At 64.0% G+C, this 229,920-nt stretch carries 213 protein-coding genes, 2 tRNA genes, 3 rRNA genes and 3 pseudogenes (1 of these 221 only partly in view); 151 read left to right on the top strand and 70 right to left on the bottom strand.

Features of this window, described 5'->3' with window-relative positions:
- The 3 genes in view from ABD742_RS15420 to ABD742_RS15410 are tightly spaced (at most 60 nt apart) and all read right to left on the bottom strand, a layout consistent with a single transcriptional unit that may run on beyond the window.
- A protein-coding gene (locus tag ABD742_RS15420; protein ID WP_234750734.1) for a hypothetical protein crosses the window boundary here: on the bottom strand, positions 1-184 show its 5' portion. It extends 224 nt beyond the left edge of the window; 184 of the gene's 408 nt are visible here — the first part of the coding sequence; its start codon is at positions 182-184; its stop codon lies beyond the left edge, outside the window.
- A 60-nt stretch (positions 185-244) separates the two neighbouring features.
- Positions 245-424 (bottom strand): glycine zipper domain-containing protein, encoded by a 180-nt coding sequence (locus ABD742_RS15415; protein WP_234750733.1) that lies wholly within the window; start codon positions 422-424, stop codon positions 245-247.
- Between the two features lie 59 nt (positions 425-483).
- The gene (locus ABD742_RS15410; protein ID WP_372460916.1) at positions 484-1,707 is read right to left on the bottom strand and encodes a multidrug effflux MFS transporter; all 1,224 of its coding nucleotides are present in this window, start codon (positions 1,705-1,707) and stop codon (positions 484-486) included.
- A 184-nt stretch (positions 1,708-1,891) separates the two neighbouring features.
- Between ABD742_RS15410 and ABD742_RS15405 the strand changes: the two genes are divergently transcribed.
- From ABD742_RS15405 to ABD742_RS15380, 6 genes are all read left to right on the top strand, one after another.
- Positions 1,892-2,740: a phage holin family protein gene (locus ABD742_RS15405; RefSeq protein ID WP_234750732.1), complete on the top strand. Its 849-nt coding sequence runs from the start codon at positions 1,892-1,894 to the stop codon at positions 2,738-2,740.
- A 43-nt stretch (positions 2,741-2,783) separates the two neighbouring features.
- Entirely contained in the window at positions 2,784-3,407 is a 624-nt protein-coding gene (locus ABD742_RS15400; protein WP_234750731.1) for a CDP-alcohol phosphatidyltransferase family protein, read from the top strand.
- Positions 3,407-4,312 carry a DMT family transporter gene (locus ABD742_RS15395; RefSeq protein ID WP_234750730.1) on the top strand — a complete coding sequence of 302 codons (906 nt, stop codon included), beginning with the start codon at positions 3,407-3,409 and terminating at the stop codon, positions 4,310-4,312. Before ABD742_RS15400 ends, ABD742_RS15395 begins: the two co-directional genes overlap by 1 nt.
- 110 nt (positions 4,313-4,422) lie before the next feature.
- Positions 4,423-5,619: a glycosyltransferase gene (locus tag ABD742_RS15390; RefSeq protein ID WP_234750729.1), complete on the top strand. Its 1,197-nt coding sequence runs from the start codon at positions 4,423-4,425 to the stop codon at positions 5,617-5,619.
- A 101-nt stretch (positions 5,620-5,720) separates the two neighbouring features.
- A tRNA-Ile gene (locus ABD742_RS15385) sits at positions 5,721-5,794 on the top strand.
- Between the two features lie 143 nt (positions 5,795-5,937).
- The gene (locus ABD742_RS15380; protein ID WP_234750728.1) at positions 5,938-6,420 is read left to right on the top strand and encodes a hypothetical protein; all 483 of its coding nucleotides are present in this window, start codon (positions 5,938-5,940) and stop codon (positions 6,418-6,420) included.
- Positions 6,421-6,655: 235 nt separating this feature from the next.
- Here the strand turns inward: ABD742_RS15380 and ABD742_RS15375 are convergent, their stop codons facing one another.
- The gene (locus tag ABD742_RS15375) at positions 6,656-6,907 is read right to left on the bottom strand and encodes a hypothetical protein (protein WP_344788442.1); all 252 of its coding nucleotides are present in this window, start codon (positions 6,905-6,907) and stop codon (positions 6,656-6,658) included.
- Between the two features lie 505 nt (positions 6,908-7,412).
- Between ABD742_RS15375 and ABD742_RS15370 the strand changes: the two genes are divergently transcribed.
- Positions 7,413-7,769: a hypothetical protein gene (locus ABD742_RS15370; RefSeq protein WP_234750726.1), complete on the top strand. Its 357-nt coding sequence runs from the start codon at positions 7,413-7,415 to the stop codon at positions 7,767-7,769.
- 44 nt (positions 7,770-7,813) lie between these two features.
- Here ABD742_RS15370 and ABD742_RS15365 read toward each other — a convergent pair whose 3' ends face one another.
- Complete coding sequence (locus ABD742_RS15365) at positions 7,814-8,041, bottom strand: hypothetical protein (protein WP_234750725.1); 228 nt, start codon at positions 8,039-8,041, stop codon at positions 7,814-7,816.
- A 970-nt stretch (positions 8,042-9,011) separates the two neighbouring features.
- Positions 9,012-10,079: a YncE family protein gene (locus ABD742_RS15360; protein WP_344788440.1), complete on the bottom strand. Its 1,068-nt coding sequence runs from the start codon at positions 10,077-10,079 to the stop codon at positions 9,012-9,014.
- A 618-nt stretch (positions 10,080-10,697) separates the two neighbouring features.
- Between ABD742_RS15360 and ABD742_RS24380 the strand changes: the two genes are divergently transcribed.
- Positions 10,698-10,991 (top strand): DUF4158 domain-containing protein, encoded by a 294-nt coding sequence (locus ABD742_RS24380; RefSeq protein WP_234750723.1) that lies wholly within the window; start codon positions 10,698-10,700, stop codon positions 10,989-10,991.
- 193 nt (positions 10,992-11,184) lie between these two features.
- Here the strand turns inward: ABD742_RS24380 and nagB are convergent, their stop codons facing one another.
- From nagB to ABD742_RS15330, 6 genes are all read right to left on the bottom strand, one after another.
- Positions 11,185-11,964 carry a glucosamine-6-phosphate deaminase gene (nagB, locus tag ABD742_RS15355; protein ID WP_234750722.1) on the bottom strand — a complete coding sequence of 260 codons (780 nt, stop codon included), beginning with the start codon at positions 11,962-11,964 and terminating at the stop codon, positions 11,185-11,187.
- Between the two features lie 24 nt (positions 11,965-11,988).
- A complete protein-coding gene (locus tag ABD742_RS15350; RefSeq protein ID WP_234750721.1) occupies positions 11,989-12,681 on the bottom strand; it encodes an N-acetylmannosamine-6-phosphate 2-epimerase in 693 nt (230 codons plus the stop codon).
- An 11-nt stretch (positions 12,682-12,692) separates the two neighbouring features.
- Positions 12,693-13,616 (bottom strand): N-acetylglucosamine kinase, encoded by a 924-nt coding sequence (locus tag ABD742_RS15345; RefSeq protein ID WP_234750720.1) that lies wholly within the window; start codon positions 13,614-13,616, stop codon positions 12,693-12,695.
- Between the two features lie 68 nt (positions 13,617-13,684).
- Positions 13,685-14,530, bottom strand: coding sequence for a carbohydrate ABC transporter permease (locus ABD742_RS15340; protein WP_234750719.1), 846 nt, complete (start codon positions 14,528-14,530; stop codon positions 13,685-13,687).
- Positions 14,530-15,453 carry a carbohydrate ABC transporter permease gene (locus tag ABD742_RS15335; RefSeq protein ID WP_234750718.1) on the bottom strand — a complete coding sequence of 308 codons (924 nt, stop codon included), beginning with the start codon at positions 15,451-15,453 and terminating at the stop codon, positions 14,530-14,532. Before ABD742_RS15335 ends, ABD742_RS15340 begins: the two co-directional genes overlap by 1 nt.
- An 8-nt stretch (positions 15,454-15,461) precedes the next feature.
- Complete coding sequence (locus tag ABD742_RS15330; protein WP_234750717.1) at positions 15,462-16,790, bottom strand: ABC transporter substrate-binding protein; 1,329 nt, start codon at positions 16,788-16,790, stop codon at positions 15,462-15,464.
- 188 nt (positions 16,791-16,978) lie between these two features.
- On the opposite strand from ABD742_RS15330, the gene ABD742_RS15325 reads away from it, so the two are divergent.
- The 3 genes from ABD742_RS15325 to ABD742_RS15315 all read left to right on the top strand — a co-directional run bounded on the left by ABD742_RS15325 (position 16,979) and on the right by ABD742_RS15315 (position 20,260).
- Positions 16,979-17,680, top strand: a complete 702-nt coding sequence (locus ABD742_RS15325) for a GntR family transcriptional regulator (RefSeq protein WP_234751052.1) — start codon at positions 16,979-16,981, stop codon at positions 17,678-17,680.
- Positions 17,681-18,300: 620 nt separating this feature from the next.
- Positions 18,301-18,732, top strand: a complete 432-nt coding sequence (locus tag ABD742_RS15320) for a DUF309 domain-containing protein (protein WP_234750716.1) — start codon at positions 18,301-18,303, stop codon at positions 18,730-18,732.
- A 1,099-nt stretch (positions 18,733-19,831) separates the two neighbouring features.
- Positions 19,832-20,260: a hypothetical protein gene (locus ABD742_RS15315; protein ID WP_234750715.1), complete on the top strand. Its 429-nt coding sequence runs from the start codon at positions 19,832-19,834 to the stop codon at positions 20,258-20,260.
- Between the two features lie 789 nt (positions 20,261-21,049).
- Here the strand turns inward: ABD742_RS15315 and ABD742_RS15310 are convergent.
- The 7 genes from ABD742_RS15310 to ABD742_RS15280 form a co-directional block, all read right to left on the bottom strand.
- Entirely contained in the window at positions 21,050-22,033 is a 984-nt protein-coding gene (locus ABD742_RS15310; RefSeq protein WP_234750714.1) for a heme-dependent oxidative N-demethylase family protein, read from the bottom strand.
- Positions 22,033-23,004 (bottom strand): PDR/VanB family oxidoreductase, encoded by a 972-nt coding sequence (locus ABD742_RS15305; RefSeq protein WP_234750713.1) that lies wholly within the window; start codon positions 23,002-23,004, stop codon positions 22,033-22,035. The genes ABD742_RS15310 and ABD742_RS15305 overlap by 1 nt, the downstream gene beginning before the upstream one ends.
- The gene (locus ABD742_RS15300) at positions 23,001-23,522 is read right to left on the bottom strand and encodes a zinc finger domain-containing protein (protein ID WP_234750712.1); all 522 of its coding nucleotides are present in this window, start codon (positions 23,520-23,522) and stop codon (positions 23,001-23,003) included. The genes ABD742_RS15305 and ABD742_RS15300 overlap by 4 nt, the downstream gene beginning before the upstream one ends.
- Before the next feature lie 3 nt (positions 23,523-23,525).
- Positions 23,526-23,906: a cupin domain-containing protein gene (locus ABD742_RS15295; protein WP_234750711.1), complete on the bottom strand. Its 381-nt coding sequence runs from the start codon at positions 23,904-23,906 to the stop codon at positions 23,526-23,528.
- Positions 23,907-24,011: 105 nt separating this feature from the next.
- On the bottom strand, positions 24,012-25,328 hold the full coding sequence (locus ABD742_RS15290) for an NAD(P)-binding domain-containing protein (RefSeq protein WP_234750710.1): 1,317 nt from the start codon (positions 25,326-25,328) through the stop codon (positions 24,012-24,014).
- Positions 25,329-25,415: 87 nt separating this feature from the next.
- Positions 25,416-27,167 carry an IS1634 family transposase gene (locus ABD742_RS15285; RefSeq protein WP_344788433.1) on the bottom strand — a complete coding sequence of 584 codons (1,752 nt, stop codon included), beginning with the start codon at positions 27,165-27,167 and terminating at the stop codon, positions 25,416-25,418.
- Positions 27,168-27,411: 244 nt separating this feature from the next.
- Positions 27,412-28,215: a hypothetical protein gene (locus ABD742_RS15280; protein WP_234753042.1), complete on the bottom strand. Its 804-nt coding sequence runs from the start codon at positions 28,213-28,215 to the stop codon at positions 27,412-27,414.
- Between the two features lie 479 nt (positions 28,216-28,694).
- On the opposite strand from ABD742_RS15280, the gene ABD742_RS15275 reads away from it, so the two are divergent.
- The 9 genes from ABD742_RS15275 to ABD742_RS15235 all read left to right on the top strand — a co-directional run bounded on the left by ABD742_RS15275 (position 28,695) and on the right by ABD742_RS15235 (position 38,885).
- A complete protein-coding gene (locus ABD742_RS15275) occupies positions 28,695-30,230 on the top strand; it encodes an APC family permease (RefSeq protein ID WP_234753043.1) in 1,536 nt (511 codons plus the stop codon).
- A gap of 278 nt (positions 30,231-30,508) precedes the next feature.
- On the top strand, positions 30,509-31,897 hold the full coding sequence (glnT, locus tag ABD742_RS15270; RefSeq protein WP_234753044.1) for a type III glutamate--ammonia ligase: 1,389 nt from the start codon (positions 30,509-30,511) through the stop codon (positions 31,895-31,897).
- A gap of 28 nt (positions 31,898-31,925) precedes the next feature.
- A complete protein-coding gene (locus ABD742_RS15265) occupies positions 31,926-32,834 on the top strand; it encodes a class II glutamine amidotransferase domain-containing protein (RefSeq protein WP_234753045.1) in 909 nt (302 codons plus the stop codon).
- A complete protein-coding gene (locus tag ABD742_RS15260) occupies positions 32,822-33,562 on the top strand; it encodes a GltB/FmdC/FwdC-like GXGXG domain-containing protein (RefSeq protein ID WP_234753046.1) in 741 nt (246 codons plus the stop codon). Before ABD742_RS15265 ends, ABD742_RS15260 begins: the two co-directional genes overlap by 13 nt.
- 11 nt (positions 33,563-33,573) lie before the next feature.
- Positions 33,574-34,947 (top strand): FMN-binding glutamate synthase family protein, encoded by a 1,374-nt coding sequence (locus ABD742_RS15255; protein ID WP_234753047.1) that lies wholly within the window; start codon positions 33,574-33,576, stop codon positions 34,945-34,947.
- Positions 34,947-36,086 (top strand): FAD-dependent oxidoreductase, encoded by a 1,140-nt coding sequence (locus tag ABD742_RS15250; RefSeq protein ID WP_234753048.1) that lies wholly within the window; start codon positions 34,947-34,949, stop codon positions 36,084-36,086. The genes ABD742_RS15255 and ABD742_RS15250 overlap by 1 nt, the downstream gene beginning before the upstream one ends.
- A 58-nt stretch (positions 36,087-36,144) precedes the next feature.
- Entirely contained in the window at positions 36,145-37,440 is a 1,296-nt protein-coding gene (locus tag ABD742_RS15245) for an allantoate amidohydrolase (RefSeq protein ID WP_268819411.1), read from the top strand.
- A complete protein-coding gene (locus tag ABD742_RS15240) occupies positions 37,437-38,075 on the top strand; it encodes a helix-turn-helix domain-containing protein (RefSeq protein ID WP_234753049.1) in 639 nt (212 codons plus the stop codon). Before ABD742_RS15245 ends, ABD742_RS15240 begins: the two co-directional genes overlap by 4 nt.
- Before the next feature lie 3 nt (positions 38,076-38,078).
- A complete protein-coding gene (locus ABD742_RS15235; RefSeq protein ID WP_234753171.1) occupies positions 38,079-38,885 on the top strand; it encodes a VOC family protein in 807 nt (268 codons plus the stop codon).
- An 87-nt stretch (positions 38,886-38,972) separates the two neighbouring features.
- Here ABD742_RS15235 and ABD742_RS15230 read toward each other — a convergent pair whose 3' ends face one another.
- Together ABD742_RS15230 and ABD742_RS15225 are read right to left on the bottom strand one after the other, a co-directional pair.
- Positions 38,973-40,385 carry a polysaccharide deacetylase family protein gene (locus tag ABD742_RS15230; RefSeq protein ID WP_234753050.1) on the bottom strand — a complete coding sequence of 471 codons (1,413 nt, stop codon included), beginning with the start codon at positions 40,383-40,385 and terminating at the stop codon, positions 38,973-38,975.
- Positions 40,386-40,617: 232 nt separating this feature from the next.
- Entirely contained in the window at positions 40,618-41,496 is an 879-nt protein-coding gene (locus ABD742_RS15225; protein ID WP_234753051.1) for an SGNH/GDSL hydrolase family protein, read from the bottom strand.
- Between the two features lie 82 nt (positions 41,497-41,578).
- Here ABD742_RS15225 and ABD742_RS15220 point away from each other — a divergent pair, with 82 nt between their 5' ends.
- Positions 41,579-42,505 (top strand): alpha/beta hydrolase, encoded by a 927-nt coding sequence (locus tag ABD742_RS15220; protein ID WP_234753052.1) that lies wholly within the window; start codon positions 41,579-41,581, stop codon positions 42,503-42,505.
- Positions 42,506-42,545: 40 nt separating this feature from the next.
- On the opposite strand, the gene ABD742_RS15215 is transcribed toward ABD742_RS15220, so the two are convergent.
- Positions 42,546-43,649 (bottom strand): hypothetical protein, encoded by a 1,104-nt coding sequence (locus ABD742_RS15215; RefSeq protein ID WP_234753053.1) that lies wholly within the window; start codon positions 43,647-43,649, stop codon positions 42,546-42,548.
- 180 nt (positions 43,650-43,829) lie between these two features.
- Here ABD742_RS15215 and ABD742_RS15210 point away from each other — a divergent pair, with 180 nt between their 5' ends.
- Positions 43,830-45,020: an acyl-CoA dehydrogenase family protein gene (locus tag ABD742_RS15210; RefSeq protein ID WP_234753054.1), complete on the top strand. Its 1,191-nt coding sequence runs from the start codon at positions 43,830-43,832 to the stop codon at positions 45,018-45,020.
- 72 nt (positions 45,021-45,092) lie between these two features.
- Here ABD742_RS15210 and ABD742_RS15205 read toward each other — a convergent pair.
- A pseudogene (locus ABD742_RS15205) lies at positions 45,093-45,548 on the bottom strand (M23 family metallopeptidase); the annotation flags it as partial.
- A 435-nt stretch (positions 45,549-45,983) separates the two neighbouring features.
- Between ABD742_RS15205 and rpsB the strand changes: the two are divergent.
- The 6 genes from rpsB to ABD742_RS15175 all read left to right on the top strand — a co-directional run bounded on the left by rpsB (position 45,984) and on the right by ABD742_RS15175 (position 50,901).
- Complete coding sequence (rpsB, locus tag ABD742_RS15200; RefSeq protein WP_234753055.1) at positions 45,984-46,871, top strand: 30S ribosomal protein S2; 888 nt, start codon at positions 45,984-45,986, stop codon at positions 46,869-46,871.
- A 120-nt stretch (positions 46,872-46,991) separates the two neighbouring features.
- The gene (tsf, locus tag ABD742_RS15195; protein ID WP_234753056.1) at positions 46,992-47,828 is read left to right on the top strand and encodes a translation elongation factor Ts; all 837 of its coding nucleotides are present in this window, start codon (positions 46,992-46,994) and stop codon (positions 47,826-47,828) included.
- A 146-nt stretch (positions 47,829-47,974) separates the two neighbouring features.
- Positions 47,975-48,712 (top strand): UMP kinase, encoded by a 738-nt coding sequence (gene pyrH / locus ABD742_RS15190; protein WP_234753057.1) that lies wholly within the window; start codon positions 47,975-47,977, stop codon positions 48,710-48,712.
- Positions 48,713-48,814: 102 nt separating this feature from the next.
- A complete protein-coding gene (gene frr, locus ABD742_RS15185; RefSeq protein WP_234753058.1) occupies positions 48,815-49,372 on the top strand; it encodes a ribosome recycling factor in 558 nt (185 codons plus the stop codon).
- Complete coding sequence (locus ABD742_RS15180; RefSeq protein ID WP_234753059.1) at positions 49,372-50,295, top strand: phosphatidate cytidylyltransferase; 924 nt, start codon at positions 49,372-49,374, stop codon at positions 50,293-50,295. Before frr ends, ABD742_RS15180 begins: the two co-directional genes overlap by 1 nt.
- A 21-nt stretch (positions 50,296-50,316) precedes the next feature.
- Positions 50,317-50,901 carry a DivIVA domain-containing protein gene (locus ABD742_RS15175; RefSeq protein WP_234753061.1) on the top strand — a complete coding sequence of 195 codons (585 nt, stop codon included), beginning with the start codon at positions 50,317-50,319 and terminating at the stop codon, positions 50,899-50,901.
- Positions 50,902-50,964: 63 nt separating this feature from the next.
- Here the strand turns inward: ABD742_RS15175 and ABD742_RS15170 are convergent, their stop codons facing one another.
- Genes ABD742_RS15170 through ABD742_RS15155 form a run of 4 tightly spaced genes read right to left on the bottom strand, consistent with a single transcriptional unit; the run spans position 50,965 to position 54,694 of the window.
- Positions 50,965-52,437, bottom strand: a complete 1,473-nt coding sequence (locus ABD742_RS15170) for a sodium/solute symporter (RefSeq protein WP_234753062.1) — start codon at positions 52,435-52,437, stop codon at positions 50,965-50,967.
- The gene (locus ABD742_RS15165) at positions 52,434-52,796 is read right to left on the bottom strand and encodes a DUF485 domain-containing protein (RefSeq protein WP_234753064.1); all 363 of its coding nucleotides are present in this window, start codon (positions 52,794-52,796) and stop codon (positions 52,434-52,436) included. Before ABD742_RS15165 ends, ABD742_RS15170 begins: the two co-directional genes overlap by 4 nt.
- Positions 52,793-53,512: a LytR/AlgR family response regulator transcription factor gene (locus tag ABD742_RS15160; RefSeq protein ID WP_234753065.1), complete on the bottom strand. Its 720-nt coding sequence runs from the start codon at positions 53,510-53,512 to the stop codon at positions 52,793-52,795. Before ABD742_RS15160 ends, ABD742_RS15165 begins: the two co-directional genes overlap by 4 nt.
- Positions 53,513-53,527: 15 nt before the next feature.
- Positions 53,528-54,694: a histidine kinase gene (locus ABD742_RS15155; RefSeq protein ID WP_234753066.1), complete on the bottom strand. Its 1,167-nt coding sequence runs from the start codon at positions 54,692-54,694 to the stop codon at positions 53,528-53,530.
- A gap of 164 nt (positions 54,695-54,858) precedes the next feature.
- Here ABD742_RS15155 and ABD742_RS15150 point away from each other — a divergent pair, with 164 nt between their 5' ends.
- The gene (locus tag ABD742_RS15150) at positions 54,859-55,236 is read left to right on the top strand and encodes a DUF485 domain-containing protein (RefSeq protein ID WP_234753067.1); all 378 of its coding nucleotides are present in this window, start codon (positions 54,859-54,861) and stop codon (positions 55,234-55,236) included.
- Complete coding sequence (locus tag ABD742_RS15145) at positions 55,233-56,849, top strand: solute symporter family protein (protein ID WP_234753068.1); 1,617 nt, start codon at positions 55,233-55,235, stop codon at positions 56,847-56,849. The genes ABD742_RS15150 and ABD742_RS15145 overlap by 4 nt, the downstream gene beginning before the upstream one ends.
- Positions 56,850-56,925: 76 nt before the next feature.
- On the opposite strand, the gene ABD742_RS15140 is transcribed toward ABD742_RS15145, so the two are convergent.
- The 4 genes from ABD742_RS15140 to ABD742_RS15125 all read right to left on the bottom strand — a co-directional run bounded on the left by ABD742_RS15140 (position 56,926) and on the right by ABD742_RS15125 (position 59,331).
- Entirely contained in the window at positions 56,926-57,489 is a 564-nt protein-coding gene (locus tag ABD742_RS15140) for a hypothetical protein (RefSeq protein WP_234753069.1), read from the bottom strand.
- Positions 57,490-57,518: 29 nt separating this feature from the next.
- Positions 57,519-57,932 (bottom strand): DUF4383 domain-containing protein, encoded by a 414-nt coding sequence (locus ABD742_RS15135; protein WP_234753070.1) that lies wholly within the window; start codon positions 57,930-57,932, stop codon positions 57,519-57,521.
- A 127-nt stretch (positions 57,933-58,059) separates the two neighbouring features.
- A complete protein-coding gene (locus tag ABD742_RS15130; protein WP_234753071.1) occupies positions 58,060-58,713 on the bottom strand; it encodes a hypothetical protein in 654 nt (217 codons plus the stop codon).
- Between the two features lie 132 nt (positions 58,714-58,845).
- The gene (locus ABD742_RS15125; protein ID WP_234753072.1) at positions 58,846-59,331 is read right to left on the bottom strand and encodes an Lrp/AsnC family transcriptional regulator; all 486 of its coding nucleotides are present in this window, start codon (positions 59,329-59,331) and stop codon (positions 58,846-58,848) included.
- A 195-nt stretch (positions 59,332-59,526) separates the two neighbouring features.
- Here ABD742_RS15125 and pdhA point away from each other — a divergent pair, with 195 nt between their 5' ends.
- Genes pdhA through ABD742_RS15110 form a run of 3 tightly spaced genes read left to right on the top strand, consistent with a single transcriptional unit; the run spans position 59,527 to position 63,118 of the window.
- Positions 59,527-60,693: a pyruvate dehydrogenase (acetyl-transferring) E1 component subunit alpha gene (gene pdhA, locus ABD742_RS15120; protein WP_372460965.1), complete on the top strand. Its 1,167-nt coding sequence runs from the start codon at positions 59,527-59,529 to the stop codon at positions 60,691-60,693.
- Positions 60,693-61,703: an alpha-ketoacid dehydrogenase subunit beta gene (locus ABD742_RS15115; protein WP_234753073.1), complete on the top strand. Its 1,011-nt coding sequence runs from the start codon at positions 60,693-60,695 to the stop codon at positions 61,701-61,703. Before pdhA ends, ABD742_RS15115 begins: the two co-directional genes overlap by 1 nt.
- Positions 61,700-63,118: a dihydrolipoamide acetyltransferase family protein gene (locus ABD742_RS15110; RefSeq protein ID WP_234753074.1), complete on the top strand. Its 1,419-nt coding sequence runs from the start codon at positions 61,700-61,702 to the stop codon at positions 63,116-63,118. The genes ABD742_RS15115 and ABD742_RS15110 overlap by 4 nt, the downstream gene beginning before the upstream one ends.
- A gap of 143 nt (positions 63,119-63,261) precedes the next feature.
- Here the strand turns inward: ABD742_RS15110 and ABD742_RS15105 are convergent, their stop codons facing one another.
- A complete protein-coding gene (locus tag ABD742_RS15105; protein WP_308193875.1) occupies positions 63,262-63,915 on the bottom strand; it encodes an SACE_7040 family transcriptional regulator in 654 nt (217 codons plus the stop codon).
- Positions 63,916-64,065: 150 nt separating this feature from the next.
- On the opposite strand from ABD742_RS15105, the gene ABD742_RS15100 reads away from it, so the two are divergent.
- The 7 genes from ABD742_RS15100 to ABD742_RS15070 are packed head-to-tail and all read left to right on the top strand — an operon-like array spanning position 64,066 to position 71,871.
- Positions 64,066-65,673, top strand: coding sequence for a carboxyl transferase domain-containing protein (locus tag ABD742_RS15100; RefSeq protein ID WP_234753075.1), 1,608 nt, complete (start codon positions 64,066-64,068; stop codon positions 65,671-65,673).
- Between the two features lie 4 nt (positions 65,674-65,677).
- Positions 65,678-67,798, top strand: a complete 2,121-nt coding sequence (locus tag ABD742_RS15095; protein WP_234753076.1) for an acetyl/propionyl/methylcrotonyl-CoA carboxylase subunit alpha — start codon at positions 65,678-65,680, stop codon at positions 67,796-67,798.
- A gap of 2 nt (positions 67,799-67,800) precedes the next feature.
- Positions 67,801-68,964 (top strand): acyl-CoA dehydrogenase family protein, encoded by a 1,164-nt coding sequence (locus tag ABD742_RS15090; RefSeq protein ID WP_234753077.1) that lies wholly within the window; start codon positions 67,801-67,803, stop codon positions 68,962-68,964.
- 19 nt (positions 68,965-68,983) lie between these two features.
- Positions 68,984-69,748 (top strand): CoA transferase subunit A, encoded by a 765-nt coding sequence (locus tag ABD742_RS15085; protein WP_234753078.1) that lies wholly within the window; start codon positions 68,984-68,986, stop codon positions 69,746-69,748.
- A 22-nt stretch (positions 69,749-69,770) separates the two neighbouring features.
- The gene (locus tag ABD742_RS15080; RefSeq protein ID WP_234753079.1) at positions 69,771-70,523 is read left to right on the top strand and encodes a CoA transferase subunit B; all 753 of its coding nucleotides are present in this window, start codon (positions 69,771-69,773) and stop codon (positions 70,521-70,523) included.
- Positions 70,520-71,038 carry a MaoC family dehydratase gene (locus tag ABD742_RS15075; RefSeq protein WP_234753080.1) on the top strand — a complete coding sequence of 173 codons (519 nt, stop codon included), beginning with the start codon at positions 70,520-70,522 and terminating at the stop codon, positions 71,036-71,038. Before ABD742_RS15080 ends, ABD742_RS15075 begins: the two co-directional genes overlap by 4 nt.
- Positions 71,035-71,871, top strand: a complete 837-nt coding sequence (locus tag ABD742_RS15070) for an HpcH/HpaI aldolase/citrate lyase family protein (RefSeq protein WP_234753081.1) — start codon at positions 71,035-71,037, stop codon at positions 71,869-71,871. The genes ABD742_RS15075 and ABD742_RS15070 overlap by 4 nt, the downstream gene beginning before the upstream one ends.
- Positions 71,872-71,908: 37 nt before the next feature.
- Here ABD742_RS15070 and ABD742_RS15065 read toward each other — a convergent pair whose 3' ends face one another.
- Entirely contained in the window at positions 71,909-73,375 is a 1,467-nt protein-coding gene (locus ABD742_RS15065) for a lipase maturation factor family protein (RefSeq protein ID WP_234753082.1), read from the bottom strand.
- A gap of 38 nt (positions 73,376-73,413) precedes the next feature.
- Between ABD742_RS15065 and dxr the strand changes: the two genes are divergently transcribed.
- The 5 genes from dxr (at position 73,414) to ABD742_RS15040 (ending at position 78,387) form a co-directional block, all read left to right on the top strand.
- Entirely contained in the window at positions 73,414-74,598 is a 1,185-nt protein-coding gene (gene dxr, locus ABD742_RS15060) for a 1-deoxy-D-xylulose-5-phosphate reductoisomerase (RefSeq protein WP_234753083.1), read from the top strand.
- A gap of 17 nt (positions 74,599-74,615) precedes the next feature.
- On the top strand, positions 74,616-75,947 hold the full coding sequence (locus ABD742_RS15055) for a M50 family metallopeptidase (protein WP_234753084.1): 1,332 nt from the start codon (positions 74,616-74,618) through the stop codon (positions 75,945-75,947).
- Positions 75,948-76,010: 63 nt separating this feature from the next.
- Positions 76,011-76,304: a YciI family protein gene (locus ABD742_RS15050; protein ID WP_234753085.1), complete on the top strand. Its 294-nt coding sequence runs from the start codon at positions 76,011-76,013 to the stop codon at positions 76,302-76,304.
- A gap of 66 nt (positions 76,305-76,370) precedes the next feature.
- Positions 76,371-77,537 carry a flavodoxin-dependent (E)-4-hydroxy-3-methylbut-2-enyl-diphosphate synthase gene (gene ispG / locus ABD742_RS15045; protein WP_078105708.1) on the top strand — a complete coding sequence of 389 codons (1,167 nt, stop codon included), beginning with the start codon at positions 76,371-76,373 and terminating at the stop codon, positions 77,535-77,537.
- A complete protein-coding gene (locus ABD742_RS15040; RefSeq protein WP_234753174.1) occupies positions 77,500-78,387 on the top strand; it encodes a GNAT family N-acetyltransferase in 888 nt (295 codons plus the stop codon). Before ispG ends, ABD742_RS15040 begins: the two co-directional genes overlap by 38 nt.
- A gap of 76 nt (positions 78,388-78,463) precedes the next feature.
- Here ABD742_RS15040 and ABD742_RS15035 read toward each other — a convergent pair whose 3' ends face one another.
- The 3 genes from ABD742_RS15035 to ABD742_RS15025 are packed head-to-tail and all read right to left on the bottom strand — an operon-like array spanning position 78,464 to position 80,630.
- A complete protein-coding gene (locus ABD742_RS15035) occupies positions 78,464-79,081 on the bottom strand; it encodes a TetR/AcrR family transcriptional regulator (RefSeq protein WP_234753086.1) in 618 nt (205 codons plus the stop codon).
- Positions 79,078-79,821 carry an ABC transporter permease gene (locus ABD742_RS15030; protein WP_234753175.1) on the bottom strand — a complete coding sequence of 248 codons (744 nt, stop codon included), beginning with the start codon at positions 79,819-79,821 and terminating at the stop codon, positions 79,078-79,080. Before ABD742_RS15030 ends, ABD742_RS15035 begins: the two co-directional genes overlap by 4 nt.
- 8 nt (positions 79,822-79,829) lie before the next feature.
- Complete coding sequence (locus ABD742_RS15025; RefSeq protein WP_372460966.1) at positions 79,830-80,630, bottom strand: ABC transporter ATP-binding protein; 801 nt, start codon at positions 80,628-80,630, stop codon at positions 79,830-79,832.
- A 599-nt stretch (positions 80,631-81,229) separates the two neighbouring features.
- On the opposite strand from ABD742_RS15025, the gene ABD742_RS15020 reads away from it, so the two are divergent.
- Genes ABD742_RS15020 through ABD742_RS15010 form a run of 3 tightly spaced genes read left to right on the top strand, consistent with a single transcriptional unit; the run spans position 81,230 to position 85,277 of the window.
- Entirely contained in the window at positions 81,230-83,041 is a 1,812-nt protein-coding gene (locus tag ABD742_RS15020) for a proline--tRNA ligase (RefSeq protein ID WP_234753087.1), read from the top strand.
- Positions 83,038-83,835, top strand: a complete 798-nt coding sequence (locus ABD742_RS15015) for a sulfite exporter TauE/SafE family protein (protein ID WP_234753088.1) — start codon at positions 83,038-83,040, stop codon at positions 83,833-83,835. Before ABD742_RS15020 ends, ABD742_RS15015 begins: the two co-directional genes overlap by 4 nt.
- 56 nt (positions 83,836-83,891) lie before the next feature.
- Positions 83,892-85,277 (top strand): pyridoxal phosphate-dependent decarboxylase family protein, encoded by a 1,386-nt coding sequence (locus ABD742_RS15010; protein WP_234753089.1) that lies wholly within the window; start codon positions 83,892-83,894, stop codon positions 85,275-85,277.
- Positions 85,278-85,314: 37 nt separating this feature from the next.
- Here the strand turns inward: ABD742_RS15010 and ABD742_RS15005 are convergent, their stop codons facing one another.
- Genes ABD742_RS15005 through ABD742_RS14995 form a run of 3 tightly spaced genes read right to left on the bottom strand, consistent with a single transcriptional unit; the run spans position 85,315 to position 88,178 of the window.
- Entirely contained in the window at positions 85,315-86,361 is a 1,047-nt protein-coding gene (locus ABD742_RS15005; protein WP_234753090.1) for an aminoglycoside phosphotransferase family protein, read from the bottom strand.
- A gap of 35 nt (positions 86,362-86,396) precedes the next feature.
- Entirely contained in the window at positions 86,397-87,125 is a 729-nt protein-coding gene (locus ABD742_RS15000) for a VIT1/CCC1 transporter family protein (protein ID WP_234753091.1), read from the bottom strand.
- Positions 87,126-87,176: 51 nt separating this feature from the next.
- Positions 87,177-88,178, bottom strand: coding sequence for a DUF4439 domain-containing protein (locus ABD742_RS14995; protein ID WP_234753092.1), 1,002 nt, complete (start codon positions 88,176-88,178; stop codon positions 87,177-87,179).
- Between the two features lie 166 nt (positions 88,179-88,344).
- On the opposite strand from ABD742_RS14995, the gene rimP reads away from it, so the two are divergent.
- From rimP to ABD742_RS14965, 6 genes are all read left to right on the top strand, one after another.
- On the top strand, positions 88,345-88,968 hold the full coding sequence (rimP, locus tag ABD742_RS14990) for a ribosome maturation factor RimP (RefSeq protein WP_234753093.1): 624 nt from the start codon (positions 88,345-88,347) through the stop codon (positions 88,966-88,968).
- Positions 88,968-89,948, top strand: coding sequence for a transcription termination factor NusA (gene nusA, locus ABD742_RS14985; RefSeq protein ID WP_078105700.1), 981 nt, complete (start codon positions 88,968-88,970; stop codon positions 89,946-89,948). Before rimP ends, nusA begins: the two co-directional genes overlap by 1 nt.
- 223 nt (positions 89,949-90,171) lie before the next feature.
- A complete protein-coding gene (locus ABD742_RS14980) occupies positions 90,172-90,468 on the top strand; it encodes a YlxR family protein (RefSeq protein ID WP_234753094.1) in 297 nt (98 codons plus the stop codon).
- Between the two features lie 196 nt (positions 90,469-90,664).
- Positions 90,665-93,505: a translation initiation factor IF-2 gene (infB, locus tag ABD742_RS14975; protein ID WP_234753095.1), complete on the top strand. Its 2,841-nt coding sequence runs from the start codon at positions 90,665-90,667 to the stop codon at positions 93,503-93,505.
- A gap of 242 nt (positions 93,506-93,747) precedes the next feature.
- Positions 93,748-94,257 carry a 30S ribosome-binding factor RbfA gene (rbfA, locus tag ABD742_RS14970; protein ID WP_234753096.1) on the top strand — a complete coding sequence of 170 codons (510 nt, stop codon included), beginning with the start codon at positions 93,748-93,750 and terminating at the stop codon, positions 94,255-94,257.
- Positions 94,258-94,373: 116 nt separating this feature from the next.
- Entirely contained in the window at positions 94,374-94,859 is a 486-nt protein-coding gene (locus tag ABD742_RS14965) for a nucleoside deaminase (protein WP_234753097.1), read from the top strand.
- A 45-nt stretch (positions 94,860-94,904) separates the two neighbouring features.
- Here ABD742_RS14965 and ABD742_RS14960 read toward each other — a convergent pair whose 3' ends face one another.
- Positions 94,905-96,059: a pyridoxal phosphate-dependent aminotransferase gene (locus ABD742_RS14960; protein ID WP_234753098.1), complete on the bottom strand. Its 1,155-nt coding sequence runs from the start codon at positions 96,057-96,059 to the stop codon at positions 94,905-94,907.
- Positions 96,060-96,145: 86 nt separating this feature from the next.
- Between ABD742_RS14960 and truB the strand changes: the two genes are divergently transcribed.
- The 9 genes from truB (at position 96,146) to ABD742_RS14915 (ending at position 105,025) form a co-directional block, all read left to right on the top strand.
- Positions 96,146-97,066, top strand: coding sequence for a tRNA pseudouridine(55) synthase TruB (truB, locus tag ABD742_RS14955; RefSeq protein ID WP_234753099.1), 921 nt, complete (start codon positions 96,146-96,148; stop codon positions 97,064-97,066).
- Between the two features lie 2 nt (positions 97,067-97,068).
- Positions 97,069-97,422 (top strand): hypothetical protein, encoded by a 354-nt coding sequence (locus ABD742_RS14950; RefSeq protein WP_234753100.1) that lies wholly within the window; start codon positions 97,069-97,071, stop codon positions 97,420-97,422.
- A gap of 2 nt (positions 97,423-97,424) precedes the next feature.
- Positions 97,425-97,874 (top strand): hypothetical protein, encoded by a 450-nt coding sequence (locus ABD742_RS14945; RefSeq protein ID WP_372460967.1) that lies wholly within the window; start codon positions 97,425-97,427, stop codon positions 97,872-97,874.
- Positions 97,875-97,991: 117 nt separating this feature from the next.
- Positions 97,992-98,975, top strand: a complete 984-nt coding sequence (locus ABD742_RS14940; RefSeq protein ID WP_234753102.1) for a bifunctional riboflavin kinase/FAD synthetase — start codon at positions 97,992-97,994, stop codon at positions 98,973-98,975.
- A 9-nt stretch (positions 98,976-98,984) separates the two neighbouring features.
- Complete coding sequence (gene kynA, locus ABD742_RS14935; protein ID WP_234753103.1) at positions 98,985-99,839, top strand: tryptophan 2,3-dioxygenase; 855 nt, start codon at positions 98,985-98,987, stop codon at positions 99,837-99,839.
- 188 nt (positions 99,840-100,027) lie between these two features.
- Positions 100,028-100,297, top strand: a complete 270-nt coding sequence (gene rpsO, locus ABD742_RS14930; protein ID WP_028266602.1) for a 30S ribosomal protein S15 — start codon at positions 100,028-100,030, stop codon at positions 100,295-100,297.
- 254 nt (positions 100,298-100,551) lie between these two features.
- A complete protein-coding gene (locus ABD742_RS14925) occupies positions 100,552-102,804 on the top strand; it encodes a polyribonucleotide nucleotidyltransferase (RefSeq protein WP_234753104.1) in 2,253 nt (750 codons plus the stop codon).
- A 153-nt stretch (positions 102,805-102,957) separates the two neighbouring features.
- On the top strand, positions 102,958-104,301 hold the full coding sequence (locus ABD742_RS14920; protein ID WP_234753105.1) for a M16 family metallopeptidase: 1,344 nt from the start codon (positions 102,958-102,960) through the stop codon (positions 104,299-104,301).
- Positions 104,302-104,563: 262 nt separating this feature from the next.
- A complete protein-coding gene (locus tag ABD742_RS14915) occupies positions 104,564-105,025 on the top strand; it encodes a DUF1579 family protein (RefSeq protein WP_234753106.1) in 462 nt (153 codons plus the stop codon).
- A 25-nt stretch (positions 105,026-105,050) separates the two neighbouring features.
- On the opposite strand, the gene ABD742_RS14910 is transcribed toward ABD742_RS14915, so the two are convergent.
- From ABD742_RS14910 to moaA, 3 genes are all read right to left on the bottom strand, one after another.
- Positions 105,051-105,344, bottom strand: coding sequence for a hypothetical protein (locus tag ABD742_RS14910; RefSeq protein ID WP_234753107.1), 294 nt, complete (start codon positions 105,342-105,344; stop codon positions 105,051-105,053).
- Between the two features lie 79 nt (positions 105,345-105,423).
- Positions 105,424-105,690, bottom strand: a complete 267-nt coding sequence (locus ABD742_RS14905) for a MoaD/ThiS family protein (RefSeq protein WP_234753108.1) — start codon at positions 105,688-105,690, stop codon at positions 105,424-105,426.
- Between the two features lie 4 nt (positions 105,691-105,694).
- Positions 105,695-106,825 (bottom strand): GTP 3',8-cyclase MoaA, encoded by a 1,131-nt coding sequence (moaA, locus tag ABD742_RS14900; RefSeq protein WP_234753109.1) that lies wholly within the window; start codon positions 106,823-106,825, stop codon positions 105,695-105,697.
- Between the two features lie 178 nt (positions 106,826-107,003).
- Between moaA and ABD742_RS14895 the strand changes: the two genes are divergently transcribed.
- From ABD742_RS14895 to ABD742_RS14820, 16 genes are all read left to right on the top strand, one after another.
- On the top strand, positions 107,004-107,735 hold the full coding sequence (locus ABD742_RS14895) for a response regulator transcription factor (RefSeq protein ID WP_234753177.1): 732 nt from the start codon (positions 107,004-107,006) through the stop codon (positions 107,733-107,735).
- On the top strand, positions 107,722-108,990 hold the full coding sequence (locus ABD742_RS14890) for a sensor histidine kinase (RefSeq protein ID WP_234753110.1): 1,269 nt from the start codon (positions 107,722-107,724) through the stop codon (positions 108,988-108,990). Before ABD742_RS14895 ends, ABD742_RS14890 begins: the two co-directional genes overlap by 14 nt.
- Positions 108,987-110,546: a molybdopterin-dependent oxidoreductase gene (locus ABD742_RS14885; RefSeq protein WP_234753111.1), complete on the top strand. Its 1,560-nt coding sequence runs from the start codon at positions 108,987-108,989 to the stop codon at positions 110,544-110,546. Before ABD742_RS14890 ends, ABD742_RS14885 begins: the two co-directional genes overlap by 4 nt.
- 46 nt (positions 110,547-110,592) lie before the next feature.
- Positions 110,593-111,813 (top strand): molybdopterin molybdotransferase MoeA, encoded by a 1,221-nt coding sequence (locus ABD742_RS14880; protein WP_234753112.1) that lies wholly within the window; start codon positions 110,593-110,595, stop codon positions 111,811-111,813.
- Complete coding sequence (gene moaC, locus ABD742_RS14875) at positions 111,801-112,406, top strand: cyclic pyranopterin monophosphate synthase MoaC (protein ID WP_372460968.1); 606 nt, start codon at positions 111,801-111,803, stop codon at positions 112,404-112,406. Before ABD742_RS14880 ends, moaC begins: the two co-directional genes overlap by 13 nt.
- Positions 112,403-112,903 carry a MogA/MoaB family molybdenum cofactor biosynthesis protein gene (locus ABD742_RS14870; RefSeq protein WP_234753113.1) on the top strand — a complete coding sequence of 167 codons (501 nt, stop codon included), beginning with the start codon at positions 112,403-112,405 and terminating at the stop codon, positions 112,901-112,903. The genes moaC and ABD742_RS14870 overlap by 4 nt, the downstream gene beginning before the upstream one ends.
- Positions 112,893-113,348, top strand: coding sequence for a molybdenum cofactor biosynthesis protein MoaE (locus tag ABD742_RS14865; protein ID WP_234753114.1), 456 nt, complete (start codon positions 112,893-112,895; stop codon positions 113,346-113,348). The genes ABD742_RS14870 and ABD742_RS14865 overlap by 11 nt, the downstream gene beginning before the upstream one ends.
- A gap of 90 nt (positions 113,349-113,438) precedes the next feature.
- On the top strand, positions 113,439-114,197 hold the full coding sequence (dapB, locus tag ABD742_RS14860; RefSeq protein ID WP_234753115.1) for a 4-hydroxy-tetrahydrodipicolinate reductase: 759 nt from the start codon (positions 113,439-113,441) through the stop codon (positions 114,195-114,197).
- A gap of 4 nt (positions 114,198-114,201) precedes the next feature.
- Positions 114,202-114,690: a hypothetical protein gene (locus ABD742_RS14855; protein ID WP_234753116.1), complete on the top strand. Its 489-nt coding sequence runs from the start codon at positions 114,202-114,204 to the stop codon at positions 114,688-114,690.
- 60 nt (positions 114,691-114,750) lie between these two features.
- Complete coding sequence (locus tag ABD742_RS14850) at positions 114,751-115,113, top strand: hypothetical protein (protein ID WP_234753117.1); 363 nt, start codon at positions 114,751-114,753, stop codon at positions 115,111-115,113.
- 86 nt (positions 115,114-115,199) lie between these two features.
- On the top strand, positions 115,200-116,111 hold the full coding sequence (gene dapA / locus ABD742_RS14845; RefSeq protein ID WP_234753118.1) for a 4-hydroxy-tetrahydrodipicolinate synthase: 912 nt from the start codon (positions 115,200-115,202) through the stop codon (positions 116,109-116,111).
- Positions 116,112-116,138: 27 nt separating this feature from the next.
- Positions 116,139-117,830 (top strand): ribonuclease J, encoded by a 1,692-nt coding sequence (locus ABD742_RS14840; RefSeq protein WP_234753119.1) that lies wholly within the window; start codon positions 116,139-116,141, stop codon positions 117,828-117,830.
- Positions 117,831-118,037: 207 nt separating this feature from the next.
- A complete protein-coding gene (locus tag ABD742_RS14835; RefSeq protein WP_234753120.1) occupies positions 118,038-120,902 on the top strand; it encodes an FtsK/SpoIIIE family DNA translocase in 2,865 nt (954 codons plus the stop codon).
- Positions 120,903-120,911: 9 nt separating this feature from the next.
- Complete coding sequence (gene pgsA / locus ABD742_RS14830; protein ID WP_234753121.1) at positions 120,912-121,514, top strand: CDP-diacylglycerol--glycerol-3-phosphate 3-phosphatidyltransferase; 603 nt, start codon at positions 120,912-120,914, stop codon at positions 121,512-121,514.
- Entirely contained in the window at positions 121,511-122,014 is a 504-nt protein-coding gene (locus tag ABD742_RS14825; protein WP_234753122.1) for a CinA family protein, read from the top strand. Before pgsA ends, ABD742_RS14825 begins: the two co-directional genes overlap by 4 nt.
- Positions 122,015-122,146: 132 nt before the next feature.
- A complete protein-coding gene (locus ABD742_RS14820; RefSeq protein WP_059387810.1) occupies positions 122,147-122,599 on the top strand; it encodes a helix-turn-helix domain-containing protein in 453 nt (150 codons plus the stop codon).
- A gap of 152 nt (positions 122,600-122,751) precedes the next feature.
- Here ABD742_RS14820 and ABD742_RS14815 read toward each other — a convergent pair whose 3' ends face one another.
- Complete coding sequence (locus tag ABD742_RS14815; protein ID WP_078105745.1) at positions 122,752-123,249, bottom strand: MarR family winged helix-turn-helix transcriptional regulator; 498 nt, start codon at positions 123,247-123,249, stop codon at positions 122,752-122,754.
- Positions 123,250-123,290: 41 nt separating this feature from the next.
- On the opposite strand from ABD742_RS14815, the gene ABD742_RS14810 reads away from it, so the two are divergent.
- The 7 genes from ABD742_RS14810 to dapF all read left to right on the top strand — a co-directional run bounded on the left by ABD742_RS14810 (position 123,291) and on the right by dapF (position 130,361).
- A complete protein-coding gene (locus ABD742_RS14810; protein WP_234753123.1) occupies positions 123,291-123,530 on the top strand; it encodes a DUF3046 domain-containing protein in 240 nt (79 codons plus the stop codon).
- 240 nt (positions 123,531-123,770) lie between these two features.
- Complete coding sequence (gene recA, locus ABD742_RS14805) at positions 123,771-124,820, top strand: recombinase RecA (RefSeq protein WP_234753124.1); 1,050 nt, start codon at positions 123,771-123,773, stop codon at positions 124,818-124,820.
- Positions 124,821-124,866: 46 nt separating this feature from the next.
- On the top strand, positions 124,867-125,427 hold the full coding sequence (locus ABD742_RS14800) for a regulatory protein RecX (RefSeq protein WP_234753125.1): 561 nt from the start codon (positions 124,867-124,869) through the stop codon (positions 125,425-125,427).
- Between the two features lie 129 nt (positions 125,428-125,556).
- Complete coding sequence (locus tag ABD742_RS14795; protein WP_344788361.1) at positions 125,557-126,798, top strand: aggregation-promoting factor C-terminal-like domain-containing protein; 1,242 nt, start codon at positions 125,557-125,559, stop codon at positions 126,796-126,798.
- Positions 126,773-128,413, top strand: a complete 1,641-nt coding sequence (miaB, locus tag ABD742_RS14790) for a tRNA (N6-isopentenyl adenosine(37)-C2)-methylthiotransferase MiaB (RefSeq protein ID WP_268819423.1) — start codon at positions 126,773-126,775, stop codon at positions 128,411-128,413. Before ABD742_RS14795 ends, miaB begins: the two co-directional genes overlap by 26 nt.
- A 6-nt stretch (positions 128,414-128,419) precedes the next feature.
- A complete protein-coding gene (gene miaA / locus ABD742_RS14785; protein ID WP_234753127.1) occupies positions 128,420-129,361 on the top strand; it encodes a tRNA (adenosine(37)-N6)-dimethylallyltransferase MiaA in 942 nt (313 codons plus the stop codon).
- A 31-nt stretch (positions 129,362-129,392) separates the two neighbouring features.
- Positions 129,393-130,361, top strand: a complete 969-nt coding sequence (gene dapF, locus ABD742_RS14780) for a diaminopimelate epimerase (protein ID WP_234753128.1) — start codon at positions 129,393-129,395, stop codon at positions 130,359-130,361.
- On the opposite strand, the gene ABD742_RS14775 is transcribed toward dapF, so the two are convergent.
- Positions 130,342-130,956, bottom strand: a complete 615-nt coding sequence (locus ABD742_RS14775; RefSeq protein ID WP_234753129.1) for a class I SAM-dependent methyltransferase — start codon at positions 130,954-130,956, stop codon at positions 130,342-130,344. The two genes, dapF and ABD742_RS14775, sit on opposite strands and share 20 nt — an antisense overlap.
- A gap of 388 nt (positions 130,957-131,344) precedes the next feature.
- Here ABD742_RS14775 and hflX point away from each other — a divergent pair, with 388 nt between their 5' ends.
- Complete coding sequence (gene hflX, locus ABD742_RS14770) at positions 131,345-132,907, top strand: GTPase HflX (protein WP_234753130.1); 1,563 nt, start codon at positions 131,345-131,347, stop codon at positions 132,905-132,907.
- Positions 132,900-134,963, top strand: a complete 2,064-nt coding sequence (locus tag ABD742_RS14765; RefSeq protein ID WP_234753131.1) for an ATP-dependent DNA helicase — start codon at positions 132,900-132,902, stop codon at positions 134,961-134,963. Before hflX ends, ABD742_RS14765 begins: the two co-directional genes overlap by 8 nt.
- A gap of 131 nt (positions 134,964-135,094) precedes the next feature.
- Here ABD742_RS14765 and lexA read toward each other — a convergent pair whose 3' ends face one another.
- Positions 135,095-135,844, bottom strand: a complete 750-nt coding sequence (gene lexA / locus ABD742_RS14760) for a transcriptional repressor LexA (protein ID WP_234753132.1) — start codon at positions 135,842-135,844, stop codon at positions 135,095-135,097.
- 367 nt (positions 135,845-136,211) lie between these two features.
- On the opposite strand from lexA, the gene ABD742_RS14755 reads away from it, so the two are divergent.
- The 8 genes from ABD742_RS14755 (at position 136,212) to ABD742_RS14720 (ending at position 142,479) form a co-directional block, all read left to right on the top strand.
- Complete coding sequence (locus tag ABD742_RS14755; protein ID WP_234753133.1) at positions 136,212-136,571, top strand: LysM peptidoglycan-binding domain-containing protein; 360 nt, start codon at positions 136,212-136,214, stop codon at positions 136,569-136,571.
- Between the two features lie 91 nt (positions 136,572-136,662).
- Positions 136,663-137,781, top strand: coding sequence for a histidinol-phosphate transaminase (locus ABD742_RS14750; RefSeq protein WP_234753134.1), 1,119 nt, complete (start codon positions 136,663-136,665; stop codon positions 137,779-137,781).
- Between the two features lie 42 nt (positions 137,782-137,823).
- The gene (gene hisB / locus ABD742_RS14745; protein WP_234753135.1) at positions 137,824-138,450 is read left to right on the top strand and encodes an imidazoleglycerol-phosphate dehydratase HisB; all 627 of its coding nucleotides are present in this window, start codon (positions 137,824-137,826) and stop codon (positions 138,448-138,450) included.
- A complete protein-coding gene (hisH, locus tag ABD742_RS14740) occupies positions 138,447-139,202 on the top strand; it encodes an imidazole glycerol phosphate synthase subunit HisH (RefSeq protein ID WP_234753136.1) in 756 nt (251 codons plus the stop codon). The genes hisB and hisH overlap by 4 nt, the downstream gene beginning before the upstream one ends.
- Before the next feature lies 1 nt (position 139,203).
- A complete protein-coding gene (locus ABD742_RS14735; RefSeq protein ID WP_234753137.1) occupies positions 139,204-139,362 on the top strand; it encodes a hypothetical protein in 159 nt (52 codons plus the stop codon).
- Between the two features lie 78 nt (positions 139,363-139,440).
- Complete coding sequence (gene priA, locus ABD742_RS14730) at positions 139,441-140,187, top strand: bifunctional 1-(5-phosphoribosyl)-5-((5-phosphoribosylamino)methylideneamino)imidazole-4-carboxamide isomerase/phosphoribosylanthranilate isomerase PriA (protein WP_234753138.1); 747 nt, start codon at positions 139,441-139,443, stop codon at positions 140,185-140,187.
- On the top strand, positions 140,187-141,086 hold the full coding sequence (locus ABD742_RS14725) for an SseB family protein (protein WP_234753139.1): 900 nt from the start codon (positions 140,187-140,189) through the stop codon (positions 141,084-141,086). The genes priA and ABD742_RS14725 overlap by 1 nt, the downstream gene beginning before the upstream one ends.
- A 58-nt stretch (positions 141,087-141,144) precedes the next feature.
- Positions 141,145-142,479, top strand: a complete 1,335-nt coding sequence (locus ABD742_RS14720) for an MFS transporter (protein ID WP_234753140.1) — start codon at positions 141,145-141,147, stop codon at positions 142,477-142,479.
- An 85-nt stretch (positions 142,480-142,564) separates the two neighbouring features.
- Here the strand turns inward: ABD742_RS14720 and ABD742_RS14715 are convergent, their stop codons facing one another.
- Positions 142,565-142,951: a DUF1844 domain-containing protein gene (locus tag ABD742_RS14715; protein WP_234753141.1), complete on the bottom strand. Its 387-nt coding sequence runs from the start codon at positions 142,949-142,951 to the stop codon at positions 142,565-142,567.
- Between the two features lie 377 nt (positions 142,952-143,328).
- On the opposite strand from ABD742_RS14715, the gene infC reads away from it, so the two are divergent.
- The 5 genes from infC to ABD742_RS14690 all read left to right on the top strand — a co-directional run bounded on the left by infC (position 143,329) and on the right by ABD742_RS14690 (position 147,321).
- The gene (gene infC, locus ABD742_RS14710) at positions 143,329-144,390 is read left to right on the top strand and encodes a translation initiation factor IF-3 (protein WP_234753142.1); all 1,062 of its coding nucleotides are present in this window, start codon (positions 143,329-143,331) and stop codon (positions 144,388-144,390) included.
- Between the two features lie 117 nt (positions 144,391-144,507).
- Positions 144,508-144,702 carry a 50S ribosomal protein L35 gene (gene rpmI, locus ABD742_RS14705; protein ID WP_059387794.1) on the top strand — a complete coding sequence of 65 codons (195 nt, stop codon included), beginning with the start codon at positions 144,508-144,510 and terminating at the stop codon, positions 144,700-144,702.
- 117 nt (positions 144,703-144,819) lie between these two features.
- Positions 144,820-145,350 carry a 50S ribosomal protein L20 gene (gene rplT / locus ABD742_RS14700; RefSeq protein WP_234753143.1) on the top strand — a complete coding sequence of 177 codons (531 nt, stop codon included), beginning with the start codon at positions 144,820-144,822 and terminating at the stop codon, positions 145,348-145,350.
- A gap of 53 nt (positions 145,351-145,403) precedes the next feature.
- Positions 145,404-146,300 carry a TrmH family RNA methyltransferase gene (locus ABD742_RS14695; protein ID WP_234753144.1) on the top strand — a complete coding sequence of 299 codons (897 nt, stop codon included), beginning with the start codon at positions 145,404-145,406 and terminating at the stop codon, positions 146,298-146,300.
- A 103-nt stretch (positions 146,301-146,403) separates the two neighbouring features.
- Positions 146,404-147,321: a cation diffusion facilitator family transporter gene (locus ABD742_RS14690; protein WP_234753145.1), complete on the top strand. Its 918-nt coding sequence runs from the start codon at positions 146,404-146,406 to the stop codon at positions 147,319-147,321.
- Between the two features lie 46 nt (positions 147,322-147,367).
- Here the strand turns inward: ABD742_RS14690 and ABD742_RS14685 are convergent, their stop codons facing one another.
- Positions 147,368-148,576 (bottom strand): MFS transporter, encoded by a 1,209-nt coding sequence (locus ABD742_RS14685; RefSeq protein ID WP_234753146.1) that lies wholly within the window; start codon positions 148,574-148,576, stop codon positions 147,368-147,370.
- Between the two features lie 147 nt (positions 148,577-148,723).
- Between ABD742_RS14685 and ABD742_RS14680 the strand changes: the two genes are divergently transcribed.
- Entirely contained in the window at positions 148,724-149,164 is a 441-nt protein-coding gene (locus ABD742_RS14680; RefSeq protein ID WP_234753147.1) for a (deoxy)nucleoside triphosphate pyrophosphohydrolase, read from the top strand.
- Here the strand turns inward: ABD742_RS14680 and ABD742_RS14675 are convergent.
- Positions 149,161-150,255: an Rv2578c family radical SAM protein gene (locus tag ABD742_RS14675; RefSeq protein ID WP_234753148.1), complete on the bottom strand. Its 1,095-nt coding sequence runs from the start codon at positions 150,253-150,255 to the stop codon at positions 149,161-149,163. The two genes, ABD742_RS14680 and ABD742_RS14675, sit on opposite strands and share 4 nt — an antisense overlap.
- Positions 150,256-150,380: 125 nt before the next feature.
- Here ABD742_RS14675 and pcp point away from each other — a divergent pair, with 125 nt between their 5' ends.
- Entirely contained in the window at positions 150,381-151,028 is a 648-nt protein-coding gene (pcp, locus tag ABD742_RS14670) for a pyroglutamyl-peptidase I (RefSeq protein WP_234753149.1), read from the top strand.
- Between the two features lie 28 nt (positions 151,029-151,056).
- On the opposite strand, the gene ABD742_RS14665 is transcribed toward pcp, so the two are convergent.
- Positions 151,057-151,713 (bottom strand): SIMPL domain-containing protein, encoded by a 657-nt coding sequence (locus tag ABD742_RS14665; RefSeq protein ID WP_234753150.1) that lies wholly within the window; start codon positions 151,711-151,713, stop codon positions 151,057-151,059.
- Positions 151,714-151,899: 186 nt separating this feature from the next.
- Here ABD742_RS14665 and pheS point away from each other — a divergent pair, with 186 nt between their 5' ends.
- From pheS to ABD742_RS14650, 3 genes are all read left to right on the top strand, one after another.
- A complete protein-coding gene (pheS, locus tag ABD742_RS14660; protein WP_078105647.1) occupies positions 151,900-152,961 on the top strand; it encodes a phenylalanine--tRNA ligase subunit alpha in 1,062 nt (353 codons plus the stop codon).
- A 2-nt stretch (positions 152,962-152,963) separates the two neighbouring features.
- Entirely contained in the window at positions 152,964-155,513 is a 2,550-nt protein-coding gene (gene pheT / locus ABD742_RS14655) for a phenylalanine--tRNA ligase subunit beta (protein WP_234753151.1), read from the top strand.
- 128 nt (positions 155,514-155,641) lie between these two features.
- Complete coding sequence (locus tag ABD742_RS14650) at positions 155,642-156,205, top strand: 4'-phosphopantetheinyl transferase family protein (protein WP_234753152.1); 564 nt, start codon at positions 155,642-155,644, stop codon at positions 156,203-156,205.
- Positions 156,206-156,214: 9 nt separating this feature from the next.
- Here the strand turns inward: ABD742_RS14650 and ABD742_RS14645 are convergent, their stop codons facing one another.
- The 4 genes from ABD742_RS14645 to ABD742_RS14630 form a co-directional block, all read right to left on the bottom strand.
- Positions 156,215-157,594, bottom strand: a complete 1,380-nt coding sequence (locus tag ABD742_RS14645; protein WP_234753153.1) for a M1 family metallopeptidase — start codon at positions 157,592-157,594, stop codon at positions 156,215-156,217.
- 83 nt (positions 157,595-157,677) lie between these two features.
- Positions 157,678-161,565, bottom strand: a complete 3,888-nt coding sequence (locus tag ABD742_RS14640) for a Pls/PosA family non-ribosomal peptide synthetase (RefSeq protein ID WP_372460970.1) — start codon at positions 161,563-161,565, stop codon at positions 157,678-157,680.
- A 107-nt stretch (positions 161,566-161,672) separates the two neighbouring features.
- Positions 161,673-162,638 carry a quinone oxidoreductase family protein gene (locus ABD742_RS14635; protein WP_234753155.1) on the bottom strand — a complete coding sequence of 322 codons (966 nt, stop codon included), beginning with the start codon at positions 162,636-162,638 and terminating at the stop codon, positions 161,673-161,675.
- 136 nt (positions 162,639-162,774) lie between these two features.
- Positions 162,775-163,863 (bottom strand): fatty acid desaturase family protein, encoded by a 1,089-nt coding sequence (locus tag ABD742_RS14630; RefSeq protein WP_234753156.1) that lies wholly within the window; start codon positions 163,861-163,863, stop codon positions 162,775-162,777.
- Between the two features lie 184 nt (positions 163,864-164,047).
- Here ABD742_RS14630 and argC point away from each other — a divergent pair, with 184 nt between their 5' ends.
- The 9 genes from argC (at position 164,048) to ABD742_RS14585 (ending at position 173,669) form a co-directional block, all read left to right on the top strand.
- Complete coding sequence (argC, locus tag ABD742_RS14625) at positions 164,048-165,079, top strand: N-acetyl-gamma-glutamyl-phosphate reductase (RefSeq protein WP_234753157.1); 1,032 nt, start codon at positions 164,048-164,050, stop codon at positions 165,077-165,079.
- The gene (argJ, locus tag ABD742_RS14620) at positions 165,076-166,242 is read left to right on the top strand and encodes a bifunctional glutamate N-acetyltransferase/amino-acid acetyltransferase ArgJ (protein ID WP_234753158.1); all 1,167 of its coding nucleotides are present in this window, start codon (positions 165,076-165,078) and stop codon (positions 166,240-166,242) included. The genes argC and argJ overlap by 4 nt, the downstream gene beginning before the upstream one ends.
- A gap of 12 nt (positions 166,243-166,254) precedes the next feature.
- Entirely contained in the window at positions 166,255-167,199 is a 945-nt protein-coding gene (gene argB / locus ABD742_RS14615; RefSeq protein WP_234753159.1) for an acetylglutamate kinase, read from the top strand.
- On the top strand, positions 167,196-168,527 hold the full coding sequence (locus ABD742_RS14610) for an acetylornithine transaminase (protein ID WP_234753160.1): 1,332 nt from the start codon (positions 167,196-167,198) through the stop codon (positions 168,525-168,527). Before argB ends, ABD742_RS14610 begins: the two co-directional genes overlap by 4 nt.
- Positions 168,524-169,546, top strand: coding sequence for an ornithine carbamoyltransferase (argF, locus tag ABD742_RS14605; RefSeq protein ID WP_234753161.1), 1,023 nt, complete (start codon positions 168,524-168,526; stop codon positions 169,544-169,546). The genes ABD742_RS14610 and argF overlap by 4 nt, the downstream gene beginning before the upstream one ends.
- Positions 169,546-170,082 (top strand): arginine repressor, encoded by a 537-nt coding sequence (locus tag ABD742_RS14600; protein ID WP_078105637.1) that lies wholly within the window; start codon positions 169,546-169,548, stop codon positions 170,080-170,082. The genes argF and ABD742_RS14600 overlap by 1 nt, the downstream gene beginning before the upstream one ends.
- A gap of 103 nt (positions 170,083-170,185) precedes the next feature.
- The gene (locus tag ABD742_RS14595; RefSeq protein ID WP_234753162.1) at positions 170,186-171,391 is read left to right on the top strand and encodes an argininosuccinate synthase; all 1,206 of its coding nucleotides are present in this window, start codon (positions 170,186-170,188) and stop codon (positions 171,389-171,391) included.
- A complete protein-coding gene (argH, locus tag ABD742_RS14590) occupies positions 171,391-172,806 on the top strand; it encodes an argininosuccinate lyase (protein WP_234753163.1) in 1,416 nt (471 codons plus the stop codon). Before ABD742_RS14595 ends, argH begins: the two co-directional genes overlap by 1 nt.
- Positions 172,807-172,931: 125 nt before the next feature.
- Complete coding sequence (locus ABD742_RS14585; RefSeq protein WP_234753164.1) at positions 172,932-173,669, top strand: maleylpyruvate isomerase family mycothiol-dependent enzyme; 738 nt, start codon at positions 172,932-172,934, stop codon at positions 173,667-173,669.
- Here ABD742_RS14585 and ABD742_RS14580 read toward each other — a convergent pair.
- Positions 173,575-175,140, bottom strand: a complete 1,566-nt coding sequence (locus ABD742_RS14580) for an AlkA N-terminal domain-containing protein (protein ID WP_234753165.1) — start codon at positions 175,138-175,140, stop codon at positions 173,575-173,577. The genes ABD742_RS14585 and ABD742_RS14580 overlap by 95 nt on opposite strands.
- A gap of 94 nt (positions 175,141-175,234) precedes the next feature.
- Between ABD742_RS14580 and ABD742_RS14575 the strand changes: the two genes are divergently transcribed.
- Entirely contained in the window at positions 175,235-175,885 is a 651-nt protein-coding gene (locus ABD742_RS14575) for a DNA-3-methyladenine glycosylase (protein WP_234753166.1), read from the top strand.
- Positions 175,886-175,915: 30 nt separating this feature from the next.
- On the opposite strand, the gene ABD742_RS14570 is transcribed toward ABD742_RS14575, so the two are convergent.
- Positions 175,916-176,551, bottom strand: coding sequence for a GNAT family N-acetyltransferase (locus ABD742_RS14570; RefSeq protein WP_234753167.1), 636 nt, complete (start codon positions 176,549-176,551; stop codon positions 175,916-175,918).
- Positions 176,552-176,709: 158 nt separating this feature from the next.
- On the opposite strand from ABD742_RS14570, the gene ABD742_RS14565 reads away from it, so the two are divergent.
- The 5 genes from ABD742_RS14565 to rrf all read left to right on the top strand — a co-directional run bounded on the left by ABD742_RS14565 (position 176,710) and on the right by rrf (position 186,413).
- Entirely contained in the window at positions 176,710-178,938 is a 2,229-nt protein-coding gene (locus tag ABD742_RS14565; RefSeq protein ID WP_234753168.1) for a helicase domain-containing protein, read from the top strand.
- Positions 178,939-178,982: 44 nt separating this feature from the next.
- Positions 178,983-180,293 (top strand): tyrosine--tRNA ligase, encoded by a 1,311-nt coding sequence (gene tyrS, locus ABD742_RS14560; protein WP_234753169.1) that lies wholly within the window; start codon positions 178,983-178,985, stop codon positions 180,291-180,293.
- A gap of 555 nt (positions 180,294-180,848) precedes the next feature.
- Positions 180,849-182,370 (top strand): 16S ribosomal RNA (locus ABD742_RS14555).
- 604 nt (positions 182,371-182,974) lie between these two features.
- Positions 182,975-186,113 (top strand): 23S ribosomal RNA (locus ABD742_RS14550).
- Between the two features lie 183 nt (positions 186,114-186,296).
- A 5S ribosomal RNA gene (gene rrf / locus ABD742_RS14545) occupies positions 186,297-186,413 on the top strand.
- Together the 16S, 23S and 5S rRNA genes form the textbook arrangement of a ribosomal RNA operon.
- 601 nt (positions 186,414-187,014) lie before the next feature.
- Here the strand turns inward: rrf and ABD742_RS14540 are convergent.
- A complete protein-coding gene (locus ABD742_RS14540; protein ID WP_344788328.1) occupies positions 187,015-188,028 on the bottom strand; it encodes a hypothetical protein in 1,014 nt (337 codons plus the stop codon).
- Positions 188,029-188,082: 54 nt separating this feature from the next.
- Here ABD742_RS14540 and ABD742_RS14535 point away from each other — a divergent pair, with 54 nt between their 5' ends.
- The 9 genes from ABD742_RS14535 to xerD all read left to right on the top strand — a co-directional run bounded on the left by ABD742_RS14535 (position 188,083) and on the right by xerD (position 197,332).
- Complete coding sequence (locus ABD742_RS14535; RefSeq protein ID WP_234753738.1) at positions 188,083-188,913, top strand: hypothetical protein; 831 nt, start codon at positions 188,083-188,085, stop codon at positions 188,911-188,913.
- On the top strand, positions 188,906-189,895 hold the full coding sequence (locus ABD742_RS14530) for an HAD-IIA family hydrolase (protein WP_234753739.1): 990 nt from the start codon (positions 188,906-188,908) through the stop codon (positions 189,893-189,895). Before ABD742_RS14535 ends, ABD742_RS14530 begins: the two co-directional genes overlap by 8 nt.
- A 9-nt stretch (positions 189,896-189,904) precedes the next feature.
- Positions 189,905-190,129, top strand: coding sequence for a hypothetical protein (locus tag ABD742_RS14525; RefSeq protein WP_234753740.1), 225 nt, complete (start codon positions 189,905-189,907; stop codon positions 190,127-190,129).
- Positions 190,130-190,131: 2 nt separating this feature from the next.
- On the top strand, positions 190,132-190,944 hold the full coding sequence (locus ABD742_RS14520; RefSeq protein WP_234753741.1) for a TlyA family RNA methyltransferase: 813 nt from the start codon (positions 190,132-190,134) through the stop codon (positions 190,942-190,944).
- Between the two features lie 13 nt (positions 190,945-190,957).
- On the top strand, positions 190,958-191,980 hold the full coding sequence (locus tag ABD742_RS14515) for an NAD kinase (RefSeq protein ID WP_234753742.1): 1,023 nt from the start codon (positions 190,958-190,960) through the stop codon (positions 191,978-191,980).
- Positions 191,981-191,983: 3 nt separating this feature from the next.
- A complete protein-coding gene (gene recN, locus ABD742_RS14510; RefSeq protein WP_234753743.1) occupies positions 191,984-193,723 on the top strand; it encodes a DNA repair protein RecN in 1,740 nt (579 codons plus the stop codon).
- 211 nt (positions 193,724-193,934) lie between these two features.
- Positions 193,935-195,677, top strand: a complete 1,743-nt coding sequence (gene pyrG, locus ABD742_RS14505; RefSeq protein WP_234753744.1) for a CTP synthase — start codon at positions 193,935-193,937, stop codon at positions 195,675-195,677.
- 27 nt (positions 195,678-195,704) lie between these two features.
- Positions 195,705-196,367 carry an NUDIX domain-containing protein gene (locus ABD742_RS14500; RefSeq protein WP_234753745.1) on the top strand — a complete coding sequence of 221 codons (663 nt, stop codon included), beginning with the start codon at positions 195,705-195,707 and terminating at the stop codon, positions 196,365-196,367.
- A gap of 2 nt (positions 196,368-196,369) precedes the next feature.
- A complete protein-coding gene (xerD, locus tag ABD742_RS14495; protein WP_234753746.1) occupies positions 196,370-197,332 on the top strand; it encodes a site-specific tyrosine recombinase XerD in 963 nt (320 codons plus the stop codon).
- A 10-nt stretch (positions 197,333-197,342) separates the two neighbouring features.
- On the opposite strand, the gene ABD742_RS14490 is transcribed toward xerD, so the two are convergent.
- Positions 197,343-198,011 carry a hypothetical protein gene (locus ABD742_RS14490; protein WP_234753747.1) on the bottom strand — a complete coding sequence of 223 codons (669 nt, stop codon included), beginning with the start codon at positions 198,009-198,011 and terminating at the stop codon, positions 197,343-197,345.
- Positions 198,012-198,154: 143 nt separating this feature from the next.
- Here ABD742_RS14490 and ABD742_RS14485 point away from each other — a divergent pair, with 143 nt between their 5' ends.
- The 4 genes from ABD742_RS14485 to ABD742_RS14470 all read left to right on the top strand — a co-directional run bounded on the left by ABD742_RS14485 (position 198,155) and on the right by ABD742_RS14470 (position 201,581).
- Positions 198,155-198,664 carry an RNA polymerase sigma factor gene (locus ABD742_RS14485; protein WP_234753748.1) on the top strand — a complete coding sequence of 170 codons (510 nt, stop codon included), beginning with the start codon at positions 198,155-198,157 and terminating at the stop codon, positions 198,662-198,664.
- A 2-nt stretch (positions 198,665-198,666) separates the two neighbouring features.
- Positions 198,667-199,989 (top strand): hypothetical protein, encoded by a 1,323-nt coding sequence (locus ABD742_RS14480; protein ID WP_234753749.1) that lies wholly within the window; start codon positions 198,667-198,669, stop codon positions 199,987-199,989.
- 65 nt (positions 199,990-200,054) lie between these two features.
- The gene (locus ABD742_RS14475; RefSeq protein WP_234753750.1) at positions 200,055-200,591 is read left to right on the top strand and encodes an NUDIX domain-containing protein; all 537 of its coding nucleotides are present in this window, start codon (positions 200,055-200,057) and stop codon (positions 200,589-200,591) included.
- Between the two features lie 66 nt (positions 200,592-200,657).
- Positions 200,658-201,581: a hypothetical protein gene (locus ABD742_RS14470; protein ID WP_234753751.1), complete on the top strand. Its 924-nt coding sequence runs from the start codon at positions 200,658-200,660 to the stop codon at positions 201,579-201,581.
- 117 nt (positions 201,582-201,698) lie between these two features.
- Here the strand turns inward: ABD742_RS14470 and ABD742_RS14465 are convergent, their stop codons facing one another.
- From ABD742_RS14465 to ABD742_RS14440, 6 genes and pseudogenes are all read right to left on the bottom strand, one after another.
- Complete coding sequence (locus ABD742_RS14465) at positions 201,699-202,850, bottom strand: bifunctional 2-methylcitrate synthase/citrate synthase (protein WP_234753752.1); 1,152 nt, start codon at positions 202,848-202,850, stop codon at positions 201,699-201,701.
- Between the two features lie 70 nt (positions 202,851-202,920).
- Positions 202,921-203,829, bottom strand: coding sequence for a methylisocitrate lyase (gene prpB / locus ABD742_RS14460; protein WP_234753753.1), 909 nt, complete (start codon positions 203,827-203,829; stop codon positions 202,921-202,923).
- Complete coding sequence (locus ABD742_RS14455) at positions 203,830-205,350, bottom strand: MmgE/PrpD family protein (protein ID WP_234753754.1); 1,521 nt, start codon at positions 205,348-205,350, stop codon at positions 203,830-203,832.
- A pseudogene (locus ABD742_RS14450) lies at positions 205,295-206,001 on the bottom strand (GntR family transcriptional regulator). The gene ABD742_RS14455 and the pseudogene ABD742_RS14450 overlap by 56 nt, the downstream one beginning before the upstream one ends.
- Before the next feature lie 120 nt (positions 206,002-206,121).
- Positions 206,122-206,835, bottom strand: coding sequence for a response regulator (locus ABD742_RS14445; RefSeq protein WP_234753756.1), 714 nt, complete (start codon positions 206,833-206,835; stop codon positions 206,122-206,124).
- On the bottom strand, positions 206,832-208,499 hold the full coding sequence (locus ABD742_RS14440; RefSeq protein ID WP_234753758.1) for a sensor histidine kinase: 1,668 nt from the start codon (positions 208,497-208,499) through the stop codon (positions 206,832-206,834). The genes ABD742_RS14445 and ABD742_RS14440 overlap by 4 nt, the downstream gene beginning before the upstream one ends.
- 152 nt (positions 208,500-208,651) lie before the next feature.
- Between ABD742_RS14440 and ABD742_RS14435 the strand changes: the two genes are divergently transcribed.
- The 10 genes and pseudogenes from ABD742_RS14435 (at position 208,652) to ABD742_RS14390 (ending at position 218,446) form a co-directional block, all read left to right on the top strand.
- Positions 208,652-209,977 (top strand): cation:dicarboxylate symporter family transporter, encoded by a 1,326-nt coding sequence (locus ABD742_RS14435; RefSeq protein WP_234753760.1) that lies wholly within the window; start codon positions 208,652-208,654, stop codon positions 209,975-209,977.
- A 246-nt stretch (positions 209,978-210,223) separates the two neighbouring features.
- Positions 210,224-211,123: a ParA family protein gene (locus tag ABD742_RS14430; RefSeq protein WP_234753762.1), complete on the top strand. Its 900-nt coding sequence runs from the start codon at positions 210,224-210,226 to the stop codon at positions 211,121-211,123.
- 137 nt (positions 211,124-211,260) lie between these two features.
- Positions 211,261-212,058: a segregation and condensation protein A gene (locus ABD742_RS14425; RefSeq protein ID WP_234753881.1), complete on the top strand. Its 798-nt coding sequence runs from the start codon at positions 211,261-211,263 to the stop codon at positions 212,056-212,058.
- The gene (gene scpB / locus ABD742_RS14420) at positions 212,055-212,720 is read left to right on the top strand and encodes an SMC-Scp complex subunit ScpB (RefSeq protein WP_234753763.1); all 666 of its coding nucleotides are present in this window, start codon (positions 212,055-212,057) and stop codon (positions 212,718-212,720) included. Before ABD742_RS14425 ends, scpB begins: the two co-directional genes overlap by 4 nt.
- A 147-nt stretch (positions 212,721-212,867) precedes the next feature.
- Positions 212,868-214,133: a pseudouridine synthase gene (locus ABD742_RS14415; RefSeq protein WP_234753765.1), complete on the top strand. Its 1,266-nt coding sequence runs from the start codon at positions 212,868-212,870 to the stop codon at positions 214,131-214,133.
- Between the two features lie 3 nt (positions 214,134-214,136).
- A complete protein-coding gene (locus ABD742_RS14410) occupies positions 214,137-215,243 on the top strand; it encodes a prephenate dehydrogenase (RefSeq protein ID WP_234753767.1) in 1,107 nt (368 codons plus the stop codon).
- Complete coding sequence (gene cmk, locus ABD742_RS14405; protein WP_234753768.1) at positions 215,243-215,956, top strand: (d)CMP kinase; 714 nt, start codon at positions 215,243-215,245, stop codon at positions 215,954-215,956. The genes ABD742_RS14410 and cmk overlap by 1 nt, the downstream gene beginning before the upstream one ends.
- A gap of 28 nt (positions 215,957-215,984) precedes the next feature.
- Positions 215,985-216,681, top strand: a pseudogene (locus ABD742_RS14400) (lysophospholipid acyltransferase family protein).
- A 10-nt stretch (positions 216,682-216,691) separates the two neighbouring features.
- On the top strand, positions 216,692-218,242 hold the full coding sequence (der, locus tag ABD742_RS14395; RefSeq protein WP_234753770.1) for a ribosome biogenesis GTPase Der: 1,551 nt from the start codon (positions 216,692-216,694) through the stop codon (positions 218,240-218,242).
- 127 nt (positions 218,243-218,369) lie between these two features.
- Positions 218,370-218,446: transfer RNA gene (locus ABD742_RS14390), tRNA-Pro, on the top strand.
- A 381-nt stretch (positions 218,447-218,827) separates the two neighbouring features.
- Here ABD742_RS14390 and ABD742_RS14385 read toward each other — a convergent pair.
- The 4 genes from ABD742_RS14385 to ABD742_RS14370 form a co-directional block, all read right to left on the bottom strand.
- A complete protein-coding gene (locus ABD742_RS14385; RefSeq protein WP_344788312.1) occupies positions 218,828-219,157 on the bottom strand; it encodes a hypothetical protein in 330 nt (109 codons plus the stop codon).
- A 1,029-nt stretch (positions 219,158-220,186) separates the two neighbouring features.
- Positions 220,187-220,588 carry a hypothetical protein gene (locus ABD742_RS14380; protein WP_234753773.1) on the bottom strand — a complete coding sequence of 134 codons (402 nt, stop codon included), beginning with the start codon at positions 220,586-220,588 and terminating at the stop codon, positions 220,187-220,189.
- Positions 220,589-220,623: 35 nt separating this feature from the next.
- Positions 220,624-221,934 carry a S1 family peptidase gene (locus ABD742_RS14375; protein WP_234753775.1) on the bottom strand — a complete coding sequence of 437 codons (1,311 nt, stop codon included), beginning with the start codon at positions 221,932-221,934 and terminating at the stop codon, positions 220,624-220,626.
- 350 nt (positions 221,935-222,284) lie between these two features.
- Complete coding sequence (locus tag ABD742_RS14370) at positions 222,285-222,866, bottom strand: RNA polymerase sigma factor (RefSeq protein ID WP_344788309.1); 582 nt, start codon at positions 222,864-222,866, stop codon at positions 222,285-222,287.
- 127 nt (positions 222,867-222,993) lie between these two features.
- Between ABD742_RS14370 and ABD742_RS14365 the strand changes: the two genes are divergently transcribed.
- From ABD742_RS14365 to ABD742_RS14350, 4 genes are all read left to right on the top strand, one after another.
- Positions 222,994-223,176, top strand: coding sequence for a hypothetical protein (locus tag ABD742_RS14365; RefSeq protein ID WP_234753777.1), 183 nt, complete (start codon positions 222,994-222,996; stop codon positions 223,174-223,176).
- Positions 223,177-223,871: 695 nt separating this feature from the next.
- On the top strand, positions 223,872-224,039 hold the full coding sequence (locus tag ABD742_RS14360; protein WP_234753779.1) for a hypothetical protein: 168 nt from the start codon (positions 223,872-223,874) through the stop codon (positions 224,037-224,039).
- Positions 224,040-224,846: 807 nt separating this feature from the next.
- Complete coding sequence (locus tag ABD742_RS14355; RefSeq protein WP_344788303.1) at positions 224,847-225,140, top strand: hypothetical protein; 294 nt, start codon at positions 224,847-224,849, stop codon at positions 225,138-225,140.
- 466 nt (positions 225,141-225,606) lie between these two features.
- Positions 225,607-225,957: a zinc ribbon domain-containing protein YjdM gene (locus ABD742_RS14350; protein ID WP_234753784.1), complete on the top strand. Its 351-nt coding sequence runs from the start codon at positions 225,607-225,609 to the stop codon at positions 225,955-225,957.
- Positions 225,958-225,970: 13 nt separating this feature from the next.
- Here the strand turns inward: ABD742_RS14350 and ABD742_RS14345 are convergent, their stop codons facing one another.
- Positions 225,971-226,417 (bottom strand): MarR family winged helix-turn-helix transcriptional regulator, encoded by a 447-nt coding sequence (locus ABD742_RS14345; protein ID WP_234753785.1) that lies wholly within the window; start codon positions 226,415-226,417, stop codon positions 225,971-225,973.
- A gap of 67 nt (positions 226,418-226,484) precedes the next feature.
- Between ABD742_RS14345 and ABD742_RS14340 the strand changes: the two genes are divergently transcribed.
- A complete protein-coding gene (locus tag ABD742_RS14340) occupies positions 226,485-227,813 on the top strand; it encodes an MFS transporter (protein WP_234753888.1) in 1,329 nt (442 codons plus the stop codon).
- Between the two features lie 22 nt (positions 227,814-227,835).
- Here ABD742_RS14340 and ABD742_RS14335 read toward each other — a convergent pair whose 3' ends face one another.
- Positions 227,836-228,735: a DNA-formamidopyrimidine glycosylase family protein gene (locus tag ABD742_RS14335; RefSeq protein WP_234753787.1), complete on the bottom strand. Its 900-nt coding sequence runs from the start codon at positions 228,733-228,735 to the stop codon at positions 227,836-227,838.
- 163 nt (positions 228,736-228,898) lie between these two features.
- On the opposite strand from ABD742_RS14335, the gene gcvH reads away from it, so the two are divergent.
- Positions 228,899-229,285 carry a glycine cleavage system protein GcvH gene (gcvH, locus tag ABD742_RS14330; protein ID WP_234753789.1) on the top strand — a complete coding sequence of 129 codons (387 nt, stop codon included), beginning with the start codon at positions 228,899-228,901 and terminating at the stop codon, positions 229,283-229,285.
- Between the two features lie 141 nt (positions 229,286-229,426).
- A complete protein-coding gene (locus ABD742_RS14325) occupies positions 229,427-229,906 on the top strand; it encodes an FHA domain-containing protein (protein ID WP_234753790.1) in 480 nt (159 codons plus the stop codon).
- The last annotated feature ends 14 nt before the right edge of the window (positions 229,907-229,920 follow it).

Genomic DNA, 229,920 nt, shown 5'->3' with positions numbered 1-229,920 from the left:
TTGTCGGATTGAACCATTGCGCAATCGGGCGGCGGCGGTCCTCCGTGAAGAGCCCGGCCGCATAAAGGGCCGCGGATTGCGGGCTTGTCACGGTGCACAGACGATCCCACCACAGCGGCAGGATGCCATCATCCCTGCGCTGCCATGGGGCTGGAATAGGCTGTAGTTCCTGCCAACGGGGCACATCTCAACTTTATCGCCGGGCCATGACCGGCAACAGGCCTCGAAGCAACGGAAGGCCCGCTTAGTCCCGTTTCCATGGCCCGGGATTGATCCGGTAAAGGATTGCGGAACCGACGACGGCGCCCAGCAGGGCTCCGAGCACAGGGTTTCCGGCCCCGCGGCCCAGCAAGAAGCCGACGACGGCGCCAAGCATCGCTCCAAGGAAGAAGCCCCTGCCGTTGCGGTGCGGTTTGCGCGTCATGGCTTGAGCCTACTTCTCCCTGCGGACGGCCGGGCGACGCGCATCAGTGGACGGGCGCATCAGTGGATGGACGGGACGGACCGCGGCCGCACGACGAGCCAGAGGGCCGACACGGCGCCTGCGAGACACACTGCCTGGACGGCCCCCATGGGAACGGCAGAGCTGACGCCCAGCCAGCCAACCACGGGCGGGATGATGCCGGCCATCAGGAAGTTCGAGGCACCTAGCAAGGAAGCCGCGGTTCCGGCCTGCGCGCCGTGGTTGGCCAGGGCAATCACCTGGACGCAGGGGAACATGAACCCGGTGGCAAGGATGTAGAACCACAGCGGGACCATGACGCCCCATAGGCCGAAGCCGAGCAGATCGAACACCACAATCAAAAGGGCCATCAGCAACATCCAGGCCGTGGCGAATGCCATGATCCATTGGGGTGCCACTCGCCTGATGACCCTGGAGCTGATTTGGACGCCGGCGACGATGCCCAGGGAGTTGACGCCGAACAGCAGGCCGTATTCCTGCGGGGAGAAGTTGTAGACCTGCTGGAACAGGAAAGTGGACGCGGAAAGGTAAGCAAACAGTCCGCCGAAGTTGAACCCGCCGACCAGCAGCATCCCGACAAAAATCCGGTCGGCGAACACGGCCCTGTAGCGTTGGCCCGCCGTCGACGTCGTCTGCCGGCGGAGCTCGGCGGGATACGTTTCCCGGATGAGGAACACCGCAGCAATGATCACGAGGAATCCGTAGCTTGCCAGGAAGTAGAAGATCCCGGGCCATGGCATCACCAACAGCAGTTGTGAACCGATGATCGGAGCCAGAATGGGCGCCAGGCCATTCACCAGCGACATGCGGGAGAACATCCGCACCATGGCGTAACCGGCGAAGAGGTCCCGGACCATCGCCATGGCCACCACGCCACCGCCGGCTGCACCGACGCCCATGAGGACGCGGAACAGGGCAAGTGTGCTGATGTCCGTGGAAAGTGCTGCGCCGAGGGAGGAACCGATATGCAGGGCCGTTGCCAGGATCAAGGGCGTGCGGCGCCCGAACTTGTCGCTGAACGGACCCACCACCAATTGGCCAATGGCGAAGCCCACTGTCGTGCCGGTCAGTGTGAGTTGGATCGCAGCCGCTGACACGTCGAAATGATGCTCCAGCGCGGGAAACGCCGGCAGATAGAGATCCACGGTAAATGGACCCAAGGCGGTCAATGCGCCAAGTAGCAGGATATAGAGGAGTTTTTCGCGTCGACTGAGGGAATCGCCCGGTACAGGGGGAGTGTTCACGGTTATCAATCCTATGTGCGACAGATCATATTTATCAGCGATGGCTGGGGCGCGCCGCAGGACCGTCCCGGAAGTTGAGGCTGAAGCTGAATGGTAGTTTTGTGGACAGGTGTGCGCGGGCGGTCGTATTCGTCTCCGTGCCGGAGCCGGGTAGGAGCAAGATGGAAGCAGTGAGGCGGAACCTATGAGTGGACGTCACAGCGGCCGGGTTGGCCAAGGCCCGGGCATTTCGGCGTTGCCGAACACCCTGAAACTTGCAGCCCGGCTCGCGCCGCGGCAGCTCAACGACGAAATCAGCCTTGCCAAGCTTGAACTTAAGGGCAAAGGCAAACAGTTGGGCATTGCCGGCGCTTTCGTTGGCGTTGCGCTGATCTTTTTCTCTTTGCTCGTCATCGCCCTGGTTGTGGCTGCCATCTTGGGCCTGGCCACGGTCATGCCCCCGTGGTTGGCTGCGCTTGTGGTTGCGGCGGCGTTCCTTTTGATCATTCTTATCGGAGCCCTCATCGCCTTCCGTGCGTTCAAGGGGGCCATGCCGCTTGTGCCTGAGAAAACCATCCGCGGCATCAAGCACGATCTCGGCATAGTCAAGGAGGGCACTTCCTTCGACGCCAGTATCCTCGATCCCTCGTCGGAAGCCTACAAGGCAGCGGAGGCAGCGAAAGCCGCCGCAGCTGAGAAAGCCAAGGCCGAAAAGGCCGCCAAGGCAGAAGCACACAAAGCCGAGCAACCCCCCGCCCCAAGCGAAGCTGAGCTGCTCCGCCGTCTGGAGCAGCGCCGCGAGCACCTCGCCGACGTTCGCGATCAGCTCGGCGTCGAGCTCGACGTCAAGACCCAGGGAAAGGTCCTCCGCGACGCTGCCGGGCAAAAGCTCGACGACGGACGCCGGTTCGCTGCCGACAAACTCGCAGATTTCAGTGAGAAGGTTCCGGCCGGGTTGCCGGAGCGGCTCGCTGCACGCTGGAAAGAGCTATTTCTCTTCGCCGCTTCCGCCACGGTGGCCGCAGTAGGACTGCGGAAGCTGTTCAAGAAGTAATCGGGACGGCAGCGTCAGCTGCGGACTACGGAAAGGGGGACAGGTGAAGTTCATCGGTGCAGGCGCACGCCCGGGCCAGCCACAGATCGACCATGATCTCATCTTCACGGTCCCCAATTTCCTGACTGTTTTGCGCTTCATGGGCGTCCCGCTGTTCGTGTGGCTGGTGCTGTGGCAAAGGGAATATGGTTTCGCCGTGTTGGTTCTCGCCATCATGGGCGGCACTGACTGGGTGGATGGCTACGTCGCGCGGCGTTTCAACCAAACCTCCAAACTGGGCCGCATCCTCGATCCCGTGGCGGATCGCCTGGCGCTCATCACCGTCGCTGTCACGCTCGTCATCGCCGGGGTGGTGGATTGGTGGTACCTGGCCGCCCTGGTGGTGCCCGACGCAGTGCTTGCCACAGCCTCATTGTTCTATTTCCATAGCCACCCCGACCTCCCCGTGAGCCGGATCGGCAAGATCCGGACGGCGTTCCTGCTCCTGGGCACGCCTCTTCTGGTCCTCTCCAAGCTCGCGGTTCCCAACACCCGTGTCTACTTCGTGATCGCCTGGGTCTGCCTGGGCTTGGGTCTGCTAGGGCACTGGGTGGCGGCCTACAACTATTTCTGGGCAATCCTCCGCAAGGGCAAAGAACTCAAAGCCAACGACGGCGGTCGCGGCTGATGGTCTGGTTCGCAGTCCTTCTTGCGGTGCTTGGCGCCTTTTGCCTTGCCATTGGCGCCCAGCGCCAGGGGAGCGCGGTCAAAGCGGATACCGGTGGCCTCGCCCTGAGTTCCCACGGTTTCCTGAGGCTTCTGCGAAATCCGCGGTGGATGCTCGGCCTGCTGTTGCTTGCCTTGGGCATGGGCATGAACGCCATTGCCCTGGTGTCAGCACCGCTGACGGTGGTGCAGCCCATCGGAGCCATCGCCTTGGTCATCACCACGGTGGTCAACGCCAAGGACCAGGGACTTAAAATCAATCGCGGCACGGTAGTGGCGATCTCGGCTTGCGTGACCGGCTCTGCGATGTTCGTCCTGTTGGCCGTCAACGCCACCCAGGAGAACCACCACGTCAGCGGCGAGGACGAAATAACCATCGTGCTCCTGTTGACCCTCGCCGTCGGGCTCTTTGGAACGTTGGCCGTGGTGTTCCGACACCGCTTGAGTGCTTTCGTGTACATCCTGGGAGCCGGTGTGTTGTTCGGATTCGTCGCGGTCCTGACACGTATCATCGGCCGGCACCTGCTGGACCCCAACGGGCACTTTCTGCTCAATGTGCAGTGGTACACCGTAGTCGCCATTGCCGCGGCAGGCGGGCTCGGCTCCTGGTTCGTGCAGAGTGCCTATTCGGGTGGGCCGCCGGATTTGGTGATCGCAGGGCTGACTGTGGTGGACCCCATTGTGGGAATTGCCATCGGGATCGCAATTTTGGGTGAGCTTCGTCCCGATGTCCACGCCGTGCTTGCAATCGGCATGGCTGTGGCCGCTTCCCTTGCTATCGTGGGGGTTATTGCCCTGAGCCGGCACCATCCGGAGGTCACCAAGCGAAAACGTGACGCGAAGGCGGCTGCAAGCCGGAAGGCCTAGGGCAAAGTTCGACAACCGTGCCCCGCACACCCGCGGCAGGCAACCGGCGAAGACACCGCAGGGCCAGGCGTTTTGCGATGTTCGCACCGTGACCATCAGGAGTTCTCCACGTGACCGTTCCCGAAACCAACAAACCCCTCACCATCCTGATTGCGGCGGAAACCTACCGCCCGCAGGTCAACGGTGCTGCTCAGTTCGGGTACCGGCTTGCCAAAGGCATGAAGGCGCGCGGACACAATGTCCATGTGCTGGCCTGCCGGGCGGACAACGGCAAGAGCTTCACCGAATTCGGGGATGAAGGCACGGTACACCGCCTGAAGTCCCACGGAGTCTTCACGCACGAGTACTTCCGCATCTGCTACCCCTGGGAAATCAAGAACGACATTCGGCTGCTCTTCGACAAGGTCCAGCCCGACGTCGTTCATATCCAGAGCCACTACTCGATCGGCGAACACGTTCTCTACGAGGCGAAGAAACGCGGCATTCGGATCATCGCCACCAACCACTTCATGCCCGAAAACCTGAACCCCTTCCTGCCGTTCCCGCAATGGTTCAAGGACATCATCGGGCGGGTGTCGTGGAAAGACATGGGCAAAGTCATGGGCCAGGCCGACGTCGTCACCACCCCCACGCCGCTGGCCGCGAAGGCCATGCACCAGCACGCTTTCCTCCGCAAGGTCCTGCCCCTGTCCAACGGTATCGACGCGGCGGCTTATGAACTGGCGCCGGGGGAAGAGATCGAGCCGCATGCCAACCCCACCGTTCTCTTTGTCGGCCGCCTTGCCGAAGAAAAGCATGTGGACGTCCTGATCGACGCAGTCTCCAAGACACCCGCCGAACTCAATGTGCATCTTGAAATCGTCGGCGGCGGCGAGGTCCGCGCCGCGCTGGCGGCCCAAGCCAAGCGGCTGGGCCTGGGGGACCGGGTCAAGTTCCTGGGCCTGGCGAGCGATGAGGACCTGAGGAAGGCGTACATTCGCGCTGACCTGTTCTGCATGCCCGGAACCGCCGAACTGCAGTCCCTCGTGACGCTCGAGGCGATGTCGGCGTCGACGCCGGTTCTTCTCGCCAATGCTATGGCCCTGCCGCATCTGGTGCGCGAAGGCGAAAACGGGCATCTGTTCACGCCGGGGGACAGCAACGAGTTGGCAGCCCGGATCACCGAGCTCTTCCGCCTGCCGGCCGGCGAACTCGAAGCCATGGGCAAGGCGAGCCGCGCCATGGTGGAGCCGCACAGCATCCAAGGCACATTGCAGACGTTCGAAGACCTCTACCGCGGGGCGAGCTATGAAGACAAGGTCATCTAGTCGCGTGGACCCGGCGTAGGCCGCCGCTTGGCATCGGGAGCCGAAATGTTTTGCTAGAGTGTTTTGGCCGGGGACGCTGACAAAGCGGCCCCCGCCGACTCGGGGCTATAGCTCAGCTGGTTAGAGCGCGGGACTCATAATCCTAAGGTCCTCGGTTCAAGTCCGAGTAGCCCTACCGCTAGATTCTGCGGGTTTCAGCCCGTTTTGGACTGACCTCGTAGAAGCTCGTGGCACTAACTTGGCACTACGCGGAGTTATCCACAGGCTAAGCGCCCGTTTTGACCTCACCGTTAAGACGGGCGCTTTCTGATTTGTTGGGTGACCCGCCAGAAGAATAAGCACGCTCGCCATACTGCCGATAGCTTTGACAGCATGATCGAAGACGCGTTCTACCCCGACACGGGCACACGGAACTTCATTGACGCTGCCAATGTCAAGAGGGTGCAAGTGCTCGCCTTGGTGATAGTTGAAGGTCTGACGGCTTTCACGGTCAACGCGGGAAGTGGATCGTCATCACCTGTGAACGTCTACAAAGGGCAACTGAAATACGTTGCACCGAACCAGCAAGGCACAATCAAATCAGAGCACACCCACATCTCACCACCAGAAAACCATCCCGGTGGCTGGCTGTGGTTGAACGATGACGAGGACTACCACTGGGGCGAGGTCCTGAAACTGACGAAAGAAGGGCGATTGCCACTGTCGTTCTTCGAGCATCTCTCTGATGCGAGCATCGCCAACGCCGTATCCACTGCGATCGATCTCTCCCGCACCCTCGATCAGGCCTTGCCAGGCCGGTGACAGTACGGACAGATCAACCTGGCTAGGATCTCTAATACGGACAGATCAACCTGGCTAGGATCTCTAATACGGCCGGCCAAAACGTCCGGCAACGCCGCCAGGGCGGCCAATGTTGGGGCCCCGCCTGCGGTGGCCCCAAAGGGTTCCGCCGATGCCAACGCCGGCAGGAAGGACCGCACCGTGGTGAACCGGCGCATCATCGCGGCCGCGGTGTCAGCCTCGTTGCCGTCCGGATTCACCAGGACGTGAAGGGGAGAATGACGGCAACCAAGGCGGCTATCAACATGATGACCAAGACGACGGCCGTCACAGTCCTGAGGGGTCCTTTGACTTCATTTCCGTCTTTGTCGAATAGCCGCAGCCCCCGGCCAGGAGGAGAGGATACCGGTTTGCGGCGCTTGGCCAACAAGTAGACTCCCACACCTCCAGCAACGACGATAAGCATCGGTATGAATCTGGCGAACCACGGAAGCGCTTCCTGCGACATTCGTTTGCGTCCTTCGTACGGAGACACTCGCTGAAGAGAAGGTTGAGGTATTAACCGGTGTTGCTGTCCTGTACTCCCGTATGACGCTCGCTTCCGCACGCCGTCAACTGTCGATGGCGCCGGTATCAATCGAGAGCCAAGCCCGGCCACCTTTCCGACGCTCCGCATGACGGGTGGCTACTTGGAGGAAACCTAGACGGAAGTCCACAACAGAATTGCATCCTCTTGAGTATGTCAACCCAATTGAGGACCACTGAGACGGCCTGATCCAGGACCACCTACGAGCCTACTGACCGGGTCGCCGAATTCGGACCGATCAGGGATGTCACCGCCTCGCATGGTGTGAGTCCCGGAGCTATCCGTGTGGCGTTTCGTCTGAACGGTCCTCAGACAAATCGCGGCAACCTCGTGATTCACTGGGGCATGGGGTATTCAAGCGAACGAAGCCGGCCGACGTGAGCACCCTGCCCTCCGACTTACTCAATGGTGGATATGGAGCGTTGACTTGGTAACCAGCGATCCTGGGAGTCGGCTACTGGCAGGGCCCACAGCCTTCGCCCTGATGCGCATGCGTTTCAGAAGTACAACTGTTGCTTTGGCCTTCCTCGCCATCATGGGCGTCCTGAACGTTTCGGGCATCCCACAGTTGTGGCCCATGTATACCGCTGCAGCTGCCATGCTCGTGAGCGGCTTTTCGGTCGCATTCCTGATCCTATATGTTGCGATAAAAGCAGAGGCGGAGGGCGAAGCCGGCGGACCAGGCGAGGACTACCTGCAACGGGCGGATTTCCTCGAGATCGTTCAGTCCGCCAAAGCCGAGGCAGAAGAATCTGCACAGAAGAGCCGAACGTCCCGCCGCTGAGCGTTAGCCTGCGGTTTGTTGGGCGATGGTGTGGACGAGCGTGTCTAGATGACATGGTTGAGGTACAACGCGATCAGGAGGAATGAGGCGATGAGCACCCATACCGGTGCCAGGCCCCTGCGCGGGGCGACTTTCCTGATGACGGTTGTCCGGCCGATGACATAGACCGTGGGCAGGAAGGCCCAGATCCAATGGAAAGGCCGTACGACCCCGACGCCGCGCAGCTTCCGCCAGTCCAGGTAGCCCAGAACACCGGTGGCACCAAAGGACATCACGGCAGAGAAAATAGGTCATGTCTGCTCCATATGCCTCGTAGCGGGCCTGGGGTGTCAATGGAGTCCGGTTCGAATCCGGTCTTTGCCGCACAAGAATGGCTGGACAGCGTCGAGCCATTCTAAAGTCCGATCCGGGGCCGAGGCAGTCCTGCACTCCATGGCGGAAGGATGAACGGCCAGTGGCACCATTGATTTCGTTTGGCGGTTAAATCGCAGTTTGAAATGGCGGTCTGCAGGTCCGTTCGCGGAACGACCTGACACGATCTCGGGAGTGTGGCGAAGTCTCGCCAAGTGTACTCTCAAGGCAATTGGGGTTAGGAAGGGCGGAGTGCTTCGGTCCGAACTCCTCGATTGAAGGAGGAGCCAACAGAACGATCCGTCTTATCAAGGGTCAGTTCGTCGAGATGCTCCAGCCTGCAAAAGCCCTCTTCCGATGCTTCCTCGCGTCCGTCGCGCTCTGATTTCTCCTTGGAGCGCTGAACGGTCCGGAATGGTTGCTTCTGCTGATTGTCTCCGTCATTGGACTTTCAATCTTCCTTTTTGGCCTCTGCATTTTCAGGGACGTCAACGGCGCGGCAACTGGCTGGTCCCTTATGTACAAAGAGAGCAAAGGAATACCGCCGGAAGGCTTCACTTTCGTAGATGTTCCGACGATAAAGTTCATGGGCTTCATGTACATGTGAATGGGTGTCCTGGCCTTTGTAGGCATGGCACTCGAGGCCTTCAGGCAGGCATATTTCCCAGGCACACGGCAAACCAGCGAAGGAAAACCCGGACGGAAAAGCCGTCTACCCGAAACCGCTTGGGCAGGCACTTCAGGAAGTTCATCGCCGCAGCCCACCGGCTACTCCCGGCGCTGGCCGCCGAACTGGCCGTAGCCCGTCAGCAGCTCGCTTCAGTCTGAGTACGATCCAGAAGCCCCGGCAGCTCGACCTGTCGGGGCTTCGTCCTGTTGCGTTCGGGCTGATTAACCGCGGTTATGGTTCACGTACGCTACGCATTGCCCTTGGTTCTTAAACTGTAGATAGTTCACCCAGCCGCCGTCCTTGCATTGGTCCTTGCTCGTCGGGTTGGTGTTCCCACTGATCACGGACACCGTGCCGCTCGTGTTGGAGTTGCCGACGTAGACGGAATGTGTCCCCGGGTCCACCGCCACTATATACGGACTGCTGCCGACTGGGATGGTGTTGGTCACGGTGGTCCCGTTGATCACGGACATCGTGCCGCCGGTGAAGTTGGTGACGTAGACGGTGTGTGTGTCCGGGTCCACCGCCACCCCATACGGGCTGCCGCCGACGGGAATGGTGTTGGTCACGGTGGTCCCGTTGATCACGTACACCGTGTTGTTGCCAAAGTTGGTGACGTAGACGGCGTGTGTCCCCGGGTCCACCGCCACCTGATACGGAGTGCTGCCGACGGGAATGGTGTTGGTCACGGTGGTCCCGTTGATCACGGACACCGTGCCGCTGAGGAGGTTGGCCACGTAGACCGTGTCTGTGCCCGGATCCACCGCCACCCCAGACGGACCGGTACCGACGGGAATGGTGTTGGTCACGGTAGTCCCGTTGATCACGGACACCGTTCCGCTGCCGGTGTTGGTGACGTAGACGCTGTGTGTGCCCGGATCCACCGCCACCCCCTCCGGACGGGTACCGACGGGGATGGTGTTGGTCACGGTGGTTCCGTTGATCACGGACACCGTGTCGCTGTAGTAGTTGGCGACGTAGACGGCGTGTGTGCCCGGATCCACCACCGCCCCCCTCGGACCGCTGCCGACGGGGATGGTTTTGGTCACAGTGGTCCCGTTGATCACGGACACCGTGCCGCTGCCCGAGCCGCCGAAGAAGCCGAAGTTGGCGACATAGACGGTGTGTGTCCCTGGATCCACCGCCACCCCCACCGGATTGATGCCGACGGGGATGGTGCCGGTCACGGCCGGGGCGGCAGACGCCGCCTCCGTTGCGATCGGGGCGCCCACCAGCGCCACGGTGAGAACGGCTGCAGCACCAATTCGGGGGAAAGAAAGACTACGCATGCGATCACTCCATGTCCTGAGGTGTTTGTGTGTGTGGTCTTTGGTTGGTCGAGGTGGCTCGAGTTGGGGGTAGTCATTCCGATTCGCTGTGGTGGCTTTCCCAGCGGGGTGTCCAACGCTTGCCTTACCGGTCCCCTGGCGGCCGAATAGTTCCGTCACAGCGCCCGGTCCGGCGATATTTTGCAAATCATCACGGAAGAAATGAACGTTACTCGTCGAGTCCGCCCGGCGGACGAGTCAGGAGTCTAGGATGCCATCGCGACGGCAAGTGGCGCCCCGACTGCCGGGTCCTGGACGTTCCGAGCATGGAGGTCTCCCAACGCTTATGCGGAAGGACGCATCACCCATCGGGCGGAGACCTTGCGTTTCGAATACGACACGGGTGAACCCTGACGTCGGCGCTCGTGCCCCCACAACGGGCTGGCTTGAGCGGCCGGGCACAGGGAAGACCCTACCCAGTCCATTTGGCAATCGCTTGAGTGGTCGCTACTTGTTAATGGCGGCACGTTTTCCTCGTCCGAATTACTCGTTACGCGCCTCATGGGCCCAGTACTCCTATAGCTGTCCTGAGCCGCCAAGTTCGTGCGGTTCTAGGACTGACTGTGCGATTGTGGTGGAATGACTGGGCTTATTGAGGAATGGACTTTGGTTGGGCGCGATTTTGAGCTGCTCGGCCAGAAGCCCGGCTCCACGCGCCTGGGGTTCGCGTTGTTGCTGAAGTTCTTAGAGAATGAGGCAAGATTTCCCAACGGGGCTGATGAGTTCGACCGTGTGGCGGTGGATTATGTTTCCGAGCAGGTTGGAGTTCATGCTCAAGACTTTGTGTCTTATGCCTGGACGGGACGGACAGTCGAGCGTCGCCGCTGTGGTCTCTTTCTCGGCGGGACGTGCCGGGGAGCCGGAAAGCGGTGAAACGTGGCAGCCGTAACATCCGGGGATCGGCCTGACGATTGCGGGGAACGGTCCCGTCCCATCCGCCGGCTGGCAGGCAGAGCTGTGCCAAATTTCCAGTCATTTCCCGTCCGATTTTTCAACAATGTACCTGTCGAATTGGGAGACGCGCCCAATGCTTCGGTTGCGCCTTCTCAGTCCTCGCTTCGGTCGCTCAATAGGCCTGCCAAGCGGGTTTATTTGCGTGGGCGTACCGGTAATAGTCCGTTTGCTCGAGCTGTGAGGCCGCAGGTGTGTCGATGAGGACGGTCGCGTGGGGGTGGAGCTGGAGCGCCGATGCTGGGCACGCGGCCGTGACGGGGCCCTCGGCGGCTGCGGCGACGGCGCGGGCCTTCGCTTGGCCGAGACCAATGAGCAGTAGATGACGGGCCTCGCGGATTGTCCCGAGCCCCTGGGTTAGGACGTGGTAGGGGACGTCGTCGAGGCTTGGGAAAAAGCGCGCGTTGTCGAGGCGCGTCTGCTTGGTCAGGGTCTTGATCCGGGTTCGCGAGGCGAGCGATGACATTGGCTCGTTGAATCCGATGTGGCCGTCCGTTCCGATGCCCAGGATTTGGATGTCGACGCCGCCCGCAGCCTGGATCGCCGTGTCGAAGCGGGTGGCTTCGGCTTCGGGGTCTTTCGCTTGGCCGTCGATGCTGTGGACAGCCGTGTCGCGGAGGTCCACGTTGTCTGTGAACTCGCGCCGGATCACCGAACGGTATGACTCCGGGTGGTCGGGCGGGAGGCCCAGGTACTCGTCGAGGGTAAACGCTTCCGCATCCGCGAATGAGAGGCCGGCGTCGCAATGGCGCCGGATCAGTTCTTCGTAAGTGCCGAGGGGTGTCGATCCTGTGGCGAGCCCGAGAACGGTGCGGCCCTTTTCGAGGCGGGCTTGGATGATGTCGGCGGCTGTGCGGGCAACCGCATTGGGGTCGGGCAGGATGATGATCTCCATCGTGGGCCAGCTCCTAGAGTGAGGTCAGTTCGGGACGTGGGTGGCTTGGGCCGCACGCACGAAGTCGCCGGCGAGGGCGTAGGTGTCAGTGGCAGCCCTGCCGACGACGATTGCGCCAGCCCCCGCGCGCATGCCCGCGGCGATGTCAGCGGGGGTCGCGTAGCGTCCTTCCCCGATGACGAGGCGGTACGGATGGGCTTTTGCGAGAATTTCCACGGCTCTCAGGTTGGGGCCGTGAGGCCGGACGTCTTGGGAGGTCTCCGGGACGAGTGTGGTGCCGAGAAGGTCGGCGCCGGAGGCGACGGCGGCAGGCCCTTGAGCCGGGTCGCTGAGGTCTGCCATGACGATGAGGCCACGTTGCTTTGCGTGCGCGATGACTTCAGCGAGGGTCTGGCCGCCGGGTCGGGGTCGGTCGGTACCGTCGAGCGCCACAATCTGCGCCCCGGCGTCGGCGACGATGTCCACATCGTGGGTGGTTGCGGTGATGTAGACGTCGCTGTCGGGGTAGTGGTGTTTGCGGATGCCGATGATGGGCAGGGTGCAGGCGGCCTTGATCGCGGCGATGTCGAGTGCGCCTTCGGCGCGTATGCCCACGGCGCCTGCTTTCTGGGCGGCCTGCGCCATGCGGGCCATGACATGGGGGTCGCGGAGAGGGCTGTCTTCGGGGGCTTGGCAGGAGATGATGACTCCTCCGCGGAGTCCGTGCGTGTTGTCCAAGTGGTTTCCTTTCATGGTGTCCTTGCCTCGGTGGCGAGGGGGAACAAGGAGTCGAGGGAGTCGAGTTCGGCGAGCTGTTCGGCGCCGTCCAGGGATGTGCCTGCGGGGGTGGTGCGGCGGCATTCGGGGAAGTCTTCTTGCAACCGCCGCGTAAGCGTCGGCTCGAGCAGGTCGATTGCGGCGGTAATACCTCCGAGCAGCGTGTAGTCGCAGTTTGGCCCGAGGCCTGCGCGTGTCGCGGCCGCTGAGACGGCTGTTGCGATGTGCTGCGCCGCTTGGTCCCAGATTCCCTGGGCGACGGGGTCGCCTGAACGCGCGGCCTCTGCCACTGAAGAGGCGAAACCGGCGACGAGGGCAATCGGGGACACGGCGGCTGCGACGATGCCTGGAAGATTCTCGATCGGACCGAACTTCCCGATCGCGGCGTCGAGCAGGGCTTGTGAGCCTGGGCGCCGCCCGTCTGCCGCGCTGAGGGCAGCGATGAGGCCTTGGCGGCCGATCCACCAGCCAGCGCCGTCATCTCCGATCATTGCCCCGACGCCGTCGACCCGGGCGGCTCGGCCCTTGGGGCCGAAGCCGAGGGCCACGAGTCCGGTTCCGACGGCGGCGATGACCCCTTCCTTGTCGCCTCGGGCGCCGAGGTAGGAGGTGAGGGCGTCATCGGCCAGGATCAGCCGTTGCGTGCCAAACTGTTCCTCCAGAAGCCGCATTGACGGGGAGGGATCGGGAGAACGCCCGTGCAGGCCGGTCAGCCCGCCGACGATTATGTCGAAGCGGGAGTTGCCGGATGCCTGGGCTGCTTGGTTGGCGAGGTTGAGCAGGAACTGATGCAGGGGCTGGCCGGGACGATACCCGGGGGCGGTGAGTTCGCATTCCAGTGCTGAACCTGAGCGCACCCGCGCGCGGACCGCTCCTTGCCCGAGGTCGAAAGCCATCGTTCTCCGGTTTGGCCGTTTGCACTGCCCTGGATGATCTGTATCGGGTGGTGTCACTGCCATCTCTTCTATTTGATGGCCCCGGCCGAGAGACCTCGCACGAGGTAGCGCTGGGCAAAGAAGGCGAAGCTCAGCGGGATGATCACGGACACGACCGTCACCGCGGCGAGGTTTCCCCAGGCGATCCCGGCGCTGGTGACGAAAAAGGCGGCCCCTACTGTGACCGGCACCGCGTTCGAGGCCGAGAGGATGACGGCGAAGAGGTAGTCGGACCAGGAGAAGACGAATACCAGGATGCCTACGGCGACCAGCCCGGGAGCGAGCAGGGGCAGCACGATCGAGAACAGGCTTCGGAAGGGACCCGCACCGTCGATCGTGGATGCCTCTTCGATCTCCACGGGGAGTTCCCTGAGCGTGCCGCAGATGATGAGCAAGGCCAGAGGGAGGTTGATGAAGGCGTTCGCAAGGACCAGGCCGACGATTGTGTCGTAGGCCCCAAGAGACGAGAAGATCAGGAAGAACGGGATGGCGAAGAACATCGCCGGGACCAGGCGCAGGCTGGTGATGATCTGCAGAAGCCAGGACCCTCCGAACCCGAGCCGCACGATGGCGTAGCTCGCGGGCACCGCAATCACCATGATCAAGGCGACCGATCCGAGGGAGATCTGGGCCGAGTTGGCCAGGAACCCAAGGAAGTTGTAGCCGGAGCCGCCGAGGATTGCCGTGAAGTGCTCCAGGGTGAGGCCGCCGTCGAAGGAGAACGGCGACAGACCGATGGCAGCGTCGGTCTTCAATGACGTGATCAGGGCGTTGACCAGGGGCAGATTGATCACGAGAGCGATCAGTCCGATGACTACGCTGCGCCACCATACATTCGGTTTCCGGCGCTTCAGTGTGACGGGTGGGTAGCTCATCAGACGGCTCCTCGGGTAATGCGCCGGACCACGACAGGCACCAGCGGAAGCATGATCAGCGCGACAATGAGGGCGGCGGCGGAAGCGGTTCCGAAGTTTCCTGCGGAGAGGATCTTGTAGATGTAGATGCTCAGCGTCGTGGTGTTGTCGCCGGGGCCGCCGGAGGTGAGGACGTTGATGGTGTCAAAGGTCCTGAAGGCGTCGATCGCGCGGAGAAACCCGGCGATGAAGATGGTAGGGACCATGAGGGGAATCAGGATGGAGACCACGAACCTGGGGTAGTTTGCCCTGTCCAGTTGCGCAGCCTCGTGTAGCTCCCCCGGGACTGACTGGAGCGCGGCGTGGAACAGAAGGAAGGTGAATGGGGTCCACTGCAGGACGTCCAAGCCCATGAGCATTGGTACGACCGTACCGGCCCCAAGGAGCGGCACGTCGACCCCGATCGAATGCAGGAAGCCGGGCAAAAGGCCGATGTTGGAGTTTAGTAGAAGCCGGAACATGATGCCCATCAAGGCGGGGGCGATCATGATCGGGAGGATGACCGCGCTGAGCAGGAACTTCTTGCCCGGGAAATCCTTGTCGAACAGGAGTGCAAGGCCGAATCCGAAGGCCAGCTCGAAACCGGTCACGACCACTGTGTAGAGAAGGGTGAACAGCGCAGAGTGCCAGAATCCGGCATCGGTGAGGACTGCGCCGAAGTTGCCTAGCCCGACCCATGTCGGCGTCGGGTCCAAGAGCGTCTTGGATGTCAGGGCGGACTGGACGCCGTAGACAATCGGGAAGGCGACGAACAGTGCGAGAAAGACCAGCAGCGGCGCGCTCAGGATCCACCGCGCCGGGCCCCGGTTTGCGGGGCGCCGACGACGGCTCCCCTTCCTCCCCTCGATGGTCGGGCGGGTGGTCAAGGAAGAAGGAGCCGTCATCGTTGAATCTACTTCCCTGCCAGCTTGGCGACGTCCGCGTTGGCTTTCGCCAACGCCGAGGAGACATCTCCCTGGCCGACCCACGCGGCAGAGAGGTCGTTGGCGAGGGCGGTGTAGACGTCGAATGCCTTGGGCAGCGCAGGCTCCGAGAAGCTACCGCCCGAGAGCGCCTTGTTCAGTGCGGCGGTGTTCGGGTCGGTCTTGGTCGAGAGCGCCTTGGGCATGGAGGCGATGCCGCCGTCCCCGACGTAGCTGCCCATGGTTGCCGGGTCGTCGAGGTACTTGATGAACTCTTGCGCCTGGGACGTGTGCTTTCCGTACTTATTGACGCCCAGGGACAGCGCGTGAACATGGGTCTTGCCGCCCGGAACCGGGGCGATGCCGATCTTTCCGGCGGTCTTTGGCGACTTGGAAGCATCGTTGAGCTGGGCATAGCCGGCATTCCACTGGACGGCGAACGCGGCGTTCCCGCTGCCGAGCGCCGCCTCGGTCTCGGGGAATTCAGCCTGGTCGGAATCAGCCGCGGTAAGTCCCTTCGTATACACGGTCCGGTAGACGTTCACCGCATTCTGGGCCGCAGTACTGGTCAGGTCCGGCTGGCCGGCGGAGTTCAGCCAGTTTCCGCCCAAGCCCCAGAGGACGTCGTCCCACACCATGGCGTTGTATAGCAGGTTCTTGGCCTGCAGCTGCGTTCCATAGGGCGTGGGCGAGTTCGGGTTGTATTTCTTGGTGAAGTAGGCCGCGGAGGCGATGTAGTCATCCCAGGTCCACTGGTCCGGGCTCTTGGGTTCGAGTTTCTTGCCGAGCACGTCTTGGCTGATCTTCTCGTAAGTCGGCGCGTCTTTGAGCATCTGGTCGATCAGGTCGGTCCGGTAGTAAAGAAGGTGCACGCTCGGATCCAGCGGGATTCCGTATTGCTTCCCGTCAACCTGCAGCGACTCAACGGGGGCCTTGAAGTAGTTGTCCCCGTTCAGTGTCAGCGGCTCCAGATAGGGCGCGTGCTGAGCAACCAGGTAGCTCGTGGTGCGGTAGATGTCGTAGTCCGAGGACTGGGTGGACATCAGGGCCGCTTCCTTCGCGAAGGTGTCTGTGCGGCTGAGCTGGTCGATCTCTACATGGATCTTATCCTTGGCGCCCTGCCCGGAGTTGAAAGCATCGACCAGCTTTGACATCGAGTCTGCCTCGGGTCCCGGCTCCATGATCATCTTCAGATTCGTTACGCCATTGGCGTTGGTGGACGAAGAGCCTGAGGCTCCGCATCCGGACAATGCGATGCCCACAGCAACTATGGCAATGGATGCGACAGTGGCGTGGCGGGGGAGTGATTTGCGAGTCATTAACTTCTCCTCATCAGCGGCACGATTGGTACGTACCAAATAGTCCTAGGTCTGGACCTGCGTGCTATCGTAACAGTAGGTTTTTCCGTCGGTCAATGGATTCTGAGAAGATGAATCCGCTCGAAGCTTGGGACTGCCGGTCGTTGCCGGTGCCAGGCGTCAGCAGGAAGGGGTATACGACCGTGACGATGCAGGTCAAGCACGAGTGGGTGCGGGAGGAGATCCTCCAGAACATGTCAGGGCTCGAGCCTGATGCTCCGCTGCCCCAGGAGCGCGAGCTGGCCGAGCGCTATCAGGTCAGCCGTTCCACCGTGCGTCAGGCGCTCAAGAACCTGGCGACCGAAGGGCGCATCTACGCGGTCCGGGGCCGGGGGACCTTCGTCGCCTCCCAACGCATCTCCAAGGACAGTCGGCTGACCTCGTTCACGGAGGACATGATCGCAAGGGGTCAGCGGCCCGGAACCCGACTGCTGCAGGTGGAGCAGGTACCGGCCGCGCCCGAAATCGCCGCCAAACTCGAATTGGAATCCGGAAGCGCCATCCTCCACCTCGAGCGCCTGAGACTCGCTGACGGGTTCCCCATGTGCTTTGAGGAAATCTGGCTCCCCGCACACATGTACCCGGGCCTCCAGCACCAGGATCTCGAGCGCCCCCTGTATGGCGTCTTCGCCGCCAGCTACAACTTGCGCATCGACCGCGCTGAGCAACAGATCAGTGCTCAGATTCTCAAGGGCCGGATAGCCGATCTGTTGAATGTACCGCCGGGGTCAGCCGCACTTGTTGTCGTCCGGAGGAGCTCCGACGAGAAAGGACGGATCGCAGAGTACGCCAAGAGCATCTATCGCGCCGACAGATACGACTTTCAACTCACCGTCAGCCGATCCGGCTGACGGACCGGCGCCTCCTAATTCCCGACCGGGCCACGAAGCCTCAGCATGGTCCTGGAGTGAAAACCCATCATCTTGCGAATGACAGGCGTTACTTAAGCGCGCCCTTCCCTCACACCATCGGGGTGTCCGTCGGGCCGGTGTATGCCGGTTCGGCGTCGTGAGCCATGGAGCCTTCGCTGAGCGCAAGGCCTCGGGACTTGACGGTGTCCAGTGAAGGAAGCCGTCCCACTTCGTCTGGTAAACCGAGCCGACGGGCAGCACATTTTCGCGCGGGATCGAAGCATAGCCATGGACGGCGGGAACCCGGGACAGGGGGAGCGGGGGCAGAACGTCACCAAAGGGTGCGGGCCGGCGCTTACCGAAGAAGCGGCCTGAATCGTCGTCCCCAGACCATGCTCACAGGGAGGACGGCCAGTTGTAACGTACTCGGGGAAATCCTTGGGAAATCCTGTGGAGAGGCAGGAAGTACGGGTGAACTTCCTTGGCGAGGAGAACATGCCGTGGTCGGCCGCCATCCCGACGGGACCCTTTGCGGCGGAACGGATGTTCGAAGGCCCGGGCCTTAGCATTGGGCGTATGAAGGTTGGTAAGGTCCAGGGACGCTCAGGGCGGAAACTGCAATGACCGGTGACAGGGATCGAGATGCTTCAAGGCGCCCGCGGCAGGCCCGGCCACGTGATGCTCTTGGGCGGCCGCTGCCGTACGGAAGCGCTGGCGTCGAGCCTGTCTCGGAGGAGCCGCTCCCGCCGGCGCAGACGTTGGTCTCGGCCCGGAGCCTGGTGGAAGCTGGCCGGCCCTTCGCCGCCCATGAGGTACTCGAGGCCCGTTGGAAAGCTGGGCCGGCCGAAGAGAGCAACCTTTGGCAAGGTCTCGCCCAGATCTGCGTCGGTCTCACCCACGCCGCGCGAGGGAACAGCGTTGGCGCGCTCCGGCTCCTTGAGCGCGGTGCGGCCCGACTCGAGGAGTACGGTTCCGGGGAAGGTCCGAGGTACGGGCTCGACTTGTCCGCCGTCGTGAGTTGCGCCCGTGATCGGATGCGCACCGGCCGCTGAGCTGGCGACAACATCCTCACCGCAGGCGGCGGAGGCAATATTGTGACTGTTGACTTTGTTTGCCGCTTAAATCGCAGCTTGAAATGGCGGTTCGGAGGTCCGTTTGCGGAACCATCAACGGAGCATCGGAGGCGTGCGCATAGAGATCTGTCAGCGAGCTTACCGCAGGTATTCGTTGAGCGTTCGGAACACGGTGTCTGAGCCGCCATCCCATGTTGGTCGCGGGTCAGATTGTCCGGGTGCGGGCGCGTAGAGCCACCAGAGGTTCTGCCATGGGTCCTCAGCTTCATCATCACTTTGAGGCGCTCGCGCTCCAGGGCAGTTGCTATGTCCGTCAAGCCGCTTCCCGAGGGCTGCAGCACGGTGACACCCCGGATCACCTCCCGACACGGCGCGGCTCATCAACCACACGAGAAGGGCCTTCGGCGCAGAGGAACCCGCGCGCCTGCTCGGCAAAGACGGACGCATCGCGCATGCCGGGCTACGGATCGGTGACTCGGTGGTGATGATGTTCGACGCTCGACCGGAGTGGCCGCGACCCCCCCGGCTTCCTCCGCCTCCAGGTGGAGGATGCCGACGTGGTGCAACGTCAGGCCGTTGCGGCGGGCGGTACCTCGGTTACCGAGCCCACCCACCTGTTCTTCGGCGACCGGGTCGGGGGGTGCGCGACCCGCTGGGCAACCTGTACTGGATCCAGACCCGTGTTGAGGACCTCAGTCCGCAGGAGAGGTAACGCCGCCTCGGTGACCCCGAGTTCACCGCAGCAATGGACCATGTCCAAAGTGCTGACTTCTTCCCGGGACGAGGGATCTCCAGCTGACGACGTCCAGTTCGGGGAGTCTCAAGACCACAGGCGGCGGAGGTCGTTTGGGAACCTCCTTCGGGATGGCGGGTGTTTCGTGGCAGGTGGGAAAAATTTTCGAGAAACGATCCCCGGCGCGTGACTTTTCCGGGTGGTGCGTCGATTACCGGTGTGTGGGCCGCGGGGGCGGCCATGTTGTCCGGAACGTCGACAGACCGAACCCATGGAGGGTCTCATGTCCTTTTTCACCGCTCTCACGGGCAGCAAAATGGCTGCTCGAGTTTTGGACACACAACCATGAACGCTGTCAGGATCGGGCCCGTCACCACCAAGGACACGGGCGAGGTAGTCCCCGCCGCCGTAGTCCTTGGCGATTATCCCGTGAACGACGGATATGGCTGGATGGATCTGATCAGGGAACACGGATGGGCCGCCATCCCCAACTGGGGGGCCGATGGGTGGAACCTGGGACAGTGGCCATTTGTCATCGTTGCAGCCACCCGCACTGCAGACGGTGCCGGCAAACTGTTCGGGGTCGCCAGCTACCGCGACGGCGACGTGACCTGCACGTACTACAGGACTGAAGCCAGACAATGGGATGAGATTACCAAGCACGCTCACTACTGGTGGAAGCACGGCCAGGCCCACGCCCCGGCTGACCTTCCCGAGGACGCCGCCCAGCTCCTGAGCCGGTACCGCCAGCCCTGCACCGGCCTTTTCAGCTAACCCACCCCAATGCCTTGCACTCCGGACCCACCAATATGTGACTGGTACGACGTCCCTCGCGCCAGTCGATCGCAATCCGAGCGATTTGGCAGGGCCATCTCAGTGTTGCCAGCATCCCGATAGAGGCCGTCGTGTCCATCCTTGGCACGGCTGTCAAGGGTGGGCCGCTGGCCCATCACGCAGTGAGGCGAACGGGCCCTTGACCGAGCGTCGGGGATGGCGAACATATGAGGCCGGGATGCGATCCCAGCCTCACGAAGGCCGCGTACACAGCGATGCCTTCGGTGATGTGTCCGGACAAGGCATGTCCTCTATGCTTCCATGCGCGAAGACAACCACGCGTTGAAGTCGCTCCGGCACCTTCCGCGGTGCTGAGGCTCGCTTCTGGCGTTGTTCTCATCAGTCTCTCCGTCGTCTCCGCGGTTTGATCGCCGGCGGAAGCGCCAGCTGCATTCCTCTTCATAGGATCGGAGGAGGTAGGCGGCATGACCGTTGAAACTCCCTTGCGGAAGATTCGGACCGGTCTAAAAGTGCTAGCCGGAATCCTGCGACATGCCCCGCCAGGCGGGGCGATTCGCCCACCGTTTACCCACCGGAAACTATGGCGAGCAACGAAAAATGATGAGCACGCGCGGTGCCCATTTGGGCCGTTCCACCCCGGAATGTAGCCCTACCCGAAAAGAGCCCCTGAGCTGCGCAGATCAGGGGCACTTTCATTTTCGCGTTCTGGAGCCGCGCCGACCATCGCACGCCCAAGGCCGCCTGAGAGGAATTCCCCAGGCCTGGGCCTCAGCCTCCGAGAAGCCAGTTGGCCGCCGCATCCCGGTAACGGGAGATTCCTTTGTAGTCCGCCATGTCCTCCGGCAGCTCGGCCAGCACGCGGCCAAGGCGTTGTCGCCACGCCGGAACGGCGGAAATTTCGGCCAACGAGATCATGTGGGTGCGGACAAGAAACAGGATGGCGCCGGACTGCGGCAGTCGGATGAGGTGCTGGACTTCGACTCGCAGGTGGAGCCGTTTGGGCAGTTCCGGGTCGTCAACCACTTCCAGCCGGTCCGGTCCCCATTGGGGATAGGTCTCGGTGGAGGTGTCGAGTCGCCGGTCCACCGTCATGGTCCAATTCGTCCGCCGGTACTTCTCACCGGGCTGCAGCCTCATCAGGAATTGCTGGGCCCGCGTGATGATCTGCTCTTCGTGGACCCGGGGCACCGGGCCGTGGACCTCGAGGAAGCGCATGCCGACGTCGAAGCCCAACGACCAATCTGCGGCAAAGGTGATCACGCCGGCGTCCAGCCAGAGGGCGCCTTCGCGCTGATCCAGCAAAGCGATGTCGTCCTGGATCTGGCTGGCGATGAAGCGCAGGGGCTCCATCGGCAGGGTCGACGCATCACCGATGACGAAGTTGATATCCAAGCGCAGGAGGTCGTTGCGCCAGTGGCAGCGGCGGCGTTCGCGCGTGAAGGACATGACATCGGGATAGTCGGCGGCCAGCACTGGCAGCAAGGTGGTGATGGTGTCCCAGACGGCTGGCCCCATGTGCGCGAGCATTGCGATGCGTGACGGGTCACGATCGAGTATTGCCGCCCGTTCCTCCAGCTCGGAACGGTAGTGGGGATCGATTTCGATCAGCCGGTCTCCCCATCCACCGGCATCCGTCGACACGAACTGCGGGGCTGGTTCCACGTTGGTGCTGTAGCGGTAGGAGTCTTCGCGGAACGGGAACGGGAAGCGCTGGACGGACGGCGTGAGGGTTGATCCCTGCGTGCTTAACATCAAAAGTCAATCTCCAGTCCGGCATCACGGCTGCGTGAAACGCAGCACATTATCGAATTGTTGGCGGTTTTCTCGGCGTCGGACAAGTAGAGGTCCCTGTGTTCAGGCGTTCCACGAAGGACGGGCAGGACGCACTCGCCGCAGACGCCCTGACGGCACATAAACGGCACTTTGAGGCCGGAGTCTTCGAGGGCTTCGAGCAACGACGTGCCCGACGGTACGTCCACCACGGTCCCGCTCCTGCTGAGCCTCACGCTGAACGGTTGGCCTGGATCGAGGTCGGCGGAACCGAACGGCTCCGAATGGAGCCGGGATGCGGGCCACCCGGCTTCACTTGCGGCGTGGAGGACCGTGTCCATAAAGCCCTGCGGGCCGCAGACATACAGGTGGGTGCCCAGGGGCTGTTCGCCGAGCCGGACGGCGAGCGCGGCCAGGAAACTGCTCCGGTCGGTGCACTCGTGCAGGCTCTCCCCGCAAAGTTCCCGGACGTCGTCGAGATGGGCTCCCTCGCCCTGCCGGTAGGAATACAGCAGGGATGCGGAATGACCCCATTCAGCTGCGGCGCGCATGTGCGACAGCATAGGTGTTATGCCGATGCCGGCGGCAATGAGCAAATGGTGCCTGGCCGTGGCGACCGGAGCGAAGGCGCTGCGCGGACGGGACACAGTGAGCCGGGCACCCGGCGCGAGCCGGTGCAGCGTGGCCGAGCCGCCTCCGCCGTCGTCGACCCGCAGCACGGAAATGGTGTATTCATCGGGAAGGACACCCGAGCCGGTGAGGGAATAGGCATTGGCCTTGTCCCCGCACTGGACAATTACATGGCTGCCCGGGACGTAGGGGGGCAGCCCGTTTCCGGCTGGGTCGCGGAAGGTGAAACTCCGGATTGACGGTGTCTGGTCGGTGACATCCGCGAGAACAAGTTCCAGGGCGTCGTGCAACGCGGGTGCTGATGCTTCCGCTGTCGCTGTCATGCGGCATCCTCCTTAGCTGGTTCTTCGGCATCCACCATGTAGCCCAGGTACGTTGCCGTGCGGCGTGAGAAGTGGTGGTAGATCACGAGGTTCCTGTGGCACCCCATGCACACCACCACTTCGCCGACGGGCTGGTCCGTGGCAGTCGTGGACTGGCAATGGGGGCAATGGACCCTTCGGGAGCCGTCCGGCGTCATCAGCAGGACCAGTTCCTCGTCCACGGCGCCCATCGTGAGGGCAAGGGCCCGGCAGGCGTAGACGTCCGCCTCCGGTCCGGCCAGCACCACCCGGATGCCGACGACGGCGGACGCCAGGCGCGTTTGCAGCGCGGCGGCTGCGGCGTCGTCACCCGTCCGAAACGCCACATGCTGGCGCTGGATGGAGGGGTCCAGCCGCCGCAGCCATGCGTCTGTCTCCCTGGACCCCTCGCTTCCGAAGGACACTGCGAAGTACTCGCGGGCCTGTGCCGGGGGCGGAGCCGCCCCCGGCCGGGGCACGCTGGAATGGCGCGGAATCATGACTTACGGAGCGAACGTACGGTCGCCTGTGAAGTAGCCCAGCGCGTAGTCCGGCGTTTCGAACTTCACTGTGGTTCCCTTGGGGAAGAACAGGATGTCGCGTTCTTTGGCGTGGGTGACGGCGCCGGTGGCCATGTCCGTGAGGATGAATTCGCCCTGGACAACCAGCTTCATCTCGTCGTAGGTGTACTCATAGATCAAGGGCTCGGAGGCCTTGAGCTCGAAGAACCCTGAGCACATCGAGGATCCTTCCGGATTCGCGTAGGAGTCACCGATGAACGCCTCGCAGCCCTCTTCATCCATCTTCGGCAGATCCAGGAAGCCATTCTCCACCTTGTGGATAGAACCGCCCTTGGACATCGTGCCGCTCAAAGTTGTAGTCATGGTGTTCTCCTCTACTTGATTTACTGTGGTGAAACTAGTTTTACTGAAATTCAATTGCGGTGGGTTTCGGGAACGTTAACTTCCTGGATCAGGGACGTGACCCGATCAGGGTTGTGACCCGATCGGCGTGGACAGATACGCCTCGATACTGTCGTCCATGGCGTCCAGCCACGCAGTGTGGTGCGCTGAGGCCGTGGTCCCCGTCATCACGGAAGTATGGACGCCGTCGCGGTATCCCAGGATGTTCTCTTCCTTGTCATGCATCCATTGCTTGAACAGGACTGCAACCGCGTCCAAGTCAAACGGCGGGTAGTCGGTCAGGCTTATGAGGTCCTTCACGTAATCGGTCTGGAAGTCGACCTCGTCCTCGTGGGTGTGGAGGGCTTCCTGCTTCTGCAGCCAAAGCTGGATGTCCTCCTGTCGCTCCAGGTTCCCCGGAACCTCGCGCCGCCCCATGATGTAGTCACGGGCGAGCCAGGCCTGGGCGTCGAACATGTTGAAGGTGTAGTACTGGTCCTGCATGCCGATGTAGAAAAGGTCCGGGTTGCCTTGCCAGACAATTCCCTTGTAGAGGTTGGCCGGGTACAGGACGTTGGGCGTGCTTAGCGCGAGGCTGCCGGGCAGGAACGGGAACTTGTGGCGGTAGCCCGTGCACAGGATCACCGCGTCGAACCGGCCCGAACTGCCGTCGGCGAAGATGACGTGCTGTCCGTCGATGCGCTCTATCGTGGGAACTTCCCTGGCTCCGTCCGGCCACCTGAAACCCATGGGTTTGCTCCGGTAGCTGATCGTCGCCGAGGCCGCGCCCATCTTGTAGGTCTGCATGCCGATGTCCTCTGCGGAGTAGCTGCTCCCCACCAGAAGAACGTTCTTGCCGGCAAACTGCTCCGCACCGCGAAAGTCATGGGCGTGGAGCACAGGGCCCGGGAACGTCCCTATGCCCTCGAATTCCGGCACATTGGGCGTAGAGAAGTGTCCGGTAGAGACGACGAGCTTGTCGAAGACATGTTTCCGGGTCTGCTTGGTGACAAGGTCTTCGACCAGGACCGTAAATTCCCGGGCAGCGTCGTCGTAGTCAACCCAGCGCGCCGCCGTGCTGAACTGGATGTACTTGCGGACGTCACTCTTGACCGCTCTTCCTTCGATGTAGTCGAAGAGCGCGGAGCGCGGCGGGTAGGACGAAATCGCCTGTCCGAAGTGCTCGTCGAACGAGTAGTCGGAGAATTCCAGGCATTCCTTGGGCCCGTTCGACCAGAGGTGGCGGTACATACTGCTGTGAACCGGTTCGCCATGGCCATCCAGGCCGGTTCGCCAGCTGTAGTTCCATTGCCCGCCCCAATCCGCTTGCTTTTCGAAGCAAGTGATCTCGGGGATGTCCGCGCCCTGCCTCCGGGCGGACTCGAAGGCGCGCAGCTGCGCCATTCCGCTAGGCCGAAGTTACGTCCGTGATGACGTGCGAAATCCCCGCCTCGGCGGGGATTTCGCTGTTTTCGGGGGCTGGGGTTCTGTCTACTTGATGTGGATGGGGATGGGCTCTCCGATGAGGTCGAAGGCTTGGCGTTGGATGGGGGTCGGGATCGCGAGGGTTGGAATGACCGGGAGGTCCTGGGCGGTGCCGTAGCGGATGTCGTTTCGGGTCAGTGTTCCGAGGTGCTCGAGCAGAGCGCGGAAGCTGTAGGCAGGGTGTCCGTCGCTGGATGTGCGGGTGGATGCTTTCTTGTCCGCCGCTTCCGAGCGGTTGGCCGGGGCGACGGGGTCAGCCGGTGCCGGGCGGTCTTCGTCGGTGAAGGTCAGGGGCGCCCAGGCCCGGCGCAGGTGCCAGACGAGGTAGGCGGCGAGCATGCAGATGAACACGTGGGCGCGGACCCTGGTTTCGGTCCAGTGGTGGATCGGGCGCAGGGACAGGTCGATGGACTTGATCGAGCGGAAGTCGCGTTCGACGCCGGCCAGCGACTTGTAGGTCGCCACGACCCTTGCCGCGTCCATTGCGGCAGCGCCGACGGACGTGCGGATGATGTAGATCCCGTCCAGGGCGGCCTCGGCTCTGATCTGCTCCTCGTTGCGGGCATAGCCGAAGGCGTTGTCCTCGATGGTGAGGGTGTAGTGCTTTTCCATGTTGTACTTGCCGATGACCTTGCCCGCCCTGACCCCGATTTTCCCGGCTCCGCGGATCCGGCCGGCCTCGGCAGCGGCGGCGATTTTCGCCAGCTCGGCGTCGGTGGCCTCGAGCAGCTCGCGGCGTTTGCGGGTTCGTTCGGCGGCCAGGGCCGGGTTGCGGCAGGCGATGAGCCGTTCGCCGGGATAGTCCGGGTGGGTGATCTCGGCCAGGTTCGTTTCATCGAACAGGGACATCTGCAGGGGCCCGTCATCGGCGGCCAGGGCCTTGATAGACGGGGCCCGCAGCGCCGTGACCCAGCCGAGGCCGCCGAGTTCCTTCAGCGCGGCGATACGGGCCGAGGTGATCATTCCGCGGTCCCCGACCATGACCATTTCCTGAAGCCCGAAGGTCGTCTTCATTTCCTGGGCGATAGCTTCGAACGCGGCCGGGTCCGCGGTGTTCCCGGCCACGACCCGGACCGCGACGGGCCGGCCGTCCGGCTCGGTGAGCAGCCCGTATTCGATCTGCGGCAGGCCCTTCTTCCCGTCGCGGGAATAGCCCCGGGCGGCCAGCTCGCAGTGGTGCCCGGTGACCCAGGAGGAGGACAGGTCGAACAACGCCAGCTTCTTCGGGTTCGCCTCCGGGGACAGGTGCCTGGTGGCCAGGGTCTTTTCGATGCCCTGCTGCCGGGCCGCCAGCCAGTCCATCGCCGCGTAGACCTCGTCCGTGCCGGCACCGTCCACCCCGAGGTCCTGGGCCAATGTCGTGTCCGCCCACCACCGGGTCGTGGCCAGCTTCGAACCAGGACGGCACACCCTGGCGATGATCAGGGCCAGGGCCAGGTCCCGCTGCTTCGAGGCCGGGCCCAGCAGTCCCGGGAACCCCAGCGCCCCGGCCTGCGCGGCCACCGCGGCGACGTGCCCGTGCGGCAGGGACCGTGTCACCGTGGCAGCGCTGCCGGCCGGAACGAGCTGTTCGCCCTTGAGCCCGGCCTCGATCAGATCGACCACGTGCTCGGGCAGGGCAGAGAGGTTGGCCACGGTCTCATTGCGGACCTTGCCTTCCTGGCGGAAGGTCCGGCGCAGGTAGGCCGACCGGTAGTCACGGACCTGGCCGTGCTTGTCCGTGTGGGACTTCCGAACTCTGACTACGTGAACAGGCATGTCTCGCTGAGTCATACCAAGACAATAGCGTGATTTTCCTCAAGTATCGGGTATGACTCGCCCAATATTCTGTCTACACATTCCGGCAGAAAAGAGGCCTTCCGCCCGGAAACACAACAAATCCGGGCAGAAGGCCTTCGTAACTTCGGGCTAGGGCCGGCACCAATGATGCCTACTCGCACTTTTTTCGTGGTCATTTCTGCAGAACTCCATTCTGAATGGGTGGGGTGGCGCGCATCCGTGCTCAAAGGAGCGTGAGGCCCTCGTCCACGGTTACCCGCCTGAACGTTTCGGTACGAACAAGTCCAGGCATTTCCTGGCGCCTCCGCAGGGCAAGGGCGCTGCGTTGTGATTGCGGGATCTCGTTGATTCTCTTGCCGAAAGCCGCGGTCCAGGACCGCAGGTCAGCCGCGGTGCTCGGCCCGATCTCCATTTCGACGAGCTCTTGGTCCGTCAGGCTGTCGAAGTGCCGCTTGGTCCCCTCTGCGTCAAGGCTCCAGCTGGTCATCAGTTCCAACTGGCGGTCGGCCGCGCGCACCGTCATATCGTGGTCACGCACTTTGCCGTCCGGCGAATACATCAGGACGCTGCTTATCCGATCCACGGCTGCGGACCTGTCGGTCCAACCGCTTGCTTGAGCCTGGAGGTAATCCAGGGACCTAGGCTGGCCGATGGGCACCGCCAGCCGCGTGATGCCCCTGTCATTGATTTCCCCCAGGAGGGCGCAGGGGTCGTCGGCGACCGTAATCTCATGCCGGGCGGGCCAGACATCGAAACTGCTGTGGTCTCCGAAGGCGCCGCCCACGTGGAAGAGGTAGGTCTGGGGATATTGCGGGTTTTCGGCGCGCCTCGCGGTCCGGGCCTCGTAGAACTGCAACGCGGCCAGTTGGATGAGAAGGCTCGCTCCCAGCGCCCCGAAGGGTTCCCTCACGACGATGCCGAACCGGTCGTGTGGCGACCAGTCGGGCATGACTTCGTCGGGACGGCTGGGAGCCCCGTCGATGGTCACGTCGAAGAGATGCTCTTTGACGTCGCTAGCAACATGCATCCGTGTAGCTCCTGCCGGTCTTGCCCCGCGTCGGGCACAGCCGTGCCACGGGAATCTTGATGAGAGCTGGAAGGGTTCCGGCCAATCGTTGGCCTGCCACAAGGTGGCTTCGCGGCACTGATTTAGCCCTGTGAAACAATGATTACCCACAGTGGACTGTGATGGGTTTCGTCCGTGTTAAGTCTGCGTTTCACCCTGAGGCCTTGAAGCTCTCATCCCGCGCTGCCTCACTGGCCATCGCTCTTTCGCCCGGCGTCGTAGCGGAAGGCAACATGAAATTTACAACCCTGAAACCCACCGCAGGTTCACTGCCAGTCACAATGGTTTCATATCAGTTGTCATCCGAAAAACCATATCGAGCCACTCAGGCAACTGTCCGGCCCTCGCGAAACGAGATATTCGCGGCCGATGAAGAATCGGGCCTTGCACCTTTCCCAACCTGCATTTCAACTCTTAGTTCCCTTGATCCAAGGAGTGCAATGACTACGATCACAACCCCCCGTCCCCCTTCTCCTGAGACGGACGGGGACGCCGAGCATCTCAGCGAACTCGGCTACTCCTACGAAACGAAGTTCGAGCGCGACGTAACGTTCTGGGGCAACGTGTCCCTCGGCTTCACCTACCTGTCACCCGTCGTCGGCATCTACACCCTGTTCGCCAGCTCCCTCGGCATCGGAGGGCCGCCCATGATCTGGTCGCTTCTTATCGTGGGCGCCGGCCAGTTCCTCGTGGCCCAGGTCTTTAGCGAGGTAGTCTCCAGCTACCCCGTGGCCGGTGGTATCTATCCTTGGTCGCGACGCCTCTGGGGCCGCAAGTGGGGCTGGATGAGCGGATGGATCTATCTCTTCGCCCTGCTGACGAGCATTGCCACCGTGGGTTACGGAGCCGGTCCGTACGTGGCGGACCTCTTTGGATTCGAACCCGGCGTAGACACAACCATCGCGGCGGCAATCGTCCTGATCGCTATCTCGACCGCGCTGAACCTCTGCGGGACCAAGATCCTCAACACCGTGGCGATGATCGGCCTGATCGCCGAGCTCGGCGGGGCGATCGTCGTCGGCAGCTGGCTGCTGATCGCCTCCCGAAACCAGGACATCTCGGTGATTTTCCAGACATTCGGTGCAGGCGGAGGCGATGGGTACTTCGCCGCATTTGCCGCAGCCGGTTTGATCGGAATTTTCCAGTATTACGGCTTCGAGGCCTGTGGCGATGTGGCGGAGGAAGTCAAGAATCCCGGGACAACCATTCCCAAGGCCATGCGGGTGACTATCTACATCGGGGGAGCGGCCTCCATGTTCGTATGCCTCTCGCTACTGCTTGCCGTTCCGGACTTCGGTGCCGTCATGTCCGGCGCGGACGCGGACCCGGTCCACTCTGTCCTCTCATCCGCCTTCGGTGTCGTCGGAGTCAAAGTGGTGCTCGCCGTCGTCATGATCTCCTTCATCTCCTGCCTGCTAAGCTTCCAGGCGGCGACGAGCCGCCTGACCTATGCCATGGGCCGCGACCGGATGTTGCCGCTGAGCGGTCTGTGGACGAGGTTCAGCAAGAGCCGCAGAGTCCCGCCGTTCGCGCTGCTTCTGGCCGGAATCGCGCCTGCTTTGATCGTGCTCCTTTCGAAATTCTCTGAAGAGGGGCTGATGGCCATCATGTCGTTCGCGACGATGGGAATCTACCTCGCATTCCAAATGGTCGTCCTTGCGGCCCTCCGGGCACGACTCAAAGGCTGGAAGCCGGGCGGCCAGTTCAAGCTGGGCAAATGGGGAGTGCCCGTAAACGTGTTGGCACTGGCTTGGGGGGTGACCGGGATGATCAACATGGCATGGCCTCGTACTCCGGACGGGCCGTGGTGGCAGAACTGGCTGACGTTGCTGAGTTCAGCGCTAGTGGTCGGAACCGGCCTGCTCTACATGCGGTGGAAGAAACCCTACCTCCGCGGAACCGCGCCGGCAGCCGATGCGATTCCCGCGACCGACGCCGCGGCGTTCTCCCTCGTCCAGGAAAAGGCAGGCGTCTAAAGGTAGTTCGCAGGGGCAGAATCACTCAACAGCTCAACAGCTCAACAGCTCAGCAGCCGGGTCCTTAACCGAACGAGGGCCTGGCTGCTGAGCGCGTGAGGCACATAACTGCGTCCTTTGCCGGTGACGTCTCTGGCAAGAGCGGCCGGGTGATGCGTCCATGGCATACGCGAAACACGGATTTAACGTCCTTGGAGAGCCGCTGTAACATCACTCTGACTACTGTGGTTCAACAGCGTTTCCCATTAGGTAACTCCAATTTGAACAGGACAGTTCCGATGACAAGTGTCGCAACCCCTGAAGTACAAACCGGGCAATCGGTGCCGGCCGAGGCCGGACGGATCTCCCTCGCGGACATCGCGAAGGCCCATGACGTGCGGTTCCTGTTGGCGACGTTCGTGGACATGACCGGCAAACCGTGCGCCAAGCTGGTTCCGGTCGAAGCCGCGGACGAGCTCGAAGCCGGCGCGATGGGATTTGCCGGCTACGCCGCAGGGCTGATCGGGCAGAAGCCGCAGGATTCGGACCTCATCGCAGTACCCGACCTCACCTCCTTCACGCCCGTGCCGTTCATCAAAGAGGGCCTGGCGATCATCCACTGCGACCCGCACGTTGACGGGAAGCCGTGGCCCTATGCCCCACGCGTCATCCTGAAAAACACGCTGGCCCGTCTGGCCGGGAAAGGGATGCAGGCCAAGGTGGGCGCGGAAGTCGAGTACTTCCTCGTCAACAAGAACCCCGATGGCTCCTTGAGCACTGCCGACGCCCGCGATGATTCGCCGCGTCCTTGCTATGACGCCCGGGGCGTCACCCGCATGTATGAGCACTTGACCTCCATCTCGGAGGCGATGAATGGCCTGGGTTGGGGCAATTACGCCAACGACCACGAGGACGCCGCCGGGCAGTTCGAACAGAACTTCAACTACGCCGACGCACTCACCACGGCGGACCGTGTGGTCACCCTGCGCTACATCCTGAACATCCTTGCCGAACAGCGCGGCATGACGGCTACGTTCATGCCCAAGCCGTTCACCGACCGGACCGGCACCGGCCTGCACTTCCACCTGTCCCTGTGGTCCGGAGCTGACGCGCTGTTTCCCGGGGACGACGATAGTGCGGACGACGGCGGCAGGGGACTTGGGCTCTCGGACCTCGCGTATTCGTTCATCGGGGGCATCCTGGAGCATGCGCCGGCCCTTCAGGCGTTCCTCGCCCCGACGGTCAACTCCTACAAGCGATCGGGCGCCACCACCAGTTCCTCCGGAGCGACCTGGTCACCGCGCAAGGCCTCGTTCGGGGGCAACGACCGCACCCACATGATCCGGGTCCCGGACGAAAAACGGATAGAGCTCCGTTCCGGGGACGGCTCCGCCAACCCGTACCTGGCCATCGCCACGGCCATCGAAGCAGGACTCGACGGCGTCACGAAGGGAAGCGACCCAGGCGCACCATGCGGACCCGGTGAAGCACGCGAGGGCGCCCATCTTCTTCCCGCGACGCTCCTGCACGCCGTCGAGGCACTGCGCCGGGACCCCGTCATCCTCGCCAGCCTCAGCGGAGACGAGGCGATCGGCGAGTACTACGCGGACGCCAAGGAAGAAGAGTTCCTGGCCTGGCACAACCAGGTCAGCGACTGGGAAATCCGCACCTACCTGACTTCGATCTGAGAACTCCGACCTAGCAAAGGACACCAAAATGTGCGGAATTGCCGCGCTGCAGCTGCGCAACCCCTCGCTACACCCCCAGATGGGCAGTCTCCTGTCCTCCATGATGTGCCAGATCGTGGATCGCGGACCGGACTCCGCCGGCCTGGCCGTCTACGACACCCCTGGCCTCGTCTCGGAAGGAACTTCCACCCTCAGCCTCCTGGGCAAGAGCCAGCGCCTGCCGCTCGGTGAGATCGCCGCATCACTGGAAAACCTGCTGTCCCCGTCCGCGGCCCCGGACGTCAGGGTGGTCGGCGACACCACCCTGGTCAGCGCCGCCGTCGGCACTGATTTGCTGGTGAAGGCCGTGCGCGAAACCCTCCCGGATTCCACCATCACCGGCCGCGGCGAGCACGTGGCCGTCATGAAGAGCGTGGGCCACCCGATGGACATCGCCGCCGAGCACGGGTTGGAGGACATGGCCGGAAGCCAGGGCCTGTCCCACACCCGCATGGCCACCGAGTCCGCCGTCACGGCCGGCGGGTCCCACCCCTTCTCGGTGGCAGATGACCTGTGCCTGGTCCACAACGGGTCCTTCTCCAACCACGCCACCATCCGGCGGGAGCTCAAACGCGAAGGGGTGGTGTTCGATTCGGACAACGACACCGAAGTCGGCGCCCGCTACATCGCCTCACGCCTGCAGCAGGGCGACGACCTGGAAACGGCGCTGACCAACCTCGGCAAGGTCTTCGACGGCTTCTACACCCTCGTGGTCACCACCGCAGACAGCATGGCCGTGGTCCGGGACCCGATCGCATGCAAGCCCGCCATCATCGCCGAGACCGACGACTACGTGGCCATGGCGTCCGAATACCGTGCCCTGGCATCCCTGCCCGGCATCGAAACAGCCCGCATCTTTGAACCGGAACCCGGAAAGGTCTACACATGGTCACTCTGACAGCCCCCGAAACCCTCACCCCGGCAGCAGCGCAGCAAATTGCCGTGGTTGACTCCTTCAGCGTTGACCTTAACGACAGCCCGGTGCGGGACCTGAACCAGGCCCTGCACAACGCCATCGACGGCCAGGTCTGGACCGTCGCCAACCCCGGCGGAAAGCACAGCCTTGCTGTCGGCATCGATGCGGACATCAGCGTCACCATCAAGGGCCACGCCGGCTATTACGCGGCCGGGATGCACCAAAAAGGCGAGGTGACCATCACCGGAAATGCCGGCGTCGGACTTGCGGAGAACATCATGTCCGGAAAGGTGCACGTGCGAGGCGACACCTCCCAGTCGGCGGCGGCCACCGGTCACGGCGGGCTCGTGGTGATCGACGGCAACGCCGGGGCCCGTTGCGGGATCTCCATGAAGGGCGTGGACATCGTGGTCGGCGGGAACATCGGCCACATGTCGGCGTTCATGGCGCAGGCCGGCCGGCTGGTGGTCTGCGGGGACGCCGGTGATGCGCTGGGCGACTCCATCTACGAAGCCCGGATCTACGTCAAGGGAACCGTGGCGTCCCTGGGTGCGGACTGCATCGAAAAGCCGATGGAAGCCGAACACCTTGAGGAACTCGAAGGGCTGCTCACCGCCGCCGGCCGCACCGACAACCCTGCGGACTTCAAACGCTACGGCTCGGCACGGAACCTCTACCACTTCAGCGTCCACAACTCGGCCTCGTACTAAAGGACACTCCCATGACCATCACCTCACCGCCCCAGGACACCGTCCTCCCCGCCCCAAGCATCCCCGCCCAGCACACGGAAGAGCTTGGCCTGCGCGAATCCGCCACCTTCGACCGCGCAACCATCTCCGACATCCAGCGCGCCGCCGCCACCGGCGTCTACGACATCCGCGGCTGGGGCGCGAAGCGCAAGGTTCCGCACTTCGATGACCTGCTGTTCCTCGGTGCCTCCATGTCCCGCTACCCTCTGGAGGGCTACCGCGAAAAGTGCGACACCGACGTCGTCCTCGGCGACCGCCATGCCTCCCGGCCGCTGCACCTGCAGACCCCGGTCACCATCGCCGGCATGAGCTTCGGCGCGTTGTCGGCCAACGCCAAGGAGGCCCTGGGGCGCGGCGCCAGCGAGGTGGGAACCTCCACAACAACGGGCGACGGCGGCATGACACCCGAGGAGCGCGGCCAGTCCAAGCACCTCGTCTACCAGTACCTGCCCTCCCGGTATGGCATGAACCCGGACGATCTGCGCAAGGCCGACGCGATCGAAATCGTGCTCGGCCAGGGCGCGAAGCCCGGCGGCGGCGGCATGCTGCTGGGCCAGAAGATCACCGAGCGCGTCGCCGGCATGCGTACCCTGCCGGTGGGCATCGACCAGCGTTCCGCCAGCCGTCACCCCGACTGGACGGGACCGGACGACCTGGAAATCAAGATCGGCGAACTCCGCGAAATTACCGACTGGAAAACCCCGATCTATGTCAAGATCGGCGCGTCCCGGCCGTACTACGACACCGCCCTGGCCGTGAAGGCCGGAGCCGACGTCGTCGTCGTCGATGGAATGCAGGGCGGCACCGCCGCCACGCAGCAGGTCTTCATCGAAAACGTCGGGATCCCCACCCTGGCCGCCATCCCGCAGGCCGTCCAGGCGCTTCAGGAACTCGGCCTGCACCGCAAGGTGCAGCTCATCGTTTCCGGAGGCATCCGCACCGGCGCCGACGTCGCGAAGGCCATGGCCCTGGGTGCCGACGCCGTTGCCATCGGCACCGCCGCACTTATCGCGCTGGGGGACAACGACCCCCGCTACGCCGCCGAATACGCCGCCCTGGGATCGGCGGCGGGCTTCTACGACGACTTCCAGGACGGACGCGACCCCGCCGGCATCACCACCCAGGACCCCGGGCTCTCCTCCCGGCTGGACCCCGTTGCCGGTGGTCGGCGACTGGCCAACTACCTGCGCGTCCTGACGATGGAAGCCCAGACGATCGCCCGGGCCTGCGGCAAATCCCACCTGCACAACCTCGAACCCGAAGACCTCGTGGCCCTCACCATCGAGGCCTCCGCCATGGCACGCGTTCCCTTGGCCGGCACCAACTGGATCCCCGGAGCCAAGTAATGCCGGAATCCTCTGAATTCGTTGTGGTCGGGGCCGGCCTGGCCGGCGCCGCCACCGCCTGGCAGCTGGCCGCCCGCGGCCATGACGTCACGATCCTGGAACGCACTCAACCGGCCAGCCACGACGGCAGTTCCCATGGGTCCGCCCGGATCTTCCGCTACGCCTACCCGGACGAGTTCTACACCCGGGCGGTCATTGAATCCAAGTCCCTGTGGGACGAATTGGACCGGGCCAGCGGGCTGGAACTGATCACGCCCTACGGGGCGGTGGACTACGGCCCCGAGCGGCAACCGGAGCAGCTCGCCCGGATCCTCGCCGAGACCGGCGTCGAGCACGAACTCCTCAGCGCCGCCGAGGCAAGAGCACGCTGGCCGCACATCGCCTTCGACACCGCCGTCCTGTGGCACCCCGGCGCAGGCGTGATCGACGCCGAGAGTGCAGTCAACGCCATGATCGAACAGGCAGTGAAGCGCGGCGCCCGACTGCTGACCGGCTGGAACGTCTCGCGCGTGGAAAAGCGGCGATCCGGCTACCGTGTGGTTTCCGACGGTTGGGAAACGCGCGACGCCGGAAACGTCATCATCGGCGCGGGCGGCTGGCTGCCGTCATTGCTGGGACAGTTGCCGCTTCCGGCGGGGTTCCTTGCCCGGCTACCGGAGTTCGCCGTCCGGCAGGAGCAGGCCTACCACTTCCCCTACCGTTCCGACGACGGTCCATGGCCCACGTTCATCCATAAGGGCGCGGACATCCAGACATACGGGCTGCCCGGAGGTCGGGATGCCGGCTTCGCCGGACAGAAGGTCGCCGAATACAACGGCGGCAAATTCATCCCGTCAGCCGCTGCCCAAACCGGCCTGGTGGACCCGGTCAACCGACAGCGCGTCGTGGACTACGTCCGGAAGTACTTGCCTGGCCTGGACCCCGAGCCATACGCGGAAACGACCTGCCTGTTCACCAATACCCCGAACGAGGACTTCCTCATCGACCGGACCGGCGGCCTCACCATCGTGTCCCCCTGTTCGGGGCATGGTGCGAAATTCGCGCCGCTGATCGGGCAATGGGCGGCCGACCTGGCCACCAGGACCGGCGACGTCCCGGGCCGGTTCCGTCAGGCGACCGCGAAGGTGAGCGCCGGCTGACCCGTTCAGCACCAGCTGACCGGGCCCAGAAAATACTCCTACAGAAACGGACAAGGCCTTGACTTCCTCGGCGAGCAAAGCGGCAACCGGCACCGTAACCGTAACCGGCCTCATGCGGGACATCTCCCGCGTCGGGACAGACCCGCACCGCGGCGGATACTCCCGACCGGTTTTTTCGGCCGCTGAGACCGAGTTGCGGAGCTGGTTCATCGAACAGGCGGCCCGGCGCGGCCTGGACGTCACCACCGACCACAACGGCATCATCTGGGCCTGGTGGGACACCGCCACCGGCACCCGGAAGGACGCCGTCATCACCGGCAGCCACCTCGACTCCGTTCCCGGCGGCGGTGAGTACGACGGCCCCCTGGGCGTCGCTTCGGCCCTCGTCGCCGTCGACCTCCTCAAGACGCGCGGCATCCGGCCGCGCCGCCCCCTGGCCATCGCAGTCTTCCCCGAAGAGGAAGGCTCCCGCTTCGGCGTCGCCTGCCTGGGTTCCCGACTCCTCACCGGAGCCCTCGATCCGGACAAGGCCCGCAACCTCAAAGACGCCGACGGCAACACCTACGCCGACGTCGCGGCGGCCAACGGACAAGACCCCCGGTTCATCGGCGCAGACCACAAAACCCTCCAGCAGCTAGGCCTGTTCGTTGAACTCCACGTCGAACAGGGGAGGGGCCTCGCTGATCTGGGCAAGCCGGTGGCGATCGGTTCCTCCATCCTGGGCCACGGCCGGTGGAAGCTCTCCGTGTACGGGCAAGGCAACCACGCCGGAACCACCCTCATGAAGGACCGGAAAGACCCGATGATCGCCGCCGCCAAAATCATGATCAGCATCCGGGACACCGCCAGGAACTACAAGGACGCCCGCGCGACCGTGGGCCGCCTGCATCCGGTCCCGGGAGGCACTAACGTCATCGCCTCCCGGGTCGACATGTGGATCGACGTCCGCCACCCACGGGACGAAGTCACCGCAGCCCTCGTCGAATCCGTCCACCTCAACGCCCAGGTCATCGCCGCCGAGGAAAACTGCACGGTGACGTTCGGCACTGAATCGCTCAGTCCCACCGTCCACTTCGACACAGGCCTGCGCGATCGGCTCCAAACCCTGCTCCCGGATGCACCCGTCCTGGACACCGGGGCGGGCCACGACGCCGGAGTGCTCGCAGCCCACATCCCCACGGCCATGCTGTTCGTCAGGAACCCCACGGGGATCTCGCATTCCCCCGAGGAACTGGTCGACGACGCGGACGCAGAAGCAGGGGCCTTGGCCCTTGCGGACGCATTTGCCGGGTTGCTTGGCGAAGCCATGTTACTCACCAAGGATCGTGTGCAGGCACCTATGATGGCTGGATGATCAACCATGTCGATGGCGAGACAAACCTGACTGCGGAATCGGACGCCGAGGCAGGGGCTGACACAAAGGACGGCCCCGGCAAACTGGAGCGCATCATCGCCCTGCAGGTCCGGCACTACCGGAGGGCGCAAAGCCTGTCCTCCGCTGAACTTGCGATCCGGACCGGGCTGTCCAAGGCGATGATCTCCAAGATTGAATCAGCTTCTACTTCCTGCTCATTGACTACCCTGCAGCGTCTTGCCGACGGGCTGAAAATCCCCGTCACCGCCCTATTTCGCGGCGCGGACACCGACAGGGACGCAACGTTCACCAGGAACGGTGAGGGCAGCCTGACCGTGCGCAGCGGAACCCAGCACGGGCACGAATACCGCGTTTTGGGGACCCTCAAGGGCCGCACGGATGCCCTCGAACCCACGCTGGTCACGCTGACTGACGCCTCGGATGTCTTTCCGTTGTTCCAGCACCCCGGCACAGAATTCATCTATATGCTCTCGGGCAAGATGGTCTACGGCCATGGCGCCTACGAGTACACCATGGAGGCAGGCGACTCTCTCCTGCTCGACGGCGAAGGACCCCACGGCCCGCTGGAGTTGCTGGAACTGCCGATCAGGTTCCTAGCAGTCACTGCGAAATAGTGCCTGCAGGGCCCATGTTGGATCGACACCGAGCAGCCTGACGTCGAGGCAGCCGCTGAGTTCTACGGCGGACTCTTCGGCTGGACCTTCCAGGACGCCATGCCGCCGGGAGCGCCGGGCCGTTACTTGATAGCCAAACTCGACGACGAAGACGTCGGCGGGATAGCCAGCGCCAGGAAGGGTACCGCGGCGTGGAACACCTACGTTTCAGTCGACGACGCGGATGTCGCAGCGCATCGGCTGGTCGCGGCCGGCGCCACAGTGCTTTCGGCACCTGCCGATGCCGGAGAGGGCGGCCGCAGCGCGGCGCTGACAGATCCGCAGGGCGCCGAGTTCCGCATCTGGCAGGCCAAACGACGCTTCGGGGCCCAGGTGGTCAATCAGCCGGGGGCCTGGAATTTCAGCGATCTCCACACGTCCGACCCCAGCGCGGCGATTGCGTTCTACGACGACGCGTTTGGCTGGCAAGTCGACGACCTCGGCTTCGCGGTGCTGATCCGCAGGTCCGGTTACGGGGATCATCTTGAAGCGACAGTCGATCCTGACATCAGGGCACGGCAATCGGGTGTGGCGGCCCCGCCTGGCTTCGAGGATGCGATCGCGTGGATCGCGACCACCGCGCCCGATGAACTGTCGCACTGGCACGTCTCGTTCACCGTGGCTGACCGCGACCAGACGGTGGCTGTCGCCAAGCGGCTCGGTGCCCAAGTCCTGCGGCAAAACGACACCGAGTGGACGCGCACCGCACTGATCCGAGACCCCCAGGGAGCGGAGTTCACCGCCAGCCAGTTCACGCCCCCATCCGGCTGAGCCGATCCGGTAGGCGCGGGGGCCGATATGTTTCACCTTCCGCTGGTAGAACGTCTGCCCAGGAATCTGTAACTGGGTGATCGAGAATCAGGGGCCGATGTCGTACATCTCGTAGTCGTCGGTGGTGATCGTGCCGTTGGCTTGGATGTTCAGGCCCCAACTGATCCCCGAGGCACCGGCCGGTAGGGGAGGTGTGGTCCAGGTGGCCTGGGTCCAGTTCGCCGCGGCGACGAGGAGGGGGCTTGCGGTCCAGTACTTCCAATACCCGTTGCCGATACGGTAATAGAGCTCGAACTGGGTTGGCGCGGTTGATTTGAACCAGGCCTTCAGCTGATATCTATGTCCGGTTGTGCCGGTCGGTGAGCAGCCGCCCAGGTCCAGGGCGGGCAGGAGTTTCGCGTCCCCTGACGACCGGCCGGTCAGGGTGAGCTGCTCGGCGTTCGTGCCGGTGTGGCCTGGGGAGACAACGGCGAAGGTGGGGGTGTTGGTTCCGTACCCGCCAGCAGCCCAGCACAGCGGGATCGTGTTGACCAGGGTTTCCAGGCCGGGGTTTTGGATCATGTTCGTTCCCGGAGGGGGCGGTGGAGGTACGGCTGGGCCCTGGACTGCGGGCTGCTGCGTGCCGCCGATGACCTGGTCCACGGTCTTCACGGCGACGGTACCGGCCGCCTTTTGCTGGGCCAGCCAGGTGGCGAACTGGTTGAACAGGGTGGGGGTGATCGTCAGCGTGGGGTCCGTGCCGACGGCGATGTGGTGGAAGGTCAGTTGGACCCACCCGCCGCCGGTTGTTTGGGCGTGGGTCACCTGGTTCTCCAGATTCTGCAGGGTCCAGGTGCTGTCCACCTCATCCGGTGCCGCAGTTACGTAGGGATTGGCGGGCGGGATGGTGTCGGCCGCGGGAAGCGTCGCCGAGGCCGGGTCCTTGCTGGCGGTGTCGCCTAGGCCGCGGGCACTGTTGAAGCCGCACTGTTTCACCAGGGTTTCGGTGGCCGGGTCTTCGGAAGCGAAGGGGTAGGCGAAACTGGTGACTTTGAAGCCCATGTTCATCAGCGCCATACGCCCGTTACAGATCTGTCGTGTCGACTCGGCGGCGGTCAGGGACACCAGGTCCGGGTGGGTCACGGTGTGGCCGCCGATCTCGTTGCCGTCGGCGGCGATCTGCTGCAGGTTGGCTGTGGTGAGGTAGGTGGGCTGGTCGATCCACCCGGTGGTGATGAAAAACGTGCCGACCAGGCCCAGTCTCTTTATCGTGGCTTCGGCCGTCAATTGGTCCGCGTTGCCGTCATCGAAGGTCAGCGACACCACCGTGTTCGCCGCTGCATGCGCCGGTGCGGCGAACCCGACCCCGGCCAGCAGGCCGGTAACAATCAGCGCCGTGCTGCCAAAAGCGGTCCAGCGTTTGCGAAAGTGTTTGCCGAACCGAACTCCAGTGACGTCGGGCCGTGCGCGGCCCTCGAGCCGCGAGACAGTTGCCCCCTGTTGCTCATCCGTGGTCCTCATGGTCAACTCCTCCCCAGCCTGGGTAATGCACCAGAAGCCGAGTGATCCTTCGTTGATTTCCAAGAAGGTGCCGCTCGAAAAGGGAGTCCGATCTGGGTTCCGGCGGGTGGCACCCGGTTGTGATTAGTTCACACACGCGTACTTTAGAGGCTACGACTAACAGGTAGCCGCAAAAACGAGTGGTCAACACTCGTTCCTTCTGACGCTCCGTTAGGTAGACGTCCCGATGTAGCTAGTTAGTTGACGCTGGATCGTTTCCAACGAACGTTCCGGGCGGCATCCAGGCGCCGAACACGGGGCCCGGATCCGGCCGCTTTGCGTGCCGCCCGTCGTCGGAGATTCGTTGCTTGAGACGTTGCAGGACCCATGGGAACAAGTGCTCGCGCGCCCAGACAATGTCATCGGTCCTTGCTTCGCGCCAAGTGCGCCCGGGTAGGTCTTTCGGTGTCATCGCTTCCAAGGTGTGGGTGACGTTGAGGGTATCGAGCACCATGATGGCGATGGTGTGCTGGCCCAGGGGGGAGAAGTGCAGCCGGTCCGGATCCCACATTCGAGGGTGGGTGAGTTGGCGCAGGGCCCAGAGGTCGGCGATTACTGCATCGTGGCGCGCGGCGATGGTGCGCAGATTCTCGTTGAAGATGGCCACCCTGGCGCGGGTGTGTCCCAGCACGGGCGTAGCGCCCCAGTCCGGTCCGGCAAACAGTACAACTGTTGCGCCGGCAGCGGCGAGGAGTTGCACGCCGGCGTCCATCCGGACGGCGAGTTTGTCGGGATCGCTCCTGCGGAAGATCAGGTCATTGCCCCCGGCATTGAGAGTGATCAGATCCGGTTGCAGGGCCAGTGCGGGGCCCACCTGCTCATCCAGGATCTGATGGAGCAACCGTCCGCGGACTGCAAGATTCGCGTAAGCGAAATCTTCGTGCCCGGCGCTCAGTTCTTCCGCGACCCGGTCCGCCCAGCCTCGCAAGCCCCCCGGGCTGCGAGGCTCCGGATCTCCTACCCCTTCGGTAAACGAATCACCCAGGGCCACATAGCGGCCCCACGGGTGCAGGCGGGCGCCGGAAACAACGGGGCCACCCTGCGCCGGACTTTCGGCGCTGGGAGCGTTCATCCCTCCATACTGCTCCTAGCAGGCCGAACGCGCCACGGCGGCCTCTTCCTCGCTCACCCGATGCGCATCCTAGAGTTATCCTGTGAGCTTCGAATTGCCCTCGCTGATCGATCCTGAACTGTGGTCACTCGTCGATGAATCCCGCGCTTTCTACGCCGAGCGCCCGGCTGGCCGTGGTCCGGGCAGTCGGGAAGAGCTGTTCGCATTCCGGGCGAGAGCGGTGGTACCTGCGGAGTGCGATCCACGGCCAATCGCAGAACTGGCAAGCGCACTTGGCCGAAGCGTTCCGGTGCGGATCCACGTGCCGGTTAGCATGCCGGTGGCGGGCGTCTTCCTGGAAATCCACGGCGGCGGCTTCTACATGGGCTCGGCCGCCGGAAGCGATGTTCGCAACAGGCGGCTTGCGGATGCGCTGGGTGTTGCAGTGGTCAGCGTGGATTACCGACTCGCTCCGGAGCACCCGTGGCCTTCCGCACCCGACGACTGCGAGGCAGCAGCGCTGTGGCTGGTGGAGCATGCCGAACGCCGTTTTGGCACAGCCAAACTCGCTATCGGTGGCTTCTCTGCCGGTGCGACGCTGGCGGTGTCTACGCTTGTGCGGTTGCGCGACCGCGGGGTCACGGCATTCAGCGGCGGCGTGCTGCAGTTCGGCACCTATGACCTCGCCGCGAAGACGCAGGCCGGACGCCTGATCGCCGACGAGTATTTTCTCGACGCCTATGCGGGGACTACCCCGGATCGCGCCCACCCCGACCTCTCACCGCTCTTCGCCGACCTCGCGGGCCTACCGCCGATCCTGATCGTGATCGGCGGCGACGACATCCTCCTGGAAGACAATCTCGCCATGGCCACACGGCTGTCGGCCGCCGGTGTCGAGGTCGATCTGCGAATCTATCCCGCCTCCCCTCACGGGTTCACCGGGCACGCGACGCCGATGGCACGAGCCGCTCTCGAACACATCGACGCATGGCTTCGGGTTCAGCTAGCCCTACACAAAAGAAGCCCCTGACGCGCGGAAGCGCAGTCAGGGGCTCTTCCGAAGGTGACGTTTACTCGGAGCGCTGGCCGTCGTTCGAGTTGTCCCCGGCGCTGCCGGTGAACATCAGGCCCTTGGGCTGGATGGAGGCGAGTTCCTTGATCGGGGCGAGAGCTCCCGTGCCCAGGTCCAGGCTTGCCAGGTAGGCCGGGCCGGCGTCGGGTACCACGGTGGAGACGGCTTCGCCGGCCTTGAACGGGCCAGTGATGGAGAAGACCTTATTGTCCTTCGGGTCCGTGACCAGGAGGGTCTGGTTCGAGTGTGCCGCGAACACGGTGTCATCCAACGGCTGGGCAACCGAAAGCACCTGGAGAGCTTGCTTGCCGCTGCCCGGGTTGGAAGCGAAGATCAACTGCCGGTCTGCCTGCGCGTCAAGCATGAAGGAGTTCTTGAACCGCGGAGCGGCCGCCGGAACCTGGGTGTTGGAGTCCGGGTCGGTGAGGCCAAGCGTGGTTGCCTTTCCAGCCTGGGGACCATTGGCTGCGGTAGCCGTAGCACTGTCGCCGAAGAGAGGCGTCAGTTTGGCGGTGGCACCTTCCAATGCGACGGAATAGGCGGCGGGACCCGAAGTATCAACCGGCGCTGAGGCGCTGACGAGGATCTTGCCGTTCACGACAGATACCGCGTCGGTTCCACCACCGTGGGTGAGGCCCGAATATGTGTACGTGGTCAGCGGCTTCGCCTGGTCAGGGCTGAGGGTTGAGAAGCTCGAGTTGCCGTCCTCGTTGGCGGTGAGGAGGAGACGGTGGTGTTCCGGATCGGCCGTAAGCCCATCGACCTTGCCCGTGACTTGCCAGGACTTGCCGGGCTTTCCGTCGAGGCTGAACTGCTGAACGGTGCTGGCGGTGGCGCCGTTTGCAGAGGCCTCGCCCAAGGGGCCAACGCCATTCTGGAACGAGACGTACACGGAGTCGCCCATCCGCGTGATGTCGTCAGGTGCTGACTCGGTGCCGACCGGGGAGAAGGTCTTCACGGAGAATCCGGCGGCGGGGGCCTGCGCTTCGCCCTCGTCAGCGGCGGATGCCGGCAGGGCAACGGAGGCAAGAGTGGAGGCAGCGACTGCGGCGCCCACCAATACCATCGAGGTCCGCTTGAGCTTGTTGGGTGTAACAGGCATTGAAAATCGTCCTTAGATTGGGGAAACGATGTCCCTGACAAGCTATGGGGGCGGGCTGGGAGTGAACCGTGCAAAGGGCAAACACCGGGGGACCCGGAGGTTAACGGCAACTGTTTCCGCTTGTGCGGAGGACTGTCATTCCTGTAAGTTACTCACCAGTAACTTACCCGAAGGAGTGCCATGTCCAAGGCAGCAATCGACCTCGAGAATCTCCCGTACGCCGATGGCGACTTCTATGGCTTTGAGCAATTGCTCACGGGCAAGGAACAGGACCGGCTTGCTGAAATCCGGGCTTTCCTTTCCCGTGAGGTCAGACCGATTGCCGTCGATTGCTGGAACCGTGGCGAGTTCCCCATGGACCTGATCCCCAAACTGGCCGAGATTGACCTGGTCAGCCCGGTAAGGCGGCAAGGCTATTCCAACCTTTTCGCTGGCCTTGTCCACGCAGAGGCAACCCGCGCCGATGCCTCGATTGCCACATTCATGGGCGTTCACGATGGCCTGTTCACTGGCTCCATCGAGGCGCTGGCATCTCAAGAGCAACAGGACGCCTGGCTGCCGGACATTTACTCCCTCAGGAAAATCGGCGCCTTCGGACTGACCGAGCCATTAGGCGGTTCGGACGTCGCCGGCGGCACCCGTACCACTGCGCGGCGCGACGGCGGCAACTGGATCCTCAACGGGGCCAAGCGCTGGATCGGCAACGCCACCTTCTCGGACTGGGTTGTGGTCTTCGCCCGCGACCTCGGCGACAATCAGGTCAAGGGTTTCCTGGTGGACACGAGCCTCCCCGGATTCAAGGCCAGCAAGATCGAGAACAAGATCTCGCTGCGGACCGTCCAGAATGCCGATATCACCCTTGAGAACGTGGTGGTCCCGGACTTCTTCAAACTGGCCAACGCCAACAGCTTCAGGGACACCAACAAGGTCCTCAAAGTCACGCGGCTTTCGGTCGCGTGGCAGGCTGTGGGCCAGCAGCTTGCGGCGTTCGACGTCGCCCGCCGCTACGCGGTTGAACGGATGCAGTTCGGGAGGCCCCTGGCATCGTTCCAATTGGTCCAGCAACAACTCGTGCAGATCCTGGGCAACACCGTCAGCTCCATGGGCATGATGGTCCGTCTCGCGCAGCTTGAGGATTCCGGTGCGGCCAAGGACGAGCAATCCGCGCTGGCGAAAGCCTTCACCACGGCCCGCATGCGCGAAAGCGTTGCCCTGGGCCGGGGCATCCTGGGCGGCAACGGCATCGTCACGGACTATGAGATGGCCAAGATCTTCGCCGACGCCGAGGCCATCTACTCGTACGAAGGCACCCACGAAATCAACACCCTTGTCACGGGGCGGGCCATCACGGGGATTTCCGCCATCGTCTAGCGCCAGCAAATCGTCCAGAGGCAGCAACACGGACGGCCGGAGATCCGTAACGAAGGCAAGCGGGTTGACGTAGTCCTCCCCATGCCGCACTCCCCAGTGGAGGCACGGTGATTCCGCACAGTGGCCGATTCTGACTACGCCGATGGCCTGGCCCTTGTTCACAATGGCCCCCTCTGCGAGTTGGCTGTCCACGGGCTCAAAGCTGCTCCGTAGCCCGCCCCTATGGTCGATGGTGACCACGGGACGGTCCACCACGACGCCCACGAAGCTCACGGTGCCGTCGGCGGGGGCGGCGACCGTGACGCCGTCGTCGGCTGCTTGTAAATCCACGCCACGGTGCCCGCTCAACCACGGCTTGTCCGGAGGGTCGAAGCCGCGCACGACGGCGGGCTTGGGGGAGAGTGGCCACGCCCAGCCCGGGCGGGTGCCGGGCGGGGTGCTCGCGCCCGGCGGTGGCGATGCAACGGCAGGCGCCGCGCCCAAGGTAACCAGCAAAAGAACGTAGGCCGGAAGATGTGCGGTTCTCATGGAACAAGCCTTCGTTGGCGCCGCAGGGTCCGAAAGCCGCCAGTTCGGCTATGTGGAAAACAGTGCGGGAAACCTGCCGAAGGATGGAGGCTGAATCCGGGGCTTTTGCGGTCATAAGGCTGGAGGCGCTGTAGTACACTTGGTGGAGCAGTTTGCTGTGCCCTCAAGCTTGTTCAGAAGCGCTTCTCATTCAGTTGCGCGGGGGTCCCAGGCTGACTACGCGTATCCAACCCTCCAATTGCGAATCCTCGCGGATTCAATGCTGCGGAGGATTGTGCCTCTTGCGGTCCGGCGAGTCATTGGCCGGATGAGAAGTGCAATGGATGCCAGGAGCCAAGGCCCGTTCGGGTCCGGCTAATTAACCGTCAACTATTGGCAGGGTAAGAGCGGCCCGTGTGGCTCTCTCATGAATGACCTGCCGGAAGGAGCGTCGGCATGCCCGTCGTAACTATGCGCCAGCTGCTTGACAGCGGCGTCCACTTTGGACACCAGACCCGTCGTTGGAACCCGAAGATGAAGCGATTCATCTTCACGGAGCGCAACGGCATCTACATCATTGACCTTCAGCAGTCGCTGTCCTACATCGACCGCGCTTTCGAGTTCGTCAAGGCTACTGTCGCCCACGGCGGCACCGTCCTGTTCGTCGGCACCAAGAAGCAGGCTCAGGAAGCAATTTCCGAGCAGGCTACCCGTGTTGGCCAGCCGTACGTCAACCAGCGTTGGTTGGGCGGTATGCTTACCAACTTCCAGACCGTTGCCAAGCGCATCCAGCGTATGAAGGAACTCGAAGAGATCAACTTCGAGGACGTCGCAGGCTCGGGTTACACCAAGAAGGAGCTCCTGCTCCTCAAGCGTGAACTCACCAAGCTGGAAACCAACCTCGGTGGTATCCGCAACCTGACCAAGGCTCCTTCCGTTCTGTGGGTGGTTGACACGAAGAAGGAACACCTGGCTGTGGACGAAGCCAAGAAGCTGAACATCCCGGTTGTTGCCATCCTGGACACCAACTGCGACCCCGACGAAGTTGACTTCCCGATCCCGGGCAACGACGACGCCATCCGCTCCGTAAACCTGCTGACCCGAGTGGTTGCCGACGCCGTTGCTGAGGGCCTCATCGCCCGTAACCAGCGCGCAACCGGTGCTGCAGAGGCCCCGGAAGAACCGCTGGCTGAGTGGGAGCGCGAACTCCTCGAAGGCAGCAAGGCCGAAGCTGCTGAAGCTCCGGCCGCCGAGGCTGTCGAAGCTCCGGCGGCGGAAGCTGTCGAAGCCCCGGCCGCCGAGGCCACCGAAGCTGCTGCTGGCGAAGCCGAAGCAGACAAGTAAATCCGGACCTTTCCTGCACCAATTTCGGTGCGGGGAGCTACTGACAGGATGGCGGCCCACCAGGTGGGCTGCCGTCCTGTCAGTCCGTAAACACATAAATTTCTAGACAGAGGGGTTCACATGGCGAACTACACTGCTGCTGACATCAAGGCCCTGCGCGAGCGCACCGGCGCCGGCATGATGGACGTCAAGAAGGCTCTTGACGAGGCCAACGGCGACGCCGAGAAGGCCATCGAGATCATCCGCATCAAGGGCCTCAAGGGCGCTACCAAGCGTGAAGGCCGCTCCACCGCTGAAGGCCTGGTTGCAGCCAAGGTCACCGGCGGCGTTGGCGTAATGATCGAGGTCAACTGCGAGACCGACTTCGTCGCCAAGGCTGACAAGTTCATCCAGCTGGCCGACAAGGTCCTGGCCGTCGCCGTCGAGTCCGGCGCTGCCGACCTCGAGACCCTGCTGGCCATCGACGTCGACGGCAAGCCCCTTTCCGAGGTCGTCGTCGAAGAAGGCGCCGTTCTCGGCGAAAAGGTTGTTGTCCGCCGTATTGCCCGCATTGAAGGCGGCACGGTTGACGCTTACCTGCACAAGACCTCCAAGGACCTCCCGGCCCAGGTCGGCGTCCTGTTCGCCGTTGAGGGCGAGGGCGACGCCGCTGCTACCGCAGCCCACGACGTTGCCGTCCACGTTGCAGCCATGGCCCCGAACTACCTGAGCCGCGAAGACGTCCCGGCCGAACTGGTCGAGTCCGAGCGCCGCATCGCCGAAGAGACCGCCAAGGCCGAAGGCAAGCCGGAAGCCGCTCTCACCAAGATCGTAGAAGGCCGCGTGACGGGCTTCTACAAGGGCGAAGTTCTCTTGGACCAGGCATTCGCCAAGGACTCCAAGAAGACCGTTGCACAGGTCCTCGAAGAGGCCGGCGTCAAGGCAACTGCCGTTGCCCGTTTCCGCGTCGGAAACTAGTTAGACATACAAAAGGGGTGGTCACTTCGGTGGCCGCCCCTTTTGCATGCAACGGCAGGCCCGCACCGAGTGCATCCACAGCCGGCAGCTTTCTGCCCGGCCCCCAGCAAGATAATCTAGCCAGAGTCCACAAACGGGAAGGCACCATGGAAACCGAGAACACTGCACTCCATCCGGAGAAGACCCGTCGTCGTGTACTGCTGAAGCTGTCCGGCGAGGTCATCGGCGGCGGAAAGCTTGGAGTGGACCCGGAAACCGTCCGCGCCATCGCCAAGCAAATCGCCGCCGCCGTTTCCGAAGTCGAGGTGGCAATCGTCGTCGGCGGCGGTAACTTCTTCCGCGGCGCCGAACTTTCGCAGAGCGGCATGGACCGCTCCCGCGCCGACTACATGGGAATGCTCGGCACTGTCATGAACTGCCTGGCCCTGCAGGATTTCCTGGAGCAGGCGGGCGTCGAGACCCGCGTTCAGAGCGCCATCACCATGGGACAGGTAGCCGAGGCCTACATTCCGCGCCGTGCCATCCGCCACATGGAGAAGGGCCGCGTCGTCATCTTCGGTGCTGGCGCAGGCCTTCCGTACTTCTCCACAGACACCGTGGCCGCCCAGCGTGCACTCGAAGTGCATGCCGACGTCGTCCTCATGGCAAAGAGCGGTGTGGACGGTGTGTACACCGCGGATCCCAAGAAGGACCCCACGGCTGAGAAGCTCGAAAAGCTCAGCTACGACGAGGCCCTGCGCCGTGACATCCGCGTGATGGACCAGACCGCCATGACCATGTGCAAGGACAACAATTTGTCCATGGTTGTCTTCGGCATGGAAGGCGAAGGGAACGTCACCCGGGCCATCCTCGGCGAAAAGCTTGGCACCTTGGTCACCCCCTAGCAAGGGCTAGGATATTTCTAGGACTCTTCCGCCCGCAGGGGCGGAAATTTATTGTGCATTGCGGCCCGTGGACCGGGGCGCGACTATTTCTGAGGAGAAACCGTGATCGAAGAAACCTTGCTCGAAGCCGTGGAAAAGATGGACAAGGCGGTCGAGGTAGCCAAGGAGGATTTCGCGTCGATCCGTACCGGTCGTGCGAACCCCGGACTCTACAACAAGGTGATCGTGGAATACTACGGCACCCCCACACCGCTGCAGCAGCTGGCTTCCTTCGCTATTCCGGACGCCAGGACCATCCTGATCACGCCCTTTGACAAGACCTCAATGCGCGATATCGAAAGGGCCTTGAGCGACTCCGAGGTCGGCGCCAATCCGTCCAACGACGGCAACGTCATCCGTATCACCATCCCGGAGCTCACCCAGGAACGCCGCAAGGAATACGTCAAGATCGTCAAGGGCAAGGGTGAGGACGCAAAGGTTTCCATCCGAAGCATCCGGCGCAAGGCCAAGGACGCCCTGGACAAGCTCGTCAAGGACGGCGAAGCCGGCGAAGACGAGGGTGCCCGTGGCGAAAAGGAACTCGACGCCATCACCAAGGCACACGTCGACGGTATCGACGAGCTCCTCAAGCGCAAGGAAGCCGAGCTGCTCGAGGTCTGATGAGCGAGGCTGAGCCGGCGCCCGCGCAGGGAATTCCCATACGCGCCAGACGCCAACGAGGCAACCCAACGCCCAAGGCCGGCCGGAATCTTCCGGCCGCCATCGGCGTCGGGCTCGCCATGCTCTTTGCCGTTCTCGGCGGGCTGCTGTTCCTGCCCCTGGGGTTCGTTCTCCTGACCACCGCGTTTGCTGTCCTCGGCGTGTGGGAAATTTTCCGTGCGCTCGAAGCCCAGGGCACCAGGATGCCGATCATCCCCGTGCTGACCGGTACCGTGGCGATGCCGCTGGCGGCTTACTTCGGTGGCACCGAAAGCCTGCTCTTCGCGATGGTGCTGAGCAGCACGGCCGTCCTGCTCTGGCGTTCCCTTGAAAGCGCTGCCGGAGCTCCGCGCAGCGTCTTCTCCGGAATCTTCACGCTTGCCTGGGTGCCTTTCCTGATCAGCTTTGCCATCCTGCCTCTCCATACAGGCGGGGGGGCGACGACGGCGGGTCCCTGGCCCGCCGGGCAGGTTCCGGCGGGTGCCTGGCAGATTGCCGTGATGTTGCTGCTGGTAGTGTCCAACGATACTTTCGGGTACCTCGTCGGGGCGCTGTTCGGCAAGCATCCGATGGCTCCCAAGATCAGCCCCAAAAAGACCTGGGAAGGGTTCGCTGGCTCGGTGGCAGGTGCCATGGTCATCGGGATCCTCGCCAGCATCTTCGTCCTGGGCAGGCCGTGGTGGGTCGGCGTGGTGCTTGCCGTGGGCATGGTGGCCGCGGCTACCGCCGGTGACCTCGCGGAGTCCATGGTCAAACGGGAACTTGGCGTCAAAGACATGAGCAGCATCCTGCCCGGACACGGCGGGGTCATGGACCGCCTCGACTCGATCGTCTTCGCGGCACCGGCAGCATATATTCTTTTCGCGCTGTTGAGCGGCGCCTGACAACCACCCAGAAGGAAAGCAGTGGCAGTGGACATTCGTCGCCAGATCCCCGCAGCATTTGAGCGCGTGGCGCACAGCAAGTACGGCTACAACGCAAAGCAAGTGGACCAGTTTTTCCAGCGCGCCCGGTTGTCGTTTGAAAACAGGGCCGAGGCAGCGGAGAAAATCGGCAGCAGCGATGTGCGCGCGGTTTCGTTTGATCCTGTCAAGGGCGGCTACGACGCCACCGCTGTGGACGCCGCATTGGACCGCCTCGAAGATGCCTTCGCCCGGCGTGAACGCGACGAGCTGATAGCGGCCGAAGGCGAGGAAGCCTGGTTGCTGAAGATCGGCAAACTCTCCGGAGTGTTGCGCGGCCGTTTGCACCGGCCTGATGGCGAACGTTTCCGCCGGCCGGACAAGAAGCGTGCGCGCAGCTACAACATCGCCGAGGTCGATGCCTTGTGCGTCTCCCTGATCGGTTACTTGGAGAACGACAAACCGCTGAGCGTCGACAACGTCCGCCGAGCCGCTTTCTCCGAGGCCCGCGGGCGCGACGGCTACGAAGAGGCGCAGGTTGATGCCTTCCTCGACCGGGTTGTCGAGCTCATGGCGGCGATCGACTAGCAAAACCCAGGCGGACGCCCGGCGCCGTCAGCGGCCCTCGCCCTCAGCTCCCTGAGCTGAGCCTCAGCGGAGCTGGCGCTCCGTGGCCACCGGTCGTTCCGGGACATGAAGCCTGGTCATCAGCCGGGCCACGGTCCCGGGGACCCGGTGTTTCGTAGCCCTCGAGACGAGTACCATCACGGCAAACGCGGCCGGCACCGTCCACGCCGCGGGCTGGGCAATCCATCCGGGTGCGGCCGAACCGATGAGCGTGCTTGATACCAGCGCACCCCCGCACAGGACGGCTCCGGTCAGCATGCCGGCAATGGCCCCTGCGTCGCTCAGGCCACGCCACCAAATGCCCAGCACCAGGACCGGACATATGGTGGACGCCGTGAAAGCGAACACCAGCCCTACACTGCCGGCCAGGGCCATCGAATCCGTCGTGAATGCAAAAGCCAGGGGGACTACGGCGGCCAGGAGGGTGGCCACCCGGAATCCGTGCACGCTCCCGCCAAGGAGGTCCTGGCTGATGACGCCGGCCAGCGAAACGACCAATCCCGACGTCGTCGAGAGGAATGCCGCAAACGCGCCGGCAACCACCAATGCCGACAGAAGATCGCCGGGCACCCCGCCCAGCAGCTTTCCAGGCAGCAGCAGGACCAGGGCGTCGGGCCGTCCGTTGCGTGCAAGCTCAGGTGCGAAGACCCGACCGAGCAGGCCGGACGCCGTCGGGAACAAATAGAAGACCGATAACAGGCCCAGCACGATAAGGGTGGTCCGGCGGGCCGATTGGCCGTCCGGGTTGGTGTAGAAGCGGACAAGGACGTGGGGGAGTCCCAGTGTTCCGAAAAGCAGCGCCACCAGGAGCGAGACAGTCTGGTAGAGCCCGGCTGCGGGGAGGCCCGTGGGATTGCTGGATGCCTCCGCCAGGACCGGTGAGCCGCCGCCGGTCTGGTTCAGCATCAGGAACACCACAGGCACGGCCAAGGCCGTGAGCTTGAGCCAGTATTGGAAAGCCTGGACGAAGGTGATGGAACGCATGCCACCAGCCACTACTGTCACGCAGACCACGGCGACGACGGCGATGGAGCCTACCCAGGAAGGCAATCCCGTGCTGATCCGGATGGTGAGCCCGGCGCCTTGAAGCTGCGGCACGATGTAGAGCCATCCGACAGCAACGACGACAAGGCTCGTGACCCGGCGGACGGCTTTCGACTCGAGCCTGGCCTCCGTGAAATCCGGAATCGTGTAGGCGCCCGATCGGCGCAAGGGGGCGGCCACGAACAGCAACAGCATCAGGTAGCCCGCCGTGTAGCCCACGGGGAACCACAGAGCGTCCGTTCCGGTCAGCAGAATCAGCCCCGCGACGCCCAGGAAACTCGCCGCCGACAGGTATTCGCCGCCGATCGCCGAGGCATTCCACCATGGCCGGACAGTGCGGGATGCCACGTAAAAGTCGCCCGTGGTACGCGAAATGCGTAGCCCGTGGAAGCCGATCGACGCTGTCGCAAGCGCCACACCCAGAAAAGCCGCGAGCCCGACGGCGGGATTCACTTCTCCTCCACAAGATCGCGGTAGCGGGCTTCGTTCCTTGCCGCGGAGCGGTTGTACAGCCATGCGCTCAGGCCGATCACCGGATAAAGCGCCGCTCCGAGGATGATCCAATTGACCGGGATGCCCAGAATCCGCATTTGCGCGAGCTGGGGCACCAACGCCACCATGGAGCCGTAGGCGGCCAGCACCAGCAGGAATCCGGAAGCCACGACCACGGCCAGGCGCAACTGCGAACGGATGAGTGACCGGACGAAGACCTGCCCGACGTCCGAGTCCTCGGCAGCTTCGCGCGAATGGTATGGACGCTTGGGGGCTATCCGGGCAGCTGACTGCGGGGCCGTGACCCTGACGCGGGTCATCCTTGTGGCCGGATCCGGGTGGCCTCGAGTTTGTCCCGCACGGCCGGAAGGTGCCTGCGGCTGATCGGCAGTTCGGCTCCGGCCACGGTGACACTTGGCCGTGCCGCAGCGAGTTTCATATGCCCCACGTGGTTGAGGGACATCAGATACGAACGGTGGATGCGGATGAATCCGGCTTCCGCCCACTGCTGTTCGAGGTCGCTCAGGGGTACCCGGATCAAGTAGCTCGCCTCCGCGGTGTGCAGCCGGGCGTAGTCTCCCTGGGCCTGGACGTAGCTGACGTCGTCCCTCCGGATCATCCGGGTTGTTCCGCCTTGGTCAACCGTGATCATCTCGGGGACCTTGCTGCCGTCCTTGATGAGCTCGCTGATGCGGCTGATGGACCGCGCCAGGCGCTCGGCACGGACCGGTTTGAGCAGATAGTCGACGGCGGCCAGTTCGAACGCCTCAAGCGCACAGTCCTCGTCAGCGGTGACGAAGACGACGGCGGGAGGGCGGGGGCTGCGCGAGATGGCACGGGCGATGTCCAAACCGGAAAGCGCGGGCATGTGGATGTCCAGGAAGACAGCGTCCACGGATTCCGTTTCGAGGGCGCTGAGGGCTTCGGCGCCCGAGACTGCGCGGTGGATGGTACCGATGCGCTCGTCCCGGCCCAGCAGGAAGGCGAGCTCTTCAACGGCGGGGAGCTCGTCGTCGGCGACGAGTACGTTGATCATGGTTATAGATTAGCCTCAGGCATCATGGCTCGGCTGGGACTTCGGCACGCGGATGGTGATCAGGGTGCCCTCGCCCGGTGCGGTTTCGATGACGAGTCCGTGTTCGTCCCCGTAGACCTGCCGAAGTCGGGCATCGACGTTCCGCAGTCCAACATGGTCGCCGTCGGCGTGCCCCGCCAGGACAGAGCGCAGGTGTTCCGGATCAATGCCCACGCCGTCGTCCTCGATGGTGACCTCCGCGAAGGCGCCGGAGTCGTTGGCGCAGATGGTGATGTGCCCGGGTCCTTCCTTCGCTTCAAACCCATGGCGCACGGCGTTTTCCACGAGCGGCTGAAGGCTCAGGAAGGGAATCACCGTGCTCAGGACTTCGGGCGCGATCCTGAGGCTCACTTGTACCCGGTCGCCGAAGCGTGCCTTCTCCAACAGCAAGTAGCGGTCGATGCTCCGAAGTTCCTCGGCCAAGGTGGTGAAATCGCCGTGGCGGCGGAAGGAATACCGGGTGAAATCCGCGAACTCGACCACCAACTCCCTCGCCCTGGCGGGGTCAGTGTTGATGAACGAGGCAATGGCGTTGAGCGAGTTGTAGATGAAGTGGGGACTGATCTGTGCGCGCAGGGCCCGGACTTCGGCCTCCATGAGCAAGGTGCGGGAAGCATCGAGTTCGGCCAATTCCACTTGCACGGCCACCCAGTCGGCCAGCTCGCTTGTCGCCCGGACCAACCCGGCACCGGTTTGCGGGGCGAAGGCCGCGACGGCTCCCACCACGCGGTTTCCGGCCCTGATCGGCGCGACGACGGCGTTCAGTGCGTGCGAAGCCGGGACAACCACGGTCCGTCCGTCGGAGAGAACTCCCGAGGCGAGCTCCATAAGGACGGCTTTGAGCTCTTCCGCTGCGCCGTCCCACGCCAGGACGGACTCGGTGTCCGTGATCGCCAGGGCGTCGCAGCCAAGCAGGGAACGCAATTGCCTGCTCGCTTTGGCCGCTCCCGCCGCGTGGAGCCCGGTTCGCAGGTGCTGTCCCGCGCGCGACGCCGCGTGCAGGGTCTGGTAAGTGGCCCTCTCGGCGTCGGTTCCCAGCTCGCGGAAGGAACGGATCACCTTGAGGCCCACCCCGACGACGACCGCCACGGCGAGGACGATGACCGCAATGGCGGCGGCGGTGACGAGCGGGGAATCCGGCATGGAGCAAGACTAGCGAACCCGCCGTTCGGCGCAGCAACGTGTCCGCTGGGCGACGCCTATGCCGGTGAATCTGGAAGTGGCGCAGCTGCCCGGCGTATAGTGATTCCAGTCACGTCGGCCGGGAGTGTGTGGTCGGTGTAGACATCCACAACCAGGAGGAAGCCATGGGTAACGAGGCCCAGACACCGGACGCAGCGGCGTCCGTTGATTTCCAGGAAGTCCAGCAAACGGGGCAGTTTCAGGAGCTCCGCAAGCGCCACCGCAGTTTTGTCTTTCCAATGGCCATCGCATTCCTGCTTTGGTACTTCGCTTACGTCCTGCTGGCTGACTACGCGGTGGGCTTCATGTCCACCAAGCTGTGGGGCAACATCAACGTCGGCCTGGTCCTGGGCCTGCTGCAGTTCGTCTCAACTTTCGGAATTACGGCCTGGTACGTTCACTACTCCAACCGGAAACTGGACCCGATCGCCACGGAAATCCGGAATGAGATCGAGGGCCATGAGTTCGACAAGGGCAGCGCAATGCGGGGGGCAGCGAAATGAGCGCCATGGTCCCGATGGTCAACGTTGCCGCTCTTAAGGACACCACGCTGTTGAACATGGGCATCTTTGCCCTGTTCGTCCTGGTCACCATGGTGATCGTTTTCCGGGCCAGCCGGAACAACAAAACGGCTGCCGACTACTATGCCGCCGGGCGCTCGTTCACCGGTTCGCAGAACGGCACCGCCATCGCCGGAGACTACCTCTCCGCGGCCTCCTTCCTCGGGATCACCGGGGCGATCGCCGTCAACGGCTACGACGGCTTCCTGTACTCCATCGGGTTCCTCGTGGCGTGGCTTGTCGCGTTGCTGCTTGTCGCCGAACTAATGCGCAACACGGGCAAGTTCACCATGGCCGATGTGCTTTCGTTCCGGCTGCGCCAGCGCCCGGTGCGGATCGCCGCGGCCCTGACCACTTTGGCCGTCTGCTTTTTCTACCTGCTGGCGCAGATGGCCGGCGCCGGAAGCCTCATTTCCTTGCTCCTGGGCATCAGCGACTGGGGCGGACAAGCCCTGGTGATCGTCGTCGTCGGCGCCCTCATGATCATGTACGTGCTGATCGGAGGAATGAAGGGCACCACCTGGGTCCAGATCATCAAAGCCGTGCTGCTCATCTGCGGTGCGGCAGTCATGACGCTCTGGGTGCTGTCCATCTACGGCTTCAACCTGTCGAACCTGTTGGGTGCTGCCGCAGACTCTGCCAAGAACCCCAACGTGCTGAACCCCGGCCTGCAGTACGGCAAGACCGAGACCTCCAAGCTGGACTTCCTGTCCCTCGGCTTGGCACTCGTCCTCGGCACGGCCGCCCTGCCACACGTGCTGATGCGCTTCTACACTGTGCCCACGGCCAAGGAAGCCCGCAAATCGGTGGTCTGGTCCATCTGGCTGATCGGGTTGTTCTACCTGTTTACCCTGGTCCTCGGCTACGGCGCGGCAGCCCTCGTTGGAGCCGACACCATCAAGTCGGCCCCCGGCGGGGTGAACTCCGCTGCGCCGCTCCTGGCGTTCCACCTGGGCGGGCCGTTGCTGCTGGGCTTCATCTCGGCCGTCGCGTTCGCCACCATCCTTGCGGTGGTGGCGGGCTTGACCATCACGGCAGCGGCGTCGTTCGCCCACGATATCTATGCGAACGTCATCTCCAAGGGCAAGGCCGGCGCCGGAACCGAGGTCAAAGTGGCCCGGCGGACTGTGGTGGTCATCGGGGTCCTTGCGATCGTTGGCGGTATTTTCGCCAATGGCCAGAACGTAGCGTTCCTTGTCGCCCTCGCCTTCGCAGTGGCGGCGTCAGCGAATTTGCCGACCATCCTCTACTCCCTGTTCTGGAAGAAGTTCACCACCCAGGGCGCCATCTGGAGCATGTACGGCGGACTGTCGGCGGCCATCATCCTCATTGCCTTGTCGCCGGTTGTTTCCGGTGCCAAGACGTCAATGATCCCTGGTGCCAACTTCGCCATCTTCCCGTTGAGCAACCCGGGAATCGTGTCCATTCCGCTCGCCTTCCTGCTTGGCTGGCTCGGAACCGTCGTGGACAAGCGGCGCGAAGACACGGCGAAGCAGGCCGAGATGGAAGTCCGTTCCCTGACCGGCGTAGGAGCCGAGAAAGCGGTGAACCACTAGGACTACCGGTCCAACACAGCGATCCCTCCCGCACTCAGTGTGGGAGGGATCGCTGTTGCCGCTTGGCAGAGAGGTCTTAGTGGTTGTGGCCGCCCGGCAGCGAGTGCTCTCCATGCGGGACGGCGTGCGCTCCGGCCACCGAGGCGGCGAGCCCCGGCGTCGTAATTGCTGCGACCACGACGGCGGCGGCGAAGGCAGCGCCCAAAAGCGCACCGGCCCGCGGGGGACCCGAGGCGGCTCCGCCGTCGTCGTCGAGGTACCTGCGGGCGAGCCAGGCAGAGGATCCCAGGGCCATCAGGACCAGGAAAAGAGCCGCCAGATGCCCGCCGTCGAGCATTCTTTGGGCCATGCCGGCAACCAGGAATCCGACGTGGACAAGCACGGCCGCGAGGAGGCCTATGGTTGTTGGCTTGCGGAACCGGAGCCGCCCGCGTTGCAGGCTGGCAATCGAGCTGGCGAGCAGGGCCAGGCCCCAGGCCGCGAAGACGCCGCCCGCCCACATAAGGGCTCCCCGGCCCGAAATGTCGCTCGATGCGATGGAAAGCTCCACGAGGCCGGCCCCCATTCCCGCGAAACAAGAAAACAGGGTGAGGGAGGCCCCAATGGTGGGTCCCACGGACGTCGCTGCTTGAGCTGACACGGACGGCTCCTTCCGGGTTTCGAGGTCTTCTAGACGTGGGCCCTGGCGGTGGTGGCCGGAACCTTGTCCTGCGAGAGACCGACGCCGAGAAGCACCACTGCGCTGGCCAGGTGCAGGACGTTGTCTGCGCCGTTAAGGGCAATGATGTTCAGTGCGGAGCCCACGAGGAACAGCCCGAGGATGCCGACAAGCAAGTAGACGGCGCCGACTGTGGTGTTGACGGTCTTGGACAGCACAGTGCTGTTCATGCCCGAGTAGAGCAGGGCAGCGCCGATGGCGAGGTGGATGATGTTGTGCAAGGGGTTTACCGCAAAGATGATCAGATTGGCACCCTCGGTGGCGAAGAATCCAATTCCCGAGGTGACGAAGAATCCAACGACACCCACGAGCAGGTAGACGGCTCCAAAGATGGTGGCGATCAGGCGGTTGGGCGAAGTGCGCATGGTCCAAACCTTCCGGTATGGCCGGTTTTGTATCCGGCCTGTGTTCGAAACCCCGGACGGGGCTCTCAACCAGATATTCGGACCACCCGGGGCTATGGATGGGTGGATGGGACGAATTTTTTCGACGCTAGCCCTGCGGCCGGAGACGGATGGCGTCCATCTTCAAATCATTGCCTTCGAAGCTGTACGCGAGATCAAGGATTTTGCCTTGGCACTGCAAGGTTCCGACAACGTCGGCCGTGTTGGTGCCGTTGACTGAACTGACGTTCACGGAGTCGTAGTGGGGCTTGCAAGTGTTGTCCAGTCCGAGTCCCTCGACGCCGGCAACGAACTCATCTTTCGACAGGTTTTGGGTGAGGGAAGGGTGCATGTACTGGTCGTAGGCTTGCGAGCTTTGGCCATTCACGATCAGGCGGGTGAAATCGTCGGAGATGGTCCGGGCCCTGTTCGTCGCACTTCCCAGTACGTTGACCAGCACGACGACCCCCACGATGATCAGCACGAGGGCCGCGCCCACCGCTCCAAGAATGATCCAGAGGAGCTTTCGGTTCTTCGCGGGCGGCGGGACAGGCATTCCGTAGGGGCCGGGGTACTGCCCGGGGGCCGGAGCCGGATATTGACCCGGCGGGGCGTATTGGCCTGGCGGGGCGTAGGGGGCGGGATACTGGCCCGGTGGACCGTAAGGCGGCGTGCTGCCGTATTGCGATGCTCCGACTCCCGACGCCGGCGGGACGGCTTGGGGGTCCTGGTCCGGCTGTGGCGGTACTTGCGGGGTGCTCACGGTGGTTCCCCTTCCCGGCGGCCAGTCCTGCGTCGCCAACACCGGACGGGAGCCGCCAGCCGGCCCCCAAGGCGTCCACCTGCATCAAATCGCACATTCCAGTGAGGAGCAAGGGCATCCGCCGGAGCGGGCTCAGCCGGTTCGGAGCGCCGTCTTGGTATTGCGGTTCAACAACGGCTGCACGCGGAAGGGAATCAATTCGCCCATCGACATGGCAGTGTCCGTTCGTTCCACTCCGTCACACGCAAGGATCTTGCCGTTGATCCGGAACAAATCCTCGGCGTCGAGCGCCACTACGCGCAGCAGCAGGTCAGCCGAACCGGTCAGGCCGTACCCCTCCAGGATTTCCGGGATTTCGGCGAGGTCCAAGGCAAGCTGTCCAAGCTTTTGCTGCTGCACATGCACCGAGATGAACGCCATGAGGGGGTAGCCGAGGGCGGCAGGGTTGATGCGCCGTTCGAAGGAGAGAAACGCATGTTTCTTTTCCAGTTGGGCCATCCGCGCCTGAACCGTATTCCGCGATAGTCCCAGCTTCTGCGCCAGGGCCACAACCGTGCCGCGGGGGTCCTTCGCCATGGCCGAAAGCAGGCGTGTGTCGGTGCCATCTAAAGCTTGCATAATGCGCAACGTTAGCACGGTGACCACCGTCCAGATAGGGCAGAATGCGCAGAATTTTCAACGGTGGTTGTACCCAATGAGCATTGTGAGTAGGGTCACAATTAATCCAGGCGACGACGCCCGGATGCTGGCCAGCGGCTGGATCACAAGTCCCTCCAAAGGCCTGCGAGCACAAGCTGAAAGGTGCGATCAACTGTGTTGACGGACGAACCCGGCCAGGACGCCTACAAGGCTTCGAATCCCGGAATCAGTGCAACAAGCCCGCGTCGGACCGGCGGGGATCTGGTCCAACTGATTTCCCCGGAAGGGGAACGCATCAGCCACCCGGAGTTCGATCTCTGGGTCAGCGATGTCACGGACGAGCAGCTGTGCTCGCTGTACGAGGACATGATGGTCATCCGCCGCATCGACGCCGAGGCAACCGCCTTGCAGCGTCAGGGCGAGCTGGCCTTGTGGCCGCCGCTGCTAGGCCAGGAAGCATCGCAGATCGGTTCGGGCCGGGCCCTCCGGGATGACGACTTTGTTTTCCCCAGCTACCGTGACAACGGCGTCGCCTACTGTCGCGGTGTGGAGCCAACAGACTTGGTCCGTGCCTGGCGCGGTAACGCTTCCGCCGGATGGGACCCGTACCGCCACAACATTGCCACCCAGCAGATCATCATCGGTTCGCAATCGCTGCACGCAACCGGCTACGCGATGGGCATCCAGCACGACGGAGCAGACTCCGTCGCGGTCGCCTACTTCGGCGATGGCGCCACGAGCGAAGGCGATGTCAACGAGGCAATGGTTTTCGCGGCGAGCTTCCAAGTGCCCGTGGTCTTCATCTGCCAGAACAACCACTGGGCCATCTCCGAACCCGTCCGGATTCAGTCCCATATCCAGATCGCCGACCGTGCTTCAGGCTTCGGAATCCCCAGCATGCGGGTCGACGGGAACGACGTCCTGGCTGTCCTAGCGGTCACCCGGATTGCACTGGACCGGGCCCGCAAGGGCGGCGGACCTACGTTCATCGAAGCGGTGACCTATCGCATGGGCCCGCACACGACGGCGGATGATCCCACCCGTTACCGCGACGCCAACGAGCTTGAGGACTGGGCGGCCAAGGACCCGATTACCCGGCTCAAGGCGCTGCTTCGCACCAAGGGCCTCCTGACGGAAGAGCTCGAAGCCAAGACCCAGGCCAAAGCGGACGAGGTGGCACGAAACCTGCGGGCAGGCGTCATCAATATGCCCGATCCCGCGCCGCTCGACCTCTTCAAGCACGTTTACAGCACGCCCAACTCCTGGATCGAACGCCAGAAGGACCACTACTCCCGCTATCTGGAAAGCTTCAGCGGATCAACCCAGGAAGGGGCACTCTGATGAGCAAGCTGACCTTCGCCCGCGCCATCAACGCCGGCCTGCGCAAGTCCCTCGAAAACGATCCCAAAGTTATCCTCATGGGTGAGGACATCGGGGCGCTCGGTGGCGTTTTCCGGGTCACCGACGGTCTCCAGAAAGACTTCGGCAAACACCGCGTGGTTGACACCCCTTTGGCCGAATCCGCGATTATCGGCACCGCCGTCGGATTGGCCTACCGCGGCTACCGGCCGGTCTGCGAAATCCAATTCGATGGCTTCATCTACCCGGCCTTCGACCAGATCGTCAGCCAGGTAGCCAAGATGCACTACCGGACACAGGGCCGCGTCAAGATGCCCATCACCATCCGGGTTCCCTTCGGCGGCGGAATCGGTTCACCCGAGCACCACTCCGAGTCCCCGGAAGCCTACTTCACCCACACCTCGGGCCTCCGCGTCATCAGTGTCTCCAACCCGCAGGATGCGTACACCATGATCCAGCAGGCCATCGCCTCGGACGATCCGGTGCTGTACTTCGAACCCAAGCGCCGCTACCACGACAAGGGTGAAGTGGATGAGACCGCGGATCTTTCCACGGCGCTGTCCATGGAGAAGGCCAGGGTGGTCACACCAGGCAGCGACGTCACCTTGGTGACATACGGCCCGCTCGTGAAAACCGCGAACGACGCGGCCATGGCCGCCGCCGACGAAGGAGTCTCCGTAGAGGTTATCGACCTGCGCTCGCTGGCTCCGATCGACTTCCAGGCAGTGGAGGCGTCCGTCCGCAAGACCGGCAGGCTCGTCATCACCCACGAGGCTGCGCAGTCCGGCGGGCTCGGCGCCGAAATCGCCGCCAGCATCACAGAGCGCTGCTTCAACTACCTTGAATCGGCGCCGGTCCGGATCACGGGATTCGACATCCCGTACCCGTACTCAAAGCTCGAGATGCACCACCTGCCGGATCTGGACAGGATTCTTGACGGCGTGGACCGGGCACTCGGCCGCGGCAACTCCCTGAGCGGGCTGGAAGGATGAGCGCCACCATGATCAAGGAATTCAGGCTGCCCGACCTCGGAGAAGGACTCACTGAGTCGGAAATTCTCAGTTGGAAGGTCGCGGTGGGGGACACCGTGACCTTGAACCAGGTCATTGCCGAGGTCGAGACGGCCAAGGCCGTGGTTGAGTTGCCTTCGCCCTTTGCGGGAACCGTCGCCGCCTTGCACGAACAGGCCGGTTCCGTTGTCGAGGTCGGCAAGCCGATCGTTTCCTTTGAAGTCGACGACGCCGGAGCCTCACCTTCCGCTGTTGCCGGTTCCGGTGAGGCCGCCTCCACGGAAAGCCCGGCGGAGACCGCGGCGAGGCGTGAGCCGAACCTCGTAGGCTATGGCGCTGTCGTCGAACAATCCGGACGCCCGGCCCGACGCCAGCGGATGTTTGACGGGGGCGCCGCCGAACGCGAGCGCGTCCGGGAGCCCATCCCTGCCGTCGAACCCGTTCCCGTCGTTGAACAGCCCGCACCGCCCGCGGTTCCAAACGAGCCCGCGGCGGAACAGGAGCGTCCGCGGTCCACGCCTCCGGTCCGCAAGTTTGCGAGGGATCTCGGAATTGACCTTGAGCTGGTCAAGGGAACCGGGCCGGCAGGCTTGATCACCCGTGCGGATGTCCAGGACTTCGCGGCGGGGTCCCAGCCGCAGCTCGCCGTTCCCGAGGTCACCCCGGCCGCCGCGTCCGCCGTCGGGGTTTCCGCCGAACGCGAGACGCGCACCCCTATTAAGGGAGTCCGCAAGTTCACCGCCGCTGCCATGGTGCAAAGTGCCTTCACGGCGCCCCATGTGACGGAGTTCCTGACCGTTGACGTCACGCACACCATGGAACTGCTGGCGCGGCTCAAGGCCAGTCGCGAGTTTGCCGGGTACAAGCTCACGCCGTTGACCATCGCGGCGAAGGCAGTGTTGATTGCCTTGCGCAGGAACCCGACCCTGAACTCCCGCTGGGATGAAGGCGCACAGGAGATCGTGCAGTTCAACTACGTAAACCTGGGTATCGCCGCCGCCACGCCGCGGGGACTGACTGTTCCCAACATCAAAGACGCGGACAAGATGACGCTGCTGGAACTGTCCACGGCTTTGTCCGCACTCACGGACACGGCACGTTCAGGCAAGACCTCCCCGGCAGATCTGACGGGCGGAACCATTTCCATCACGAACATCGGCGTGTTCGGGATCGACGCCGGAACCCCCATCTTGAATCCGGGCGAGGCTGCCATCGTGGCGCTGGGATCAGTGCGCAAAGCTCCGTGGGTGCACAACGACGAACTCGCGGTGCGCCAGGTGATGTCACTGAGCCTGTCCTTCGACCACCGGCTGGTGGACGGCGAACAAGGCTCGAAATTCCTGGCCGATTTGGGCGCGATCCTGTCCGACCCTGCAACCGTCATGACGATGATCTAGCAGGCCCGACTGTCCCCACCGCCACCCTCGCCTCGCAAGCTCGGCCAGGGAGCCCTGGCGGCGTGGGCCCCCGCAGTTGTTGTCGTTTTGAAGGCTCATAACGACAACAACTGCGAGTGAGTTGGGTTCTCGGCGGCAGGAACCTAGCGCACCGTCAAGGCTGCGAGGGCCATGCGCTCGAGGATCGGTCGGGCACTTTTGACCGCCATGCGCCGCCCGTGGTGCCGGACCGAGTGGGGAGTCGAGTTGATGAGGCCGAAGGCTGCGTGGGCGCGGACCCGGAGCTCGGCAGGATCCGTGTCGGGATGCAATTCGCCGAGCACTCCCACCCACAGTTCCACGTAGTTGCGCTGCAGGGTGCGGACTTCGGCCTGGTCGGAGTCGCTGAGGTTGCTGAAGTCGCGGTCCTGGACCCGGATGACATCGGGATTGCTGAGGGCGAAGTCCACGTGGAACTCCACCAGTCCGCGCAATGCAGCTTCGGCGTCGGGCGCCTCGGACGCCACGGTGCGGCCGCCGTCGAGCAGATTCCGGCTCACACTCAACAGCAGCTCGGCCAGCACGGCTTGTTTTCCCGGGAAATGCCGGTACACCGCGGGGCCGCTGACTCCTGCCGCGGCCCCCAGGTCCTCAAGGGAAACGCGGTTGAAACCGTCCGCGGCGAATAACCCGGCTGCGGCGGTCAGGAGGGCCTTGCGCCGTGTTTCCTTGGCTTGGCTTCTTTGGGTCGGGCTGTCTTGCTTGGGGCTCCGCGGCGTTGGGCCGTCCTGCTGGGAGCTCCGCTGGAAGGTGACCACAATTCCTCCTTTTGCACGCGTCCAATTCAGCGCCGATACTGGGCGGGCCCAGTGCCGAGGTGATGGACAACACAGTTAATAGAGACTAACCTAAATTCCAGTTATGCGGTACTAACTGAGATGGCCATTGGCCGGGATGGGACACAGTCGATGGAGACACTCGCCAGCCAGCTGGACACCAGCAGCGATCAGTTCGCGGCCAACGAGGAAGCGCAGCTGTCACTGGTGCACGAGCTGAAGAAGCGCCTTGCCGTGGCCGCCCTCGGTGGCCCCGAGAAGTCACGTGAGCGGCATATCTCCCGGGGAAAGTTATTGCCGCGCGAGCGCATCAACTATTTGCTGGACGAGGGAAGCCCGTTCCTGGAGATCGCCCCGCTGGCGGCCAACGGGATGTACAACGATGACTCGCCGGGCGCCGGCGTGATTGCGGGGATCGGCTTGGTCCATGGCCGCCAGGTGATGGTGGTTTCCAACGACGCGACGGTCAAGGGCGGGACGTATTACCCGATGACGGTGAAGAAGCACCTCCGGGCCCAGGAAATCGCCTTGGAGAACAGGCTGCCCTGTGTCTACCTGGTGGATTCCGGGGGAGCGTTCCTGCCCAAGCAGGACGAGGTGTTCCCGGACAAGGAACACTTTGGGAGGATCTTCTTCAACCAGGCGAAGATGTCCGCGGCGAAGATCCCGCAGATCGCCTCGGTCATGGGATCCTGCACGGCCGGTGGCGCCTACGTTCCCGCCATGAGCGACGAAACCGTCATTGTCCGCAACCAGGGCACCATTTTCCTCGGCGGCCCGCCCCTCGTGAAGGCCGCCATCGGTGAAATCGTCACGGCCGAGGAACTCGGCGGCGGAGACGTCCACTCCCGGATTTCCGGTGTGACGGACCACCTCGCCGAAAACGACGAGCACGCCCTGCAGATCGTCCGCGACATCGTCGCCACCCTGCCCAAGCCCGCAGCCCCCGCGTGGGAAGTGGACACCGCCGTCGAGCCCGTGGTGGACCCGGGCGAAATCTATGGTGCCGTTCCCACGGACGTCAACGCGCAATACGACGTTCATGAAGTCATCGCCCGGCTCGTGGACGGCTCGAGGTTCCACGAATTCAAGAAGAATTACGGCACCACCTTGGTGACGGGATTCGCGAAGCTGCACGGCCACCCCGTGGGCATCGTCGCCAACAACGGGGTGCTGTTCAGCGAATCCGCCCTCAAGGGCGCGCACTTCATCGAGTTGTGCGACCAGCGCGGCATCCCGCTGGTCTTCCTGCAGAACCTCTCCGGCTTCATGGTGGGCAAGGACTACGAACACGGCGGCATCGCCAAGAACGGCGCCAAAATGGTCACCGCCGTTGCCACCGCCCGCGTGCCCAAGCTGACCGTGGTGATCGGCGGATCCTTCGGTGCCGGAAACTACTCCATGTGCGGCCGGGCCTACTCCCCGCGGTTCCTGTGGATGTGGCCGGCCAGCAGGATTTCGGTGATGGGCGGGAACCAGGCCTCCAGCGTGCTGGCCACCGTCAAACGGGAACAATACGAGGCCCGCGGCGAGGAATGGCCCGCCGAGGACGAGGAAGCCTTCAAGGCCCCCATCAAGCAGCAGTACGAGGACCAGGGCAGCCCCTACTACTCCACCGCACGGCTCTGGGACGACGGCATCATCGACCCCGCAGACACCCGGCGTGTCCTGGGCATGGCCCTGGACACCGTCTCCCGCCAACCCCTGCCGGAAACCTCCTTCGGCCTCTTCCGGATGTGACCCCATGACAATCAACTCCTTCGACACCGTCCTCGTCGCCAACCGCGGCGAGATCGCCTGCCGCGTCATCCGCACCCTCAAGGCCATGGGCATCCGTTCGGTGGCGGTCTACTCAGACGCCGACGCCGGGGCCCGCCACGTGCGCGAAGCAGACGCTGCCGTCCGCATCGGTACCGCCGCGGCGGCGGACAGCTACCTGCGGATAGACGCCATCATCGAGGCTTGCCTGCAAAGCGGCGCCCAGGCCGTCCACCCGGGTTACGGATTCCTCGCCGAAAACGTGGAGTTCGCCAAGGCCCTGGACGCGGCCGGTATCGCGTTCATCGGCCCCGGCATTGACGCCATCGAGATCATGGGCGACAAGATCCGTTCCAAGAACCACGTCATGTCCTACGGAGTCCCGTGCGTTCCGGGGATCGCCGAACCAGGCTTGAGCGACGAGGCCCTGATCGAGGCGGCGCCCGGCGTCGGCTTCCCATTGCTTATCAAGCCCTCGGCCGGGGGCGGCGGCAAAGGCATGCACATCGTGGAGCGGCTGGAGGATATGGCAGCCACGCTGATGACGGCCCGGCGCGTGGCGGCGAGCGCTTTTGGTGACGACACCCTGTTCCTCGAGCGGCTCATCCAGGCGCCCAGGCACATCGAAGTCCAGGTCCTCGCCGACAACCACGGCAACGTCATCCACCTCGGCGAGCGCGAATGCTCGCTCCAGCGCCGCCACCAGAAAGTCATTGAGGAAGCACCATCCCCCTTGCTCGAGTCGCTCGATAACGGCGCCGAGGTCCGGGCACGGATCGGTGAGGCCGCCTGCCAGGCTGCCCGAAGCGTCAAGTACAGCGGTGCGGGCACGGTCGAGTTCCTCGTCTCGGACCAGGACCCGGAGCACTTCTTCTTCATGGAGATGAACACCCGCCTCCAGGTGGAGCACCCTGTCACGGAAATGGTGACTGGCGTCGATCTTGTCGAATGGCAAGTGCGCATCGCCGCGGGTGAAGTCCTCATGGTGGCGCAGTCCGACGTCGTGCTTGACGGCCACGCGGTGGAGGCGCGCGTCTATGCGGAGGTGCCCGAACGCGGTTTCATGCCCTCCATCGGCGAGATCGTGACGCTCCGGGAACGGGCCAGCAACGATCCGCACGTCCGCGTTGACTCCGCCATGCTGCCGGGACTGTCCGTCACCGGCGACTACGATCCCATGCTCGCAAAGGTCATTGCTTGGGGCCCGGACCGCAAAGCGGCGCTGGACACCCTTGACCACGCACTGGGGGACTACACGCTGCTGGGAGTGCACACCAACGTTGAGTACCTGCGGCTCCTGATCAACGACGACGACGTCCGCGCCGGCCGCCTCGACACCGGCCTGATCGAGCGCAAGCTTGAGGGGATGGAATTCCGCCAAGTGACCGACGTCGAGCTGATCGCCGCAGCCCTGCTTAACCGCTCGGAACTGCTCAACCGCTCAGAACCGGCTCCGGCCGGGACGGCAGCACCCTGGAACACCGCTGATGGCTGGCGCGTCGGCGCCGCCGCGCCCTGGAAGACCACCGTCGGACGTCCCGACGCCGGCCTGGCCACAGTGGGGCTGACGGTGAACGGGTCGAGCTTTGCGGCTCGCGCGGATAACGGCGTCGAGCACTCTGCCGCCATGCGGCCGGGATCCGCCGGACATGCCGTGCTGGTGCTCGACGGCGTCGAGCACCATTTCGCGCACGGCTCACCATCTCCGGGGCGTGAGGCGCGGGAACTTTGGCTGGGCAGCGACGGCTGGTCGTGCCGGCTGGAGATCCTGGACCGCGAGGCCCGGCTCCAACGCATCCTCGCGGGCATCCAGCGCGAAGAAGGCGCCGCGGACCCCGAAGTCCGGTCTCCCATGCCGGGAACCGTCGTGTCCGTTTCGGTGCACAACGGCGATCACGTGGAAGCAGGCCAGGTCCTCCTCGCCGTGGAGGCAATGAAGATGGAGCACCAATTGCTGGCCTCCGTGTCCGGCACCGTACACCTCAGCAGCAAGACCGGGGACCTCGTCAAGGCTGACCAAGTCCTCGCCACCATCCACGTGGCGGCCGAACCCAACCCTGAAGTCACAGCGCAACCGACTGAAAACCAGAAAGACGAGGAACTCTAGCCATGGCAAGTTTTGAACTCACTGAGGAATACCAGGACCTGAGCGACTCCGTCCGGGAATTCGCCGACGAGGTAGTGGCCCCGGTGTCCACCAAGCACGACGAGGAGCACAGCTTCCCGTACGAGGTGGTCAAGCAGATGGGTGAGATGGGCCTTTTTGGCCTGCCATTCCCTGAAGAGTTCGGCGGCATGGGCGGCGACTACTTCGCCCTCGCCCTCGCGCTGGAACAGCTGGGCAGGGTTGACCAGTCGGTGGCCATCACCCTCGAAGCAGGCGTCTCGCTCGGCGCCATGCCGGTGTACCGCTTCGGCACCCAGGAGCAAAAGGAACACTGGCTGCCCCAGCTGACCTCGGCCGAAGCGCTCGCAGGCTTCGGCCTGACCGAGCCGGAAGCCGGCTCGGACGCCGGAGGCACCAAAACGAACGCGCACCTCGAGGACGGCCGCTGGGTCATCAACGGCAACAAGGAATTCATCACCAACTCCGGGACCGACATCACCCGGCTCGTCACCGTCACCGCCGTCACCGGGCAGCACGAACGCAAGGACGGGAGCATCAAGAAGGAAATCTCCACCATCCTGGTTCCCACCGACACGCCCGGTTTCACCGCGGAAAAGGCCTACAACAAGGTGGGCTGGAACGCTTCCGACACCCACCCGCTGACACTGAACAACGTCCGGGTGCCGGAAGAGAACCTGCTCGGCGTCCGGGGACGGGGTTACGCCAACTTCCTGTCGATCCTGGACGAAGGCCGCATCGCCATCGCCGCGCTCGCCACCGGTGCAGCCCAGGGCTGCGTCGATTTGTCCGTGAAATACGCCAAGGAACGCGTGGCCTTCGGGCAGAACATCGGCAAGTACCAGGCCATCCAGTTCAAGATCGCCCGCATGCAGGCACGGGCCCACACTGCGCGCCTGGCCTACTACGATGCTGCGGCGAGGATGCTGGCCGGCAAGCCGTTCAAGACCGAAGCGGCCATCGCTAAGATGGTCGCAGGCGAGGCAGCCATGGACAACGCACGGGACGCCACCCAGGTGTTCGGTGGCTATGGCTTCATCAACGAATTCACGGTGGCGCGCCACTACCGCGACTCCAAGATCCTGGAAGTCGGGGAAGGCACCACCGAGGTCCAGTTGATGCTCATCGCCCGCGAGCTGGGCCTTTAACCGCCAGGGAAGGTAAACGATGATCGACAAAGTTGTTGCCAGCGCCGCGGAAGCGGTGGAGGACATCCACGACGGCGCCTCTCTCGCCGTCGGCGGGTTCGGCTTGTGCGGTATCCCGGTGGCGCTGATCGATGCGCTCCACGATCAAGGCACCAAGGACCTTGAAACAGTCAGCAACAACTGCGGCGTGGACGACTGGGGCCTGGGCATCCTGCTGAGGGACGGGCGTATCCGCCGGACGATCAGTTCCTATGTCGGTGAGAACAAGGAGTTCGCGCGGCAGTACCTTGCCGGCGAGCTCGAGGTGGTCCTCACCCCGCAAGGCACCCTGGCCGAGAAACTGCGCGCCGGGGGCGCCGGCATCCCGGCGTTCTTCACGGCGGCCGGCGTCGGGACGCAGGTCTCGGAAGGCGGGCTTCCGCAAAAGTACGACGGCGACGGCACCGTTGCGATCGCGTCCTCACCCAAGGAAGTGCGCACCTTCAACGGGGCGGACTATGTCCTGGAGGAATCCCTGACACCCGATTTCGGACTGGTCCACGCGTGGAAAGGGGACCGTCACGGGAACCTCGTCTTCCATGCGACGGCCATGAACTTCAACCCGTTGTGTGCCATGGCGGCCCGGATCACCATCGCCGAGGTCGAAGAGCTTGTGGAACCCGGCGAACTCGATCCGCAACATATCCACACTCCGGGCATCTTCGTCCAGCGGGTCGTACTTGCACCGGACACCGAGAAGCGCATCGAAAAGCGGACCGTCGCGTTGACCCCGGCGTCGCGTTGACCCAGCGGACAGGAGCGTAGCCATGGAATCGAACATCACCCAGGATGTGCCGCCGCGTCCCGAGGCCGTCAGGCACGAGTACCGCCGCGCCGGCGCGGAACAGCACGAGGGAAAAGGCTGGACGCGGAACGAACTCGCCGCCCGCGTAGCCCGCGAACTCACCAACGGGCAATACGTCAACCTCGGGATCGGCATGCCCACCCTCATTCCCAACTACATCCCCGAGGGGGTCGAGGTGATCCTGCATTCCGAGAACGGGATCCTGGGCGTCGGCCCCTACCCGGCCGAGGACGCCGTGGACCCCGATCTGATCAACGCCGGCAAAGAAACGGTCACCGTCAACGCGGGCGCCGCGTTCTTTGACTCAGCCACGTCGTTCGGCATGATCCGCGGCGGACATGTGGACGTCGCCGTGCTTGGTGCGATGGAAGTCGCAGCCAATGGCGACCTGGCCAATTGGATGATTCCGGGCAAGATGGTCAAGGGCATGGGCGGCGCCATGGACCTGGTCTTCGGCGCCAAGCGGGTGATCGTGATGATGGAGCACGTGGACCGCAACGGCAAGCCCAAGATCGTCAAGGAATGCTCGTTGCCCGTCACGGGGAAAGGCTGCGTGGACCGGATCATCACCGACCTCGCCGTGATCGACGTCGTCTCCGAAGGCGGAGTGTCGAGGCTCGTCCTGCGCGAGTTGGCACCGAACGTCTCCGCCGAGGACGTGGCGGCCGCGACCGGCGTCGAGCTTTTCGAAGAAGACCAGGAGCTGACTGTATGACTGCGGACGCTGAACCCCGTATTGTCGAGCAGCGGGGGCTGTACTTCGAGGAACTCGAGGAAAACGTTGTCTACGCCCACCGGCCCGGGCGGACCGTCACCGAAACGGACAACGTGCTGTTCACGACGCTGACCATGAACACCCAAGCCCTGCACCTGGATGCTGCCTGGAGCGCCAAGCAGCCCTTCGGGCAGAGGCTCATGAATTCGATGTTCACCTTGTCCACCATGGTGGGACAGTCCGTCACGCAACTGACCCAGGGCACCATCATCGCCCAGCTGGGCCTCACGGACGTCTCTTTCCCGCACCCGCTCTACCACGGCGACACCCTCTACACGGAGACTGTCATCACCGGGAAACGGGAGTCGTCGTCGCGTCCCGGGCAGGGTGTGGTGACCATGCAGCACACCGGCCGCAACCAGGACGGCACGGTTGTGGCGCTCGCCACGCGGGCCTGCCTCATGTGGATCCGGACCGCGCATCTGGAGGCGCAACAGGGGACAATCAATACATGACCTTCACCATGGGCCCCGCTTTGCTTTTCTGCCCCGCCGACCGCCCGGAACGGTTCCAAAAGGCCGCCGAGCGTTCCGACGCCGTCATCGTAGACCTCGAGGACGCCGTCGCGCCCGCGGACAAGAAGCGGGCCCGGGGCGCCATCCTCGCCCAGCTCGGCTCCGGCGGGGAGACCGCCGAACTCGACCCCAGCCGCACGATTGTGCGCGTCAATCCAGTGGGCACCCCGGACTTCGAGAAGGACCTGCACTGCCTCGCGCACACCCCTTACCGCACCGTCATGCTGGCCAAGGCCGAGACCGCCGAACAGTTGAAAGCACTCGAGGGTTACCACGTCATCGCCCTGTGCGAGACGGCCCAAGGGATCATTAACGCGGCTGAGATCGCCCAGGCTCCCAACGTCGTCGGGCTCATGTGGGGCGCCGAGGATCTGATCGCCTCCATGGGCGGTACCTCCAGCCGCAAGGACGACGGCGGCTACCGGGCCGTCGCAACGCACTCCCGGTCTACGGTGCTGCTGGCCGCGAAAGCCGTAGGCAAGGAAGCCATCGACTCGGTCTACGTCGACATTCCCGACCTTGCCGGGCTGGCCGTGGAATCCGCCGACGCAGTGGCCAGCGGATTCGGTGCCAAGGCCTGCATCCACCCGAACCAGGTTGCCGTTGTCCGCGAAGCCTACGCACCGTCGCCCGCGGCAGTCGCCGGGGCCCGGGAACTGCTTGACGCTGCGGCCGCGGCCGGAACCGGAGTGTTCCAGTACAAGGGCAAAATGGTGGACGGGCCCATCCTGAAACACGCGGAATCCATGCTGCGCAGGGCCCGGCTTTCCTGAAGGGTTGCTCAGGCCGGGCCTACTGACCAGGCCGGGCCTATTGGCTGCTCCGTCGCGACTTCGGCAGCGACAACGGGGCGATGACCTCGTAGAGCTCCATCCGGATCCAGCGCTGACCAGATTCGCGGAACTCGGCCCTCGTGGCGAAGCGGTAAAGGAAGCTGCGCGCGCGCACCCAACGCGGCGGTGCGCCGTCGAATGGGTCCTGGCGCAACAAGCGCAAGGTGGGCTGGTCGGCGTCGAGCAGTTTGCCCAAGAACGCGTAGAACCATTCCTCATGCACTGTGCGCAAGGGCAGGAACCACATCAGCCAGTCGAGGCGCAGGTGGTACGGAGCCCACTGCCGGGGTAGCCTACGGACGTCGCCGGGCTTGCCCTTGAAGCCGTATTCGCGCCAATCGGCCTCATCGACGGGAACGTCGGCCTGGGTGCCTTCCACCACGATTTCCACCCGGTGCCGAGTCACCGTGCCGAACGCACCATAGGTGTTGACCAACTGCCATCGGTTGAAGCTGGCGTTCATGAGCTGCTCCCGCGAAAGCAGGTTGCGGACGGGCCAATAGCTGAGCACCAAGAGGAGCACCGTCACTGCGAGTACGACGGCGAGCCACCACACCGGGGTCTGCGGAACTGCCGGGGCCGTGTTGGTCCGTTGCGGTATGAAAGGCAGCACAGCGTGGGCGACGGGGTCACTCACCGCAGCGAAGGCAAGCACGATCGCGGACCAATTGAGCCACGCGAAGTTTCCGCTCCCCACAAGCCAAAGCTGCGTGAAGACGACAAATCCGGCGGCAATGGTGGCCAGCGGCTGCGGGGCGAACAGGAAGAAGGGCACCACCAACTGGGCGAAGTGGTTTCCGAGCACCTCCATGCGGTGCATCGGTTTGGGAAGGAGATGCGCCTGGCGGCTCAACGGTCCAGGCATAGGCTGCGTCTCATGGTGGTAGTACAGGGCGGTTAAATCACGCCACTCGCTTCCGCCATGGATCTTGATCATGCCCGCGCCGAATTCCAGCCTGAACAGCAGCCACACGAGCAGGACGAGGATGGTCCTTGGCGAGGGAACCTGTTCCGAACCAAGGAAGCCGACAGTGAAGCCCATTTCCAGCAGCAGCATCTCCCAGCCAAAGCCGTAGAAGGTCTGGCCGACGTTGACGATCGACATGTAGAGCAACCACAAAGCCAGGAACGCGGCCAGGGGAAGCCACGGCGGGCCCAGTTGCGGCAACCCGCCTACGAGCGACAAGGAAACGGCAAGTCCGGCGGCGCACACGGCCCGGAGCAAGGTGTCAGAATACTTCCAGCGGAACAGGCTGGGCCTGCGCAGGATCCTGTGGCCGTCCACATACCTCGGGACAGGCAGGAGCCCGTGTTCACCAAGGAGTGCGGGGAACTGGTTGAGGCTGGACAGGAACGCGATGAAATAGAGCGCGGCCGTGCCGCGCTGGAGCACCTGCCGGGCGAATTCATAGTCCGGCGCCTCGAACCACGAGACCCAGTCCACAAACCAACGCTACGCCTGGGGTGCGGGATACTTAAGCAATGCAGCCGCGCAAAATCATCCTCCTCGGGTCCACTGGTTCCATCGGCACACAAGCGATTGAGGTCGTCGACGCCGCTCCCCATCTCTTCGAAGTCGTGGCGCTGAGCGCGGGCGGCGGGAATCTGGAACTCATCGCGCAGCAGGCCGTCCACACCAAGGCCCAGGCAGTCGGCATCGCCTACGGCGACGCCCACGAACTCCAGAAACTCATCAGCGCGGCCGCCTCTGCCGCCGGACTCCGGAACTACGATCCGGCGATCATCACAGGGCCGGATGCGTCCGCCAAAATTGCCGCGATCGAAGCGGACGTCGTGCTCAACGGCATCACGGGGTCGATCGGTCTGGCCCCCACGCTGGCAGCCCTCGAGTCCGGCGCCATCCTGGCCTTGGCGAACAAGGAATCCCTGATCGTCGGCGGTGCACTGGTGAAGGCCGCGGCAGCCGTTGACCAGATCGTGCCCGTGGACTCCGAACACTCGGCCATCGCCCAATGCCTGCGCGCGGGGACCGACAAAGAGGTCGAGAAACTCATCCTGACAGCGTCCGGCGGACCTTTCCGGGGCCGCAGCCGCGAGCAACTTCGCGACGTCACCCCGGCCGAGGCACTTGCCCACCCCACGTGGGACATGGGTCTCATGGTCACCACCAACTCGGCCAGCCTGGTCAACAAAGGCCTCGAGGTCATCGAAGCGCATCTGCTGTTCGACGTCCCCCTGGACAGGATCGACGTCGTGGTGCACCCGCAATCCGTGGTGCACTCCATGGTGGAGTTCGTGGACGGCTCCATCATTGCCCAGGCCTCTCCACCGGACATGCGGCTCCCCATCGCGCTTGGACTCGGGTGGCCGGACCGCGTGCCCCGCGCCGCCAAGGCTTGCGACTGGAGCCAGGCCACCAGTTGGACGTTCGAGCCCCTTGACTCGGTAGCCTTCCCGGCCGTGGAGCTGGCCAAGGACGCCGCGAAGCAGGGGAGCACCTATCCGGCCGTCTTCAACGCGGCCAACGAGGAAGCGGTGGAAGCCTTCCACGCCGGCAGGATCCGGTTTACCGACATCGTGGACACGGTGGAGTCCGTCCTCAGCGAACATTCAGGATCCTTGGAGCTGACGGTGGACTCCGTGTTGGATGCTGAGAGGTGGGCACGCACGCGCACCCACGATCGTTTAGCCAACAGCACCCTTTAGGAAGCAGTACTTAAGGCATGAATCCCGTCATTCTGTTCATTCTCGGAGTCGTCTTCGTGGCGATCGGCGTGGCCGTCTCCATTGCGCTGCACGAGGTGGGGCACTTGCTTCCCGCCAAGCTGTTCAAAGTGCGCGTCACGAAATACATGATCGGTTTCGGCCCTACTCTTTGGTCCACGCGGAAAGGCGAGACCGAATACGGCGTCAAGGCTATCCCGCTGGGCGGCTACGTCGCGATGATCGGCATGTACCCGCCCAACAAGGAAGATGGCAGCGTCAGGCCGTCCAGCACCGGCATGTTCCAGACCCTCGCCACCGAGGCCCGGTCCGCTGCGCATGAGGAAGTGGGCCCCGCCGACGAGAACAGGGTCTTCTACAGGCTCCCGGTCTGGAAAAAGGTCATCATCATGCTGGGTGGACCGGCCATGAACCTGCTCATCGGCTTGGTTCTGACCGCGGTTCTACTCATGGGCTTCGGAGTGTCCACGGCCACCACCACGATTGCCGAGGTGTCCAAGTGCCAGGTCAAGGCCGGCGAGACCGTCGATCCGAACTCGCCGAACTGCCAGCTGACCCCGGCCGCAGTGGCTAAGCTCCAGCCCAACGATGTTGTCACCAGCTTTGACGGCAAGCCGGTGACGAGCTGGGCCGAAATGAGCGGCTGGATCCGGGCGTCCGCCGGCAAGGCCGTCCAAATCACCGTGGACCGCGGCGGCAAGAGCGTCACCACGCAAGTGACCCCCGTGCTGTCTGCACGCCCCGTCATTGGAGGCAACGGCCTGCAGGCCAAGGGCGCGGACGGCAAGCCGTTGTACGAGGAAGTCGGGTTCCTCGGCATCGGCGCGCAGACCGCCATGGTGCCCCAACCGGCGTCGAGCGTTCTTCCGATGGCTGGCGAGAACATCAAGCAAATCGCGGGAGTCATCCTCAACCTGCCCGCCAGGGTGGTCGGCGTCGCGCAAGCGGCTTTCGGCTCCGAACCGCGCGATCCCAACGGCCCCATCAGCGTGGTGGGCGTCGGCCGGGTGGCCGGTGAAGTGGCTGCCATGGATCAGGTTCCGCTGCAATCGCGCGTCAGCGCCCTCGTGGGGCTCCTCGCCGGATTGAACTTCGCCCTCGCCGTCTTCAACCTGGTTCCGCTCTTGCCGCTCGACGGCGGACACGTGGCGGGCGCGCTCTACGAGGGAGCCAGGCGTCGAATCGCCAAGCTGTTCGGCAAACCGGATCCAGGCGCCTTCGACATCGCCAAGCTCCTGCCGCTCACCTACGTCGTGGCGAGTGTCCTCATGGCCATGAGCGCATTGCTGATCTACGCCGACATCGTCAAGCCCGTCAACCTCTTCGGCTGATCCGGAATGGGCTTGAACTCTCGGTGGACGCCCCGGAATGGGCTTGGGGGATAGGCTATCCATATGACTGTTTTCGCTGTTGAGTACGTGTACGACGCCGAGTCCGCCGAGGTGCGCGACGCGAACCGCCCTGCCCACCGTGCCTGGCTCGCCAGCCTGGCCGAGCAGGGAACCCTGCTGGCGAGCGGCCCTTACACCGACGGCGCGGGTGCGCTGCTGCTGCTCGAGGCCGCCGACGAGTCCGAGCTGAACGCCACGCTGAAGGAGGATCCGTTCGCCGCCGTCCGCGGGATTGCAGGCATCCGGACGTCGGAGTGGAACCCCATTATCGGAATGCTCTCCGCCCACGCTTCCTAGCAGCATGACCGGCCGGGGTCCTGACCCCGGCCCTACGATCCACCCATTTCAACCCAAGGAGTCCACGTGACCTCGGTCAGCCTGGGAATGCCGTCAGCCCCGCCCCCCGTTCTCGCGCCCCGCCGCAAGACCCGCCAGATCAAGGTGGGTTCGGTCGGCGTCGGCTCCGATTCACCCATCAGCGTGCAATCGATGACCACCACGCCCACCACGGACATCAACGCCACGCTGCAGCAGATCGCGGAGCTGACGGCATCCGGCTGTGACATCGTGCGTGTCGCTTGCCCTTCCGCGGATGACGCCGAGGCATTGCCGATCATCGCCCGTAAGTCCCAGATTCCCGTGATCGCGGACATCCACTTCCAGCCGAAGTACGTCTTCGCCGCGATCGAGGCCGGTTGCGCTGCGGTGCGCGTCAATCCGGGCAACATCCGCAAGTTCGACGACCAGGTGAAGGAAATCGCCAAGGCCGCCAAGGACCACGGCACTTCCATCCGGATCGGCGTCAACGCTGGATCCCTGGAGCCCGGCATCCTGAAGAAGTACGGCAAGGCCACCCCCGAAGCGCTCGTCGAGTCGGCCGTGTGGGAAGCTTCGTTGTTCGAGGAACACGGCTTCCACGATTTCAAGATCTCCGTCAAGCACAACGACCCCGTCATCATGGTGGCGGCCTACGAGATGCTTGCCGAAAAGGGCGACTGGCCCCTGCACCTTGGCGTGACCGAGGCCGGACCCGCATTCCAGGGCACCATCAAGTCCGCTACGGCCTTCGGTGCGCTGCTGTCCCGGGGTATCGGTGACACCATCCGCGTGTCCCTTTCCGCGCCGCCTGTTGAGGAAATCAAGGTCGGCAACCAGATCCTGCAGTCCCTCAACCTGCGCCCCCGCAAGCTCGAAATCGTCTCCTGCCCTTCATGCGGACGCGCCCAGGTGGACGTCTACACGCTCGCCGAGCAGGTCACGGCAGGGCTTGAAGGAATGGAGATTCCGCTGCGCGTCGCCGTCATGGGTTGCGTGGTGAACGGCCCGGGTGAGGCACGTGAAGCCGATCTCGGTGTGGCCTCCGGAAACGGCAAGGGCCAGATCTTCGTGAAGGGCGAAGTCATTAAGACTGTCCCCGAGAGCCAGATTGTTGAGACACTGATCGAAGAGGCCATGCGTATCGCTGAAGAGATGGGGGAGGCCGATGGCGAAGATGCTGTCAAGGGTAGCCCCGTGGTTAGCGTCTCGTAACGAGACAGCTGCCGATGGGATTTCCGTCCGGGTGCTCGGCGCTGCCGACACCCGGGCCCTTCGCGTGCTCGCGATGGAAGATCCGGTAGCGAACGTCTTTATTCTGGCGCACCTCGATTCGTCGGGGAGCGCCGCACCTACTTCCGGTGGGGCGAGCGTCTTTGGAGTGTTCGACGGCGACGCCCTGGTAGGTGCCTGCTGGGCCGGTGCCAACCTGGTTCCGGTGCGGCTGGACCCCGAACTGGCTTCCCGCGTGGCTGCGGCTGCTCACCGGGCGGGCCGTCGCTACGCATCGATCTTCGGGCCCGCGGAGACCGTGCTGGCGCTCCATTCCCGCTTGGAGCAACTGGGGCATTTCGCCCACGAGGTACGTGCCGATCAGCCGCTTCTGGCCATATCGGGGCCACCCGCCGTCGAAGCCAATCCGCAGCTCGGCTTCGGAAACATCGCGGACTTCGATCGGATCCTGCCCGCCTGCGCAGCGATGTTCGAAGAGGAAGTGGGTTATTCGCCCTTTCTCGGGAGCGAGGACTTCTACAGCCGCAGGGTCGCCGGACTGATCCGGCAAGGCCATTCCTTGGTGCACATCGACGCCGGCGGGACCGTGAAGTTCAAAGCCGAACTCGGGGCGGTCACGGCGCAGGCCACGCAGGTTCAGGGCGTCTGGATGAACCCGGAGTTCCGAGGCCAAGGACTCAGCGCCGGGTACATGGCGGGAGTGGTTGTCCTCGCCCAACAATTCGCGCCGATCACGAGCCTCTACGTCAACGAATACAACACCAGGGCACGCGCCACCTACGAGCGGGTCGGTTTCCAACGCCTCGGAACCTTCGCCACGGTGCTGTACTGACTGGTTCTGTAGTGCCCGACCCAACTGACTCGCAGTAGTTGTCGTTTTGACGCCTGATAACGACAACAAATGCGAGTCATTTGGGAGGAGTGAGCTCGCCCGTGAGGTAGTGCTGGACGTTCGGTGCCACGAGCCGGACTACCTCGTCCTGGGAGGCTGAAGCCAGGGGTTCGAGCCGGACCACGTAGCGCATCAGCATGAGCCCCACCATTTGCGAGGCAACCAGGTTGCCGCGCATTTTCGCTTCCTCAGGGGAGCCTGGAAGACCCGCCGTGACCCTGGAGAGGATGGTCCTCGCCACCATCTCGCGCAGCAAGGCAGTCTTGGCCTTGGAACCGATCGTTCCCCTGACGAACGCGACAAGCCCGTGTTGCGCCGGGCTTTCCCACAAGCGCAACACGGCCCGGACGATTGCTTCCGAGCGTTGCGACGGATCCAACGATTCGACGCCGGCAAGGACCTCGTCGGGATCCGCCGGGAGTTCGATGCTCTGGGCGAAGAGTTCGTCCTTACCCTTGAAGAAGTGGTGGACCATGGCCGGGTCCACTTCGGCTTCGCGGGCAACTTGCCGCAGGCTCGTGCCGTCGAAACCGTGCTCGGCGAAGAGCCGGCGCGCTGTGGCCAAGATCAGTTCTCGGGAGTCGCTCCCGCCGCTGCGGCGTCCCCGCCGCAGGGGAGGCAAGGCGCCGCTCATGAGGTCCGCCGTCGGAGGGTGAACGAGGCCAGGACTAAAACTCCCACGACGATCGCCGCCATGACCCCGGCATCCTGCCACATGGCCTGCGTCGCCTCGGTGTTGTCGGCGATCTGTTGGAGCGCATCGACCGAAAACGTCAGCGGCAGCACATTGGAAATGCTCTCCAGGAGGCTGTTCATGTGGTCCCGGGCCACGAAGAGTCCGCACAACAGGATCTGCGGTATCACCACTACCGGCATGAACTGCACCGCTTGGAACTCGGTCCGGGCAAAGGCTGAGCACAAGAGGCCAAGGGCGACACCCAGTACTGCGTTGATGACGGCGATCATCACGACGAAACCGGGGCCACCCTTGATATCCAGATTGAAGATCCAGTAGGCCACGGCCGTGGCTACAAGCGATTGCAGGGCCGCCATGAGGGAGAACGCCAACGCGTAGCCGAACAGGAGATCCGCTTTGTGGATGGGCGTCGTCAGGAGCCGTTCCAACGTCCCCGAAGTCCTTTCGCGCAACATCGTGATCGACGTGACCAGGAACATCACCACAAACGGGAAAATGGCCAGCATCATGAGTCCCACCCGGTCAAAGGTCCGGGGGAATCCGGGAGGCAGAGTTTCGTTCTCGAAGAGATAGTAGACGCCCGTGAGCAGCAGGGATGGAACCACCATGATGAGCGCGACGCTGCGGTGGTCGTGCCGCAGTTGATCCAAAACCCGTCTGGTGGTGGCAAACATCATCCTTGGATTCATGACGCCACCTGGCTTTCATTGGCACCCCGGCGGTTCGAAGTAACGCTCGTTTCCTGGATGATGTGCAGGAAGGCCTGTTCCAGATCGTTGCTGTGTCCCCGCTCGCCGAGTTCCGCCGGACTGAGCTGCGCCAGCAGCAGGCCGTCGCGGAGCAGGAGCAACGAGGAGCAATGCGAGGCCTCTTCCATGACGTGGCTGGACACCAGCAAGGTGGTGCCTGATTCGGCCATGGCGGCGAACCGTTCCCACAGCTCGGCACGCAGTACCGGATCCAAGCCAACGGTCGGTTCGTCGAGGACCAGCAGCTTCGGATGCGAGACGAGCGCGCAGGCCAGCGAGACCCGGCTGAATTCACCGCCGGAAAGGTCTGCCGTCTTCCGCCGCGCCAGTGATTCGAGCCCGACGGCGGCAATCGCCTCCGCGGTGTCGGCCGCCGAGACGCCGTGCATGGCTCCGAAATACCTGACGTTCGCCTCGACACTGAGGTCCGTGTAGACGCTCGGTGCCTGGGTGACGTATCCGACGTCGTGCCGCAATGACGGCGTACCCGCAGGACGGTCCAATACTTCCACGCTGCCGGCTGTAAGTCGCTGGACTCCTACGATGCAGCGCGTGAGGGTTGTCTTGCCGCTCCCGGAGGGTCCAAGCAAGCCCGTGATGCGCCCGGGCTCCATGGCGAAGTCCAAGCCGCGCAGGATCTTCTTGTGCCCGCGCGTGACATGCAGGCCCTCCGCTGTGACCGCCGGGGGCGCAGGGGACATGCCTGGTGCGGGACTTTCCGCTGGGCTGTGGGACATCGCGGCCTCCGATTTTATTCATCAGGTGATGAATAAAAGGTAAGTCCGATACACAGGCGCGTCAACTGTGAGCCTCGGGGACGGATCTGGCCCTTCGCTCTGCAACGCGGGGTCACTTACGGCCCATGTCGGACCTCCGGATGGGCGCTAAGTGACCCCGCGTTGTTCGTTGCTAGGGCTAGGGCAAGGGCGAACAAATATTGATAAGTCCAAGCCCTTGAAAAAAGTGTCCACCATCACATAAATTCAGAACCAGCCGTGTCGCTGGGGCGCGGGCGGTTTCAGAGAGGAAACACAAACCAAATGGCTGTAAGCGTTGATCTTTCGAAGGCATTCGACAAGTCTGATTAAACCTCCAGGACAACGCCCGCGGTCGACCGGCCGCTGAGCCACGCCATGGCAGGATGACCAGCCGACCAGCGGCCAGGGGCTTCCTCGCACCATGGCGTGGCTCATCTTCGTTTGGGGAGGCTTTGCTTTCCGGGGAACCAGAGGAGGAACCCCGGGGGACGGGCCCCGGCAGGTTCCTCGGCCACAAACCGGTAGATTGGTACCTAGTAGTTTTTGCCAGCTCTTGCCATAGAAACGGATTCTGACCCGTGGTCCTTCGCCTCTCCCAGCTGTTCCTGCGCACCTTGCGTGAAGATCCCGTCGACGCCGAAGTCGCAAGCCACAGACTCCTGGTCCGTGCGGGCTATATCCGCCGTGCCGCACCTGGCATCTACACGTGGCTGCCCTTGGGATTGAGCGTCCTGCGCAAGGTCGAGCAGATCATCCGCGAGGAAATGGCCGCCATCGGCGCCCAGGAAGTCCATTTCCCGGCACTGCTGCCCCGGGAACCCTACGAGGCCACCAACCGCTGGACCGAATACGGCGAGGGGCTGTTCCGCCTCCAGGACCGCAAGGGTGCCGATTACCTTCTTGCCCCCACGCACGAGGAAATGTTCACCCTCCTGGTCAAGGACCTGTACTCCTCGTACAAGGACCTGCCGCTGAGCCTGTACCAGATCCAGAACAAGTACCGAGACGAAGCACGCCCCCGGGCAGGCCTCCTCCGCGGCCGTGAATTCATCATGAAGGATTCCTACTCCTTCGACGTCGACGACGCCGGCCTGGACGCGAGCTACGCGGCCCACCGCGCCGCGTACCTGAAAATCTTCGAGCGCCTTGGCCTCGAGGTCATCCCCGTAGCCGCCACGGCAGGCGCCATGGGCGGATCCAAGAGCGAGGAATTCCTGCACCCCACCGAGATCGGCGAGGACACCTTCGTGCGCTCGGCAGGCGGCTACGCGGCCAACGTCGAAGCCGTGACCACCGTGGCCCCGGCCGAGATCGACTTCAGCAACGCGCCTCCCGCACGCGTCCTGGACACCCCGGACACGCCCACGATCGAAACCCTCGTGACGGCTGCCAACCAGCTCGCTCCCCGCAGCGATTCCGACGGCGGCGCCTGGACTGCCGCCGACACCCTCAAGAATGTGGTCCTCGCCGTCACGCTGCCCACCGGCGAGCGCCAGATCGTGGTCATCGGCGTGCCCGGTGACCGCGCGGTGGACCTCAAGCGCGTCGAAGCCAACATCGGGTCATTCCTGCCCATTGCCGGGGAGATCGGCTTGGAAGCGGCCAACGAGGATGACCTCAAGAAGATCCCGGAACTCGTCAAGGGCTACATCGGCCCCGGACTGGTCCTCGGCGAAGCCGTTCTTGGGCTCGAAGGCACGTCCAAATTGCTCTTCCTCGTTGACCCCCGCGTTGTCTCGGGTACCAGCTGGGTCACTGGGGCGAACGAAGACGGCAAGCACGTCTTCGGTCTCGTAGCCGGGCGCGACTTCGCCTGGGATGGCGTCATTGAATGCACCGAAGTCCGCGCGGGAGACGAAGCCCCGGATGGCTCCGGTCCCCTGGAGACTGCGCGCGGCATCGAAATGGGCCACATCTTCCAGCTCGGCCGCAAGTATGCCGAGGCCCTCGACTTGAAGGTCCTTGACCAGAACGGCAAGCAGGTTGTGGTCACCATGGGCTCGTACGGTGTCGGCGTGACACGCGCCGTGGCCGCCCTGGCCGAGGCCAACAACGACGACCGTGGCTTGATCTGGCCGCGCTCCGTGGCCCCCGCGGACGTCCACGTGGTCGCCGTCGGACGCGGCGAGGAAATTTTCGCGGCGGCCGAGAAGCTCTCCGCCGAACTCGAGGCCGCCGGCCTCGACGTGATTTACGACGACCGCCCCAAGGTTTCCCCGGGCGTGAAGTTCGGTGACGCCGAGCTCGTGGGCGTCCCCACCATCGTGGCGGTCGGCCGTGGCTTGGTAGACGGTGTTGTTGAGATCAAGGACCGTCGCACTGGTGAGGCCGAAAACGTGGCAGTCGAGAAGGCTGCCGACTACGTGGTCAACGCCGTACGACAGAAGTGATCTCCGGCTTCGAGTCGGTCCAGCTCGCCACGATCATCATGATCGTGGTGGCTGGATTCGCAGCCGGTTGGATAGACGCTGTGGTGGGCGGCGGGGGATTGATCCAGCTCCCTGTCTTGCTCCTGGTTCCGGGGATCACCCCGGTCCAGGCGCTGGCCACCAACAAGATGGGCTCCATCTTCGGGACAACAACCAGCGCCGTCACGTATTACCGCCGGGTTGGCCCTGACCTCAAGACGGCCGTTCCCATGGCGGTGATTGCCCTCGCGGGCAGTTTCGGCGGAGCCGTCCTGGCCGCCAACCTTCCCGCCAGCGTCTTCAAACCCATCATCGTGGTGGCGCTGATCGCCGTCGCGCTCTTCACCGCGCTGCGGCCCAATGCGGGCGAGTTGACCGCCCTGCGTCACGATGGCCACACGCACTACGTCGTGGCCTGCGCCATAGGCGCCGTGATCGGGTTCTACGACGGTTTGATAGGTCCCGGAACAGGCTCGTTCCTGGTGATCGCCCTGGTCTCCGCCATGGGCTATGCCTTCCTTGAGGCCAGCGCCAAGGCGAAGATCGTCAACATGGCCACGAACGCCGGTGCCCTGTTCTTCTTCCTGCCGCATGGATCGTTGTTGTGGGGCGTCGGCGCCGTGCTCGGCTTGTCCAACATGGCCGGTGGTTACCTGGGTGCCCGGACCGCCGTGAAACAGGGCAGCGGCTTTGTGCGGATTGTGTTCCTGATCGTGGTCGGCGCGTTGATCATTAAACTCGGCGTGGACGTCTGGAACGACTACTTCGCCAAGTAGCGTTCCGGTTGCCGCCAGCGATGGCCGGAGGGATCCCGCGGGCGTAGCATGCACTCATGTGGGTCGATTCCGGCGACTATGAGCAGGCACTCGAACGTGCATGGGAGCACACCCGCGAGTGGTTGAGGGCCTTGCCTGGGCGGCCGGTACGGCCAAGCAAGACCGCTGATGACATCACGGCGGTCTTCGGCGGACCCTTGCCGGCCAGCGGACTGGATCCGGCCGCAGTCATTGATTTCCTCGCCGAACACGCCGAGCCCGGGCTGATGGCCATGCAATCGGGGCGCTTCTTCGGTTGGGTCATCGGCGGTACGGTGCCGGCAGGCATGGCCGCGGACTGGATGGTTTCCGCATGGGACCAGAACTCCGGGCTTCGTTTCGCCACACCCGCCACTGCCGGGATCGAAGAGGTGGCCGGGCGATGGCTCCTTGAGCTGCTCGGCCTTCCTGAAGGCTCCGACGTCGGATTCGCGACAGGCGCCAGCATGGCCAACTTCACGGCCCTCGCGGCGGCCCGATGGCGCCAGCTGGCCGGCGTCGGCTGGGATGTCAACGCCGAAGGACTCCAAGGAGCGCCGAAACTGCGTGTCCTCGTCGGAGCCGAGCGGCACGAAAGCCTGGATATGGCACTCCGCTTCCTGGGCTTCGGGGCACCCGAAGTTGTCGCAGCGGACCATCAAGGCAGGATCGATCCAGCCGCGTTGCGGGCCGCGTTGGAAGCCGGTTCCGGTCCGGCAATCGTGTGTCTCCAGGCCGGGAACCTGCATTCCGGAGCCTTTGATCCTTTCCTCGAGGCGATTCCGGCTGCGAAGGATCACGGCGCGTGGGTCCACGTTGACGGGGCTTTCGGCCTATGGGCAGCGGCCGTGCCGGGACTGCGGCATCTGGTCGAGGGCGTCGAGTTGGCCGATTCGTGGGGAACCGATGCCCACAAGACCCTCAACGTGCCGTACGACGCCGGAATCGTGGTGGTACGTGACGTCGCTGCCCTGCGGTCCGCCATCGGCATGCACGCCGAATACCTGATGCAGGATGACCACGGCCCCGGCGACCCTATGGAGAAAGTGCCCGAGTTGTCCCGCCGTGCCAGGGGAGTGCCGGTGTGGGCGGCCTTGCGCTCCTTGGGTGGCGACGGCGTGCGGCAGCTTGTCGCCGGACGTGCGGAGTGTGCCGCGGAACTGGCCCGACGGCTCGCCGAAGTGCACGGCGTGGAAGTCCTCAACGATGTGGTGTTCACGCAGTTGTCCCTGGCCTTCGGCTCAGACGAGAGGACCCGTGCGGTGACGGACTTCATCATGGCCGACGGGAGGGTCTGGATGTCCGGTTCGCGCTGGCAGGGCAGGGATATCCTGCGTGTTTCGGTGACCAACTGGTCAACGGATTCGGCAGACCTGGATATCGCGGTGCAGGCTATCAAAGATGCGCTGGAGGCCACCGGCTAGGCCGGGCGTCCGGACAGGACGACAGGGCGCCCTGAAGCTAATTCGAGGCGGCCAGTCCCGGTTCGGGCAGGTCGTGTGCGGCGGGCAGCCCGTCGAGGGGCCGTCCTGCGAGGGTGCTGGCCACCCATAAGGAGCGTGCCAGATCGCCCTCATGCCGTGGTTTTCCGGCGTACCACAGGGCGTTTTCGACCTCGCGGACCAGTGTCCATTCCCGGGCCGCTTCGCCGTCCAGGCCGGCCGCGCTGCTGAAGTCCGCGCAGCGCTCCAGGAGGCCAACTTCCGGAGCCGTCGTGGAGAGGTCGCGGATACGGTTCCACAAGATCGGGGCGACGGCGAATTCCGCCTCCCCGATTTTCGGTTGCGGGTCGATCGCCACATATCCGCGTTTTCCTATGGCCCGGGCGCCATTGAGAGGGCCACGGAGGGCGCCATTGAGATGGGGGAGGATGTTCATGAAATGCAGGTCGCAATGCACCAGGACGTCCCTGCCCGCCCGTCGTCCAACAGCACCCCGGGTCTGGCACACCTCCAGCGCGGCTTCGAGGAGCCAGCGGGGGAAGGGCTGGCCAAGTTGCTCCCAATCGGCTGGCAACTCATCGCTCCAGCGCTCGGCACGGGCCGCTATGTGTTCGAACTCTTTCCATTCGGGCCGCTCGTCCGGCTCGATACTGAGTTCCCTCACGAGCGATCCCCAGACGTCGCGGGCTTCGTCCATCGGGGCACTCTGCAGCCAGCTGACGGCGTCGAGCCGCTCCAGGAGCATCGCGCACGAGGCCGCATCGGCGTCGAGCAGCTTTACGGCCCCGATACCGCCCCAGAGGGCCAGCGCATGCCGTTCAACGAGGGCCTCCGCGTGCGGGAACGCTATCTTGAGCACCGAACGGGCGCCGTTGTAGAGGACCGGAATGACGATGCCGCCGTGGCCGTTCCATGGTTCCGCGCCGGGTTCCAGGTCAACGGACAGCTGCCAGCGTTCCAGGGCGGCATTGATCAGCCCGGGCAGCCCTGAGAGCCACGCCCGCCCCTCCGTTGTGCGGGAGTAGCGTGCCTGGAGGTCGCCAGGGATGGAAACGAAGGTAGTCATCACTGTCAGCCTACCCAAGCCGGTCCAGGAGCGGTTCAGACCACTCCGGAGGAGCCCAGGAGGCTTCCGATGAAGAACGTCGCGGCAAGCGCAAGGGCTCCGCCGATGACGACGCGCACGGCGGCGCGGGTCTTCGAGCTGCCGCCGATCCACGCTCCTATGGCTCCGGTGATTGCGAGCGCAAGCAGCACGGAAATAAAGGTCAGCGGTACACGCAGCCCCGGGGGCGGGAGCAGAATCGCGAGCATGGGCAGCACCGCGCCGAGGGTGAAGGCAATGGCGGACGCGAAGGCCGCATGCCACGGGCTGACGATGTCGTCCTCGTCGATGTTCAACTCGGCGGAAAGGTGAGCGGCCAAGGCGTCGTGCTCCGTCAACTCCGCGGCCACTTTCCGCGCGGTTTCAGGCCGCAGGCCCTTGGCCTCGTAGATCGCCGTCAATTCCGCCAGCTCTTCTTCGGGTTCCTCGGCGAGCTCCCGGCGTTCCTTCTCGATGAGCGCCTTTTGGCTGTCGCTTTGGCTGCTGACGGATACATACTCGCCGAGTGCCATGGACACCGCGCCACCCACGAGTCCGGCCGCTCCAGCGGTGAGGATGGCGCCGGTGTTCGTCGTGGCGCCCGCGACGCCCACCACAATGGCGGCAACGGAGACGATTCCGTCGTTGGCGCCAAGGACGCCTGCCCGTAGCCAGTTGAGCCGGTGGGCGAGGTCGTTGGCGTGTGGTTCGTTCTCGTGCAGGGCTGCAGTTTCGATGGAAGCCATGGTACAAGCCAAGCACTTCGAAACTGCTGCCGCCAGCAAAGAAAGGCTTTCCTATGGAGCCGGAGTGCCGGTCGGCAGCGGGGGCAGCGCCGTGTTGTCGATCGAAAGTCCGGCGAAGGGGCCAACCGGAGTTCCCCAGGCTTGGCTGCGTTTGGCTGCGTCGACAAGCCCGACGATGGCCCATTGGCGCGTCTCGCCGTCTGACAACGCCACGAGGTCGGCATAGGCAGTCATCGAGCTGGCCTCCATGCTTCCCAACGCGAGCCCGGGTTTGGCGGCGAAAGTGGCAGGCAGGCGGTAGCCGGCTTCCCGCGGAGGTGTGGCGATGCAGTGCAGCCGGCCCTGGGCCTCCGCTCCCCGAAGCAGCTCCTGATGGCGCGCCAACCAGGTGGCTGCCGTTGCCGATGCCTTCGCGTCCAGCTTGGTCAGGGCCACTTGGTAGGCATAGACCGCCTCCTGTTCGGAGCTGACGACGGCGGCAAGGGCTGCGGGCAGATCGGCCTTGGTGGGCGCCGTTCCGGGTGTCGGTGCCGTCGACGTGCCCGCCGAGGCAGGGCAGCTCGGCGGCGGTGTCGGCGCGGTACTCGCCCCGGCCGGGGTTGCCGGTAGCGGCAAGCCCCACGTTGAGGCCAGCCGCGATGACTCAAGCAGCTGGGCGGACCCGACGGCGGCAAGCAGCCGTGCCATGCCGCCGTCGGCGTTCGCGGCGTCCGCCAAGCGACGGGAAGCGCTCGAGGCGAGCGCGGAGACAAAGCCGGCCCGCGTTGGGCGGTCCTGGGTCGCACGGGGGCTTGGGGAAGCCGAGGGGGTATTCGATGCCGAAGAGTTCGAAGGGGGGAGCAGCGCCTGCGCCTGGCTTGTCAGCAACATCACAGTGTCCGTGCTCTCCAAGAGCGATGCGCTGCCCAGGAGCGTCTCGGTCGAAGAGAGCGCTTCGGAACGGGCAGTTTCGGAAAACGGCACCGCGTGGGGCCTTCCGGCGTCCCGCGGGACAAGCACGGCGCCGACTCCGAGGACGAGGACTGCGAGGAAAGCCAGCAGGAGCGCCCTCATCCAGCCATTGCTCCGTGGTTTCTCAACAGTCTCGTGCTTCACAACAGACTATAGTGTCACGCCCACGGACAACTTGCCTCCCCGCGGAGGGGCCCCGTGCACCACGCCGCCGTAAATATCGTTAAGCTAGTAGTCACAACATCATCTATCGGGAGGCGGCTGGCCAGTGAGTCATTCGGAAGCCACGACTTCAACAGACCAGGCTGGAACGGATCCGACAAGTCCAGCACAACACGAGGTCCGCAACCCCGAGGAGAGCAGGCTGAAGGCGCTTCTGGAGCCTGCCGTCCTGGCGAGCCGGCTGTATCTTGAGGATGTTGCCATCCAGGTTGCCGGTTCGCACCGGGTAGTCCACGTGGTCATCGACCTGCCCCAGGAGGAAACCGGCGGCGTCAGCCTGGACGTCATCGCGGAAATCTCCAGGGCCCTTTCTGACATCCTGGACAACGATCCCCGCACCGACGGCCGCCCCTACGACCTCGAGGTCTCCTCGCCCGGCGTCGGCCGGCCCCTCACGGAGCCCCGCCACTGGCACCGGGCCCGCGGACGCATGGTCAAGGTCAACGTGATCCAGGGAGAGAACCTGACGGGCCGTATCCAGTCCGTCGACGATGACGGTGTCACACTGGTTCCCGAGCAAGAGGTCAAGAAGGGCATGAAGCCCAAGCAGGGCGAACCCGTAAAGATTCCTTTCGACAGGATCCGCCAAGGAAAAGTCGAGATAGAGTTCAGCCACCTCAACGAGGCCGTGCTGGAAGACGAGTACAACAGACCTTCCGAGGAGGCCTAATGGATATTGACATGAGTGCGCTGAGACTCCTGGAGCGTGAGCGTGAAATCCCGCTGGACCTCCTGATTCCCACCATCGAGCAGGCGCTCCTGGTGGCTTACCACAAGACGCCGGGCGCTTTCGAAAAGGCCCGCGCGGAGCTGGACCGCAAGAGCGGGCACGTGACCATTTGGGCCACGGAAATCGACGACGACGGCGAAGCCATCGGCGAGTTCGAGGACACTCCTGCGGGATTCGGCCGCATTGCGGCGAGCACGGCACGGCAGATCATCCTGCAGCGCCTGCGCGACGTCGAGGACGACAACGTCCTCGGCGAATTCAAGGGCCGTGAAGGTGAACTCGTCGCCGGCCTGATCCAGCAGGGCAACAATCCGCACATGATCCAGGTGAACCTCGGTTCCGTGGAAGCCCTGCTGCCGCCGCCCGAGCAGGTGCCGGGGGAGAAATACACCCACGGCAACCGCCTGCGCGCGTTCGTGGTGGACGTCCACCGCGGCGCCAAGGGACCCTCCATCACGCTGTCGCGTTCCCACCCGGGCCTCGTTCGGAAGCTTTTCGAGCTGGAGGTCCCGGAGATCGCGGACCGTTCCGTCGAGATCGTTGCACTGGCACGTGAAGCCGGACACCGGACCAAGATGGCCGTCAAAGCCAACACTCCCGGCATCAATGCCAAGGGTGCTTGCATTGGTGAAATGGGCTCCCGCGTCCGCGCTGTCATGACCGAACTCAACGACGAAAAGATCGACATCGTCGACTTCAGCGAAGACCCGGCGACCTTCATCGCCAACTCCCTGTCGCCGTCGCGCGTGAATTCCGTCACTATCACCGACGAAGCCACGCGCTCCGCCCGGGTGGTTGTTCCCGACTACCAGCTGTCCCTCGCCATCGGCAAGGAAGGCCAGAACGCCCGCCTCGCAGCCAAGCTGACCGGCTGGCGGATCGACATCGTCTCGGACGCCACTCCGGCCAAGGGCAACTAAACACACCAAACGGCGCCCGGCCCCGGATCCTTGTACCTTGTGGATTCGGTGGCCGGGCCCTCGGGGGCTTAGAATAGATGGAACCGGGCCTATGCCCGGTATCCGTGCGCTTTGGCGTGCTCGCGACTTGTTGGGCAATAATCCCGACAAGGCAAGGGCGGGCGCCGAGCAAAGCAGAACAGCAGAAGACAGGTAAAGACACTGAGGCAGGTTGATACACCCAGTGACTGAACTGCTTCACACCAGGCACCAGCCTCTGCGCACCTGCATCGGATGCCGGAAACAAGGCAAGCGGAGCGAGTTGATCCGGCTTGTCGCCGAAGGCGGCGGGTCACCCGTCGTCCTGGTGGATGAACGACGCCGGATGGCTGGCCGGGGTGCGTGGCTGCACCCCAGCACCACATGCCTGACGCTGGCAAGCAAACGGCGTGCTTTCGCAAGGGCCCTCGCGGGCGCAAGTGAAGTCACCGCCGTCGAAAGCTACCTGGCGGCAGTCATACCCCCTGCGGACACCCCGTGAAAGCAGGAAAACCGTCCAAACCTGAAAGCGGGTCAGAAAACTGATGGAAACCCGATGAGTTCCCAGCGATGAGTGCGCAACGATGACAACTTTGTTGCGCTCTGCACAGGGCCTATCCGCCGCGTTCGCGGCAGGGGCCCGCAGTAAGAATTAGACGGTTCGTGCCTGGCTCGGTGCGGACCGAGACAGGAGAAATGTGGCCAAGGTCCGCGTACATGAGCTCGCCAAAGAGCTCGGTATTACTTCCAAAGATGCAGTGACAAAACTGCAGGAATTGGGCGAATTCGTTCGCTCCGCCTCTTCGACAATTGAGGCACCGGTCGTGAAGAAGCTTCGCGATGCTTACCCGGGTGCCGGCGCTGCAAAGGCGGCTGCCCCGGCAGTTGCTCGCGTTGCAGCCCCCGCGGCACCTGCCGCACCCGCAGCATCCCGCCCGGCTCCCGGCCCCGCTGCGCCCAAGGCTCCGGTTCCCGCCCCCAAGGCTGAGACCCCCGCCCCGGCAGCGCCTGCGGCTCCCGCAGCTGCAGCAAGTCCTATTTCCGCAAAGCCGGGTGCCCGTCCGGCACCCAGGGCCGAGGCCCCTGCCCCGGCACGTCCGGGCAGCCAGGCACCGCGGCCCGGCGGCCCCCGTCCGGGCAACAACCCGTTCGCGACCTCGCAGGGCATGCCCCGCGGCCGTGGCGACGGCGAGCGTCCTCCCCGTCCGGGCAACAACCCCTTCGCAACATCGCAGGGCATGCCCCGTTCCGGTGGCCGCACTGACGGCGAACGTCCCGGCGGTCCGCGTCCCGCGGCCGGCGCAGGCGGTCCCCGCCCCGCAGCCGGTTCCGGTGGTCCGCGTCCGGGTGCTCCGCGCCCCGGTGCTCCCCGTCCGGGCGCACCGCGTCCGGCAGGTGGCCCCGCAGGAAACCGTCCCAGCCCGGGCATGATGCCCAACCGCACCGAGCGTCCCGCTCCCGGCGGCGCAGGCCGTCCGGGTGGCGCTGGCCGTCCCGGTGGTGGCGGCCCCGGCCGTCCGGGTGGCGCTCCTGGCGCAGGCACCGGTGGCGGAGCTCCCGCCGGCGGTGGCTTCGGCAAGGGTGGCCGCGGACGCGGCGGTACCCAAGGTGCCTTCGGCAAGGGTGGCGCAGGACGCGGCAAGCAGCGCAAGTCGAAGCGTGCAAAGCGTCAGGAACTGGAGCAGATGAGTGCTCCGTCGCTGGGCGGCGTATCCGTACCCCGCGGCGACGGCAACACCGTAGTCCGGCTCCGTCGTGGCTCGTCCATTACGGACTTCGCCGACAAGATCGAGGCGAACCCCGCCGCACTGGTGACCGTGCTGTTCCACCTCGGTGAAATGGCAACGGCTACGCAGTCGCTGGACGAAGACACCTTCGGCCTGCTGGGTGTTGAACTCGGCTACAAGATCCAGGTAGTTTCGCCGGAAGACGAAGAGCGCGAGCTCCTCGACTCCTTCGACATCGACCTTGATGCCGAACTGGAAGCCGAAGGCGACGACGTCCTCGAACCGCGTCCCCCGGTTGTCACCGTCATGGGTCACGTCGACCACGGTAAGACCCGACTGCTCGACGCCATCCGGAAGACCAACGTGGTTGCCGGCGAACACGGCGGCATCACGCAGCACATCGGTGCCTACCAGATCAGCCACATCCACGAAGGTACTCCGCGCGACATCACCTTCATTGACACCCCCGGTCACGAGGCGTTCACCGCCATGCGTGCACGTGGTGCCAAGGTCACCGACATCGCCATCCTGGTTGTCGCAGCCGACGACGGCGTCATGCCGCAGACGGTGGAAGCACTCAACCACGCACAAGCGGCCAACGTGCCGATCGTCGTCGCGGTCAACAAGATCGACAAGGAAGGTGCCAACCCGGACAAGGTCAAGGGCCAGCTCACCGAGTACGGTCTGGTTCCCGAAGAATACGGTGGCGACACCATGTTCGTTGAGGTTTCTGCCCGCCAGAACATCAACATCGACGAACTGATCGACGCCGTCCTGCTGACCGCAGACGCCGCTTTGGACCTGCGCGCCAACCCGGACAAGGACGCTCGAGGCATTGCCATCGAAGCGAACCTGGACAAGGGCCGCGGTTCCGTGGCCACCGTCCTGGTCCAGTCCGGTACCCTGGCCGTTGGCGACACGATCGTGGCCGGTACCGCCCACGGCCGCGTCCGTGCCATGTTCGACGAAGACGGCAACGCCCTCGACGTCGCGCTTCCGTCCCGTCCGGTCCAGGTCCTGGGTCTGTCCAACGTACCGCGTGCAGGTGACACCTTCCTGGTGACCTCTGACGAGCGTACGGCCCGCCAGATCGCTGAAAAGCGTGAAGCAGCCGACCGCAACGCGGCACTGGCCAAGCGTCGCAAGCGCATCAGCCTGGAAGACTTCGACCAGGCAGTTGCCGCGGGCAAGATCGACACCCTCAACCTCATCCTCAAGGGTGACGTTTCCGGTGCTGTCGAAGCCCTCGAAGACGCACTGCTCAAGATCGACGTCGGCGACGAAGACGTTCAACTGCGCGTCATCCACCGCGGTGTGGGTGCCATCACGCAGAACGACGTCAACCTCGCCACGGTGGACAACGCCATCATCATCGGCTTCAACGTCAAGCCCGCCGAGCGCGTGGCCGACCTCGCTGATCGCGAAGGCGTGGACATGCGCTTCTACTCCGTCATCTACTCGGCAATCGATGACATCGAGCTGGCCCTCAAGGGCATGCTCAAGCCGGAGTACGAGGAAGTCCAGCTCGGTACCGCCGAGGTCCGCGAAGTCTTCCGGTCTTCCAAGTTCGGAAACATCGCCGGTTCCATCGTGCGCTCGGGCATCATCCGCCGTAACACGAAGGCACGCGTCAGCCGCGATGGCAAGGTCATCGGTGACAACCTCACCGTCGAGACGCTCAAGCGGTTCAAGGACGACGCCACCGAGGTCCGCACGGACTTCGAGTGTGGTATCGGTCTTGGCTCGTACAACGACATCAACGAGGGTGACATCATCGAGACCTTCGAGATGCGCGAAAAGCCGCGCGTCTAAGCACGACAAGTGGTTCAGGGTCGTCGGGTTTCCCGGCGGCCCTGCCCATTTTCCGCCATGATGGGGGCCCCGCCCCTACGCTGGGCGGCCAACGTCTAACGACGTTAGCCGCCCAGCTCCGGCAGGCCCGATGCCACTCCCGGGCCCCCATCATGGCTCCAAACGGCCGCCGGGAAACCCGACGGTTCCGTCGTAAACTCGCCTTAGGGCGTGGCTAAGTTTTCTATATCCAGGAGGATGTCATGGCTGATCCGGCACGCGCTGCCAAGTTGGCGCAGCGGATTAAGGTTGTTGTTGCTGAGGCACTGGGCCGGCGGATCAAGGATCCTCGGGTTGAGGGCATCACTATCACCGATGCCCGCGTCACCAACGATCTTCAGCACGCCACCGTGTACTACACCGTCTTCGGTGACGAAGCCGCTCATTCGGATGCTGTTCGGGCGTTGGAGAAGGCCAAGGGTGTTTTGCGGCAGGAAGTGGGCCGGAACATCACCGTGCGGCTGACTCCTACCTTGGAATTCGTTGCCGACCTCATTCCGGTCAACGCCTCGAACCTTGAGGAGCTGTTGCGCACCGCCAAGCAGCGCGACGCCGAGGTGGCCGCGCTGGCCGCCGGCGCCAAGCACGCAGGCGATGCGGACCCGTACAAGAGCGATTCCCCGCAGGATGCGGACATCGACGAAGACGACTTTGATGAAGAAGACATCGACCTCCGTGCCGATGAAGACATCGACGAAGACAGCGGCAAGTAGCCCGGCGCTTCCCGGGTGGGACCGGATCCGCAGTTCTTAGGACTGCCGGATCCGGTCCTTCTTGTTTAACCGTGAAAAGCAGGGCCAAATTGATGGGCCGTCGCTAAGATCGGAGCATGTCGGCGCACGATTCAGCTCAGAGTCCCGAAGACTACCTCGAACACGCCCTGCAGCTCGCGGTGCAGAACGTGGCCGACGGCGGCGGCCCTTTCGGCGCCGTCGTGGTCACCCCGGACGGACGGCTCCATGACGGCGTCAACCGGGTCACCCGCGACAACGACCCCACAGCGCACGCCGAAGTGGTGGCCATCCGGCGGGCTGCGTCTGAACTGGGAAGCTTCGATCTCAGCGGCTCGGTGCTCTACTCAAGCTGCGAACCATGCCCTTTGTGCCTCTCCGCCGCCCTATGGGGCCGCGTAAGCCGGGTCTACTTTGCCGCGGATCGGCACGGGGCCGCAGCCGCAGGCTTCGACGATGCGGTGTTCTACGAATATTTCGACGGCAACAGGCCTGAACTGTTGCCCGTCCAACATAAGGAGGTCGCCGCATCGGAGGCTCCTTTCGATGCCTGGCGCGGGCACAAAAACCGGACCGCATACTGAAAGCGGCGGCCGCCAAGCAAAGCGCCGGGCCCTAAAGCGCCGGCCCTAAACGCGCTCCGGAAGCCGCCCGACGCCGTCGAGCAGTTGCTGCTGATCACCGCACAACGCGATCCTGATCCACCCCTCGCCGATGGAACCGAACGCGGTGCCCGGCGCCACCGCCACTCCGGAATCCCTGAGGAACAGACGCACCCAAGTTCGCACGTCGCCGCCGCTCACATGGGAGACGTCCGCCCAGAGATAGAAAGCCCCCTGCGCGCCCAGGAAGGGAATGCCCTTTTCCGCAAGCACTGCCGAGGCGGCGTCGCGGTTGGAACGGTAATGCTCCCGCGCGGCGTCCACATAGTCCTGCGGGCCGGTCAGCGCCGCGACCGCAGCATACTGGGAAGGTGAAGCCACGCAGGAAACGATCGCTTCCATGACGTTGTTCATCCTCCGTTCCAGGCCCGGAGGGCAAACGAGCGCGCCGATCCGCAGTCCCGTCAGCCCATACGTTTTGGACAAAGTCAGGGACGTGAAGACCCGCGCCTCCCCGGGAACGGTGCTGTCGAAGCGGGCGGGACTCGTGTGCGGAACATCGAAGGTGAAGGCTTCGTAGCATTCATCCGAAATGATCCACAAATCGTGTTTGACGGCCAATTCCACGAGCTGGCGCGTCGTTTCCTCGCAGATCACCACGCCCAGGGGATTGGACGGGGAATTAAGGACCAACACTTTGGTCCGGGGCGTGATCAGTGCCTCGATGTCCTCGATGCGGGGTTGGAACTCGTGCTCGGGGTAGAGCGGATACCGCACCGGGACGGCGTGCAGCAAATGGCTCGTCATGGCAAAAGTGGGATAGCCGGGGTTGGGAATCAGGATCTCGTCTCCGGGGGAGAGGAGCAGGCTCATGGCGAAGTGCAGTCCCTGCTGGGCTCCGTCCACGACGTACACGCGCTCTGCCCCGACGTCCACCTTGTTGTGCGCCCGGAACCGATCGGCAAAGGCCTCACGCAGGGCCGGGATACCGGCATTGGGGGTGTAGTTGGTCTCGTCCCTGTCCAGGCACGCGATCCCCGCGTCCAGGATGTGGCGGGGCAGCGCGAAGCCGGGCTCGCCGATGCTGAGGACAATCGCCCCGGGGGTGCTCCACGCGGCCTCGGTGATCTCGCGGATCTGGTTCACGGGCACTTCGTCGACGTGTGCGGCAAGCTCAGGCATGGGAGCCATCTTAGCCGCGGTCCCGGACCGTTCAGGGAAGCCGCGGGCCGCAGGATGCATGCCCCGGCGCGGATATACTGGGAGGCGTGCTTTCTGGACTGGTAATCGTTGACAAGCCGCAAGGATGGACCAGCCACGATGTGGTTGGACGGATGCGGCGACTGGCCGGTACCCGGAAAGTGGGCCATGCAGGGACCCTGGACCCCATGGCCACCGGGGTGCTTGTGATTGGTATCAACAAGGCCACGCGACTGTTGACGTACATCGTCGGCACCTCCAAGACGTACTCCGCCACCATCCGGCTCGGCGAATCAACCATCACGGACGATGCCGAAGGCGACATCACCGAAAGCCGCAGCGCCGCCGGGGTCACCGAGGAAGCCATCCGCGCCGGCGTCGCGCAGCTCAGTGGCGAGATCCAGCAGGTTCCCAGCAGCGTCAGCGCCATCAAGGTCAACGGCGAACGGTCCTACGCGCGCGTGCGTTCGGGGCAAGAGGTCAAGCTCGCCGCCCGGCCCGTGACCATCCACCGTTTCGAGATCCACGCCATCCGGAGGGTCGACGACGGCAGGGTGGTGGACATCGACGTGACCGTCGAGTGCTCCTCGGGCACCTACATCCGCGCGCTGGCACGCGACCTTGGCGCGGCTCTCGGCGTCGGCGGCCATCTCACGGCGCTGCGCCGCACCCAAGTGGGGCCCTACACCCTGGAGCAGGCCCGCACCCTCGATCAGCTTGCCGAGGAACTGGAAGTCCTCGACATGTCCGCCGCGGCCCGCGCGCTCATGCCGAACCGGGAGTTGAGCGACGCCGAAGCCACCGAGATCTCCTTTGGCCGCAGGATCGCGGCGGGACCCGCTGCCGGCACGGCCGACGCGGCCACCGCCGAGAACCCGGCGGCGGCGTTTTCACCGTCAGGGGAACTCGTGGCGTTGGTGGCCGATGCGGGGAGTTTCGCCAAGCCCGTCCTGGTGTTCGCGCCTGACAACGAAAAGCAGGCACACTAGCCATGGACGGATACTTTTACGCCGTCCTGGTAGTGGGTTTGCTGTCCACCATCATTTGCGTCGTGGCGGGCATCATGAAGAAGGCCCCCAACGACGTCACCATACTGTCCGTTGCCGCCGTCGAACTCGTCTTGCTGGTCTATCTGGTGGGATCGATCATCCGTGTGGCGATGGGTGAAAAGATCGCGGGGGAGCCCTGGGAATTCTGGGGTTACATCATCACGGCGCTCATCCTCCCTGTCGTCGCGGTGTACTGGTCCATCCTGGAACGGACCCGTTGGAGCAATTTCGTCATGGGCGCCGTGGGCGTCACCGCATTGGTCATGGCGGCCCGCATGAACCAGATCTGGTACTGACATTGGAAGAAGCACACGAAGTGACTGTTGAAACCACCGAGAAAAAGAACCGGGACACCCGCAATACCGGGCCCGGGAGGCTGCTGATTGCGGTCTACGCGGTTTTCGCGATCTCGGCCACGGCCCGTGCGGGCTATCAGATCCTGACCAAGTTCCCGGATGCTCCCCTGGCCCACATCCTCTCGGCCTTCGCCGCCGTGGTGTACATCGTGGCCACAGTCTCCCTTGCGAAGCCGGGCCGCACGTGGTTCAAGGTATCGCTGGCGGCCGTCCTCGTGGAGATGGTCGGAGTGGTGGTGGTTGGCGCCATCAGCCTTTTCGATCCTGTGGCTTTCCCGCACGACACCGTGTGGTCCTTGTTCGGACGCGGATACGGCTTTGTACCGTTGATCCTGCCGGTCCTGGGCCTGTTGTGGCTCTACCGTCGGCGCCCGGCACGGCTCCCGCACTAGAAATCGGGGCCCTGCCACCCGGGCATGCCAGCCCCGGGATAGCGGGTAACCTTAGAGAATTCCGGCGCCGGACCAGGCACCGGGCATAGCGAATACCAGCAGTAAAAGGCGAGGTTGATGGTCCACATCTGGAACGATCCCACCGAGGTCCCCGAGGATTTCGGTCCCAGCGTCGTTACCATCGGCAACTTTGACGGCGTCCACCGCGGACACCAGCAGGTGCTGACGCAGCTTCTGCGCACAGCAGGGCAGCATGCCGCGCGGTCCGTCGTCGTGACGTTCGATCCCCACCCGGCCCTGGTCCACCGGCCCGACTCCGCACCGGAGCTCCTCATGGGTCTGCAGGACAAACTCGATGCCCTGGCCGACACGGGCGTGGACGCCGTCCTCGTCATGAAATACAACCTCACGCTTGCGGCCATGACACCCGAGGAATTCGTCGTCACCGTCCTGCTCGACGGGCTTCACGCGGCACACGTTGTTGTGGGCCACGATCTCCGTTTCGGCGTGGGAAATTCCGGCGACGTCGGCACTATGCAGGAATTGGGCAAGAAACTCGGATTCGGCGTCCACGTGGTCAACGAGTTCGGCGCGGAAGGCTTTCCGGTACACGACGACGGCGGCACGGACCGCCGCTGTTCCTCCACTTGGGTGCGCGAGGCTCTCGCCGAGGGCGACGTCGAGACCGCGGCCGCCGTCCTTGGCCGCCCGCACAGGATGCGCGGCGAAGTAGTCCACGGCGCTGCGCGTGGACGCGCCCTGGGCTTTCCCACGGCGAACCTGGACCACGGCGCCACGGGCTACGTCCCCGCGGATGGAATCTACGCCGGCTGGCTCGTGGACGAATCCGGAACCCGCTGGCCCGCAGCGATTTCGGTGGGTTCCAACCCCACGTTCGACGGCGTGAGCCGCCAGGTGGAAGCCCACGTGATCGACCGTCCGGAGGAGGCAGTGGAGGACTTCAACCTCTACGGCCAGACCGTCGTGGTGGAATTCACGGCGCGGCTCCGGGGCATGGTGGCCTACCGCGGACCCGAGGCCCTGGTAGAGCAGATGCGGCTGGACGTCGTCCAGGCCCACGATCTCCTGCTGGACAAGTAGCCCCGCACCGTGAGCGTTGAGAAGAACACCCGGCCACTCGACGAAGGCATCGTCAAGGATTTCAGCTCACGCATGAGCTACGGCTCCTACCTGCAGCTGCCCTTGCTGCTCAGCGCCCAGCAACCTGTCAGCCAGCCCGAGCACCATGACGAGCTCTTGTTCATCATCCAACACCAAACCACCGAGCTTTGGCTGAAGCTGGTCCTGCACGAGCTCCGCAGCGCGGCGGCCTGGCTGCGCCAGGACGACCTCGGCTCCGCGCTCAAGGCCATCGCACGGGTCAAGCACATCCAGAAGACGCTCACCGAGCAATGGTCGGTGCTCGCCACGCTCACCCCCACCGAGTACTCCCAGTTCCGCGGCTTCCTGGGCAATGCCTCCGGGTTCCAGTCGAGCCAATACCGCGCTGTCGAGTTCATCCTCGGCAACAAGAACGCCAAGATGTTGCCGGTGTTCGAATCGGATCCGGAGTCCAGGACCATGCTGGAGGAGCTCCTGAACGCCCCGAGCATCTACGACGAATTCCTGGCTTACCTGGACCGGCACGGCTACGACGTTCCACGGTCCGTCCTGGACCGGGATGTGACCCATGCCCACGAGTTCGCCCCTGAGCTCTTGCCCCTCTTCAAGCACATCTACGAACACGCGGCAGACAACTGGCCGGCCTACGAAGCGTGCGAGGAACTGGTGGACCTGGAAGACAACTTCCAGTTGTGGCGCTTCCGGCACCTCCGTACTGTGCAGCGGACCATCGGCATGAAGACGGGAACCGGAGGTTCAAGCGGCGTTTCCTTCCTGAAGAAGGCGCTCGATTTGACGTTCTTCCCTGAGCTTTTCGCCGTCCGGACCGAGATCGGGCAGTGAGTGGCGCTCCTCTTTGAGGAGGGTCACACGGCAGCTTTCGACAAGATTGCCGGGCTGCCGGTAAACTGAGGGATGGATCCGGCTGCAGTCCGTGGCGGCTGGACCTGTTTTGTGTGCGGTCATCGGCACATCACAACCCGGCAGCGAGGCGCTGAATCGGGACGCGCGGCACAACTCTAGGAGTTCACGTGGCACTTGAAGCCGCTGTTAAGCAGTCCATCATCGAGGCATACGCAACGTCCAAGGGCGACACTGGTTCGCCGGAGGTCCAGATTGCAGTCCTGACTCAGCGGATCAAGGATCTGACTGAGCACATGAAGGAGCACAAGCACGACTTCCACACCCAGCGCGGTCTGCTGGCTATGGTTGGTCGTCGCAAGCGCATGCTGGGCTACCTCAAGAAGACTGACATTGCCCGCTACCGTGCGCTCATCGAGCGCCTCGGCCTGCGCCGCTAGTTTGACTTCGGGCGGCCCGATCCTCCGCGGACCGGGCCGCCTTTTCTCCATAACTAAATCCAACACTTAACAGGAGTTCAACCGCATCGCGCATTCGCGGTCCTCGGTAGTGATCCCCGGGAACAGCCTTCTGTGATGAAGGCGCAGCCCGTGGGTCTCGATCGATGACCGGGTGTCGTACAGACCAGGAACAGACGCTGGCCTGGGTCGATGCGGGAGGACTTCCGCTAAACAAGAAACGGAGGTGACTCTCAATGGAGGGTCCCGAAATCCAGTTCTCAGAAGCCATCATCGACAACGGCCGCTTCGGCAAGCGTGTTATCCGCTTCGAAACCGGCCGCCTCGCCAAGCAGGCAGCCGGCGCCGCGATGGTCTACATCGACGAAGACACCGCACTGCTGTCCGCAACCACCGCAGGCAAGTCCCCGCGTGAAGGCTTCGACTTCTTCCCGCTGACCGTCGACGTCGAAGAGCGCATGTACGCCGCCGGCCGCATCCCGGGCTCGTTCTTCCGCCGTGAAGGACGCCCGTCCACCGAAGCAATCCTGGCTTGCCGCCTCATGGACCGCCCGCTGCGCCCCGCGTTCGTCAAGGGCCTGCGCAACGAGGTCCAGATCGTCGTCACCGTCCTGGCGATCAACCCGGACGAGCTCTACGACGTGGTGGCCATCAACGCCTCGTCCATGTCCACCCAGCTCTCCGGACTCCCGTTCTCCGGCCCGATCGGTGGCGTCCGCGTCGCCCTCGTCGCCGACGAACAAGGCACCGAATGGGTTGCTTTCCCGAAGCACTCCCAGCTTGAGAACGCCGTCTTCAACATGGTTGTTGCCGGCCGCATCGCCGGTGACGACGTCGCCATCATGATGGTCGAAGCCGAAGCCACCGACAACTCCTGGAACCTCATCAAGGAACAGGGCGCCACCGCTCCCACCGAAGAGGTCGTTTCCGAGGGCCTCGAGGCCGCCAAGCCGTTCATCAAGGCCCTGTGCGAGGCCCAGGCTGACCTGGCCGCCCGCGCTGCCAAGCCGACGGTCGAGTTCCCGGTCTTCCTGGACTACCAGGATGACGCCTACGCTGCTGTTGAAGCTGCCGCTGCCGAGAAGCTTGCTGCTGTCTTCCAGATCGCCGACAAGCAGGACCGCGACAACGCCTCCGACGAACTCAAGGACGAGGTCCTCGGTGCCCTCGCCGGCGAGTTCGACGGCCGCGAGAAGGAACTGTCCGCAGCTTTCCGCTCCCTGACCAAGCAGGTTGTCCGCCAGCGCATCCTCAAGGACCAGATCCGCATCGACGGCCGTGGCCTGACGGACATCCGCCAGCTGACTGCCGAGGTAGAGGTCCTGCCGCGCGTTCACGGTTCCGCCATCTTCGAACGCGGCGAAACCCAGATCATGGGTGTCACCACGCTGAACATGCTCAAGATGGAACAGCAGATCGACTCGCTGTCTCCCGTCACGCGCAAGCGCTACATGCACAATTACAACTTCCCGCCGTACTCCACCGGCGAGACCGGCCGCGTCGGTTCCCCGAAGCGCCGCGAAATCGGCCATGGCGCACTCGCCGAGCGCGCCCTGGTTCCGGTGCTGCCGTCCCGCGAGGAATTCCCGTACGCCATCCGCCAGGTGTCCGAGGCCCTCAGCTCCAACGGTTCGACGTCGATGGGTTCCGTCTGCGCCTCCACGCTGTCCCTGCTCAACGCAGGTGTGCCGCTGAAGGCCGCTGTTGCCGGTATCGCCATGGGCCTGGTTTCCGACCAGGTTGACGGCCAGACCCGCTACGCCGCCCTGACCGACATCCTCGGCGCCGAAGACGCTTTCGGCGACATGGACTTCAAGGTTGCCGGTACGTCCGAGTTCGTCACGGCCATCCAGCTCGACACCAAGCTCGATGGCATCCCGGCATCGGTCCTGGCTGCAGCCCTGAAGCAGGCCCGCGAAGCCCGCCTGCACATCCTGGACGTCATCAACGCCGCTATCGACACTCCGGACGAGCTCTCCGAGTTCGCACCGCGCGTGATCGCCGTCAACATCCCCGTTGACAAGATCGGTGAGGTCATTGGCCCCAAGGGCAAGATGATCAACCAGATCCAGGAAGACACCGGCGCCGACATCTCCATCGAGGACGACGGCACGGTCTACATCGGCGCTACCAACGGTCCGTCTGCAGAAGCAGCCCGCGCCGCGATCAACGCCATCGCCAACCCGCAGGTCCCGGAAATCGGTGAGCGTTACCTGGGCACGGTCGTCAAGACCACCACCTTCGGTGCGTTCGTTTCCCTGACCCCGGGCAAGGACGGCCTGCTGCACATCTCCGAGCTGCGCAAGCTGGCCAGCGGCAAGCGCGTGGACAACGTCGACGACGTCGTCTCCGTGGGCCAGAAGATCCAGGTCGAGATCACCAAGATCGACGACCGCGGCAAGCTCTCCCTCTCCCCGGTTGTGGCCGAGGAAGAAGGCGCCGCCTCTGAAGAAGCTCCCGCCGAAGAGGCTGAAGTTTCCGCCGAGTAGCCTGAACCGGCAAACACGCGGCAGGACCGGTGGACATGTCCACCGGTCCTGCCCGGTTTAACAACGAATTCCCGTCCCGCGGGCGGTGCGCCCGCTGGTACGATTGCAGCCAGATTTGGCACCCGTGATTTCCCGCAGAACTGAAAGGTCTTGATGACTGTCGTACCCCTCCCATTGGCGCAGACCGTGCCCGGCGGCGAATTGATCCATGGCGCCGAAGGCGGCTCCATTGTCCGGCGTTCAGTGCTTCCGGGAGGCGTCCGGGTGCTCACTGAGGCCATGCCCGGGCAGCGTTCGGCAACCATCGGATTCTGGGTGGGAGTCGGCTCCCGGGACGAGGCAGACGGCCAGCACGGCTCCACCCACTTCCTCGAGCACCTCCTGTTCAAAGGCACCAGGAAGCGCACCGCCCTCGAGATCGCGTCTGCTTTCGACGAGGTCGGCGGTGAATCGAATGCGGCCACGGCGAAGGAAAGCACGTGCTACTTTGCTCGGGTACTGGACACGGACCTCCCCATGGCCATCGACGTCATTGCCGACATGATCACCGGCGCTGTGCTGGATCCTTCGGAACTTGAACAGGAACGCGACGTGATCCTTGAGGAAATCGCCATGGACAGCGATGACCCCACCGACGTCGCACATGAAAACTTCGTGGCCGCCGTACTCGGCGTGCATCCGCTGGGACGCCCGATCGGTGGCACCCCTGCCGCCATCAAGGCCGTGTCCCGCGATTCCGTGTGGGCACACTACCAGCGCTACTACCGGCCGGACGAAATCGTCATCACCGCGGCGGGCGGCCTGGACCACGACGTCGTTTGCCGGCTCGTGGTCGATGCCTTGCGGACTGCCGGGTGGGAGCTGAAGGACACCGCTGCCCCCGTTGAGCGCCGTTCCACCGAGCGGGCGGATATCACGGGTACCGCAGGGCTGCATGTGATCAAGCGTCCCGTGGAGCAAGCCAACATCATCATGGGTTGCCCCTCGATCGTGGCTACCGACGATCGGCGCTTCGTGATGAGCGTCCTGAACGCGGTCCTTGGCGGTGGCATGTCTTCGCGCCTCTTCCAGGAGATCCGCGAAAAGCGGGGCCTCGTCTATTCCACCTATTCCTTTGCCTCCGCCTACGCGGACGCAGGCTACTTCGGCATGTACGCAGGCTGCACGCCGTCGAAGGTCAAGCAGGTTCTGGAACTTCTGGGCGCCGAACTGGACAAGCTCGCCTCTGACGGAATCACGGACGAGGAACTGCGCAAGGCCGTGGGCCAATTGTGCGGCGGAATCGTCCTGGCCCTTGAAGACACCGGATCCCGGATGTCCCGCCTTGGCCGCGCCGAACTCGTCTCCGGCGAATTCCAGGACATCGATGAAACGCTGGCCCGCATCAAGGCCGTCACCGCCGATCAGGTCCAGGAACTCGCCCGGGTGCTCGCCGAAGCCCCCCGCACCGTGACCGTCGTCGGGCCCTTCGAGGAAACAGAGACCTTCGGCCTCTAGGGGACATGTCCCGCGTTGGAGCCTAGGAGTGGACATAGCCCTCATATGTCCATTCCTGGCCTGGTACAGGGGGCATGTCCGGTGGGGAACATTGCACCGCACAGGGGACATGTCCCCCGCTGGAGCCTAGGAGTGGACATAGCCCTCATATGTCCATTCCTGGTTTGGAAGAGGGGGCATGTCCGGCGTGGGGAAGGCTGGACGTGCCTGCTCGATCGGGAACATGATGGTGACGTATCCATCGTCTTGCGCAGGAGTCGCCATGAACGAGCCATTGAAGAGTCATGCACACACTGCGTTGGAGGCGTTCCTAGGGCATTGGCGGGGGAGTACCGAGCTCTCGGCGTCGCCGTGGGGACCGGCCCGGACCGCCGACGCCGAAGTGACTTTCTCGCGCGCGGCAGGAGGTTACGCCTTGGTTCAGAGCTACCGGCACATTGAGCCCGATGGCACCCATTTCGAGGGGCACGGTGTCTTTACCGTTGACCCGGACCACGGGGACACCTTGTGGTACTACGTGGACAGCATGGGCCGGCCACCCGAAGCTCCGGCCCGGGGGCATTGGCAGGACGGCACACTGCGGCTTGAGCGGCGCAGCCCTCGCGGGACCGCGAGGCACACTTTCAAGGTGGACGGTGGCGTGCTGACCCACATGGCGGAACTGAGGCTCGGGGATGCCCCGACGTTCAGCCCGTTCATGATCTCTGTCTGCAGGCGCGTCTAAGGCCCACATCCAGCAGGCACGGCATTCAGAGGATCCTGGCCTCCATCGACTCAACGATCCGCGCATCGGGCATGCCGTCGAGCGAGGCCGGCCGTCCAGGTCCACTCCACACCTTTGTCCGCAAGGTGTTCAGCATTGATTCAGCTTGCTCCCGCTCGGCGAAATCAAGCTCGATCAAGACGCGCTGCGAATCGTCCACGGGCCGGAAGACCCTGAAGGAAACAACGCCGGAGCCTGCGCGATCTGCCGGATCCGAGTCGAACGACCGCTTCCATGCGCCGAAGTCGTTCACAGCGTGTTCGATCAGGAGGGTGTACATGGCTGTTCCTTTGCTGTTGCGCGGATAGGCACAGCGTAGGCTCATTCGACCCGGGGAACCACTCTTCGCCGTGGCCGGCTTAGCCCCCGGCAAACGGCGGGAGGACGTCGACGACGTCGTCCGCACCGAGAGCGGCCGAACGGTCGCGGACTGCCACCTCATTGCGCAGGAAGCTGCTGCGCGAAATGATCCGGGCCAGGGGCGGTGTTCCGGCCGGTGGTTCCGGACGTTCGACGGCGAGCACTGCCGCGATCAGTCCGTCGAGGCCGGTTCCTTCCGGAAGATCGTGGTGTTCCTCTTCGACGCCTGCCGCGGCGCGCGCGGCAGCGAAGTATCTTACGAGCAAAGTCCTACCCTCCGATGGCGCTCATGCTACGGTCCGGCTGGACGAAGTCGGGTGCGCCGAGCCCGGTGTGGTCCATGCCGTGTGCCTTGGGCTTGATCCACATGGCGTCCTGCCAGCGTTGGGCGAGTTCCTCGTCGTCCGCTCCGGAGCGAAGTAGTCCCAATAGGTCGAATTCCTCGCGGGAGAACAAGCAGCTCATAATCTTGCCTTCGGCGGTAATCCTTGTGCGCCGGCAATCGGAACAGAACGGTTCGGTGACGGAGGCGATGATGCCGACGGTGCCCAGAAGCGGACCCGTGGCTTCGGCAGATGCCGGGTCCCGCTGTCGTACTTCAAACCGTTCCGCCGGTGCGCCGTCGCGTTCGCGCGGGTCCGGGGTCAGCGCGAAGTCGCGTGAAAGCAGTTCGCGGATCTCGGCTGCGGTGATCATATCCCGCCGGGTCCAACCGTGATCGGCGTCCAGCGGCATTTGCTCGATGAAGCGCAGTTCATAGCCGCGGTCCAAAGCCCAGGCCAGGAGCTCAGGCGACTCGACGTCGTTGATTCCCCGCATGAGGACGGCATTGATCTTGACCGGACCCAGGCCTGCAGCCCAGGCGGCATCGACGCCGGCCAGCACCTTGCCCAGGAAGGGGCGCCTGGTCAGCTTCGTGAACGTTTCTTCGTGGAGGGAGTCGAGGGACACGTTGATGCGCGTAAGCCCGGCTTCCTTGAGCCCTGCCGCCTTCTTGTCGAGTCCGACGCCGTTGGTTGTCATGGAGATCGGCAGGTCGGGGTGCGCCTCGCGGAGGGCCGAGATGATGTCCACGAGGTCGGCACGCACCAAGGGCTCGCCTCCCGTGAGGCGAAGTTCGCGGACCCCGAGTTGTTCGACGCCGATCCGCACTAGCCGGACAATCTCGGCGGCGGTCATGACGGCCTGTTTGGACAACCATTCGAGGCCCTCGGCCGGCATGCAGTAAGTACACCGGAGGTTGCATTTGTCGGTCAGGGACAAGCGCATATCGGTGGCCCGGCGTCCGTAACGGTCGAACAGACCCGGGGGAGTTCCGGCAGGGCGCGGCGGGGGCGCAGACACGCTGCTTCCCGTCCCGTCGCCCGCAGGGGGCAACGGCATGCCTAGCTGAACACTCATGGGTTCAGGCTACGCCAGGCAACGCCCGAGCGTGATATCGCCCACCGGTCATGTTCGTCGTCCGCTCCCGGGGAAGGCAACGCAAGACGTGACTTCTTACGGAATGCAAACGGTTGGCCCTGCGGCGCCCGGAACCCGTACCACGGGCACCACGCGAATCTATGCTGAAGGTGTGAACATGCAGACCGGCCCGCACGCTGCCGAACTCGGCAATCGGCGCATTCTTCTCGTCGAAGACGAACAGACCATCGCCGACGTCGTCCGGGACTACCTGGTCCAGGCAGGTTTCCAGGTCGATCTCGCGGGCGACGGCTTCACGGCGCTGAGCCTCGCGGCCGCCAGACGGCCCGACCTTGTCATCCTGGACCGGATGCTGCCCGGACTGGACGGCGTGGAAGTGTGCCGCAGGCTGCGCCTCGCCATGAGCGTCCCCATCATCATGGTCACAGCCCTCGGCACGGAAGACGACCGGATCCTGGGCCTGGAAACCGGAGCGGACGACTACGTTACCAAGCCCTTCTCACCCCGCGAGCTGGTCCTCCGGGTGAAGTCCGTGTTGCGCCGGAGCATCCGGGAATTCAGCCCGGAACCTCCCGTGGAGCTCGCCGGCTTCGAATTGGATCCGGCCTCGCGCACAGTGCTCCAGGACGGCAAACCCCTGATGCTTACGGTGCGTGAGTTCGATCTGCTGGCGTTCCTGCTCCGTCGGCCCAACCAAGTGTTCAGCCGCGAGGATCTCATCAAGGCAGTCTGGGGCTGGGACTTCGGGGATTTGTCCACCGTGACGGTCCACGTCCGGCGCTTGCGCGAAAAGATCGAGGACAATCCGACCACCCCGGTGCTGCTCAGGACGGTCTGGGGAGTCGGTTATCGATTTGACGCGAAGGAAGGTGGACATGCAGGCAGCTGAAATGTTCACGATCCTGGGCTGGATGCTGCTGTGGGCTGTCCTCATCGGCGCGTTGACCCTTGCCTTGCTGCGTTTCCTGCGCGGCGCGTCGATCCTGGTGCAGATTTGCCTCGTGGTGGTGGCCACCGTTGCTGTTCTCGTGGCAGGGATGGTGAGCGCCTTCAATGCGATGTTCATTTCCGCCGTGGACCTCGAAGTCATGTGGTACATCCTCGGGGTGGCCTCGGTCGTGGCGATCGCGATTTCCCTGGTCCTCGGGGCCGGGGTGTCCCGCAACGCCATCCGCCTTGTGGCGGCAACGCGACGCCTCGGCAGCGGAGAAGCCCTCGATGGCTCGTTCCTGCAGCAATCAGCATCGCGGCGGGCCGGACCGGCAATGAACTCCGAGCTTGCCCAGCTCGCCCAGGAACTCGAAGCGAGCAGCATCAAACTCGAGGAATCCCGGCGACGGGAAGCCGCCGTCGAAACCGCCCGCCGCGAACTGGTCTCCTGGATCTCGCACGACCTCCGGACCCCCTTGGCCAGCATGCGGGCCATGGCCGAAGCGCTGGAAGACGGCATGGCCTCCGACGTCCCCGCGTACTACCGCAAGATCATCGCCCAGACGGACCAGATGGCGGTCATGGTCAACGACCTCCTGGAACTATCCAAAATCCAGGCCGGAACGCTCCGGCTGAGCGCTGAATCCCTGGACCTCTACGACCTCGTGAGCGACGCCATCGCCGATCTCGCGCCGCTCGCCGCCCAGCGCGGCATCCGGCTCGACGGCGGCGGCGACCGCGAGTGCATGGCCGTCGCGGACGGCCCCAGCCTGGGAAGGGCCGTCCGGAACGTGCTGCTCAACGCTATTATCTACAGCCGGCCCGACGGCGGGGTCCTGGTTCGCGTCGGACGCGACGGAAGCGACGCCGTCGTCGACGTCGTGGACAGCTGCGGCGGCATCGACGACGAGGATCTCGCCCACGTTTTCGAGACCGGTTGGCAAAAGGACCGTTCCCGGGGAGCGGGAATGCCCGTCGAAGGGGGTCCGCCGCGATACAGCGGGGCAGGCGTAGGGCTCAGCATGGTGGCGGGCATTGTGAAGGCGCATGGCGGCACTGTCACGGTGGCGAACACGGGCGAGGGCTGCCGTTTCACGCTCCGCCTTCCCTCGGGGGCACGGGCAACCCCATCCCGCACCGAAGTATTTCCGATACAGACAGTTCCCGCGGACACCATTCCGGCAGAGAGCCCCAAACAGGCAGGCACATCATGAGCAGGACCACTTCGAAGAAAGCCGGTACCAGGACGGCGGCCCGATGGGCGGCGGCGTGCGGCGTGGTGGCCATCGGACTCGGGGTGGCGGCCGGCGAGTTGCTGGCTGGGTTCCTGAGCCCGTCCGTCTCGCCCGTTACCGCGTTGGGCGGTGTGGTGATCGACGCCGTGCCGGGCTGGGCCAAGGAACTGGCCGTCAACCTTTTCGGCACCGCCGACAAACTTGCCCTGATCGTCAGCATCGCCCTGGTGACCCTGGTCCTCGCAGCGGTCGCCGGCCTCCTGGAGTATCGGCGAAAGGGAGCGGGGCTCGCGCTTGCCTTGCTCGCTGGAGCGGCGGGGCTGGCCGCCGTGCTGACCCGTGCCCAAGCCGCGCCCACTGCGGCAATAGCCCCCGTCGTAGCCACTGTAGTCACCATGCTTTTCCTCCGGCTCCTGATCCAGCGGCTCGAAACCTTGCGACCCGTGCCCGAAGCAGCCGACATGCCATTGGCCCGCCGAAGCTTTATGCAATTGCTGGGTGGAAGCGCGATCGCAGCGGCGGCGGCAGGGATCGTGACGACAGTGGTGCGCAGGGCAGGAACAGTGGCATCCGATTTCCGTCGCGGGGTGGCCCTTCCCGCCCCGGTGACTCCTCCGCAGAAGGTTCCCGACGGCGCTGCGCTCACCTTGGCGGGTCTGCAGCCGCTCGTCACACCGAACCCCGACTTCTACCGGATCGACACTGCGCTGATCCCGCCAGCCGTGAATCCGCCGGACTGGACCCTCAAGGTGACCGGTTTGGTGGAGCGCGAAGTCCAGTTGGATTTCGCCACGCTGCTGAGCAAGCCGATGATCGAGCGCTACGTGACCATCGCTTGCGTGTCCAACGAAGTCGGCGGAGACCTGATCGGCAACGCCCTCTGGCTGGGCTGGCCGGTCCGCGAACTCCTCGCCATGGCCCGGCCCAAGCCCGGGGCGGACATGGTGCTGTCCCGCAGTACTGACGGCTGGACTGCGGGGACCCCCCTCGAAGCGCTCACCGACAATCGCGACGCGATCCTCGCCGTCGGAATGAACGGCGAACCGTTGCCGCTGGAGCACGGCTTCCCCGTGCGGATGGTCGTCCCGGGCCTCTATGGATATGTTTCGGCCACCAAATGGCTGACGGAACTGAAGGTCACGCGTTTCGCTGACGACCAGGGCTACTGGGTTCCGCGCGGTTGGAGCGACCACGGTCCCATCAAGACGCAGTCCCGTATCGATGTGCCCCGGGACGGCCGCTCGGTCAAGGCCGGAACGGTCCAGTTCGGCGGTGTCGCCTGGGCTCAACACCGTGGCGTTTCCCGGGTGGAGTTGCGCGTCGACCGGGGCAATTGGCAGGAAGCCAAGCTCGCCCCGGGGATCTCCTCGGACACGTGGTACCAATGGCAGCTGGGCCTTGAGTTGGGCCCGGGGAACCATGAAGTCCAGGTCCGTGCTACCGATGCCACGGGTACGCCGCAGCCCGAAGCCCGAACCCCTGTGGCACCGGACGGCGCCACGGGGTTCCACACCATCCATGTCACCGCCAACTGACACTAGGCTGAGTAGGTCTGAGCGAAACAACCCGGGAGGAACCCTCGTGGCACGATCCGTCGCAGCCCACCGCCAAGCCGTCCAGGAGCTGCTGTCCGGCCTTGCGGACCACGAGAGCACCGAGAAGCTGCCGTTGATAGCGGCACTCGGCCGGGTACTTGCCGCCGACGTCTTGGCCCCGCTCAGCCTGCCGCCCTTCGCCAACTCCCAGATGGACGGTTTTGCGGTCCGCGCAGCGGACCTTGCGCCTCACGCAGGGAGCGACGTCGGTGCAGAGCTGACGGTAGTGGATCCCGTCCCGGCCGGCGCGGCTCCGGTGCGACTCATACCCGGCACAGCGGCCCCGATCATGACCGGCGCCATGATGCCCGAGGGCGCCGACGCCGTCGTGCCTATCGAACAGGCGGTGCCTGATGTCTTCCCTGCGCCCGGGGTGGCAGCAACAGTCCGCCTTCCGACGACCGAGCCGGGGACGTTCGTCCGCGACGCCGGGAGCGACATCTCCGCGGGAACCGTTGCCTTGCGTGCGGGAACTGCCCTCGGTCCCGGGCAGCTGGGGCTGCTCGCTGCCTTGGGGATGACCGCCGTCGAGGTCCGGACCCCCGTGCACGTGCTTCTGGTGACCACCGGCGATGAAGTCGTGGAACCCGGTACGTCCCTGCCGGAAGGCAAGATTTACGATTCCAACGGAACCCTGCTCGAAGCCGCCATGCTGCAGTCCGGCCTCCACGTCACGCGGACGGGAATCAGCGGCGACGATCCCGCTGAGCTGCTGGCGCTCCTCCGCAGCCGGAGTGGGACCATTGATCTCATCGTCAGCACCGGGGGCGTCAGCAAGGGCGCCTACGAAGTGGTCCGGCAGGCGATGAAGGGCCAGCCGGTTGAATTCGTGTCGGTGGCCATGCAACCCGGCGGCCCCCAGGGGATCGGAACGTTCGACGGCCTACCCTTCCTGGGATTCCCAGGCAATCCGGTGAGCTGCCTCGTGTCCTTCGAAATGTTCCTTCGCCCGGCGCTCGCCGCCGTCGTGGGAAGCCCCGCCTTGCGTCCGAGCCTGCAGGCGCGCCTTGCGGAGTCTCTGACCTCGCCCGCCGGTAAGCACCAGGTCCGCCGGGGCACGCTTCTTCCGGGTGGCATGGTCAGGCTTGAAGGGGGCCCCGGCTCCCATCTCATCCATGCGCTCGCCAACTCGAACGCGCTGGTCCAGGTGCCTGCAGCCGTCACGGAACTCGACGCCGGGGCGGAAGTGGAAGTATGGATGTTGTGAATGACACTCCAGACCCCGCAGACGTCGTCGGCGCCCTTACGCATTTGCGCCAGGATGGCGGCGCCCTTACGCATTTGCGCCAGGATGGCGGCGCCCTTACGCATTTGCGCCAGGATGGCACAGCCCAAATGGTCGATGTCTCCGAAAAGGCCGTGACCACGCGGGAGGCCACCGCCACCGCCACCGTCCACAGCACGTCCGAGGTGCTCACCCTGCTCGGCGCCGGTGACCTCCCGAAAGGCGACGCCCTTGCGGTGGCGCGGGTTGCCGGCATCATGGCAGCCAAGAAGACGCCCGAACTCATCCCGCTGTGCCACCCGCTGCCGATTTCCAAGGTCACTGTGGACTTCGAACTCGGCCCCGACACCGTGGTTGTCCTGGCAACGGTGAAGACCAGGGGCGTCACGGGCGTGGAGATGGAAGCTTTGACTGCGGCCTCGGTGGCCGCCTTGAGCGTCTACGACATGATCAAGGCAGTGGATAAGCACGCCGTCATCAGCGGCATCCAGGTGTTGGCCAAGAGCGGCGGAAAGAGCGGCGACTGGGCCCTTCCCGCCTCGGCCGGTGCATCCGGCGAAGGAGCGCCAGCATGAACGCGTGTGAACCCCGCCGTGGTCCGCGGAAGGCCGGCGTCGTCATCGCGTCCAACCGTGCCGCGGCAGGAATCTACGAGGACAAGAGCGGCCCCGTGATCCTGGACTGGTTGGTCGAACACGGCTACGAGACCTTCCCCGTCATGGTGGTCCCGGATGGCGAGCCGGTCGGTGCCGCCATCCGTGCGCTGCTGACCCAGGAACCCGCCGTCGTCATTACCAGCGGCGGCACCGGGCTGAGCCCCGATGACCGCACTCCCGAAGTCACCCTGCCTTTGCTGGATCGCGAAATACCAGGGCTCATGGAAGGCATCCGGCGCGCCGGAGCCGCCAAGACCCCCATGGCGATGCTGAGCCGGGGCCATGCCGGTACAGCCGGGAAGACGTTCATTGTGAACCTGCCGGGTTCGCCGAAGGGCGTGATGGACGGCCTTGCCGTCCTTGATCCCGTCATCGCCCACCTTTGCGATCAATTGGAGGGAAGTCATGACCACTGAAACGGACTTCGAAGTCATCAGCGCGATTCTCAGCGCGGAGCCGATTTCCGTGGACCAGGCCATAGCAGCGGTGGAATCGGACACCGCGGGAGCGGTAGTGAGCTTCAGCGGTGTGGTCCGGAACCACGACGGCGGCAAGCCCGTCGACAGGCTCAGCTACAGCGCCCATCCGACTGCGCACCAGGTCATGGCCGACGTCGTCGCGAAGCTCGTGGCGGAGCACTCCGGGGAGGCTGCCCGGCCTGTCCGTATCTGGGCGGCACACCGGATCGGCATGCTTGAGGTGGGCGAACCTGCGCTCGTTTGCGCGGTTGCAGCCGCACACCGCGGACAAGCTTTCGCAGTGTGCTCGGAGCTTGTGGACAGGATCAAAGCCCAAGTGCCCATCTGGAAGGAACAGTTCTTCAGCGACGGCACCGTCGAGTGGGTCGGGGCCGGCGAGTAGCTGTCGCTTCCCGTCGAAAGACCCCACGTTGGGGCAGCCACCATCCGGGCAGGGCAATCCCGGTGCGCGCCGCCCGGTAGGGTTAAGGGCATGACCGAACAACTTGCTGTCGCCATTCTGGGCGCCCAGGGCCGCATGGGTATCGAAGCCGTCAAAGCGGTGGAGGCAGCCTCCGATATGAAGCTCGTCGCGGCGCTCGGCCGCGGCGATTCCCTTGATAGCTTGCTCGACGCCGGCGCCAAGTATGTCGTCGACCTGACCGTTCCGGACAGCACCGAAGCGAACGTCCGCTTCGCCGTCGAACACGGCATGCATGCTGTTGTCGGGACCACCGGTTGGGACGCCGGGCGGCTCGCGGCGTTGCGCCAGTTGCTGGCGGCGAACCCGGAGTCGGGCGTCCTCATCGCCCCCAACTTCGCCCTCGGCTCCGTCCTCGGCTCGGCCTTTGCCGCCAAGGCCTCCAAGTATTTCGAATCGGTGGAAATCATCGAACTGCACCACCCGAACAAGGTGGACGCTCCTTCGGGCACGGCCGTCCGCACGGCCCAGCTCATTGCCGCCGCCCGCGAAGAAGCCGGCGTCCCTGCAAGCCCGGATGCCACGAACACCGCCCTTGACGGTGCCCGCGGTTGCGATGTAGACGGTGTCCGCGTCCACAGCGTCCGCTTGCGTGGACTCGTGGCACATCAGGAAGTGCTCCTCGGCGGGCCGGGGGAGCAACTGACCATCCGCCACGACTCCTTCGACCGGGCATCCTTCATGCCCGGCGTGTTGCTGGGACTGCGCAATGTGGCGTCCCACCCCGGGCTGACAGTCGGCCTGGACGGCTATCTGGATCTGGGGCTGTAGGCGCATGGGCTCGCTCTGGAACGCATTCAAGGAGAACCGCACCAAGATCTGGGTGGGTGCCGTCACCCTGTTGTTGGTTCTCTACCTCGTGGTCACCTTCGAACGCTCGATCCTGCTGCTCAGTGACGCGAACCTGGTAGCCAAGGCAATCGGCGCTGCCTATCTGGTGCTTCCCCTCATCGGGGCATGGGCGCTGATCCGCGAGCTTGTGTTCGGTGCACGCACGGAGAAGATGGCGAAGGTTCTCGAAGCCGAAGGCGGGCTGCCTGTGGACAACTTGCCCCGCACGCCGGGAGGCCGCATCGTGCGTGCCGCCGCGGACGCCGAGTTTGAGAAGTACCGCGTGGAGGCCGAGGGCGCCCCCGAGGACTGGCGTTCCTGGTTCCGGCTCAGCTGCGCCTACGATGCCGCCGGCGACCGCAAGCGCGCGAGGGAATCCATGCGCGATGCCATGCGCCTCTTCCGCGCTGAGCCCACCGCAGCGGAGCGGTAGCGGCTGTCGCCTCGAAGGAGGCACCTTGTATTCGAATATATGTTCGAATACCATGGCTGCATGAACGATCCTTCGAAGCGGCCGAACGGCTATCCCCAAGGCCTGGATGGGCCCATGAAGGCGATGAGCCCGGGCGTCGTCGATTTCCTCTTCCGGCAGCTTGTGGCGGGGGAGCCGCCTGAAGATGTGCAGTGGCGGCGCGAGGGAACCGTTCTGGGCGAACTGCAGCCGGGCGCCGAACTCGCCAGGCGGCTCGAGGAGACTGACCTCGAATCGTTGACCCCCGTTGAATTGTTCGACTATGTGCGGGCAGCCCAGCGGCTCGGGGCGTGGGCGGACCGCTTGCGGGAGTCTGCGGTTGCCCTGTATTGCTCGCCGGAGGCGCCAGCGAAGCCCGGGCGCCATAGCGACGCTTCAGCCTGAGGCCATGCTCCCATTTCGCTGAATTTGACGACAATCACGCGGGCCCCATTCTCCTAACCCGCAGCTGACAGGGTAACGTTTTTCATATGTCTGACTCTCGTGCGAACGTTCCTGCTCTCGGTACCCTTCTGACCGCCATGGTCACCCCGTTCACCAAGGACGGCGAAGTTGACTACAAGCAGGCAGCGGAACTGGCAGTCAAGCTTGTTGACGACGGCTGCGATGGCTTGGTCGTCACCGGAACAACCGGGGAGACGTCTACGCTCACCGATGAGGAAAACCTCGGCATGTTCCGCGCCGTGAAGGAAGCCGTAGGCGGTCGCGCGGCAATCATCGCGGGAACGGGAACCAATGACACCGCGCACTCGGTGCACCTCTCCCAGGAAGCCGCGAAGCTCGGCGTCGACGGACTCCTGATCGTCACCCCGTACTACAACAAGCCGAGCCAGGCCGGAGTCCGGGCCCACTTCGAGGCCATTGCGTCCGCCACCGAGCTCCCTGTCATGCTCTATGACATTCCCGGACGCTCCTCCATTCAGATCACGCCGGAGACCATGATCGGCCTTGCCTCCCACCCCAATATCGTTGCGGTCAAGGACGCCAAAGCCGATTTTGCCGCGGCCACCCGGGTCATGGCGGAAACCGATCTTCTTTTCTACTCGGGGGACGACGGCCTGACCCTCCAGTGGATGGCCATGGGTGCGGTGGGCCTGATTGGCGTCACCACCCACGTTGTCACCCGCCGTTTCCGTGAGCTCATCGACGCCATCAACTCGAACGACCTTGGCACGGCACGCAAGATCAACTTCGAACTCGAGCCCGTGATCCGTGCAACCATGACCCGGGTCCAAGGCGCCGTCGCCGCCAAACAAATTCTTAAATGGCAGGGAGTCCTGCCCAACTCGGTTGTCCGTTTGCCCCTCGTGGAGCCGGACGCCGCCGAGATCGCAATCATCCGCGAGGACTTGGCGGAAGCTGGAATGGACTTCACTGTCTAGAACGATTCCGCCGGAAAGTAGCGCATTATGACCCAAACCGCCCTTCCCGGACTTGTCACCCCGCCCAAACTTCCGCAGGGAACGCTCCGGATTGTGCCCCTTGGCGGGCTGGGGGAGATCGGTCGCAACATGGCCGTTTTCGAAATCAACGGCAAGCTGCTGGTAGTTGACTGCGGCGTGCTCTTCCCCGAAGAGACCCAGCCGGGTGTTGACCTGATCCTGCCCGATTTCTCGTACATCGAGGACAGGCTGGACGACGTAGTTGCCATCGTCCTGACGCACGGCCACGAAGACCACATCGGAGCTGTGCCGTACCTTCTGCGCCTGCGTCCGGACCTGCCGTTGGTCGGCTCCCAGCTGACGCTTGCCCTCGTTGAGGCCAAGCTCCAGGAACACCGGATCAAGCCGTACACGCTCACGGTCGCCGAAGGACAGGTGGAGCAGTTCGGCCCCTTCGAATGCGAATTCGTTGCCGTCAACCACTCCATTCCGGACGCCTTGGCCGTCTTCATCCGCACCGCCGGCGGCAACGTGCTGCACACAGGCGACTTCAAGATGGACCAGTTGCCCCTCGACGGCCGCATCACGGACCTGCGCCACTTCGCCCGCCTGGGCGAAGAAGGGGTGGACCTGTTCATGGCCGACTCGACCAACGCGGATGTCCCCGGCTTTACCACGGCGGAAAAGGAGATCGGTCCCACCCTGGACCGCTTGTTCGGCCAGGCCAAGAAGCGCATCATCGTTGCGTCCTTCTCCTCGCACGTACACCGCGTCCAGCAGGTGCTTGATGCCGCCGCCAAGCATGGCCGCAATGTCGCCTTCGTGGGCCGTTCCATGGTGCGCAACATGGCTATCGCCGCGAAACTGGGCTACCTTGACGTCCCGCCGGGAATCCTCGTGGACATCAAGAACATCGAGAACCTTCCGGACCACCGCGTAGTCCTGATGTCCACGGGCTCCCAAGGCGAGCCCATGGCAGCGCTGTCCCGCATGGCCAACGGAGACCACCGCGTGGTGGTCGGCCAGGGCGATACAGTCATTCTGGCCTCGAGCCTCATCCCGGGCAACGAGAACGCGGTCTACCGGATCATCAACGGGCTGCTCAAGCTCGGTGCCGACGTCGTCCACAAGGGCAACGCCAAAGTGCACGTCTCCGGCCACGCTGCGGCCGGCGAACTGCTCTACTGCTACAACATCCTCAAGCCCCTGAACGCGATGCCTGTGCACGGCGAAACCCGGCACCTCATCGCCAATGGCAACCTGGCGGAAGAGTCCGGAGTGCCCTCGGACCGCGTCATCCTCAGCGACAACGGCACAGTCATTGACGTCAGGGACCACAAAGCCAACGTGGTGGGCCAGGTGGAAGTTGGCTTCGTCTATGTGGACGGCTCCAGCGTGGGTGAAATCACCGACGCCGACCTCAAGGACCGCAGGATCCTCGGCGACGAGGGCTTCATCTCCGTTATCACCGTGATCAACCGGACCACAGGCAAGATCGTCTCGGGCCCCGAAATCCACGCCCGCGGTGTGGCCGAAGACGATTCCGTCTTTGACGAGATCATCCCCAAGATCAACGCGGCCCTTGAAGACGCAGTGCTCCACCACGCGGACCACACCACCCACCAGCTCCAGCAAGTGGTGCGTCGTGTGATCGGCACGTGGGTCAACCGCAAGCTTCGCCGGCGCCCCATGATCATCCCGTTGGTCTTGGAGGCCTAATCCCGGAGGCCTAGCCCTGCAGGCAGTTCCGGCACAGGCGTCGGTGTCAGGCTCCGAACGGCCCGGTTCAAGCGAACCGGGCCGTTCGTGTTTCAGGACCGGCTCGCTGTGAAACCAGGTCCGCAGATTGTTCAACAGGGGCAACATGGTTCCTCCGCGCCCCTGAAATCCGCGGGTTTCCGGACGGGTTGGGGTAGCGTGGCCAATATGGCGACTCGTACTACCTCCGCGCCTAGAGGTAGCTCCAATAGCAAATCCGGCGGCTCGGGCAGCGGCCGGACCCCGGCCAAGACCGGCAGGAGCGGCACAGGCACGGCCCGCGGCAAGCAGGCCGCCGTCGTCGAACCCCAACAGCCGTGGATCCTGCGCGCGCTTGCCGGTGTCTGGCTGGGAATCGGGCACGTGGTGGGTGCGGGCGTCCGCCGGATCGGCCACGATGTCAGTGACCTTGATCCCGCAGACCGCCGGGACGGCGCCGCGCTTTTCAACCTGGCGCTCGGTGTCTTCATAGCAACCTTCGCCTGGTGGGGCTTCAAAGGCTGGTTCCCGGACGTTGTCTACAGCATCGTGAACGGAACCTTCGGCTGGGTATCCCTGCTTCTTCCGCTCATACTTTTCGTCTGCGCTTTCCGGCTCTTCCGGCAGCCGTGGGACAGCCGTGGCAACAACCGCGTGGGAATCGGCTTCCTGATCATGACGTTCGCCGGCACCGGCTTGGCCCACATCATCGGGGGCCAGCCGACCGTCGCCGATGGCTTCGAAGGCCTCCGGCGCGCGGGCGGGATGCTCGGCTTCCTCGCAGCCTCGCCTCTTGCCGCCATCCACCCCGCAGTCCCCGTCATCGTCTACGGCGCCCTGGCGTTCGTCTCCCTCCTGATTGTCACGGCCACGCCGTTCGGCGCCATTCCCCGGCGTATCCGTGGCGCCTACGAGCACCTCATGGGCGTCGACCTGGTGGATGCCGACGCGCAACGCGGCGATTCCCACGACCGCAGCTACCTCTACGAAAACGAGGCGGCCGTTGAACCGAAGAAGAAGCGCCGCAAGCGCTTCTTCGGCAAGGACCGCGACGACGACCCCACGCTTGAGGGCTATGTCGGCGACGAGGCCTTCGAGCACGCAATCGTCGACGATGATGCCCCTCCCGCAAAGGGCGGGCCGGCCGTACCGCCCGGGGTGCGCAGGCCGACCCAGGCCGAAATCGCCGTCGAGAAGATCAAAGCCGCCCAGGGACTGGGAAGTCCGAAGGCGGTTGCGGACAACGCGACCGAAGCGATCCCCCTGGTGACGCCGACCGCGGCACTTTCGCCGGCTGTGCCGCCTGTCATCGTGCCTTCGGCGCCCGTCGGTCCGCCCCCGCCCCCGACGCCGATCCCGCAGCGCACCGAGCAACTTTCGCTCGCCGGGGACGTCACCTACACGCTGCCGTCCTCGGACAACCTGACTCCGGGTTCCATTCCGAAGGAGCGCACGGAAGCGAACGACGCCGTGGTGGCCGCCCTGACGGACACCTTGCAACAGTTCAACGTGGACGCCACTGTCACCGGCTTCAGCCGGGGCCCTACCGTGACCCGCTACGAGATCGAACTTGCGTCCGGCACAAAAGTGGAGCGCGTCACAGCGTTGTCCAAGAACATCTCCTACGCCGTGGCATCGAGTGATGTCCGTATCCTCAGCCCGATCCCGGGCAAATCGGCCATCGGCATCGAGATCCCCAACACCGACCGCGAGACAGTTTCCCTTGGCGATGTCCTGCGCAGCCAGAACGCCAGGCGGACAGACCACCCCATGGTGATGGGCGTCGGCAAGGACGTCGAGGGCGGCTACGTCGTCGCGAACCTCGCCAAGATGCCTCACTTGCTCGTGGCGGGTGCTACGGGAGCCGGTAAGTCGTCGTTCGTGAACTCCATGATCACCTCGATCCTGATGCGCGCCACACCCGATGAGGTCCGCATGGTCATGGTGGACCCCAAACGCGTCGAACTGACCGCGTACGAGGGTGTTCCGCACCTCATCACGCCCATCATCACCAACCCCAAGAAAGCCGCCGAGGCGCTTCAGTGGGTGGTCCGTGAAATGGACGCCCGCTACGACGACCTCGCCAACTACGGCTTCAAGCACATCGACGACTTCAACAAGGCCGTCCGCGCCGGCAAGGTTGTTCCGCCGGTTGACTCCAAGCGCATCATCAAGCCGTACCCTTATTTGCTGGTGATCGTGGACGAACTCGCCGACCTCATGATGGTTGCCCCGCGCGATGTCGAAGACTCGATTGTCCGCATCACCCAGCTCGCCCGTGCTGCCGGCATCCACCTGGTCCTGGCCACCCAGCGTCCTTCCGTCGACGTCGTCACCGGCCTGATCAAGGCGAACGTCCCCTCGCGTATGGCTTTCGCCACGTCCTCTGTCACCGACTCCCGTGTGGTCCTGGACCAACCGGGCGCGGAAAAACTCATTGGCCAGGGTGACGCGCTCTTCCTGCCGATGGGTGCCTCCAAGGCGATGCGCGTGCAGGGTGCCTGGGTCACGGAGTCCGAAATCCACCGCGTGGTGGAGCATGTCAAGGGCCAACTCAAGGCCGTCTACCGTGACGACGTGGCGCCCGAGGCGCAGAAGAAGCAGATCGACGACGACATCGGAGACGATCTCGAGGTTCTGCTTCAGGCCACCGAGCTCGTGGTCACCACCCAATTCGGCTCCACGTCCATGCTGCAGCGCAAGCTCCGCGTCGGCTTCGCCAAGGCCGGCCGCCTCATGGATCTGCTGGAATCGCGTGGCGTCGTAGGTCCGTCCGAGGGTTCCAAGGCCCGCGATGTCCTGGTCAAGCCGGACGACCTCGCTCCCGTGCTGGCAGCCATGAAGGGCCAGGAGGCTCCGGCTACGCCCGACGCGCACACGGCCGCCCTGAGTGAGAACGCGAACGCGAACATCGCCGTCGGCGGCTATGCAGAGGACCTCGTGGCCACCGATCTCGAACGCCGCAAGCAGGTCACGGAATACCACGACGGAGCAGACGGCATCGATGACGAGGACGAGGGCGGCGAAGACGCCTGGTCATTGACCGGACGGTAGCCTAGAGGGGTGACTACATCCGACGGCAGCAAAGCCGGTTCCAGCAGCTCCGATATCTGGAACCTGCCCAACATCCTGACGATGCTTCGAATTGTCCTGGTCCCGTTCTTCGTTTGGTTCCTTCTGGAGGACAACAGCCAGCACGGCATCTGGCGCTGGGCCGCCGTAGTGGCCTTCGCCGTAGCGATCTATACAGACAAGCTCGACGGCGACATCGCCCGGAGCCGCAACCTCGTCACCAACTTCGGCAAGATCGCGGACCCCATTGCCGACAAGTTGCTTATCGGATCGGCCCTCGTTCTCCTGTCGGCGCTGGGGGAGCTGCCGTGGTGGATCACCATCCTCATCCTCGTGCGCGAATGGGGCATCACCGCCTTGCGCTTCTTTGTCATCCGCTATGGCGTGATGCCCGCCTCGCGAGGCGGCAAGCTCAAGACCGCCGTCCAGACTGTCGCGATCTTCCTCTACATCCTGCCGCTGAATTCTTTCGCGCCGTGGCTCGTCAGCGTGGCCTTCTGGGTCATGATCGTCGCCCTCGTCATCACGGTGTGGACCGGCGTCGAATACGTGATCGAAGCCGCAAAGCTTCGCTCGGCAGGCAAGCGCGCATGAGCCCTACCGCTGATGAGGTGGCCGCTTCCGCTGTCGCCCTCGCCATCGAGCGGGGCGTCACAGTGGCTACCGCGGAATCCCTGACAGCCGGGATGGTTGCCGCCACCCTCGCTGATACTCCAGGGGCGTCAGGCATGCTCCAAGGCGGGGTGGTCGCCTATCAGAATGCGGTCAAGGCCGGAATCCTGGGGGTGTCCCAGGAGCTGCTTTCCGCCGTCGGATCCGTCGACGCCGAGGTGGCGGCGGCTATGGCCGACGGCGCCAGGCGCGCGTGCGGGGCCGACGTCGGGATCTCCACTACGGGGGTTGCCGGGCCATTGCCGCACGACGGGAAGCCGGTTGGCACCGTCTTCATTGGCGTCGCCACACAGGGCGGAGCCGCGGCGCATGCTTACTCCTTTCGGGGAGATCGGCCAAGTATCCGTGCGCAGGCAACGGCGGTCGCACTGGAGCGCTTGTTGGAGTGCCTTGTCCGTGCCGACCTACTGCACGTAAAGTAGCCGGGAACAAAAACAGCGGCCCAATAGTTGTTACATTGTGTCGCCCCGGAATGGCCGGGGCGCCTAGGATGTAAAAAACAACCGGTGCACCGAAAAGGTGAACCGGACTCACGAGGGAGCAAGGCGATACAGATGGTTAAGCAGCCCGTATCCATAAACGGCGTTGTCCGCTGGAAGGATGTGGGCTTGGCCGAGAAGGCACCGAGCGAACAGAAGGAGCGCAAAATGGTTGTACTGCGTCACGAAATTGGTGATGTCCTGCGCGATGTCCGCCAGCGCCAGGGCCGTACGCTCCGCGAAGTCTCGCACAGCGCCCGCGTTTCCCTTGGCTACCTGAGCGAAGTTGAGCGCGGCCAGAAGGAAGCATCCTCAGAGCTGTTGTCCTCGATCTGCTCGGCCCTGGACGTTCCGTTGTCCGGCATGCTCCGCGAGGTCAGTGACCGGGTTGCCGTCGCCGAAGGCGTCGCTGTTCCGGACACCGTCCCGCAGGAATTCGCGCAGCGCTACGGCCGCGATCTCGACCGCGAGCTCAGCGCCGAACTGAACGATGATTTCACCCAGGGCATGCTCTCCGGAGCCCGCTAGACGGACCTGACTCCGGTACGCAGTTGCAGGAGTGCGATCCAGCACGTCGCTGACGGGATCCGTTGCGCCGAAACATCGACGCCTACTTGAAGTAAAGAAGGAGGGCCTCCATCTGGAGGCCCTCCTTCTTTGGTCTTTTGTGGCTGGCGCGGTCAGTCCTTGCCGATTCCTTCGCCGTAGGCAGCGTTGAGCCGTTCAATGTAGTCAGCCAGCGTCTGGATTTCTTCCAGCGGCCACTCACCCAGGCGTTCCCGGAAAACCTGCCGGCGTGCGTCCTGGACCTGGTGCATCTTTTCTTCGCCCTTGGGAGTGAGCCGGATCGATTGTGCGCGGCCATCCTGGGGGTCGGCTTCTTTGTAGACCATGCCGATGCTCTCGAGGAACGCGATCTGGCGGCTCACCGACGGCTTCCCGACGCCGATGCACGAGGCGAGCTCCGTCAGGCGAATGGGGCCCTCTTTCCGGATGATCGTCAGCAGTCCGTAAGCGGCTGGTTCCATGTCGGGATGGACCTGTCGGGATAACTGGTGGGACAGCGATCGGGCGCGTCGCCAGAACATGCTCAGCTGGTGTTCCACCTGCTGGAGGGCGGCGTCGACGTTGTCGCCTGCCTCCACCATCTCTGGTGCGTCGTCGGGAGTGTTGCTCATGACAACCATTCTAGAGTCCGCTCCCGTGAGAGACTCTATTGGTGCGGATCAGTGACTTCTGGCGGCTGATGGACGATGAATTCGGGGCTGGCTACTCCCGGGTCCTCAGCAGTTCCCTTGTATTGGCCGGCGTCGGCGGCCGTACGGCAAACGATGCCTTGGCAGCGGGCTACAGCCCCCGCGACGTCTGGCTTGCCCTGTGCGACGTCCAGGACGTTCCGCCGGAGCGACGGCTCGGCAGGGACGTCAAGCCTGCCGACAAGGGATCCGGGACGTTCTGAGTTCCGGTTCCTGGCGGACACGCCCGCAAATTTGTTCGAATATCTGTTCGGATGAGGCTATGCTCCTTTCAGAGGAAAATTGATCCTGGCGGACCGCTTTTCGCATCATTCGAATCCTGTGGTTTTCCACATAGATGAAGTCGCACACAAAATTGTCAGCGGCTCGTACTAGCGTCGGATGAGACACGAAAGCGGCCGTTCAGGCCAGTCCACAGCGAGAAAGCATCAGAGGTGTGAACCATGGCGGCAAATCAGGATCGTGAGAAGGCGCTCGAGGCAGCGCTTGCCCAGATCGACAAGCAATTCGGCAAGGGCTCGGTCATGCGCCTTGGGGACGAAGTCCGGGCGCCGATCGAGGTCATTCCGACCGGCTCCATCGCCTTGGATGTCGCTCTTGGCATTGGCGGGTTGCCTCGTGGCCGTGTCGTCGAAATCTACGGTCCGGAATCCTCAGGTAAGACCACCGTCGCGCTTCACGCGGTGGCCAACGCCCAGCGCCAGGGCGGCATCGCAGCCTTCATCGACGCCGAGCACGCCCTCGACCCCGAGTACGCGGCGAAACTGGGCGTCGATACCGACGCGCTACTGGTTTCGCAGCCGGATACCGGTGAGCAGGCGCTCGAGATCATGGACATGCTGATCGGCTCAGGTTCCTTGGACGTCATCGTGATCGACTCCGTCGCCGCTTTGGTTCCCCGCGCTGAAATCGAAGGCGAAATGGGCGATTCCCACGTCGGCCTCCAGGCCCGTCTTATGAGCCAGGCCCTGCGTAAGATCACCGGCCGACTGAGCCAGACCAAGACGACCGCTATCTTCATCAACCAGCTCCGTGAGAAGATCGGCGTTTTCTTCGGTTCTCCGGAAACCACCACCGGTGGTAAGGCCCTCAAGTTCTACGCGTCCATCCGCATCGACGTCCGACGCATCCAGACGCTGAAGGAAGGCGCGGATTCGGTAGGTAACCGCACCAAGGCCAAGATCGTCAAGAACAAGATGGCTCCGCCCTTCAAGATCGCGGAGTTCGACATTATCTACGGGCAGGGCATTTCCCGTGAGGGCGGCATCATCGACATGGGCGTCGAGCACGGCATCATCAAGAAGTCGGGTTCATGGTTCACCTATGACGGTGACCAGCTGGGTCAGGGCATGGAGAACTCCCGCCGCTTCCTGCGCGACAACCCGGAGTTGGCCGCGGACCTCGAGCGGCTGATCAAGGAAAAGCTTGGCGTCGGAGTAGTCAAGCCTGCCGAAGCCGAGAAATCTCCGAAGCTGAAGGCCGTTGACGGCTAAGCGCCAGGGCCACTCCCGGTCCTGGGGTCCGTCTGCGGATTCGTCCGTGGCAGCAGACCCTGAAGCCAATCCGGAAGCAGTTGCCCGGGCCATTGTCCTCCGTCAACTGACCAATTCGCCCAAAAGCAGGCTTCAGCTTGCGCGCAAACTGGCTGAGCGGAACGTGCCGGAAGACGTAGCCGAAGCCGTGTTGGACCGCTTCGAGGAAGTCCGGCTCATTGATGACGCCGATTTCGCCGAAATGTGGGTCCGCAGCCGTGCGCAGTCGAGGAAACTCGCCCGGGGTGCCCTGAGGCGCGAATTGGCGGACAAAGGCATCGACGCTGAAACGGCGGAGAAAGCCCTCGCGCAAGTGAGCGATGACGACGAGCGGAACGCGGCCAGGGACCTGGTCGCGCGCCGTTTGAGGGCCGTAAGCGAGCTATCCGACAGGACCGAGCGCGACAAGCAAACCCGGCGGCTCGCATCGATGCTTGCCCGCAAGGGTTACCAACCATCGGCGGCGTTCCGGATTGTTGGCGAGGTACTGGACGAAGCCTTGGCGGGGGAGCCGGTGTCCCACAATGCCAGGGCGCACGGTGGTCCTGAAGCCGACGACATCGGCTAGCCGGCGTCGCCCGGGAAACTGAGAGCTGCCTGTGAGTATTGTCCCGGGCGGCGGGGTTAGGTGGCTTCTTGGTGGCGGTCGGCTAGGGTTCTGGACTAGTGTTCCGAGTCGGGAAGCAGGTCAGATCCAATGAATCCGTTGTCGTTACGGCTTTCGGCAATCATTGTGCCCTTGCTTGTCGCTTCGCTTCTCCAAGCAGGCCCGGCTTCCGCAGACGACGGTGCCCCGCCGTCGGGCTATCCGAGCTGGGCCGAGGTACAGCAGGCCCAGGGGAACGAAGCTGCCGCAAGTGCCGAAGTGGACCGCATCAACCAGTTATTGGCCGGCCTTCAACAGAAGTCCGGCGAGCTTGGCGCGGCAGCCATCAAGGCGGGAACTGAGTACGCGAAGGCTCATGACGCCCTGCAGCATCAGCAGGCGGTGACCCAGAAACTGGCTGAGGCGTCCCAACAGGCCAAGGCAAAAGCGGATTCATTGAAGAAGGCCACTTCTTCCCTGGTTGTCAAGGCATACGAGTCGGGCGGCTTCGATCCAGGGCCCTGGTCCCTCGCGAATGCCGCCATCGCACCAGACAACATTCAAAATTTCGCCTTGCTGAACAGGGTTCTCGATCGCACCGCGAAGCTGCACGATGATGCGCTGAGCGCGTCCCAGGCATCCGCCGCGGCAACCGCGCAGGAACAAGCTGCCCGGGATGTCTTGGCCCAGTTGGATAGTGACGCCGCGGCAAAGGCCCAGGCCGCGGAGTCTGCCAGGCGCGCCGCCGAAGACAGCGTTGCCGCCACGGACGGCCAGCGCAAGACCATGGTCGCCCAGCTCGCGTCCTTGACCTCCACTTCTGCCGCTGTTGCGCAGAAATACCAGGACGGCCAAGTGGCGCTTGCCGCTTATCAGGCTGCCCAGGAGGCCAAGAGGGAGGCGGCACAGCGCAAGGCGGAAGCCGACGCCGCCGCGGCGGCAGCCAACAGGCAAGCCCAGCAACCCGTCCAGCCGCCCATCAGCAGCGGAGGCGGCGGCGGCGGCTTCGGAGGCGGGGGAGGCGGTGGCGGAGGAAACGTCGTCAACGACCCCGCAGGTGCACGGCAATATGCGTCCTCCCGGCTCGGCGCCTACGGCTGGGGCCAGGACCAAATGCAGTGTCTGTCCCTGCTGTGGACCCAGGAATCGAGCTGGATGACAGATGCCACCAATCCCAGCAGCGGTGCCTACGGAGTTGCGCAGGCATTGCCCCCGGACAAGTACTATTCGGCAGGCAGTGACTGGCTCAGCAACTACCGGACCCAGATCGATTGGGGCCTCGGCTATATCCGCGACCGTTACGGTTCCCCCTGCAACGCGTGGCAGCATGAGATGGGCTTCAACTGGTACTAGTCCGAGGGGCTACCCTAGATTGGTGAGTTCCCCTTCCGCAGCACCAGCACCAGCCCCCGTCCAGCAGCCCATTCCGGCCCCTGTCAGCGAGCCCGCACCCGAGCACGGGGTGAAGCGCACCTACCAGGTCCGCACCTTCGGTTGCCAAATGAATGTCCATGACTCCGAGCGCATGGCAGGACTCCTGGAGGATGCAGGATACGTGCCCTTCGACGGCGGTGTCGCCGACGTCGTGGTCTTCAACACCTGCGCCGTCCGTGAGAACGCCGACAACAAGCTTTACGGCAACCTCGGGGAACTCAAGCAAGTCAAGGCCGCCCATCCGGGCATGCAGATCGCCGTAGGCGGATGCCTGGCGCAGAAGGACCGCGAAACCATCGTGCGCAAGGCTCCGTGGGTGGATGCCGTGTTCGGCACCCACAATGTGGGGGCGTTGCCTGCGTTGCTGGACAGGGCCCGCCACAACAACGAGGCACAGCTCGAAATCCTGGAATCGCTGGACGTCTTTCCCTCCACCTTGCCGACCAAGCGTGACTCCGTGTACTCGGGCTGGGTTTCCATCTCCGTCGGGTGCAACAACACCTGCACCTTCTGCATCGTGCCTTCGCTCCGCGGGAAGGAGAAGGACCGCCGTCCGGGCGAGATCCTGGCCGAAATCCAGGCGTTGGTGGACGACGGCGCCGTCGAGGTCACCCTGCTCGGCCAGAACGTGAACTCCTACGGCGTGGAATTCGGGGACCGACTGGCTTTCTCCAAACTGCTCCGCGCCTGCGGTGACATCGAGGGCCTCGAGCGTGTCCGCTTCACGAGCCCGCACCCGGCCGCCTTCACCGACGACGTCATCGACGCGATGGCCGAGACCGCCAACGTCATGCCGCAGTTGCACATGCCACTCCAGTCCGGTTCGGACAAGGTCCTCAAGGACATGCGCCGCTCCTACCGCTCCACCAAGTTCCTGGGCATCCTGGACAAGGTCCGTGACAAGATTCCCCACGCTGCGATCACCACCGACATCATCGTGGGCTTCCCCGGCGAGACGGAAGAGGACTTCCAAGCCACGCTCGACGTCGTCGAGAAGTCACGCTTCGCCTCAGCCTTCACCTTCCAGTACTCCAAGCGCCCAGGCACCCCGGCCGCGGAGCTTCCGGAACAGCTCCCCAAGGCCGTTGTCCAGGAACGCTACGAGCGGCTGACCGCCCTCCAGGACCGCATCGCGGCAGAGGAGAACGCGAAACAGCTCGGACGCCGGGTCGAACTCCTCGTCACAGCCCAGTCCGGACGCAAGGCAGAAGAAACGCATCGCTTGTCCGGCCGCTCCCAGGACCAGCGGCTGGTCCACTTCTCCGTGCCCGAAGGCGCAGAGAGCCCACGGCCCGGCGACTTCGTCACCGTGACGATCACCGGGGCTGCTGCCTTCCACCTCGTCTCCGATCCGGTGACGACGGCGGACTACAGCTTGAGGCGCTCCCGTGCCGGCGACGCTTGGGACCGCTCGCAGGCCGACTCCTGTGGCGCTCCGGCACCGAGTGCCGCGGACACCGGCATCGGCATCGGTTCTTCAGGGTCGAAGGGCGTCTCCCTCGGCATGCCGTCGCTCCCCGTGCGACGCGGCTAGCCCGACATGACAGCAGTACCGGCCGGATCAGTTGATCCGAATCCGCCCGTGATCGCCGTCGTCGGACCCACCGGTTCCGGTAAGTCCGATCTCGCCGTCCACCTCGCCCTCGCGATCGACGGCGAGGTCATCAACGCCGATGCCATGCAGTTCTACCGTGGAATGGATATCGGCACGGCCAAGATCAGCGTCACTGAACGCAGGGGAGTGCCCCACCACCTCCTGGACACGATGGAGGTCACCGAGGAAGCCAGCGTCTCCGCTTTCCAAGCCGACTGCCGGACCGCCATCCGTGATATTCACAACCGCGGCAAGCGTGCCATCCTGGTGGGCGGCTCCGGCCTTTACGTCCGGGCCGCGTTGGATGTCCTGGAATTTCCCGGCACGGACCCTGGCGTACGGCAACGGCTGGAGCACGAGCACGAATCATCCGGTCTTTCGGGCCTCCAAGAACGCCTTCAACACGTCGACCCCGTTTCTGCCGGAAGGCTCGGTGACGCCCGCCGCGTCATCCGCGCGCTGGAAGTCTTCGAGCTCACGGGGCGTCCGTTCAGCTCCTTCATGCCGAAGCGCGAGTACTTCCGGCCGGCCGTACAGATAGGGCTCGACGTCGACCGCGGAGTACTGCGCGAGCGTTTGGCCGCGCGAGTCCTGGGGATGGTCGACGCGGGACTTCTTGAGGAGGTCGCGCGGCTGGACGCCGCCGGGCTGCGACAAGGCAAGACGGCATCGCGGGCGCTGGGATATGCCCAGTTCCTGAGGGTCCTCGACGGCGAGTCCGATACGGCTACCGCGGCCGAAGAAACCGTCGTGGCCACCCGGCAATTCGCGCGGCGCCAGCTCACCTGGTTCCGGGCCGACCCCCGGATCCATTGGCTCGACTGGCAGGATCCGGATTTGGTGGCCAAAGCCGCAGAAATCTGCGCGAGCCCGGCGTCGGTGATTTAGGCGCAACCCCTAGTGCAGGTAGCCTTGAGCCATGGATGAAACCCTTGCATTTTCCGCCCCGCAGCCTGCCGCTGCCAGCGGTGCCGTACCCGCGTCCGGTCTTCACGGGCTGGCCTTCTCCAAGGGGCACGGTACAGGCAACGACTTCGTCCTCATTGCGGACCCCGAAGATGCGCACCAGATCTCCCCTGAGCAGGTCGCAGCGCTTTGTGACCGCCACTTGGGCATCGGCGGAGACGGGCTCATCCGAGCAGTCCCTTCGAGATTCCTGCCCGAAGGCCTCCAGCTGCTCGAAGCTGACTCCGATGCCGAGTGGTTCATGGACTACCGCAATGGCGACGGCTCATTGTCCGAGATGTGCGGCAACGGCGTCCGCGTCTTCGTCCAATTCCTGATCGAGCAGGGCCTTGTCACCCTCAACGCAGGTGAATCCCTGACCATCGGGACGCGCGGCGGCATCAAGAAGATTGTCCGGACCGCTGAGGGCTATGCGGTGGACATGGGTCCGTGGGAGTTCATTTTCCCCAAGGATGCCACCAGCAAGGCCATGGACTCCCTCGTCAGCGCCGACGGTCTTGAAGTCGCCCGGCCTGCCCTCTCTGTCAGCATGGGCAACCCGCACACTGTAGTGGCGTTGGCCGAACTTTCAGAGCTCAAATCCACCCAGCTCTTCAAGGCACCCATCGTCGATCCCAAGCCGGCCAACGGCACCAACGTCGAATTCGTGGTTCCCGCGGAGCCCCTCGTTCACGATGGCATAGGCAACATCACCATGCGGGTCCACGAACGCGGCGTCGGTGAGACCCAATCGTGCGGCACCGGTGCCTGCGCGGCCGCCGTCGCCATCCGGCACTGGGCCGGGGAAGGCGCTCCCGACACGTGGCGCGTCAAGGTGCCGGGCGGCGTCGTCGGCGTGCGCTTCTTCCCGGGAGAAAGCGGTCGCGAACACGTGGAACTCAGCGGCCCCGCAGTGATTGTCGCTAGCGGGACGCTTTCCTGATTCGCAGCACGCGGAAGGATTTCGACGTATTTTCCCGGGATACCGAGAAGGAACCGTCGAGGGTATCGGCCAGCCAGCGCTGAAGCGAGTCCGCTCCAAGGTTTTTCTGCACCACAAGCCAGGCGTTTCCACCGGGAGCGAGCCGCGGCAGCCACCTGAGCAGCAGGTTGTGGAGTTCATCCTTGCCGATGCGGATGGGCGGGTTTGACCAGATGGTGTCGAACATCACGGCAGGGTCGACGTCGTCGGGCAGGCTCGCTGTGACATTCCCGAGCTCCAGCAGGGCGGCATTCTCGTTGGTCAAGGTGACGCAGCGCTCGTTGACATCAACGGCGTGGACGCGCGCGTGCGGAGCCATGAGCCCCATCGTCAACGCAATGGGACCCCAGCCGCAGCCGATGTCCAGCAGATTTCCCTGCGGGGCCGGCGGTGGAACCTCGGAGAGCAGGATCGCTGTTCCCTTGTCGATCCCGTCAGGGCTGAAGATGCCGCCCGATGTCTGGAGCCGGCGGGTCGCGCCGGCCAGTTCCACCGTGAGGGGCTTGCGGTTGAACGGCCCCGCGGGCTGTGCGCTGAAATAGTGAGCAGACTCCATAGCTTGCCAGATTAGTGGCCAGCAGCGGGCAAGGGAAACCGCGCACTGCTCCATGCCGGTTCAACCCGGGCTTGACGGGGTCTGATAGTCTGATCCGCATGTTCTTGATCTTTGAGTAGCCGGCACCGCCCGCGACGCAGGCCTGCTTCATTTGCAGCGCCATTCCGCCTTGGCAGGTCCGTTCCAGACGCCGCTTTTTTGGCGGCTGGACACTCAGCAGATCGTCCCCTTCCCCTCCTGGGATCTGTGCACGCAATCCGCGCAGTCCGTCCGGGTGGAGGTCCGAGGCCATCGGCAGAGCCTTGCCAGGCATCAGCCCTGCGCGAATTCCGCGCCACAAGAGACGAATCGGCACTATTCTGGAAATGCCGAACCCCTAAAGGAGACCATGACCACGCAGAAGAACACCGGACCCGATTCCGACGCCCAGGACATGAGTCCTGAAGAAATCCAGGCTGTCATCGACCGGATTCTCTCCAAGGACGCACCTGCCATAGTCCAGGACCGCGACGAACCCCGGGGCGTGTTTGGCAAGGCCCAGGCGATTTCCCGCCTGGACGAAGAACACAGCATCTACGACGGCGATCAAGAGGATCTGGCCGAACGCCGGGCCCTGGGCCGTACAGCGGGCCTGTCCACGGAACTTGAAGATGTCACCGAGGTCGAATACCGGCAGCTGCGCCTTGAGCGCGTCGTGCTGGCAGGCCTCTGGACCGAAGGCACCCTGGCCGACGCCGAGAATTCCCTGAGGGAACTTGCCGCCCTGGCCGAAACGGCCGGCTCGGAAGTCCTGGACGGGATCGTCCAGCGCCGCATGAAGCCGGACCCCGGCACGTTCCTTGGCTCAGGCAAAGCCATAGAGCTCAAGGACATCGTGATGGCCACCGGTGCGGACACCGTGGTGGTCGACGCCGAACTGGCACCGTCCCAGCGGCGCGGCCTTGAAGACATCGTCAAGGTCAAGGTGGTGGACCGCACCACGTTGATCCTCGACATCTTCGCCCAGCATGCCAAAAGCCGCGAGGGCAAAGCCCAGGTTGAGCTGGCGCAGCTGGAATACCTGTTGCCGCGCCTGCGTGGCTGGGGCGATTCCATGTCCCGCCAGGCCGGTGGCCAGGTGGGTGGTGCCGGCGCAGGCATGGGTTCCCGTGGTCCTGGTGAAACCAAGATCGAACTGGACCGCCGTCGAATCCGCACACGCATGGCCAAACTGCGGCGTGAAATCGCCGCGATGAAGCCATCGCGCGAGACCAAGCGGGCCAACCGCCGTCGTAATGCCGTTCCTTCGGTCGCCATCGCCGGTTACACGAATGCCGGAAAGTCGTCACTGCTCAACCGCCTGACGGATGCCGGTGTCCTCGTGGAGAACGCGTTGTTCGCCACCCTGGATCCCACGGTCCGCAAGGCCCAGACCCCTGACGGGATCGGCTACACGCTCTCGGACACCGTCGGTTTCGTGCGTTCGATGCCCACCCAGCTCGTGGAGGCTTTCCGCTCCACGCTGGAAGAGGTGGCCGACGCCGATCTGATCCTCCATGTCGTGGACGTTTCGCATCCCGACCCGGAAGGCCAGATCGCGGCCGTCCGCACGGTATTCAGCGAAGTGGATGCCCGGAAGATCCCGGAAATCATTGTCCTGAACAAGGCGGACGTCGCGGATCCGTTTGTCGTGGAGCGGCTCAAGCAAAAAGAGCCCCGCCACGTCGTCGTGTCCACCCGCACAGGACAGGGCATTGCCGAACTCCTTGGAGCCATCAGCGAGGCCATTCCGCGTCCCGGCGTGCGCCTTGAGGTTCTGATTCCGTACAACCGGGGCGAGCTCATCAACAAACTGCACAACACCGACGCCGAAATCCTCAGCCTCGAGCATGAGGAGGAAGGCACCCGCGTGGTGGCCATGGTCCATGAGAACCTGGCAGCCGAGTTGGAGTCGTTCGTCAGCAATGGTTGATCCAGAGGCGGGGGAGCGCGGCGAGACCGTGGGGGAACGGACCGCCCTCGAACTCCTGGACAAAGCCGTTGCCGGTATGGGCGGCCAAAACCGCACGGGCCAACACCAGATGGCCAGGCAGGTGGCGCGGGCGATCGAGACCGGCGAACACCTCCTGGTCCAGGCGGGCACAGGCACGGGCAAGTCCCTCGCGTACTTGATTCCGCTGATTGCGCACGCGATGGAAAGCAACAAGCCTACGCTCGTGTCCACGGCCACCCTCGCCCTGCAGACGCAGATCGTGGGCCGGGATTTGCCCCGGCTCCTGGAAACCATCAATCCGGAGCTGGAGCGCCCGGTCAGCATCGCCCTGGTCAAGGGCCGGGCCAACTATGTCTGCCGGCACAAGCTGGAGGGCGGGTTCCCCAGCGAGGAGCCTGCTGAGGGGCAGTTGTTCTCCCTCGGCGAGGACACGAGCGTTCCGCATCTCGCCGCAGCCATCGGCGGCCCGGCCTCGCAGCTTGGCAAGGAAGTCCTGCGGCTGCGTGAGTGGGCCGGGAAGACCGCAACGGGGGACCGGGATGAACTTATGCCGGGCGTGACGGACCGGGCCTGGCGCCAGGTATCCGTCACCTCGATGGAGTGCCTCGGGGCTCAGAAGTGTCCCATGGCGGAGGAGTGCTTCAGCGAGCTGGCCCGCCACCGTGCCGCGGAGTCCGACGTCGTGGTCACCAATCACGCGATGCTCGCAGTCAGCGCCTTCGAAGGCCTGGCCGTGTTGCCCGAATACGACGTCGTCGTGGTGGACGAGGCCCACGAGCTCCAGGACCGGGTGACCGGGGCTGTGTCCGGGCAGCTGTCCGTGGCGATGATCCATGCCGCGGCCTCCAGCGCCCGCAAACACACGGCCATCACCGTGGACGCGCTGAACGCCGTCGCGGACCGCCTGGAACTCGCGATCATCGGTGCGCCGTCCGGCCTCCTGCCCAACGGGCTCAATGATGAGCAACTTGATTGCGTGGACCAGCTCCGGGAAGCCTGCCGTGCAGCGCTTTCCGATTCGAAGGGAGATTCGTCCAACGCGGTCGACGGCGGACGCCAGCTCGCGCGCTCACGGCTGATGTTGATCCTCGAGCTGTGCGAACGGCTCCTCGCGGCGCGGGAAAACCGGGAAGTCGTATGGTTTTCCCGGAACAGTACTTTTGATCCGCAGCAGGGCTACACGGCGCCCGACGAGGATTCGCCCGCGCTCATCAATATCGCGCCGCTCAGCGTTGCCGGACGCCTCCGGGAAGGGCTCTTCGCAGGCCATACCGTGGTGTTGACCTCCGCCACCTTGGCAATCGGCTCTGCATTCGAGGCCACAGCCGGAGGGCTGGGCCTGACCGGACAAGGCGCCCCCAGCTGGACAGGCGTGGATGTAGGCTCGCCCTTCGACTACCCGAAGCAGGGCATGCTGTACGTCGCCAAGCACCTGCCTAAGCCGGGGCGCGGCACCTCGCCCGAAGCGCTTGACGAACTTGAAGAGCTCATCAAGGCCTCGCACGGCGGAGCCTTGTGCCTCTTTTCTTCCCGACGTGCGGCGGAGGACGCGGCGGAAGCGATGCGATCACGCCTGGACATGGACATCCTGTGCCAAGGCGAATCGACCATGGCCGCGTTGGTGAGGCAGTTTGCCGAGGAGGAGGACACATGCCTGTTCGGCACCATGTCCCTCTGGCAGGGCGTTGACGTTCCAGGCGGTTCATGCCGGCTGGTAGTGATTGACCGGATACCGTTCCCTCGTCCGGACGATCCCCTGATGACGGCACGGTCCCGCGCGGTGGCGCAGGCCGGCGGCAACGGTTTCATGGCAGTTTCGGCAACGCACGCGGCCATCCGGCTGGCCCAAGGGGCCGGCCGCCTCATCCGCTCAACCGGGGACAAGGGCGTCGTGGCAGTCCTGGATTCACGGCTTTCGACCGAGCGCTATGGCAACTTCCTCCGGGCAGCGTTGCCGCCCTTCTGGCCCACCACGGACCGTTCAGTGGTGCGGGGTGCGCTGGAACGGCTTTACGCCGACTCAGCCAAGGCTTAGATCGGCCGCACCAGCAAGCAGCGGCCTAAGGCCCGCGAAAACCGGCGCTTGTTTCCGATCCCGGAACCTGTTGCCCCGGAGCTGGAAACAAGACCCGGTCCTTGGCCCGGGTAGTTCCCCGCTACCGCGAACTAAAGTGAACGCAGGACCGAGACGACTTTGCCCATGATGGTGGCATGGTCGCCCAGGATGGGCTCGTACTGCGTGTTCTGGGGGAGCAGCCACGTATGGCCGTCGCGCTGCCGGAAGGTCTTGACGGTGGCTTCATCGTCCAGGAGTGCGGCCACGATGTCGCCGTTGAGGGCGTCGTTTTGACGCCGTACCACCACCCAGTCTCCATCGCAGATAGCTGCGTCGATCATGGAATCGCCGGCGACCCTGAGCATGAAGAGCTCGCCATGGCCTACCAACTGGCGGGGCAGCGGCAGGACGTCTTCGACGGTCTGGTCCGCCAGGATGGGTCCGCCGGCGGCAATGCGCCCGACGAGGGGAACCATGGCCGTGTCACTGGCACTCGCGAGTTCCGTGACGGCCATGCCGCCGGCGCTGCGGAGTTTCGCCGGCGCTTCAACGCCGGGTATGACGGAGCCGCCGTCCAGGGTCAAGGGCATGAGGACTTCCATCGCACGCGGGCGCTTGGGATCGCGACGAAGATAGCCGAGCTTCTCGAGCTGTGACAACTGGTGCGTGACGCTGGACAAGCTGGCCAAACCAACCGTGTCCCCGATTTCGCGCATCGACGGCGGATAGCCGTGATCGTTCACTGAACGTTGGATGGTCTCCAGGATTTTCTTCTGGCGGACGGTCAGGCTCTTGGGGGCCTTCTGCGGCTGCTGGCTCCGCGCTGAGGCCGACCCGCTGCCAGTGGCTTTCGCTGCCATGTTCGCCAACGCCCTTCCGTTCCGCCCGTTCGGCCCTGAGGCGCTTGCCGGGACTGTCGGCCTGAAATGTCAGACCCTCCTGTTGCACTGGTTCAGTGCTCGTTCCTTCACTCAAACGTAGGGCAGGCACAGGCGTTTTTCAAACATTTGTTCTAGCGAGTCTCGACATCGTTCGTTGATAAGTGCTAAAAATGTCATAGCAAGGTTCGAATATGTGTTCTATAAAAGTGATGCAGGATCCGGGTGTTCGTTCGAATCGTTCGAACAGAACAACGAACAACCGTCCTGCAAGCACTGACTGAAGGCAAGAATTGGCAGCCGCAACCAGAGATTCCGGAACGCGGCATTGTTCAGAAGGGCTCAGCTCATGTCCGCAATCACCATCACCCACAGGTCCGGCCGCAGTACGGCACCGGGCCGGCTTCGCCTGACCCGCCGGGGCCGCGTGGTCTTCTTCGGCGTCCCTGGAATGCTCTTGGTCGCAGTGCTGCTCAGCCTGGCGGGATTCCTGAATTCGCCGGCCAAGGCTGCTGATTCCGCCGCCGAGCTGCAGCCCACCTCCAGTGCGAGCGTTACGGTGCAAGTGGGCCAGTCCTTGTGGGGGATTGCGGGCATTGCCGCGCCTTCCCGGGATCCGCGCGACGTCGTTGCCGAGATTATCCAGCTGAACAACCTTCAGGACGGCCACATCGTGCCGGGCCAGCAACTGTTCATTCCTGCCACCTGACAGCAAGGTTGGCCGGGCTGACAGTTCGCCTGGACGGGCGCCGGGCCGTCACAGTTTCAGTGCATCCACCGTGGCGCCTTAAACTGTCATGGTGAGTGACCAGCTTGAGCGACTTGACCGACTTCCCCTCCGGACCAACCTCCGCGGCCTGAGCCCGTATGGCGCGCCGCAGCTTGATGTTCCGATTTTGCTCAACGTCAACGAAAACACGCATGGCGTACCAGCCGATGTCCAGGCAGCCATCACCGAAGCGGTAGCGGCAGCCGCCGTCGGACTGAACCGCTATCCCGACCGCGAATTCACCGAACTGCGCGAGGCCCTTGCGGAATACCTCGGCCACGACCTTGCGGCCGAGAACATCTGGGCTGCCAACGGCTCCAACGAAGTACTGCAGCAGATCCTCCAGGTTTTCGGTGGCCCCGGCCGGACCGCGCTCGGTTTCCCGCCCACGTACTCCATGTACCCTCTGCTTGCCAGCGGAACCGACACGGCATACATCGCTGGAGTTCGCGCTGAAGACTATGGACTCGATGCAGCCTCGGCCGCCGCGCAGGTCCGCGAACTCAAGCCGAATGTCGTGTTCCTCTGCTCCCCGAACAACCCCACCGGCACGGGGCTTGGGCTGGACGTCGTCGAAGCCGTTTACGAGGCCGGCGAGGCGAGCCAGACGGTCGTGATCGTGGACGAGGCCTACCACGAGTTCGCCCACGACAACACGCCAAGTGCGTTGACGCTCCTCCCTGGCCGGGAGCGCCTTATTGTCTCCCGGACCATGAGCAAGGCGTTCGCCCTGGCCGGTGCACGCATCGGCTACATGGCAGCTGCACCCGAGGTCGCCGATGCGATCCGCTTGGTCCGCCTTCCGTATCACCTGTCCGCCATCACCCAGGCAACCGCGCTGGCTGCCCTCCGGCACCGCGAAGCCCTCATGGCCGACGTCGAGGACATCAAGATCCAACGCGACCGCATTGTCAGCGAGTTGACCCGCATGGGCTTCAAGCCCGCCGCCTCGGATTCGAACTATGTGTTCTTCGGCGGAATCGAAAACCCCCACGCCCTGTGGCAAGGCCTCCTGGAGCGCGGTGTCCTGATCCGCGACGTCGGCATACCGGGCCACCTCCGTGTCACCGCCGGTACAGAGCCGGAGACCACGGCCTTCCTTGAGGCGCTTGAAGCCTTGCTGGACGGCCAGGTCTCCGCACCGGCCTAGACTTGAACAAGTCCCACCACACCTTCCTCCTAAGGATCATCAATGAGCGAAAACGGCGCCAGCACGGCGGCCGCCCGGACAGCACGCATGGAACGCACCACCAGTGAGTCCTCCGTCCTGGTTGAAATCAACCTCGACGGCACGGGAGTCTCGGATATCAGTACCTCGGTGCCGTTCTATGACCACATGCTGACGGCGCTCTGCAAGCATTCGCTCATCGACATGACCGTCAAGGCGACCGGAGACACCCACATCGACGCCCACCACACCGTGGAGGATGTTGCTATCACCTTCGGTGAGGTCCTCCGCACCGCCTTGGGTAACAAAGCCGGCATCCGCCGCTTCGGCGAGGCCACGGTCCCTCTGGATGAAGCGCTGGCCCACGCCGTCGTCGACGTCTCCGGACGCCCTTACCTGGTCCATGGCGGTGAGCCCGCCGGCCAGGAATACCACCTGATCGGTGGACACTTCACCGGTTCGCTGACCCGCCACGTCTTTGAGGCCATCACCCTGCACGCCGGCATCTGCCTTCACATGAATGTCCTGGCCGGTCGGGATCCGCACCACATCGTGGAAGCCCAGTTCAAGGCGTTCGCCCGTGCGCTCCGTTCCGCCGTCGAGTCCGACCCCCGCGTCGAAGGCATTCCGTCCACCAAGGGCGCCTTGTGAGTAGGCACATCCTCAAGGATGGTGCTGTCGTGGATCCGAAGGCCGCCAGCCGCATTGCCTCGCCTGAGGGAAAACCGACCGTAACGGTCCTTGACTACGGCTCGGGCAATGTCCGCTCGGCGGTCCGGGCGCTTGAGCGTGCCGGAGCGGCAGTCACGTTGAGCGCCAGGCCCGAAGATGTCCTGAACGCTGACGGGCTCCTGGTCCCCGGCGTCGGCGCCTTCGAAACGGTGATGCGCGAACTCAAGGCAGTAGACGCCATCCGGATGATCGGCCGCCGTGTCGCCGGGGGCCGGCCCGTCCTGGGCATCTGCGTCGGGCTCCAGGTGTTGTTCGAGGCCGGAGTGGAGCACGGTACCGAGGCCGAAGGCATGGGCGAGTGGCCCGGGAAGGTGGAACTCCTCCCTGCGCCCGTTGTCCCGCACATGGGCTGGAACACCGTGGACGTGCCCGAAGGCTCAAAGCTGTTCGCCGGCGTCGAGCACGAACGCTTCTATTTCGTTCACTCGTACGGCGTGCAGAAGTGGGAATTCGACGTCGTCCAGCCCCGCATGGCTCCGCCGAAGGTGACCTGGTCCGAGCATGGCGCCCCCTTCATCGCCGCCGTGGAAAACGGTCCGTTGTGCGCCACGCAGTTCCACCCCGAGAAGTCGGGCGACGCCGGAGCGCGGCTCCTGCGAAACTGGGTCGATGGCTTGCGCCCGCAGGCAAAAACCCAGCCGCAGGCGGCCGGGGCCGGAGGCGCTGCCTAATATGTGGTCTGTTATCTTCATGGGCGCGGCCGGGCTGTTGGTTGGCGGCGGAATCTCCTTCCACCAGCAGAAACGCCCCGCCTGGGTCTCTATTTCGTTCTACGTCCTGGCCGGCCTGGCATTGCTGGCGGCCTACCTCTTCACCTTGCCTTCCAAATGAGTGCGCCTTCCAAATGACTGCGCCTGCCAAATACCTGCCGGGCAACTGACGCCCGTCCCCACAACACCGAGGACTTCAATGACCACCGCCTCCGAACTGCCCGTCCTGGAACTCCTGCCCGCCGTCGACATCGTCGACGGCCAGGCCGTCCGACTCCTTCAAGGAGAAGCCGGCTCCGAGACGAGCTACGGCACCCCGCTTGAAGCAGCACTGAACTGGCAGAACGCCGGAGCCGAGTGGGTGCATATGGTGGACCTGGACGCAGCTTTCGGCCGCGGCAACAATGCCGACCTCATCAGCGAGGTCGTCTCGCAGCTGAACGTCAAGGTGGAGCTGTCCGGCGGACTGCGCGACGACGAATCCCTCGAGCGTGCACTTGAGCTCGGCGTCGCCCGCGTGAACCTCGGAACCGCCGCGTTGGAGAACCCCGAATGGACCCGTCGGGCCATCGACCGCTTCGGTGACAAGATCGCCGTCGGTCTCGACGTCCGCGGCACAACGCTCGCGGGCCGGGGCTGGACCAAGGAGGGCGGGGATCTCTGGGAGGTGCTGGCCCGGCTTGAGGAGGCCGGTTGCGCCCGCTACGTGGTCACCGACGTCACGAAGGACGGAACGTTGCAGGGTCCCAACGTCGAGCTGTTGCGCCAGATGGTGGAAAAGACGGGCAAACCTGTCGTTGCGTCGGGCGGCATCTCGAGCCTCGAGGACCTGCGTGTCCTGCGGGAGCTCGTACCCCTCGGGGTCGAAGGAGCGATCGTCGGCAAGGCGCTGTACGCCGGTGCCTTCACGCTTCCGGAGGCCCTGGACGTCGCCGGCCGCCGCTGATGTCGCAGGATCCACGGTCCCCGGCTGACAAGGCTTCGACTGCGGCACCCCGGCAGTTGCCCGGGCACATTGCTGCAGCCCTGGCGGGTGCCGGGGGAGCAGGCGATTCTGCCGGCCGGCCCTGGGCGGGCCGCGACCTGGGCGGAGACGCCGCCAAGATCCACAATTTCGAGGACGACGACGGAACGGCCGACGCCGGGTACCTCGCCGCCGTCGCGGCCCTGCTCGCCGGTACCGGCAGCGAGGCTGGCGTAGTGGCTTCGTTGGCAACGGCCAGGGTCTTTGTCCCGGTGGTGGCCCAGCTCGCTGAGGATGCCGAAGGCGTGGACGGCCTCCATGCCGACAAGCAGGCCGACATGGCGCTCGTGACATTGAAAGCACCGGATGGCCGCACGGCTATGCCCGTGTTCACCTCGGCTGCCGCCCTTGAAGCGTGGCACCCACAGGCTCGTCCCGTCGCGGTTTATGCGGCCCGGGCGGCGTTGTCTGCCGTGTCGGAGGGAGCCCAGCTGCTTGTCTTGGATCCCGGTTCGGATGTCACCTTCGTCGTGCGCCGGCCTGCCATGTGGTCACTGGCGCAGCAGCGCGACTGGACGCCGTCGTACCTTGATGATGAACTGGAGTCTGCTCTCAATTCCTTGGCTGGGACGTACCCGGCCGTGCGCCGCCTGGAGATTCGGCCAGGATCGGGGATGGCTTCGCGCACGGCTGATGGATCGGCCATGGCCGGCGGGGGACCCGGGCCCGAATTGCGTGTGGTTCTGTACCTCGAAGACGGTCTGGATGCCGCCGCGGTGCAGGATCTCGTCTCCGGGCTGAACGGACGTTGGGCGCAGAACGAATTGTTCGCCGAGCGGGTTGACTCGATCGAAGTCAGCTTGCAGCGGGCGGCACAGTAGCCGAAGGCACAGGGGGAACGTCCTTGTCCTGCCCTCGGCAGAACAGAGGATGTATCTCGTGAATTTCTCTCTCTACCGGGAGATGCTTTCCATCACGTCCGTGCGGCGTCTCCTGCTGGTGGGCATGGTGGCCCGCATACCGCACTCTGCGGCGGGGGTTCTGCTCACCCTGCACATCGTGCTGACCCTGGGCAAGGGATACGCTGCCGCAGGTGCTGCCGCCGCGGTATTCACCATCGGCATCGCGATTGGCGCTCCGTGGCGAGGGCGGCGCGTGGACACTGTCGGCCTGCGCAAGGCGCTTATTCCGTCGGTGGTGTCTGAGCTGGTGATTTGGTCCGTGGTGCCGCACGTCAGCTACGAATGGATCCTTCCGCTCGTCTTCGTCGGGGGCCTGTTAACGCTGCCGATCTTCAGCGTCATCCGGCAGTCCCTCGGTGTGCTGGTTGACGGCGAGCAGCGGCGTTCGGCCTATGCCTTGGACTCCATTGGCACCGAAGTGGTCTTCATGATCGGCCCCGCGGTGGGCGCGGTCGTGGCTACCAGCGGGTTCACGGTCCTCGGCCTGACCATCGTGGGTGTGTGCACCTCGGCCGCCGGGCTCTTCCTGCTGTGGTTCAACCCGCCCACCCGGAGCGAGGGCGTCCTGGATGCCGGCCAGACGGCTGACCGGGATGCCGATGAGCTTCATGCGGCCGAAGCTGCGGTGGTGGCGTCGGCGCCGGCCCATCTCCAGGAAGCCGCTGCAGAGATGGCTCCGACGGTCTCGCAACCTTCCGGGCTGCGGGGAAAGATGGCCAGGAACTTCACGTGGTTCACTGCGGCGGTCGCCGCCGTGTTCGCCGTCGCCGCAGGATCCGGCATGGTACTGAGCGGTACCGACGTCGGAATCGTCGCGGTGTTGCAACGCGGCGGGCACGAGAGCGAGATCGGAATTGTTTTCTTCTTCTGGTGTGCCTCTTCGGTAGTCGGCGGGCTCATCTACGGCGCCATGCACCGGCCCGTCTCACCCATCCTGCTCCTGCTGGGCATGGCGGCCTTGACCATCCCGATGGGCTTCGCCGGGGACACCTGGACCCTTGCTTTGTTGTCCCTGCTTCCCGGCCTGCTCTGCGCGCCGGTGTTGTCCGCGGCTTCGGAAAAGGTCGCCGACATCGTGGATGAGGACCGGCGCGGCGAGGCAATGGGCTGGTATGGCTCGGCTCTCACGGCGGGCGTGGCCTTCGGTTCGCCGGTCGCGGGGCTCTTTATCGACGGCGTGGGGCCGTGGGCCGGCTTCGTCGCCATCGGGACGGCGGGAGTGGTGCTGTGCCTTGCCGGGCTGTTCCTTCAGCTGCGTCGGCGCAGGATCATGACCACCACCCGGGCGGGCGCGGAGGATCCCGCCAACTGAGTTGCGCCTACGCGGCCAGGATACGACGACGGTGGGCCGGCCAAGGAGGCCAGCCCGCCGTCGCGGTCGTACGGGTTAGTCCGTGTCAGTTGACCGGGCCGGTGAATTTTTCGCCCGGGCCCTTGCCCGGTTCGTCGGGGATCAGGGAAGCTTCGCGGAACGCGAGTTGCAGGGAGCGGAGGCCATCGCGCAACGGGCCAGCGTGCTGCGAACCGATTTCCGGTGCTGCGGCGGTGACCAGACCGGCCAAAGCGGTGATCAGTTTGCGCGCTTCGTCCAGGTCCTTGAGCTCCCCGGCTTGGGGGTCGTCGGCCAAGCCCACCTTGACGGCCGCTGCGCTCATGAGGTGAACGGCGCCGGTGGTGATGACCTCAACAGCCGGAACTTCCGAAATGTCGCGGATCTGCTGGCCTACTCCGGCGTCGGTGCCGGTGGGCTCGTGGTCGAGGGAATTGCTGTCAGAAGTGCTCATGCTGGTAAGCTTGTCACAGACCGACTGGAAGTTGCCATTTCCCATGGCACACGCAGCGCTCGGCCACCCATCGTTAATGTGCGGTTGGTTGCCGATTTCTGTAGAATTGATTTTCAGTTTGCAAGCGGAGTTCTCTCCCACCCGCGTCAGCCGTTTCCCTTCGGGGATGTAAGTTGCCGGGTACCTGGTCGGACACCGTTCAAGGTCAGCCTTGAATGGTGCGAACGCTCCATTGAGGGGCCGTCTCCGATCTTCGAGGCCTTCGATTGCGCCAGCAATTGGGGGCCTTCTCTATTTGCCGGTGGAATACTCATCACAACAACAGGAGCTTTGACATTAGCGAGCCAAGAATCAATGAGCGTATCCGCGTCCCCGAGGTGCGTTTGGTCGGCCCTGCCGGCGAACAGGTTGGAATCGTCCGTATTGAGGACGCCCTGCGTCTGGCTGCCGAGGCTGACCTGGATCTCGTTGAAGTTGCACCGCAGGCGAAGCCTCCGGTGTGCAAGCTGATGGACTTCGGCAAGTACAAGTACGAAGCCGCTGTCAAAGCCCGTGAGGCCCGCAAGAACCAGACCAACACGGTTCTCAAGGAAATCCGCTTCCGCCTGAAGATCGACACCCACGACTACGAGACCAAGCGCGGCCACGCGCTTCGCTTCCTGGGCGCCGGTGACAAGGTGAAGGCCATGATCCAGTTCCGTGGACGTGAGCAGCAGCGTCCTGAAATGGGCATCCGCCTGTTGCAGCGCTTCGCTGAGGATGTTGCCGAAGTTGGCGTGATTGAGTCCAGCCCGCGCATCGATGGCCGCAACATGGTCATGGTGATTGGTCCGTTGAAGAACAAGGCTGAGGCCAAGGCCGAGGCCCGCCGCGCGGCGCAGCGTGCAGAAGCCAAAGCCCAGAATGAAGCCAAGGCTGCAGGCCGGATTGACGTCTCAGGCGAGGATGCTCCCTTGACCCAGTCACTCGCGGACTTGCTCCCGGCGGAACTCTTGACTCAGGCTGGGGAAACCCAGGCCGAGGAAACCGCTCCCGACGCCGTTGAGGCGGAGGCTGCTGAAGTCGAAGAGACTCCGGCCGCTGAGGAAGCGGTTGCCGAAGAAGCCCCTGTGGTTGAAGCAGCCCCCGTAGTTGAAGCAGCCCCGGTTGTCGAAAAGGCTCCCGTGGTTGAAGCAGCCCCGGTTGTCGAAAAGGCTCCCGTGGTTGAGGCAGCTCCGGTGGCCGCTCCGGTTGCCGCACCGGCACCGGCACCAGTGAAGGCGCCGGCACCGGCAAAGGCTCCTCAGCAGGCAGCTTCGAAGCCTGTTGTACCGGCTGTCCCCAAGCCTGCTGCCACGCCAGTACCGAAACCGATGGCGAAGCCCGCGGTTCCGAAGCCCGCTGCTCGACCGGCAGCCCCCAAGGCCGCTCCGAAGCCAGCGGCACGCAAGACCAACTAGTCACGCCGGCGGAGGCATCCCCTCCGCCCGGCACGAAAGCAGCAGCCGCCCCCTATGGGGTAGCTGCACGAAAGAACTGCAGACCCAGTCTGCGGACACGTAAGGAGATCGGTTCCCATGCCGAAGATGAAGACCCACAGTGGTGCTAAGAAGCGCTTCAAGCTGACCGGTACCGGCAAGCTGAAGCGTCAGCAGGCCAACCGCCGCCACTACCTGGAGCACAAGTCCTCCACCCTGACCCGTCGCCTTGCCGGCGACAAGATCGTCTTCAAGGGCGATGCCAAGGTCATCAAGAAGATGCTCGGCGTCTAAGTTCCAAGTTTTCTGGTTGCTGCCATCCGGTGGCTGCCGACTACACCAAAGCCTTCTCAGGCCGGCCGGGTTTCCGGCAGTAGCAGCTTGGGATAAGAATTTTGAAGGAGTACGCACGTGGCACGTGTGAAGCGGGCGGTAAACGCCCACAAGAAGCGTCGGGTTGTCCTTGAACGGGCCAAGGGTTACCGCGGTCAGCGGTCTCGCCTGTACCGCAAGGCAAAAGAGCAGCTGCTGCACTCGTTTGTGTACAGCTACGGCGACCGCCGCAAGAAGAAGGGTGACTTCCGTCGCCTCTGGATCCAGCGCATCAACGCTGCATCCCGCGCCAACGGCCTGACCTACAACCGCCTGATCCAGGGCCTGAAGGCCGCTGAGGTCGAGGTTGACCGCCGCATGCTGGCAGAGCTGGCCGTTTCCGACGCCAACGCTTTCGCCGCGCTGGTCAAGGTTGCCAAGGATTCCCTGCCTGCCGACACCTCCGCTCCGGCCGTCAAGGCCGAAGCCGCTCCGAAGGCTGCCGCCAAGACTTCTGCGGCTACCAAGGCTGCTCCGGCAGTCAAGGCCTCCGTTTCCGAGGAAGAGCCCGCTGCCAAGGCCCCCAAGGCCAAGGCTGCGAAGAAGCCTGCCGCTGAAGCTGCTGAGTAGCACTCGTAGCCTCAGTTCATGGGACAGTGGCAACTGCCACTAAAGTTCTGTATATGAACGAAACCGGGCGCCCGCAAGAACTTCCGATGTCCAACCCCCGAGCCGATCGGGTCAGGGATGTCGCGAAGCTTGCAGGGCGCCCGGCCCGTTTAAAGCGCAGTCGGTTCCTCGCAGAAGGCCCCCAAGCCGTCCGCGAGGCGCTGGTCCTGCACCGGGAGCGGGCCGCGGCGGGGGAGCCCGGCATCGTACACGAAGTCTTCGCGAGCGAAAGCTGCCTGGACCGGCTCCCTGAACTGGCCGAGCTCGCCGACGGCGTTGCCTTGCGGCTCGCGAATGACGATGTCCTGGCCGCCATGGCGGACACCGTCAATCCCCAGGGGATTGTGGCCGTCTGCGGTTTTGTGGACGTCAGCCTTGAATCAGTGCTCGACGCCGGACCGCGGCTGATCGCCGTCATGTGCCAAGTGCGGGATCCCGGCAACGCCGGAACGGTACTTCGGGCCGCTGATGCGGCCGGGGCGGATGCAGTGGTCCTGACGGCCTCCAGCGTTGATATTTACAACCCGAAGGCTGTGAGGTCCACGGCTGGTTCGCTCTTCCACCTGCCGGTTGTCCTGGGTGCGGACGTCGAGGAACTGGTGGCCCTCTGCAGGGAGCGCGGCATCGGGATCCTCGCCGCGGACGGTTACGGCACCCTCAACCTGGACAAACTTCAGGACGAGAACGCGGCACGCCGCCTGGGCGCGTCGGCAGCGCCTTCCGCCTACGCACTCGAAGCCCCGACGGCCTGGCTGTTCGGCAACGAGGCGCAAGGACTTTCAGACTCGGAGCTGGCCCTTGCCGACCATCGTGTCGCAGTGCCCGTCTACGGTTCGGCGGAAAGCCTGAACCTCGGCACAGCCGCCACTGTGTGCCTTTATGCCAGCGCGCGCTCCCAGCACGCCTCCTGACAATTTCTCAACAGGTACGGTATTGCTTGCAGGGGCGCGACCCCGCGGTCCGTTCCTGCCGATTCACTCACATCCCCTGAACCGAAGAAGAGGTGTAGCTTTCGTGGCTGCAAATGGCGGTACCAAGGCAATCGTGGCGGCATTGAGTGCCAACCTGGCGATCGCTGTGCTCAAGTTCGTCGCCTTCGTGCTGACGATGTCGTCGTCGATGTTGGCCGAGGCAATCCACTCGGTAGCCGACTCCGGCAACCAGTTGCTCCTGCTGCTTGGCGGGAAGCGGGCGCACCGCGCCGCAAGCCCCGAACACCCGTTTGGCTATGGCCGTGAACGCTACATCTACGCCTTCATTGTCTCGATCGTGCTGTTCAGCGTTGGCGGCCTCTTCGCACTGTTCGAATCCGGGGAGAAATTCCAGCACCCCCACGCCATTGAAGGCGATTTCTGGTGGGTCCCGCTGGCCGTGCTGCTCGGTGCGATTGTGGCGGAATCCTTCTCTTTCCGCACCGCAATCCACGAATCCAATCCCTTGCGCGGCAAACAAAGCTGGATCAAGTTCATCCGCAACGCCAAGCAACCGGAACTGCCCGTGATCCTCCTGGAGGATTTCGGAGCCCTCCTGGGCCTCGTTTTCGCGCTGCTCGGCGTGAGCCTGACCCTCATCACGGGCAACGGCTTGTGGGACGCCGCGGGCACAGGGATGATCGGCCTGCTTCTTGTGGGAATCGCCGTCGTGCTCGCGGTCGAAACCAAGTCCTTGCTACTCGGCGAATCAGCCACCAAAGAGGACAACGCGCGGATCACGGAAGCCATTGAGTCCGATGGCACGCGCATCATCCACCTCAAGACCATGCACCTGGGCCCGGAGGAGTTGCTTGTCGCCGCGAAGATCAGCGTGGGCGCGGCAGATACCGGTCAGGCGATCGCCAAAGCGATCGACGCCGCCGAACTCAGGATCCGCACTGCAGTACCGATCGCCCGGGTCATCTACCTGGAGCCCGACGTCGAGCGGGTCCAGGTCTAAGCAGCCCCGCGACAAGAGAGCGGCGGGGGCGCGTTATCCGCCAGCACTATGCCGCCAGCGGCCGCTTGCGCTCCAACCAGCCACTGATGCCCGCGACGCCGAGCCCAAGGATGGCCAGGACAGCGCCGACGAGGGCAGGGGCGACGTATCCCCAGCCCCAAGCGATGACCACGCCGCCGAGGAACGCGCCGAGGGCGTTGGCGATGTTGAGGGCGGAGTGGTTGAGCGAAGAAGCCAAGGATGGGGCGTCCGGCGAAGCGTCCAGGAGGCGCGTCTGCAACGGCGGGATAAGCATGGAGCCGATACCGCCGACGATGAAGACCATGATGAATGCCGACCACGCCCAGTGGGCGGCGACCGCGTAGGCCACCAGCGCCAAGGCGATGAGGGGAAGGACCCGGTAGATGGTTCCCATGACGGACTTGTCGGCGATGCGGCCGCCGAGGATATTGCCTGCCACCATGCCGAGTCCGTAGAGGGCGACTACGAGGGGTATCAGCGACTGTGGGATGCCGGCCACGGACGTCATGGTGTGGGAGATGTACGTGTAGGTCGCGAAGAAGCCGCCAAAACCGATGATTCCGATCAGCAATGCCAGCCACACCTGAATGCGCTTGAGGGCACCAAGTTCCCGGCGGATGCTCGCCTCCGGGTGGGCAGGCTCAAAGGGGACAAACTTCCACAGCAACACGCTGGTGGCCAGGCCGATGACTCCCACCACCACGAAGAGCAGGCGCCACCCGAAAGTCTGGCCGAGCCAGGTAGCCGCAGGAACACCGATGACGTTGGCGATGGTAAGACCGCCCATGACCATCGAAATTGCCCAACCGCGCTTGGTGGGAGCAACCAGGCTCGCCGCAATGACCGCGGCGATCCCGAAGAAGGCGCCATGCGGCAGTCCCGAGGCAAACCTCGTGATCAACATGGTTCCGTAGTCCGGTGCAATGAAGGACGTCAGGTTCGCTATGGAGAGGAACAGCATGAGTCCCAAGGCAAGTTGCTTGCGGGGGAGCCGGGCGCCCAGCGCCGCGAAGATCGGCGCACCCACTACGACGCCCAAGGCGTAGGCGGAAATGAGGTTCCCGGCCTCGGGAGTGCTGATGTTGAGTCCCTGCTCGATCTCCTTGAGCAAGCCCATCATGGTGAACTCCGTGGTTCCGATGGCGAATCCACCCATGGCAAGGGCGAAGATCGCCAGCGACACGTGACGGCTTCCGGTCTTTTGGGAGGTCTTGCTGACAGCGGTAGTGGTCATCGTCCTGTTTCTTGGGGGGCGAGCGGGATGTCACTCGAAGGGAATAAAGCCGACTTTTAAGCTTAGTGCGAGTCTCCGGCGAATGTGCCTGAATGTGACAACTTCCATAGGCAGGGGTGATGACCTGACGGCCAATAGACTGTTGCGGTGACTGGACTGATAAGCGTGGCGGGCGCCGCCGTCGTCGATTCCCTTGAAAACCCGAAGCGGCTGCTGGCCGCAAGACGCAGCGCCCCGCCGCAATTCGCGGGAATGTGGGAGTTTCCGGGCGGCAAGCTGGAGGCGGGGGAGTCCTTCGAAGACGCGCTGCACCGCGAACTGCTCGAGGAACTCGGGATCACTGTCCGGGTTGGGGCCGAAGTGGAACCGGACGCAGGCGCCGGGTGGCCCCTGAACGAGCGGGCCGTCATGAGGGTATGGTTCGCCGAACTGCTTGACGGCGAACCGCGTCCGCTCCAGGACCACGATGAACTCCGATGGGTTCCGCTTGGCAATGGAGAGGAGGCGTTCACCTTGCCGTGGATTCCTGCTGACCTGCCGATTGTCCGCGCACTGCTGGAACGGGTGGCCTCCGGCCTGCTCGGCTAGAAAAGAGTGGACTGACCAGTTGTTGGAAAGGAAGTCGGTGGAAGGGAAGCCGATGTCTCCTTGCCCGCGGTCGCGTTCCTGTGGCTGAAACCGCTGCTCCCGGAAAAGCCGTGACGGGCCTTGAAGTAGTTGATGCGGCCAGTTAACCAGGTCCTGTATTCCTTCGAGGCGTACGAGCCTTGGCCGTAGAGACGCTGGTACTTGCCGACAAGGCGGGGGTGGTGTGCCGCCAGCCATTGCATGAACCATTCCCGCGTGCCCGGCTTCAGGTACAACGCCCCGGCAGTCACCCCAGTGGCGCCGGCTCCGGACAGGGCGGTAAAGAGCGACTCCAGGGCGTCATCGCTGTCCGTCAGCCACGGCAGGATGGGCATGGCCATGACACCACAAGGCAGCCCGGCCTCGCGCAGCCGGCGGATGAGCTTGAGCCTGGCGCGCGGTGCGGGCGTGCCCGGTTCCACCGCCGAGGCCAGGGCTTCGTCAGTCATGGCCAGCGAGATTCCCAGATCCACGGGCACTTGGCTGGAGGCATGCTTGAGGAGGGGGATGTCGCGGCCCAGGAGGGTTCCCTTGGTGAGGATGGAGAACGGAGTACCGGAATCGGCCAGGGCCCGGACGATCCCCGGCATCAGCTGGTAGCGGCCCTCTGCCCGCTGGTAGGGATCCGTATTGGTGCCAAGGGCCACATGATGGTGGCCCCACGACGGTTTGGACAGTTCCTTGCGCAGGACCTCTGCCGCGTTGATCTTCACTATCACTTGGGAATCGAAATCGTGTCCGGCGTCGAACTCCAGATAGGTGTGGCTCTTGCGGGCGAAGCAATAGACACAGGCGTGGCTGCATCCGCGGTAGGGGTTGACCGTCCATTCAAAAGGCATCTGGGAACCGGACGCCACCTTGTTGAGCACCGATTTGGCGGTGACCTCATGAAAGGTGACTCCGGAGAATTCGGGAGTTGAGACGGAACGCACAAGCCCGGCCAGCGGCAGCAGTGCGTCCGAAGCTGGGGCGGCTCCGGACAGAACGCTGTTGCTGTTGTCTCCGGGTGCCGGACCACGTTGTGGTGAAAGTGCTTGTGCGTCCCATCTCATGGCCTCCATTCGAATATATGTTCTAATACTTGTCAAGGCCTGTGAAAGAAGGCCTGTGAAAGAAGGCCTGTGAAAGATCGAGAGGGGAACCCGGAAGCCGGGTCCGCTGTTGCTAGGGTGGGTTCATGATTCTGCTGACGGGATTCGAACCTTTTGGCGGCGATTCCAGCAATCCCTCGTGGGCTGCAGTCCTCGAAGCGCGGGAAATTTTGCGCGCCGAAGGGCATGAAGTGGAAACGCTCGAACTACCGTGCATTTTCGGGGAATCCGCTGCGGTCCTGCGCGAGGCCATGCGGAGGGTGCGCCCGGAGTTGGTCGTCTGCGTCGGGCTCGCCGGCGGCCGGGACCGGCTCTCCCTGGAGCGCGTGGCCATTAACTGCGATGACGCCAGAATCCCGGACAACACCGGAAACAGGCCCATCGACGAACCGGTGGTGCCGGGAGGGCCCGCGGCGTACTTCAGCACACTGCCGGTGAAGTCCGCGCTGCGAGCGCTGCAGATCGCGGGAATCCGCGCCGAAGTCTCGCAGACCGCCGGGACGTACGTATGCAACCATGTGTTCTATGCCCTGATGCATGAGCTCTCCAGAGCTGTTGCGCCGCGCGCGCGAGGCGGCTTCATCCACGTTCCCTATGACGAAGCCCAACTGCCGAAGGGTAGTGCCGCGCCTGGGATGGCGACGCACGACATGGGCCGGGGGATCGCCGTCGTCGTTCGCACTGCGCTTGAGACTCCTCTGGACGCGAAGCTGTCCGCGGGAGCTGTTCACTAGGCTGGCGCGGCCCACCTAGGGTCACGGATCAGTCGGCGTCACTCCCGGGCGAATCCAGCTCCCACTGCACCACAACGCTCGCGGAAACCGCTACCAGTCCCGCTTCGATAGCCACGCCTTCGCTCGCTGAGGCGCGCTGCATACCGGCCAACATGGGCACCGACGATCCATGCTCCGGCCGCTGATCGATGGATAGCACTTGCCCCAAGCGGGCGCCGGCAAGTGCGGCAAATCGGGCCGCCTGCGCTTCGGCTTCCCGCCATGCAGCCTCTTGTGCCCGCGCCGCGACGGCCGGGGCATCCGTGAATCCTTGTTCGATCCCGTTGATGCGAAGGCTGTCACCGCCAGCAGCCACCGCGGCGGAAATGGCCGCGGGGGCCGCTGACGACCGGCCGACCCGGGCAACCAAGGTGGTTGATGCAACATAACCAGTGACCTTTTGCCCTTGGTGTTCGGCCCAGACGAGTTCGGCACGCAGATTGAGGCCACTGGTCCGCAGGTCAAGACCGGCCACACCGTGCCCTCGCAAGGCCTCCGTCACAGCCGAGGCGATCGCTCCGGCGTCGCCATACGCAGCTTCGGCGGCGTCGCGCCTGACCTCGACGGCGAGCGTGAGCGTGAGCAGGTCGGGAACGGCTTCAGCGGTTCCTTCTCCGGTGACAGTGATGGTGCGGACCGGTGTCATGAGGCCATGCTAGCCCCGGGCGCTGGCGAACGCCGTCCGGACGGTGTCACGGGTTAAAGCCCCGCCGAACCCGTCTACTAGACTGGGTGTTAGTGCCCGCCGGACGCGTCCAGCGAGCATCGCTCCTGCTTTTGCCATGGCCCTGCCTGGTGAAGACCATTTCCGACTCGTAGCTAAGAACAGTAGATGACTGACACTTTGCCGGGCGCTGCCATCCCGAACCCTCTGGATGAAGCCGCCATCACCGCTGCCGTTGAGGAAGCCGTCGCCGCGATTGCCGCTGCATCCTCCCTCGAAGAACTCAAAGCCGTCCGTTTGGCGCACACCGGCGAGAAGTCGCCCTTGAGCCTTGCCAACCGTGAAATCGGTGGCCTGCCCAAGGAGCAGAAGGCCGCCGCAGGCAAACTCATGGGTTCCTCCCGTGGCCGCGTCAACCAGGCGCTCGCGGCACGGACCGCTGTGCTCGAAGCCGAAAACGACGCCCGCATCCTTGTGGAGGAAACCGTCGATGTCACGGCAGCGCCGCGACGGCGCCGTGCCGGTGCGCGCCACCCGCTGTCCACGCTGCAGGACCGCGTGGCGGACATCTTCGTCGGCATGGGCTGGGAAATCGCCGAAGGACCCGAAGTGGAGTCCGAGTGGTTCAACTTCGACGCCCTCAACTTCAAGCCCGACCACCCCGCCCGCGAAATGCAGGACACCTTCTTCGTGGAGCCTCCCGAGGCGCACCTGCTCATGCGCACGCACACTTCCCCGGTACAGGTCCGCTCCATGCTGGAGCGCGAAGTGCCCATCTACGTGCTGTGCCCGGGCAAGGTATTCCGCACCGATGAACTCGATGCCACCCACACGCCCGTGTTCCACCAGTTCGAGGGCCTGGCCATCGACAAGAAGCTGAGCATGGCCGACCTGCGCGGCACTTTGGAGCACTTCGCCCGGCAGATGTTCGGAGACGAGGCACAGATCCGCCTGCGTCCCAACTACTTCCCGTTCACCGAGCCGTCCGCGGAGCTGGACATTTGGCACCCCGGCGCCAAGGGCGGCCCTCGCTGGATCGAATGGGGCGGCTGCGGCATGGTCAATCCCAACGTCCTGCGCGCTGCCGGCATCGACCCGGACGAGTATTCAGGTTTTGCTTTCGGCATGGGCATCGAGCGCACGCTCATGTTCCGCAACGAGGTCGGCGACATGCGCGACATGATCGAAGGCGATGTACGTTTCAGCGAGCACTTCGGGATGGAGATCTAACAGTGCGTATCCCACTTTCATGGCTGCGTGAATTCGCGCAGGTTCCGGCCGACGCCACGGCCGAAGACGTCATGGCGGAACTCGTCAAGGTCGGCTTTGAAGAGGAAGCCGTCCACCGCCCCACGGACGAACTCAAGGGTCCCATCGTGGTGGGCCAGGTCCTGAGCCTCGTCAAGGAACCGCAGAGCAACGGCAAGACCATCAACTGGTGCCAGGTCCGCGTGGTCCCTGAAGGCCAGGAGCAGACCCTGACCGGCAAGGGCATCGACCCTTCCGGGGTTCAGGGCATCATTTGCGGTGCCCATAACTTCGTCGAGGGAGACAAGGTTGTGGTGACCCTCCCGGGCGCCGTGCTCCCGGGTGATTTCCACATTTCCGCGCGCAAGACGTACGGGCACCTGTCCGCAGGCATGATCGCCTCCGTCCGTGAACTTGGCATCGGCGAGGACCACGACGGCATCCTGGTGCTTTCCCGCATTGGCCTCGATCCCGAAATCGGCACCGACGCCATGTCCCTTCTGGGCCTCTACGATGAAGCCGCCGAAATCAACGTCACTCCGGACCGCGGCTACGCGTTCTCGATCCGCGGCGTGGCCCGCGAATATGCCCACGCCACCGGAACCGTCTTCACGGACCCGGCAGCGAAGGTCAATGCCCCTGCGGCAGTCTCCGGCGGCTACGGCGTCAAGCTCAACGACGACGCGCCCATCTACGGCAAGCCCGGTTGTGACCGCTTCGTGGCCCGCACGGTCCGCGGTGTGGACGCCACCCGCCCCACCCCGCCATGGATGGTCTCCCGGCTGCGCCTGGCCGGCATCCGCTCCATTTCGCTGCCTGTGGATATTTCCAACTACGTGATGCTGGAACTCGGCCAGCCGAACCACTGCTACGACCTCGACAAGCTTTCGGGCGATATCGTGGTCCGCCGCGCCGTCGCGGGGGAGAAGATCACCACCCTCGACGACAAAGTGCGTGCGCTCGACGTCGAAGACCTCCTGATCACCGACGACTCCGGCGCAATCGGCATCGCCGGCGTCATGGGTGGAGCCAACACCGAGGTTTCCGACTCGACCACCAACATCCTGGTCGAGGCAGCGCACTTCGACGAGGTCTCGATCGGGCGGTCCCGCCGCAGGCACAAGCTGCCGTCAGAGGCGTCCAAGCGCTTCGAACGCGGAGTGGATTGGCAGGTTGCCAACGTTGCTGCCCAACGCGTCGTTGACCTCCTGGTTGAACTGGCCGGTGGAACGGCAGACGAAGCCGGCACCGACGTCGGGACAGCACCCGACGCCGTGACCATCGAGCTGCCGTCGGGCTACGCGGCCTCCCGGATCGGCATCGACTTCACCGAAGAACAGATCACGGGTTCCCTTAAGGACCTCGGCGCCATCGTCCTGAAGGACGATGTGGGCGGCTCCTATGTGGTCACGGCACCGAGCTGGCGCAATGACCTGGAAACCAAGGAAGACCTCTCCGAGGAAATCGCACGGCTGGTGGGCTACGACAACATCCCGGCCACCCTGCCCGTGGCCCCTCCAGGCCGCGGCTTGACCCGGACCCAGCAGCAGAAACGCCGCGTGGTCCAGGCGCTCGCCGACGCCGGGCTCACCGAGGTCCTCTCTTACCCGTTCGTTTCCAAGTCGGCCAATGACACCTTCGGAGTGGCGGAGGAAGGCGCGGCACGCACCGCCCTCAAACTGGCCAACCCGATCAGTGAAGAACACGGTTACCTGCGTACCTCCGTACTTCCCGGCCTGATCGAGGTTGCCCGCCGCAACCACTCCCGCGGGTTCCGCGACCTCGCCCTCTTCGAGGCAGGCTCGGTGTTCCTTCCCGACGGCCAGCTGGGCACGGCATCCATCCCGCCGCTGGGCGTCAAACCTTCCGACGAGGTTCTTGACGGACTGTACGACGGCGTCCCCGACCAGCCGCTGCACATCGCCGCTGTCTTGACCGGCCACGATTCCCCGGCCGCCGCTGCCCACACTCCGCGTGCCTGGGACTGGGCCGACGCCCTGGATGTTGCCCGGCTCGTCGGCGACGTCCTCGGCGTGGAACTCGTGGTCAGCCAAGGCAGCCACCAGGCGTTCCACCCGGGGCGCGCCGCCCAGTTGGCGCTCCGCTCCGGCGACGTCGTGGGCTACGCCGGCGAATTGCACCCCAAGCTGCTCGCCGCACATGACATGCCCGCACGTTCCGTGGCGCTCGAGCTCAACGCGGATGCACTCTTCGACGCCGCTCCGGACGTCATTGTTGCCAAGCACATCTCCGGTTTCCCGGTGGCCACCCAGGACGTTGCCCTCGTGGTGCCGCAGGACGTTCCGGCGGACGCCGTACTGGCCGCCCTCCGGGAAGGCGCCGGCGAACTCCTCGAAGACGTCGCCCTGTTCGATGTCTACGCAGGCCAGGGCATCGAAGACGGCAAGAAGTCGCTCGCCTTCGGGCTGCGATTCCGTGCCACTGACCGCACCTTGACCGCCGATGAGGCATCGGAGGCACGCGAGGCCGCCGTCGCCGTCGCCGCAGAGCGATTCGGAGCGGTCCAGCGCTGACGAGTACCAACCCGGGGATCCAGGGGCTGGCTGTCCACATCCAGCCCCTGGATCCTGCTGATTCCGCCGCCATCGGGAAGACGGCGGCGGAATTGTTGTCTCCGGCCGAGACCCTTCGGGGAGACGCCATGGCCCCGGTCTTCCGAATGGAGTTCCTGGCGTCCCGGCTGGCGCAGCAAAACTTTGCCGCAACCCTCCTGGGTGTTCCCGCTTCGAGGCTCCATGCGGCCTACGAGTGCCCGGAATGCGGTGCCGGTCCGGACATCGCACATGGCCGGCCCGGGTACCTGCTCGACGGCGGCCCCGCACCCCTGGTGCTCAGCGCCTCACGGTCGTCGGGCTGGGTGCTGTTTGCCGCCGTCGTGAATCCGGAACCCGGGCTCCGGGTGGGCGTCGATCTGGAGAATACGGCGGGCACGGAGTTCGCCGGCTTTGACGACGTTGCCCTGACCGCACGAGAGCGGCGCCATCTCAACGCGCTGGAGCCCGGGCGTCGGGCTCAGGAGCGCGCACGATTGTGGGCACGCAAGGAAGCCTGGTTGAAGATGACTGGCGAAGGGCTCAGGGTGGCCCCGGATTCCCTCGATGTGCTTGAAAGGCCGGGGCTGTGGGACCTGGACCTCCCGGCCAGCGCCGACGGTCGGGACCTTCCGGCCGGACTTCTTGCCGCCCTGGCGGCAACGTTCCGCTGAATCCGGGGATCAGCCGAAGGCGGGCAGCCTTGCTTGGTACAGCCACGGTTCCAGGACGGTGGCCGCATCGAGCCCCGGGACGTAAGCGTTCGTCGCGGCGATGAATTCCGCCGTGGACACCGAGCTGTGGCGCTTGACCTCGGTCCAATGCCGCAACAATCCGAAGAATACTGCGTCTCCGCACGCGAGACGGACGGCGTGGAGGGCAAGGGCCCCGCGCTTGTAAACGCGGTCATCGAACATGTGCTCCGGTCCGGGGTCGCCGATCACCAGGTCCTGGGCGCCCCCGTCGAGCTTGCGCCACGCGGCCCTTGCACGGTTGGCGAGGGACATGACGCCGGCTTCCTCGGACCAGATCCACTCGGCGTAGCACGCGAAGCCCTCATGCAACCAGATGTCCCGCCAACTGCTCACCGTGAGCGAGTTGCCGAACCACTGGTGGGACAGCTCGTGGGCGATGAGGCGCTGCGCGTCCCACGATTGCTCCATGTGGTTCCTCCCGAAGATCGAGAGGGTCTGGGCCTCAAGGGGGATTTCCAGTTCGTCCTCGGTCACGACGGCCGTGTATTCCGCAAAGGGATACGGACCGAAACACTCCACGAAGGTGCGCATCATGTCGGCCTGCCGTGCCAGGCCTTCGCGGGCCTCGGTCAACAAACCAGGGGTGACTGCAACGAACTGGGGCACCGGGGCCTGCCGCAGGGCTTCGGCATGATGGGCGGTCCCGGTGCGGGCCCCACCGAGGGAGGGGCTGAGTTGGTGAAGCCGGTAGCGTCCGATTTGCACGGTGGCGAGATAGCTTGCCATCGGCTCGCCCTGTTCGTAGACCCAGGTTTCGCGGCTTGATTTCCTGCTGTGGGAGACGAGGCGGCCGTTGCAGATGGCGCGGTAGTTGTCGTCGGTGGTGATACTGATCAAGTAGCTGGACTTGTGCCGCGGATGGTCGTTGCACGGGAACCAGGACGCGGCGCCGTTCGGCTGCCCGGCAACCAGCACGCCGTCGTCGAGCTCTTCCCAACCGACCTCGCCCCACAGGCCCCGGCGCGGCTTAGGATTGCCGTCGTAGCGGAGCTCAATTGTGAAATGCCGGCCTGTCCGCAACCGGTCCTTGGCCGTAATCACGAGGTGCTCGCCGCGGGTACTGAACTTCGGCACTTTCTTGCCGTCCATCAAGATTTTGGAAGCCTTCAGGCCCACCAGATCCAGGATCACCGAGTCCGTGTCTTCGAGGGCTATGCAACGAAGCATCGCCCGGCCGTTGAGCCGGTTGCTGCCCAGGCTATAGTCCAGGTCCAGCTCGTACCTCAGCACCTGGAATGCCGTGCTCCCGTGGTGCAGGGTGTAGGGGTCGACGGCAGTTGTGGTTGTTCCTGGTTCGCTGCGGCTCATGTGCGCTGGCTGCCTCCGTGTAGCTTGCTGTGCTGCTGTTGTCATGCGCTGGTGGTTTTCACCGGTCCTCTTGCCAATCTACGCTACGGCCCGGACCAGGGGCTGACGGGATTGCCCATCCAATAGGTGCCCGCAGGAACAGTCTCGCCACGCATGACCAGCGACGCCGGTCCCACCGTTCCGCCGGCCCCGATGCTGGCCCGCGGCAGGATGACGCCATGCGGGCCCATCGTGGCGCCGTCCCCAAGGACAACGGTGTCGATGGCCATGATGCGGTCGTGGAAGAGATGTGTCTGGACCACGCAGCCACGGTTGACCGTGGAGCTTTCGCCGAGCGTGACAAGGTCGGCTTCGGGCAGCCAGTAGCTCTCGCACCAGGTACCCCGGCCGATTTTCGCGCCGAGCGCCCGGAGCCACCACACCAACGCCGGTGTGCCGGACGCCGAACGTGCGAACCACGGAGCGCTCACCATCTCGATGAAGGCGTCCACCACTTCGTTGCGCCAGATGAACGAGCTCCACAGGGGATGCTCGCCCGCTTTGATGCGGCCCACCAGTATCCACTTTGCGGCAACCGAACTTGCTGCGGCCACGGCACCTGCGGCGAGGACCACGACGCCCCCAAGAACGGCCGCGAGCCAGTAGGAGGACTCCGTGGCGATCCAGTCGAGGACCAGCATGATACCGACGGCGATCCCCACTGTCAGGATGACCGGCACCAGCCGGCACAATTCCCAAAGGGCCCGTTTGGTCTTGAGGGCCAACGGCGGGTTGAAGGTGAGGCTCTGATCTGCATTGACGGCGGTCCGGCGCAGCCTGACAGGCGGACTGCCCAGCCAGGAGGTGCCCGATTTGGCCTTGGCCGGCGTGGCCGACAGGACCGCGACCAGTGAGTTCTTGGGCACGCTTCGGCCGGCTGCGGTCATCCCGGAATTGCCGAGGAACGAGCGTTTGCCGATCTTGGCCGGACCAATCTTCATCCAGCCGCCGCCAAGCTCGTAAGAGGCCACCATGGTGTCGTCGGCGAGGAACGCGCCTTCGCCGATGGTCGTCATGCGTGGCAGCAGCAGCACCGTGGAAGCCTCCACGTTACGGCCAACTTTGGCGCCCAACAGGCGCAGCCACACCGGGGTGAAGAGGCTGGCGTAGATGGGGAAGAGCAGGTCCCGCGCCATGTCGAGCACACGTTCAGTGGCCCAAACCTGCCAGCCGACGCGGCTGCGGACCCGATAGTACCCCTCCTTGAGACCGACGCCGAGCATCCGGGTGGTCGCCAGGATCAGCAGGAGATTGCACAGGAACCAGGCCAGTGCCGCCAAGGGAATGGCAAGCAGGAGTTCCGGGAAGGCATCCTGCAGGGAACTCCTGCCTTGGATGAAGGCCAGAATGACGATCGCGGCGACGAATGCCGAAATGTAGGGGATCAAGGCAAGCAGCGCCGAAGCCGCAGCGAACGCCGCAAACCAGAGCCGGCCGATCAGATGGTGTGACGACGGGGTCTCGGGCCATCCATTCTTGGCTTTGCCACGGCGTTCGGCGGGGGAGCCGGCAACAAGATGACCGGCCTTGACCTTGCCCAGCACCGCGGAACCGGGCTCGACACGCGCACCTGCGCCGATGCTGGTTCCTGGCATGAGCGTGCTGCGTGAGCCCACTGTGGCGCCGGCACCTACATGGATGGCGCCGATGTGGACATAGTCACCGTCGATCCACCAGGCGGAGAGATCCACTTCGGGTTCGATGTTGCAACCGCTGCCCAATGACAGGAGTCCTGTGACCGGAGGCAAGGAGTGCAAATGGACGTTGTTCCCGATCTTCGCCCCCAGCGCCCTGGCGTAGTAGGGAACCCACGGAGCGCTGGCAAGGCTGATGGCGCCCGAAAGATCCTGGATCTGTTCGGCCAGCCATAGCTTCAAGTGGACTTTGCCTGAGCGCGGGTAGGTTCCAGGCCGGACTCCACGCAAGAGGGTTCGCGCGGCCAGGATCGAGATGCCCATGCGTCCGGGCGGGCTGACGAATACCAGCCAAGATGACAGGATCCACCACCAGGACACGACCGGAGCGGCTGTGAAACCGGCGAAGTCGGCCAGCAAATGGTTCGCGGCCATGAGGTAGGTGAGCCAACGCATGCCCACCAGGATGTTGAGGAAAATCCCCATCAGGGTCTGGAAGATCTGCGATTTCCGGGAGGTGGGCCGAACCGTGCGTTCCGCCGCCGGCCCTTGGATGCCGCCTTCCGGCAGTGACTGCCGCGCGGCGTCGATCAGGGCACCGACGCGGGGTGTCGCGTAGATTTCGGCCACAGTGATGGTGGGGTAGCGCACGCGCAACGCCGAGACGAGTTGTGCCGCGGCGAGGGAGCCGCCACCGTAGGCGAAGAAGTCGGCGTCGAGCGAGGTGACGCCCTGCCCGAGGACGCTTTCCCATTGCTCAACGACCCACTGGGCGTCCTCGGGCAGGTTGAGGGGTGCCTTGTCGGCATCCGCGGCGCCCGCGCCCGCCAACGGCCAGGGAAGTGAATGCCGGTCCACTTTGCCGCTGGTCTTCGTCGGAAGCGAATCCACGACCGTCAGCAAGGGGATCAGCGCGGCGGGAAGGCTTTCCGTGAGCAACTCGCGGGAAGCTGCGAGGTCGATGTCCTCCGGTCCGGCCGGAGCCAGGTAACCGACCAGTATCTGGTTCCCTGCCGCCGTCGTGCGGACTGCAGCCGCGGCACCTGCGACTCCCGGGAGGGCCTGCAGGGCGGCGTCGATCTCACCGAGTTCGATGCGCCGGCCACCAAGCTTGACCTGTTCGTCCGCGCGGCCTTGGAAGATGAGGCCGGCTTCCTCGTAGCGGACGAGGTCGCCGGAGCGGTAGGCACGTTCCCACCCCAGGGACGGCATGGGGGCGTATTTTTCGGCGTCTTTGGCCGGATCGAGGTAGCGGGCCAGTCCGACGCCGCCGATGATCAGTTCGCCCGTCTCGCCTTCCGCGACCGGAACCCCGGCGGCATCGACGACAGCGAGGTCCCAGCCGTCCAGTGGCAATCCGATCCGGACGGGGCCATCCCCGCCGAGGGGAGCCGCGCAGGCCACGACGGTTGCTTCGGTGGGGCCATAGGTGTTCCACACTTCGCGGCCGTCCACCGCGAGGCGCTCAGCGAGTTCGGGCGGGCAGGCTTCGCCGCCGAAAATGAGCAGGCGCACGTTCTCGAGGGCTTCCGTCGGCCACAGGGCCGCGAGCGTGGGAACGGTAGACACCACTGTGATGCCGTGGTTGATGAGCCATGGGCCAAGGTCCATGCCGGAACGGACCAGGGCGCGCGGGGCCGGGACGAGGCAGGCACCGTTCCGCCACGCCAGCCACATCTCCTCGCAGGAAGCGTCGAAGGCCACTGAAAGGCCGGCGAGGACCCGGTCCTGCGGACCTATGGGATCTTGCTGGAGGAAGATCCGGGCTTCGGCGTCAACAAAGGCAGCAGAGGAACGGTGCTGCACCGCCACACCCTTGGGCGTGCCCGTGGAACCTGAGGTGAAGATGACCCAGGAATCGTCATCCAGTCCCGGGGAACGCGGAGCCGGGTGCGGTGTCGGGCGCTCCGCGGACACTTCGATCCTGCGGCCCTTGGTGACGACGGCAGACACTTTGGCTTCTCCGAAGACCAGCCTTGCCCGTTCCTCGGGATCGTCAGCGTCCACGGGCACATAGGCGGCCGCAATCGAGAGGATCCCCAGGATGGCGATGTAGAGATCGTTGGATCCCGAGGGAACCCGCACACCGATCTTGTCTCCGGGGCCCAGTCCGGCTCCGTTGAGCGCGTCAGCAAGACCGCGTACCTGCACCATGAGCTCGGAGTAACTCAGCGACTTGTGCCCGTCATCGAGGGCAGAGGCCTCCGGGAAAGTCAGGGCCGTGTCCTGGAGGATCTCAATGAGGGTGCGTGCCGACGGCGCGGCTGCCGAGCCTTGCAGTTGGGGCAGATGCACCACTTGCAGTTCCAGGCTGTCAACCGGGATTTCATGTTCCTGGGTCACGTTCGGAGCTTCTCGGATTGAGGTGAACAAAAAGTGTCAGCGGTCGCGTTTCCGTGCTGCGGTTATGGGACCAACAGTAGCTTGCCCGTGGTCTTGCGGGCTTCCAGGTCGCGATGGGCCTGGCCGGCTTCGGCGAGCGGGTACGCTCCGCCAATCCGGACCTTGAGCACACCGCTGGCTGCAGCCCCGAAGACTTCGGCCGAACGCCAGCGCCGCTCCTGCGGGTTCCGGAGGAAGTGGCCAAGCGTCGGGCGTGTCAGGGACAACGATCCGCCAGCGTTCAGTCGCTGGGGGTCAAAGGGAGGAACGGGTCCGGACGCTGCCCCGAACAGGACGAGCGAGCCGCGGATGCGCAGGCTCGCAAGGGAACCGTCAAAAGTATCCTTGCCGACGCCGTCGTACACCACATTGACGCCTTCGCCGTCGGTCAGCTCGCGGACTTTGTCCGCAAATCCCGTGTAGCGCAGGACCTCGTCCGCGCCGGCTTCCCGGGCAAGGGCTTCCTTCTCGTCCGAGGAGACAGTGGTGATGACGCGGGCGCCCCGGGCCTTGAGCAACTGCGTCAGGATGAGTCCCACGCCGCCGGCGCCGGCATGGGTCAGGACGGTGTGGCCCGGTTCCACACGGAAAGAAGAATTGATCAGGTAGTGCGCTGTCATTCCCTGCACCGGCAGGGCTGCCGCTGTGTGGTCGTCGACGCCGTCCGGCACCGGAACCGCTTTGTCAGCGTCTACCAGGGTGTACCCGGCGTAGCTACGGGATCCTTCAGCGGTAGCGACCCTGTCCCCGACGGCGAAGTCCTCGACGTCTGCGCCGATGGCCTCCACGGTGCCGGCCGACTCGGAGCCAGGGGTGAACGGATACTCAACCTTGTAGATGCCACTGCGCTGATAAGTGTCAATGAAGTTCACTCCGGCGGCTGCAACTTTGACGAGGAGCTCGCGCGGGCCCGGGACCGGAACCTCTGCCTCGGTGACTTCGAGGACTTCGGGTCCTCCGGCTTGCCGGACAATGATTGCATGCGTCATGGGTCTCCTTCTCCGTCGAGGCACTTTCGTGCCCGCATTCACACACCCATCCTAGGGAGCGGAGTCCGTCGAGTGTCGAGTCAACGGCTTGGGGCCGTGTTTCGCCGTAATGTGCCCGGGCGGTCTTCCGGGCGTGTCAGCCCCTGCCGTGCGCGGATGCAACAGGGCAGTCAAAGCCGCGGCCCGCGGCGAGTCCTACCTCATTGAGGTAGCGCACGACGATGGCGTACGACTGCATCAACGTGGTTTCGGTGTAGGCAATGGAGTGCTTCTCGCAGTAGCTTCGAACGATCTCCGAGGCGCGGCGCAAGTGGGGGCGGGCCATGTCGGGGAACAGGTGGTGTTCCGCCTGGTGGTTGAGGCCGCCCAGGAGGATGTTCATGAAGGGCCCGCCGGAGATGTTCCGGGCAGTCAGAATCTGGCGACGCAGGAAATCGACGCGCGAGTCGGTCGGCAGAACCGGCATGCCCTTGTGGTTCGGGGCGAAGGAAGCACCCATGTAGAAGCCGAACACCATGATCTGGACGCCCAGGAACGCAAATGCCATCCCAAGCGGCAGGAAGGTGAAGGCGAGGACCGGCAGTGCGAGAAGCCGTGCCAGAAGGATGGGGGTCTCTACCCAGCGGTGCTTGATGGCTCCGGGCCGGCAGATGTACATCAGCGACTCCCACTGCAGGCTGATGCCCAGCAGCATGAGGAGCGGGAAGAAGAACCAGCCTTGCCGGCGCGTGAGGAACGCGAAGCGTCCCTGCCTGCCTGCGGCGGCTTCAACGTGGAAGGCCAAGGCTCCGGTCTTGATGTCCGGGTCCTTGGAAATCACGTTCGGATTGTTGTGGTGTGCGCCGTGCTTCTGTTCCCACCAGGAGTAACTGATGCCGGCAACCGAAGTGGCCAGGATGCGGGCGGACCAGTCATTGGCCCTGCGGGAGGCAAAAATCTGGCGGTGGCCGGCCTCATGGGCCAGGAAGCTCAACTGGGTGCAAAGGATGCCCAGGGCAGCGGCGATGAGAAGCTGGTACCAGCTGTGGCCGATCAGCGCGAAGCCGAACCAGGTACCGGTCAGCAGGAGGACCAAAGCAGCAAAAACGCTGATATAAAAGCCGACGCGGCGCTTCAAAAGCCCTTCCGCGCGGACGGTCTTGAGGAGCTCGGAGTAGCTGAGGACGACGGCGTTGGGCGGCCGGACGCCCTTAGTGGGACGTTCCGTGGTGGAAGTCGGTGACATATGCAGTTGCCCCGTAACAAATAGCGGGCAACGCTGCAACCGACGATCGGCTGCACGGTCTAGATCACCCTCTATTCAGCATACGCCCCCAAAGCGCCGTGCCGGGATGTGCCCTCGATGGGCGCTTCGAAAAGGCGTGCATAAATATCGGCAACCATGAATAGTTTTGCTGTATAGTCGTGCCATGACTATTTCTGTTGCCGTCTCCGGTGCCAGTGGCTATGCCGGGGGAGAGGTGCTGCGCCTCCTGGCAGGCCATCCGGACGTCACCATCGGTGCCATCACTGCGCACAGCAATGCCGGTTCCAGACTAGGGGAGTTGCAGCCGCATCTCCATGGTTTGGCCAGCCGGATTCTCGAGGACACCAGCGTGGAAAACCTCGCCGGGCACGATGTGGTGTTCCTGGCGCTCCCGCACGGAGCTTCCGCCGGGATCGCGGCACAGTTGCCGGAAGGCACGCTAGTGATCGACGCCGGCGCGGACCACCGGCTCGAAGACCCAGCGGCATGGGAAAAGTTCTATGGCTCGGAGCATGCAGGGACCTGGCCTTACGGGCTGCCGGAACTACCCGGCCAGCGCGACGCCCTGAAGGGGGCGAAACGGATTGCCGTGCCCGGCTGCTACCCGACGTCGGCCCTCCTCGCCCTCACGCCCGGCTTCGCCAACAAGCTTCTCCAGCCGGACGACGTCGTCATTGTTTCCGCCTCCGGCACCTCGGGCGCCGGCAAGGCGGCCAAGGTGAACCTCATCGGTTCCGAGGTCATGGGCTCCATGAGTCCCTATGGCGTGGGCGGCGGACACCGCCACACCCCCGAGATCGAACAAGGACTTTCCAACGCCGCCGGTGAACCGGTCACCGTGTCCTTCACTCCTACCCTCGCGCCCATGAGCCGCGGCATCCTGACCACGGCAACGGCCAAGGTCAAAGCCGGCGTCACCGCTGCCGAACTCCGCAGTGCCTGGGCTGAAGCGTACGACGACGAACCGTTCGTCCACCTGTTGCCCGAAGGCCAGTGGCCCACCACCAAATCGGTGCAGGGTTCCAACCATGCCGTCATGCAGCTGGCTTTCGACGGGCACTCCGGCCGCGTGGTTGTCACGTGCGCCATCGATAACCTGACCAAAGGGACCGCCGGCGGCGCTGTGCAGTCCATGAATATTGCCCTCGGCCTGGACGAATCCGCCGGCCTCAACGTCCAAGGAGTTGCCCCGTGACCATCACCGCCCCCCAGGGATTCCGGGCCGCCGGCGTCAAAGCCGGCATCAAGGCATCGGGCAATCCCGACCTCGCCCTGGTTGTCAACGACGGCCCCCTGAAAGCAGCAGCAGCCGTTTTCACGTCCAACCGCGTCGCCGCGGCTCCCGTGCACTGGTCCCGCCAGGTTCTCTCCGACGGGCGCGTTGACGCGGTCGTGCTGAATTCCGGCGGCGCCAACGCGTGCACCGGTCCGCAGGGATTCCAAAATACGCACGCTACGGCCGAGAAAGTGGCGGCCGTCCTCGGGATCTCCGCCTCCGACGTCGTGGTCTGCTCAACCGGCCTCATCGGTGAGCAACTGCCCATGGACAAAATCATCCCGGGCATCGACGCAGCGTTCGCGGAGCTCTCCGAGAACGGCGGTCCCGCGGCCGCCACGGCGATCATGACCACGGACAGCGTGGCGAAGGAAGCAGTCTTCACCGGCACCGATGCCGCAGGCAACACGTTCACGGTCGGGGGCATCGCGAAGGGCGCCGGCATGCTGGCACCGGGCCTCGCAACCATGCTGGTCGTGCTCACCACTGATGCCCAGGTCCCGGCGGAAGAGCTCGACGTCGTGCTCCGCGACGCCACGCGCGTCACCTTCGACCGCGCGGACTCGGACGGTTGCATGTCCACCAACGACACTGTCGTCCTGCTGGCCTCCGGGGCCTCTGAGGCCATCCCGTCCGCCGAGCAGCTTGGTGCCGGAATCACCCAGGTCTGCGCCGAGCTTGCCCGCAAGCTGATCGGCGACGCCGAAGGCGCCAGCCACGACATCGCCATCCGCACGTTCAACGCAGCGAGCGAGCGCGACGCCGAAATCGTCAGCCGTTCCGTGGCCCGCTCCAACCTCTTCAAGACCGCCATCTTCGGCAAGGACCCCAACTGGGGCCGCGTCCTGTCCTCGGTGGGCACCACGGACGCCGTCTTCGAGCCGGACCAGCTCAACGTCTCCATGAACGGCATCCAGATCTGCCGCAACGGCAGCATCGGCGACGACCGCAATCTGGTTGATCTCGAGCCCCGCGAGGTGCTCGTGGAAATCGACCTGCAGGCCGGCGACGCCGAGGCCACCATCTGGACCAACGACCTCACGCACGAGTACGTGCATGAGAACAGCGCCTACTCGAGCTAGACGGGGATGACCATGACTGCGCACACCCGCGAAAATACGTCGATGAGCGATGCCCAGGACAAGGCGGCCACCCTGATCGAGGCGCTGCCGTGGATCCAGCGCTTCGCCGGCACCACCATGGTGATCAAGTACGGCGGCAATGCCATGGTCAACGAGGAACTCCGACGCGCCTTCGCCGAGGACATCGTCTTCCTGCACCACGTGGGCATCCACCCCGTTGTCGTGCACGGCGGCGGCCCGCAGATCAACTCCATGCTGGGCCGGCTAGGCATCGAGTCCGAATTCAAGGGCGGCCTGCGCGTCACCACCCCCGAGGCCATGGACGTGGTCCGCATGGTGCTCACCGGACAAGTAGGCCGCGAACTCGTGGGCCTCATCAACTCCCACGGACCCTACGCCGTCGGCATGTCCGGTGAAGACGGCGGACTCCTGCGTGCCGTACGCGCCGGCACCGTGGTGGACGGGGAAGAAGTGGACCTGGGCCTGGTGGGCGAAGTGGTGGGTGTTGATCCCACGGGTATCGAGGACATCCTCGACGCCGGCCGCATCCCGGTGATTTCCACGGTTGCCCCCGAGATCCTTGACGAAGGGGACGGCACGGGCTCTACTACGGGGCAGGTCCTTAACGTCAACGCGGACACCGCGGCTGCGGCGGTTGCCTCAGCGCTGGGCGCATCCAAGCTCGTCATCCTGACCGACGTCGAGGGTCTCTACGCCAACTGGCCGGACAAGTCCTCGCTCATCTCCTCGCTGACGGCCACGGAGTTGCGGGAGATGTTGCCGCGCCTGGAGTCCGGCATGATCCCGAAAATGGCCGCCTGTTTGAAGGCCATCGATGAAGGAGTGGAGCGGGCGCACATCGTGGATGGCCGCCTGCCGCACTCCATGCTCCTGGAAACCTTTACGACCGCGGGCATCGGAACCCAGGTTGTCCCCGACGAGGAAGTGAACTCATGACCGCCAACGAAGCAGAACTGGTCGAAACGCCCGCAAACGCTATAGCTGGGCACAGCACGGGAGCCGACTGGCTGGCCCGCTATTCGTCTTCGCTCATGGGCGTCTTCGGCACTCCGCAGCGGGTCCTGGTCCGTGGTGCAGGGGCCCTTGTGTGGGATGCCGACGGCAAGGAATACCTTGACCTCCTGGGGGGCATCGCCGTCAACGCCCTGGGCCACGCCCACCCGTTCGTCACCTCGGTCATTGCGAGCCAGCTGGCCACCTTGGGCCACGTCTCCAATTTCTTCACGAGCCCCACGCAGATCGCCCTCGCCGAGAAACTGCTGGCCATCACCAAGGCTCCTGCCGGATCCAAGGTGTTCTTCGCGAACTCCGGCACCGAGGCCAACGAAGCTGCGTTCAAGCTGGCACGCCGCAACAGCGAAGCGCCTGCCGGTGCCAAGTCAGCCAAGCGCACGAAGATCATTGCCCTTGAAGGTGCCTTCCACGGCCGCACGATGGGTGCGTTGGCGCTGACCGCCAAGGAAGCGTACCGGGCGCCATTCGAGCCGCTGCCCGGCGGCGTCGTCCACCTTCCTTTCGGCGACATCGAGGCCCTCCGTGCCGCCGTCGACGAAACCACGGCCGCAGTGTTCCTCGAGCCCATCCAGGGCGAAGCGGGCGTCCGCCCGCTCAGCGTCGAGTACTTGCGGGCGGCCCGCGAAGCCACCACCGCCGTCGGCGCGCTCCTGATCCTGGACGAGGTCCAGACCGGCATCGGCCGGACAGGAAAATGGCTGGCGAGCGAAGACGCCGGAATCGTCCCCGACGCCGTGACCCTCGCCAAGGGCCTGGGCGGAGGCTTCCCGGTCGGCGCGCTCATCACTTTCGGCGAGCCGACGTCGTCGCTCCTGACGGCAGGCCAGCACGGCACCACGTTCGGCGGGAACCCGGTGGCCACGGCCGCCGCACTCGCCACCCTGCATGCCATCGAAAACCAGGGCGTGCTGGCGAACGTGCTCAACGTCGGCGCTCGCCTGCGGGCAGGACTGTCCGACGTCGACGCCGTCACCGAAGTGCGGGGCGAAGGCCTCCTGATCGGTTTCGACCTTGACGCCGACATCGCTCCAGCCATGGTGACCGCCGCGCTCGACGCAGGCTTCATCATCAACAGCCCCGGCCCGCGCACCATCCGGCTGGCTCCGCCGCTCATCCTGACCGCCGAGCAAGCCGACAGTTTCCTCGACGCGCTGCCCGGCATCATCAAGGCTGCGGCAGCCCAGACCGCTGCACCCCTGAACGCTGCACCCCTGAACGCTGCACCCCTGAACGCTAAGGACGCACAGTGAACACCGCCACACGTCACTTCCTCAAGGACACGGACCTCACTCCGGCCGAGCAAGCCGAAGTGCTCGAGCTCGCAGTACGGATGAAAGCCGCTCCGTACAGCGTCCAACCGTTTGCAGCTGCCGGCAATGGGCGCAAGACCGTCGCCGTCATCTTCGACAAGACCTCCACCCGTACCCGCGTGTCCTTCGCCACCGGCATCGCCGACATGGGTGGCAACGCGCTCATCATCAATCCGGGCGAGGCGCAGATCGGCCACAAGGAGTCGGTGGAGGACACGGCGAAGGTCCTCGAACGCATGGTCTCCACCATCGTGTGGCGCACTTCGGCGCACTCCGGCCTCGTAGCCATGGCCGAAAACTCCAGAGTTCCCGTCATCAATGCCCTGTGCGATGACTACCACCCCTGCCAGTTGCTGGCAGACCTCCTGGCAGTCAAAGAGCACAAGGGCGAACTCAAGGGCCTCACCATGGCCTACCTGGGCGACGCCGCGAACAACATGGCCAACTCCTACCTGCTGGCGGGCGTCACGGCGGGAATGCACGTCAGGATCTCGGGTCCGGAAGGCTACCTGCCGGCCGCCGACATCGTTGCGGCAGCGGAAGAACGCGCCGCCGAGACCGGCGGTTCCGTGCTCATCACCGCCGACGCCACGGAAGCCCTCCGTGGTGCCGACGTCGTCGCTACCGATACCTGGGTGTCCATGGGCCAGGAAGCCGAAAAAGAAGCCCGCATGCAGCTCTTCCGCGAGTACTCGGTGGACGAGGCCGCCATGGCACACGCCGCACCGGACGCCGTCGTGCTCCACTGCCTGCCCGCCTACCGAGGCTATGAAATCTCCGCCGGTGTGATCGACGGGCCCCAGTCCATCGTCTGGGACGAGGCCGAGAACCGCTTGCACGCCCAGAAGGCGCTCATGGCCTGGCTGATGCACAGGTCGGGACTCGCATTCGTCGACGGGCTTTCCCCCGTTGAAGGTACCGTTCCTCCCGGAAAAAGCGCTGCGGAGAGCACGTTCTAGTGTCCACTCATCCTGCGTCGCAAGGCGCCAGCCCCGCCACCAAGACTGCCCGGCAGGCGCGGATCACCGCGATCCTGACGGGTCAGTCGGTGCGCTCGCAGGCTGAGCTCGCGGCCTTGCTGGCGGACGACGGCGTGCAGGTCACCCAGGCGACCCTCTCCCGGGACTTGGTGGAACTGGGGGCGGTCCGCGTGCGCGGCAAGGACGGTGCACTGGTCTACGCGGTGCCCGGCGAGGGCGGTGACCGCAATGCGAAGAGCGGTGTCACCCAGGAAATCCTGGACGCGCGCCTGTCGCGCCTCTGCGGCGAGCTACTGGTCACCGCCGAGGCTTCGGGCAATATCGTGGTGCTGCGGACCCCGCCGGGTGCCGCCAACTTCCTCGCCTTGGCCATCGACCACTCGGTGATGCCGTCTGTATTGGGTACGATCGCAGGCGACGACACCTTGCTTTTGGTTGCCAGGGATCCCGACGGCGGCGCTGAGCTGGCAGCCCGATTCCTCCAGCTGGCCCAGGAAGCCGGACCGGGGAACTAGTCCAGACCGGCAACTGAATCATTCCGGCCTGTTCCACCCGGGCCTTCGGCCCGACCCAAGCATTTGACTCAAAAGAACCAAGCAACAACAAAGGAGCACTCTCGTGACTGAGCGCATTGTTCTGGCCTACTCCGGTGGCCTTGATACTTCCGTAGCCATCGGCTGGATCGGTGAAGCCACCGGGGCCGAGGTCATCGCCGTGGCCGTCGACGTCGGACAGGGCGGCGAGTCGCTGGAGACCATCCGCCAGCGCGCCCTCGGCTGCGGTGCCGTCGAGGCCTACGTGGCCGACGCCCGCGACGAATTCGCCAACGAATACGCCATGCCCACGCTGAAGGCCAACGCCCTCTACCAGGGCCACTACCCGCTGGTTTCGGCGATTTCGCGTCCCGTGATCGTCAAGCACCTCGTCAAGGCCGCCCGCGAATTCGGTGCCACCACCGTTGCGCACGGTTGCACGGGCAAGGGTAACGACCAGGTCCGCTTCGAGGTCGGCATCCAGACTCTGGGCCCGGACTTGAAGTGCATCGCACCCGTCCGCGACCTCGCCCTGACCCGCGACAAGGCCATCGCCTTCGCCGAGGAAAAGGGACTGCCGATCGAGACCACCAAGAAGAACCCGTACTCGATCGACCAGAACGTCTGGGGACGCGCCGTCGAAACCGGCTACCTCGAGGACATCTGGAACGCTCCCACCAAGGACATCTACGACTACACGGCCACCCCGGAATTCCCGCCGGCAGCGGACGAAGTCACCATCACCTTCGAAGCCGGTGTCCCGGTAGCCATTGACGGCGTCAAGCACACTCCGCTCCAGGTCATCCAGGAACTGAACCGCCGCGCCGGTGCCCAGGGCGTTGGCCGCATCGACGTCGTCGAGGACCGCCTGGTCGGCATCAAGTCGCGCGAAATCTACGAGGCTCCGGGCGCCATGGCCCTCATCACCGCCCACAAGCACCTCGAGGACGTCACCATCGAGCGCGAGCAGGCCCGCTTCAAGGCCACGGTCGGCCAGCGCTGGTCCGAGCTGGTCTACGACGGCCAGTGGTTCTCCCCGCTCAAGCGCTCCTTGGACGCTTTCATCGAGGACACCCAGAAGTACGTCTCCGGCGACATCCGCATGGTCCTTCACGGCGGCCAGGCCATCGTCAACGGCCGCCGCTCCGACACCTCGCTCTACGACTTCGACCTCGCCACCTACGACACCGGCGACACCTTCGACCAGTCGCAGGCCAAGGGTTTCATTGAGCTGTGGGGGATGTCCTCCAAGGTCGCTGCAGGCCGCGACCTGCGGGTTTCGGGCCAGTAATGACGTCGGCAACAAATGAAGGCGCATTGTGGGGCGGCCGGTTCGCCGGCGGCCCCGCGGATGCGCTTGCCGCACTGAGCAAGTCCACTCACTTTGACTGGCGGCTGGCCCGCTACGACATCGCCGGCTCCAAGGCGCATGCCCGCGTGCTGCACAAGGCCGGGCTGCTGGACGACGCCGAACTCGAAGGCATGCTCGCGGCACTCACCCTGCTGGATGACGACGTCGCGAGCGGCGCCTACCAGCCCGCCGAGAGCGATGAGGACGTCCACGGTTCCCTCGAACGCGGGCTCATTGAGCGCGCGGGAACCCACCTGGGCGGCAAGCTCCGGGCCGGGCGTTCGCGCAACGACCAGGTGGCCACGTTGGGCCGCATGTTCCTGCGCGACCACGCCCGCATCATCGCCCGCGGTGTGCTCGCCACGATCGACGCCCTCGTTGAGCAGGCCAAGGCACACAAGGGCGTTGCCATGCCTGGACGGACGCACCTGCAGCATGCCCAGCCTGTCCTGTTGAGCCACCACCTGCTGGCCCACGCCTGGGCACTGTTGCGCGACGTGCAGAGGTTCCAGGACTGGGACAAGCGCGCCGGTGTCTCGCCGTACGGTTCCGGTGCCTTGGCCGGTTCCTCGCTCGGCCTGGATCCCGAGGCAGTCGCCGCGGATCTCGGGTTCTTCTCGGCGGTCCACAACTCGATCGACGGCACCGCCTCGCGCGATGTCTTCGCCGAGTTCGCATGGATCTGCTCGATGATCGGCATCGACCTGTCGCGGGTCTCCGAGGAAATCATTCTGTGGGCTACGAAGGAGTTCTCCTTCGTGACGCTCCATGATTCGTACTCCACGGGGTCTTCGATCATGCCGCAGAAGAAGAACCCGGATGTTGCCGAACTCGCCCGCGGCAAGGCGGGGCGCCTCATTGGCAACCTGGCCGGCCTGTTGGCAACGCTCAAGGGCCTGCCGCTCGCGTACAACCGCGATCTGCAGGAAGACAAGGAACCGGTTTTCGACGCCGCGGACACTTTGGAAGTGCTGCTCCCGGCCGTGTCCGGCATGATTGCCACGCTCACCTTCAACACCGAGCGCATGGCTTCCCTGGCACCACAGGGCTTCGCGCTGGCCACGGACATCGCCGAGTGGCTTGTCCGCCAGGGCGTGCCGTTCCGGGAGGCACACGAGCTCTCCGGTGCCGCGGTGAAGCTGGCTGAAGGGCGCAGCGTTGAGCTGTGGGACCTGACGGACGAAGAGTACGCGAGCATTTCGGAGCACCTGACCCCCGAGGTCCGCACTGTGCTCAGCACCGAAGGTTCGCTCAACAGCCGCAACTCACAGGGCGGAACGGCCCCGGCCGCCGTCGAGCGCCAACTGCTTGCCCTCGAAGCGGAACTCGCCGCGGTACGGGGCTACGCGGGGTAAGCAGAAAGGGCTCACGCCGGTGGGCATCTCGCGGCAGTGTTTTTCGCAAACGCTGCCACGAAATGCCCGCCGGTGTCAGTTAATCCTCGTTAACATGCGTTAACTCTGTCGGATACTATGGCGCTATGACCGAGATCACTACCGCAGCGCTTCTTGCCGAGCTCCACAAAGCAGCCGGCACTGTCACCGACGTCGTCGCCAAACTCGACGACGCCGATGTTGCGGCTCCCTCCGAGCTGCCCGGGTGGACCCGCGGCCACGTGCTGGCTCACATTGCCGGCATCTCGAACGCCATGGCCCGCCAACTGGAATACGCCGCCCGCGGCGAGACCATCGACATCTACGACGGCGGCTACGAGGGCCGTACGAAGGCCATTGAGCTGGCGGCGAGCCACAGCCACGCTGAACACCGTGCCGCCACGGACGCGGCCCTGACCCGGGTTCTGAGGGCCTTCGACGGACTCGTGGAGTCCGGCTGGAACACCCGGATCAGCTACCGGGATGGAACAGTGCTTGACGGCGGTTTGGCCCTTTGGCGCGAGCTGGTCATCCACGTCTCGGATCTGGGAACAGGCCGCGGCCCGGAGACCTGGAGCCGGCAATTCTGCGAGCATCTCTTCGATTTCCTCTCGGCCCGTGTTCCGACGGACCAGAAATTCGTGCTTCAGCCTTTGGGGCTTCCGCAGCTCGTCATCGGATCGGGCCGGCAGTCCGTCGCGATCAACGGCATGATCACGGATATCGCGGCCTGGCTCGCCGGGCGGACGCCTAACCTGGGGAGCCTGCGGGCCTCTGCCGACGCGGACGGTGTTGACTTGCCGGAACTTCTCCCGTGGCCATCGAGCGTTCCCGCGGCGCATTAGCGCTGCCGCGTTTGCTTGCCGCTGCCCGCCACAGGTGCATCGTGGCGTAGGAACGCCACGGGCTGACGTTCCGGAAGTCGGCAGGCAGGCCTTCCGCGGCCGCTAGGTTCTTGAGGCCGTTCCGAACCGCGGCATCGTTGGCAAGGAAAACGTCCGGATCGCCGATGACCCTCATCGCCACGTAGCCCACGGTCCACGGTCCGACGCCGGGCAGCGGCAACAGCTTTTCCGCCAGCGTGTGGCGGTCATCGCCGTAGTCAAAGTCGAGCTCCCCGCCGGCCATGGCTGCTGCTGCGGCCAGCACGGAGTCTATGCGGCGCTGTGGGCCCCTCAGTAGTTCCCAGCCCGAGTGGGCGATCTCCTCGGCCGTGGGAAACAGACGATCCAGGCCCAGTGCGTGTCCTGCGTGCCCTTCCGGCAGGCGGGTTCCAGCGTCGGAAAGTTGGGTCAACGCCGTGTGGGCGGCGGCTACTGTGATTTGCTGGCCGATTATCGCGCGGACGAGGAGCTCCTGGGGATCCACGGCGCCGGGGACCCTGATCCCGGGCGTATCGCCAACTGATGGGCCGAGCCTGGCATCGGAGGCCAACGCCTCGTCCACGGCGACGGGATCGGCGTCGAGATCGAACAATCGCCGCACCCGGCTTAGGAGCACGGGAAGATCGTGGAGATCCAGGGTGCTGGCGGCGAGGGTCAGCGCGCCGCCGCGCGCCCCGGCGTCGTACTCCACCGTGAACGCCGCATTGCCGTGGGGCAAGCGGAGGGTTCGCGTATAGCTGCTGGAGTTCGCCAGCTCGACGCCGGGAACCGCGCGGGCCGCGAGGAAATCGAAAATCCCCGTGTCGAAAGGCTCCCGGTGCGGGAGGGCGAGCGTCAGGGACGTCGCCTCGCCCTGCCTGCCGTGATGGCCCAAGGGCTTCGCGGTGGCCCGGAGCGCTGTAGGAGTCAGGGCGAAGACTTCGTTGATGGTGTCGTTGAACTGGCGGACACTGTTGAACCCGGCAGCGAACGCCACGTCCGAGAGTTTCATCGAGGTCGAGACCAAGAGCGTCCTGGCCGTCTGCGCGCGGCTGGCCCGCGCCAAGGACAGCGGCCCGGCACCGAGTTCGTGGCTGAGGATCCTGTTGAGCTGGCGGGAAGAGTAGCCCAGCCTGGTCGCGAGTCCTTCGACGCCCACCCGGGAAATCGCGCCGTCGTTGATGAGCCGCATCGCCCTGCCGGCGACGTCCGAGCGGAGGTTCCACGCAGGCGTGCCCGGAACCGCCTCCGGGAGGCATCGTTTGCACGCTCTGTACCCGGCCTCGTGCGCCGCGGCCGAGGTTTCGTAGAACGTCACGTTTTCGGCCTTGGGTGTCCGTGCCGGGCACGACGGCCGGCAGTAGATGCCCGTCGAGCGGACGGCGGTGAAGAACTGGCCGTCGAACCGGGGATCCCGCGCATCGATTGCACGGTAGCGTTGCCAAAAGTCCATGGCTTCATCCTTTCAGCACCGGCAGGCTCTTCCTAGCGGAAATCGGACATTGCCGGCGGCGGATCCAGTCGGCGGTTTTTGCTAGGGTCTGGGCATGACAACGCAGAGCCAATCCACGGAGGCCATCCGGGCCATTCTTTCCGGAGATCCGCGGGACGTCGCCCCTTTGCTCCTCGGCGCCGTGCTGAGCCACCGGACTCCTGAGGGCACGGTGTCCGTGCGGCTCAGCGAGGTGGAAGCGTATCTGGGTCCGCGGGGCTCGGCCCATCCCGATCCTGGCTCCCATACCTTTGGCGGCCCCACCGCCCGGAACGCACCCATGTTCGGTCCGGCAGGCCACCTGTACGTCTACTTCACGTATGGCATGCACTATTGCGCCAACATTGTCTGCGGTCCCGACGGCGTTGCGTCCGCGCTGCTGTTGCGGGCAGGGGAGGTGGTAGCCGGGCAAGCCCTGGCACAGTCCCGCCGTCCGGCGTCGAAGTCGCTGACCGACCTCGCCAGCGGGCCGGCGCGGCTTGCCTCCGCTATGGGGCTGACCACGGCGGACAGCGGCCGCGATGCCCTGGCCGAGCCGTTCGGCCTCGAACTTCCGGTCACGCCGGCGGCCCCATCAGCGGTCGCGAGCGGTCTCCGCGTAGGAGTATCAGGCGACGGCGGTTCCACCGACTACCCGTGGCGGTTTTGGCTCGACGGGGACCCTACGGTGTCCCGCTACAAGCCGGGCCGCAGCCGCGCCGTCTAGGAGCCTTTGTAGGAGCCCTGGGCGGAATCCTCAAGCGGCGTGTTCGGTCCGGGTCGGTTCGGCGACATACGCACAGTGGTTGTCGGGCACTTCGAAGGGCGCCAGGCGGCCAAGCAAGGACTCGCGCACGTGGGGCCATTCGTCGCGCAGGATCGAGAAAACGGCGGTATCGCAACGGCTGCCGTCAGGAGCGAAGCGGTGCCCGCGGAGCGTGCCCTCGTAACTGGCCCCGAGCCGCTGAATGGCCGAGGCGCTGCGCGTATTGCGGGCATCGCAGCGGAACGCAACCCGGTGGACGTCCAGCACATCGAAGGAGTAGGCCAGCAGCAGTTGCTTCGCGGCCGGATTCACATGGCTACCCCAGAACGGGCGCCCGTAAAAAGTGCCGCCGATTTCCAAGCGCTGCTGGCGGGGACTGTACTCGCACAGGGAGGAGGTTCCGAGCAGGGCTCCAGTCCGCTGCTCGACGACGGCGAACGGTATGGTTGCCGGATCTTCGAGGCGGGCCGCGAAGAGTTCGGCCAGTTCCGCGGCGCTCAAAGGCTGCTCAGCGGCCATGCCGGACCACATCCCGGAGTCCACAAAATCGAAGAGCGGACCGGCATGTGCGGAGGAGAGTGGGACCAGGCTGATGCCGTGTCGCGTAAGGGCAACGTCGTGCTGCATTGCAGCATTGAAGCACCACTGGGTGCGGATGGAAAAGCTCAGGAGGTTAGCGCAGGGTGAACATTGTGTGACGCACCGGCGTGCGGGCAGTTTCACACGCGTCAAGCAAAACCGCTGTAGAATGGACGGTCCGTCTTTTTCGATAGGGGAACGTTTCGATGCACGACGCTGATTTGATCCACGAGCGGGAGTACGTGGCCGGTCTCTACTCGCGCCTGGATGAGCTGCGGGAGGAAAAGCGCCAACAGCTGGCGCAGGTCCGGCGCGCCGGAGCGGTGGGCACCATGCAGAACGTTTCCGAAAGGGACGCCTTCGCGGCACTGTACGAGGACCGCCTCGCCCAGCTCGACGCCGTCGACGACCGTCTCGTGTTCGGGCGCCTTGACCTGGACACCGGAGAGGCGCAGTACATCGGGCGCATCGGACTGTCCACGGCGGATCTCCAGCGGCTTATGGTCGACTGGCGCGCCCCGGAAGCCGGCCACTTCTACCAGGCGACCGCCTTCGACCGGCAGGGCGTCCGCCGTCGTCGTCACCTGATCCTGCAAGGCCGCGAGGTCAAGGCGATCGAAGACGATGTCCTGGATGCCAGCATGCTGGCGGACAACGCCTCGCTCCAGGGTGAGGGCGCACTCCTTGCCGCCCTGAATTCCAAGCGCACCGGCCGCATGTCGGACATCGTCGGCACCATCCAGTCCGAGCAGGACCGGATCATCCGTTCGTCCATGTCGGGCGCCTTGGTTGTCCAAGGCGGTCCCGGTACCGGCAAGACGGCCGTCGCGCTCCACCGCGCCGCCTACCTGCTGTACACCCACCGTGACCGCCTGAAGTCCGCGGGCGTGCTGCTCGTTGGGCCTTCGTCGTCGTTCATGCACTACATCGAGCGGGTCCTGCCTTCCCTCGGCGAGACCGGCGTCGTCATGGCGAGCCTGGGCCGCCTCATGCCGGGTATCCATGCCGTCCCGGAAGCGGATCCCGACGTCGCAGCGCTCAAGGGCAAGCTGAACATGGCAGAGGTCGTTGCCAATGCCGTGGCCAACCGGCAGCGGACTCCCGCCGAGGACCGCATCCTCGAGGTCGATTCCCGCAAGCTCACGCTGTCCGTGCGGCAAGTCCGCCGCGCCCGGGACAGGGCACGCGCCACAGGCAAGCCGCACAACGAAGCACGCGTGACGTTCGTGAAGATCCTGCTGCGCGAACTCACGGAGCAGCTGACCGAGATTGTCGAGGAATCGAACATCGGCAACAATGCCGACCGTTCCTACCTCGCCGAAGACGTCCGCTCGGCACGCGATGTCAGGATCGTCCTGAACCTGTGCTGGATGCCCATGACGCCCGAGAAGCTCGTTTCCGAGCTCTTCAGCAAGCCGGCCATCCTGGAAGCCTGCACCCCGCACCTCACACCGGCACAGCGTGCCCTCTTGCTCCGCCCCGCGGATGCGCCGTGGACCGAAGCCGATGTTCCGCTGCTCGACGAGGCGGCTGAGCTCCTCGGCGAGCTGGATCCTGCCGCGGGCAGGGGACTGGCACAGCAAGAGCACGACCGTGCCCGCGACATCGCCAACGCCAAGCAGACCCTGGTCAACATGGAGGCCATGGGCGTCGACGTGTTGATGACGGCCGAGGAACTGGCGGACCAGAACCAGGAACGCGAAACGCGACTGACAGCGGCAGAACGGGCCACGAGCGACCGTTCGTGGGCGTTCGGACACATTGTGGTTGACGAAGCCCAGGAACTCTCGCCCATGCAGTGGCGGCTTTTGGTCCGCCGCTGCCCGTTGAAGTCCTTCACGATCGTCGGCGATATCGCCCAGACGAGTTCCTCTGCCGGTGCGAATTCCTGGCAAAGTGCCCTCGCGCCGTCGTTCGGGGACCGCTGGCAGCTCGAAGAACTCACCGTCAACTACCGCACCCCCTCGCAGATCGCCGAAGCGGCAGTCCGCATGGCGAACCGCGCAGGGCTGGTTGTTTCGGCTCCCAAAGCCGTGCGTGAAGGCAAATGGTCGCCCATCGTGGACCGCGTCGACGAAGCGGGGATGGTGGACCGGCTCGTCGAGGTCCTTCCGGAAGAACTGGAAGCGATCGACGGCGGCCTCCTCGCCGTGATCGCCGACGGCGCCCTCCTGCCTCGGGCTGCAGCCGCCCTCCGTGGCGTGTATGGCCACCGCGTGGGCACCGGAGCGGGCAGCTACTCCCAGGACATCGTGGTCATCAGCCCCAAGGAAGCCAAGGGCCTCGAGTTCGATGGGGTCGTTGTTCTTGAGCCTGCTGCCATGCTGAACCACGAACACGGGAAGGTGGGCGATCTCTACGTCGCCATGACCCGTCCGACGCAGCGGCTGCGCCTCATCACCGCCGCACCGTTGCCTGCGGGTATCGAGCGCTGAGCCACGCAAGCAAGCCCAACGGCAATCCTGCTAACTTAGAACTCGTGTCACACGTAAACAACCTCGAGTCCCAGCACAACGACCCGGGCTTTGCCAATATCTGGCAAGAGCTCAAATGGCGCGGCCTTATCCACGTTTCCACTGATGAAACGGAATTGGAAAAGCTGCTCGGCGGGGACCCGATCACGTATTACTGTGGCTTCGACCCCACGGCTCCGTCCCTGCACCTTGGCAACCTTGTCCAGCTCCTGCTCATGCGCCGCCTGCAGTTGGCCGGCCACAAGCCGCTCGGCCTGGTGGGCGGCTCCACCGGCCTGATCGGCGATCCGCGCCCGACGGCGGAACGCACCTTGAACACCAAGGACACCGTTTCGGAGTGGGTTGGCTACCTTCAGGCCCAGGTCCGCCGCTTCCTCAGCTTCGAGGGGGACAATGCGGCACGCATGGTGAACAACCTTGACTGGACCGCGCCCCTGAGTGCCATCGATTTCCTGCGCGAAATCGGCAAGCACTTCCGCGTGGGTACCATGCTCCGCAAGGATGCCGTTGCCTCCCGCCTCAGCTCTGATGAGGGCATCAGCTACACCGAGTTCAGCTACCAGATCCTGCAGGGCATGGATTACCTCCAGCTCAACCGCGACTACGGTTGCGTGCTTCAGACCGGCGGCTCGGACCAGTGGGGCAACCTCACGAGTGGCACGGAGCTCATCCGCAAGGTCGACGGCAAGGTTGTCCACGCCCTGGGCACACCCCTCATTACCAACTCGGACGGCACCAAGTTCGGTAAGAGCGAAGGCAACGCCATTTGGCTGGACGCCCACATGTGCAGCCCCTACGCCTTCTACCAGTTCTGGCTCAACACCGCGGATGCCGACGTCGTTGACCGCCTCAAGGTCTTCACTTTCCTTAGCCGCGCCGAGATTGAGGAACTTGGAGCCGCTGTTGCCGAGCGCCCGTTCGCCCGCGAGGGCCAGCGCAGGCTCGCCTACGAAGTCACTTCGCTGGTGCACGGAGTCGACGCGACGGAAAAGGTGATCGCTGCTTCGGCTGCGCTGTTCGGCAATGGCGATCTCTCGGTTCTGGACGAAGTGACCTTGGCGTCCGCAACGGCCGAGCTGCCGTCTGCCTCGATCGGCGCGGACGGCCTGGGCATCGTCGACCTCCTGGTTGCTTCCGGACTCTCCGAGAGCAAGTCCGCTGCCCGACGCACGGTGGGGGAGGGCGGCGCCTACGTGAACAACAGCAAGGTGACCGACCCCGACGCCGTGATCGACCAGGCGGAACTGCTTCACGGCCGGTACCTTTTGTTGCGCCGCGGGAAGAAGAATCTGGCCACTGTGGAAGTGACCGTCTGACGCCTTCTGACTCCATGGCGTATTCCTCTCTTGTGCGGGGGTGTGCCAAGACGGACTATTGCACGCTCCTCAGGGCCGACTTGCGCGGCTCCGGGGGAGCGTGTATCGTTTTCTGAGTCGCTGCCGCTGAAGCGGATAAATTGCGACAAAATCCCATGGAACGTGAATAGTCCGATTTAGACCAAAAGTCTGGGAATCGGATAATTTATCGACTCTGTGGGGAAATTCAATTCACTTGGATGAATTTCCGGAGAAATCCTGGATTTGCAAAGTGGAAATGAATGAAATAAAGTAGAAACATCGCAGCGAGGAAATGCGGAACATCGAATTCAATTGAATTTGTTCCGAGGAGTAATCGGATTGTGTCTGTTGTTTGAGAACTCAATAGTGTGCCAAGTTTGTTGATACCGATTTGTTTTTATGAATTGGTTGTTTTGGCTGGTTCTGTGTCGCTTCGGTGGTGCGGGGCTGGTTTTTTACAGCTGGTTTCAAATTTTGTGCAGCTCTTCCGCCGTTATTTCCGGTGGTTGTGGTTGTGTCTGTTTTTGTTTTACTTCAACGGAGAGTTTGATCCTGGCTCAGGATGAACGCTGGCGGCGTGCTTAACACATGCAAGTCGAACGATGATCCGGTGCTTGCGCCGGGGATTAGTGGCGAACGGGTGAGTAACACGTGAGTAACCTGCCCTTGACTCTGGGATAAGCCTGGGAAACTGGGTCTAATACCGGATATGACTGCTCCGCGCATGCGGTGGTGGTGGAAAGCTTTTGCGGTTTTGGATGGACTCGCGGCCTATCAGCTTGTTGGTGGGGTAATGGCCTACCAAGGCGACGACGGGTAGCCGGCCTGAGAGGGTGACCGGCCACACTGGGACTGAGACACGGCCCAGACTCCTACGGGAGGCAGCAGTGGGGAATATTGCACAATGGGCGGAAGCCTGATGCAGCGACGCCGCGTGAGGGATGACGGCCTTCGGGTTGTAAACCTCTTTCAGTAGGGAAGAAGCGAAAGTGACGGTACCTGCAGAAGAAGCGCCGGCTAACTACGTGCCAGCAGCCGCGGTAATACGTAGGGCGCAAGCGTTATCCGGAATTATTGGGCGTAAAGAGCTCGTAGGCGGTTTGTCGCGTCTGCTGTGAAAGACCGGGGCTCAACTCCGGTTCTGCAGTGGGTACGGGCAGACTAGAGTGATGTAGGGGAGACTGGAATTCCTGGTGTAGCGGTGAAATGCGCAGATATCAGGAGGAACACCGATGGCGAAGGCAGGTCTCTGGGCATTAACTGACGCTGAGGAGCGAAAGCATGGGGAGCGAACAGGATTAGATACCCTGGTAGTCCATGCCGTAAACGTTGGGCACTAGGTGTGGGGGACATTCCACGTTTTCCGCGCCGTAGCTAACGCATTAAGTGCCCCGCCTGGGGAGTACGGCCGCAAGGCTAAAACTCAAAGGAATTGACGGGGGCCCGCACAAGCGGCGGAGCATGCGGATTAATTCGATGCAACGCGAAGAACCTTACCAAGGCTTGACATGAACCGGTAACGCCTGGAAACAGGTGCCCCGCTTGCGGTCGGTTTACAGGTGGTGCATGGTTGTCGTCAGCTCGTGTCGTGAGATGTTGGGTTAAGTCCCGCAACGAGCGCAACCCTCGTTCTATGTTGCCAGCGGTTCGGCCGGGGACTCATAGGAGACTGCCGGGGTCAACTCGGAGGAAGGTGGGGACGACGTCAAATCATCATGCCCCTTATGTCTTGGGCTTCACGCATGCTACAATGGCCGGTACAAAGGGTTGCGATACTGTGAGGTGGAGCTAATCCCAAAAAGCCGGTCTCAGTTCGGATTGGGGTCTGCAACTCGACCCCATGAAGTCGGAGTCGCTAGTAATCGCAGATCAGCAACGCTGCGGTGAATACGTTCCCGGGCCTTGTACACACCGCCCGTCAAGTCACGAAAGTTGGTAACACCCGAAGCCGGTGGCCTAACCCTTGTGGGGGGAGCCGTCGAAGGTGGGACCGGCGATTGGGACTAAGTCGTAACAAGGTAGCCGTACCGGAAGGTGCGGCTGGATCACCTCCTTTCTAAGGAGCACCATTATCATTCCCGTGGTTGCCGCATGGTGGCTGTGGGGGTGTGTGGAAGCAAAGCCCATTGCGCAGGCGTCTGTTCTGCGGTGGGTGCTCATGGGTGGAATATCAGCAGATAGCGGCCGGTTGGTTCTTTCCCGCCCCTAGTACGGATGCTTTCGTTCCTTTTGGTTCGGGTGTCTTGGAACGGTGCGGGTGGGGGTGAGCCGGTTTTTCGTGTTTGGCACACTGTTGGGTCCTGAGGCAACAGGGCCGTGGCGTGGGGTGCGTGGCCTGTTTGGGTTTGCGTGTCTTGTGTCGCGGGTTTGGGTGTTTCTGGTTTCCTGGCTGCATGGTCCGTGCGTTGGTGGCTGTCCCTGTTTTCGGGGGTGGTTGGTGCGGGGGGTGTGGTACGGGGTTGTTGTTTGAGAACTACATAGTGGACGCGAGCATCTAGGCACGCGCATGGTCATTGCTTCCTTTCGGGGGTGGTGGGGTGTGTGTGTCTTACAGCAATTTCTTTTTATGAACCTGGATCCGGCCGCGTGGTGCATCCTTTCGGGGTGTGTGGCGTGGCGTGGTTTCCGTGGTTCTCTCGAGAAGTTTTTTGATCTTGTGTGGTCAAGTTTTTAAGGGCACACGGTGGATGCCTTGGCATTAGGAGCCGAAGAAGGACGTAGGAATCTGCGATAAGCCTGGGGGAGTTGATAACCGAACGGTGATCCCAGGATGTCCGAATGGGGAAACCCCGCCAGACGCGTTTTTCGTGATCTGGTGACCCGCATCTGAACACATAGGGTGCGTGGGGGGAACGCGGGGAAGTGAAACATCTCAGTACCCGCAGGAAGAGAAAACAAGAGTGATTCCGTTAGTAGTGGCGAGCGAACGCGGATGAGGCTAAACCGTTCCATGTGTGATAGCCGGCGGGCGTTGCATGGGCGGGGTTGTGGGACTTTCCGTACTGGTTCTGCCGGACCGGTGGGGTGAGAGTGCAGACATAGGTGAACGGTCTTGAAAGGCCGGCCGGAGAGGGTGTTAGCCCCGTAACCGTAATGTTGTGTGCCGCCTGGAGAGGATCCCAAGTAGCACGGGGCCCGAGAAATCCCGTGTGAATCTGTCAGGACCACCTGATAAGCCTAAATACTTCCTAATGACCGATAGCGGACCAGTACCGTGAGGGAAAGGTGAAAAGTACCCCGGGAGGGGAGTGAAACAGTACCTGAAACCGTGTGCTTACAATCCGTCGGAGCAACCTTGTAGTTGTGACGGCGTGCCTTTTGAAGAATGAGCCTGCGAGTTAGTGTTACGTCGCGAGGTTAACCCGTGTGGGGTAGCCGTAGCGAAAGCGAGTCTGAACAGGGCGAGTGTAGTGGCGTGATCTAGACCCGAAGCGGAGTGATCTACCCATGGCCAGGTTGAAGCGACGGTAAGACGTCGTGGAGGACCGAACCCACTTCAGTTGAAAATGGAGGGGATGAGCTGTGGGTAGGGGTGAAAGGCCAATCAAACTCCGTGATAGCTGGTTCTCCCCGAAATGCATTTAGGTGCAGCGTTGCGTGTTTCTTGCCGGAGGTAGAGCTACTGGATGGCCGATGGGCCCTACAAGGTTACTGACGTCAGCCAAACTCCGAATGCCGGTAAGTGAGAGCGCAGCAGTGAGACTGTGGGGGATAAGCTTCATAGTCGAGAGGGAAACAGCCCAGACCACCAACTAAGGCCCCTAAGCGTGTGCTAAGTGGGAAAGGATGTGGAGTTGCGAAGACAACCAGGAGGTTGGCTTAGAAGCAGCCATCCTTGAAAGAGTGCGTAATAGCTCACTGGTCAAGTGATTCCGCGCCGACAATGTAGCGGGGCTCAAGTACACCGCCGAAGTTGTGGATTTCAGATAGTAGACAAGCCTTCGTGGTTCAGTCGTCTGGAGTGGTAGGGGAGCGTCGTGTGGGCGGTGAAGTCGCGGTGTAAACCAGCGGTGGAGCCTACACGAGTGAGAATGCAGGCATGAGTAGCGAAAGACGGGTGAGAAACCCGTCCGCCGAATGATCAAGGGTTCCAGGGTCAAGCTAATCTGCCCTGGGTAAGTCGGGACCTAAGGCGAGGCCGACAGGCGTAGTCGATGGACAACGGGTTGATATTCCCGTACCGGCGAAGGACCGCCCATGCCAAGCGGGGGATACTAACCGCCCGGAGCCTGCCCAATCACCCTTGTGGTGTGCGGGTTTTGGCCGAGCGCGGGACCTGATCCCGGGAGGTAAGCGTATTAACAGGTGTGACGCAGGAAGGTAGCCGGGCCGGGCGATGGTTGCCCCGGTCTAAGGATGTAGGGTCAGCGATAGGCAAATCCGTCGCTGTGTCTTTGATGACGTTCCTGAGATCTGATGGGACCCCCGTCATGGGGGGATCCGGTGATCCTATGCTGCCTAGAAAAGCATCGGCGCGAGGTTCTAGCCGCCCGTACCCCAAACCGACACAGGTGATCAGGTAGAGAATACCAAGGCGATCGAGAGAATTATGGTTAAGGAACTCGGCAAAATGCCCCCGTAACTTCGGGAGAAGGGGGGCCCCAACCTTGAACACCACTTGCTGGTGGGAGGGGATCGGGGCCGCAGAGACCAGGGGGAAGCGACTGTTTACTAAAAACACAGGTCCGTGCGAAGTCGCAAGACGATGTATACGGACTGACTCCTGCCCGGTGCTGGAAGGTTAAGAGGACCGGTTAGCCGCAAGGCGAAGCTGAGAATTCAAGCCCCAGTAAACGGCGGTGGTAACTATAACCATCCTAAGGTAGCGAAATTCCTTGTCGGGTAAGTTCCGACCTGCACGAATGGAGTAACGACTTCCCCGCTGTCTCAACCATAAACTCGGCGAAATTGCAGTACGAGTAAAGATGCTCGTTACGCGCAGCAGGACGGAAAGACCCCGAGACCTTTACTATAGTTTGGTATTGGTGTTCGGAGTGGCTTGTGTAGGATAGGTGGGAGACGTTGAAGCCCGGACGCCAGTTCGGGTGGAGTCATCGTTGAAATACCACTCTGGTCACTTTGGACATCTAACTTCGGCCCGTGATCCGGGTCAGGGACAGTGCCTGATGGGTAGTTTAACTGGGGCGGTTGCCTCCTAAAAAGTAACGGAGGCGCCCAAAGGTTCCCTCAGCCTGGTTGGCAATCAGGTGTCGAGTGTAAGTGCACAAGGGAGCTTGACTGTGAGAGAGACATCTCAAGCAGGGACGAAAGTCGGGACTAGTGATCCGGCGGTACATTGTGGAATGGCCGTCGCTCAACGGATAAAAGGTACCTCGGGGATAACAGGCTGATCTTGCCCAAGAGTCCATATCGACGGCATGGTTTGGCACCTCGATGTCGGCTCGTCGCATCCTGGGGCTGGAGTAGGTCCCAAGGGTTGGGCTGTTCGCCCATTAAAGCGGTACGCGAGCTGGGTTTAGAACGTCGTGAGACAGTTCGGTCCCTATCCGCTGCGCGCGCAGGAAATTTGAGAAGGGCTGTCCTTAGTACGAGAGGACCGGGACGGACGAACCTCTGGTGTGTCAGTTGTACTGCCAAGTGCACCGCTGATTAGCTACGTTCGGATGGGATAACCGCTGAAAGCATCTAAGCGGGAAGCTCGCTTCAAGATGAGATTTCCATGCACCTCGTGTGTGAGAGGCCCCCAGCCAGACCACTGGGTTGATAGGCCGGATGTGGAAGACAGGACCAAAGACTGTTGAAGCTGACCGGTACTAATAGGCCGACAACTTACACCACACAAACACGATCACTGCTTGCGTCCACTATGTGGTTCCCGAACAACAACCCGCCACCGGTTTGTTGCTCCAGGAACCGAACAACTGAATAACAACACCACCGAACCCCTCAAACGGGTTTGGACAAGTTGTAACCACCAGTCTTCCCGCCCCGCACCCCGTGCGGCGGACCGGGTAACAGGGTTACGGCGGTCATAGCGTGGGGGAAACGCCCGGTCCCATTCCGAACCCGGAAGCTAAGACCCACAGCGCCGATGGTACTGCACCCGGGAGGGTGTGGGAGAGTAGGACACCGCCGGACAACCATTAACGGTCAGGCCCCGACACCACGTGTCGGGGCCTGCACCATTTAACACCCCGGCCCCCACGAACCGTGAAGAGCCCGCAAACCCCGGCTCACCTATGAGCCGGTTTCCACCAACGCCGGCTCACGTATGTGCCGGAAAACCCAAACCCCGGCTCACGTATGTGCCGGAAATCCCAAACCCCGGCTCACGTATGTGCCGGAAATCCGAAACCCCGGCTCACGTATGTGCCGGAAATCCCAAACCCCGGCTCACCCATGAGCCGGGCCGGCCAGTGCCCCCACCCGCCCTCAGCGGAAGTGAGCGGGCGTCGGGCCGGGACCGGTTGTATGTGAGCGGGCGTTGTTTGAGGATTCCGACCATTTGGCAGCCCAAGGCGCCTGCACTCCGCCCTTGGACTCGGATCTCCCAGCCAGCCGAAGGGGGCTCCGTCATGCCTGGGGTTGTGATGATTCCCACGGGAAGCTGAATAGGGGCCCTTCGAATGCGTTCGCGGATGGCTGTTCACCTAGAATTACATAAGAGATACGAGCCGGATCCCGGCGGCGTGAGAACAAAACACGGATAAGAGCGGCTGCGCATGCGCCAGTGGTCAGCTCACAACAGGAGGAATCCATCATGGCTGAGCACAACGGCGGCAACCGCGGGAACTTCGGCGGTGGCCGTGGTGATCGCGGTCCGTTCCGCGCCAACAACAATTCCGGGGGCGACCCGCGAGGATTCCGTTCCAAGGACAACCGTGACGGCGCTCCCGGCGCTGCCGGCGGCGATCGTGACCGCAAGCCGTTTGGTGATCGCGATCGTAAGCCGGCTGGTGATGGTGAGCGCCGTAGTTTTGGTGATCGTCCGCGTCGTGATGGGGATACGCGCCCGAGTTTTGGTGATCGTGATCGTAAGCCGTTTGGTGATCGTCCGAGCCGTGAGGGCGACCGTGACCGCAAGCCCTTTGGCGATCGCGACCGCAAACCTTTTGGTGATCGTCCGCGGCGTGATGGGGATGCGCGCCCGAGTTTTGGTGATCGTGATCGTAAGCCGTTTGGTGATCGTCCGAGTCGTGAGGGTGATCGTGACCGCAAGCCCTTTGGCGACCGCGATCGCAAGCCTTTTGGTGATCGTCCGAGTCGTGAAGGCGACCGTGACCGCAAGCCCTTTGGCGACCGCGATCGCAAGCCTTTTGGTGATCGTCCGAGTCGTGAAGGCGACCGTGACCGCAAGCCCTTTGGCGACCGCGATCGCAAGCCCTTTGGTGATCGTCCGAGTCGTGAAGGCGACCGTGACCGCAAGCCCTTTGGCGACCGTGACCGCAAGCCCTTTGGCGACCGCGACCGCAAGCCCTTTGGCGACCGCGACCGTAAGCCGTTCGGCGACCGTCCGCGCCGCGAAGGCGACGGAGAGCGCCGTAGCTTCGGCGATCGCCCCGAGCGCGGTCCCCGCAAGTTCGATGGCCCACGTACCGAGGGACGTAGCTTCGGCGGCGGATCCTGGGAAGATCGTCCCGCTCGGGTTCCGAACGCCGCGGATCTGCGCAGCGCCAACCGCCCGGACCGCGAGCGTTCCCCGGAGATCGACGACGACGTTACGGGCCAGGAGCTCGACCGGGTCACCAAGCACCAGATCAAGACCCTTGAAGGGACCAATGCCGATTGGGTCGCGAAGCACCTGGTGATGGCGGGCCGCCTCATCGATATCGACCCTGAGCTGTCCTTCCAGCACGCCTTGGCCGCTAGCCGCCGTGGCGGACGCTTGGCCGCCGTCCGTGAGGCTGTGGGCCTGACCGCCTACGCTGCTGGTCACTATGGCGAGGCGCTTCGCGAATTCCGCACCTACCGCCGGATCAGCGGCTCCAACGTCCATTTGCCCCTCATGGCTGACTGCGAACGCGGCCTGGGGCGGCCGGACCGTGCGCTGGACGTCGTCCGTTCTCCCGAAGCACAGGACCTCGACGCCCCCGGCAAGGTTGAGCTGGCGATTGTCGCCTCGGGAGCCAGGACCGACCTTGGACAGTTGGACGCCGCAGTGGCCGAGCTGGAGATCATCCAGCTCGACATCAACCGCGCCTTCTCCTACAGCCCGCGCCTGTTCCGTGCCTACGCAGACGCCCTGACGGCAGTGGGTCGCACGGAAGAAGCCGGCAAGTGGCAGCGCCAGGCAGTCGTGGCTGAAAATGCCCTCGGCGTTGGAGACTTCAAGGACCCGGACATCATCGACCTCGGCGAGGACGATGAAAACGAAGCTCGCAAGCCTCGTTTCCGGAACATCGAAGAGGACACGCAGCGAGCCGGAGACAGCAAGTCCGAGGCTGCGCCCGCAAGCGCGGAGACGGTCATTGGCTCTGAAGCCACCGAACAAGACGACGTGGAACTCGACGACGTTGAGTCTGACTACTTTGAGTCCGACGACGCCGAGTCGGACCGCGATTCCGTCGAGGACTCCGAAGAGGACGAGGAAGACGGAGAAAAGGCTTCCGAGGGCGGCGAAGAGACCAAGAATGACTGAGGCCTCACTGGTTTCGCAATTCGACGCCGTTCTGTCCGATCTGGACGGAGTTGTCTACGCAGGTCCGCATGCCATTCCCGGCGCTGTGGAGTCCCTGCAGCGGCTCGAATCGGTCGGGGTGTGCCTGGGCTATGTAACCAACAACGCCTCGCGTACCCCGGCACAGGTTGCCGCGCATCTTCGTGAACTTGGCGCGCCGGCTGAGGACAACCAAGTGGTCAGTTCTTCGCAGGCCGCCGGGGATCTTTTGGCCGGACTCCTTGCTCCGGGTTCGCGCGTGATGATCACCGGCAGTCCGGCGCTGGCCCACGAAGTCGAACTCGTGGGCCTCACGCCAGTCCACAGCGCCAAAGAGAACCCTGTGGCTGTGGTCCAGGGCTTCAACCCGGAAATCGGGTGGAAGGATCTGGCCGAGGCGTCCTACGTTGTTGCCGCAGGCGCCCTCTGGGTGGCTACCAATACGGACATGTCCATTCCCCAGGCCCGCGGGATTGCTCCTGGAAACGGCACCCTCGTTGCCGCCGTCGCGTCTGCCACGGGAAAACAGCCGCGGGTCGCTGGCAAGCCGGAGGCCCCGCTCTTCCACTCGGCGGCACGGAGGCTGAAGTCAGAGCGCCCGATCGTTGTCGGAGACCGGCTGGACACCGACATCCTTGGCGGCAACCGTGCGGGCTTCGCGACGGCGGCCGTGCTCACCGGCGTCGACACGCCTGAGTCAATCCTGGCTGCACGCAGCTCGGAACGCCCCGGCTACTTGCTGGCTGATCTCACGGAACTGCACGAGCCGTACCCCGAGATCGTCGAGGACGACAGCACGTTCCGCTGCGGAAAGGCAACTGCCGAAGTCCAAGATGGTCTCATCACCGTGACCGGGTCCGAGAAGGATCTGGACGCCTGGCGTGCTGCGTGCGCCGCCTGGTGGGCCGCCAATCCCGACGCGGCAGAGGCTACATCGCCGCGGCTCGAATGGCTGGAAAACTAGACTGGTCCAATGAGCGAGTTGAACGATCACCCGGAGAGTGCCGTCGACATGGACGGCCTAGGACCGCACGATGCCCCATGGCCGGACGACACGGCCGCTACAGGTGACGCAGCCGTGGATTCCGCCTTGGAGCGACTGGCGGGCATCACCGCTGTGCCGGTGGCCGAGCACAGCGGTATCTACGCCGAGATCCACGACTCCCTGATGGCGTCCCTCGACGACGAAGAACGCTGAGCATGGCCAGACTCGACCAGGAACTCGTCAGCCGTGGATTGGCGAGATCGCGGACCCATGCCGCGAAACTTATTGCGGACGGAAAAGTCAGTTCCGGGGGAAGTGTTCTCGCCAAGGCAGCGCAACAAGTCTCCGAAGAGACGGAAATTGATGTTCAAGCCCGCGCCGAGGACGTTTACGCCAGCCGCGCCGGACACAAACTGGCCGGGGCGCTGGAGGCGTTCCCTTCCGTTCTTGTGGAAGGGAAGCGGTGCCTCGACGCCGGAGCCTCCACCGGTGGCTTCACTGACGTGCTGCTCCGGCAAGGTGCCGCGCATGTAGTGGCGGTCGACGTCGGGCATGACCAGTTGGTGCCGTCCCTGCGGAACGATCCCCGCGTCGCAGTCCATGAGGGACTCAACGTCCGCTACATGACGCCCGAGCAGATCGGCGGCCCGGCAGCGCTCACTGTGGCAGACCTGTCCTTCATTTCCCTGACCTTGGTTCTGCATCCGCTCGCGGCATGCACCGAACCCGGGGGCGACCTCGTGCTTATGGTCAAGCCGCAATTCGAGGTCGGCAAGGAACGGCTGAGCCGCACGGGCGTCGTCACCTCCGATCATGAACGGCACCGCGCGGTGGCCCAAGTCGCCAAAGCGGCCGTGGACGCAGGGCTTGAACTCTGTGGCCTGGCAGCCAGTCCCTTGCCGGGCCAGGACGGAAATGTGGAGTACTTCCTGTGGATAAAACGCAGGATGCAGTCGGACTTGCCTAAGATCGAAGAGCGGGACGAGGAAGTTGCTGCACTGATGGAACGAATCTGGACCACCCACTAGAAAGCAGAACACCATGAGCAGGCGCGTTTTGGTCCTTGCCCACACCGGGCGTGAGGACTCCCTTCGCGCGGCTTGGGATGCCTGCGGGCAGCTCCACTACTCCGGCCTGATCCCCGTGATGCAGAAGTCTGAACTGGACGACATCGAGCGGTTCTTTGGTGTGGTGGATAAGCCGATCGAGATACTCCACGAGGATGTCCGGTTGGAGGACGTCGAACTCGTCATGGTTCTTGGCGGCGACGGCACTATCCTGCGCGCGGCCGAGCTGGTCCGCAACGTCGATGTTCCCCTGTTGGGCGTCAACCTCGGGCATGTCGGCTTCCTTGCCGAGAGCGAGCGGGCCGATCTTGCCCAGACCGTCGAGTGGATTGCCAGCCGTGAATACACGGTGGAAGAGCGCATGACCATCGATGTCCAGGTGTGGGTCCGTGGCCAAAAGATCTGGCATACGTGGGCCCTCAACGAAGCCGCCATTGAAAAGGCTGACCGGGAGCGCATGATCGAGGTGGTGACCGAAGTGGATGAACGTCCGCTGACGTCTTTCGGCTGTGATGGAGTGGTGCTTGCTACCCCTACGGGCTCCACGGCCTATGCCTTCTCATCCGGCGGGCCGGTGGTGTGGCCCGAGGTGGAGGCCCTGGTGATTGTCCCCATTAGCGCCCATGCCCTCTTCGCGAAGCCCCTCGTGGTTTCGCCGCGGTCCAGGCTGGCTGTGGAGATCCTCACCCGGACCGACGCCCAAGGCGTGCTTTGGTGCGATGGCCGTCGTTCCGTGGATCTGCCGCCCGGCGCCCGGATCGAAGTGACCCGGTCCACCCGGCCTGTACGGCTTGCCCGCACCCACCAGACCCCGTTTTCGGCGCGGCTCGTGCGGAAGTTTGAGCTCCCCATTCACGGCTGGCGGGGTCCGGCACCCCGTTCGGCTGACATCCACACCGGTCCTACCCCCGTGATCAGGACCTTCAAGCCCAGCCCTTTGCAGGCCCCCCAGGACGTGCGGACGGGCAGAGCGGCCGACCCCACAAAGGAGATGTAAACCATGATCGAGGAACTCCGGATCCGTGATCTCGGCGTCATCACCGACGCCACGTTGCCGTTGGGGCCCGGCCTGAGTGTCGTCACGGGTGAAACCGGTGCCGGCAAGACTATGGTGGTCACCGCCGTCGGCCTCCTCTTGGGAGCGCGGTCCGACGCCGGCGCGGTGCGCTCCGGTGCCAAGTCGGCCTCTGCGGAGGCCCGGCTCTTGCTTGATCCGGGGCACGCCGCCGTGGAGCGGGCCGTGGAGGCCGGCGGCGACGCGGAAGAGTACGACGGCGGCACCCAGCTCATGCTGGCCCGCACCGTGGGCGCAGACGGCCGCAGCCGTGCTTTCGTGGGCGGGCGGTCGGCGCCTGTGGGCGTGTTGGCGGAACTCGGCGAGAGCCTGGTGGTGGTGCATGGCCAGTCGGACCAGATACGGCTCAAGGGTGCCGTCGCGCAGCGGCAGGCACTGGACCGCTTCGCCGGGACCGACCTCGCCGCGACGCTCACGGAATACCAGGAGCTTTACGGCCATTGGAAGTCCATCCAAGCGGAGCTCGACACCCTTCGCGGCGAGGCCCGGGAAAGGCTGCGCGAGGCGGAATCGCTCGCGGTCGCGCTCAACGAAATCGACGACGTCGATCCACAGCCGGGCGAGGACGAATCCCTCAAGGCCGAGGCAGTGAAGCTCGCGAACGTGGAAGAGCTCCGCATCGCCGCCGCGGCAGCGCACGAAGCCCTGATCTCGGAGGAATTCGGCGAAACAGCCGATGCCACGACGCTCATTGACTCGGCCAAACGGGCGCTGGACCAGGTTTCCGAACACGACGAAGCGTTGGCGGGAGCCGCCGCACGGCTCGCCGAAATCGGCTTCCTCATCAACGACATCGCGGGGGAACTGTCCAGCTACCAAGCATCCCTGGACTCCGAAGGACCCGAACGGCTCTCGGAGATCGAGGAGCGGCGCGCAGCACTGGCCAAACTCATCCGGAAGTACGCTCCGAGCATCGACGAGGTCTTGGAATGGGCAGCAGCTTCGAGGACCCGGCTGGACGAACTGCAGGATGACTCGAGCCGAATCGAAGCCCTTGACGCCGAGGTGACCGCTGCGGAGTCCACGCTGCGAAGGCAAGCCGCGCGCATCTCGAAGTCGCGATCGAAGGCGGCCAAAGACCTTTCTGCGCGCGTGAGTGCGGAACTCACCGCCCTTGCCATGGCCGATGCAACCCTGGTGATCGAGGTGGACAGCCAAGGACAGTTGGGGCCGCACGGCGTCGACGACATCTCTTTCCTCCTGCAACCGCACTCAGGTGCCCCTGCCCGCCCCCTGGGCAAGGGGGCGTCCGGTGGTGAGTTGTCCCGCGTCATGCTTGCTATCGAAGTGGTCCTCGCCGCCGTTGATCCGGTGCCCACCTTCGTCTTTGACGAAGTAGATGCCGGAGTGGGCGGGCGTGCCGCCGTCGAGATCGGACGCCGGCTTGCCATGCTGGCCCGCCACGTCCAGGTGCTGGTGGTAACCCATCTCCCGCAGGTGGCCGCCTTCGCCGACCAACACATTCGGGTCACCAAGACCTCGGTCAGGGGAAGCGACGGCAAGACCGCCACGGGCTTCACGTCCAGCGACGTCCAGCTCCTCGATGACGAGGAACGCGTGAAGGAGCTTGCGAGGATGCTGGCAGGTCAGGAAGACTCGGAGTCTGCGCGGGCTCATGCCCAGGAGTTGCTGGACGACGCGAAGCTTCTGCCCCAGCAGGCGTAGCCACCCGGCTGGGGTTTGGGACATCGGTCACATGAACGCTTTCGCCGGGCCGGGAGCACACTTCTGCGGTACCTGATCCCGCGCTGCGGATTCCCGGCCGGCTGAGCTGTTTTCCCCGGTCGGGTGGACTTTACTCTTGATCCTCGCCCCACGGCAGGGGACTATTGAGCATTTGGGAAAACGGCTAGCGGATCCTTTGGAGGCGCAATTGATGATAGGCTCGAATTCCGTGGTGCAGCGATCAAATTCCCGTGTAAATTCCCGGTTCCCGGGCTCGTCCAAGACGACCAAACACATCTTTGTCACTGGCGGTGTGGCGTCCTCGCTCGGTAAGGGACTGACGGCTTCGAGCCTCGGCCACTTGCTGCGGGCACGCGGTTTGTCTGTAACTATGCAGAAGCTCGATCCCTATCTGAACGTGGATCCGGGCACGATGAACCCCTTCCAGCACGGCGAAGTCTTCGTTACTGACGACGGCGCCGAAACCGACCTCGACATCGGACACTACGAGCGCTTCCTCGATGAAAACCTTGAGGGTTCGGCCAACGTCACGACCGGCCAGATCTACTCGACAGTCATCGCCAAGGAACGGCGAGGTGAGTACCTCGGCGACACCGTCCAGGTCATCCCGCACATCACGGATGAGATCAAGCGCCGCATGCGCCTCCCCGCTGAGGGCAAAAACGCTCCGGACGTCATCATCACCGAAATCGGCGGCACGGTTGGCGACATCGAGTCCCAGCCTTTCCTCGAGTCCGCACGCCAGGTCCGCCAGGACATCGGCCGCAACAACGTCTTTTTCCTCCACGTCTCCTTGGTGCCGTACATCGGCCCGTCACAGGAACTGAAGACCAAACCGACGCAGCACTCCGTTGCCGCCTTGCGCTCCCTCGGCATCCAGCCGGAAGCGATCGTGATCCGTTCGGACCGCGAAGTGCCCGACGCCATGCGCGAAAAGATCGGCCGCATGTGCGACGTCGATATTGACGCCGTGGTCAACGCCGCCGATGCTCCCAGCATCTACGACATCCCCAAGACGCTGCACTCCCAGGGCCTTGACTCCTACGTCGTCCGAGCCCTCGATCTCCCGTTCAAGGACGTCGACTGGACCAGCTGGGACAAGCTCCTCGAAGCAGTACACAACCCCAAGCACCATGTAGAAGTTGCCCTCGTGGGCAAGTACATCGACCTCCCGGACGCTTACCTGTCCGTGACCGAGGCCTTGCGTGCCGGTGGTTTCGCGAACGAAACCAAGGTCAAGATCCGCTGGGTCCCGTCCGACGAATGCGAAACCCTCGAAGGCGCCACCAAGTCCTTGGCCGGCGTCGACGCCATTTGTGTCCCCGGCGGCTTCGGTATCCGTGGCCTGGAGGGCAAGCTCGGCGCGCTCAAGTTCGCCCGCGAGACGAAGCTTCCGGTGCTGGGCCTTTGCCTCGGTCTTCAGTGCATGGTCATCGAGTACGCCCGCAATGTGGTCGGCCTCGAGGGTGCGTCCTCCAGCGAGTTCGAGCCCGACTCCAAGTACCCGGTCATCGCCACCATGGAGGAACAGCTCGACATCGTTGACGGCAAGGGCGACCTTGGCGGCACGATGCGCCTGGGCCTTTACGAAGCCAAGCTGGATGAAGGCTCCGTGGTTGCAGAGACCTACGGCGCTACAACCGTTAGCGAGCGTCACCGCCACCGCTACGAGGTCAACAACAAGTACCGCGAGCAGATCGCAGCCGAGGGACTCGTGTTCTCCGGAACGTCTCCCGATGGCAAGCTTGTTGAGTTCGTGGAACTGCCGCGCGAAGTACACCCGTACTACGTGGCAACACAGGCCCACCCCGAGCTCAGCTCCCGCCCCACGCGCCCCCACCCGCTGTTTGCCGGCCTCGTGAAGGCTGCGCTGGAGCGTCAGTCAGGCGTGGATTCGGCAGCAAAGTCAGCCCGCAAGGTAGCTGCAAAGTAATCGCTCACACAAACGAAGGACGGCGCGATGCCCGGTATTTCTGAAACCCCCAGCACTTTTCGGAAGGTTTCGGACATGCCGAGCCCGCGCCGTCTTTTGTCGTCCAGCAAGGTCTATGAAGGCCGGATCTGGGACGTCGTCAGTGACGCCTTCGAACTGGGCGAAGACACCGGTACTTTGGTCCGCGACTACATCGACCATCCCGGCGCTGTTGCGGTGCTGCCGATGAACGTCGACGGCGAAATCCTGTTGCTCAAGCAATATCGCCACCCCGTGGGCATGGATCTGTGGGAGATTCCTGCCGGGCTTCTTGACGTGGCCGGCGAAGACTTCGTCGTCGGCGCAGCCCGGGAGCTCGCGGAAGAGGCCGATCTTACGGCGGCCACGTGGAATGTCCTCGCGGACTTCTTCAACTCACCTGGCTCCTCGAGCGAGGCGATTCGAATCTATCTGGCCCGCGGATTGGGAGACGTGCCCGAGGCGGAACGGCACCTCCGCACGGAGGAGGAATCCGAAATCGAGCTTGTGTGGGTACCGCTCGACGAAGCTGTTTCAGCGGTGCTCGAAGGCCGCCTGCACAACCCGTCCGCCGTCGTCGGGATCCTCGCGGCGGCCGCCGCACGCGCCGACGGCTTCCGGAACCTGCGGCTGGCCAACGCTCCCTGGCCTGCCCACCCGAGCCAGCGCTGACCGTGCCCCAGCTCGCGGAGACCAGGGTCCAGACCGCCATTGACCGGGCCGTCACGGACTACCTGCAACACCTCGGCGTGGAACGAGGCCTCGCAAGCAACACTTTGTCCGCTTACCGCCGGGATCTGTCCCGCTATTCGAACTTCCTGGCAGGGTCCGGCGTCGACAACCCGGGCAATATCTCCCGCCACGATGTCACCGCCTTTGTCCAGGCCCTGGCCGACGGCTCCGACGGCGGAGCCGCACTCGGCGTCCGCTCTGCCGCACGCACCGTGGTTGCCGTCCGGGGGCTCCACAAGTTTTGGGCCCTTGAGGGGACGACGACGGCGGACCCCGCGAGCGATGTCCACCCGCCAATGCCGGGCAAGCGTCTGCCGAAGGCCATTAGCGTCGGCGAAGTGACACGGATCCTTGAGGCCGCCGGTGCCGATACGGCCACCGGGCTGAGGGACCGGGCCCTTTTGGAGTTCCTTTACTCCACGGGTGCCCGCATCAGCGAAGCGGTGGGCCTTGACGTCGACGATGTCTCCCTCGAAGCGGAAGCCGATGGTCCCGCGATCGTGCGGCTCTTCGGAAAAGGCTCCAAGGAGCGCTTGGTGCCGCTGGGGTCCTACGGTGCCCGTGCGGTCGGCTCCTACGTAGTTCGTGGAAGACCTGCGCTGGCCGCCAAGGGAAAAGGCACCCCGGCACTGTTCCTGAATGCCCGCGGAGGCCGGATCAGCCGGCAGAGTGCCTGGACCATTCTCAAGACTGCGGCAGAGAAGGCCAACATCACCAAGGACGTCTCGCCTCACACCCTGCGGCATTCGTTCGCCACACACCTGCTTGAGGGCGGCGCCGATGTCCGGGTGGTGCAGGAACTCCTGGGCCACGCCTCGGTGACCACCACGCAGGTGTACACCTTGGTCACTGCCGACACCTTGCGTGAGGTGTATGCGGCTGCGCATCCACGGGCGCTCGGCTGACGCCGGTCACTTACCGCAGCACGCTAAAGGTCAGCTCCACAGCGTTCAAGAACAGCGCCAGAATAGACATGCCGAGACCGGCCACGAGCAGAAGGCCCGGGTGGGCCAAGCCGACAACGACCTGCCTCAGCTTCGGGCGGGAGCGCAGGAATTTCCTCGGCACCCGCGAGCTGGCGGGACTTTGGCTCCAGCCACGCAAACGGCGCAGGAACCAGGCGCAGCGGACGATGAAAGCCATCCACAACACCGAAATGACAAGCGGGACAGCTGCCACGAGCAAGTTGAAGCCCAAGGACGTGACTTCGCGCTCGGAATTTCCGACGGCGACCTGGACGGCGGTGGAGATCGAGGCGCTCATGACCACTGAAACGCCCCACACGAGGAATGCAGTCACCAGTGCAAGGAATCGCACGAAGAAGTGGCCCAGCACTGATTCGTTTTGTGGTTTCAAATGCCTGCGGGGAGTCGCGTACAGCACCGCGAGTGTGGACAGAAGGGGCGGCAGTGCGGCCATGCCGACCAGCAGGTACCAGCTCCAGCCGGCCAGGTCCAGGAATTCATCGATGATGATCAACAACGCCCAGAAACCGGTCCATACCCACCCGGCGTAGAGCGGATGCCGGACCAGCCAGCCAGGCAGCCAGGCCTCTGAGGCTTGGCCGTTCCCCTCTTGACTCATGGCGACACTCTAGCAATCGGTGGCTCCAGCCGGTTCCTGCCGGTCCGGTTGGCGTGGCAGCGCTGTAACCTGCGGGCTCGTGCCGGAAACTATACAGTTAGCCAGGGTTTTGGCTTGGGGTTTCGGATTGAGAGTGGGGGATTGTGCTTTCCGAGGGGGAATCGGCGTTCGTTGCGTTGCATAGGGATACGTACCCGCGCATATTCCGTTTTGTGCGGCGACGCGTGGATGATCCGCAAGTGGCTGAAGAATTGGCTGCGGACGTATTTCGTGTCGCTTGGCAGAAATGGGACGAAGCGTCGTCGGTGGATGTGGCCTGGTTGTTCACGGTGGCGAGAAATCTTCTGGGAAACGCTTATCGGAGTCATCGGCGCCAGGTAGCCCTGCATGAGCGCCTCCGTGAGTCCGTGGTTACCGGCGACGTGGCCGGTAACGGATATTCGCTGGTGGATGAGGTCTTGGATTCCCTAAGGGAGAAAGACCGGGACATTCTTCAGTTGGCGTATTGGGATCAATTGACGGTCCTGGAAATCGCGGCCGTCCTGCAGTGCAGGGAGTCGGCCGCGAAGGTGCGCTTGCACCGGGCGCGGGAGGCTTTCCGAAAGTTACTGCCAACCGGTAGCGGTGCGGTGGCACAGAAGTTGGGGGCATAGGGATGGATCCGATCCGAGAACTGATTGAAGAGGCCGATCCGCTGCGCAGCGGCGCCGGCGCCATGCCGGATGCAGACGCGGCTTTGGCCCGGGTGGTGGCTGCTCCGGGCAACGGCGTGGATAAGTTGCCGCCGAATGTTCGGTCCATGGCGGCTGCACGTCGGCTGCGGAATGCCAGGATTGCAGGGCTGCTGACGATGGCCGCGGCCGCGGTGACCACCGGGGTGCTCGTGGCGACGCACCTGGGTTCGATCAATGCTGTCCCGGTTCCGGCCGGCACGTCCTCCGCAACGCCAAGCGCGTCACCGACGGCTACAGCAACGGTGGACGGCACCGCGAGCCCGACGGAGAGCCCGACCGCGACGGCAAGCCCGACGACGACCACGTCGCTTGCCGGCGTCGGACACGGTGAATGCACGATTGAAAACCTGACGGGGGCCATGACGTCATTGGAGCGGCTGAAGCCGGTTCTTCGGCTTGTGGGCTGCAAAGCCGGATGGATGGGCATCATGGCGCCGGCACCAAGCGACAACCCGAATCCGGGAGACTGGTTCTGGATCGCCAGGCTTGTCAACGGGAGCTACGTGCAGCAAACCAGCCTTGGGAACTGGGCCGGTGCTGCGTCCAACAATGATCGGCTGACGGCTGAGCAATTCATGGACAAGGCGTTCGTCACCAACGGAATCCCGGTCGAGCTTCGTCCCGTTCTGGTCGGTTCCCCGGAGCCTGGATCCCTCGCTGCTGAAGGTCTCAAGGCTTACGAGGACCTGTCCACGGGCTACAAAGTGAGCTTCACCTATCCCGCCGCGTGGCAATTGGGTGACCCAGGCAGCCTATCCTTGACGGGCGGTCCTGGAACTGCGCTCACGGACTCCACCGGCAAGTCCATGGCACGGCTCGCCTTGGGGGAAACCAACGACTGGAGCCTGAGCAGTTGCCTCAACAAGGCGCCTTACAAGATCCTCGACAGTCAGCCGATGCCTGGGTTGCCGACAGACCCCGCGTCGCCAGCCCAGGGAACACCAAGGTTCGTCTACGTCGCAATGACGTCAGCCGCAAATGACGGGGGTCCGGTTCAGGCAGGGATAGGAATTACCAACCGTATTGCCGGACAGGAGGGGATAGGGTGCGTCCTCGATCTCGCGGTGGCAGGACCCGGCCCCTTGAAGTTCTTCAGCTTCGCCGATCGCCGCCCATTGGGCGGACCGTTGTGGGGCCTTTACAAATTCAACACAGTCGAAGAAGCCGCGGCCTTCACCCAGACACAGGGCTATAAGGATCTCAAGGCTGTCATCACTTCGCTCACGATCACCAAGATGGGCTAGCGACAAAGCCGCGACGCCGGGCCGGCGTCGTTCTTCAGGGGCGAGGCAGTCGTAGGCTTGATGCCATGACAGCCGCCCACGTGACCCTCTGTTTTCTCCTCCGCGAGGTCGATGCCGGCCGGGAGGTCCTCCTTGGACGCAAGCGCACCGGCTTCGGCAAGGGCAAGGTAGTGGGCGTCGGCGGCCATGTGGAGGAGGGTGAGACCGCCGTCGAAGCGGTCTGCCGGGAAGTCCGCGAGGAAGTCTACGTCGATGTTGACCCGGAGGACCTGGTGGCCGCAGGAACTGTGGACTTCGTGTTCCCTGCCAAGCCTGAATGGAACATGTTTACCACCGTGTTCCTCGCCGAATCCTGGGTGGGGGAGCCTTCCGAGAGCGACGAGATCACACCGCAGTGGTACCCGGCGGAGGACCTGCCGGTAGCCCATATGTGGGCCGACGCCGAACACTGGCTTCCCGCGATGATGAATGGCCGGCGCATGGATGTACGCGTAGTACTCGCCGATGACAACGAGAACGTGGCCGAAGTCTTCCACTCAGACTGGACCGACGACGGAGCAACCGCGCGTGCGTCCGCCCGGAATTGGATGCCGGGGCTGTAACCTCAGGACGCTTGACGGAAACTTACACGATGAACGCCCAGTTCGGGCGCTACCGGCAAAGGGGGAATGGTGGATTCTAGGCGCCACGATGGCCACGGACTGTCCATGCAGGACGACGAAACCATGGAGCGTTCATACCGCTCCGAGATCGACGGAAACATGTTGGGCATGGACTCAACGGACGTTGAACGGAAAAGGAAGATGCGGAGACTCAGAATCATCGTGTTGGTGGCTCTTGCCGCAGCCGTCCTCGCGGCGGGATTCCTCGTTGCCGGCAACCTGGGGTCCCAGGGACAGGCGCAGAGCGGAAGCCAGCTGCAGGCACCCGCAGCTACGACGGCCCCTGCGACGACTGCTTCATCGCCATCGGCGTCGGCCACGGCCTCGGCTTCAACGGTCGCTACCGACGAACCAACAGCATCAACACCATCGACGGCGGGCCCTGCGTGGACGAGCTTCGTCAGCGCCAGCGCCCACGCGCAGTTCGATCTCCCGGCGGGCTGGACGGCCGCCGACGTTCCAGCCGGCACCGCAAGCAATCCGGCATCCGGAATCCAGGTGACCGACGAGGCGGGCAGCATGGTGGCGAAGTTCTACTACGGCACGGGCGGCGGCGTTGGCGGGGCATGCGGCCCGGGAACGTACAAGCAAACGGAGCTCGACAGAGCTGCCTCTTCACTGCAGGGGCAGTGGGTCACCGATTCGCAGGTCCGGTTCTCCTACCATGTGCTGGACCAGACGGCCCAAGGTAAGGGCATCAGCTACCAGATCGGCCTGGTAGACAAGTTCAGCGGTGATCTCCGGGACAGCTGCCTGATGTACACATTCTTAGGGAGTGCGCCGAAGGGCACTTTGTCTTTTGCTACGAGCGATGCCCAGGCCCCCGGCTCCCGCACTTTCAGCACCATGGCGGAAGCCACGCGGTACTTGCAGACACCTGAATACCAGAAGCTCAAGCGGGTGATCACCAGCCTGCAGCTCACTCAATAGCTTGATGTACGACGTCGGGCCGGTCACTCCCCACGAGCCCCCTGACCTCGCAAGCTCGGCCAGGGAACCCTGCTCGCGTGGGCCCAAGTGACCGGCCCGCCGTCGTACATGGTGAAACTACGGCAGGTGCCGTTCGTCCACGCCGTTGTATTCGCTGAGCGGGCGGATCAGGGAGTTTGATCCGAGCTGCTCCATGATGTGGGCAGTCCAGCCGGTGATGCGGCTGGCCACGAACAGCGGGGTGAAGGTCGGGGTGTCAAAGCCCATGAGGTGGTAGGTCGGTCCGGCGGGGTAGTCCAGGTTGGGCTTGATCGCCTTGGCCTCGTCCATGGCCTGTTCAAGACCGTTGTACAGGCCCAGGATCTCGGGCCGGCCGTAATGGGCGATCATCTTGTCGAGTGCGGCCTTCATGGTGGGCACCCTGGAGTCACCGTGCTTGTAGACGCGGTGCCCGAATCCCATGACCTTCTTCTTCTGCGCCAGGGCGTGTTCCATCCAGGTCTTCGCCCGGCCAGCGGCTTCCTCAAGTGATTCCTCGGTGCGGATGCCGATTTCCTCGAAGGTGTGCATGACGGCCTCGTTGGCGCCGCCGTGCAGCGGACCCTTGAGCGCGCCGATCGCCGCGGTGACCGCGGAGTGCAGGTCCGAGAGGGTCGAGGTGACAACACGGGCCGTGAAGGTGGACGCGTTGAAGGAGTGCTCGGCGTAAAGGATCATCGAGACGTTGAACGCCTTCACGACCTCGTCCACCGGATCCTCGCCGAAGGTCATCCACAGGAAATTCGCGGAGTAGCCCAGGTCGTCCCGCGGTGCCACGGGTTCGATGGCCTGTCCGTCCGCGCGCCGGCGGCGCTGGTCGTAGGCGACCACTGCCGGCATGGCGGCGAACAGGTCAATTGCCTTGGTCATGTTGGCCTCAGGCGTGGAAACCTCGGCCAGCGGGTGCCGTGCTCCGAGCACCGAAGCGGCCGTCCGGCAGACATCCATGGGGTGTGCTGTAGTCGGCAGCGTATCGATGACCTGCTTCACTACGGGGTCAAGGGCGCGGCCCGCGCGCTCGCGGGCCGTGAACTCTGCAAGTTCCTCCGGCGTGGGCAGCTCGCCGTTCCACAGCAGGAAGGCGACTTCTTCGAAGCTGCACTTGGCGGCGAGTTCCTGCACGGGATACCCGCGGTACAGCAGCGAGTTGGTGTCCGGATTGACCTTGGAGATCGCGGTGTAGTCAACCACGACGCCGGCCAGGCCCTTCTTGATCTCTTCAGCAGCCATGCTGAACTCCTTCGTTCATCGGCAAGCACTCCGGAACAGCCGGAGCGCCTGCATCCCTTGGTTGATCCAGTTACCGGCTGAGCCCAGGAATCTGGAAGTTGAAAACGCTCGTATCGAAGTGGTTGTAAGCCTCGTAGTCCACGAGGTCATAGAGGCGCGCACGGGTGAGCATGTTCTCCACCTGCGCCTCCTGCGTTCCTGTGGCCTTGATCGTTTCCAGCGTACGCTCTGCAGCGCCCATGGCAATGCGGAGCAGGGTGACCGGGTAGATCACTATGTTCACGCCGACCCCTTGGAGCTGTTCTGTGGTGAATAGATCGCTCTTGCCGAACTCGGTCATGTTGGCCAGGATCGGCACATCCACTGCATCACGGATGGCTTGGAACTCGGACAGATCCTTCATGGCTTCCGGGAAGATCGCGTCGGCGCCGGCCTCGACCAGCGCCCGCGCACGTTCCTGCGCGGCTTCGATGCCCTCGACGGCGCGGATGTCGGTCCGGGCCATGATGAGGAAGTTCGCATCGCGCCGGGCGTCGGCCGCGGCACGGATGCGTTTGGCGGCGGTGTCGATGTCGACCACGTTCTTGCCGTCCAGGTGCCCGCAGCGCTTGGGGTTGAACTGGTCCTCGATGTGGCAACCGGCCAGTCCGGCGTTTTCCAGTTCCTGGATGGTGCGGGCCACGTTCATCGGCTCGCCGAATCCCGTGTCCGCGTCCACGAGGCACGGGAGCTCGGTCATGCGGGCGATCTGGCCTGCCCGGGTGGTGACCTCGGTGAGGGTGGTGAGCCCGATGTCCGGCAGGCCGAGGTCGTTGGCGAGGACGGCCCCGGAGATGTAGACGCCGGGGAAGCCCTTCTCCTCGATCAGGCGTGCCGAGAGCGGGTTGAACGCGCCGGGAAACTGGACGATGGTCCCGGAAGCGAGCATCTCGCGCAGGGCGAGGCGCTTCTGCTCCGGCGTTGTCTTGGAATAGAGCATCTAGAACAGCCCCTTCGGCGCGGCGGCGAGGTCGATGACCCCGGGGGCGGCGGTGATGTTCAGCTGGTCCAGCTCGCCCGGTCCCAGGTCCGGGAGGGCTTCGGCGGCGGCGAGGAAGCGTTCGATCTCGGCTTCCTCGACCAAACCGGTAGCAAGGGTGCGGAACTTGTCGATGTATTGCTGGCGGGCGAACGGCCGGGCGCCGAGCGGGTGGGCGTCGGCCACGGCGATCTCATCTGTGATCACGGTTCCATCCGTGAGTGTGATGACAACGGTGCCGCCGAAGGCCTTCTCCGCGATGTCCAGGGAGTGGTAGCGGCGGGTCCATTCGGGGTCTTCCACGGTGGTGACCTTGTGCCAGAGTTCCACGGTGTCGGGGCGGCCGGCGCGTTCGGTGCTGTAGGAGTCGACGTGGTGCCAGGAGCCGTCCTGCAGCGCGACGGTGAAGATGTACGGGATGGAGTGGTCCAGGGTTTCCCGGGACGCGGTGGGCGAGTATTTTTGGGGGTCGTTGGCTCCGGAGCCGATCACGTAGTGCGTGTGGTGGCTGGTCTTGATCAGGACGGAGGCCACGTTGGCCGGGTCCGTCGCCTCGGGGTGCTCGCCGTGGAGTTTGCGGGCGAGGTCGATCCAGGCCTGGGCCTGGTACTCGGCGGAATGCTCCTTGGTGTAGGTGTCCAGGATGGCGCGCTTGGGCTCCCCGGCTTCGGGCAGCGGGACCTCGTAGGAGGCGTCCGGGCCGTCCAGCATCCAGGCGATGACGCCGTCTTCGCCTTCATAGATCGGCACGGGGGAGGTCTGGCCGCGCATGGAGCGGTCCACGGCCTCGACGGCCATCTTGCCGGCGAACGCGGGGGCGTGGGCCTTCCAGGTGGAGATTTCGCCCTTGCGGGACTGCCGCGTGGCCGTGGTGGTGTGCAGGGCCTGCCCGACGGACTGGAAGATCGTCTCGACGTCCAGGCCCAGGAGGGTGCCGATGCCGGCGGCGGCGGAGGGGCCGAGGTGGGCTACGTGGTCGATCTTGTGCTTGTGCAGGCAGATGGCCTTGACCAGGTTCACCTGGATTTCGTAGCCGGTGGCGATGCCTCGGATCAGGTCCTTGCCGCTGGAGCCGACGTGCTGGGCCACGGCGAGGATCGGCGGGATGTTGTCGCCCGGGTGGGAGTAGTCGGCGGCCAGGAAGGTGTCGTGGTAGTCGAGTTCGCGGACGGCGACGCCGTTGGCCCAGGCGGCCCACTCGGGGGAGACCTTGTCGCTGATTCCGAAAACGGAGGAGCCCTTTCCGTTGGTGGTGGGCGCGTGGGTCAGGGCCTGTGCCCGGGCAGCGATGATCGGGGCACGGTTCAGGGAGGCAATGGCAACGGAGGCATTGTCGATGATCCGGTTGATGACCATCTCCGTGACGAGGGGAGTCACGTCGACGGGGTCGGCGGCGACCGTGGCGATCTTGTGAGCCAGCTGCTCCTCACGGGCAAGGTTCTCTTCGCTCTTGTAGACGCGGACGTGGTTGTTCTTCACCATGGTGCTCCTTTAGTGAGGTGTGTGGGTGGCTTTGACGTGGGAAAGACTGCGGTGCAGATGAAGGGTCGTGGCGGCTTCGGCGAGCCGGGGGTTGCCTGCCGCGATGGCTTCGGCGATCGCGGCGTGCTCGACGGCGGCGGCGTGGAGGCGTTCGGCGTCGTCGGCCGCGAGGCGGCGGACCCGCACCAGGTGGACCCGCAGGCTGCGCATGGCCTGGGCGAGGTAGGAATTGGAGATGGCTTCGTCGATCGCTTCGTCGAGCCTTCCCACCAGGGCGTAATAGTCGTGCCGGGCCGGGTCGCTGTCGCTGATCATCTCCGGGGCCCGGAGGAGCTCGGCGTGGAGTTGGGCGAACACGGGGCGTTCACCGCGCTCCGCGGCGAGGGCGGCGGCTTTGCCTTCCAGCGTCTCGCGCAGTTCGAACAGTTCGTCGATGTCCTCCAGCGAGATGTCGGTGACGACGACGCCGCGGCCGCCTGCCGCCGTCGTCAACCCTTCCGCGCTGAGCCGGCTCAGCGCCTCCCGGACAGGTGTGCGGGACACGCCCAGGCGTTCGGATTGTTCCACTTCCGCGAGGACCGTTCCGGGTGCCAGGCGCCACTCAATGATGTCTTCGCGCAGGGACGCATAAGCCCGGTCACTGGCACGCATGGACCCTCCTTCACTGGGTGGATGTCCTCAGTGTATACATAAACCGCGATCATGCCTAGCTTTTGCGGGCAATACTGGGAAAATGATCGAACTCTGTATACATCGATGGCCAATCGTGGCCTAAGTCCGATTCCAGCGGTACTCGTTTTCCGGCCGTCCGGGGGTGCCGTATCGCGCATTCCTCGTGACCATCCCGGCGTCGGCCAGGTACTCGAGATAGCGGCGTACGGTAACCCGGGACATCCCCAGGGAGACAGTTGCCTCGCTCGCGGACACGGCCCGGCCAAGGCCAGCCAGGAGGTCTTTGACGGACTCCAGGCTATGGGCGGAAAGGCCCTTGGGCAGTGGGACTTCGGTCGGTGCGCGGAGACTGGCAAACGCCTGGTCCACATCGCTTTGCGAGGCTCCGCTCGCTCGAGCGCCCGACGCCGGTACGGCGAGTTGTTCGCGGAAGGTGCGGTAGCTGGCGAGTTTGTCCGCAAACGTTGCGAACGTGAACGGCTTGATCAGGTACTGCACCACGCCGATCGACACCGCGCTGCGGACAATGTTCACTTCCCTGACGGCGGTGATGGCGATGATGTCCGCAAGGAGCCCCGAAGCGCGCATTCGGCGGGCGACGTCCAGTCCGTGAAGATCCGGCAGGTTCATGTCCAGCAGGACGAGGTCCACTGGCTGCCCGGCAACGGCGAATTCGTTGAGTAGCCGCAGGGCAGATTGCCCGTCCGGGGCCGTTCCCGCAACAGTGAAGCCGTCGATTCGTCCGACGTAGACGCCATGGGCATCGGCGGCGATGGGTTCGTCCTCGACAACGAGAACGCGGATTTCGGTCATTCGGCTTCTTTCCTGGAGTCCGGCGCGGGGAGCGCCACGCGGAAGAACGCACCGCCCAAGGCGCTCGTGGATTCGCTGATGGACAGCGTACCGCCAAGCCGCTGCACCGCTTGCCGCACCAGGGCCAGGCCCACGCCGCGGGAAGGAGCCCCGGGTTGGCCGGCCTGTCCGATGCCGGCCGCCTTGGTGCTGAATCCGTATTGCCAGACGTCGTCCACGATGCCGGGATCGATGCCGTGGCCGGAATCGACCACCGTGAACGTGGTTCCTTCAGGTCCGGATTCGATGCCCAGTTCCACTTTGCGCGGCGGGGGAGCGGCAGTGGCGGCGTCGAGTGCGTTGTCCAGCAGGTTTCCCAAAATGGTCACGAGGTCCTGGACGGCCAGGCCCTGGAGGCCGTCCCCGCCGGTCACCATGACAGTCAGCTCTGCTCCGCGTTCGTGCGCCTCGGCGGACTTCCCCATGATGAGCGCACTCAGGACAGGCTCGTCCACCGATGCCACGAGGTGGTCGGTCAGTTGTTGACTCAGCTCAAGGTCCTTGGTGGCAAAGTCCAAGGCGTCGGTGGTCCGCCCGAGCTCCATGAGGGACACGATGGTGTGCAGCCGGTTGGCGTGCTCATGGGTCTGGGCCCGCAATGCGTCGGACAGGGTCTTCATGGTTTCGAGTTCACTGCCCAGGGACTCGATTTCCGTCCTGTCGCGGAGCGTGGCTACGGTCCCGAACACGGCAGGTCGCTGCCGGCCCCTCATTCCAGGTGGCCCGACGGCGGGCGCTTGGTTCACCACCAGGATCCGGGACCCTGTGAGGTGGATTTCGTCGTGTGCCGTCCGGCCGGATTCGAAGAGGCGGTGGAGGCTGGGATCCAGGGGCAGATCCGAAAGGCGCGGGGCGGCCTCCGCGGCGGGATCGACGTCGGACGGTTCCAGTCCCAGCAGCTCCGCAGCCTGGTCGTTGTACATGACCACCCTGCCGCCGGTGTCGATCAGCACCACGCCTTCGCGGACCGAATGCAGGACCGACTCGTAGTACGCGAACAATTGCGCCAATTGCTCCGGTCCCCAGCCCCGGGTGACCGAACGCAGGTACCGGCCCAATAACCACGAGGCGAGGGAGCCTCCAGCGAGCATGGCCAGGGAGATGCCGATGATCGCCGTGAGTCGGGCAGACACTGCGACGTCCACTGTCCGCACTGTGACACCCGCGGCCACGAGGGCCTGGACTTTTCCGGAGGAATCCTCCACGGGAACGATGGTTCGGACGGACGGGCCGAGCGTACCGGCGGTGACTTCGGTGAAGGTCTGGCCGTGGAGGGCAGGATCGATGGTGCCGATGTAGGGTTTGCCGATCTCGTCGGGGTTCGGATGGGTCCAGCGAGTCCGGTCCGGCGCCATGATGGTGATGAAATCGGCATGGGCATTGGCCGTCACCACCTGGGCATAGGGCTGCAGGACGGCGGATGGATTCGGCGTACCGGCTGCTTGAAGCACGAGGGGATTGGCTGCGATCGCGGCGGCCACCGCCTGCATGCGCTGGCCGGCGTCGTTGTAGGCCCGGTCCCGGGCATCCAGGAAAGCCGCCGTGCCCACGATGGCGGTGAGCGCGAGGACGAACAGTAGATTCGCCACAAAGAGTCTCCGGGCAATGCTCCAGCGTCGGATCACGTACTCCTTTCTGCGGGCAATCCTGTGACCAATATGAACGCAACAGTGATACATGTCACGCCGCGCCTAATGATGGGTATCACAGCAGAGCGGCGCAGGGACATTTTGCAGGGACCACGGCGCTTTCCAGAGTATCTATAAGGAGCAAAGCCATGACCTCTCAAAGAGGAGAGATTGCACCCGCCAAGACCGGGCGCAAGGGGCTGGACAAGTCGCATTACCTCTACATCGCCGTGATCGCCGCAGTTGTGCTGGGCGCCGTCGTCGGCCTGCTTTTCCCCGAGGTGGGTAAATCCCTCAAGCCTTTGGGTGACGGCTTCATCAAGCTCATCAAGATGATGATCGCCCCCGTCATCTTCTGCACCATCGTCCTGGGCATCGGATCGATCGCCAAGGCTGCCACCGTCGGCAAGGTCGGCGGGCTCGCACTCATCTACTTCCTGGTGATGTCCACCTTCGCGCTCGCCATCGGTTTGGTAGTCGGCAACGTCATCCACCCGGGCGAGGGCCTGAAGCTGATCCCGTACGACCCCAATGCGAAGGCTGCCACGAACAGCACCGCCGATTTCCTGCTGGGCATCATCCCCGGAGACATTCCCGTCCTGCCGACGCTCCTGGCCGCCATCCTGGTGGGCTTCGCGCTGCAGCGCATGGGCTCCCAGGGCCAGCCGGTGCTCAAGGCCATCCAGCACGGGCAGGCACTCGTCTTCCGCATCCTCATCATGATCATGTGGCTGGCTCCCGTCGGTGCCTTCGGCGCGATCGCCGCAGTGGTCGGTGCCACTGGTGTGAAGGCAATCTTCGGCATGCTCACCCTGATGGTTGCGTTCTATATCACCTGCGCGCTGTTCGTCGTCGTGGTGCTGGGCACCTTGCTGCGGGTTGTTGCCGGCGTCAGCATCTTCCAGCTGATGAAGTACCTGGCCCGCGAGTACCTGCTCATCTTCTCCACTTCGTCCTCCGAAGCGGCGCTGCCGAGGCTCATCGCCAAGATGGAGCACCTCGGCGTTTCCAAGCCGGTTGTCGGTGTCACGGTGCCTACCGGCTACTCCTTCAACCTGGATGGAACTGCCATCTACCTGACCATGGCCTCGCTGTTCGTCGCCAACGCCATGGGTATTCCGCTGGACCTCGGTGCGCAGGTATCGTTGCTGGTCTTCATGATCATTGCGTCCAAGGGAGCGGCCGGCGTTTCCGGTGCCGGCCTGGCCACCCTCGCTGCAGGCCTGCAGGCACACCGGCCCGAACTGCTGGGCGGCGTCGGCATGATCGTCGGCATCGACCGCTTCATGTCGGAAGCCCGCGCCCTGACCAACTTCACGGGCAACGCCGTCGCCACCGTGTTGATCGGTACGTGGGTCAAGGAAATCGACCGCAACCAGGTCACCAACGTCCTGTCCGGTGCGAAGCCGTTCGACGAGCTGACCATGATCAGCCACCACGCTGAACCAGAGGTGAAAGAGGCCGTGGCCGCTTAGTCCGGCACACTGTTTGGAAGCATCCACGCAGGCAAGGCAGGAACCCGTCATGGGGGCCTGCCTTGCTTGCGTTTTATTGCCACCGCGGCCCAACCTTCTACCTCAGCTAGAAGGTAAAGGCTCAAACTGCGGGCAATGTCAAGTTCCGCAGAATGCCGTGTCGGGCGCTGTAGCCTAGGTGGGGAGCAGTGCTGGTGCTGGAGACAGCCGCAGGAAATGACCGTCGTGGAGAGAGTGGACAGATACGTGAGCAGCGAACGGGGAACGACTACGCTGGAGGGCACGGATTTCGATCTGGAAGACGCCGTCATGGGGCCAACGGGCCGCCCGCACCGCGACTTCCCCGAGCCCGCGCCGCTGGCCTCCCATGGCCCGGCCCGCGTCATCGCCATGGTCAACCAGAAGGGTGGCGTGGGCAAGACCACGTCAACCATCAACCTCGCCGCTGCGCTCGCAGAATTCGGCCGGCGCGTCCTGCTTGTTGATTTCGATCCCCAAGGGGCTCTTTCCGCGGGCCTGGGCACGAACCCGCACGAGCTCGACCTCACTGTCTACAACGTCCTGATGGACCGCAAAGTGGATATCCGCGACGCCATCCAAAAGACCGGCGTCGAAGGCATCGACCTCCTGCCGGCGAACATCGACCTCTCGGCCGCCGAGGTCCAGCTGGTCAATGAGGTAGCCCGCGAGCAAGTGCTGGACCGCGCGCTCAAGAGCGTCGAGGACGACTACGACGTGGTGCTCATCGACTGCCAGCCGTCCCTGGGCCTCCTGACGGTCAATGCCTTGACGGCTGCGCACGGCGTCATCATCCCGCTGATCTGCGAATTCTTCGCCCTCCGCGCGGTGGCACTCCTCGTCGAAACGATCGAAAAGGTCCAGGACCGGTTGAACCCGCGCCTGCAGGTGGACGGCGTGCTCGCCACGATGTACGACGCCCGCACCCTGCACAGCCGCGAAGTCATTTCGAGGCTCGTGGAGGCGTTCGGGGACAAGGTCTTCGAGACCGTCATCAAGCGTTCCATCAAGTTCGCCGACGCTACGGTTGCCGCGGAACCCATCACCAGCTACGCCGGAAACCACATCGGTGCCGACGCCTACCGCCGCCTGGCCAAGGAACTGATTTCGCGCGGCGGCGCACCCTAGCCCGCGTGGCAGAGCCACTCACCGCTGAAGGCGCGCCCGCCCTGAAGGGCGACGCGCCGCCGTCGTACTCTTCTGCAAGCACAGCGGACGACGCCGGAGCGTCGCCTTCCGGACGAAAGGCCGGCTTTGAGGTCCGGTTGGCGAACTTCACCGGCCCGTTCGATCTCCTGCTCGGCCTGATCTCCAAGCACAAGCTGGACATCACGGAAGTTGCGCTGGCCACCGTGACGGATGAGTTCATCAAGTACATCCGGCGCTTGCAGAAACTGGGCGAGGACTGGGCCCTGGACGAAGCCAGCGAATTCCTGGTTATCGCCGCCACCCTTCTGGACCTCAAGGCCGCAAGGCTCCTGCCAGCCGGCGAAGTCGAAGATGCCGAGGACATTGCCTTGCTGGAAGCCCGGGATCTTCTCTTCGCCCGGCTCCTGCAGTACAAGGCTTTCAAACAGGTGGCCGCGATCATGTCCGGCACCTTGGAGTCCGAAGCCCGGCGCTTCCCCCGGCAAGTTGCGCTGGAAGGGCATTTCGCCGCAATGCTGCCCGAATTGATTTGGCGCCACACTCCTGAGCAATTCGCCGCGCTTGCGGCCAAGACCCTGGCGCCGAAGGACAACACGCCCGAGCAAGTCGGGCTCGACCACCTTCACGGAACACCCGTCAGCGTCAAGGAACAAGCCGAGATCATCGGGTACCGCCTGCAGCGCGGCCAGCCACAATCCTTCAGGGCATTGATTGCCGACGCCGAGTCCACGCTCGTTGTCGTGGCCCGGTTCCTGGCACTCCTCGAGCTGTTCCGCGACCGTGTGGTGGCGTTTGAGCAGCCGGGTCCGCTCGCCGAACTCACTGTCCGGTGGACAGGGCGCCCCGAAGGATGGAGCAGCGACAACTTGAGCGACGAGTACGAGCAGATCGACGAAGGAGAGGAGCCGCTGTGAGCGAGCAGGAAACAGGCGGGGACGGCCTCGCCGAGCTTGAAGCCCTACCCGGAGGCGCCCGCGCGGCCCTGGAAGCCGTCCTGATGGTGATCGACGAACCGGCCACGGCGGAAGAGCTCGCTGCCGGGCTCAACGTGACGGTCGCCGTCGTCGAGGATTTGCTGGAGGGACTGCGGCAGGAGTATAGCGGCTATACTGTTAAAGCCCCGGGCAGGGACGCTGATGACTTGCACACTGATGCAAGTGCCAGCGCTGCACCCCGGGGTTTTGAGTTGCGGAACGTTGCCGGAGGGTGGCGGATCTATTCACGCGCGGATTTTGCCGACGTCGTGGGCAGGTTCGTTCTCGAGGGCCAGACCGCGCGGCTGACGCAGGCAGCCCTTGAAACCATGGCGGTCATCGCGTATCGGCAGCCGGTTTCCAGGGTCAGGGTGTCGGCCATCCGCGGCGTCAATGTCGATTCAGTCGTTCGGACCCTGGTCCAACGCGGGCTGATCGAGGACTCGGGTACCGATCCTGAATCGGGGGCGATCCTTTACCGGACCACCTCGTACTTCCTCGAGCGCATGGGCATTGGCTCGGTGGCGGAACTGCCTCAATTGTCCCCTCACCTTCCGGGGCTGGAGGGCATCGAGGAGTTCTTCGACGCCGAACGCATGTAGTCGCGGGAACAACTCAATAATTTTTGATATTGCAAGGATCTACAAACGTCCGGCTAGTAGCGGGCAGACACACAGGACAGATATCCTCTGTCCGGCTGGCTTACGTTGAGAAAGAACAAGCCGGCCACCATAACAAAAGGACGGGTCATGACACAGGCGGGACGCCAGGGTTCACCACGTAATAGTTCGGGACGAAACAATTCCGGACGCAACGAGTCGCAAGACTCAGGCCGCAGCAGTGCAGGCCGCAGCAGTGCCGGCCGCGCAGGAGGCAGCAGCTTTGGTGCCGGCCGGGGTGGCGCAAGCCGTGCCGGTGGCGCCTCCGGAGGCAGCAAGCGCAGCTTCTCCCCGGGCGGAGAACGCCCCTTCAAGCCCACTCGTCCGCGTGAAGAACGCCCCTTTGATCCGGACAACCCCACCTCGGCCGGAGGCTACGAGCGCCGTGAAGAGGCCGGCCGCCAAGATTCCAGGCCGGCCAAGGCCCCCCGCAAGCCAGGCTCGAACAAGCCCGGCTTCGGCAAGGCTCCGGGCACGCCAGGCGCGTTGAAGCCCAAAGCCAGCAACAAGAAACAGTACGCTTCCCGCGCCTTCGGCAGTGAGCGCTTCGGCCAGAACCTTGGCCCGATCCGCAAGCCCCGCGGCCGCCGCGGCGAGGTGGCCCAGTCCGAGCAGCACGACGCCGATGGCGTGCGCCTGCAGAAGGTCATGGCCCAGGCCGGCGTGGCTTCCCGCCGCGTGTGCGAGGAAATGATCGAGGAAGGCCGCGTCGAGGTCAACGGCCAGCTCACCACCGAGCTTGGCATGCGCGTCGACCCCGCGACCGCCGTGATCCACGTCGACGGCATTCGCATCCAGCTCGATGACACCATGCTCTACATGGTGTTCAACAAGCCCAAGGGCGTCGTTTCCACCATGGAAGACCCCGAGGGCCGTCCCTGCATCAGCGATTTCCTCAAGTCCGCCAAGAACAAGGGCGAGCGTCTCTTCCACGTCGGCCGTCTTGACGTCGCCACCGAGGGCCTGCTGCTGCTGACCAACGACGGCGAACTCGCCAACCGCTTGACGCACCCTTCCTATGAGGTGCCCAAGACGTACCTGGTACAGGTCCGTGGTCCGTTCCCGCAGGGAGTCGGTGCGCAGCTGAAGGCTGGCATCGAGCTCGAAGACGGCATCGCATCCGTCGACTCCTTCAAGCTCGTGGATTCCACTCCCGGCCACGTGCTGATCGAGGTTGTGCTGCACTCCGGCAAGAACCGTATTGTCCGCCGCTTGTTCGAAGCCGTGGGTTTCCCCGTGCTTCGCCTTGTGCGCGTCAAGATCGGTCCCATCGGCCTGGGCGACCAGCGCCAGGGCAGCATCCGCAACCTCGGCAAGCAGGAAGTCGGACACCTTCTGGCCTCCGTAGGACTGTAAGGCATGTCGGCATTCCACTCGCACGGCCGGGGCCATCTTGACGGCCCGGTGGTCGTTTTCGGCACCGGCCTGCTCGGAGCCAGCATCGGTCTCGGCCTGCGTGGCCGGGGTGTCTCCGTGTTCCTTTCGGACCCGTCGCCAACCAACCAGGCCGTGGCCGTGGATATCGGCGCGGGCAGGCCTCTGTCCGAGCTTGAGAACCCACCTCAGCTGGTTGTTGTCGCGGCGCCACCGGATGTGACGGCCGACGTCGTCGAGCGTGCCCTGGGTGAATACCCGGAGGCCGTTGCGGTGGACATTGCCAGCGTCAAGCTGGCAATCCAGGCCGAGCTCCGGGGCCGTGGAGTGGACATGTCCCGTTACGTCGGGACGCACCCGATGGCGGGGCGCGAGAAGTCGGGGCCCGTCGCTGCCCGCGGCGAGCTCTTCACGTCCATGCCTTGGGTTCTCTGCCCGTCCGACGAGACCAGCGCCGACGCGCTTCAGACTGCACGTTCCCTTGCTGGTGACCTGGGGGCAATAGTCTCCCAGTTCACCGCGGAGGAACACGATGAAGCGGTTGCTTTGGTATCGCACTTGCCCCAGGTGATGTCTTCGCTTCTCGCCAGCCGCTTGCAGGGAACACCGCTTCACGCGCTGTCCCTGGCCGGCAACGGGCTGCGGGACACCACGAGGATTGCTGCCAGCGATCCCACTCTTTGGGTGCAGATCCTTGGCAACAACGCGGCCAAGGTGGTGGATATCCTCCATGGTGTCCGTGAAGACCTCAACCGCTTGATCGGTACCCTGGAGGATCCCACGGCACCCGGGGCCCGCCTGGATCTTGCCCAGCTCATCAGTGAGGGCAACGCCGGGCAGGCCAGGATCCCTGGAAAGCATGGCGGACCCCCGCAGGCATATTCATGGCTTACAGTTCTGGTAGACGACCGGCCCGGGCAGATCGCCAGGTTGTTGACGGAGATCGGTGAGATCGGCGTCAACGTTGAAGACCTCCGCTTGGACCACTCGTCGGGACAGAATGTTGGCATGGTGGAACTTTCCGTCATGCCCAACAAGCATGACCTCCTTGTTGAAGCCTTGACCGACCGTGGATGGCGGGTACTCCAGTAATGAAACGTGAACTTTTCGGCCCGGAGACCGTTGTACGACCGGGAAAGCCGCTGGTTGTCGCCATCGACGGCCCGTCCGGCTCCGGCAAGTCCAGCGTCAGCAAGGAAGTTGCCCGGCGCTTGAAGCTCGCCTACCTGGACACGGGTGCGATGTACCGTGCGTTGACCTGGTACTGCCTCAAGACCGGGATCGACCTCGCCGACGGTGCCGCCGTCGAGCAGGCCTCAAAGGATCTGCCGCTGGAACTTAGCACCAGCGCCAACGCCGAATACGTCAGTGTTGCCGGAGTGGACATCACGGAGGAAATCCGCGAGCCGAGGATATCCTCGGCTGTCAGCGCGGTGGCAACCACCTTGGGTGCCCGCAACGAATTGATTCGTCGCCAGCGCCAGCTGATCGAACAGCACCACCGCCGCATGGTGGTGGAAGGGCGGGACATCACCACCGTCGTCGCGCCCTATGCGGAGGTCCGCATGCTGCTGACCGCCAGCGAGGAAGCCCGGCTGCGGCGCCGCGGCCTCCAGTTGGGCGGAACGCAGAGCCAGGAGCAACTCGCCGCCCAAGTGATCCGCCGCGATGCCAAGGACTCCACTGTGGTGAACTTCACCCAGGCGGCCGACGGCGTCGTGACCTTGGATTCCTCGGACCTGGACTTCGAAGAGACGGTCGAAACGGCACTGAGCATTGTGGGCAAGGTCATCTACGGTGACTGAAGCCCGGCTCCCGGCACGCTGGACCATGATGTGGAGCCGGCCTGTTGGCTGGCTGTTGGACCACGTCCTGTACCGGACCGCAATAACGGGACGCTCCAATATTCCCAAGTCCGGCCCGGTCATTTTCGCGGGCAACCACATCAGCTTCCTGGATGGGCCGGTGATGTTCGGCGCGGCTCCACGGCCCATGCACATCCTGGTCAAGAAGGAGATGTTCAGGGGTTTCCTGGGAAAGGTGCTTCGTGCCTCGGGGCAGATTTCCATCGACCGCTCCGGCGACCGTGCGGCGCTCCAACTCGGAAAGCAAGTGCTCGACGCCGGCCGTTGCGTGGGGATTCTCCCTGAAGGAACGCGGGGGAGCGGCACCGCCGGCAACATCAGCAACGGCGTCGCATGGCTCGCGCTGATGTCCGGGGCCACAGTGATTCCCGTGGCCATCCTCGGAACGCGGATCGCAGACGAACATCGCGATTCCATTCCGGGGCTGCGCCGCCGCCTGCACGTCAGTTTCGGAGCCCCCTTGAATGTGACCCGCAGAAATGGCGAGTCGGGGCGTGTTTCAATGGACAGGGCGGCTGCGGAGATCCGCGCTGCGCTGGCTGGACACGTCCAGGATGCCGTCAAGACCACCGGTCAGTCCCTTCCGGGGGACTAAATGAACCGGCCCACAGCCAATGCAGCACCGCCAAGAAGAAGTAGCCGGGACGCCGGCAGATCACCACTAAGGAAAGTGCAATGAGCGATACGACTCACAAATCCGGCAACATCGGAGCCGGCGACGACGAATACACGCCCACCGGCACCGACCAGGTGGCTGAAAACCTCGCCGCCCTGGACGACAACGAAGCCGAACTCCGCGCAGCCTCCCTCCGGGCAGGCCTGGAAGACTACGACCTCGACGAGGACGACGCCGCGCTGCTGAGCGGGCTCTACGACGACGAAGGCGAAGACGGCCCCCTCAAGCTGGACCCGGTCCTGGCCATCATTGGCCGCCCCAACGTCGGCAAGTCCACGCTGGTGAACCGCATCCTCGGCCGCCGCGAGGCCGTCGTCGAGGACACCCCGGGCGTTACCCGTGACCGTGTCATGTACTCGGCACATTGGAACGGCCGTAACTTCACGCTGGTGGACACAGGTGGCTGGGAGCACGACGCGAGGGGCATCCACGCCCGCGTCGCCGAGCAGGCCGAGATGGCCGTGGAACTGGCCGATGCCGTGCTCTTCGTGGTGGACTCCGCCGTTGGCGCCACTGCCACGGACGAAGGCGTCATGAAGATGCTGCGCAAGTCCAAGAAGCCGGTCATCATGGTGGCCAACAAGGTCGATGACTTTGCCCAGGAAGCCGACTCGGCTTCGCTTTGGGGCCTTGGCTTCGGCGAGCCGTACCCGGTGTCCGCCCTCCATGGCCGCGGCGTCGCCGACCTCCTGGACCACGTCATGGACACCCTTCCCGAGTTCTCCACGGTGGAAGGCGTCGAGCGCTCCGGCGGCCCCCGCCGCATTGCCCTCATCGGCCGCCCGAACGTCGGCAAGTCCTCCTTGCTGAACAAGCTTGCCGGCTCCGAGCGCGTGGTCGTTGATCCCCTCGCCGGGACCACGCGCGACCCCGTGGACGAATTCATCGAACTCGGCGACCGCACCTGGCGCTTCGTGGACACGGCAGGCATCCGCCGCCGCCAGCACATGGCCCAGGGGGCAGACTTCTACGCTTCCCTGCGTACGCAGGCCGCGCTCGAAAAGGCGGAGGTCGCCGTCGTGCTCCTCGCCGTTGACGAGGTGCTCAGCGAACAAGACGTCCGCATCCTGCAGCTCGCCATCGAGTCGGGCCGTGCGCTGGTCCTCGCGTTCAACAAGTGGGACCTGCTCGACGACGAACGTCGCCGCTACCTTGAGCGTGAAATCGAGCAGGACCTGGCACACGTTGAATGGGCTCCGCGCGTCAACATCTCCGCCAAGACCGGCTGGCACAAGGACCGTCTGGTGCCCGCACTGGACCTCGCCTTGGAGAGCTGGGACAAGCGCATCCCCACGGGACGCCTGAACGCGTTCCTGGGCGAGCTCGTGGCTGCCCACCCGCACCCTGTCCGTGGCGGCAAGCAGCCCCGCATCCTGTTCGGCACCCAAGCATCCAGCCGTCCGCCGAAGTTCGTGCTCTTTACCACGGGCTTCCTGGACCCCGGATACCGCCGGTTCATCACTCGCCGGCTGCGCGAAACCTTTGGCTTCGACGGCACGCCGATCGAGGTCAACATGCGCGTCCGTGAAAAGCGCGGCAAGAAGCGCTAATTGAGACGCGCATCACAGATGACACCCGCCAGGGTGTCATTGAGAACCTCGAACATCGTGTAAGCTTTTTGAGGTGGTTCGGCCGGACTGCTTAGGTGAAAACCTAGGCGGAGAACGGCAGGACTGACGGGCTGTAGCGCAGCTTGGTAGCGCACTTGACTGGGGGTCAAGGGGTCGCAGGTTCAAATCCTGTCAGCCCGACCAGAGGAAGTCCTGGTGAGATTCATTCTCACCAGGACTTTGTCGTTTACGGACTATTTTTCGAGGGCCCAGGGGGACCAAAAGGGGACCAAACGCTTGCCGGAGGCTGATTTCGAGGGCCAGGGCACCTGTTAGGGTCGATGAAGTCCATATCCATATCTATGTTCGGAATCCCCGGGATTCCCGCTGCACTCTACCCTTCCTTCCGAACGTGGTCCGAGGACCGAAAGCGCCTGGATCCCTGACGCCGGACCAGGCCAGTGCTGAGTCGAACTCGTCACTCGAGTTCACGTCAGGGCACCAGTAGAAGGTGGCATTTCAACTCGGCGTTGACGGAAAGGGCGGGCGCTGACGCGATTGAGGATGAGCCGGCTGAGGGGTGGTTCAGAGGTATCCGCGGTGTTGGAGGATCTGGTCGAGCGCCGCTCTTGCTGCTTCTCTGCAGGGGAGCGGCTTGCTCATCTGGGTGAGGCGACGCCCCGCGTCGTCGACGTGGTAGAGCTGTACCAGCATCGCGACGAGATCGACAGCAACGACCAGGACGTTGATTCCATCGTATTGGTCCTCTGTGTCGATGGTGTGTGAGAGTCGGTCGCGTACGTACGGTTGGCTTCCTTGTCGCGCGCCGAGTCCTCGTTGACGTAGTCGCGGTCTTGGCAGGTTTCCGGCTGTGAAGAGGACCTTGAACTCGCTCGGCGGCGAGGGGTTCCACACAAGCGTCGCCTACCCGGCGCGGACCGAACCGACACCACGGCGCCGACCGATGGCACCCCGACGAGCGAATACACCAACTCTCCCGGGCAGAAGACAAAATTCTTACAGTACCTGGCACCGACCGGCAGCACGACCGAGTCAACTAACTACAGCTACAACGCCCAGGGCAAGATGATCGCAATGGTTGACCCGGCCGGCAACAGCTGGACCTGGTCCTTCGACGTACTCGGCCACCAGGTCAGTGCTACCGACCCCGACACCGGAATCACCACATCGACCTACGACAACGTTGGCAACCTGCCAGGGTTCTGGAGTTCGCGCCGCGGGTCGAGGCCACGTCTTCGGCAAGCGCCGCCGGCGTGCGGGAGAATCGGTTGGCGCGTGCGAGATAGCGCAACGCTTCCTTTCAAGTGCCGGCGGATACTGGGACATGATTGCTACTCGGAATCTCTGATCAGCATCAACAACTACGAGGTCAAGGTAGTCAAGTTGCAGGGGGAGTTCGTTTGGCATACCCACCCGGACACTGACGAGCTCTTCATGGTGGTTCGAGCGAGCTCACGATTCAGCTCCGCGATCGCGACGTCATTCTGCGTCCGAACGATGTGTTCGTGGGGCCGAAGGGCGTCGAGCATTGTCCAAGGGCTGAGGGCGAAGTGCACTCTATCTTGTTCGAGCCCAAGGGCACCATCGATACCGGAGATGCCGGCGGTGAAATGATGGTGCAGCTTCAGGAACTCAGCTCAGGAGCTATCCAGCGAGTGGATCGTGGCCGTCTTGTAGAGCCGATTCGGCCGAAGACGCAGATCCGCTGATCTGTGTCTCGTGACGCTCGTGTTGATCGGGGACGGTTCCCAATTCGCCACCGAACAGCTAACGACTGCCAGCTTATTGAGGGAGCCTTGAGGTGGTGAACTGGTCGCTATTTGCGATCAAAGCACTGGGACTTCTGGGGCCTAACGGCTGGGTTCCGTGTCGTATAGGTTTCCTTGTTTTCGCGAACCAAGACCGACTGCGCCCGGTTGAGGCTTACCCCCGAATCACCTTGACATCATACTGTTCGTAAAGGTCGGTGAAGGTGATGTGTGCGGTCTCCGGGATCGTCTTGCCGACCTTCTCCGGGCCGAAGACGTGCGTGGTGGCTGCGATGTCGGTTGTGCAGGGCGATCTCGTGGAGAGGTCGAATGTCACTGAGGCGGACCCGTCTTTCACGGTAAACGATGTCGCTGTGGGTGGGCAGCTTGAACTTCCCCAGGTCACGATCTCAATGCTGCCATTACCCGGGGCGAATGCCACAGGTGCGCCGCTGAGCGTGACTTCGACGCCCGGCGGCGCACCGGCATGGCGCGAGTCGGCAGCGCCAGCCGAGGAACAGGAGGTTAATGTGACGACCACAATCATTATCATCGAGACAACGTTGATCCTGGTCATGACCGCTTGACGCAATTCCTCACCTCTCTCCAGAGCTAAGACGTTGTGTACACCAGACTATGCGTATACTGCGCGTTCGCCCATCGGCTGAGAGGTGCCATGCCCATGTTGGCAGAGCACTCCCGGGCTGATGTCGACGGGTCGCCGGTGCAGTTACTGCTCGTGTTGGACATCATCGAGATCACGCCGACCCCGTATGCCCCGACCGTGTTGTCAGACGACCTCAGTGCGAAGATCGCGACCGGGCCTCCACTGTCGCCGTTACCTGCCGCGGGGATGCCTGAACTCTGCGTGGACCAGCGGGTCCAGTAGCACTGGAGGAAGGCGACGCAGCTGAACGCGTCGGAGTTTTCCAGCACGTTGGAGCACACTGGCCCTGAACGGGAGCCGTTGTAGCAAACGCTATTGCCACCCACCGGGGCGAGGTATCCGCGAATCGGCGCGACGGTCGTGTTGTCGGTGTACGAGCCTGCGAACATCCATGCCGACAAGGGACCCGAGTTGGTGAACAGCTCAAGGTCGGTGTCGCCGGCCGCTTGGAACGTCGAAGATCCGATCGTGACGCTGCCGGTTCCCCACTGCCATGATTCCTTTGTAGCGGAGGTGCAGTGGTCAGCGGTGAGCATGTTCGGCTGATTGTCCTGGTTGCGAACGACCGGATACCCTGAGCTACATGATCCCGGCGGACCCTGCGTGTACCCGCCTGAGATGATTGGCTCGCTGTTGCGCAGTCTTGTGGCCACCTCGGGTCTAGCTGCCTTCTCGTACGTCACCGGCACCCCGGATATCGCGTCCGGCGGGGGAAGGCTACGCCGCAATGCCCTGTCTTTCACCTCGACGCCGACAGTGATCGATGAACCGTCGGGGGCTGGGGTTCCCGAGACGAATCTCGCGCCGCTTGGCAAGGCATTGCTGTCGGCGGCAAGCGACTCGATCACCTTCTCGAGTTCGGCAATCGGTCGTTGAGCGGCGATGATCTCCCATCGTTGTTCCGAACCAAGCGCCTCTGCGATGCGCGCTTCAAGCCCGCGGGTGTCCCCAAAAACGTAGAAGGAGACGACGTCCCGATCCGGGTCCCAAGTGACAGTGTTGATGGCTCGGTGATCATCAGCCGTGACGAGGTCCGTGATCGCGATATTGGTGTCGATATCGAGCTGACGCTGACTCCAGTTCGTCATGTCTTCAGCTGTCAGGGGCCTTCCCCACCCGGGCATCTCCTCGTCGACCGCCAGGCTGTGGAGCAATCCATCGGCGCTGCTTGAGGTTGCAGACACTGCGCCGCCCGGTGTCACGGCCAAGACCGTAACCAACGCAATACCAAGGCTGACGCTCGCTATTCTCCTCATGTCACACCGTCCTGACGGTCATTGGGGCGCTTCGGGCCTGCGGCGGGCTCCTCCGTAAGCGTGTGTCGAGTTTGTCGAGAGCGACGATAGCAGCTACTTTCGTGTCGCAGATGAGGACACTCATGTGATTCTCCTTCCAGGAACTGTCCGTGTCTTGAACATGAGCCGGCGACGTCCGCATTGGACATCGAGAGATCACGAAAAGATCACAATTCGAGCTGACAGCCCTGACTCAATGATCAGAAGCGCGTCGCTTCCGGCGCAAAGCCGCTGCAGGCGCCCTCAAAGGTTGCATCAGATGCGGGTGGGGGGGTAGAGCCCCGTTCATCGATGGTGAGGCAGGCCCGGCTTCAGGCCGGGCCCGGTCTCGGTGAGCGATACGCAAAGTTTGCCTGTGCGAAGAATTCGAGGTCGACGACCTCAGGGAACAGGCCCTGGACCGCGACAGCAAACACCGTGCTGCCTGTGAGCAACATGTCGCGCAGTCTGGCCCGCGCACGAAGGAGGCGCTTGCTGAAGGCGGAAACGGAGAGGCCCATCTCGTTCGCCCCTTCCGCATGCGTCAGACCGCGGACATAAACCAGACCGAGGACCGCTTGATCCGTATGAGACAGCCGCGCTACTGCCTCGTCGACCTCCGGCACATGCTCGGTTTCCTGCAGCTTCATCAGCACGGCCTTTTCGCGGTGTGCACGACGAGACGCTCGAGCACGACGATGCTCTTCGAGAAGAATGTTCTTCACGGCACAGAAAAGCCATGCCCTTGTAACCGCTCGATATGGACGCGCGAGCGCACGTGCGAAGGCCTCCGCAACGACATCCGACGGGTCAACGCCGAGGGGCACTCGCCGTCGGGCATATGACAGGAGATCGGTCTGGCTCTCGCGGAACAAGCATGCAACGTTATCAACGTTGTTTTGCTCACTCGCCACGATGACCCCCGTGTGTCGGTCCGTCTCACTGTAGCGGAACAGGCTCAAAATCGGTACGGACTCGAAACGAGGAGGCACTCCACTGACACGCAAACCGACGATATGCGGTCAAACCCGGTAGGCCGACGTGACAAGGTCAGTCACGCTGTTCCCCGGCGTCGATGGCACCGCCCTTCGCGACCTTCTGAAGGAGCTACCAACGGACATCGCGGACAGCTTTCGCACGATGTGGACTAACGACGTGACCGCCTCCTTCAGGGTGCGGACCATCGCCGTTGCTGGCGGGGGAACCTCCGGTCTGTCGAGCTGACCTTCGGTAGTTCCAACGACCCCACTCTTAGCGTGGCCTCGCCCGCCGCCGCGTTGACACGCCAAACCGCGACGGTCGTGTCACTGATCAGCCTTCCCGGGGCCGCGTCGCTCACGTCCGACCGTGAGAGCGAGGTGAGTCTGACAGTGACCGCGGAGGTGACAGATCGCGACCTCGCCTCGTTCGCTGCACCCTTGAAGACACTCTCGACTGTTGGGCAGCGTGTCTGCAGATATGTGTGAGGACGACGGCTCGATCTGCTTTACTGCAGCCAACCGGAGTGATTCGAGGCGGTAGGGGCCTGGGCGAAAATGCACGAGGCGGCGTTCGTGGATGCTTGGAACGAGCGTCCTTAGTAGCGCTCAAGGTTGAATCAGGCGGAGCGGTTCCTGTCCTCTGCCTCTCAGCGGAATCGCTCCTGTCAGCCCGACTGCAAGGTACGGATAGCGAAGTCCCGGAACCTAAGGGTTTCCGGGACTTTCGCGTTTGAGCGTCGGTGTGACCTCGCCGTCCTGACCTTGTTTGAAGGGCAAGAGCCTTGAAACGACATGACTCGCCGTGTCGAAATCGATTTCGCAAACCAAAGAAGGTCAGGACGGCGCACGCGTCTGCCCGCGCGCGATTCTGCTGGATCATCGGCTTTGGCAAGTCCCGGCGCCCCGGAATCACAGGGGTGAGCACCTTTGGCGAGTGAAATGATCCAGCAGAATCCGGTGCTGTCCGAGGAAGGCGCACTCATTTCCAAGGCCATTGGCACAGACCCCAACAGAAGCAGGATTTCGGCCATACCCATCGAGGCAACGCGTTCAAGCCCCGGCTACTCCAACACGGGTTCGGCCCTCTCCTGTACCGATTTTTCGTGAAAAGTACTCATTTTGAGGTGTTTGAGCACTCAATTTGCAGCATGGGACCGCCTGATGGGCAATTCCACGGGTTGCCGGGCTCGCTTTGGCTGCGACGGTGGCCCCTCTTGCGGTAGCGGTCCCAGCCCAGGCAGCTCCACCACCTCCTGGCTACCCGTCGTACCAAGTGCTGGCAAACGGCACGAGTAGCGGAATTTTGCTGCCGCTGCGTAGAGGTATGTATGACGCTGACACCGACCGAGGCTTCGGCTTTGACAAGGCCTATTCGAAGCACGGAATCAAGAGTGTCGCGGCCGTCAAATTCGTGATGAACGGGCCCGGAACCTGGCAAGGAACCGATTGGACCACCACAGCTTATGGAACAAAATCCGTTGCGGATCCTACTGCTATGTTGAGAGTTCAGTCCAACTCAGATCCGTTGCAAGTAAGGATTACCAGTCCTCGTACTATGGCCAATGGGTTGGAGGTACTCTCGGCTTGAAGACCGCTTACTGTCTTGGTTCCACTGTTTGTCCCTGGTGGGTGACTGGAGCACTCGATGGGACTCTCAACAGATCGGCAGCCTCAGGGGCTGATTCGACCGCGGGCTCGTCCCCCTCCCTCACCTCGGACCAGATGTTTATTAGCTACAAGCTGATCAAAGCCGGGACCAAAATTAACAAGGAGGACTTTGATGAGCAGCAGAGGAGTTTCAAAAGCCTCAATGCGACGGCATCAAGCAAGTGACCCTCGGGCGTCACGGATTCGCAGGCACCGATGAATACTGCGGACGCTTGGGCACGAGCATTTGAGGAAGGCTTCAAGCTTGTGGACGAAAGCATTATTGGCCGTGTCAGATACAGGCACGCTGCATCCATTGATGCCACCCGAATCGCAGTCGTCTACGACGATTGGCGAAGTGCGCTGGCTGGTCGGGTTTATGACCTGCGCCTCCTCGAAGAGCTGGACTTCGACCGGCGTCAGCCAATTCAAACCGCCATGGGCATCGTGCTTGGAGAGCTGGTTGAACCAACGGATGAAGGAAGAGAACGAGACAGCACGGTTCTGAAGCCGATTAACGCAAAGTACCCGGGAATCCACTGGTTCCGGAGCGTTCCATAGAGAAGCATCAGTTCGGCCCCGTCATTCGGCGGATGCCTACGAAAAGGATCAGCGTCAGGTAGATCCAGATAGAAGAGAAGACGCTCAGCCCGGCCTGTTGGCTTGCCGCTAAGTGCAAGGGTTCGGCGAACAGCGTCGACGCTGCACGCGCTGCCAGTCCAGGTAGAGCACACATAGTCATCAGCGCGATGAACTTGAGCGAGCGAAGATATATGCTGACGACCAGCCATCCTAGGGCGAGGCCCCACAGCGGTAATTGCACGGTTCACGCACCAACTTTCTATTTCTTGGGCATTGGCAATATATGGCCGACATTTGCCGTCTCAGTGGTCAAACCCAAGAATTAAGTGGTCTGCAGTTCCCATCTACGTGTTCAATTCCGCGAGATCTCGGGGTTCCTGCCGGGCGTCTCAGTGTGCCCGGGTCGCCGTCTCCGTGTTTGACCGCCCCCATCTATCATTGGACGGTGAGCGATACACTTCCCCCTTGCCCCGAATGCGCCAGCGAATACACCTACGAGATGGGTGCCTTGCTGGTCTGCCCCGAGTGCGCGCACGAATGGTCGCCCACGGCTTCTGACGAAGCGGAAGCCGAGTCGACGGACATCAAGGACGCTGTGGGCAATGTGCTCGCAGACGGGGACACGGTCACCGTGATCAAGGACCTCAAGGTCAAAGGGAGCGCCACGGCAATCAAGGTCGGAACCAAGGTCCGCAACATCCGCCTCGTGAACGGCGTGGGGGATCACGATATCGACTGCAAGGTGGACGGATTCGGACCCATGCAGCTCAAGTCAAGCGTGGTCAAGAAGGTCTGACGCGCGAACGCGCTCAGGCCCCCTGCAACGCCCCCAACGCCTTCACGAGGGGCTCAAGCTCCGGCACCGATTCTGCGGCCGTCAGGGACTCCGCGAGGGTTTCGTCGTGTACCGGCCGGGCCGCCAGCAACAGTTTCTGGCCCGCTTCGGTAAGCTCCGTGTAAATCCCGCGCCGGTCGTCGGCGCACAGGATCCTGGTCAGCAGCGCGCGGTCTTCAAGCCGGTTCACCAAACGCGTTGTGGCGCTGCTGGACAGTGCTGTTGCCCTGGCGAGCTGCTGCATCCGCATGTGCCATCCGTCCTGCCGGCTCAGGGCGTCAAGCACCGTGTACTCGACCACCGAAAGATCCGCGGCCGTGTGCAACGCCTTCTCCAGTGCTGCCTCGATGTTGCCGTGCAGCGCCGCGAGAGTCCGCCACCCCTGCGCTCGCACCTCAACGGCGTCGTCTTTGATGCCCATGTCTACCGAAACTCCTGCCGATCGATGAAGAAACCAGACGCACGAAAGTAGTTGCTTGCGCAATTACATGGCGTATGCAACTATATATGCAGCGTCTGCAACTAATATTCTACGGTTCTCGGCGACGCACTTCCAGTCTCACGGGAATCCATCCCCACAAAGGAGCAACAACATGCCCGCAGGGTTGATCGCCCTCGCCCTCGGCGGATTCGGTATTGGCTTGACCGAGTTCGTCATCATGGGCCTCTTACCCGAGATTGCCACCGACTTCGGAGTCAGCGAAGCAGCCGCCGGCTGGTTCATCACCGGCTATGCGCTGAGCGTCGTTGTCGGCGCACTCCTGGTTACAGCGGCCGTCACACGCTTGCCCCGCAAGCCTGTGCTGATCGGGCTCCTCGTCCTGTTCATTGCGGGTAACTTCCTCTCTGCCGTCGCGGACAGTTACCCGGCCATGCTGTTCGGTCGCATTGTGGCCGCCCTCTGTCACGGAGCCTTCTTCGGTATCGGCTCAGTGGTCGCGGCCGGCCTGGTCCCGGCCCACAAAAAGGCCGGAGCCATTGCCATCATGTTCACGGGCCTCACCGCCGCCAACGTGCTGGGTGTTCCCTTCGGTACCTTCCTTGGCCAGAACCTCGGCTGGCGGTCCACCTTCTGGGCCATCACCATCATCGGCGTTGTCGCCCTCGTCGGCATCGCCCTCATGGTCCCGCGCACCAAGGAAGGGGCCGTCGCCAGCAGCCTCCGCAGCGAGCTTGGAGCTTTCAAGTCCACTCAGGTGTGGCTGTCGATCATCGTCACAATTCTCGGCTTTGGCGGCATGTTCGGCGCCTTCACCTACATCGCCTTCACCTTGACCGACGTCTCAGGATTCGATCCCCATGCCGTCCCTTGGCTCCTCGTCCTGTTTGGCGCCGGACTGTTCGTCGGCAATATCGCCGGCGGCAAAGCGGCCGATAAATCCATCGACAAAACCCTCGTGGTCATCCTCGCGGGCCTGGTGCTGGTGCTCGTGTTCTTCGCGCTCACCGCCGCGAGCCCGGTGGCAACCCTGTTCTCGCTCGCACTCATGGGCGGCTTCGGCTTCGCTACCGTCCCCGGTCTGCAGATGCGCGTCATGCACTTTGCGACCACCGCGCCCACCCTCGCCTCCGGAGCGAATATCGGCGCCTTCAACCTGGGGAACGCCCTGGGCGCCTGGCTGGGCGGCGTCACCATCACCATGGGCCTGGGTTACACCTCGCCTATCTGGGCCGGGGCCGCCATCACTGTCGCGGCCCTGATCGTCATGATCGCCGCCGCGGCAGCGGCCCGGCGTGGGGGAGCGGCGCAGTCTGCTTCCGCTCCGGAAGCAGCCCCCGACGTCGTACGCGAACCTGAGGAGTCGCCGGTCGCCTAGGCGAAACGCGGGTTTCTTCGAATCAGTCGTCGCTCGAACCGCGTCTGGCCAGGATCTCGCCGTTGGTCTGGCACGTTGGGCAGTACTGCAGCGAAGTCCCCACGAACGCAACCTCCCGCACGGTGTCCCCGCAGACGGGACAAGGCTCGCCGGTCCTGCCGTGCACGCGCATCGAGGCTTTTTTGGCCGGCTTCAGCTCGCTCGGTTTCTTGCCCGAGAACTCCTGGACGGCTCCATTGAGAATGTCCTGCATCGAAGTGAAGATGCGCTCCACTGCGTCCGGGCCCAACGAAGAAGCGGGGGCGACGGGAGACAGTTTGGCTGCGTGGAGGATTTCGTCGCTGTAGGCGTTCCCGATACCCGCCATGAGCTTCTGGTTCTTCAGGATTCCCTTGATCTGCTGCCGGTGCGTGAAAAACCGGCTGAACTCGTCCAGGCCGAAGGCGGGGTCAAGGGGATCCGGCCCAAGCTCCGCAATGCCATGGACGTCCTCCGGCTCGCGAACGATGAAGATGGCCAATCCCTTCCACGTTCCGACGTCGGTAAGGGTGATGCCGAAATCGCTGCCATTGTTCGAAAAGCCCAATTGCGCGGCGAAGTATCCGCCCGCCGCAGTTGCGTCGTTTCCGGGCTGTTTATCCGAGAACGTGAGCCAGCCGGCCTTCGCGAAATTGACGATCAAATACAGGGGCTCTGCTGAGTCTTCGCCCTCGCGTGCTTCAGCGGCAGGAGCGATCTCGAAAACGAGGAATTTTCCCCGCCGGCCGACGGACTCGACCGTCCGCCCGATCAGCGATTCATGGGGAACATCCGCTACTTTCAGGGCGAACGCCGATGGCAGCAGTAACTGTGTGAGCTGCGCCCCGGATAGCTGCTCGTCCAGAAAATCGGTCAAGGCAGTGATTTCGGGCAGTTCCGGCATGAGCGCGCTCCTTTGACGGCATTGCAGGACTATGCGGCTCGAGTCTGCTTCCAATCATTCCAGACACCTGTGGGGAGGGGGCTTGGATGTGCTTATACTTTCAGCGGTGGCCGGATGACCGGGCCGCCGTCGTGGTCCGAAATGTCCCGATGAAAGGCGACTCATGAGCAACATTCCTGCCGATCTTTCCTACACCGCCGAACATGAATGGGTGAGTGCCCCGAATGCAGACGGCGTCGTGCGCGTCGGCATCACGGACTTCGCCCAGGATGCACTCGGCGATGTCGTCTACGCCCAGCTGCCCGAGCCCGGCACCACCGTGAAGGGCAACGACGTCGTAGGTGAAGTCGAGTCCACGAAGAGCGTGAGCGACATCTACGCCCCCGTCAGCGGCGAAATTGTCTCCCGCAACGACGCTCTCGACACCGACTCTGCCCTGATCAACTCGGATCCCTACGGTGACGGCTGGCTGTTCGAAGTAAAGCTTTCGGAAGCTGACGCCATCGAGACCCTTCTCAGTGCATCAGAGTACGAACAACAGGTAGGCTAAATGGTATCTGGCCCGCCAAGTCGGTTCTCCCCGGAACAGGGGAGCGGCGGCGGCGGGCCAGCGACCTGTTTGGCCCGGGGGAACCGGGCAGTTGCGTAACCGGCAGTTGATGACAACTGCCGGTGGATGAGGAGGATTTCCATGGTTGGCGGCAAGCGGAACCACGCCCGGGACGAGCACGGTGCTGTAGAACAGCCAACCTCGGAGACCACCTCAATCCAGCTCACGCCAGTGCGCCACCACGAGCCGGATGCCCGCCCGCCGCTGGCAGCCGAAGAGCGCGCCGCGGTCCAGGCATTGCCTCCCGGCTCGGCCTTGCTGATTGCCCACACCGGCCCCAATGCGGGTGCACGGTTTCTCCTGGACTCGGACACCACCACCGCTGGCCGCCACCCGGATGCGGACATCTTCCTGGATGATGTGACGGTTTCGCGCAAGCACGTGGAATTCGTGCGCACCCCCGAGGGCTTCGAAGTGGTGGACACCGGAAGCCTCAATGGCACCTACGTCAACCAGGACCGGGTGGACAACGTCCTGCTCAAGAACGGCAGCGAGGTCCAGATCGGGAAGTTCCGCCTCACCTACTACCTGAGCCCTGCCCGCGCAGCAGGCCAAGACTGATTCCGGGTACGCCT

This window comes from Arthrobacter ramosus, assembly GCF_039535095.1.
GTDB classification, from domain to species: Bacteria; Actinomycetota; Actinomycetes; order Actinomycetales; family Micrococcaceae; genus Arthrobacter; species Arthrobacter ramosus.
The sequence above is the reverse complement of the archived record's forward strand: the minus strand, read 5'-3'. Positions and strand labels throughout refer to the sequence as shown.

Bases quoted from the DNA above. Each gene is read 5' to 3' on its own strand.
- ABD742_RS15415 (WP_234750733.1), bottom strand. From the start codon at position 424: ATGACGCGCAAACCGCACCGCAACGGCAGGGGCTTCTTCCTTGGAGCG.
- ABD742_RS15405 (WP_234750732.1), top strand. From the start codon at position 1,892: ATGAGTGGACGTCACAGCGGCCGGGTTGGCCAAGGCCCGGGCATTTCG.
- ABD742_RS15395 (WP_234750730.1), top strand. From the start codon at position 3,407: ATGGTCTGGTTCGCAGTCCTTCTTGCGGTGCTTGGCGCCTTTTGCCTT.
- ABD742_RS15375 (WP_344788442.1), bottom strand. From the start codon at position 6,907: ATGTCGCAGGAAGCGCTTCCGTGGTTCGCCAGATTCATACCGATGCTT.
- ABD742_RS15365 (WP_234750725.1), bottom strand. From the start codon at position 8,041: ATGTCCTTTGGTGCCACCGGTGTTCTGGGCTACCTGGACTGGCGGAAG.
- ABD742_RS15360 (WP_344788440.1), bottom strand. From the start codon at position 10,079: ATGCGTAGTCTTTCTTTCCCCCGAATTGGTGCTGCAGCCGTTCTCACC.
- ABD742_RS24380 (WP_234750723.1), top strand. From the start codon at position 10,698: ATGACTGGGCTTATTGAGGAATGGACTTTGGTTGGGCGCGATTTTGAG.
- nagB (WP_234750722.1), bottom strand. From the start codon at position 11,964: ATGGAGATCATCATCCTGCCCGACCCCAATGCGGTTGCCCGCACAGCC.
- ABD742_RS15345 (WP_234750720.1), bottom strand. From the start codon at position 13,616: ATGGCTTTCGACCTCGGGCAAGGAGCGGTCCGCGCGCGGGTGCGCTCA.
- ABD742_RS15340 (WP_234750719.1), bottom strand. From the start codon at position 14,530: ATGAGCTACCCACCCGTCACACTGAAGCGCCGGAAACCGAATGTATGG.
- ABD742_RS15335 (WP_234750718.1), bottom strand. From the start codon at position 15,453: ATGACGGCTCCTTCTTCCTTGACCACCCGCCCGACCATCGAGGGGAGG.
- ABD742_RS15330 (WP_234750717.1), bottom strand. From the start codon at position 16,790: ATGACTCGCAAATCACTCCCCCGCCACGCCACTGTCGCATCCATTGCC.
- ABD742_RS15325 (WP_234751052.1), top strand. From the start codon at position 16,979: ATGCAGGTCAAGCACGAGTGGGTGCGGGAGGAGATCCTCCAGAACATG.
- ABD742_RS15320 (WP_234750716.1), top strand. From the start codon at position 18,301: ATGACCGGTGACAGGGATCGAGATGCTTCAAGGCGCCCGCGGCAGGCC.
- ABD742_RS15315 (WP_234750715.1), top strand. From the start codon at position 19,832: ATGAACGCTGTCAGGATCGGGCCCGTCACCACCAAGGACACGGGCGAG.
- ABD742_RS15310 (WP_234750714.1), bottom strand. From the start codon at position 22,033: ATGTTAAGCACGCAGGGATCAACCCTCACGCCGTCCGTCCAGCGCTTC.
- ABD742_RS15305 (WP_234750713.1), bottom strand. From the start codon at position 23,004: ATGACAGCGACAGCGGAAGCATCAGCACCCGCGTTGCACGACGCCCTG.
- ABD742_RS15300 (WP_234750712.1), bottom strand. From the start codon at position 23,522: ATGATTCCGCGCCATTCCAGCGTGCCCCGGCCGGGGGCGGCTCCGCCC.
- ABD742_RS15295 (WP_234750711.1), bottom strand. From the start codon at position 23,906: ATGACTACAACTTTGAGCGGCACGATGTCCAAGGGCGGTTCTATCCAC.
- ABD742_RS15290 (WP_234750710.1), bottom strand. From the start codon at position 25,328: ATGGCGCAGCTGCGCGCCTTCGAGTCCGCCCGGAGGCAGGGCGCGGAC.
- ABD742_RS15285 (WP_344788433.1), bottom strand. From the start codon at position 27,167: ATGCCTGTTCACGTAGTCAGAGTTCGGAAGTCCCACACGGACAAGCAC.
- ABD742_RS15280 (WP_234753042.1), bottom strand. From the start codon at position 28,215: ATGCATGTTGCTAGCGACGTCAAAGAGCATCTCTTCGACGTGACCATC.
- ABD742_RS15275 (WP_234753043.1), top strand. From the start codon at position 28,695: ATGACTACGATCACAACCCCCCGTCCCCCTTCTCCTGAGACGGACGGG.
- glnT (WP_234753044.1), top strand. From the start codon at position 30,509: ATGACAAGTGTCGCAACCCCTGAAGTACAAACCGGGCAATCGGTGCCG.
- ABD742_RS15265 (WP_234753045.1), top strand. From the start codon at position 31,926: ATGTGCGGAATTGCCGCGCTGCAGCTGCGCAACCCCTCGCTACACCCC.
- ABD742_RS15260 (WP_234753046.1), top strand. From the start codon at position 32,822: ATGGTCACTCTGACAGCCCCCGAAACCCTCACCCCGGCAGCAGCGCAG.
- ABD742_RS15255 (WP_234753047.1), top strand. From the start codon at position 33,574: ATGACCATCACCTCACCGCCCCAGGACACCGTCCTCCCCGCCCCAAGC.
- ABD742_RS15250 (WP_234753048.1), top strand. From the start codon at position 34,947: ATGCCGGAATCCTCTGAATTCGTTGTGGTCGGGGCCGGCCTGGCCGGC.
- ABD742_RS15240 (WP_234753049.1), top strand. From the start codon at position 37,437: ATGATCAACCATGTCGATGGCGAGACAAACCTGACTGCGGAATCGGAC.
- ABD742_RS15230 (WP_234753050.1), bottom strand. From the start codon at position 40,385: ATGAGGACCACGGATGAGCAACAGGGGGCAACTGTCTCGCGGCTCGAG.
- ABD742_RS15225 (WP_234753051.1), bottom strand. From the start codon at position 41,496: ATGAACGCTCCCAGCGCCGAAAGTCCGGCGCAGGGTGGCCCCGTTGTT.
- ABD742_RS15215 (WP_234753053.1), bottom strand. From the start codon at position 43,649: ATGCCTGTTACACCCAACAAGCTCAAGCGGACCTCGATGGTATTGGTG.
- ABD742_RS15210 (WP_234753054.1), top strand. From the start codon at position 43,830: ATGTCCAAGGCAGCAATCGACCTCGAGAATCTCCCGTACGCCGATGGC.
- rpsB (WP_234753055.1), top strand. From the start codon at position 45,984: ATGCCCGTCGTAACTATGCGCCAGCTGCTTGACAGCGGCGTCCACTTT.
- tsf (WP_234753056.1), top strand. From the start codon at position 46,992: ATGGCGAACTACACTGCTGCTGACATCAAGGCCCTGCGCGAGCGCACC.
- pyrH (WP_234753057.1), top strand. From the start codon at position 47,975: ATGGAAACCGAGAACACTGCACTCCATCCGGAGAAGACCCGTCGTCGT.
- ABD742_RS15180 (WP_234753059.1), top strand. From the start codon at position 49,372: ATGAGCGAGGCTGAGCCGGCGCCCGCGCAGGGAATTCCCATACGCGCC.
- ABD742_RS15165 (WP_234753064.1), bottom strand. From the start codon at position 52,796: ATGACCCGCGTCAGGGTCACGGCCCCGCAGTCAGCTGCCCGGATAGCC.
- ABD742_RS15160 (WP_234753065.1), bottom strand. From the start codon at position 53,512: ATGATCAACGTACTCGTCGCCGACGACGAGCTCCCCGCCGTTGAAGAG.
- ABD742_RS15155 (WP_234753066.1), bottom strand. From the start codon at position 54,694: ATGCCGGATTCCCCGCTCGTCACCGCCGCCGCCATTGCGGTCATCGTC.
- ABD742_RS15150 (WP_234753067.1), top strand. From the start codon at position 54,859: ATGGGTAACGAGGCCCAGACACCGGACGCAGCGGCGTCCGTTGATTTC.
- ABD742_RS15145 (WP_234753068.1), top strand. From the start codon at position 55,233: ATGAGCGCCATGGTCCCGATGGTCAACGTTGCCGCTCTTAAGGACACC.
- ABD742_RS15135 (WP_234753070.1), bottom strand. From the start codon at position 57,932: ATGCGCACTTCGCCCAACCGCCTGATCGCCACCATCTTTGGAGCCGTC.
- ABD742_RS15125 (WP_234753072.1), bottom strand. From the start codon at position 59,331: ATGCAAGCTTTAGATGGCACCGACACACGCCTGCTTTCGGCCATGGCG.
- ABD742_RS15115 (WP_234753073.1), top strand. From the start codon at position 60,693: ATGAGCAAGCTGACCTTCGCCCGCGCCATCAACGCCGGCCTGCGCAAG.
- ABD742_RS15110 (WP_234753074.1), top strand. From the start codon at position 61,700: ATGAGCGCCACCATGATCAAGGAATTCAGGCTGCCCGACCTCGGAGAA.
- ABD742_RS15100 (WP_234753075.1), top strand. From the start codon at position 64,066: ATGGAGACACTCGCCAGCCAGCTGGACACCAGCAGCGATCAGTTCGCG.
- ABD742_RS15095 (WP_234753076.1), top strand. From the start codon at position 65,678: ATGACAATCAACTCCTTCGACACCGTCCTCGTCGCCAACCGCGGCGAG.
- ABD742_RS15090 (WP_234753077.1), top strand. From the start codon at position 67,801: ATGGCAAGTTTTGAACTCACTGAGGAATACCAGGACCTGAGCGACTCC.
- ABD742_RS15085 (WP_234753078.1), top strand. From the start codon at position 68,984: ATGATCGACAAAGTTGTTGCCAGCGCCGCGGAAGCGGTGGAGGACATC.
- ABD742_RS15080 (WP_234753079.1), top strand. From the start codon at position 69,771: ATGGAATCGAACATCACCCAGGATGTGCCGCCGCGTCCCGAGGCCGTC.
- ABD742_RS15075 (WP_234753080.1), top strand. From the start codon at position 70,520: ATGACTGCGGACGCTGAACCCCGTATTGTCGAGCAGCGGGGGCTGTAC.
- ABD742_RS15070 (WP_234753081.1), top strand. From the start codon at position 71,035: ATGACCTTCACCATGGGCCCCGCTTTGCTTTTCTGCCCCGCCGACCGC.
- dxr (WP_234753083.1), top strand. From the start codon at position 73,414: ATGCAGCCGCGCAAAATCATCCTCCTCGGGTCCACTGGTTCCATCGGC.
- ABD742_RS15055 (WP_234753084.1), top strand. From the start codon at position 74,616: ATGAATCCCGTCATTCTGTTCATTCTCGGAGTCGTCTTCGTGGCGATC.
- ABD742_RS15050 (WP_234753085.1), top strand. From the start codon at position 76,011: ATGACTGTTTTCGCTGTTGAGTACGTGTACGACGCCGAGTCCGCCGAG.
- ABD742_RS15040 (WP_234753174.1), top strand. From the start codon at position 77,500: ATGCTGTCAAGGGTAGCCCCGTGGTTAGCGTCTCGTAACGAGACAGCT.
- ABD742_RS15035 (WP_234753086.1), bottom strand. From the start codon at position 79,081: ATGAGCGGCGCCTTGCCTCCCCTGCGGCGGGGACGCCGCAGCGGCGGG.
- ABD742_RS15030 (WP_234753175.1), bottom strand. From the start codon at position 79,821: ATGATGTTTGCCACCACCAGACGGGTTTTGGATCAACTGCGGCACGAC.
- ABD742_RS15025 (WP_372460966.1), bottom strand. From the start codon at position 80,630: ATGTCCCACAGCCCAGCGGAAAGTCCCGCACCAGGCATGTCCCCTGCG.
- ABD742_RS15010 (WP_234753089.1), top strand. From the start codon at position 83,892: ATGTGGGTCGATTCCGGCGACTATGAGCAGGCACTCGAACGTGCATGG.
- ABD742_RS15005 (WP_234753090.1), bottom strand. From the start codon at position 86,361: ATGACTACCTTCGTTTCCATCCCTGGCGACCTCCAGGCACGCTACTCC.
- ABD742_RS15000 (WP_234753091.1), bottom strand. From the start codon at position 87,125: ATGGCTTCCATCGAAACTGCAGCCCTGCACGAGAACGAACCACACGCC.
- ABD742_RS14995 (WP_234753092.1), bottom strand. From the start codon at position 88,178: ATGAGGGCGCTCCTGCTGGCTTTCCTCGCAGTCCTCGTCCTCGGAGTC.
- nusA (WP_078105700.1), top strand. From the start codon at position 88,968: ATGGATATTGACATGAGTGCGCTGAGACTCCTGGAGCGTGAGCGTGAA.
- rbfA (WP_234753096.1), top strand. From the start codon at position 93,748: ATGGCTGATCCGGCACGCGCTGCCAAGTTGGCGCAGCGGATTAAGGTT.
- ABD742_RS14965 (WP_234753097.1), top strand. From the start codon at position 94,374: ATGTCGGCGCACGATTCAGCTCAGAGTCCCGAAGACTACCTCGAACAC.
- ABD742_RS14960 (WP_234753098.1), bottom strand. From the start codon at position 96,059: ATGCCTGAGCTTGCCGCACACGTCGACGAAGTGCCCGTGAACCAGATC.
- ABD742_RS14950 (WP_234753100.1), top strand. From the start codon at position 97,069: ATGGACGGATACTTTTACGCCGTCCTGGTAGTGGGTTTGCTGTCCACC.
- ABD742_RS14940 (WP_234753102.1), top strand. From the start codon at position 97,992: ATGGTCCACATCTGGAACGATCCCACCGAGGTCCCCGAGGATTTCGGT.
- ABD742_RS14925 (WP_234753104.1), top strand. From the start codon at position 100,552: ATGGAGGGTCCCGAAATCCAGTTCTCAGAAGCCATCATCGACAACGGC.
- ABD742_RS14920 (WP_234753105.1), top strand. From the start codon at position 102,958: ATGACTGTCGTACCCCTCCCATTGGCGCAGACCGTGCCCGGCGGCGAA.
- ABD742_RS14915 (WP_234753106.1), top strand. From the start codon at position 104,564: ATGAACGAGCCATTGAAGAGTCATGCACACACTGCGTTGGAGGCGTTC.
- ABD742_RS14910 (WP_234753107.1), bottom strand. From the start codon at position 105,344: ATGTACACCCTCCTGATCGAACACGCTGTGAACGACTTCGGCGCATGG.
- moaA (WP_234753109.1), bottom strand. From the start codon at position 106,825: ATGAGTGTTCAGCTAGGCATGCCGTTGCCCCCTGCGGGCGACGGGACG.
- ABD742_RS14895 (WP_234753177.1), top strand. From the start codon at position 107,004: ATGCAGACCGGCCCGCACGCTGCCGAACTCGGCAATCGGCGCATTCTT.
- ABD742_RS14890 (WP_234753110.1), top strand. From the start codon at position 107,722: ATGCAGGCAGCTGAAATGTTCACGATCCTGGGCTGGATGCTGCTGTGG.
- ABD742_RS14885 (WP_234753111.1), top strand. From the start codon at position 108,987: ATGAGCAGGACCACTTCGAAGAAAGCCGGTACCAGGACGGCGGCCCGA.
- moaC (WP_372460968.1), top strand. From the start codon at position 111,801: ATGGATGTTGTGAATGACACTCCAGACCCCGCAGACGTCGTCGGCGCC.
- ABD742_RS14870 (WP_234753113.1), top strand. From the start codon at position 112,403: ATGAACGCGTGTGAACCCCGCCGTGGTCCGCGGAAGGCCGGCGTCGTC.
- ABD742_RS14865 (WP_234753114.1), top strand. From the start codon at position 112,893: ATGACCACTGAAACGGACTTCGAAGTCATCAGCGCGATTCTCAGCGCG.
- dapB (WP_234753115.1), top strand. From the start codon at position 113,439: ATGACCGAACAACTTGCTGTCGCCATTCTGGGCGCCCAGGGCCGCATG.
- ABD742_RS14855 (WP_234753116.1), top strand. From the start codon at position 114,202: ATGGGCTCGCTCTGGAACGCATTCAAGGAGAACCGCACCAAGATCTGG.
- ABD742_RS14850 (WP_234753117.1), top strand. From the start codon at position 114,751: ATGAACGATCCTTCGAAGCGGCCGAACGGCTATCCCCAAGGCCTGGAT.
- dapA (WP_234753118.1), top strand. From the start codon at position 115,200: ATGTCTGACTCTCGTGCGAACGTTCCTGCTCTCGGTACCCTTCTGACC.
- ABD742_RS14840 (WP_234753119.1), top strand. From the start codon at position 116,139: ATGACCCAAACCGCCCTTCCCGGACTTGTCACCCCGCCCAAACTTCCG.
- ABD742_RS14835 (WP_234753120.1), top strand. From the start codon at position 118,038: ATGGCGACTCGTACTACCTCCGCGCCTAGAGGTAGCTCCAATAGCAAA.
- ABD742_RS14825 (WP_234753122.1), top strand. From the start codon at position 121,511: ATGAGCCCTACCGCTGATGAGGTGGCCGCTTCCGCTGTCGCCCTCGCC.
- ABD742_RS14820 (WP_059387810.1), top strand. From the start codon at position 122,147: ATGGTTAAGCAGCCCGTATCCATAAACGGCGTTGTCCGCTGGAAGGAT.
- ABD742_RS14815 (WP_078105745.1), bottom strand. From the start codon at position 123,249: ATGAGCAACACTCCCGACGACGCACCAGAGATGGTGGAGGCAGGCGAC.
- recA (WP_234753124.1), top strand. From the start codon at position 123,771: ATGGCGGCAAATCAGGATCGTGAGAAGGCGCTCGAGGCAGCGCTTGCC.
- ABD742_RS14795 (WP_344788361.1), top strand. From the start codon at position 125,557: ATGAATCCGTTGTCGTTACGGCTTTCGGCAATCATTGTGCCCTTGCTT.
- miaB (WP_268819423.1), top strand. From the start codon at position 126,773: ATGAGATGGGCTTCAACTGGTACTAGTCCGAGGGGCTACCCTAGATTG.
- miaA (WP_234753127.1), top strand. From the start codon at position 128,420: ATGACAGCAGTACCGGCCGGATCAGTTGATCCGAATCCGCCCGTGATC.
- dapF (WP_234753128.1), top strand. From the start codon at position 129,393: ATGGATGAAACCCTTGCATTTTCCGCCCCGCAGCCTGCCGCTGCCAGC.
- ABD742_RS14775 (WP_234753129.1), bottom strand. From the start codon at position 130,956: ATGGAGTCTGCTCACTATTTCAGCGCACAGCCCGCGGGGCCGTTCAAC.
- hflX (WP_234753130.1), top strand. From the start codon at position 131,345: ATGACCACGCAGAAGAACACCGGACCCGATTCCGACGCCCAGGACATG.
- ABD742_RS14765 (WP_234753131.1), top strand. From the start codon at position 132,900: ATGGTTGATCCAGAGGCGGGGGAGCGCGGCGAGACCGTGGGGGAACGG.
- lexA (WP_234753132.1), bottom strand. From the start codon at position 135,844: ATGGCAGCGAAAGCCACTGGCAGCGGGTCGGCCTCAGCGCGGAGCCAG.
- ABD742_RS14755 (WP_234753133.1), top strand. From the start codon at position 136,212: ATGTCCGCAATCACCATCACCCACAGGTCCGGCCGCAGTACGGCACCG.
- hisB (WP_234753135.1), top strand. From the start codon at position 137,824: ATGAGCGAAAACGGCGCCAGCACGGCGGCCGCCCGGACAGCACGCATG.
- ABD742_RS14735 (WP_234753137.1), top strand. From the start codon at position 139,204: ATGTGGTCTGTTATCTTCATGGGCGCGGCCGGGCTGTTGGTTGGCGGC.
- priA (WP_234753138.1), top strand. From the start codon at position 139,441: ATGACCACCGCCTCCGAACTGCCCGTCCTGGAACTCCTGCCCGCCGTC.
- ABD742_RS14725 (WP_234753139.1), top strand. From the start codon at position 140,187: ATGTCGCAGGATCCACGGTCCCCGGCTGACAAGGCTTCGACTGCGGCA.
- ABD742_RS14715 (WP_234753141.1), bottom strand. From the start codon at position 142,951: ATGAGCACTTCTGACAGCAATTCCCTCGACCACGAGCCCACCGGCACC.
- rpmI (WP_059387794.1), top strand. From the start codon at position 144,508: ATGCCGAAGATGAAGACCCACAGTGGTGCTAAGAAGCGCTTCAAGCTG.
- ABD742_RS14695 (WP_234753144.1), top strand. From the start codon at position 145,404: ATGAACGAAACCGGGCGCCCGCAAGAACTTCCGATGTCCAACCCCCGA.
- ABD742_RS14685 (WP_234753146.1), bottom strand. From the start codon at position 148,576: ATGACCACTACCGCTGTCAGCAAGACCTCCCAAAAGACCGGAAGCCGT.
- ABD742_RS14675 (WP_234753148.1), bottom strand. From the start codon at position 150,255: ATGAGATGGGACGCACAAGCACTTTCACCACAACGTGGTCCGGCACCC.
- pcp (WP_234753149.1), top strand. From the start codon at position 150,381: ATGATTCTGCTGACGGGATTCGAACCTTTTGGCGGCGATTCCAGCAAT.
- ABD742_RS14665 (WP_234753150.1), bottom strand. From the start codon at position 151,713: ATGACACCGGTCCGCACCATCACTGTCACCGGAGAAGGAACCGCTGAA.
- pheS (WP_078105647.1), top strand. From the start codon at position 151,900: ATGACTGACACTTTGCCGGGCGCTGCCATCCCGAACCCTCTGGATGAA.
- ABD742_RS14650 (WP_234753152.1), top strand. From the start codon at position 155,642: ATGGCCCCGGTCTTCCGAATGGAGTTCCTGGCGTCCCGGCTGGCGCAG.
- ABD742_RS14645 (WP_234753153.1), bottom strand. From the start codon at position 157,594: ATGAGCCGCAGCGAACCAGGAACAACCACAACTGCCGTCGACCCCTAC.
- ABD742_RS14635 (WP_234753155.1), bottom strand. From the start codon at position 162,638: ATGACGCATGCAATCATTGTCCGGCAAGCCGGAGGACCCGAAGTCCTC.
- ABD742_RS14630 (WP_234753156.1), bottom strand. From the start codon at position 163,863: ATGTCACCGACTTCCACCACGGAACGTCCCACTAAGGGCGTCCGGCCG.
- argC (WP_234753157.1), top strand. From the start codon at position 164,048: ATGACTATTTCTGTTGCCGTCTCCGGTGCCAGTGGCTATGCCGGGGGA.
- argB (WP_234753159.1), top strand. From the start codon at position 166,255: ATGACTGCGCACACCCGCGAAAATACGTCGATGAGCGATGCCCAGGAC.
- ABD742_RS14610 (WP_234753160.1), top strand. From the start codon at position 167,196: ATGACCGCCAACGAAGCAGAACTGGTCGAAACGCCCGCAAACGCTATA.
- argH (WP_234753163.1), top strand. From the start codon at position 171,391: ATGACGTCGGCAACAAATGAAGGCGCATTGTGGGGCGGCCGGTTCGCC.
- ABD742_RS14585 (WP_234753164.1), top strand. From the start codon at position 172,932: ATGACCGAGATCACTACCGCAGCGCTTCTTGCCGAGCTCCACAAAGCA.
- ABD742_RS14580 (WP_234753165.1), bottom strand. From the start codon at position 175,140: ATGGACTTTTGGCAACGCTACCGTGCAATCGATGCGCGGGATCCCCGG.
- ABD742_RS14575 (WP_234753166.1), top strand. From the start codon at position 175,235: ATGACAACGCAGAGCCAATCCACGGAGGCCATCCGGGCCATTCTTTCC.
- ABD742_RS14570 (WP_234753167.1), bottom strand. From the start codon at position 176,551: ATGCAGCACGACGTTGCCCTTACGCGACACGGCATCAGCCTGGTCCCA.
- ABD742_RS14565 (WP_234753168.1), top strand. From the start codon at position 176,710: ATGCACGACGCTGATTTGATCCACGAGCGGGAGTACGTGGCCGGTCTC.
- ABD742_RS14535 (WP_234753738.1), top strand. From the start codon at position 188,083: ATGGCGGGCCGCCTCATCGATATCGACCCTGAGCTGTCCTTCCAGCAC.
- ABD742_RS14530 (WP_234753739.1), top strand. From the start codon at position 188,906: ATGACTGAGGCCTCACTGGTTTCGCAATTCGACGCCGTTCTGTCCGAT.
- ABD742_RS14525 (WP_234753740.1), top strand. From the start codon at position 189,905: ATGAGCGAGTTGAACGATCACCCGGAGAGTGCCGTCGACATGGACGGC.
- ABD742_RS14520 (WP_234753741.1), top strand. From the start codon at position 190,132: ATGGCCAGACTCGACCAGGAACTCGTCAGCCGTGGATTGGCGAGATCG.
- ABD742_RS14515 (WP_234753742.1), top strand. From the start codon at position 190,958: ATGAGCAGGCGCGTTTTGGTCCTTGCCCACACCGGGCGTGAGGACTCC.
- recN (WP_234753743.1), top strand. From the start codon at position 191,984: ATGATCGAGGAACTCCGGATCCGTGATCTCGGCGTCATCACCGACGCC.
- pyrG (WP_234753744.1), top strand. From the start codon at position 193,935: ATGATAGGCTCGAATTCCGTGGTGCAGCGATCAAATTCCCGTGTAAAT.
- ABD742_RS14500 (WP_234753745.1), top strand. From the start codon at position 195,705: ATGCCCGGTATTTCTGAAACCCCCAGCACTTTTCGGAAGGTTTCGGAC.
- ABD742_RS14490 (WP_234753747.1), bottom strand. From the start codon at position 198,011: ATGAGTCAAGAGGGGAACGGCCAAGCCTCAGAGGCCTGGCTGCCTGGC.
- ABD742_RS14480 (WP_234753749.1), top strand. From the start codon at position 198,667: ATGGATCCGATCCGAGAACTGATTGAAGAGGCCGATCCGCTGCGCAGC.
- ABD742_RS14475 (WP_234753750.1), top strand. From the start codon at position 200,055: ATGACAGCCGCCCACGTGACCCTCTGTTTTCTCCTCCGCGAGGTCGAT.
- ABD742_RS14470 (WP_234753751.1), top strand. From the start codon at position 200,658: ATGGTGGATTCTAGGCGCCACGATGGCCACGGACTGTCCATGCAGGAC.
- ABD742_RS14465 (WP_234753752.1), bottom strand. From the start codon at position 202,850: ATGGCTGCTGAAGAGATCAAGAAGGGCCTGGCCGGCGTCGTGGTTGAC.
- prpB (WP_234753753.1), bottom strand. From the start codon at position 203,829: ATGCTCTATTCCAAGACAACGCCGGAGCAGAAGCGCCTCGCCCTGCGC.
- ABD742_RS14455 (WP_234753754.1), bottom strand. From the start codon at position 205,350: ATGGTGAAGAACAACCACGTCCGCGTCTACAAGAGCGAAGAGAACCTT.
- ABD742_RS14445 (WP_234753756.1), bottom strand. From the start codon at position 206,835: ATGACCGAAATCCGCGTTCTCGTTGTCGAGGACGAACCCATCGCCGCC.
- ABD742_RS14435 (WP_234753760.1), top strand. From the start codon at position 208,652: ATGACCTCTCAAAGAGGAGAGATTGCACCCGCCAAGACCGGGCGCAAG.
- ABD742_RS14415 (WP_234753765.1), top strand. From the start codon at position 212,868: ATGACACAGGCGGGACGCCAGGGTTCACCACGTAATAGTTCGGGACGA.
- ABD742_RS14410 (WP_234753767.1), top strand. From the start codon at position 214,137: ATGTCGGCATTCCACTCGCACGGCCGGGGCCATCTTGACGGCCCGGTG.
- cmk (WP_234753768.1), top strand. From the start codon at position 215,243: ATGAAACGTGAACTTTTCGGCCCGGAGACCGTTGTACGACCGGGAAAG.
- der (WP_234753770.1), top strand. From the start codon at position 216,692: ATGAGCGATACGACTCACAAATCCGGCAACATCGGAGCCGGCGACGAC.
- ABD742_RS14380 (WP_234753773.1), bottom strand. From the start codon at position 220,588: ATGACCAGGATCAACGTTGTCTCGATGATAATGATTGTGGTCGTCACA.
- ABD742_RS14375 (WP_234753775.1), bottom strand. From the start codon at position 221,934: ATGAGGAGAATAGCGAGCGTCAGCCTTGGTATTGCGTTGGTTACGGTC.
- ABD742_RS14360 (WP_234753779.1), top strand. From the start codon at position 223,872: ATGATCCAGCAGAATCCGGTGCTGTCCGAGGAAGGCGCACTCATTTCC.
- ABD742_RS14345 (WP_234753785.1), bottom strand. From the start codon at position 226,417: ATGGGCATCAAAGACGACGCCGTTGAGGTGCGAGCGCAGGGGTGGCGG.
- ABD742_RS14340 (WP_234753888.1), top strand. From the start codon at position 226,485: ATGGCGTATGCAACTATATATGCAGCGTCTGCAACTAATATTCTACGG.
- ABD742_RS14335 (WP_234753787.1), bottom strand. From the start codon at position 228,735: ATGCCGGAACTGCCCGAAATCACTGCCTTGACCGATTTTCTGGACGAG.
- gcvH (WP_234753789.1), top strand. From the start codon at position 228,899: ATGAGCAACATTCCTGCCGATCTTTCCTACACCGCCGAACATGAATGG.
- ABD742_RS14325 (WP_234753790.1), top strand. From the start codon at position 229,427: ATGGTTGGCGGCAAGCGGAACCACGCCCGGGACGAGCACGGTGCTGTA.